General features: G+C 32.9%; 232 protein-coding genes, 13 pseudogenes, 2 riboswitches and 1 other annotated feature. Of the genes and pseudogenes, 109 read left to right on the plus strand and 136 right to left on the minus strand.

Annotated elements, in window-relative coordinates:
• Window positions 1–97: 97 nt before the first annotated feature.
• From AC1Q8M_RS09295 to AC1Q8M_RS09315, 5 genes are all read left to right on the plus strand, one after another.
• On the plus strand, window positions 98–550 hold the full coding sequence (locus AC1Q8M_RS09295) for a hypothetical protein (RefSeq protein WP_335407623.1): 453 nt from the start codon (window positions 98–100) through the stop codon (window positions 548–550).
• A 544-nt stretch (window positions 551–1,094) separates the two neighbouring features.
• Window positions 1,095–2,777 carry an RNaseH domain-containing protein gene (locus tag AC1Q8M_RS09300; protein ID WP_000626126.1) on the plus strand — a complete coding sequence of 561 codons (1,683 nt, stop codon included), beginning with the start codon at window positions 1,095–1,097 and terminating at the stop codon, window positions 2,775–2,777.
• A 207-nt stretch (window positions 2,778–2,984) separates the two neighbouring features.
• Window positions 2,985–3,752 (plus strand): DUF3959 family protein, encoded by a 768-nt coding sequence (locus AC1Q8M_RS09305; RefSeq protein WP_098361596.1) that lies wholly within the window; start codon window positions 2,985–2,987, stop codon window positions 3,750–3,752.
• 139 nt (window positions 3,753–3,891) lie between these two features.
• The gene (locus AC1Q8M_RS09310; RefSeq protein ID WP_000905591.1) at window positions 3,892–4,308 is read left to right on the plus strand and encodes a DUF3995 domain-containing protein; all 417 of its coding nucleotides are present in this window, start codon (window positions 3,892–3,894) and stop codon (window positions 4,306–4,308) included.
• A 120-nt stretch (window positions 4,309–4,428) separates the two neighbouring features.
• On the plus strand, window positions 4,429–4,632 hold the full coding sequence (locus AC1Q8M_RS09315; protein ID WP_000878368.1) for a hypothetical protein: 204 nt from the start codon (window positions 4,429–4,431) through the stop codon (window positions 4,630–4,632).
• A 327-nt stretch (window positions 4,633–4,959) separates the two neighbouring features.
• Here the strand turns inward: AC1Q8M_RS09315 and AC1Q8M_RS09320 are convergent, their stop codons facing one another.
• Entirely contained in the window at window positions 4,960–5,172 is a 213-nt protein-coding gene (locus AC1Q8M_RS09320) for a hypothetical protein (RefSeq protein WP_000362073.1), read from the minus strand.
• 208 nt (window positions 5,173–5,380) lie between these two features.
• Here AC1Q8M_RS09320 and AC1Q8M_RS09325 point away from each other — a divergent pair, with 208 nt between their 5' ends.
• The 6 genes from AC1Q8M_RS09325 to AC1Q8M_RS09350 all read left to right on the plus strand — a co-directional run bounded on the left by AC1Q8M_RS09325 (window position 5,381) and on the right by AC1Q8M_RS09350 (window position 10,730).
• A complete protein-coding gene (locus tag AC1Q8M_RS09325) occupies window positions 5,381–6,385 on the plus strand; it encodes a DUF1835 domain-containing protein (RefSeq protein ID WP_000565684.1) in 1,005 nt (334 codons plus the stop codon).
• A gap of 145 nt (window positions 6,386–6,530) precedes the next feature.
• Window positions 6,531–6,935: a hypothetical protein gene (locus AC1Q8M_RS09330; protein WP_000282687.1), complete on the plus strand. Its 405-nt coding sequence runs from the start codon at window positions 6,531–6,533 to the stop codon at window positions 6,933–6,935.
• Window positions 6,936–7,095: 160 nt separating this feature from the next.
• Window positions 7,096–8,331 (plus strand): cytochrome P450 family protein, encoded by a 1,236-nt coding sequence (locus AC1Q8M_RS09335; RefSeq protein WP_098400259.1) that lies wholly within the window; start codon window positions 7,096–7,098, stop codon window positions 8,329–8,331.
• Window positions 8,332–8,598: 267 nt separating this feature from the next.
• Window positions 8,599–9,882, plus strand: coding sequence for an MFS transporter (locus AC1Q8M_RS09340; protein ID WP_000106403.1), 1,284 nt, complete (start codon window positions 8,599–8,601; stop codon window positions 9,880–9,882).
• Complete coding sequence (locus AC1Q8M_RS09345) at window positions 9,872–10,504, plus strand: Vat family streptogramin A O-acetyltransferase (RefSeq protein WP_098400262.1); 633 nt, start codon at window positions 9,872–9,874, stop codon at window positions 10,502–10,504. The genes AC1Q8M_RS09340 and AC1Q8M_RS09345 overlap by 11 nt, the downstream gene beginning before the upstream one ends.
• 70 nt (window positions 10,505–10,574) lie before the next feature.
• Complete coding sequence (locus tag AC1Q8M_RS09350) at window positions 10,575–10,730, plus strand: DUF1540 domain-containing protein (protein ID WP_000046095.1); 156 nt, start codon at window positions 10,575–10,577, stop codon at window positions 10,728–10,730.
• Between the two features lie 102 nt (window positions 10,731–10,832).
• Here AC1Q8M_RS09350 and AC1Q8M_RS09355 read toward each other — a convergent pair whose 3' ends face one another.
• Entirely contained in the window at window positions 10,833–11,330 is a 498-nt protein-coding gene (locus AC1Q8M_RS09355) for a PadR family transcriptional regulator (protein ID WP_000289121.1), read from the minus strand.
• Between the two features lie 140 nt (window positions 11,331–11,470).
• Here AC1Q8M_RS09355 and AC1Q8M_RS09360 point away from each other — a divergent pair, with 140 nt between their 5' ends.
• From AC1Q8M_RS09360 to AC1Q8M_RS09390, 7 genes and pseudogenes are all read left to right on the plus strand, one after another.
• Window positions 11,471–12,685 carry a cytochrome P450 gene (locus AC1Q8M_RS09360; protein WP_098361599.1) on the plus strand — a complete coding sequence of 405 codons (1,215 nt, stop codon included), beginning with the start codon at window positions 11,471–11,473 and terminating at the stop codon, window positions 12,683–12,685.
• 108 nt (window positions 12,686–12,793) lie between these two features.
• Complete coding sequence (locus AC1Q8M_RS09365; RefSeq protein ID WP_000954437.1) at window positions 12,794–13,372, plus strand: cysteine dioxygenase family protein; 579 nt, start codon at window positions 12,794–12,796, stop codon at window positions 13,370–13,372.
• 175 nt (window positions 13,373–13,547) lie between these two features.
• Window positions 13,548–14,399: a Cof-type HAD-IIB family hydrolase gene (locus AC1Q8M_RS09370; RefSeq protein WP_000766385.1), complete on the plus strand. Its 852-nt coding sequence runs from the start codon at window positions 13,548–13,550 to the stop codon at window positions 14,397–14,399.
• 451 nt (window positions 14,400–14,850) lie between these two features.
• Window positions 14,851–16,638 (plus strand): ATP-binding protein, encoded by a 1,788-nt coding sequence (locus AC1Q8M_RS09375; protein ID WP_141532425.1) that lies wholly within the window; start codon window positions 14,851–14,853, stop codon window positions 16,636–16,638.
• 234 nt (window positions 16,639–16,872) lie between these two features.
• A complete protein-coding gene (locus tag AC1Q8M_RS09380; RefSeq protein WP_098251513.1) occupies window positions 16,873–18,999 on the plus strand; it encodes a peptidoglycan D,D-transpeptidase FtsI family protein in 2,127 nt (708 codons plus the stop codon).
• Between the two features lie 76 nt (window positions 19,000–19,075).
• Window positions 19,076–19,606, plus strand: a pseudogene (gene lepB / locus AC1Q8M_RS09385) (signal peptidase I).
• 258 nt (window positions 19,607–19,864) lie between these two features.
• Window positions 19,865–21,052 (plus strand): macrolide family glycosyltransferase, encoded by a 1,188-nt coding sequence (locus AC1Q8M_RS09390; protein ID WP_098361600.1) that lies wholly within the window; start codon window positions 19,865–19,867, stop codon window positions 21,050–21,052.
• Between the two features lie 91 nt (window positions 21,053–21,143).
• Here the strand turns inward: AC1Q8M_RS09390 and AC1Q8M_RS09395 are convergent, their stop codons facing one another.
• Complete coding sequence (locus AC1Q8M_RS09395) at window positions 21,144–21,824, minus strand: aspartate/glutamate racemase family protein (protein WP_000864396.1); 681 nt, start codon at window positions 21,822–21,824, stop codon at window positions 21,144–21,146.
• 153 nt (window positions 21,825–21,977) lie between these two features.
• Window positions 21,978–22,093, plus strand: a riboswitch (SAM riboswitch).
• Between the two features lie 140 nt (window positions 22,094–22,233).
• Here AC1Q8M_RS09395 and AC1Q8M_RS09400 point away from each other — a divergent pair.
• From AC1Q8M_RS09400 to AC1Q8M_RS09415, 4 genes are all read left to right on the plus strand, one after another.
• On the plus strand, window positions 22,234–22,782 hold the full coding sequence (locus AC1Q8M_RS09400) for an ECF-type riboflavin transporter substrate-binding protein (protein ID WP_098361601.1): 549 nt from the start codon (window positions 22,234–22,236) through the stop codon (window positions 22,780–22,782).
• Window positions 22,783–22,792: 10 nt separating this feature from the next.
• Complete coding sequence (locus AC1Q8M_RS09405) at window positions 22,793–24,493, plus strand: ABC transporter ATP-binding protein (protein ID WP_098361602.1); 1,701 nt, start codon at window positions 22,793–22,795, stop codon at window positions 24,491–24,493.
• Window positions 24,486–25,286 (plus strand): energy-coupling factor transporter transmembrane component T family protein, encoded by an 801-nt coding sequence (locus tag AC1Q8M_RS09410; protein WP_097996896.1) that lies wholly within the window; start codon window positions 24,486–24,488, stop codon window positions 25,284–25,286. Before AC1Q8M_RS09405 ends, AC1Q8M_RS09410 begins: the two co-directional genes overlap by 8 nt.
• Before the next feature lie 136 nt (window positions 25,287–25,422).
• Window positions 25,423–25,530: a YjcZ family sporulation protein gene (locus AC1Q8M_RS09415; RefSeq protein WP_000120182.1), complete on the plus strand. Its 108-nt coding sequence runs from the start codon at window positions 25,423–25,425 to the stop codon at window positions 25,528–25,530.
• Window positions 25,531–25,622: 92 nt separating this feature from the next.
• Here the strand turns inward: AC1Q8M_RS09415 and AC1Q8M_RS09420 are convergent, their stop codons facing one another.
• Window positions 25,623–26,891 carry a LytS/YhcK type 5TM receptor domain-containing protein gene (locus AC1Q8M_RS09420; RefSeq protein ID WP_002094037.1) on the minus strand — a complete coding sequence of 423 codons (1,269 nt, stop codon included), beginning with the start codon at window positions 26,889–26,891 and terminating at the stop codon, window positions 25,623–25,625.
• Between the two features lie 136 nt (window positions 26,892–27,027).
• Window positions 27,028–27,338 (minus strand): annotated as a pseudogene (locus AC1Q8M_RS09425) (tyrosine-type recombinase/integrase); the annotation flags it as partial.
• A gap of 189 nt (window positions 27,339–27,527) precedes the next feature.
• On the opposite strand from AC1Q8M_RS09425, the gene AC1Q8M_RS09430 reads away from it, so the two are divergent.
• Window positions 27,528–27,677, plus strand: a complete 150-nt coding sequence (locus AC1Q8M_RS09430) for a DUF3954 domain-containing protein (protein WP_098361603.1) — start codon at window positions 27,528–27,530, stop codon at window positions 27,675–27,677.
• Window positions 27,678–27,989: 312 nt separating this feature from the next.
• Here AC1Q8M_RS09430 and AC1Q8M_RS09435 read toward each other — a convergent pair whose 3' ends face one another.
• The 4 genes and pseudogenes from AC1Q8M_RS09435 to AC1Q8M_RS09450 form a co-directional block, all read right to left on the minus strand.
• On the minus strand, window positions 27,990–29,978 hold the full coding sequence (locus AC1Q8M_RS09435) for a YVTN family beta-propeller repeat protein (protein ID WP_098361604.1): 1,989 nt from the start codon (window positions 29,976–29,978) through the stop codon (window positions 27,990–27,992).
• A 352-nt stretch (window positions 29,979–30,330) separates the two neighbouring features.
• Window positions 30,331–30,737 (minus strand): annotated as a pseudogene (locus AC1Q8M_RS09440) (magnetosome magnetite crystal formation protein family).
• Between the two features lie 301 nt (window positions 30,738–31,038).
• Window positions 31,039–31,503, minus strand: a complete 465-nt coding sequence (locus tag AC1Q8M_RS09445) for a hypothetical protein (RefSeq protein ID WP_001109242.1) — start codon at window positions 31,501–31,503, stop codon at window positions 31,039–31,041.
• A 307-nt stretch (window positions 31,504–31,810) separates the two neighbouring features.
• On the minus strand, window positions 31,811–32,275 hold the full coding sequence (locus tag AC1Q8M_RS09450; protein WP_000796393.1) for a hypothetical protein: 465 nt from the start codon (window positions 32,273–32,275) through the stop codon (window positions 31,811–31,813).
• A 582-nt stretch (window positions 32,276–32,857) separates the two neighbouring features.
• On the opposite strand from AC1Q8M_RS09450, the gene AC1Q8M_RS09455 reads away from it, so the two are divergent.
• From AC1Q8M_RS09455 to AC1Q8M_RS09470, 4 genes are all read left to right on the plus strand, one after another.
• On the plus strand, window positions 32,858–33,070 hold the full coding sequence (locus AC1Q8M_RS09455) for a hypothetical protein (RefSeq protein ID WP_098361605.1): 213 nt from the start codon (window positions 32,858–32,860) through the stop codon (window positions 33,068–33,070).
• 147 nt (window positions 33,071–33,217) lie between these two features.
• The gene (locus tag AC1Q8M_RS09460; protein WP_000450247.1) at window positions 33,218–33,598 is read left to right on the plus strand and encodes a hypothetical protein; all 381 of its coding nucleotides are present in this window, start codon (window positions 33,218–33,220) and stop codon (window positions 33,596–33,598) included.
• A gap of 793 nt (window positions 33,599–34,391) precedes the next feature.
• Window positions 34,392–34,862, plus strand: a complete 471-nt coding sequence (locus AC1Q8M_RS09465) for an NUDIX hydrolase (protein WP_000210489.1) — start codon at window positions 34,392–34,394, stop codon at window positions 34,860–34,862.
• Between the two features lie 311 nt (window positions 34,863–35,173).
• A complete protein-coding gene (locus AC1Q8M_RS09470) occupies window positions 35,174–35,470 on the plus strand; it encodes a hypothetical protein (protein WP_098855362.1) in 297 nt (98 codons plus the stop codon).
• Window positions 35,471–35,503: 33 nt separating this feature from the next.
• Here AC1Q8M_RS09470 and AC1Q8M_RS09475 read toward each other — a convergent pair whose 3' ends face one another.
• Complete coding sequence (locus tag AC1Q8M_RS09475; protein ID WP_000654531.1) at window positions 35,504–36,385, minus strand: protein kinase domain-containing protein; 882 nt, start codon at window positions 36,383–36,385, stop codon at window positions 35,504–35,506.
• A 127-nt stretch (window positions 36,386–36,512) separates the two neighbouring features.
• Here AC1Q8M_RS09475 and AC1Q8M_RS09480 point away from each other — a divergent pair, with 127 nt between their 5' ends.
• From AC1Q8M_RS09480 to AC1Q8M_RS09560, 17 genes are all read left to right on the plus strand, one after another.
• Window positions 36,513–37,019: a GrpB family protein gene (locus AC1Q8M_RS09480; RefSeq protein WP_098361607.1), complete on the plus strand. Its 507-nt coding sequence runs from the start codon at window positions 36,513–36,515 to the stop codon at window positions 37,017–37,019.
• 172 nt (window positions 37,020–37,191) lie between these two features.
• Window positions 37,192–38,181, plus strand: coding sequence for a zinc-binding dehydrogenase (locus AC1Q8M_RS09485; protein ID WP_000644511.1), 990 nt, complete (start codon window positions 37,192–37,194; stop codon window positions 38,179–38,181).
• 247 nt (window positions 38,182–38,428) lie between these two features.
• Window positions 38,429–39,028: an undecaprenyl-diphosphatase gene (locus AC1Q8M_RS09490; protein ID WP_001110122.1), complete on the plus strand. Its 600-nt coding sequence runs from the start codon at window positions 38,429–38,431 to the stop codon at window positions 39,026–39,028.
• A gap of 285 nt (window positions 39,029–39,313) precedes the next feature.
• Entirely contained in the window at window positions 39,314–41,452 is a 2,139-nt protein-coding gene (locus AC1Q8M_RS09495; protein WP_098256185.1) for a penicillin-binding protein, read from the plus strand.
• Window positions 41,453–41,627: 175 nt separating this feature from the next.
• Window positions 41,628–41,886, plus strand: a binding site (T-box leader).
• A 65-nt stretch (window positions 41,887–41,951) separates the two neighbouring features.
• Entirely contained in the window at window positions 41,952–43,184 is a 1,233-nt protein-coding gene (locus AC1Q8M_RS09500; RefSeq protein WP_000793345.1) for an MFS transporter, read from the plus strand.
• Between the two features lie 262 nt (window positions 43,185–43,446).
• Entirely contained in the window at window positions 43,447–44,472 is a 1,026-nt protein-coding gene (locus tag AC1Q8M_RS09505) for a serine hydrolase domain-containing protein (RefSeq protein WP_016512732.1), read from the plus strand.
• Between the two features lie 225 nt (window positions 44,473–44,697).
• Window positions 44,698–45,330, plus strand: a complete 633-nt coding sequence (locus AC1Q8M_RS09510) for a VanZ family protein (protein WP_000281833.1) — start codon at window positions 44,698–44,700, stop codon at window positions 45,328–45,330.
• A 190-nt stretch (window positions 45,331–45,520) separates the two neighbouring features.
• Window positions 45,521–45,976 (plus strand): CcdC protein domain-containing protein, encoded by a 456-nt coding sequence (locus tag AC1Q8M_RS09515; RefSeq protein WP_016512731.1) that lies wholly within the window; start codon window positions 45,521–45,523, stop codon window positions 45,974–45,976.
• Between the two features lie 79 nt (window positions 45,977–46,055).
• Complete coding sequence (locus tag AC1Q8M_RS09520) at window positions 46,056–46,562, plus strand: DUF3189 family protein (RefSeq protein ID WP_000639421.1); 507 nt, start codon at window positions 46,056–46,058, stop codon at window positions 46,560–46,562.
• Window positions 46,563–46,761: 199 nt separating this feature from the next.
• On the plus strand, window positions 46,762–47,568 hold the full coding sequence (locus tag AC1Q8M_RS09525; RefSeq protein WP_000831926.1) for a DegV family protein: 807 nt from the start codon (window positions 46,762–46,764) through the stop codon (window positions 47,566–47,568).
• A 246-nt stretch (window positions 47,569–47,814) separates the two neighbouring features.
• Window positions 47,815–48,309 (plus strand): helix-turn-helix transcriptional regulator, encoded by a 495-nt coding sequence (locus AC1Q8M_RS09530; protein WP_001031006.1) that lies wholly within the window; start codon window positions 47,815–47,817, stop codon window positions 48,307–48,309.
• A 13-nt stretch (window positions 48,310–48,322) separates the two neighbouring features.
• Complete coding sequence (locus tag AC1Q8M_RS09535) at window positions 48,323–48,697, plus strand: hypothetical protein (protein WP_000584708.1); 375 nt, start codon at window positions 48,323–48,325, stop codon at window positions 48,695–48,697.
• 560 nt (window positions 48,698–49,257) lie between these two features.
• Window positions 49,258–49,683 carry a DUF4879 domain-containing protein gene (locus tag AC1Q8M_RS09540; RefSeq protein WP_000472916.1) on the plus strand — a complete coding sequence of 142 codons (426 nt, stop codon included), beginning with the start codon at window positions 49,258–49,260 and terminating at the stop codon, window positions 49,681–49,683.
• 521 nt (window positions 49,684–50,204) lie between these two features.
• Entirely contained in the window at window positions 50,205–51,428 is a 1,224-nt protein-coding gene (locus AC1Q8M_RS09545) for a MerR family transcriptional regulator (RefSeq protein WP_098511433.1), read from the plus strand.
• Window positions 51,429–51,540: 112 nt separating this feature from the next.
• Window positions 51,541–52,836, plus strand: a complete 1,296-nt coding sequence (locus tag AC1Q8M_RS09550; protein WP_098365716.1) for an MFS transporter — start codon at window positions 51,541–51,543, stop codon at window positions 52,834–52,836.
• A gap of 264 nt (window positions 52,837–53,100) precedes the next feature.
• Entirely contained in the window at window positions 53,101–53,898 is a 798-nt protein-coding gene (locus AC1Q8M_RS09555; RefSeq protein ID WP_069355700.1) for a MerR family transcriptional regulator, read from the plus strand.
• A 22-nt stretch (window positions 53,899–53,920) separates the two neighbouring features.
• Window positions 53,921–54,565 carry a methyltransferase family protein gene (locus AC1Q8M_RS09560; protein WP_000274258.1) on the plus strand — a complete coding sequence of 215 codons (645 nt, stop codon included), beginning with the start codon at window positions 53,921–53,923 and terminating at the stop codon, window positions 54,563–54,565.
• Window positions 54,566–54,614: 49 nt separating this feature from the next.
• On the opposite strand, the gene AC1Q8M_RS09565 is transcribed toward AC1Q8M_RS09560, so the two are convergent.
• The gene (locus AC1Q8M_RS09565; RefSeq protein ID WP_000035355.1) at window positions 54,615–55,319 is read right to left on the minus strand and encodes a hypothetical protein; all 705 of its coding nucleotides are present in this window, start codon (window positions 55,317–55,319) and stop codon (window positions 54,615–54,617) included.
• 510 nt (window positions 55,320–55,829) lie between these two features.
• Here AC1Q8M_RS09565 and AC1Q8M_RS09570 point away from each other — a divergent pair.
• From AC1Q8M_RS09570 to AC1Q8M_RS09580, 3 genes are all read left to right on the plus strand, one after another.
• Window positions 55,830–56,630 (plus strand): GNAT family N-acetyltransferase, encoded by an 801-nt coding sequence (locus tag AC1Q8M_RS09570; RefSeq protein ID WP_141548232.1) that lies wholly within the window; start codon window positions 55,830–55,832, stop codon window positions 56,628–56,630.
• Window positions 56,631–56,675: 45 nt separating this feature from the next.
• Window positions 56,676–57,551, plus strand: coding sequence for a glycerophosphodiester phosphodiesterase (locus AC1Q8M_RS09575; protein ID WP_098855361.1), 876 nt, complete (start codon window positions 56,676–56,678; stop codon window positions 57,549–57,551).
• 285 nt (window positions 57,552–57,836) lie between these two features.
• Window positions 57,837–58,682 (plus strand): SH3 domain-containing protein, encoded by an 846-nt coding sequence (locus AC1Q8M_RS09580; protein ID WP_000877204.1) that lies wholly within the window; start codon window positions 57,837–57,839, stop codon window positions 58,680–58,682.
• Window positions 58,683–58,815: 133 nt separating this feature from the next.
• On the opposite strand, the gene AC1Q8M_RS09585 is transcribed toward AC1Q8M_RS09580, so the two are convergent.
• The gene (locus AC1Q8M_RS09585) at window positions 58,816–59,277 is read right to left on the minus strand and encodes a DUF2306 domain-containing protein (RefSeq protein ID WP_098361093.1); all 462 of its coding nucleotides are present in this window, start codon (window positions 59,275–59,277) and stop codon (window positions 58,816–58,818) included.
• Between the two features lie 166 nt (window positions 59,278–59,443).
• Here AC1Q8M_RS09585 and AC1Q8M_RS09590 point away from each other — a divergent pair, with 166 nt between their 5' ends.
• Complete coding sequence (locus AC1Q8M_RS09590) at window positions 59,444–59,974, plus strand: DUF4269 domain-containing protein (RefSeq protein WP_000495197.1); 531 nt, start codon at window positions 59,444–59,446, stop codon at window positions 59,972–59,974.
• 46 nt (window positions 59,975–60,020) lie between these two features.
• Here the strand turns inward: AC1Q8M_RS09590 and norG are convergent, their stop codons facing one another.
• Entirely contained in the window at window positions 60,021–61,454 is a 1,434-nt protein-coding gene (gene norG / locus AC1Q8M_RS09595) for an efflux pump transcription regulator NorG (protein ID WP_492334141.1), read from the minus strand.
• A 152-nt stretch (window positions 61,455–61,606) separates the two neighbouring features.
• Between norG and AC1Q8M_RS09600 the strand changes: the two genes are divergently transcribed.
• The 15 genes and pseudogenes from AC1Q8M_RS09600 (at window position 61,607) to AC1Q8M_RS09670 (ending at window position 74,203) form a co-directional block, all read left to right on the plus strand.
• A complete protein-coding gene (locus AC1Q8M_RS09600; protein ID WP_072938617.1) occupies window positions 61,607–62,521 on the plus strand; it encodes a DMT family transporter in 915 nt (304 codons plus the stop codon).
• Window positions 62,522–62,659: 138 nt separating this feature from the next.
• Window positions 62,660–64,021 carry a family 8 glycosyl hydrolase gene (locus AC1Q8M_RS09605; RefSeq protein ID WP_098361092.1) on the plus strand — a complete coding sequence of 454 codons (1,362 nt, stop codon included), beginning with the start codon at window positions 62,660–62,662 and terminating at the stop codon, window positions 64,019–64,021.
• Window positions 64,022–64,183: 162 nt separating this feature from the next.
• Window positions 64,184–65,107: a nucleoside hydrolase gene (locus tag AC1Q8M_RS09610; RefSeq protein WP_098400267.1), complete on the plus strand. Its 924-nt coding sequence runs from the start codon at window positions 64,184–64,186 to the stop codon at window positions 65,105–65,107.
• Between the two features lie 76 nt (window positions 65,108–65,183).
• Window positions 65,184–65,642 (plus strand): GNAT family N-acetyltransferase, encoded by a 459-nt coding sequence (locus AC1Q8M_RS09615; protein WP_098361090.1) that lies wholly within the window; start codon window positions 65,184–65,186, stop codon window positions 65,640–65,642.
• 57 nt (window positions 65,643–65,699) lie between these two features.
• Window positions 65,700–66,020 (plus strand): divalent cation tolerance protein CutA, encoded by a 321-nt coding sequence (gene cutA, locus AC1Q8M_RS09620; protein WP_141532426.1) that lies wholly within the window; start codon window positions 65,700–65,702, stop codon window positions 66,018–66,020.
• 16 nt (window positions 66,021–66,036) lie between these two features.
• Entirely contained in the window at window positions 66,037–66,483 is a 447-nt protein-coding gene (locus AC1Q8M_RS09625; protein WP_098361088.1) for an NUDIX domain-containing protein, read from the plus strand.
• 199 nt (window positions 66,484–66,682) lie between these two features.
• The gene (locus AC1Q8M_RS09630; RefSeq protein ID WP_001071389.1) at window positions 66,683–66,949 is read left to right on the plus strand and encodes a heterocycloanthracin/sonorensin family bacteriocin; all 267 of its coding nucleotides are present in this window, start codon (window positions 66,683–66,685) and stop codon (window positions 66,947–66,949) included.
• A gap of 101 nt (window positions 66,950–67,050) precedes the next feature.
• A pseudogene (locus tag AC1Q8M_RS09635) lies at window positions 67,051–68,026 on the plus strand (serine hydrolase domain-containing protein).
• Between the two features lie 31 nt (window positions 68,027–68,057).
• A complete protein-coding gene (locus AC1Q8M_RS09640; RefSeq protein WP_000653680.1) occupies window positions 68,058–68,201 on the plus strand; it encodes a hypothetical protein in 144 nt (47 codons plus the stop codon).
• A 279-nt stretch (window positions 68,202–68,480) separates the two neighbouring features.
• A complete protein-coding gene (locus AC1Q8M_RS09645; RefSeq protein WP_000815137.1) occupies window positions 68,481–69,689 on the plus strand; it encodes an L-lactate MFS transporter in 1,209 nt (402 codons plus the stop codon).
• Window positions 69,690–69,939: 250 nt separating this feature from the next.
• On the plus strand, window positions 69,940–70,566 hold the full coding sequence (locus tag AC1Q8M_RS09650) for a cadmium resistance transporter (RefSeq protein WP_000633410.1): 627 nt from the start codon (window positions 69,940–69,942) through the stop codon (window positions 70,564–70,566).
• Between the two features lie 250 nt (window positions 70,567–70,816).
• A complete protein-coding gene (locus AC1Q8M_RS09655; RefSeq protein ID WP_000706897.1) occupies window positions 70,817–71,233 on the plus strand; it encodes a GNAT family N-acetyltransferase in 417 nt (138 codons plus the stop codon).
• Window positions 71,234–71,452: 219 nt separating this feature from the next.
• Complete coding sequence (locus AC1Q8M_RS09660; RefSeq protein WP_000757629.1) at window positions 71,453–71,896, plus strand: NUDIX hydrolase; 444 nt, start codon at window positions 71,453–71,455, stop codon at window positions 71,894–71,896.
• A gap of 30 nt (window positions 71,897–71,926) precedes the next feature.
• Window positions 71,927–73,057 carry a DNA polymerase III subunit beta gene (dnaN, locus tag AC1Q8M_RS09665; RefSeq protein ID WP_065228927.1) on the plus strand — a complete coding sequence of 377 codons (1,131 nt, stop codon included), beginning with the start codon at window positions 71,927–71,929 and terminating at the stop codon, window positions 73,055–73,057.
• A 222-nt stretch (window positions 73,058–73,279) separates the two neighbouring features.
• Window positions 73,280–74,203: a hypothetical protein gene (locus tag AC1Q8M_RS09670; protein ID WP_098361086.1), complete on the plus strand. Its 924-nt coding sequence runs from the start codon at window positions 73,280–73,282 to the stop codon at window positions 74,201–74,203.
• Between the two features lie 63 nt (window positions 74,204–74,266).
• Here AC1Q8M_RS09670 and AC1Q8M_RS09675 read toward each other — a convergent pair whose 3' ends face one another.
• Window positions 74,267–75,229, minus strand: coding sequence for an MBL fold metallo-hydrolase (locus AC1Q8M_RS09675; protein WP_086421835.1), 963 nt, complete (start codon window positions 75,227–75,229; stop codon window positions 74,267–74,269).
• A gap of 296 nt (window positions 75,230–75,525) precedes the next feature.
• Here AC1Q8M_RS09675 and AC1Q8M_RS09680 point away from each other — a divergent pair, with 296 nt between their 5' ends.
• The 4 genes and pseudogenes from AC1Q8M_RS09680 (at window position 75,526) to AC1Q8M_RS09695 (ending at window position 77,516) form a co-directional block, all read left to right on the plus strand.
• Window positions 75,526–76,503, plus strand: a complete 978-nt coding sequence (locus AC1Q8M_RS09680) for an LAGLIDADG family homing endonuclease (protein WP_098361084.1) — start codon at window positions 75,526–75,528, stop codon at window positions 76,501–76,503.
• Between the two features lie 135 nt (window positions 76,504–76,638).
• Window positions 76,639–76,791, plus strand: a complete 153-nt coding sequence (locus tag AC1Q8M_RS09685; RefSeq protein ID WP_002005131.1) for a hypothetical protein — start codon at window positions 76,639–76,641, stop codon at window positions 76,789–76,791.
• Window positions 76,776–76,987, plus strand: a pseudogene (locus AC1Q8M_RS09690) (hypothetical protein); the annotation flags it as partial. The gene AC1Q8M_RS09685 and the pseudogene AC1Q8M_RS09690, both read left to right, overlap by 16 nt.
• Window positions 76,988–77,120: 133 nt before the next feature.
• On the plus strand, window positions 77,121–77,516 hold the full coding sequence (locus AC1Q8M_RS09695) for a RidA family protein (RefSeq protein WP_001169714.1): 396 nt from the start codon (window positions 77,121–77,123) through the stop codon (window positions 77,514–77,516).
• Window positions 77,517–78,232: 716 nt separating this feature from the next.
• Here the strand turns inward: AC1Q8M_RS09695 and AC1Q8M_RS09700 are convergent.
• The 5 genes and pseudogenes from AC1Q8M_RS09700 to AC1Q8M_RS09720 form a co-directional block, all read right to left on the minus strand.
• The gene (locus AC1Q8M_RS09700; protein ID WP_098365709.1) at window positions 78,233–79,048 is read right to left on the minus strand and encodes a YwqG family protein; all 816 of its coding nucleotides are present in this window, start codon (window positions 79,046–79,048) and stop codon (window positions 78,233–78,235) included.
• Between the two features lie 78 nt (window positions 79,049–79,126).
• Window positions 79,127–80,748: pseudogene (locus AC1Q8M_RS09705) on the minus strand (DnaJ family domain-containing protein).
• Between the two features lie 89 nt (window positions 80,749–80,837).
• Window positions 80,838–81,203, minus strand: coding sequence for a hypothetical protein (locus AC1Q8M_RS09710; RefSeq protein ID WP_000800305.1), 366 nt, complete (start codon window positions 81,201–81,203; stop codon window positions 80,838–80,840).
• A 281-nt stretch (window positions 81,204–81,484) separates the two neighbouring features.
• The gene (locus AC1Q8M_RS09715) at window positions 81,485–81,856 is read right to left on the minus strand and encodes a YxiJ-like family protein (RefSeq protein ID WP_000765936.1); all 372 of its coding nucleotides are present in this window, start codon (window positions 81,854–81,856) and stop codon (window positions 81,485–81,487) included.
• A gap of 12 nt (window positions 81,857–81,868) precedes the next feature.
• Window positions 81,869–82,720, minus strand: coding sequence for a patatin-like phospholipase family protein (locus AC1Q8M_RS09720; protein WP_098361080.1), 852 nt, complete (start codon window positions 82,718–82,720; stop codon window positions 81,869–81,871).
• A 179-nt stretch (window positions 82,721–82,899) separates the two neighbouring features.
• Here AC1Q8M_RS09720 and AC1Q8M_RS09725 point away from each other — a divergent pair, with 179 nt between their 5' ends.
• A complete protein-coding gene (locus AC1Q8M_RS09725; RefSeq protein WP_000522472.1) occupies window positions 82,900–83,277 on the plus strand; it encodes a PH domain-containing protein in 378 nt (125 codons plus the stop codon).
• 76 nt (window positions 83,278–83,353) lie between these two features.
• Here AC1Q8M_RS09725 and AC1Q8M_RS09730 read toward each other — a convergent pair.
• From AC1Q8M_RS09730 to AC1Q8M_RS09755, 6 genes and pseudogenes are all read right to left on the minus strand, one after another.
• Window positions 83,354–83,684 (minus strand): annotated as a pseudogene (locus AC1Q8M_RS09730) (GNAT family N-acetyltransferase); the annotation flags it as partial.
• Window positions 83,681–84,016: pseudogene (locus AC1Q8M_RS09735) on the minus strand (GNAT family N-acetyltransferase); the annotation flags it as partial. The pseudogenes AC1Q8M_RS09730 and AC1Q8M_RS09735, both read right to left, overlap by 4 nt.
• 1 nt (window position 84,017) lies before the next feature.
• Window positions 84,018–84,539, minus strand: coding sequence for a YfiT family bacillithiol transferase (locus tag AC1Q8M_RS09740; RefSeq protein ID WP_098855359.1), 522 nt, complete (start codon window positions 84,537–84,539; stop codon window positions 84,018–84,020).
• Between the two features lie 16 nt (window positions 84,540–84,555).
• Window positions 84,556–85,083, minus strand: a complete 528-nt coding sequence (locus AC1Q8M_RS09745) for a GNAT family N-acetyltransferase (protein ID WP_000409243.1) — start codon at window positions 85,081–85,083, stop codon at window positions 84,556–84,558.
• A gap of 66 nt (window positions 85,084–85,149) precedes the next feature.
• The gene (locus AC1Q8M_RS09750) at window positions 85,150–86,469 is read right to left on the minus strand and encodes an FAD-dependent monooxygenase (protein WP_492334142.1); all 1,320 of its coding nucleotides are present in this window, start codon (window positions 86,467–86,469) and stop codon (window positions 85,150–85,152) included.
• A gap of 82 nt (window positions 86,470–86,551) precedes the next feature.
• Window positions 86,552–87,331, minus strand: coding sequence for an undecaprenyl-diphosphate phosphatase (locus AC1Q8M_RS09755; protein ID WP_001104274.1), 780 nt, complete (start codon window positions 87,329–87,331; stop codon window positions 86,552–86,554).
• Window positions 87,332–87,463: 132 nt separating this feature from the next.
• Here AC1Q8M_RS09755 and AC1Q8M_RS09760 point away from each other — a divergent pair, with 132 nt between their 5' ends.
• Window positions 87,464–87,670, plus strand: a complete 207-nt coding sequence (locus AC1Q8M_RS09760) for a hypothetical protein (RefSeq protein ID WP_000265470.1) — start codon at window positions 87,464–87,466, stop codon at window positions 87,668–87,670.
• A gap of 57 nt (window positions 87,671–87,727) precedes the next feature.
• Here the strand turns inward: AC1Q8M_RS09760 and AC1Q8M_RS09765 are convergent, their stop codons facing one another.
• The 4 genes from AC1Q8M_RS09765 to AC1Q8M_RS09780 form a co-directional block, all read right to left on the minus strand.
• Window positions 87,728–88,108 carry a nucleotide excision repair endonuclease gene (locus AC1Q8M_RS09765; RefSeq protein WP_001048947.1) on the minus strand — a complete coding sequence of 127 codons (381 nt, stop codon included), beginning with the start codon at window positions 88,106–88,108 and terminating at the stop codon, window positions 87,728–87,730.
• Between the two features lie 77 nt (window positions 88,109–88,185).
• Window positions 88,186–88,749, minus strand: coding sequence for a GNAT family N-acetyltransferase (locus AC1Q8M_RS09770; protein WP_000185959.1), 564 nt, complete (start codon window positions 88,747–88,749; stop codon window positions 88,186–88,188).
• Between the two features lie 32 nt (window positions 88,750–88,781).
• Window positions 88,782–89,354 (minus strand): hypothetical protein, encoded by a 573-nt coding sequence (locus AC1Q8M_RS09775; protein WP_001079228.1) that lies wholly within the window; start codon window positions 89,352–89,354, stop codon window positions 88,782–88,784.
• Between the two features lie 192 nt (window positions 89,355–89,546).
• Window positions 89,547–90,977, minus strand: a complete 1,431-nt coding sequence (locus AC1Q8M_RS09780; RefSeq protein ID WP_098855357.1) for a PQQ-dependent sugar dehydrogenase — start codon at window positions 90,975–90,977, stop codon at window positions 89,547–89,549.
• 135 nt (window positions 90,978–91,112) lie between these two features.
• On the opposite strand from AC1Q8M_RS09780, the gene AC1Q8M_RS09785 reads away from it, so the two are divergent.
• The gene (locus tag AC1Q8M_RS09785; RefSeq protein WP_000587696.1) at window positions 91,113–91,370 is read left to right on the plus strand and encodes a hypothetical protein; all 258 of its coding nucleotides are present in this window, start codon (window positions 91,113–91,115) and stop codon (window positions 91,368–91,370) included.
• A 91-nt stretch (window positions 91,371–91,461) separates the two neighbouring features.
• On the plus strand, window positions 91,462–91,641 hold the full coding sequence (locus AC1Q8M_RS09790; protein WP_000026312.1) for a hypothetical protein: 180 nt from the start codon (window positions 91,462–91,464) through the stop codon (window positions 91,639–91,641).
• A gap of 189 nt (window positions 91,642–91,830) precedes the next feature.
• Here AC1Q8M_RS09790 and AC1Q8M_RS09795 read toward each other — a convergent pair whose 3' ends face one another.
• From AC1Q8M_RS09795 to AC1Q8M_RS09810, 4 genes are all read right to left on the minus strand, one after another.
• Window positions 91,831–92,490, minus strand: coding sequence for a protein kinase family protein (locus AC1Q8M_RS09795; protein WP_061660939.1), 660 nt, complete (start codon window positions 92,488–92,490; stop codon window positions 91,831–91,833).
• A 378-nt stretch (window positions 92,491–92,868) separates the two neighbouring features.
• A complete protein-coding gene (locus AC1Q8M_RS09800) occupies window positions 92,869–93,309 on the minus strand; it encodes an NUDIX hydrolase (RefSeq protein ID WP_001202619.1) in 441 nt (146 codons plus the stop codon).
• Window positions 93,310–93,525: 216 nt separating this feature from the next.
• On the minus strand, window positions 93,526–94,641 hold the full coding sequence (locus AC1Q8M_RS09805) for an NAD(P)/FAD-dependent oxidoreductase (RefSeq protein ID WP_000844382.1): 1,116 nt from the start codon (window positions 94,639–94,641) through the stop codon (window positions 93,526–93,528).
• Window positions 94,642–94,767: 126 nt separating this feature from the next.
• Window positions 94,768–95,421, minus strand: coding sequence for a YdeI/OmpD-associated family protein (locus AC1Q8M_RS09810; protein ID WP_098361077.1), 654 nt, complete (start codon window positions 95,419–95,421; stop codon window positions 94,768–94,770).
• A gap of 143 nt (window positions 95,422–95,564) precedes the next feature.
• Here AC1Q8M_RS09810 and AC1Q8M_RS09815 point away from each other — a divergent pair, with 143 nt between their 5' ends.
• Entirely contained in the window at window positions 95,565–95,747 is a 183-nt protein-coding gene (locus AC1Q8M_RS09815) for a hypothetical protein (RefSeq protein ID WP_001147158.1), read from the plus strand.
• Between the two features lie 20 nt (window positions 95,748–95,767).
• Here AC1Q8M_RS09815 and AC1Q8M_RS09820 read toward each other — a convergent pair whose 3' ends face one another.
• The 4 genes from AC1Q8M_RS09820 to AC1Q8M_RS09835 form a co-directional block, all read right to left on the minus strand.
• Window positions 95,768–96,535 (minus strand): arylamine N-acetyltransferase family protein, encoded by a 768-nt coding sequence (locus AC1Q8M_RS09820; RefSeq protein WP_098361075.1) that lies wholly within the window; start codon window positions 96,533–96,535, stop codon window positions 95,768–95,770.
• A 138-nt stretch (window positions 96,536–96,673) separates the two neighbouring features.
• Window positions 96,674–97,177: a MepB family protein gene (locus AC1Q8M_RS09825; protein ID WP_141532427.1), complete on the minus strand. Its 504-nt coding sequence runs from the start codon at window positions 97,175–97,177 to the stop codon at window positions 96,674–96,676.
• Window positions 97,178–97,285: 108 nt separating this feature from the next.
• Window positions 97,286–97,654 (minus strand): DUF4180 domain-containing protein, encoded by a 369-nt coding sequence (locus AC1Q8M_RS09830; protein WP_098361073.1) that lies wholly within the window; start codon window positions 97,652–97,654, stop codon window positions 97,286–97,288.
• A gap of 153 nt (window positions 97,655–97,807) precedes the next feature.
• Entirely contained in the window at window positions 97,808–98,500 is a 693-nt protein-coding gene (locus AC1Q8M_RS09835; protein ID WP_141532428.1) for an HAD family hydrolase, read from the minus strand.
• A gap of 447 nt (window positions 98,501–98,947) precedes the next feature.
• Here AC1Q8M_RS09835 and AC1Q8M_RS09840 point away from each other — a divergent pair, with 447 nt between their 5' ends.
• The 4 genes from AC1Q8M_RS09840 to AC1Q8M_RS09855 all read left to right on the plus strand — a co-directional run bounded on the left by AC1Q8M_RS09840 (window position 98,948) and on the right by AC1Q8M_RS09855 (window position 102,207).
• The gene (locus AC1Q8M_RS09840; RefSeq protein WP_098211301.1) at window positions 98,948–99,613 is read left to right on the plus strand and encodes a response regulator transcription factor; all 666 of its coding nucleotides are present in this window, start codon (window positions 98,948–98,950) and stop codon (window positions 99,611–99,613) included.
• Window positions 99,606–101,078 (plus strand): sensor histidine kinase, encoded by a 1,473-nt coding sequence (locus AC1Q8M_RS09845; RefSeq protein WP_176522230.1) that lies wholly within the window; start codon window positions 99,606–99,608, stop codon window positions 101,076–101,078. Before AC1Q8M_RS09840 ends, AC1Q8M_RS09845 begins: the two co-directional genes overlap by 8 nt.
• Before the next feature lie 208 nt (window positions 101,079–101,286).
• Window positions 101,287–101,823, plus strand: coding sequence for a DinB family protein (locus tag AC1Q8M_RS09850; RefSeq protein ID WP_016512709.1), 537 nt, complete (start codon window positions 101,287–101,289; stop codon window positions 101,821–101,823).
• Window positions 101,824–102,024: 201 nt separating this feature from the next.
• Complete coding sequence (locus AC1Q8M_RS09855; protein ID WP_048560893.1) at window positions 102,025–102,207, plus strand: hypothetical protein; 183 nt, start codon at window positions 102,025–102,027, stop codon at window positions 102,205–102,207.
• A gap of 231 nt (window positions 102,208–102,438) precedes the next feature.
• Here the strand turns inward: AC1Q8M_RS09855 and AC1Q8M_RS09860 are convergent, their stop codons facing one another.
• Together AC1Q8M_RS09860 and AC1Q8M_RS09865 are read right to left on the minus strand one after the other, a co-directional pair.
• Window positions 102,439–103,116 (minus strand): ABC transporter ATP-binding protein, encoded by a 678-nt coding sequence (locus AC1Q8M_RS09860; RefSeq protein WP_072938658.1) that lies wholly within the window; start codon window positions 103,114–103,116, stop codon window positions 102,439–102,441.
• Between the two features lie 11 nt (window positions 103,117–103,127).
• Window positions 103,128–104,558, minus strand: coding sequence for an ABC transporter permease (locus AC1Q8M_RS09865; RefSeq protein ID WP_098361071.1), 1,431 nt, complete (start codon window positions 104,556–104,558; stop codon window positions 103,128–103,130).
• Window positions 104,559–105,138: 580 nt separating this feature from the next.
• Between AC1Q8M_RS09865 and AC1Q8M_RS09870 the strand changes: the two genes are divergently transcribed.
• The gene (locus AC1Q8M_RS09870) at window positions 105,139–106,140 is read left to right on the plus strand and encodes an alpha/beta hydrolase (RefSeq protein ID WP_098361070.1); all 1,002 of its coding nucleotides are present in this window, start codon (window positions 105,139–105,141) and stop codon (window positions 106,138–106,140) included.
• 631 nt (window positions 106,141–106,771) lie between these two features.
• On the plus strand, window positions 106,772–107,728 hold the full coding sequence (locus AC1Q8M_RS09875) for an alpha/beta hydrolase (protein WP_000857944.1): 957 nt from the start codon (window positions 106,772–106,774) through the stop codon (window positions 107,726–107,728).
• 111 nt (window positions 107,729–107,839) lie between these two features.
• Here AC1Q8M_RS09875 and AC1Q8M_RS09880 read toward each other — a convergent pair whose 3' ends face one another.
• The 8 genes from AC1Q8M_RS09880 to AC1Q8M_RS09915 form a co-directional block, all read right to left on the minus strand.
• On the minus strand, window positions 107,840–109,294 hold the full coding sequence (locus AC1Q8M_RS09880) for an aromatic-L-amino-acid decarboxylase (RefSeq protein WP_000164811.1): 1,455 nt from the start codon (window positions 109,292–109,294) through the stop codon (window positions 107,840–107,842).
• Window positions 109,295–109,349: 55 nt separating this feature from the next.
• A complete protein-coding gene (locus AC1Q8M_RS09885; protein ID WP_141549487.1) occupies window positions 109,350–116,366 on the minus strand; it encodes a non-ribosomal peptide synthetase in 7,017 nt (2,338 codons plus the stop codon).
• A gap of 32 nt (window positions 116,367–116,398) precedes the next feature.
• Window positions 116,399–117,376 (minus strand): SagB/ThcOx family dehydrogenase, encoded by a 978-nt coding sequence (locus AC1Q8M_RS09890; protein WP_141533060.1) that lies wholly within the window; start codon window positions 117,374–117,376, stop codon window positions 116,399–116,401.
• 870 nt (window positions 117,377–118,246) lie between these two features.
• Window positions 118,247–120,805 (minus strand): type I pullulanase, encoded by a 2,559-nt coding sequence (gene pulA / locus AC1Q8M_RS09895; protein ID WP_098855355.1) that lies wholly within the window; start codon window positions 120,803–120,805, stop codon window positions 118,247–118,249.
• Window positions 120,806–121,289: 484 nt separating this feature from the next.
• Window positions 121,290–122,993 carry a M4 family metallopeptidase gene (locus tag AC1Q8M_RS09900; RefSeq protein ID WP_000799184.1) on the minus strand — a complete coding sequence of 568 codons (1,704 nt, stop codon included), beginning with the start codon at window positions 122,991–122,993 and terminating at the stop codon, window positions 121,290–121,292.
• Window positions 122,994–123,324: 331 nt separating this feature from the next.
• Window positions 123,325–125,277 (minus strand): bifunctional metallophosphatase/5'-nucleotidase, encoded by a 1,953-nt coding sequence (locus tag AC1Q8M_RS09905; protein ID WP_098014952.1) that lies wholly within the window; start codon window positions 125,275–125,277, stop codon window positions 123,325–123,327.
• Window positions 125,278–125,804: 527 nt separating this feature from the next.
• Window positions 125,805–126,320 carry a DinB family protein gene (locus tag AC1Q8M_RS09910; RefSeq protein WP_000379380.1) on the minus strand — a complete coding sequence of 172 codons (516 nt, stop codon included), beginning with the start codon at window positions 126,318–126,320 and terminating at the stop codon, window positions 125,805–125,807.
• Between the two features lie 117 nt (window positions 126,321–126,437).
• Window positions 126,438–126,926: an AraC family transcriptional regulator gene (locus AC1Q8M_RS09915; RefSeq protein ID WP_000869614.1), complete on the minus strand. Its 489-nt coding sequence runs from the start codon at window positions 126,924–126,926 to the stop codon at window positions 126,438–126,440.
• A 579-nt stretch (window positions 126,927–127,505) separates the two neighbouring features.
• On the opposite strand from AC1Q8M_RS09915, the gene secY reads away from it, so the two are divergent.
• Window positions 127,506–128,810 (plus strand): preprotein translocase subunit SecY, encoded by a 1,305-nt coding sequence (gene secY / locus AC1Q8M_RS09920; protein WP_000490135.1) that lies wholly within the window; start codon window positions 127,506–127,508, stop codon window positions 128,808–128,810.
• A gap of 85 nt (window positions 128,811–128,895) precedes the next feature.
• Here the strand turns inward: secY and AC1Q8M_RS09925 are convergent, their stop codons facing one another.
• The gene (locus AC1Q8M_RS09925) at window positions 128,896–129,813 is read right to left on the minus strand and encodes a DMT family transporter (protein ID WP_000234339.1); all 918 of its coding nucleotides are present in this window, start codon (window positions 129,811–129,813) and stop codon (window positions 128,896–128,898) included.
• Between the two features lie 148 nt (window positions 129,814–129,961).
• Between AC1Q8M_RS09925 and pdxR the strand changes: the two genes are divergently transcribed.
• Window positions 129,962–131,395, plus strand: coding sequence for a MocR-like pyridoxine biosynthesis transcription factor PdxR (pdxR, locus tag AC1Q8M_RS09930; protein ID WP_098256164.1), 1,434 nt, complete (start codon window positions 129,962–129,964; stop codon window positions 131,393–131,395).
• Between the two features lie 127 nt (window positions 131,396–131,522).
• Here pdxR and AC1Q8M_RS09935 read toward each other — a convergent pair whose 3' ends face one another.
• Entirely contained in the window at window positions 131,523–132,449 is a 927-nt protein-coding gene (locus AC1Q8M_RS09935) for an NADP-dependent oxidoreductase (protein WP_097997467.1), read from the minus strand.
• A 195-nt stretch (window positions 132,450–132,644) separates the two neighbouring features.
• Here AC1Q8M_RS09935 and mleBCA point away from each other — a divergent pair, with 195 nt between their 5' ends.
• Complete coding sequence (gene mleBCA, locus AC1Q8M_RS09940) at window positions 132,645–133,499, plus strand: BCA family alpha/beta fold macrolide esterase (protein WP_001290781.1); 855 nt, start codon at window positions 132,645–132,647, stop codon at window positions 133,497–133,499.
• A gap of 117 nt (window positions 133,500–133,616) precedes the next feature.
• On the opposite strand, the gene AC1Q8M_RS09945 is transcribed toward mleBCA, so the two are convergent.
• Both AC1Q8M_RS09945 and AC1Q8M_RS09950 read right to left on the minus strand, forming a co-directional pair.
• Window positions 133,617–133,952 (minus strand): hypothetical protein, encoded by a 336-nt coding sequence (locus AC1Q8M_RS09945; protein WP_001257761.1) that lies wholly within the window; start codon window positions 133,950–133,952, stop codon window positions 133,617–133,619.
• An 11-nt stretch (window positions 133,953–133,963) separates the two neighbouring features.
• Complete coding sequence (locus tag AC1Q8M_RS09950) at window positions 133,964–135,133, minus strand: ParM/StbA family protein (protein WP_000025622.1); 1,170 nt, start codon at window positions 135,131–135,133, stop codon at window positions 133,964–133,966.
• A gap of 209 nt (window positions 135,134–135,342) precedes the next feature.
• Here AC1Q8M_RS09950 and AC1Q8M_RS09955 point away from each other — a divergent pair, with 209 nt between their 5' ends.
• Window positions 135,343–135,747, plus strand: coding sequence for a hypothetical protein (locus AC1Q8M_RS09955; protein ID WP_001093142.1), 405 nt, complete (start codon window positions 135,343–135,345; stop codon window positions 135,745–135,747).
• A gap of 44 nt (window positions 135,748–135,791) precedes the next feature.
• Here the strand turns inward: AC1Q8M_RS09955 and AC1Q8M_RS09960 are convergent, their stop codons facing one another.
• The 7 genes and pseudogenes from AC1Q8M_RS09960 to sleB all read right to left on the minus strand — a co-directional run bounded on the left by AC1Q8M_RS09960 (window position 135,792) and on the right by sleB (window position 140,474).
• Window positions 135,792–136,328 (minus strand): DUF1697 domain-containing protein, encoded by a 537-nt coding sequence (locus AC1Q8M_RS09960; protein ID WP_000177384.1) that lies wholly within the window; start codon window positions 136,326–136,328, stop codon window positions 135,792–135,794.
• A 224-nt stretch (window positions 136,329–136,552) separates the two neighbouring features.
• Window positions 136,553–136,624 (minus strand): annotated as a pseudogene (locus AC1Q8M_RS09965) (hypothetical protein); the annotation flags it as partial.
• Between the two features lie 104 nt (window positions 136,625–136,728).
• Window positions 136,729–137,241: a GNAT family N-acetyltransferase gene (locus AC1Q8M_RS09970; protein ID WP_141549486.1), complete on the minus strand. Its 513-nt coding sequence runs from the start codon at window positions 137,239–137,241 to the stop codon at window positions 136,729–136,731.
• A gap of 11 nt (window positions 137,242–137,252) precedes the next feature.
• Window positions 137,253–137,609 carry a hypothetical protein gene (locus AC1Q8M_RS09975; RefSeq protein ID WP_016512697.1) on the minus strand — a complete coding sequence of 119 codons (357 nt, stop codon included), beginning with the start codon at window positions 137,607–137,609 and terminating at the stop codon, window positions 137,253–137,255.
• Between the two features lie 106 nt (window positions 137,610–137,715).
• Window positions 137,716–138,312, minus strand: a complete 597-nt coding sequence (locus tag AC1Q8M_RS09980; RefSeq protein ID WP_016512696.1) for a YhcN/YlaJ family sporulation lipoprotein — start codon at window positions 138,310–138,312, stop codon at window positions 137,716–137,718.
• Between the two features lie 26 nt (window positions 138,313–138,338).
• On the minus strand, window positions 138,339–139,679 hold the full coding sequence (gene ypeB, locus AC1Q8M_RS09985) for a germination protein YpeB (RefSeq protein WP_016081334.1): 1,341 nt from the start codon (window positions 139,677–139,679) through the stop codon (window positions 138,339–138,341).
• Window positions 139,680–139,694: 15 nt separating this feature from the next.
• Window positions 139,695–140,474 carry a spore cortex-lytic enzyme gene (gene sleB, locus AC1Q8M_RS09990; protein ID WP_001249053.1) on the minus strand — a complete coding sequence of 260 codons (780 nt, stop codon included), beginning with the start codon at window positions 140,472–140,474 and terminating at the stop codon, window positions 139,695–139,697.
• Between the two features lie 145 nt (window positions 140,475–140,619).
• Here sleB and AC1Q8M_RS09995 point away from each other — a divergent pair, with 145 nt between their 5' ends.
• Window positions 140,620–140,952, plus strand: a complete 333-nt coding sequence (locus AC1Q8M_RS09995) for a DUF3889 domain-containing protein (protein WP_016512695.1) — start codon at window positions 140,620–140,622, stop codon at window positions 140,950–140,952.
• Window positions 140,953–141,000: 48 nt separating this feature from the next.
• Here AC1Q8M_RS09995 and AC1Q8M_RS10000 read toward each other — a convergent pair whose 3' ends face one another.
• The 5 genes from AC1Q8M_RS10000 to kynU form a co-directional block, all read right to left on the minus strand.
• Window positions 141,001–141,624, minus strand: coding sequence for a Pr6Pr family membrane protein (locus tag AC1Q8M_RS10000; protein WP_000650960.1), 624 nt, complete (start codon window positions 141,622–141,624; stop codon window positions 141,001–141,003).
• Between the two features lie 16 nt (window positions 141,625–141,640).
• On the minus strand, window positions 141,641–142,558 hold the full coding sequence (locus AC1Q8M_RS10005; protein WP_000346232.1) for a serine hydrolase domain-containing protein: 918 nt from the start codon (window positions 142,556–142,558) through the stop codon (window positions 141,641–141,643).
• A gap of 119 nt (window positions 142,559–142,677) precedes the next feature.
• A complete protein-coding gene (gene kynA / locus AC1Q8M_RS10010) occupies window positions 142,678–143,517 on the minus strand; it encodes a tryptophan 2,3-dioxygenase (protein WP_098400279.1) in 840 nt (279 codons plus the stop codon).
• 32 nt (window positions 143,518–143,549) lie between these two features.
• The gene (gene kynB, locus AC1Q8M_RS10015) at window positions 143,550–144,179 is read right to left on the minus strand and encodes an arylformamidase (RefSeq protein ID WP_000858069.1); all 630 of its coding nucleotides are present in this window, start codon (window positions 144,177–144,179) and stop codon (window positions 143,550–143,552) included.
• A gap of 2 nt (window positions 144,180–144,181) precedes the next feature.
• Window positions 144,182–145,468 carry a kynureninase gene (gene kynU, locus AC1Q8M_RS10020; protein ID WP_000276261.1) on the minus strand — a complete coding sequence of 429 codons (1,287 nt, stop codon included), beginning with the start codon at window positions 145,466–145,468 and terminating at the stop codon, window positions 144,182–144,184.
• A 159-nt stretch (window positions 145,469–145,627) separates the two neighbouring features.
• Here kynU and AC1Q8M_RS10025 point away from each other — a divergent pair, with 159 nt between their 5' ends.
• Window positions 145,628–146,239, plus strand: a complete 612-nt coding sequence (locus AC1Q8M_RS10025) for a TetR/AcrR family transcriptional regulator (protein WP_000798544.1) — start codon at window positions 145,628–145,630, stop codon at window positions 146,237–146,239.
• Between the two features lie 35 nt (window positions 146,240–146,274).
• On the opposite strand, the gene AC1Q8M_RS10030 is transcribed toward AC1Q8M_RS10025, so the two are convergent.
• Complete coding sequence (locus tag AC1Q8M_RS10030; RefSeq protein WP_098855353.1) at window positions 146,275–146,712, minus strand: NUDIX hydrolase; 438 nt, start codon at window positions 146,710–146,712, stop codon at window positions 146,275–146,277.
• A gap of 92 nt (window positions 146,713–146,804) precedes the next feature.
• Between AC1Q8M_RS10030 and AC1Q8M_RS10035 the strand changes: the two are divergent.
• Window positions 146,805–147,534, plus strand: a pseudogene (locus tag AC1Q8M_RS10035) (arylamine N-acetyltransferase family protein).
• Between the two features lie 428 nt (window positions 147,535–147,962).
• On the opposite strand, the gene AC1Q8M_RS10040 reads toward AC1Q8M_RS10035, so the two are convergent.
• The 6 genes from AC1Q8M_RS10040 to AC1Q8M_RS10065 form a co-directional block, all read right to left on the minus strand.
• On the minus strand, window positions 147,963–149,060 hold the full coding sequence (locus AC1Q8M_RS10040) for an L-dopachrome tautomerase-related protein (RefSeq protein WP_033657518.1): 1,098 nt from the start codon (window positions 149,058–149,060) through the stop codon (window positions 147,963–147,965).
• Window positions 149,061–149,778: 718 nt separating this feature from the next.
• Window positions 149,779–150,036, minus strand: a complete 258-nt coding sequence (locus tag AC1Q8M_RS10045) for a DUF3977 family protein (RefSeq protein WP_000873825.1) — start codon at window positions 150,034–150,036, stop codon at window positions 149,779–149,781.
• A gap of 113 nt (window positions 150,037–150,149) precedes the next feature.
• Complete coding sequence (locus AC1Q8M_RS10050) at window positions 150,150–152,000, minus strand: sigma-54-dependent Fis family transcriptional regulator (RefSeq protein WP_000881394.1); 1,851 nt, start codon at window positions 151,998–152,000, stop codon at window positions 150,150–150,152.
• A gap of 314 nt (window positions 152,001–152,314) precedes the next feature.
• Window positions 152,315–152,653 (minus strand): NIPSNAP family protein, encoded by a 339-nt coding sequence (locus tag AC1Q8M_RS10055; protein WP_000499988.1) that lies wholly within the window; start codon window positions 152,651–152,653, stop codon window positions 152,315–152,317.
• The gene (locus AC1Q8M_RS10060; protein ID WP_000635672.1) at window positions 152,626–153,222 is read right to left on the minus strand and encodes a GNAT family N-acetyltransferase; all 597 of its coding nucleotides are present in this window, start codon (window positions 153,220–153,222) and stop codon (window positions 152,626–152,628) included. Before AC1Q8M_RS10060 ends, AC1Q8M_RS10055 begins: the two co-directional genes overlap by 28 nt.
• A complete protein-coding gene (locus AC1Q8M_RS10065) occupies window positions 153,219–154,004 on the minus strand; it encodes a DeoR/GlpR family DNA-binding transcription regulator (RefSeq protein ID WP_000493642.1) in 786 nt (261 codons plus the stop codon). The genes AC1Q8M_RS10060 and AC1Q8M_RS10065 overlap by 4 nt, the downstream gene beginning before the upstream one ends.
• Before the next feature lie 250 nt (window positions 154,005–154,254).
• On the opposite strand from AC1Q8M_RS10065, the gene AC1Q8M_RS10070 reads away from it, so the two are divergent.
• Window positions 154,255–154,752: a hypothetical protein gene (locus AC1Q8M_RS10070; RefSeq protein ID WP_000838465.1), complete on the plus strand. Its 498-nt coding sequence runs from the start codon at window positions 154,255–154,257 to the stop codon at window positions 154,750–154,752.
• 61 nt (window positions 154,753–154,813) lie between these two features.
• Here the strand turns inward: AC1Q8M_RS10070 and AC1Q8M_RS10075 are convergent, their stop codons facing one another.
• From AC1Q8M_RS10075 to AC1Q8M_RS10085, 3 genes are all read right to left on the minus strand, one after another.
• Window positions 154,814–155,419, minus strand: coding sequence for a class I SAM-dependent methyltransferase (locus AC1Q8M_RS10075; protein WP_139213298.1), 606 nt, complete (start codon window positions 155,417–155,419; stop codon window positions 154,814–154,816).
• Between the two features lie 89 nt (window positions 155,420–155,508).
• Window positions 155,509–155,910, minus strand: coding sequence for an Rrf2 family transcriptional regulator (locus AC1Q8M_RS10080; protein WP_000877649.1), 402 nt, complete (start codon window positions 155,908–155,910; stop codon window positions 155,509–155,511).
• An 85-nt stretch (window positions 155,911–155,995) separates the two neighbouring features.
• On the minus strand, window positions 155,996–156,619 hold the full coding sequence (locus AC1Q8M_RS10085) for a DUF4085 domain-containing protein (protein ID WP_141549485.1): 624 nt from the start codon (window positions 156,617–156,619) through the stop codon (window positions 155,996–155,998).
• Window positions 156,620–156,839: 220 nt separating this feature from the next.
• Between AC1Q8M_RS10085 and AC1Q8M_RS10090 the strand changes: the two genes are divergently transcribed.
• Window positions 156,840–157,436: a hypothetical protein gene (locus AC1Q8M_RS10090; RefSeq protein WP_000914433.1), complete on the plus strand. Its 597-nt coding sequence runs from the start codon at window positions 156,840–156,842 to the stop codon at window positions 157,434–157,436.
• 77 nt (window positions 157,437–157,513) lie between these two features.
• Here AC1Q8M_RS10090 and lpdA read toward each other — a convergent pair whose 3' ends face one another.
• The 5 genes from lpdA to AC1Q8M_RS10115 form a co-directional block, all read right to left on the minus strand.
• The gene (gene lpdA / locus AC1Q8M_RS10095; RefSeq protein WP_072938713.1) at window positions 157,514–158,893 is read right to left on the minus strand and encodes a dihydrolipoyl dehydrogenase; all 1,380 of its coding nucleotides are present in this window, start codon (window positions 158,891–158,893) and stop codon (window positions 157,514–157,516) included.
• A 15-nt stretch (window positions 158,894–158,908) separates the two neighbouring features.
• Window positions 158,909–160,108 carry a dihydrolipoamide acetyltransferase family protein gene (locus AC1Q8M_RS10100; RefSeq protein ID WP_098855351.1) on the minus strand — a complete coding sequence of 400 codons (1,200 nt, stop codon included), beginning with the start codon at window positions 160,106–160,108 and terminating at the stop codon, window positions 158,909–158,911.
• 27 nt (window positions 160,109–160,135) lie between these two features.
• Window positions 160,136–161,170 (minus strand): acetoin:2,6-dichlorophenolindophenol oxidoreductase subunit beta, encoded by a 1,035-nt coding sequence (gene acoB / locus AC1Q8M_RS10105; protein ID WP_000198898.1) that lies wholly within the window; start codon window positions 161,168–161,170, stop codon window positions 160,136–160,138.
• Window positions 161,171–161,187: 17 nt separating this feature from the next.
• Window positions 161,188–162,186, minus strand: coding sequence for an acetoin:2,6-dichlorophenolindophenol oxidoreductase subunit alpha (acoA, locus tag AC1Q8M_RS10110; RefSeq protein WP_097923872.1), 999 nt, complete (start codon window positions 162,184–162,186; stop codon window positions 161,188–161,190).
• Between the two features lie 169 nt (window positions 162,187–162,355).
• On the minus strand, window positions 162,356–162,835 hold the full coding sequence (locus tag AC1Q8M_RS10115; RefSeq protein WP_000233794.1) for a DinB family protein: 480 nt from the start codon (window positions 162,833–162,835) through the stop codon (window positions 162,356–162,358).
• A gap of 166 nt (window positions 162,836–163,001) precedes the next feature.
• On the opposite strand from AC1Q8M_RS10115, the gene AC1Q8M_RS10120 reads away from it, so the two are divergent.
• The gene (locus AC1Q8M_RS10120) at window positions 163,002–163,847 is read left to right on the plus strand and encodes an oxidoreductase (protein ID WP_218008311.1); all 846 of its coding nucleotides are present in this window, start codon (window positions 163,002–163,004) and stop codon (window positions 163,845–163,847) included.
• A 40-nt stretch (window positions 163,848–163,887) separates the two neighbouring features.
• On the plus strand, window positions 163,888–164,397 hold the full coding sequence (locus tag AC1Q8M_RS10125) for a GrpB family protein (RefSeq protein ID WP_000901209.1): 510 nt from the start codon (window positions 163,888–163,890) through the stop codon (window positions 164,395–164,397).
• Window positions 164,398–164,473: 76 nt separating this feature from the next.
• Here AC1Q8M_RS10125 and AC1Q8M_RS10130 read toward each other — a convergent pair whose 3' ends face one another.
• The 6 genes from AC1Q8M_RS10130 to AC1Q8M_RS10155 form a co-directional block, all read right to left on the minus strand.
• Complete coding sequence (locus AC1Q8M_RS10130; RefSeq protein WP_000501282.1) at window positions 164,474–164,857, minus strand: DUF4181 domain-containing protein; 384 nt, start codon at window positions 164,855–164,857, stop codon at window positions 164,474–164,476.
• 23 nt (window positions 164,858–164,880) lie between these two features.
• Window positions 164,881–165,318, minus strand: coding sequence for an NUDIX domain-containing protein (locus AC1Q8M_RS10135; RefSeq protein ID WP_000620919.1), 438 nt, complete (start codon window positions 165,316–165,318; stop codon window positions 164,881–164,883).
• A 30-nt stretch (window positions 165,319–165,348) separates the two neighbouring features.
• Entirely contained in the window at window positions 165,349–165,714 is a 366-nt protein-coding gene (locus AC1Q8M_RS10140; RefSeq protein ID WP_000767735.1) for a DUF4181 domain-containing protein, read from the minus strand.
• A gap of 23 nt (window positions 165,715–165,737) precedes the next feature.
• Complete coding sequence (locus AC1Q8M_RS10145) at window positions 165,738–166,562, minus strand: PP2C family serine/threonine-protein phosphatase (protein ID WP_141549484.1); 825 nt, start codon at window positions 166,560–166,562, stop codon at window positions 165,738–165,740.
• Window positions 166,546–167,046, minus strand: a complete 501-nt coding sequence (locus tag AC1Q8M_RS10150; protein ID WP_025118383.1) for an HIT family protein — start codon at window positions 167,044–167,046, stop codon at window positions 166,546–166,548. The genes AC1Q8M_RS10145 and AC1Q8M_RS10150 overlap by 17 nt, the downstream gene beginning before the upstream one ends.
• Before the next feature lie 91 nt (window positions 167,047–167,137).
• A complete protein-coding gene (locus AC1Q8M_RS10155) occupies window positions 167,138–167,305 on the minus strand; it encodes a glycine zipper domain-containing protein (RefSeq protein ID WP_000508401.1) in 168 nt (55 codons plus the stop codon).
• Between the two features lie 217 nt (window positions 167,306–167,522).
• On the opposite strand from AC1Q8M_RS10155, the pseudogene AC1Q8M_RS10160 reads away from it, so the two are divergent.
• Window positions 167,523–167,758, plus strand: a pseudogene (locus AC1Q8M_RS10160) (hypothetical protein).
• A gap of 53 nt (window positions 167,759–167,811) precedes the next feature.
• Here the strand turns inward: AC1Q8M_RS10160 and AC1Q8M_RS10165 are convergent.
• Window positions 167,812–168,648, minus strand: a complete 837-nt coding sequence (locus tag AC1Q8M_RS10165; protein WP_016512689.1) for an ABC transporter permease — start codon at window positions 168,646–168,648, stop codon at window positions 167,812–167,814.
• Window positions 168,641–169,846, minus strand: a complete 1,206-nt coding sequence (locus AC1Q8M_RS10170; RefSeq protein ID WP_000370606.1) for a quaternary amine ABC transporter ATP-binding protein — start codon at window positions 169,844–169,846, stop codon at window positions 168,641–168,643. The genes AC1Q8M_RS10165 and AC1Q8M_RS10170 overlap by 8 nt, the downstream gene beginning before the upstream one ends.
• A gap of 171 nt (window positions 169,847–170,017) precedes the next feature.
• On the opposite strand from AC1Q8M_RS10170, the gene AC1Q8M_RS10175 reads away from it, so the two are divergent.
• Entirely contained in the window at window positions 170,018–170,875 is an 858-nt protein-coding gene (locus tag AC1Q8M_RS10175) for a glycine betaine ABC transporter substrate-binding protein (RefSeq protein WP_001227615.1), read from the plus strand.
• A gap of 43 nt (window positions 170,876–170,918) precedes the next feature.
• Here AC1Q8M_RS10175 and clpP read toward each other — a convergent pair whose 3' ends face one another.
• Together clpP and AC1Q8M_RS10185 are read right to left on the minus strand one after the other, a co-directional pair.
• Entirely contained in the window at window positions 170,919–171,500 is a 582-nt protein-coding gene (clpP, locus tag AC1Q8M_RS10180) for an ATP-dependent Clp endopeptidase proteolytic subunit ClpP (RefSeq protein WP_000991612.1), read from the minus strand.
• Window positions 171,501–171,521: 21 nt separating this feature from the next.
• Window positions 171,522–172,208, minus strand: coding sequence for an RNA polymerase subunit sigma-70 (locus tag AC1Q8M_RS10185; protein WP_098361047.1), 687 nt, complete (start codon window positions 172,206–172,208; stop codon window positions 171,522–171,524).
• A gap of 142 nt (window positions 172,209–172,350) precedes the next feature.
• Between AC1Q8M_RS10185 and AC1Q8M_RS10190 the strand changes: the two genes are divergently transcribed.
• From AC1Q8M_RS10190 to AC1Q8M_RS10200, 3 genes are all read left to right on the plus strand, one after another.
• A complete protein-coding gene (locus tag AC1Q8M_RS10190; protein WP_098361046.1) occupies window positions 172,351–172,671 on the plus strand; it encodes a 2Fe-2S iron-sulfur cluster-binding protein in 321 nt (106 codons plus the stop codon).
• 4 nt (window positions 172,672–172,675) lie between these two features.
• Window positions 172,676–173,338, plus strand: coding sequence for a ribose 5-phosphate isomerase A (gene rpiA, locus AC1Q8M_RS10195; protein WP_001049982.1), 663 nt, complete (start codon window positions 172,676–172,678; stop codon window positions 173,336–173,338).
• A gap of 111 nt (window positions 173,339–173,449) precedes the next feature.
• Window positions 173,450–173,884: a GNAT family N-acetyltransferase gene (locus AC1Q8M_RS10200; protein WP_001190868.1), complete on the plus strand. Its 435-nt coding sequence runs from the start codon at window positions 173,450–173,452 to the stop codon at window positions 173,882–173,884.
• A gap of 127 nt (window positions 173,885–174,011) precedes the next feature.
• Here the strand turns inward: AC1Q8M_RS10200 and AC1Q8M_RS10205 are convergent, their stop codons facing one another.
• From AC1Q8M_RS10205 to AC1Q8M_RS10275, 15 genes and pseudogenes are all read right to left on the minus strand, one after another.
• Entirely contained in the window at window positions 174,012–175,379 is a 1,368-nt protein-coding gene (locus AC1Q8M_RS10205) for a lytic polysaccharide monooxygenase (protein WP_001065161.1), read from the minus strand.
• A gap of 441 nt (window positions 175,380–175,820) precedes the next feature.
• Window positions 175,821–177,014 (minus strand): macrolide family glycosyltransferase, encoded by a 1,194-nt coding sequence (locus AC1Q8M_RS10210; RefSeq protein WP_098855348.1) that lies wholly within the window; start codon window positions 177,012–177,014, stop codon window positions 175,821–175,823.
• Window positions 177,015–177,085: 71 nt separating this feature from the next.
• On the minus strand, window positions 177,086–177,766 hold the full coding sequence (locus tag AC1Q8M_RS10215) for a formylglycine-generating enzyme family protein (RefSeq protein ID WP_078384587.1): 681 nt from the start codon (window positions 177,764–177,766) through the stop codon (window positions 177,086–177,088).
• A gap of 161 nt (window positions 177,767–177,927) precedes the next feature.
• Window positions 177,928–178,431 carry a DNA topology modulation protein gene (locus AC1Q8M_RS10220; protein ID WP_000720562.1) on the minus strand — a complete coding sequence of 168 codons (504 nt, stop codon included), beginning with the start codon at window positions 178,429–178,431 and terminating at the stop codon, window positions 177,928–177,930.
• A 23-nt stretch (window positions 178,432–178,454) separates the two neighbouring features.
• The gene (locus AC1Q8M_RS10225) at window positions 178,455–178,841 is read right to left on the minus strand and encodes a ribosomal maturation YjgA family protein (protein ID WP_001093460.1); all 387 of its coding nucleotides are present in this window, start codon (window positions 178,839–178,841) and stop codon (window positions 178,455–178,457) included.
• Between the two features lie 65 nt (window positions 178,842–178,906).
• Window positions 178,907–179,614, minus strand: a complete 708-nt coding sequence (locus AC1Q8M_RS10230; protein WP_000655265.1) for a class I SAM-dependent methyltransferase — start codon at window positions 179,612–179,614, stop codon at window positions 178,907–178,909.
• Window positions 179,615–179,635: 21 nt separating this feature from the next.
• Window positions 179,636–179,989 (minus strand): MmcQ/YjbR family DNA-binding protein, encoded by a 354-nt coding sequence (locus AC1Q8M_RS10235; protein ID WP_000994619.1) that lies wholly within the window; start codon window positions 179,987–179,989, stop codon window positions 179,636–179,638.
• A 15-nt stretch (window positions 179,990–180,004) separates the two neighbouring features.
• Window positions 180,005–180,409: a GNAT family N-acetyltransferase gene (locus AC1Q8M_RS10240; RefSeq protein ID WP_000288978.1), complete on the minus strand. Its 405-nt coding sequence runs from the start codon at window positions 180,407–180,409 to the stop codon at window positions 180,005–180,007.
• Window positions 180,410–180,444: 35 nt separating this feature from the next.
• Entirely contained in the window at window positions 180,445–180,861 is a 417-nt protein-coding gene (locus AC1Q8M_RS10245) for a GNAT family N-acetyltransferase (protein ID WP_000680536.1), read from the minus strand.
• 28 nt (window positions 180,862–180,889) lie between these two features.
• Window positions 180,890–181,261 (minus strand): hypothetical protein, encoded by a 372-nt coding sequence (locus AC1Q8M_RS10250; RefSeq protein ID WP_000827991.1) that lies wholly within the window; start codon window positions 181,259–181,261, stop codon window positions 180,890–180,892.
• Window positions 181,258–181,422, minus strand: a pseudogene (locus tag AC1Q8M_RS10255) (serine hydrolase); the annotation flags it as partial. The pseudogene AC1Q8M_RS10255 and the gene AC1Q8M_RS10250, both read right to left, overlap by 4 nt.
• Window positions 181,423–181,521: 99 nt before the next feature.
• Window positions 181,522–182,034: a GNAT family N-acetyltransferase gene (locus tag AC1Q8M_RS10260; RefSeq protein WP_098855347.1), complete on the minus strand. Its 513-nt coding sequence runs from the start codon at window positions 182,032–182,034 to the stop codon at window positions 181,522–181,524.
• Window positions 182,035–182,114: 80 nt separating this feature from the next.
• The gene (locus AC1Q8M_RS10265) at window positions 182,115–183,116 is read right to left on the minus strand and encodes an HAAS signaling domain-containing protein (protein ID WP_098855346.1); all 1,002 of its coding nucleotides are present in this window, start codon (window positions 183,114–183,116) and stop codon (window positions 182,115–182,117) included.
• The gene (locus tag AC1Q8M_RS10270) at window positions 183,103–183,450 is read right to left on the minus strand and encodes a PadR family transcriptional regulator (RefSeq protein ID WP_000380302.1); all 348 of its coding nucleotides are present in this window, start codon (window positions 183,448–183,450) and stop codon (window positions 183,103–183,105) included. Before AC1Q8M_RS10270 ends, AC1Q8M_RS10265 begins: the two co-directional genes overlap by 14 nt.
• Window positions 183,451–184,477: 1,027 nt before the next feature.
• Window positions 184,478–184,539, minus strand: a riboswitch (Fluoride riboswitch).
• A complete protein-coding gene (locus tag AC1Q8M_RS10275; protein WP_098361042.1) occupies window positions 184,536–184,871 on the minus strand; it encodes a DUF952 domain-containing protein in 336 nt (111 codons plus the stop codon). Its footprint overlaps the riboswitch before it by 4 nt.
• An 81-nt stretch (window positions 184,872–184,952) precedes the next feature.
• Between AC1Q8M_RS10275 and AC1Q8M_RS10280 the strand changes: the two genes are divergently transcribed.
• Entirely contained in the window at window positions 184,953–185,678 is a 726-nt protein-coding gene (locus AC1Q8M_RS10280) for a hypothetical protein (RefSeq protein ID WP_098361041.1), read from the plus strand.
• A gap of 116 nt (window positions 185,679–185,794) precedes the next feature.
• Here the strand turns inward: AC1Q8M_RS10280 and AC1Q8M_RS10285 are convergent, their stop codons facing one another.
• Window positions 185,795–187,870, minus strand: coding sequence for a HelD family protein (locus AC1Q8M_RS10285; protein ID WP_098361040.1), 2,076 nt, complete (start codon window positions 187,868–187,870; stop codon window positions 185,795–185,797).
• Between the two features lie 320 nt (window positions 187,871–188,190).
• Between AC1Q8M_RS10285 and AC1Q8M_RS10290 the strand changes: the two genes are divergently transcribed.
• Window positions 188,191–189,036 carry a CPBP family glutamic-type intramembrane protease gene (locus AC1Q8M_RS10290; RefSeq protein WP_098361039.1) on the plus strand — a complete coding sequence of 282 codons (846 nt, stop codon included), beginning with the start codon at window positions 188,191–188,193 and terminating at the stop codon, window positions 189,034–189,036.
• 54 nt (window positions 189,037–189,090) lie between these two features.
• On the opposite strand, the gene AC1Q8M_RS10295 is transcribed toward AC1Q8M_RS10290, so the two are convergent.
• Together AC1Q8M_RS10295 and recQ are read right to left on the minus strand one after the other, a co-directional pair.
• On the minus strand, window positions 189,091–189,471 hold the full coding sequence (locus tag AC1Q8M_RS10295) for a gamma-glutamylcyclotransferase family protein (RefSeq protein ID WP_065228969.1): 381 nt from the start codon (window positions 189,469–189,471) through the stop codon (window positions 189,091–189,093).
• Between the two features lie 25 nt (window positions 189,472–189,496).
• A complete protein-coding gene (gene recQ, locus AC1Q8M_RS10300) occupies window positions 189,497–191,614 on the minus strand; it encodes a DNA helicase RecQ (protein WP_098211284.1) in 2,118 nt (705 codons plus the stop codon).
• 1,122 nt (window positions 191,615–192,736) lie between these two features.
• On the opposite strand from recQ, the gene AC1Q8M_RS10305 reads away from it, so the two are divergent.
• From AC1Q8M_RS10305 to AC1Q8M_RS10315, 3 genes are all read left to right on the plus strand, one after another.
• Window positions 192,737–193,360 carry a hypothetical protein gene (locus tag AC1Q8M_RS10305; RefSeq protein WP_000287727.1) on the plus strand — a complete coding sequence of 208 codons (624 nt, stop codon included), beginning with the start codon at window positions 192,737–192,739 and terminating at the stop codon, window positions 193,358–193,360.
• A 164-nt stretch (window positions 193,361–193,524) separates the two neighbouring features.
• Window positions 193,525–193,881: a hypothetical protein gene (locus AC1Q8M_RS10310; RefSeq protein WP_000606231.1), complete on the plus strand. Its 357-nt coding sequence runs from the start codon at window positions 193,525–193,527 to the stop codon at window positions 193,879–193,881.
• Window positions 193,882–194,016: 135 nt separating this feature from the next.
• Window positions 194,017–194,469: a hypothetical protein gene (locus AC1Q8M_RS10315; RefSeq protein ID WP_000877573.1), complete on the plus strand. Its 453-nt coding sequence runs from the start codon at window positions 194,017–194,019 to the stop codon at window positions 194,467–194,469.
• On the opposite strand, the gene AC1Q8M_RS10320 is transcribed toward AC1Q8M_RS10315, so the two are convergent.
• The 3 genes and pseudogenes from AC1Q8M_RS10320 to AC1Q8M_RS10330 form a co-directional block, all read right to left on the minus strand.
• Window positions 194,454–194,645 carry a hypothetical protein gene (locus AC1Q8M_RS10320; protein ID WP_000502998.1) on the minus strand — a complete coding sequence of 64 codons (192 nt, stop codon included), beginning with the start codon at window positions 194,643–194,645 and terminating at the stop codon, window positions 194,454–194,456. The genes AC1Q8M_RS10315 and AC1Q8M_RS10320 overlap by 16 nt on opposite strands.
• A 186-nt stretch (window positions 194,646–194,831) precedes the next feature.
• Window positions 194,832–194,906, minus strand: a pseudogene (locus tag AC1Q8M_RS10325) (N-acetylmuramoyl-L-alanine amidase C-terminal domain-containing protein); the annotation flags it as partial.
• Between the two features lie 209 nt (window positions 194,907–195,115).
• Entirely contained in the window at window positions 195,116–195,565 is a 450-nt protein-coding gene (locus tag AC1Q8M_RS10330; RefSeq protein WP_000824876.1) for a DUF6884 domain-containing protein, read from the minus strand.
• A 240-nt stretch (window positions 195,566–195,805) separates the two neighbouring features.
• Here AC1Q8M_RS10330 and AC1Q8M_RS10335 point away from each other — a divergent pair, with 240 nt between their 5' ends.
• Complete coding sequence (locus tag AC1Q8M_RS10335; RefSeq protein WP_000789485.1) at window positions 195,806–195,994, plus strand: DUF4017 family protein; 189 nt, start codon at window positions 195,806–195,808, stop codon at window positions 195,992–195,994.
• Window positions 195,995–196,022: 28 nt separating this feature from the next.
• On the opposite strand, the gene AC1Q8M_RS10340 is transcribed toward AC1Q8M_RS10335, so the two are convergent.
• The 4 genes from AC1Q8M_RS10340 to AC1Q8M_RS10355 form a co-directional block, all read right to left on the minus strand.
• Window positions 196,023–197,669 carry a M3 family oligoendopeptidase gene (locus AC1Q8M_RS10340; RefSeq protein WP_086387399.1) on the minus strand — a complete coding sequence of 549 codons (1,647 nt, stop codon included), beginning with the start codon at window positions 197,667–197,669 and terminating at the stop codon, window positions 196,023–196,025.
• 101 nt (window positions 197,670–197,770) lie between these two features.
• Window positions 197,771–198,700, minus strand: coding sequence for a manganese-dependent inorganic pyrophosphatase (gene ppaC, locus AC1Q8M_RS10345; protein WP_000416871.1), 930 nt, complete (start codon window positions 198,698–198,700; stop codon window positions 197,771–197,773).
• Between the two features lie 160 nt (window positions 198,701–198,860).
• The gene (locus tag AC1Q8M_RS10350; RefSeq protein WP_098855344.1) at window positions 198,861–199,526 is read right to left on the minus strand and encodes a lytic polysaccharide monooxygenase; all 666 of its coding nucleotides are present in this window, start codon (window positions 199,524–199,526) and stop codon (window positions 198,861–198,863) included.
• 246 nt (window positions 199,527–199,772) lie between these two features.
• On the minus strand, window positions 199,773–200,276 hold the full coding sequence (locus AC1Q8M_RS10355) for a GNAT family N-acetyltransferase (protein WP_001245255.1): 504 nt from the start codon (window positions 200,274–200,276) through the stop codon (window positions 199,773–199,775).
• Between the two features lie 105 nt (window positions 200,277–200,381).
• Between AC1Q8M_RS10355 and AC1Q8M_RS10360 the strand changes: the two genes are divergently transcribed.
• A complete protein-coding gene (locus tag AC1Q8M_RS10360; protein ID WP_000875116.1) occupies window positions 200,382–201,023 on the plus strand; it encodes an HD domain-containing protein in 642 nt (213 codons plus the stop codon).
• A gap of 97 nt (window positions 201,024–201,120) precedes the next feature.
• Here AC1Q8M_RS10360 and AC1Q8M_RS10365 read toward each other — a convergent pair whose 3' ends face one another.
• From AC1Q8M_RS10365 to AC1Q8M_RS10395, 7 genes are all read right to left on the minus strand, one after another.
• Complete coding sequence (locus AC1Q8M_RS10365; protein ID WP_001999958.1) at window positions 201,121–201,513, minus strand: carboxymuconolactone decarboxylase family protein; 393 nt, start codon at window positions 201,511–201,513, stop codon at window positions 201,121–201,123.
• 72 nt (window positions 201,514–201,585) lie between these two features.
• Complete coding sequence (locus AC1Q8M_RS10370) at window positions 201,586–203,076, minus strand: alanine/glycine:cation symporter family protein (protein ID WP_098361037.1); 1,491 nt, start codon at window positions 203,074–203,076, stop codon at window positions 201,586–201,588.
• 130 nt (window positions 203,077–203,206) lie between these two features.
• On the minus strand, window positions 203,207–204,691 hold the full coding sequence (locus AC1Q8M_RS10375) for an aldehyde dehydrogenase family protein (RefSeq protein ID WP_000920979.1): 1,485 nt from the start codon (window positions 204,689–204,691) through the stop codon (window positions 203,207–203,209).
• A gap of 17 nt (window positions 204,692–204,708) precedes the next feature.
• Window positions 204,709–205,605 carry a 4-hydroxy-tetrahydrodipicolinate synthase gene (gene dapA, locus AC1Q8M_RS10380; RefSeq protein ID WP_001169449.1) on the minus strand — a complete coding sequence of 299 codons (897 nt, stop codon included), beginning with the start codon at window positions 205,603–205,605 and terminating at the stop codon, window positions 204,709–204,711.
• A 22-nt stretch (window positions 205,606–205,627) separates the two neighbouring features.
• Window positions 205,628–206,569: a proline racemase family protein gene (locus AC1Q8M_RS10385; protein WP_001025560.1), complete on the minus strand. Its 942-nt coding sequence runs from the start codon at window positions 206,567–206,569 to the stop codon at window positions 205,628–205,630.
• Entirely contained in the window at window positions 206,566–207,603 is a 1,038-nt protein-coding gene (locus AC1Q8M_RS10390) for a proline racemase family protein (protein WP_001257537.1), read from the minus strand. Before AC1Q8M_RS10390 ends, AC1Q8M_RS10385 begins: the two co-directional genes overlap by 4 nt.
• Entirely contained in the window at window positions 207,600–208,775 is a 1,176-nt protein-coding gene (locus tag AC1Q8M_RS10395) for an NAD(P)/FAD-dependent oxidoreductase (protein ID WP_001215274.1), read from the minus strand. Before AC1Q8M_RS10395 ends, AC1Q8M_RS10390 begins: the two co-directional genes overlap by 4 nt.
• A 180-nt stretch (window positions 208,776–208,955) precedes the next feature.
• Between AC1Q8M_RS10395 and AC1Q8M_RS10400 the strand changes: the two genes are divergently transcribed.
• The 4 genes from AC1Q8M_RS10400 to AC1Q8M_RS10415 all read left to right on the plus strand — a co-directional run bounded on the left by AC1Q8M_RS10400 (window position 208,956) and on the right by AC1Q8M_RS10415 (window position 212,572).
• Window positions 208,956–210,617: a sigma-54 interaction domain-containing protein gene (locus AC1Q8M_RS10400; protein WP_098361036.1), complete on the plus strand. Its 1,662-nt coding sequence runs from the start codon at window positions 208,956–208,958 to the stop codon at window positions 210,615–210,617.
• 112 nt (window positions 210,618–210,729) lie between these two features.
• On the plus strand, window positions 210,730–211,002 hold the full coding sequence (locus AC1Q8M_RS10405) for a (2Fe-2S)-binding protein (RefSeq protein ID WP_000182619.1): 273 nt from the start codon (window positions 210,730–210,732) through the stop codon (window positions 211,000–211,002).
• Window positions 210,999–211,331, plus strand: a complete 333-nt coding sequence (locus tag AC1Q8M_RS10410) for a (2Fe-2S)-binding protein (RefSeq protein ID WP_000087063.1) — start codon at window positions 210,999–211,001, stop codon at window positions 211,329–211,331. The genes AC1Q8M_RS10405 and AC1Q8M_RS10410 overlap by 4 nt, the downstream gene beginning before the upstream one ends.
• Window positions 211,328–212,572: an NAD(P)/FAD-dependent oxidoreductase gene (locus AC1Q8M_RS10415; RefSeq protein WP_001286084.1), complete on the plus strand. Its 1,245-nt coding sequence runs from the start codon at window positions 211,328–211,330 to the stop codon at window positions 212,570–212,572. The genes AC1Q8M_RS10410 and AC1Q8M_RS10415 overlap by 4 nt, the downstream gene beginning before the upstream one ends.
• 57 nt (window positions 212,573–212,629) lie before the next feature.
• Here the strand turns inward: AC1Q8M_RS10415 and AC1Q8M_RS10420 are convergent, their stop codons facing one another.
• The 3 genes from AC1Q8M_RS10420 to AC1Q8M_RS10430 all read right to left on the minus strand — a co-directional run bounded on the left by AC1Q8M_RS10420 (window position 212,630) and on the right by AC1Q8M_RS10430 (window position 214,254).
• On the minus strand, window positions 212,630–213,352 hold the full coding sequence (locus AC1Q8M_RS10420; protein ID WP_000727976.1) for a hypothetical protein: 723 nt from the start codon (window positions 213,350–213,352) through the stop codon (window positions 212,630–212,632).
• A gap of 156 nt (window positions 213,353–213,508) precedes the next feature.
• A complete protein-coding gene (locus tag AC1Q8M_RS10425; protein WP_000447760.1) occupies window positions 213,509–213,817 on the minus strand; it encodes a YxcD family protein in 309 nt (102 codons plus the stop codon).
• Window positions 213,805–214,254, minus strand: coding sequence for a hypothetical protein (locus AC1Q8M_RS10430; protein ID WP_000914478.1), 450 nt, complete (start codon window positions 214,252–214,254; stop codon window positions 213,805–213,807). The genes AC1Q8M_RS10425 and AC1Q8M_RS10430 overlap by 13 nt, the downstream gene beginning before the upstream one ends.
• A 258-nt stretch (window positions 214,255–214,512) precedes the next feature.
• On the opposite strand from AC1Q8M_RS10430, the gene AC1Q8M_RS10435 reads away from it, so the two are divergent.
• The 3 genes from AC1Q8M_RS10435 to AC1Q8M_RS10445 all read left to right on the plus strand — a co-directional run bounded on the left by AC1Q8M_RS10435 (window position 214,513) and on the right by AC1Q8M_RS10445 (window position 216,511).
• On the plus strand, window positions 214,513–215,277 hold the full coding sequence (locus tag AC1Q8M_RS10435; RefSeq protein WP_000447231.1) for a DUF1836 domain-containing protein: 765 nt from the start codon (window positions 214,513–214,515) through the stop codon (window positions 215,275–215,277).
• Between the two features lie 234 nt (window positions 215,278–215,511).
• Window positions 215,512–216,117 (plus strand): undecaprenyl phosphate transporter UptA, encoded by a 606-nt coding sequence (gene uptA / locus AC1Q8M_RS10440; RefSeq protein ID WP_048567589.1) that lies wholly within the window; start codon window positions 215,512–215,514, stop codon window positions 216,115–216,117.
• A 169-nt stretch (window positions 216,118–216,286) separates the two neighbouring features.
• A complete protein-coding gene (locus AC1Q8M_RS10445) occupies window positions 216,287–216,511 on the plus strand; it encodes a hypothetical protein (protein WP_000558692.1) in 225 nt (74 codons plus the stop codon).
• Window positions 216,512–216,550: 39 nt separating this feature from the next.
• On the opposite strand, the gene dltD is transcribed toward AC1Q8M_RS10445, so the two are convergent.
• The 6 genes from dltD to AC1Q8M_RS10475 form a co-directional block, all read right to left on the minus strand.
• Window positions 216,551–217,732, minus strand: a complete 1,182-nt coding sequence (dltD, locus tag AC1Q8M_RS10450; protein WP_098361035.1) for a D-alanyl-lipoteichoic acid biosynthesis protein DltD — start codon at window positions 217,730–217,732, stop codon at window positions 216,551–216,553.
• A gap of 336 nt (window positions 217,733–218,068) precedes the next feature.
• Window positions 218,069–219,691: a peptide ABC transporter substrate-binding protein gene (locus AC1Q8M_RS10455; protein WP_000758268.1), complete on the minus strand. Its 1,623-nt coding sequence runs from the start codon at window positions 219,689–219,691 to the stop codon at window positions 218,069–218,071.
• Between the two features lie 19 nt (window positions 219,692–219,710).
• On the minus strand, window positions 219,711–220,712 hold the full coding sequence (locus tag AC1Q8M_RS10460; RefSeq protein WP_098361034.1) for a C40 family peptidase: 1,002 nt from the start codon (window positions 220,710–220,712) through the stop codon (window positions 219,711–219,713).
• Window positions 220,713–220,752: 40 nt separating this feature from the next.
• On the minus strand, window positions 220,753–221,814 hold the full coding sequence (locus tag AC1Q8M_RS10465; RefSeq protein ID WP_025118374.1) for a dipeptide epimerase: 1,062 nt from the start codon (window positions 221,812–221,814) through the stop codon (window positions 220,753–220,755).
• Window positions 221,815–222,000: 186 nt separating this feature from the next.
• Window positions 222,001–222,327 (minus strand): DUF3870 domain-containing protein, encoded by a 327-nt coding sequence (locus tag AC1Q8M_RS10470; RefSeq protein WP_000271315.1) that lies wholly within the window; start codon window positions 222,325–222,327, stop codon window positions 222,001–222,003.
• Between the two features lie 296 nt (window positions 222,328–222,623).
• Window positions 222,624–222,980: an FtsB family cell division protein gene (locus tag AC1Q8M_RS10475; RefSeq protein ID WP_001228739.1), complete on the minus strand. Its 357-nt coding sequence runs from the start codon at window positions 222,978–222,980 to the stop codon at window positions 222,624–222,626.
• Window positions 222,981–223,264: 284 nt separating this feature from the next.
• Between AC1Q8M_RS10475 and AC1Q8M_RS10480 the strand changes: the two genes are divergently transcribed.
• Window positions 223,265–224,191 carry an aldo/keto reductase gene (locus tag AC1Q8M_RS10480; RefSeq protein ID WP_000559354.1) on the plus strand — a complete coding sequence of 309 codons (927 nt, stop codon included), beginning with the start codon at window positions 223,265–223,267 and terminating at the stop codon, window positions 224,189–224,191.
• Window positions 224,192–224,210: 19 nt separating this feature from the next.
• Here the strand turns inward: AC1Q8M_RS10480 and AC1Q8M_RS10485 are convergent, their stop codons facing one another.
• The 7 genes from AC1Q8M_RS10485 to AC1Q8M_RS10515 form a co-directional block, all read right to left on the minus strand.
• The gene (locus tag AC1Q8M_RS10485; protein ID WP_000981422.1) at window positions 224,211–224,807 is read right to left on the minus strand and encodes a DJ-1/PfpI family protein; all 597 of its coding nucleotides are present in this window, start codon (window positions 224,805–224,807) and stop codon (window positions 224,211–224,213) included.
• Entirely contained in the window at window positions 224,804–225,295 is a 492-nt protein-coding gene (locus AC1Q8M_RS10490; protein WP_000400689.1) for an ankyrin repeat domain-containing protein, read from the minus strand. The genes AC1Q8M_RS10485 and AC1Q8M_RS10490 overlap by 4 nt, the downstream gene beginning before the upstream one ends.
• 534 nt (window positions 225,296–225,829) lie before the next feature.
• Window positions 225,830–226,060 carry a hypothetical protein gene (locus AC1Q8M_RS10495; RefSeq protein ID WP_000789031.1) on the minus strand — a complete coding sequence of 77 codons (231 nt, stop codon included), beginning with the start codon at window positions 226,058–226,060 and terminating at the stop codon, window positions 225,830–225,832.
• Between the two features lie 225 nt (window positions 226,061–226,285).
• Window positions 226,286–226,549, minus strand: coding sequence for a hypothetical protein (locus AC1Q8M_RS10500; RefSeq protein WP_000432429.1), 264 nt, complete (start codon window positions 226,547–226,549; stop codon window positions 226,286–226,288).
• Between the two features lie 171 nt (window positions 226,550–226,720).
• A complete protein-coding gene (locus AC1Q8M_RS10505) occupies window positions 226,721–227,485 on the minus strand; it encodes a class I SAM-dependent methyltransferase (protein WP_000490914.1) in 765 nt (254 codons plus the stop codon).
• 226 nt (window positions 227,486–227,711) lie between these two features.
• Window positions 227,712–229,451: a Xaa-Pro dipeptidyl-peptidase gene (locus AC1Q8M_RS10510; protein WP_492334143.1), complete on the minus strand. Its 1,740-nt coding sequence runs from the start codon at window positions 229,449–229,451 to the stop codon at window positions 227,712–227,714.
• Window positions 229,452–229,772: 321 nt separating this feature from the next.
• Window positions 229,773–230,615, minus strand: a complete 843-nt coding sequence (locus AC1Q8M_RS10515) for a peptidylprolyl isomerase PrsA (protein WP_001987511.1) — start codon at window positions 230,613–230,615, stop codon at window positions 229,773–229,775.
• Between the last annotated feature and the right edge of the window lie 71 nt (window positions 230,616–230,686).

Here is a 230,686-nt window from a genome sequence, read left to right on the forward strand (position 1 = left end):
TGGTGCTTCTGCAAAACCAATAAGACCTCAAGAATCCGCTGGTGCTTCTGCAAAACCAATAAGACCTCAAGAATCCGCTAGTGCTTCTGCAAAACCAATAAGACCTCAAGAATCCGCTAGTGCTTCTGCAAAACCATTAAAAACCCAAAAATCCTCTCGTGTTTTATTAAAATTAAGTGATACTTTTAACAATCCACCAACCCCTAAAAAATTCATACTATCGCAAGATGATGCACAATTATTATATAGTCAAAAAGAATCTCATTACCAAATAGATAAATCTAATAATATTGAAATAAAAACAACTGAAATTAAAAAATTACTATGTGATTATCAACTAACCAATTTATACATTATATTATTTTTAGAAGATATTCATATCAAAGGTTTTATACTGCACATTAGCAAAGATCTAGTTACTATTATTGGACCAAATATAAAAGTAGAAAGCAATTCAACAGATAATCTTATAGGATCACCAAACAGAATTAACGTAAAAATTGAAATGATTCAAGGGATTGGTGATGTAGGAGTTTCTCTCTCTAGCTAAGATAAATTTGTATATCAATATGGATAGTGTTTATGTATTCGTATTGATATACAGTTATTACGGTAATGTGAAACCAATATTTCTTTTTAAATTTGCATTGAATCTATTAGTTCTTGCTCAAGTTGTTCTTGTGTATCATCTGTAACTAGTGATTTCGGAACCTTCTTTAATTAGTTAAGAATCTCGTTATTTCCAATGAACCGTTCCGGAATTGAAACGAATGATCTCCACTTTACTATACCTCTCCAATGTAATTACATGAAAGAAAGGTATATCCTTTGAACGTAAGTACTTCAATGGGAAAATAATCAGTATGTAAGAAGGTGTGTGTATTATCTAAATAAAAAAGTGCTAACAAGTTTGCAAACGAACTTGCTAACACCAATACAAAATAGACATAAATTATCGCCGATATGTCGTCTTTGAAAATAGCTTTAATCAGTTACATCATACTTATAAGAAATGCTCATAAAAACAGTCTTAATATCAAGAATATAATCATCCAGATATTCCTTTACTTTTAAGACGAAAACGAGGCATGATATTGATTTCTACCTCAGAGTTTGCGTCAAATAATAAAAAAATACGGTTTGTAAAACTAAAAATACAACAAGCTACAACCGGCATGAAATGGATTAAGATATTTAGAAATTTAAAAGATGATTTTCAAATAGGGGGAGAGGTGGATTTAGACCATATTCTCCAATATCCGAAAGATTATATTGTAGGAGAAAATAAAAGGGTGTTATTTCCATACAATGAGAGAATTTATAAAGTTCAAGGTACTAAAATAGAACCGGGTATAACAGTAAAGGAAAGAGAGTATTTATTTAAAGAATTTCAGCGTAAATTCTCTTATTTCACAATACTTCCAGAATGTAAAAAGGTAGCTACAAATAACAAAAATGAATTATTTCCTTTATTTGCACCAAAAGGATTAGAGACATTAATATTAGAAGTTTGGTCTGAAAATATAGCGCTGGAAATAGAACAAGCATTACTTGATAGCGAAATTGTTTTGACTAAAGTTGGTGAAAATTCTTATGTATTGAATACAGATTTTCCAGTGTTATTAAAGATTGTGAGATACAATATTGAAAAGGTGTTACAAAATCCATATAAAATGCAATATTGCCAAAAATATAAAACAAATCTTGTAGATGATGTTAAGAAAGCTGTCTATGCTACCGCGGGTAAGCGCAGTGATGCGACATTAGCATTAATCGCGATGAAAAATTGTGATGGACGCGAAAAAATTGATCCAAAACAAATCATTAGAGAGGGATTTGCACGAACAAACCGTATTTCAACATTTATTAATTTATTTATAGGCCAAAATGTATCTCGTAAAACAATTGTAAATAGTGTTTTTAGTCTATTAGAACAAAAAGGATTTTTGAGGCGTAGTTGGAATAAGATAAATCTACCTTGTACATATGTTAGTTTATCAATTGAACGAATATCGAAATTCGATTTCTTACCTATTTTTTCAAAAATAAAAGGAAAAGAAATTTTATATAAATTATATGGGAGTACAGAGTGGCAAACGATTGATTACGTATTATTAAATATAAATAAACATAATGCATTTTTACCACAACCATCAAAGAGAAATGATATGGGAGCTCTTTTTAAACAATATGTTTTCGAAACATTAATGGAAATTGTACAATATGCAAAAGAACAAAATAAACAAGTTTACTTCATTGTAGATGCAAATTTGAGAAAATATTGGATAAAAGAGTTACAAAATAAAGAAATTAATATAGATATTTTACCTGATATTGTTCCAGAGGTGTTAAAGGTTCCAAATTTAAATATTATTAGAATAAATACAGGTTTTGATGTACCAAGTTACGGTGTAATAGAATCTGATGATGCTCTAGATAGCATTGGCTTATATGCAGATCAAAAAGGGATGTATTATAGCACTGGTGAATATTCACTTAATTGTAGTGGGATTTTTCAGCGATATATACTTGAAATTCTACCATTAGGTGTAAAACCTGTAGAAAGGGATTATATCGCTAAAATGATACATTACATGTGCTGTAATTCTAGTATGCTTTCGAAAAAGAATGTACACATGACATATTCCATGCATATGGAAAAGATAATAAAGAGTTATATTACTGACATAGATGCAAGAGAGTTTAAAGAATTTAATGATGAATTGGATGTAGATGTAGTAAAAGTAGAAAAGAAAGATTCAATTATTCTACTTTAAATACTTGTAAACAAATCCTGCTCGTTATATCGATCAGGATTTGTCATTTTTTTATGTAAATAAGGATATCCTTTGTCAAGTATCTTTTCGTTTACATATTTACTTTATGTGCAGACAGGATTAATATGTTTTTTAGAAATACAAAAACTATTTCATATGGAAAAACGATTTTTATTAATTGAAAAAATTTGAAAGGAATGGGGAATTGTGAAGAAATTAGATGTGCTCTTAATGCTACTGAGCGGCCTCTTTCCAATTGCAGGACTTACAAAGCAAATCCCTCTAGAACAATCTATATATATTGGAGGGCTTTTATTTTTTACTAGTTTCGGTAGTTATTTTGCTAAAAAGATGTATTCACGTATATGCAGCTGGATAGCGTATGCGCCATTTATAACATTACTGTTAGTTATTTGGCATCAGGATATTGCAACAAGCTCAATCATAGCAAATGCGAAAATTGCTGCATGTGTCGCGTTAATTCCATGTTTATTCCGTTTTCGTACATATGGACTTACTTTGGGCTTATTCTCATTATGGGCCGCTTTACTATGGGATATAAAAGAAGTACAGTCGTTAGTCATACTTGAACGCATAACGAGTTTAATGACAAGCCATTATGTATATATATTACTATTAATTGGAGGACTTGTAATAGGAGGATTACTCGCGATGTTCATTCACCGCAAAGAGAAAGATAATAATAAAGAAAATATAAATCTACTTGGACCAAAAAAGAAACACAAAAGATTATCATTTAAGATTCGTCTTCCAAGATTACCGAAATTAAGGATAAAACTATTTAAGTTTGGTGGAAAAGAATCTAAAAGTAAAATGCCAGAAAAAATCCATGAGTATAAGTACGAAGAACCAGTTGCAACATATGAAATGACAGAGCAAATAGATCCATACAAAGAAAATGCAGTTCAAGGTCAAACAAGGATGGAACGCCGAAAAAATAGGTATAATGCATAATGAAGTTTAATAACCCCGTAATGACTTATCTTAATATTGATGAATCATTACGGTTTTTTTATGTAATGAAATGAAGGTTGCTATTGCGGAGGGGAATAGCATATTTTATAGATAGGAACTAAAATAAGGGGAGGATAAAATGCTTATCATTACATATATATCTGTTTGTATATTATTCTTAGTTAGCTTTTTACATGTATATTGGGCTTTCGGAGGTAATTGGGGGACAAATAGTGTTATTCCAACTAAATCAGGGGAAAAGGCGTTTACACCTCGCGCCGGAATGACATTGTTCATTGCATTATTATTAAGTATGGCAGCAATAATTTTGTTGCAACAAGCAAAAATTTTTCATTTTGCAGTTCCTAATGTTATTATTCAAGTCGGTTCCTGGATTTGTATGATCGTCTTTTCTATTAGAGTAATTGGTGAGTTTAATTATTTTGGTATCTTTAAACGACAAAAAGATACACACTTTGCTAGAATGGATACTGGTTTATATATTCCACTTTGTGCATTTTTATCTTTATCTTTCTTATTAGCAATAATTTTGTGAGTAAATAATAGTAGCTGCTTTTCTCAAAATACATGTAAACGTGAGAAATCTAAGGGTAAATAAAAAGGATGTAAGCGCCCTCTTGTCGAAATGTAAATTATTATGAAAGGCGGTGACACTATGAAGTATGTAAAAGTTAGTATGAATGGTGGAAGTGAACATAAATTCTCAATGACTTTAGATCGGTTTGAAGAACTTATTACTGCAGAGAATGGGATATTAGAAAATAAATTAGTATGTATTGAAAATGTAATGATTAATCCTACTAATATATCTTCTGTAGTTGAAAAAATTGGTGTACCGGCTAAGTTTATGGAAGCTTAAAATGTTAGATAAAAAACATCCATTGGGGATGTTTTTTAATTTATAAATATGATAATCGTACAGTAAATATTTGAGTAGATTTTATAGCAATGATTATGCATATATTAAGTACCTGAACATGGTGCTTAATACATGCACGAAATAATAAGTACAAGCATATATTATGTAGTAGGACAAGATCTTCGTGTCCTACTTAATACTCAGAAAAAACCTCTAATCACATAAGAGCGGCCAATTGCAGGGTGCTCTTATTTTTTATGAAAATCTACTACGAGCCTTATTTTATAGTAGGATGCAATAATAAAGGGCTATTTTGAAATAGTGTTTTTAGCCTTTAATTTTAAATTTATCTTTAACGTTAATAAATATTAAAAATAATATGATAGCAGAAATTAAGTTAGATAAGTAGAAATCTTGATGAAACAGTAGTTCGAAGATGACATAGAAAGTAACGAATAAGGCGATAGTAGGTAGTATGCAAATAAATATAAATCTCCAATTTTTTAAGTAATGTTTATAATTTGTAAGTACTTTATCCATAAATATAGCTCCTATATTTTTGTTTTTATATAATTATACATTTAGATACAAAGATTTTCAAAGTAAAATATTTAGCAATTCAAAAATATAAGGAAAGCTTTTGTTGAAAATCCAGATTGCTGTAGCAATCTGGATTTGACTTTAAAGAACTATACTAAAATGATACACTATAATCTACGTTATTTTTGAAATGAATAGAGGGATTTGTGTGATAGATAAAATTAAAAATGCTGTAGAGGATATGTACGAAGATGAGGCTAAAGATTTACTTCAAAGTATTCTCATACAGTTAAACTTATTAGAAGAAAACTACAGTGAAGATACAATTAAAAATTTGATGGATATTCCGAAACAATTAACAAGTAATCCTACTTATAAAAGGAATGTAAAAGAAAGTACGCACATACATATTGCTTTTGATGATTCAACGGCTGGTTGCTTAAAATATATGTTAAGTCAAGAAGAATTATTTGAAGAGAGTGTTGTTGCTTTTTCGGAATTCTTTTCAATTGGACCGATATATAGGTTGCATACGAATGAGGGGCAACTAGCAAGACAGAAGTGGTTAATAAATAACTTAACTGCTTATGATAGTTATTTTGAAGAAGAATATTTATCAAGATTTATAGCAACTATAGAAGAACTACATACTATTCCTGTTGAAACGCCTATTACAATTTGGAAGGCTGATAATGCACATGAACATGTAGGCTTAAGTTTTGTAATGGCACAATTAAAGGATAAGAAAAACATTCGAGTTATTAATACGTCTGAAGCAAGTAGAGAAATATTAAAACAAGAGTATGATATTCGTGGAACGGGAGAATTACCACCTGAAAGTTTAGCTCTATTCCAAAAAAGTTTTATAAAGCTACCTTATTTAACTGAAGAGAAGCGCATGAAGTTTGAAAATGAGTGGGATAGATTATCGGAAAGCATAGAATGTTTAAGAGTTTGGAAAGAAAATGAAGTGCATTCTGTACAGGAAGATTATTTTGATCAATTTATAATTGAATGCGCCAAAAGTGTGGGTGCTGATCGAGAGTTCCTTAAAGCTCCTAGAGTAATTGGTGAAGCACTTGGTCTTGTTGAACAATTAGTTGGAGATACTTTCTTAGAATATCGCTTGAAACAATTAATTAAACAAGAAGTATTTGAATTTGAAGGTTCGTTAGATGAAATGCGTTTTTATAGTGTGAAGTTAAGGAAATAATAAACACATTCTATTTTTGAAAGGCTCGTATTTTTAATAATACGAGCTTTTTAAGTTGAATTTGGGCTATACATAAGCTTCCCAGAGAGGGCATATCACATATGAATGGTAAAGGTAATGAATGAAAAGAAGGTGATTTGTTAATATGTATAACCAACAAAATTATCCATATGATCAAGCGATGTATTATAATCCACAAAACTACGGGTATGAACCTACAAATGAAGTGAGAGATATTGAACAAGAAGATTACAGACCAGATGATGCAGAAGATGCTCCAACGTCACCACCACCGTCACAGGCGCCGTCGTTACCGTCTACATTTGCTTCTCCGGCACAACCAGGTAATATGAAATCATGGATGTGTAACTGTCTAGGAAGATGGGGCTATTTACGCTTACATCGTCCTGGTCCTTTCGGAAGGGACTTATGGTTTTTTCCGACTGAAGTGAGAAGAAATGGAGTGTCAGGTTACACGTGGCAAGGTGGTCGTCGTCGTAAAGTAAGTTATCGCTATCAACAAATTAGTAATTTTATGTGCTTCGCATAAAGAGAAGTGGGAGAGTGAAACGATTTTACTCTCTCACTTTTTAATTTTTCAATATACGAAGTAAGATTTTGATTAAAAATTTACAATTTTCACGTTTTTATTAGAGTATAATGCATATGTTGGGTTGGTTTTCAAAAACAAATGAGAGTGAGGGAATACAATGTCAATGAAAAACAAAGTTGGGTTAAGCATAGAGGATGGCATTAATTTAGCTTCAGCTCAGTTTAAAGAAGATGCGTATGAAATTTATAAAGAATCGCGAAAAAAACAACCTATATTATTTGTAAACCAAGTTGAAATCGGTAAAGAATGGCTCATTACTAGATATGAAGATGCTCTGCCACTTTTAAAAGATAATCGTTTAAAAAAAGATTGGACAAATGTGTTTTCTCAAGATATAAAGAACATGTATCTTTCCGTTGATAATAGTGACCACTTAACAACACATATGCTAAATTCAGATCCACCTAACCACAGTCGTTTACGATCTTTAGTTCAAAAAGCTTTTACACCGAAGATGATTGCACAATTAGACGGAAGAATTGAGAGAATAGCAGATGATTTGATAAGTGATATAGAGCGAAAAGGTACATTAAATCTTGTGGATGATTATTCATTTCTGTTACCAATTATTGTAATAAGTGAGATGCTCGGTATTCCAAAAGAAGATCAAGCGAAATTTAGAATTTGGTCTCATGCTGTTATTGCATCACCAGAAACACCTGAAGAAATAAAAGAGACCGAAAAACAACTATCTGAGTTTATTACATATCTTCAATATTTAGTTGATATTAAACGAAAAGAGCCAAAAGAAGACTTAGTGAGTGCTTTAATACTTGCAGAGAGTGAAGGGCATAAACTTAGCGCTCGGGAACTATATTCAATGATAATGCTATTAATTGTAGCAGGTCACGAGACGACAGTGAATTTAATTACAAATACGGTATTAGCACTTCTTGAAAATCCAAATCAATTACAGTTATTAAAAGATAATCCAAAACTAATTGATTCGGCTATTGAGGAAGGATTGCGTTATTATTCTCCAGTTGAGGTTACAACTGCAAGATGGGCAGCGGAACCTTTTCAAATTCACGACCGAACAATCGAAAAAGGAGATATGGTTGTCATTGCCTTAGCTTCTGCAAACCGTGATGAAACTGTATTTGAAAACCCAGAAGTATTCGATATTACTCGGGAAAATAATCGTCATATTGCGTTTGGTCATGGTAGCCATTTCTGCTTAGGAGCTCCACTTGCGAGGTTAGAAGCAAAGATTGCTATTACTAATTTGTTTAATCGAATGCCTGAACTAAAAATAAAAGGGAATCGTGAAGAAATTAAATGGCAAGGTAACTATTTAATGCGTTCTTTAGAGGAATTGCCTTTAACTTTCTAGAATAGTTAAAAGGAGACATGCATACATCGAAAATGATTTACATAGAGTATGTATGTGTTATTTAAATTCGAAACGGAAGGGTGAAGACATCCCAATGATCAACTAATTCTATTTGTAAGAGATCTTCGTTAAAAAACGAAATATTCTTCTGAATAGGGTTAGTCTGTACATTTATAGAAAAGGGATGTATTTCGCTCTGCGAATATATAGTCTTTTTATATGATTTGTGCTGCCTCCTGTTCAGAACATGAAATAGGAGGCTTTTTTATGTCGACAAATGTAGTAACGAAACAAAACAATGGGGTATCACAAGTATTAAAAAATCGGTTTGTTCAAGGGATTTTAGCATCAGCATTATTTTTACAAATAGGAATATGGGTTCGAAACTTTGCGGTATTACTATATGTAATGGAAATGACAAAAGGTGATGCTTTTGCTATTTCGATGATTTCAGTTGCTGAATTCGCTCCAATTTTTATTTTTTCATTTATTGGCGGTACTTTTGCTGATAGGTGGAAGCCAAAGAAGACAATGATATGGTGTGAAACGTTAAGTTCCATTTCAGTATTCGCTGTATTAATTACGCTTATGTTTGGAACGTGGAAAATTGTGTTTTTTGTGACACTCATCTCTGCAATCCTTTCACAGTTTTCACAACCATCTGGAATGAAATTGTTTAAACAACATTTATCAACGGAACAAATTCAATTAGCAATGTCTATATATCAAACGATATTTGCAATATTTATGGTATTAGGACCAATACTAGGGACATTTATCTTTCATAGTTTTGGAATTTATATTTCAATCATCATAACAGGTATCTCGTTTTTACTTGCGGCAGTTGTATTGTTATTCCTTCCGAAAGATCTTGAAAACGACGTAGAAAAGAAAGGTATCACTCTGTTGCAGGAGATGAAGGATGGTATTAAGTATGTCAAAAAGAAAAAAGCATTAACTTTGCTAGGGCTTTGTTTTATGGCTGCAGGACTAGGTATAGGATTAATTCAGCCATTAGGTATATTTATTGTGACTGAGCAGTTAGGATTATCAAAAGAGAGTTTACAGTGGCTACTAACAGTAAATGGTGCGGGAATGATTGTTGGCGGAGCATTAGCAATGGTATTTGCGAAAAACGTTGCTCCGCAAAAGATGTTAATTATCGGTATGCTTGGTCAAGCAATTGGTATTGGCATTATAGGATATTCTACAAATTTATGGGTGACACTTACAGCGCAGCTTTTTAGTGGTTTAGCTCTTCCGTGTATCCAAATTGGTATTAATACGCTTATTATTCAAAATAGCGATACCGATTTTATAGGTCGTGTAAATGGTATTTTAAGTCCGCTTTTTACCGGTTCAATGGTAGTAACGATGAGTATAGCTGGCTCATTAAAAGAGATGTTTTCATTAAGTATGATGTATGAAGGGACGGCTTTACTTTTTATAATTGGATTATTGTTTATTTTACCTATATACAATTTAAAGCCAGTAATAGCGGTAGAAAGTGAAATAAGTGGTAAAGGAAGTGCCGTACAAAATGAATCCTAATCCAAATGTTAAATACCCTATTGAAGGAAATCAAAACGTTCAATTTATAAAAAATATAATAACAAAACCTAATATACTTGTTGGTGAATATTCTTATTATGATGCGAAAGATGGAGAAACATTTGAAGATCGAGTATTACATCATTATGAATTTCTTGGAGATCGTCTTACTATTGGAAAGTTTTGTTGTATTGCATCTGGAGTTAACTTTATTATGAACGGAGCGAATCATCGGATGGATGGATTTTCGGCATATCCATTTAATATATTTGGAAATGGGTGGGAGAAGTATACACCTAGTTTGTCTGATTTACCTTATAAAGGTGATACAGTTATAGGAAATGACGTTTGGATTGGTATGGATACAACAATTATGCCCGGAATAAAAATAGGGGATGGTGCAATCATTGCAGCTAAATCTGTTGTGACTAGAGACGTCGCACCATATACAATTGTTGGTGGAAACCCTGCAAATAAAATAAAAGAGAGATTTTCAAATGAAATAATTCAAGAATTATTGCAAATTCAATGGTGGCATTTTGATATTGAAAAAATAACTGGAAATATTGATGCTATTGTACGCGGAGATATTGAACCATTAAGAAAGCTAAAAAGGGAATGAAAAATGGATGACAAATAGTATCATACCTCCGAATTTTGTTAATGATAATAGAACAAGGAGGTGTGATACTATGGCACAAGACGTTTTATGTGAAGTAAACAACTGTAAATTTTGGGCGAACGGTAATAAATGTAGTGCAGAGGCAATTTACGTAGTAAGTCATAAAGGTAAACATGCATCTACAACGGAAGAAACAGATTGCAAAACATTCGATCCAGAAGTGTAAATTCTTTAAGGGTAGCCAAATCGTGGTTGCCCTTTTATTAATCATAGTATTGATAATAAATATCATTTTCATTCATTGATTTTAGCTTTTTTTGTTATTTTTTCATATTTTCTTCATAAGTGATGTAATCCAACTCAATTCATGTTCAATTCGTGATTTACTAAATTCAATGACTTCAGTAATAAAGGGTGAGGTAACCTCTAGAGACTGAATAGCGGTAAGTTGATTATGTAGTACGTTTTGACGTACAGTCAAAATCTCTTTTCTAGCTTCATATTCAAGTTTTTCAAATAGCGCGATACGAACAAGAAATTCTGCATTATTTGTCGCAAGTTTTTCGGGAAACTCTCGTAACATTTCAGAAAAAATTTCTTCTCCTGTTTCTGTTATATCGTACATATTTCGGTTTGGTTTTCCAACTTGTTTATGTATTTTTTTCGTTATAGCACCCATATTTTCAAAGCGCCTAAGGGCAGGGTAAAGCATGTTGTGATTTAATTCAAAATTCTCACCTAAACGATTTTGAACATTTTTTTTGATTTCATATCCATGTTTTGGTCCGGTCGTTAATTCTGCTAGTAGTAAAATGTCAACGTACATAAAAATCCCCCTTATATATTTCTCAAGTTCTCTAATGAAAAATCCCCTTTAGTATATGTTAAAATAACATATGATAGTTTATACAACTTTGAACTGCCGACCTATCACTTTTATTGTAAAAGAAAAGGGAGGAAAGAACTATGGCTTCACCTGAAAATGTTATTTTAGTTCATGAAATTTCAAAGCTGAAAACAAAAGAAGAATTATGGAATCCATATGAATGGTATCGTTTGATGAGGGATAATCACCCAGTTCATTATGATGAAGAGCAGGATGTATGGAATGTTTTTTTATATGATGATGTAAATCGTGTTTTATCAGATTATCGCTTATTTTCAAGTAGAAGGGAGCGCAGACAATTCTCAATCCCTCCTTTAGAAACTAGAATAAATATAAACTCTACAGATCCACCAGAACATCGCAATGTACGTTCCATTGTTTCTAAGGCATTTACTCCAAGAAGTTTAGAACAGTGGAAACCTCGAATACAGGCTATCGCAGATGAACTTGTACAACATATCGAAAAATGTAGTGAAGTTAATATCGTTGAACAGTTTGCTGCACCTTTACCTGTTACCGTTATTTCTGATTTATTAGGAGTCCCAACAACAGATCGTAAAAAAATTAAAGAATGGTCTGATATTTTATTTATGCCGTATAGTAAAGAAAAGTTTAATGATCTGGATGCTGAGAAAGGGATAGCATTAAATGAATTCAAAGCATACCTTCTACCGATTGTTCAGGAAAAGAGATATCATTTAACCGATGATATCATTTCTGATTTAATTCGAGCTGAATATGAAGGCGAAAGATTAACCGATGAAGAAATTGTAACCTTTTCATTAGGTTTACTAGCAGCTGGGAATGAAACCACTACAAATTTAATTAATAATAGCTTTTATAGCTTTTTAGTAGATTCACCTGGAATTTATGAAGAGTTAAGAAAAGAACCTAACTTAATTTCAAAAGCGATTGAGGAAGTATTACGCTATCGCTTTCCTGTTACATTAGCCCGGAGGATTACAGAGGATACAAATATATTTGGTTCTTTAATGAAAAAGGATCAGATGATTGTTGCGTGGGTTAGTGCAGCGAATTTAGACGAGAAAAAATTTTCACAAGCCTCTCAATTTAATGTACATCGAACAGGAAATGAAAAGCATTTAACCTTTGGGAAAGGTCCTCACTTTTGCTTAGGAGCACCACTTGCACGTTTAGAGGCTGAGATTGCATTAACTACCTTTATAAATGCTTTTGAAAAAATAGAGCTATCTCCATCTTTCTGTTTAGAAAAATGTATATTGGAAAATGAACAAACATTAAAATACTTACCTATTCGATTGAAAGCTAAATAAAAATCTTAACAAGGTGCATACATTTGCATCTTGTTTTTTGTTTCTCAATTGTGAGTTTTCGGCAATCACCTTAATATGGAATTGTATAAAACGTAGAGGAGGATTCTTATGTTGACTTGTAATGGAAGTAAATCATTTCAAAAGTTTATTAAAGGTGTTACAGATCTTATGGAAAACGGTTTATTTGAAGAAGAAATAGTGTGTGGCATTGAAAAGTTACTAGAAGAACTTTTAGAAAAGAAAACATGGCTTCCGTTAGATAAACAGAAGGCCAATTTGACTCAATATGCACGACATTTATTGTATGAAGATCCGCTCAAACGTTTTGAAGTACTAGCTCTCGTATGGAAAGATGGACAATCTACACCTTTACATGATCATGACGGCACATGGGGAGTAGAAGGCGTTTTTTCAGGAAGGATTATGGTGCAGAACTTTATACAAACGAAACAACTTGGAAATTCACTTGTTTATTTAACACATACAGGAAATCTTTATTTGGGAGAAGGAGAAACAGATAAAGTAATTCCACCAGCGGATTGTCATATTCTTGAAATTAGCAAAAATGAAAGCGTTATTACGATTCATGTCTATGGAAAACGGTTAGAAAAGTTTAAAGTATATATCCCAACTGAAGAAAAAAATGTGTACATGTGTGAGACAAAATACATTAGTTATAATTCATAGTTTAAAATCCAAAGCTTTTTTAAAAAGAAAAGCTTTGGATTTTATTTTTAATTATTTCTTGACCTGAAACGCTTTTCATAAATTATAAATAAGAAGTACCTCACGAGGATTGTATGAAAACGATACCTAATAATTAATTAGAACTCGTGTATTTATAGAAAGTGGTGAAGAAATAATGAAATTAATCGCAATTGATTTAGATGGAACTCTTCTTTCGGGGAATAAAATGATAAGTAAAGAAAATGCAGAAGCAATTCGAACATGTCAAGAAGCTGGCCATGTTGTAGCAATTTGTACAGGACGTTCTATTGTTGACATTGAGCGATTATTGTTAGAAGTTGATTTAGAGTGTCCAATCATTGCGGAAAATGGTGCTCTTATATATAAAGATAAAAAAATGATGAAGAGATATCCAATTCAAAATATGCAGGCACTTGAAATTGTAGAATATCTTGAAGAGAATGGTTTATATTATCAGCTCTATACTGATAAAGGTGTGTATGTACCGGATTATGGAGTAGAGAGTGTACGTAATGAAATTGAGCATGTGAAGAATTCAAAAGAAAATTTCGACTTGAAAGAGTTAGAAACAATCGCAGCATTATATCTTGAGCATACAGCGTTTCATAGTGCGGAAAGTTGTAAACCAATTGTAGAAACAGATATACATGTGCATAAACTATTACCATTTTCTTATGAAATTGAGAAATTAAAAAAACTCAAAGAAACATTTCTTCATAATACAGATTTAGCAATTACATCTTCATATTGGCACAATTTAGAGATTAATCATCGAGATGCTCAAAAAGGGAATGGATTATATACTTTAGCAGAACATCTTAATATTCCGGTTGAAAACACTGTAGCGATAGGTGATGGGCTAAACGATGTTTCTATGATGGAAAAAGCGAACATATCAATTGCAATGGGGAATGCAGTTGAAGAAATAAAAGCAATGTGTAAATACGAAACGTTATCAAATGAAGAACATGGTGTGGCACATGCTTTATATAAATATGTAATGTAATTAAAAAAAGAAAAAAGAATCCAAATGGATTCTTTTTTCTTTTTATTAGGGGTAAGGTATTCTATGAGATTCATAGAAGCCTTATTACATTTTATTATATAGAATATATTGGAATAAATGTTTATATTTTTCATGAAAATTGTGAATATTTTATGAACTTTATACTTATTGCATGTTTATACCGCTATTAGTGACGCGTATGACTCTCAAGTGAAAGTTCAGTGAATGTAAGGAGGAATTCAAGTTACCTAGACAATAAATGAGGAATGAACGAAATATATACTAATTAAAGGTGTATTCAGTATATATATTCTTTTCTTGTTTTAATTGAAAAATAAAATTTGTTCGAATAATTATTCTACAGCTATATACCTACACTAGCTTTCTTCGTATAATGGAGAAGTATGAATTTTAGATTTGTATTAATTTTACATATTGAGGTGAACAAAGAATGAATTCGCGGCTAATGGAACTTATTGATGTGAGTACAATAGAAACCATGGCAGAACAATTTTATAAATTAACTAACATATCACATCAACTTCTTGATGCTGAAAAAGAGTGTGTTTTTTCATTCGGAATGAATGAGATAAAAAAGAGTAAACTTCCAAAGATTGAAATCCCCATTTTCTTATACAATCAACATTTAGGATCTTTTGTTGTATGGTCCAAAAAAAGTGAAATTTTCAGTTGTCAAAAATACTTTGAAATGCTCTCAAGTTTAATTTTAGATGGTGCAATAAAGGTATTTCAAAGTAAAAATACAACGTTGCTTTCTCGGAAAGAGGAGGAACTACATACGATTTTACAAAACATGCCTGTTATGGTCGATGCGCTTGATTATAATGGAGATTTTGTTTTGTGGAACCGAGAATGTGAAATCGTAACAGGTTATACCGCTGAAGAAATAATTGGAAATCCAAATGCACTGCAATTATTGTATCCTGATCATAATTATCGCCATCAAATACAAAAGAAATTTTTAACTTGTGGAAAAAATTTCAGAGATTGGGAAATGCACTTAACATGTAAAAATGGTGAAATCAAAACAATAATGTGGTCGAATATATCAGAACAGTTTCCTGTAACAGGATATAGTTATTGGGCTGTTGGTGTAGATATTACGCATTTAAAAGCGATAGAAGAGCAGTTAAAACAACAAACATCTGAACTGGAATTAATTTTTAAAGCTTTACCAGATTTATGTTTCTTAACAGAAGATGATGGCACGATTATTGATTACAAGGCAGGATCTCCTACGAAGTTTTACGTACCCGCAGAAGCTTTTATGGGAAAAAAGTTTTACGAAGTTTTACCACCTTCAGTAGCGCAGCAGTTTCAGGAAGCCATTAATCAAGTGAAGGAAAAAGGAACGAATGTAATTGTAGAATATCCACTCACACTTAATGGAAGTATTGATTTCTTTGAAGCTAGGTGCTTACCATTATTACGTGATAAAATTATGATTATTGTACGCGACATTACAGAGCGAAAAAAGACAGAAGAATTGTTAAACAAATCAGATACGCTTGCAGCAATTGGTCAATTAGCAGCTGGCGTGGCTCATGAAGTAAGAAATCCTTTAACTGTAATTAAAGGTTTTATACAGTTATTCCAAATTAATAAAGAAGATCAAGAAAGATATTTTGATCTTATGCTTTCTGAAATTGAAAGGATAGAAGCAATCCTACAAGAATTTCTATCAATCGCTAAAACAGATGAGATAAATACAGAAAAGAAAAATATTTATCAAATTTTTAAAAATGTCGTATCGTTAATGAATACAAAAGCAATTATGACAAATATTCAAGTTGAACTTTTTACGGGTGACAAAGATATAATTATTGAATGCTCAGAAAATCAATTGAAACAAGTATTTATTAATATTTTGCAAAATTCAATCGAAGCTATGCCAAATGGTGGGGGAATTTCAATTCACATAAAAGAAATAAATGATGATGGTGTCATTATTCATGTAATAGATGAAGGAATAGGAATACCTGAAGAAAGAATTAAGAGATTAGGTGAACCTTTTTATAGTACGAAAGAAAAAGGGACTGGTATTGGATTAATGTTAAGTTATAAAATTATTGAAAGTCATCAAGGGACAATTAGTATCATGAGCGAGGTTGGGGTCGGGACAACAGTAACTATTTACTTACCGAAAGTACTAAATAAACAATCTCTTTCTAATTGTGACGACAAATGTATAGCGATACGCATTAGTAGTAATTCTTAAATCAATTAATACCCAATAACAAAGCGATTAGTGAAAACTAAGCTTTTTGTTATTGGGTATTTTTTATATTTAATTTAGTAAACTTTACCTTTTCTTTACCTTTGTTTTAATTTCTATTAAGTTTTAAACATTATATTAATATTTGTACAAAGCAATGTATAGAAATTGTACATTACTTTTAATATAGAAATGTGATTATTATTTGAAATATTGTAAGGAGGAGATTATGACAAGGTGAAAAAGCAAGAGAAGAAAAGTGGTAGAGTAGTACCTCTCCGGTTAAATATTTTATTCCTTTGTGTATTTTTATTATTTTCTGGCATTATTATTCAGTTAGGGAAAGTGCAAATTTTTGATGGAGAAACATATAAAAATGAAGTAGAGAAGAGAGAAAATGCAACCGTGGGCCTTTCTGTACCACGTGGGAAAATATTTGATCGTGAAGGAAATCCAGTAGTTGATAATAAGTCTTTACGTACGATTACATATACAAAGGTGAAAGGTGTAAAACAAGAAGAAATATTAAAATCAGCAAGACAACTTGCAGATATTATTGAAATGCCACAAGAAGATATAGATAAGTTAACTGAGACTGATAAGAAAGACTTTTGGATGCAATTAAATCCAGAACTTGCTCAAGACTTAGTATCAAAAAAAGAAATAGATAAGTTCCGAGATAAGGATATTACCGGAAAAGAGCTAGACAAAAAAATAGAAGATTTAAAAAGGAAACGCGTTACAGATAAAAATCTTCAAGAACTAACGGCTAAAGATATAGAAGTGTTAGCTATTAAAAGTAAAATGACCTCAGGTTTTCAAATGGCACCTCAAATTATTAAAAAGGACGTTAGTGAACAGGAATATGCGGTGATTAGTGAAAATTTAGCGAACCTTCCAGGAGTAGACGCATCAGTTGATTGGGAGAGAATCTATGTAAATGATGGATTATTCCGTTCTGTCCTTGGTAACGTTTCAAATGCTGATGAAGGATTGCCACGTGAACGATTAGATTATTATTTAGTGCGTGATTATAGCCGAAATGATAGGGTCGGCAAAAGTTATATCGAACAGCAATACGAAGATGTACTTCATGGTACAAAAAAAGAAGTAAGAAGCATTGCTGATAAACAAGGAAATACTATTAGAACGGAAACGGTTTCGGAAGGAAAAAGCGGTAAAAATTTAACTTTAACCATAGATATGGAATTGCAAAAAAAAGTAGAGGAGAGCATAGAAAAAATATTAAAACAATATAAAGGATCAGAATCAATGTTAGACCGTGCTTTCGTAGTGATGATGAATCCTAAAAATGGCCAAGTATTATCAATGGCTGGGAAAAGGCTTGTAGAAAAAGATGGGAAAATGGAAGTAGAAGATTATGCTTTAGGCACGCTGACAAGTTCATATGAGCTTGGATCAACGGTTAAAGGTGCGACAGTGTTAACAGGGTTTGAAACAAATGCAATAACTCCTGGAACACATTTTTATGATGCACCTATGAAGTTTAAAGGAACTAAGGAAAAGAAGTCTTGGAAAAATTTTGGTGATATAGACGATCTAAGAGCGTTACAAGTTTCTTCAAACGTTTATATGTTTAATATAGCATTAAAAATTGCTGGTGTGGATTATGTGAAAAATAGTTCACTAGATATTAAACAAGAATATTTTGATAAAATGAGATATTATTTCAGGCAATTTGGACTAGGTGTACAAACTGGTATTGATTTACCGAATGAAACTGCAGGACAAATTGGAAGAAAAGATAATCAGCCTGGTTTCTTATTAGATTATTCTATTGGACAATATGATACATATACACCACTTCAGCTTGCACAATATATTTCGACTATCGCAAATGGAGGGTATCGAATGAAACCACAAATTGTTCAAGAGATTAGAGAACAAACCGTTCAAAAAGATGAGGTTGGTAAAGTAGTACAATCAATAGAACCCGTTGTTTTAAATAGAATCGATATGAAACAAGAATATATTAATCAAGTAAAAGAAGGATTTAGAAAAGTATTTCAAGAAGGAGATGGAACGGGAGTAAGAGCGTTCCAAAAAGCACCATATAAACCAGCTGGTAAAACAGGGACCGCACAAACTGTATATGGTGGAGAAAATGAAATTGGGCGAAATGCGAAAGGCGATCGTAGAGAATGTTATAACTTAACATTAGCTGGATATGCGCCATATGATGATCCAGAAGTAGCATTTTCTGTTGTAGTACCGTGGGTTGAAAATGATAAATCGGGCATTAACTCCGATATTGGAAAAGAAGTTTTAGATGCTTATTTTGATTTGAAAAATAAGCGACTAACTGGTGAAGCGCCAAAAACAGATGCCTCTAAAGAGAATTAAAATGGAAGAAACGTCTCTAGCATTCATGTGAACTAGAGGCGTTTTTATCTGGGAATAGATTAGAAATGAGGTATATATGAAGCTGTTTATTCTAAAATATTGGAGGAACATATGTAGCTACATCTTAATTATAATAGGGGTTATTTTTATTAATAAGTCCTTTTTATTTTGTATGGTAGAAGGAATTTCGATGCAACCTACTTTGAATGAAAAAGATTATATACTTGTTAATAAGGTAAACGTCTGTTTATCGTCTTTTCATCATGGAGATGTTGTCATTATAAAAAAATAAGACGAGCCTACTTACTATGTGAAACGAATTATTGGATTATCGGGGGATAATATACAACTAAAAAAGGATGAGGTATTTATTAACGGTAAAAAGCGTGATGAGTCGTATATAAATTTAGATATGTCACAAGTATCCAATCGTTTTTCAAATTTTAGAGAAATAAAAGTTCCTACGCATAAATTATTTGTGTTAGGTGATAATCGTAATCATAGTAAAGATAGTAGGAATACACTTGGACTTATTGATGAGTCAAATATAATAGGTAAAGTAGAAATGGTATTTTATCCATTTGATCATATAAAATGGATAAAATAATTCTATTAACTATTCACGTTTTATAAAATCAATCATATATTAATAGCATAGGACAAGCAGAAAAGCTTGTTCTAACCTCACAGAACACTCCTTATCACGGTTAGGCATCTACATAGGTAGATGCTTTTTTTATGGTGATGACTGAAAATTATTTATCAATATAATGTAGCAAGCATATTAGGACTATTAGGGGAAGATTACTTGTACAAATAACAGTATGCTTAATTAAAACAATGAAATGTAAGGAGTGAGGAATAAGTGCTAAATATTTTAGTAGTTAATTTTCCAGCAGAGGGGCATGTAAACCCTACATTAAATTTAGTAAAAGCCTTGACTGAACGAGGGGATAATGTACATTATATTACAACGGCAAACTTTAAGGATAGAATTGAAGATTTAGGAGCTACTGTACATACTCATCCGGATCTATTAAAAGAGATTTCTATTGATGCTGAAACCTCATCTGGGTTAAATGCTTTCTTTCATGTGCATGTTCAAACTTCTTTATATATATTAGAAATTACGAAACAATTATGTGAAAGTATAAATTTTGATTTCGTAATTTATGATATATTTGGCGCAGGAGAGTTAGTAAAGGAGTATTTACAAGTTCCAGGTGTAGTGTCCTCACCTATATTTTTAATTCCGCCAGAATTTTTGAAGACATTACCTTTTCATCCAAATGCAGATATGCCATTCCAACCAGAGGAAATCTCTGAAAAATTACTAAATCAGATGGAACATAAATTTGGAGTAAAACCAAAGAATAATCTTCAATTTATGAATAATAAGGGTGATGTTTGTCTCGTATACACAAGTTGTTATTTCCAACCTAATAGCGAATCGTTCGGGGAAAATAACATTTTTATTGGACCGAGTATTTCAAAGCGTAAAACAAATATAAAGTTTCCACTGGAATCACTTAAAGAAAAGAAAGTTATTTATATTTCAATGGGAACACTGCTTGAAGGACTCGAACCATTCTTTAATACTTGTATTGATACTTTTTCAGATTTTGATGGGATAGTTGTAATGGCAATTGGTGATAGAAATGATATTTCTAAAATTAAGAAAGCACCAGATAATTTTATAATTGCTCCATACGTACCTCAATCAGAAATATTAAATGAAGCAGATGTTTTTATTACACATGGCGGTATGAATAGCGTACACGATGCCATTCATTATAATGTCCCATTTGTAATAATACCGCATGATAAAGACCAGCCTATGATAGCGCAAAGACTAACTGAGCTTGAAGCGGCACATAGACTATTGAAAGAACATGTTAATGTGCACACTTTAAAAGAGGCCGTAACAGATGTTCTTTCAAATGAAAAGTATAAACATGGTATAAGAAAACTTAATGATAGCTTTTTAGAATGTGGTGGTTCAAAAGAAGCAATTGCAGTTATTGAATCTCTTTTAAATAAAGTAAAACTTTAATCGGTAGGGATTTTACTACCCATAAATAGCGGGATAAATAGTCGTAACTGTATACAAGCATAGAGGTTCTCACCTTTATGCTTGTATATTCTTATCCAGCAAATTGCACAGCAGTATTTGCATGTAAAAAAGCAGTATCAAAAACGGGAACAGTAAGATCATTTTGGGAGATGAGTAAAGGTATTTCAGTACAGCCTAATAATATACCTTCAGCGCCGTTTTGAATTAATGATTTTGTAATTTGTAATAACTTTTCTTTAGATGTTTCTGAAATGATCCCTCTACTTAATTCATCTAATATGACATGGTGGATAAAGGTTCTTTCCTCTTCATTTGGGATAATTGTCTTAATGTTATATTTCGCTAATCGTGATTTATAGAAATCTTGCTCCATCGTTTGTTTTGTTCCTAATAGTCCGATACGTTTTATATTCTGTTCTACCATTTCTTTAGCACTTACATCACCAATGTGAAGAAGCGGGATAGATATTGCTTGTTCTACCTCCTCGGCAAATAGATGTACAGTATTTGAACACATTAATAAACATTCAGCCCCAGATTTTTCAACTTTCTTTGCAACTGTAACTAGTTCATTTTTCACTTCTTCATATTGATGGTTTTGTAATAAAGTAGTTACTTCACCAAAATCCATACTATATAAAACTAACTTTGCATTTTGATCGTATTGAGAGAGTGTAAGTGTATTAATATGTTTATAGTATAATGATGTAGATTCCCAACTTAATCCTCCAATCAAACCAATAACTTTCATAATGCATTCCTCCCGAAACGATTTTGAATTTATTATTTCATAATTCCGATAAGAATACAATGATTTAAATGATCTATTTAACAAAAAATAAAAATAGTAAGAAAAGTGTTGAAATTTACATTCTTTAGTGCCATAATACGAATTACAAATTAATACTTATCCAGAGAGGTGGAGGGAACGGCCCTAAGAAACCTCAGCAACCCCTATGTAATTTTATAGGAAGGTGCTAATTCCGCAGAGGACACGATGTGTTTTTTGAAAGATAAGAGGATTCTTGAACGTGAAAGAAAATGACCTCTTATGTAAGAGGTCATTTTTTTGTTGTATAGAAAGGGAGTGTCGATGCATAATTCATTTTTAAATTAAATATAGAGTAATAAAAGTTGACTAATATGAGAGGGGAATTGTCATGAACAAATTATCAACAAAGTTAGTAGTAGCAATCGGTATTGGAGCAGCATTATACGGGATATTAGGACTTTGGGGATTTTCTATTGCACCGAATACATTTATTAAACCAGCATTAGCTATATTAACTGTTTTTGGAGCATTATTTGGTCCAGTGGCAGGACTGTTAATCGGACTTATCGGTCATACCGTAACAGATACGATTGCTGGCTGGGGTATTTGGTGGGGCTGGGTTATTAGTTCAGGGATTATTGGATTTTCAATGGGTCTTATTCAAAAAAGAGTTGGCTTTAGTGTGAAAAACGGGTCGTTTAACAAGGGGGATATTTCTTATTTAGCAATTACTGGGCTAGTTGGTATTGTCATTGCTATTATATTTGCTGGGGCATTCGATATTATTGTGATGGGAGAACCATTTGACAAAATTATTATCCAAGTATTAGGAGCAACAATTTCCGATGTTATCGTTTTCTTAGTAGTTGGATTGCCACTTACAATTGGCTTGGCAAAATCTAATAAGAAACATACACATTTAAAAATTGAAAAGTAGGGATGTTAACATGAAACCAATTATTTCGTTTGAACAATTCACCTTTCAATATGGGCATGCTGCGCAGCCTACTTTAAGTGATATTACCTTTCATATATACCCTGGGGAAAAAGTACTAATTGCTGGACGAAGTGGTTCAGGAAAGTCGACATTAGCTCATTGTATAAATGGGCTAATCCCATTTTCTTACGAAGGGACTAGTACAGGTAACGTTTTAATTGCCGGTAAAGACCCGAGGGAAGGAAGTATTTTTGAACAAAGTAAGCAGGTAGGAACAATTTTGCAAGATCAAGATGCTCAATTTATTGGTCTGACAGTAGAAGAAGATGTAGCTTTTTATTTAGAAAATGAATGTGTAAAGCAAGACGACATGAAAAAGATTGTTTCGGACTCATTAAGAAAGGTGAAGATGCATACGTTTCATAAACAAAGTCCACATGAATTATCAGGAGGTCAAAAGCAAACAGTTTCTCTAGCGGGTTTATTAACAACAAATGCGGATATATTATTGTTCGATGAACCGTTAGCTAATTTAGATCCACTAAGTGCCTTACATACGATAAAACTTATGAAAGATATACATGAACAATATAATAAAACGATTGTTATTATTGAACATAGAATAGAAGAAATTTTAAACCTGGATTTAGACAAAGTTATATTAATTGATGAAGGTAAAGTCATTGCGATAGGAACACCAAAAGAAATCTTAGCGTCAAATATATTACCACGTATCGGCTTAAGAGAGCCTATTTACATCGAAGCATTAAAGAGATTACATTTTGATAGTAATAATGACGTAATATATCCAATGGAAAACCTTCAAAAAGAAAAGGTAAGCAACGTTATAAAAGAGTGGATGGAGAAACAAGTCATATTAAAAGGGAATACTAAAAACAAGGAATTACTTAAAGTGGAGAATTTATCATTTTCATACTCTAATAAACAAAAAGTATTAGAAAATGTAAACCTTTCAATATATGAAGGAGAAATTGTGGCACTGTTAGGGCATAATGGAGCAGGGAAATCAACATTAGCTCATAGTCTTATAGGCATAAACAAAATGAAAAATGGGAAAATTTTGTTAAAAGGTGAAGATATTAGTTCTTGGTCTATTCGTAAACGTGGGGAAATCATATCTTACGTGATGCAAAATCCAAATCATATGATTACACAGCCTACTGTTTTTGAAGAAGTTTCATTTACATTAACATTACATAATTTTTCTAAGGAAGAAATTAAGAATAGAGTAGAAGGAATTTTAAAAATTTGTGGTTTATATCCATTTCGTAATTGGCCAATTCAAGCACTAAGCTATGGGCAAAAAAAGAGATTAACAATCGCATCTGTATTAACAACAAATCCTAAACTTATCATATTAGATGAACCAACAGCGGGACAAGATTATTATCACTATAAACAATTTATGTCTTTTATTAAAAACCTAGCTAAAAAGGGAATTTCATTTGTTTTTATCACTCACGATATGAATCTCGCGCTAGAATATACAGACCGTGCAGTAGTTCTACATGAAGGGAAAATTATTGCGGATAATACAGTGTTTGATGTATTAGGCGATCAAGAAACGTTACAAAGAGCCAACTTAAGAGAGAGTTCTTTAACCAAGCTTGTTAAATTTAGTGGGATTGCATGTCCAGAAAAATTTATGGAGCTTTATTTAGATAGTAATAGGAGGGAGGAAGGTGCATAGTACATATTTTCATCGTATGGATGGGGTAGTGAAATTGTTTTTATTTATTTTTTGTATGACGCTTACTTTTTTGTTTTTTGATTTTCGGGTGTTGCTAATATTATTTATTATTGGGTGTATCGGGCTCAGCATTGCTAAAATTCCATTTCGTAAAATTTTAATTGTTTTTAGTGTCATATTTACATTTAGTTTATTAAACTCTGTCATGATTTTATTGATTACACCAACTCATGGATCTGAATTAACTGAATCATATACCGCGTTTTTACATGTTGGATATGTAACGATTACATATGAAACATTATTTTATGCAGCTACACTTTCATTAAAGTATTTTACGTTGTTACCATTTACACTTCTTTTTATTTACACGACAGATCCAAGTGAATTTGTAAGTAACTTAAGTAAACTTGGTATTCATTATAAGATTACTTATGCAATAAATATTGCACTACGTTATATTCCTGACATCCAGTCTGAGTATAAAATTATTAAACACGCGCAAGAAGCGAGAGGAGTGGCTTTTGAAAAAGGAGAAGCAAGTTTATGGGTTCGTATGAAGAACCGTGTTTTAATTTTCTGGCCGCTAATCATTCATTCTCTAGAAAGAATAGATACGGTTTCAAATGCAATGGATTTAAGAGGATTTGGAAAGAAGGATAAACGTACATGGTTTTATACAAGTAAGGCGAAACGTGAAGATTTCATCGCTTTATTTGCCGGTATTTTCATATTTATTGTTGCGGTATATTTAAAATTAAACGTATTTCAAAACTTTTGGTATCCATTTTAAAGCACTCTTTAAACGAGTGCTTTTACTTATTTTTATGTAGACATGCTCAAAAAAGGGATATACACATAATGTATAATACGAACCAGTTAAAATGATCAACTACCTATTAGTTTTCAAACCAAAAGGAGGAGAAAATATGAGTTACGGTGGTTCTTGTGGTTTTGGTGGAGGTTTCGCTTTATTAGTTGTGTTATTCATTCTATTAATAATTGTAGGATGCAGCTGCTGGGGCGGAGGATACTAATTTTTAATTAGTCTTCACAAATGTAAACTAAAAAAACATTGAAGATACTTATGTATCGAAACAAATAAAAAAGGAGCAACTATGCTCCTTTTTTATTTGTTTAAATGCGTATTCTTACTATATTTCGGGAACGTAATTGTTAAAGTCGTTCCTTTACTAATGATACTTCGGATTTTTAAACTTCCATGCATCGTCTCAATAATCTTAACAGCAACCATCGTACCTAAACCAGTTCCTTTTGTTTTTGTACTAAAATACGGTTCACCGAATCGATGTATTTGCTCCTGTGACATTCCAACTCCGCTATCTTCAATTCGTATTTCAACTTTACTATTATTGATAGATGAGGAAATATTTAAGGTACCACCATTAGGCATTGCTTCAATACTGTTTTTTATTAAGTTTAAAAAACATTGTTGAAAGTGCTGTTTATTACCAACAATGGTTGCCTCAGAAAAATCCTGTGTAATATGTATCGTATTCATATTACACAATGGCAATATCATATTAATAACTCGATTTAACTCTTGCTTTACTGAAATTTGATCTAATTTTTCTGGAGCAGGTTTGGCAAACGTTAAGTAATCATCGATAATTTCTTGGGCACGATTTAACTCTTCAAGTATATGTTTAATATATTCGTCTCTTGATTCAGGAGTTAAATTTGGTGTTTTTAAAAGCTGTGTAAATCCTTTTACAACCGTTAAAGGATTCCTTACTTCGTGCGATATACTTGCAGCGAGTTGGCTAACAATCTCCATTTTTTCCATTTTAATTAATTTTGAGCGCATTAATACAGCATCTTTTATAACTTCATTTATATAAACAATAAATAACATTAAAGTAGTCGGTAATACCATGAAATAAATAATATACAAATTATTCACTTCAAAATCTGATAAAGTTAATACAATTACAGTTGTAAATATTGCTAGGAAAAAGGTTAAAAACATGGAAAAAGCTACTTTAAGCTTTCTATTATATGTATTAAATTTTGAAGATGCGAGTGCTGTAACGATGAACATTATTCCGTAAACAACGACTGTCAGCATATTAAAGCCATAAAATATAAATCTTGTAATTAATAAAATTGTAAACAATATGATACCGACAGGGAATCCACCATAAAGCGTACCTATTATGACCGGAATTTGTCTTAAATCATGAATACAACTTTCATCCATATAGATAGGGTATCGCATACATAAAATAAGCGGGATACTAGAACAAAGGGTAATCAGTAATATTTTGTATTTTTTCAAATAATGCCTGCTATCATATATGAAATAAAAAACAAATATGCTACACAAAATGTATAGAAGATTATTTAATACGTTTTGATTAATATAAACAAAGTCCATAATATTTGCCTCGTTATTCTGAATTTACTTAACATATGTATTATACATGATAACATATGTTAAAGTGAATAAACCTTGTTAATACAAGATTTGTTTGGCTTTTTGTTATAAAATACAAACAGTTTGCAAACGTTAACTATCCAATGATACTTTTACCAAAATTTTTTACTCCTTCTTCCTGTATGTTCGGTAAAACATGAGAATAAATACTAAGAGTTAATGAAATGTCAGTATGACCTAATCTCTCACTGATAATTTTAGGGTTAACTCCTTGTTTCAATAGTATAGTTGCGTGTGTATGTCTTAAATTATGAGTTTTAATTTTTTTCACTGCTGCATTTTTTATTTCTTTATAAAAATTTCCCTGAAAGCATTTCTGTATAAACCCCCAACCGATTTATTACAATTAATTAAATCTAAATCTTGATAAGCAGAAACCATTCGTAATTAGAAACGTTTGGATGAGATTCTAAATAAATATAAAAATACTAAAGGAGAGTAAGCTATGAAAAAACAGGTGTTGCAAGAAAAGTGGACGAGCTAGGTCGTGTAGTAATTCCAGTAAGGGTTTATTTGGGAAGTGGCTTTAAAACTGATGTTGTCGAGTACATGCGGTAGTAAAAGGGAGATGGATATTTGAAAAAAGTAGAAATTGATGTTGGTAGCAACAAACTTTTAATAGTGAAGGGCGGAAATGTAACAGTAGTCAATCCACCAATGAGTGGATTTGGTGAGCAAGTCGCGGTTTGGATAAACGGTAAAGTTGATCGTATAGATGTGAAGTGAAAATCGTAATAAAAAAGAGCCATGAGTGGAAAGGCTCATAGCTCTTTGTATAAGGGTAATGATTTTATAGGTAAATATTATCATGTAATTCCAAAAAAATCAATTTCAGTAAATTGATTGGTATTTGATTTGGATTTTATAGAAAGAGAGCAGCTAACAACAGCTAGCGGCTCGCAGGTTCTGTAAGACAAAACAGAAAAGAATATTAACAGAATATAGAGGTTTATCCTGGTTGTTTGAACGTAGTTAAAGAAAGAATATCACATACTATCAATGTTAATAAAAACTATCTGTGGCTTTCATTTCTTTATTTTATTCACAAATAGTTCCAGTAGCTATTCCGGTTGGAGCGACACCTACTGGGATATTAGTGATAACAGTATTCGTAGCAATATCAATAACGGAAACAGTATTACTAGCTTGATTTGTAACATATGCTCGAGTGCCATCAGGTATGATAGTTACTTGATCAGGGGATAAACCAACAGAAATTGTATCAATCACAGTATTTGTCGCCACATTTATTACAGATACATTATTGCTAACTTTATTTACAACGTAAATAAGATTTCCACCCGGTGTAATATCTATACCAACAGGTTCGGTACCTACGTTAATTGTATTAATAACTGCATTGGTAGCGGTGTTAATAACAGAAACAGTATTGCTGTTTTGATTTGTGACATAAGCACGAGTACCATCTAGTGTGAAGACGATTATTCTAGGACGAATACCGACAGGAATGGTAGCGATAACTGCATTGGTAGCAGTATTAATAACAGAAATTGTGTTGCTTAATTCGTTTGCAACATATGCAAAGGTCCCATTTGGTGAAACAGTGATTCCTTGTGGAGCGAGGCCAACAGGAATGGTAGTGATAACTGCATTGGTAGCTGCATTAATAACAGAAACAGTATTATTACCATGATTTCCAACATAAACAGTTGTGTTATCTGGAGAAACAGCTACACCGATTGGATCAGTTCCAACGGGAATGGTAGCGATAACAGTATTCGTAGCAGTATCAATAACGGAAACGGTATCAGAAAAAATATTAGTAACATAGGCACGAGCTCCATTTGGTGAAACCGTTACTTCAAGTGGTGCATTACCTACAGTAATTGTATCAACTACTATATTTGTTCCGGTGTTAATTACAGATACTGTATCATTTGTAGGGTCATCTATGAGTCCTGCATTTGTAGCATATACTAGGAAATTACATGCAGGTCCGGTTGGCCCAGTAGGTCCGGTCGGTCCAGTAGGTCCCGGTGGACAATCACAATCTCCGGTAGGTCCCGGTGGTCCTTCCGGCCCTTGGATTCCTTGCACACCTTGAGGTCCAGTGGCTCCTGGTGGTCCTTCCGGCCCTTGAATTCCTTGCACACCCTGAAGTCCAGTGGCTCCTTCCGGTCCTTCCGGCCCTTGAATTCCTTGTACACCCTGAGGTCCAGTGGGCCCTTCCGGTCCTTCCGGTCCTTGAATCCCTTGGATACCCTGAGGCCCAGTAGGTCCCGGTGGTCCAGGAATTCCCATTCCGGTCCCTGAACCAGTAGGCCCAGGTGGTCCTGGTGGTCCTTGAATCCCTTGTACACCTTGAGGTCCTTCCGGTCCTTCTGGTCCTTCAGGCCCCTGAATTCCTTCTACACCTTGAGGTCCTTGAGGCCCTTCAGGCCCTTCCGGTCCCTGAATTCCTTGCACACCTTGAGGTCCTTCCGGTCCTTCTGGTCCTTCAGGCCCCTGAATTCCTTGCACACCTTGAGAACCCTGAGCGCCTCTAGGTCCAGGAAATCCTCTAGGTCCAGTGGCTCCAGTCGGCCCCGGTGTTCCGATGTTACTTAATAGCGAACTATTTAAGATTCCTTGTAAAATTAAGTTGAATGTTTGCTGTAATAAGGGGTCCGATATATTTGAACAACTTATAAGTGAAGACAAGCTTTGGAATAGAAATTGGAATAATGCTGAGATTTGAGTGAGAGATGCGGTAGGTAAAGAATTAATTAATTGATTTATAGTTCTTATAACTAAATTTCTATTTGGTGTATTTGGTTGTACTGCTATTAATAAATCATTTAATGCCTGTAATGCTGATTGGAGTATTTGTATAGTTGTTGGATTTGGTGTTGTGAAAAAAGAAAGGGTGGCTTGATTTAATTGATTTATTATTTGCAATAATTCTTGTTGTTGAGCATTCGAGAAAAAAACAGGTGTACAGCAATTAATTTGATCACAAGGGGATATAGAAACAAAGCAGGGTTGCTGAAATTTATCACACGAATTTGATTTTCGATTATATCTCATAAATACCTCCTTTAAAAAATTAAATGTTAAGTAATTTTTGGTAAATTATTAGCAACTGAATTTGTAGGTATATGTTTAATTGAAATGTTTTTTCCTTCAAAGTATATGCCAATAAAATTGAGGTGTTCATATGGGGGGATAGCCAATACTTGGTTGCTAGTAGGAAATTGTAATCATAGGAAAGGAAATGAAGGTTACAAAGTTTATAGAAAAACGATTGTATTTTAAAAAAGCGTTATTGTAATAAAAGTTGAAGTTTATTAAAAAGAAGGAATGAAGGAAGATGTAAAAGATTTTAAAAGATCCATAAAAAAAGAATTCAGTGAAACTCTGAATTCTTCTACACGTATTTTTATTTGTTAATCCATTTAGAAATAATAGGATAATGAAAGTCTTTTTCTTGTAGCACATATAAAATTCCTTTTATAGGTCCAAAAATTAACAAGAGAAACAGTATTAGATATAAAGAAGCTACCCCGAAAATAATCAAAGCGTTATTTGAAGCCAAGTCTAAATTAGACCAAAATAGCATTAAGATTCTTATTATGAAAAGATTCCAAATCACTGTAATTATCCAAATGAATAGTTGAAAAAAACAGCTTCAAGAATATTTTTCCGAATGTTTTGTGATTTACATACAAAATAGAAAACCAAAGGTATATAAAAAATTGTGACACTAAAGAAAATAAGAATAAAAAAAGATAATAATGTAAGAAAATGCATAATTAATTTTATGTTCTTTTCTTGAGTTAGGATCATTAAGGTCCTCCTATATGTATGAGATTTGTTGTGCCTATTAAAATATGTACTGTTGGTAATTATAACATGAAAATGAATTGTAATAGAATAATGCATTAAAAAGAACAAGTAATAAATTAAACAAATGCTTTATTTTGTTATAGATAAATAGGTGACTCAACAATTGTGCTAGCCGAGTCACCTAGTACTATCGAACCAAATAATGTACTTTTTCTATATGTAGTTATGGGGAGTTCTTAGAGGCTAGCCCAATAGACAGTTAAGGGACAAATAAAATCATTTTAGAGAGTTTTACATTTTATTATGTTAATGCTACAACAGCAAGAGTTAAGCCCAACGTATTCAATGTATTAGAATATGGTCCTACATTAACAGTAAGAGTACTTGTTATACCTGGAGGTGTAGTGAAAATTGCGGGTGCTGATACAGAAGTGAATCCTGCAGTATATCCTAGAGAAGTACCTGAGCCAATGATAGGATTATTATTCAGATACATAGTTATACCTGCCGAATTACCTCCTGGTTGAATAATAACTTGCACTTCATAGATTGCCAAATAGGTTCTTCCACCTTCAAGTAAAACAGTTGTTGGTGGTGTGAATGAGATTGCCGTACCATTAGAATTTACCACGGTATCTAGTGGAATCGCAGAGTTTACAGAAACTATTGATGGGGTAGTTTGAACAACATTTAAACTGTTAGCCGTGGGAGATGGACAAGAACAAGGTTTGTGAATGTTAGAGTTGTTATCATTTTGATAATTCACAAATAATCAAGCTCCTTTACTTAAAATAATTTTTTATCCTATATAAAACGTAGCTTTTTTGTATCTAAGTTATTTTTAATAAGTTTTTAAAGATAATTCGAATATTATTGGTCAGTCAACTCTTAAAAGTATTTGATACTCTGGGATTTAAAAGTGCATCTGATAAATATATATGAATGTTTTTTAAGGACATTACTGTAAGTTAGGAAACATAATAAAATCGTTATTTTAATAAAAAACGGGAAAATGAGGGGAGTAAAAGGAAAAGAACCCTTTATATAAAGGGTTTTTCTGGTGATTTAATCTATCAATTACATTCTTGGTAATATTCATCACATGAATCGTTATTATCGTTACAGCATATACAAAATGTTTTTTGAACAAATAAACTAACTACACTAGTAGAGCCTTCCTGCTTTGTAAGAGTAAGACTTTGAAAATCTTCAACTTGAAATATTTTTGTTTGAACAGGTTGTAATGTAGTAGTAATTGGTACGCTAGATCTTCTTGTTAGAATAGTTACTTGAACGGGTGCACTCATACCGACAACGAATAACTGAATTAATGTTTTGTTATGATTGTTTGTAAAATCCTCAAATACAGTTTGTGGAGCGGTGGTTTCAAGGAAAACTGAAACAGGTATATTTCCATTTTCATTTTCTGCAGAACCAGCTATCGTATGAGTTTCAATAAAACAGTTATTTTTTTGATTGTTGGAATGTGATTGGTTTTTATAATATTTTTTACCATCTTTATAAAAGTAATCAGCCATATGAATTTAAAGCTCCCTTCTTTTAAATATCTATATAGTCTATTTAATAAAGTGAAGTAGTGCTTGTACAACATAATAAAATCCGCTCTCGTAATTATCTAAAAATGTTATTTGGAAATTAAAGAGCGCCATTCAAGGCGCTCTCGGATAAACATTAATATTGAAAAAGAATACCACATTATATTTTATGCATGTTCTTAATAAATGTGTAGTTTTTTAGCAAAATCCTTATTTGAAAACAAGAAGCCCTAGAGTTAGGGCTCTAGGGCTTCTTATTTTGGTATTCTCACATGGTTTTTCAAAAAGAATAGAACATATTGAAGATAACATGTGAATGTTTCATAAATGTATCAAAAAAGTGAACAAAATTGCTAGTGGAGAAGAAGCAGAAATGAAGTTTCTAATACGTAAGTACGTGAAAGGTATTATTTCCAGTGGATAAAATGCGCGTGGGACACCTAATCATTATTTTATCGGGGGAAAAGAATATTTTATGAACTTGATTGAATGAAAAAATGAAAATTTTACTTTTAGAGTGAAACTAAACAAAAACGCTATTTTATTAGAAAAGGGGACTTAGAAATGAACTTAAAGGAGTACGTCGTTTATAAACGTGAATCATTGTTATGTATCGGAACTATACAGAAATGCGCTAATTATATGGGCGTACTTCCTGCGACAGTTCGTTTTTATACAAGACCAGCGTATCAAAGGAGAATAGCAAGTCGGAAGAATGCTAGGAATTATATAACTGTTACGGAGATGAGGAAGATTAATAAAAATTTCATTTTGTAGAGAAATGGTGTGATTAAGTATGGGCATTGAATACGGAATGTTTGTATTAAAAAAGAGCAGACCTTAACCTACACATAAAAGTGCTGGAATTGTTCTAAAGGAAGGAATATCTGAAATATAAATATAATTGAGGGGAGTGAAATAATAATGGAAACTAGTACTTTTTTAGGGCTGTTCTGGGGATGGATGACGGTTATCGTATCGGGAATACTTTTCGTCCGTCCATCGGTGCTACGTGACTTAAAAAAATTAGTGGTTGAAGACAGAGGGTTTGGTATTATGTATGGTTTTCTATCAATTTTCCTAGGATTAGGTACTGTAATTCTACATAATGTATGGGTATTCAACTGGCAGGGATTCCTAACGGTTATTGCATGGCTTGCATTATTAAAGGGAATTTACATAATTGCATATCCTGAACCCTCCAAGAAAACAGACTTTGAAGTAAGGATACTATCTACACGTATAGTACTCGCTATCATTGGTGCTTTGGCTTTATGGATGCTTATAGTAATCTATATAAAATAATCTTTTTTTAATAAATAAAAGAGCCTAATGTGAGAGAAAAGGCCTTTTCAAAAATTGCATATGAGGAAAATCAATGTCAATAGTTTAATGCCAATAAATTAGAATTAATTCTAGGTATTAAGTATTGAGAAATAAAAAATATTTAAGGCAACAAATTGGTTAACTTTATGAGCTAACCAATTGTTACACAAAAGAAAATTAGGCCCTACAAGTAATAGATGTGTAACTTAAATTTACAGTTATAGTGTAAGCGAGATTGAAAATGTTATACGAAAGTAATTCTGTTTAAAAGTTTTATTTTGTCATAAATAAGAGAGCATTTAGCCCAGCCTAACTGCTCGATACAGAGGTAATAGTCTAGCTACATAGATATTATATGCTGAGTTATTGATTTTATTTGTGTAAAACACAAAAGAGCAGCTAACAAAACCTAGCCGCTCTAAACAGTGATGTGTCTCTAGATGTAGTTGTAGTATAAACAGAACGTTGAGTTTTATTCATGGGGAGATAGAAATGGGCTTGAAAATAGAATATAGTCCGGCTAGAAAACTAGAGGACACCAATTTTTAGAACTGCGATAAAATTGTTTTAAGAAATGGTGTTCTCTTTATTTTGAAAGGGGATTTAGGAAATGAAGGTATTAGAATAGAAATGGTTAATAAACGCATAGATTGATAAAAAGTAAAGGGCAAATCCCTTATGAGAATAAGGAATATTATCATTTTTGTTACTATTTTCTTCTATCTTTATATATAATTAATTTGTATTTTATATATAAATTAGGAGGGGATTTATGACTACAAATAAGGACTACATTCGTTATATCCGGGGAAAAGTAGGACATGATTTAATATTTCTTAATTTTGCTGGAGGTATTGTTTATAACGAACGAAATGAAATTCTTTTACAAAAACGGGGAGATAGAAATGAATGGGGTCTTCCAGGTGGTGCTATGGAACTTGGAGAATCTCTTGAAGAAACCGCTAAACGAGAAATATTTGAGGAGACAGGATTAAATGTTGAAGTTGAACATCTTATAGGTGTCTATTCTAAATATTCTGGTGAGTTTCCGAACGGAGATAAAGCTCAGACTATCACTCATTGTTTTCAATGTAAGCCAATTGGTGGAGAACTTACTGTAGATGGTATTGAGACTTTGGATTTAAAATACTTCCCAATAGACCAAATACCAAAATTATTCACAAAACTACACGAAGATGCCTTAGAAGATTGGCTTTCCAAAAGAAAAGGTGTATTTAGATAAAAAACTTTCAAATTAATTATCCATAATCTTTAACTAACAGGTGCTTTAATTGAGCAAGAAAATAAAAAACTTTAACTTCCGCTAAAGATAATTATGTTAATGATCTAGTGATGGCAGTTCTCGTAAGGACAAAAAGAGGAACGTATATAAATAGAGTTGTAGAAATAGAAAGAGTGGATTCCTTGTGAGAGAGTAGGGATCCACTTTTTTCTTGCCACTGATAAAGAGACACTATATCTGACTTACATAAATATCCTATTTATTCAAATTTGTCCTTTCTAATGGTACAATTAGATTCATGGAGGGATATTATGGTAAATTTTTATGTAACAATGTTTCTTATATTTGGTACTGCGATATTTTTATTTTTCTTGTCTGGTTCATCAAAAATTAAGGCTAAAAATCTATCATTGATAATGATCTGTTTAGGGATAAATCTACTCACAAGTCCAATGGCTTTATTTATAGGTGTGATGGCAACAGACTCTCCATATAGCACTACGCTTGATTTTTTTGGAGGATGTCTCTTTATTCAGGGAATACCGCTCCTCCTCCTACTTGCAGCTTTTTTGAAGTTTGCAATAGCAAAGAAAACAAAACAAGTATAGTATAAACTCTATATTTCTTTTAATAATTTAAGGTTATATATTTTCTGCATTAGCCGCTTTTAACCACGCTTCGTAGAATTCTGTAACTGATGCATACCGTTCTGCTCGATTGTTATTTACAGCACGATACGCTACCTCATATAATTCCTTACTTGCTTCCCATTTTATAAAAGAACGATCTTTTTCACCGCCTAAAAGTGAGAAAGCCATTGCTCCCATATTAAATACATTTGTTCTTTCATCAATTGTTGCGTTTAGTTCAAATTCCTCTGGTGACATAAAACGGGAGGAACCCCATAGCCGGCCCATTTTATTTATGTAAGGTTTCTTACTGTATAAATCTATATCACAAATTTTTGTTTCGTTTGTATTAAAATTATATAAAATACTACCGTCATAAAAATCTATCGCTACATAGTTTTTCTTTTCTACATAAGTATGGAAAGAAAAAAGGGAATGTAAGGAATGAATTCGTTCTATAGCAGATAAATGCCTAAATTTATAAAATGGTGAGTTTGGATTTTTATATTTCTCAGGAGGTGGGAAACTCCAATGCGAATGAAGACATTCACCATCAAACCAATCGAAAATTAATACATATCCAGATTGAGCTGGAAAATGATCAATTAGTCTTATGAGCGATTCATGTTTTAAATCTTCATAGATAGTAACTGAATTTTTTAGCCTTTTAATAGCGTGACCCGTTGTTCCTTCAAATGCAATTGCTTGTGCTCCTGCGTATTTGATAAATTTCTTATGCCCATCTTTTTCTACACCAAAACTTATATTACCTGAGTCTTGCTGGTCAAAAACTGCAAATACGGTCCCTAATTTAATAAGCCAATCAAAATTATGATATTCTTTTAATTGGAATGTTACGTTATTTAACTGAATTTCCACGGAATTATCTTTCATAGATTACCTCACATTTAATATAATTATGTTGTACATACCACTATTCGACATATTTTATGGAAATCCTATGCTAATAATATAAAATTTTATAAATATAATGATAAACACTTATAAAGAGGTGAATACAATGGATCAACAAATTGTTATTAAAGCATATCAAAAAGACTGGGTTGAAGAGTATATAAAAGAAAAAGAGAAATTCTGTTCCTTGTTAGGACAAGAAATAATTGCTGTTGAACATATAGGAAGCACAGCAGTAGAAGGATTAGGAGCTAAACCTCTTATTGATATGATGATTGGCGTAACAGACTTACAAATTACTGAAAACTGGATTGAAGTTCTATCGGAAATTGGATATGAGTATGTTCCAAAAGATGCAACCAATTGGCGTTTTTTTAGAAAGGGAAAATGGAGAGCGGGTACTCATCATTTGCATATTTATATTTATAATAGTGATGAGTGGAGAAACAATATTTTATTTCGTGACTTTCTAATAAGCCATGAATGGGCACGTAAAGAATATAGAGAATTAAAAGAGAGGATTGCTATTACATATGCTTTTGATCGTGTTTCATATACAAAGGCAAAAGCGCCATTTATTCGAAAAATATTAGAATTGGCTAGAATTCAATAAATTTATAGATTCTTATCTAACTAGTTTTGAAACCTCTTCCTATACTTTTTATAGGGAGAGGATTTTTTGTTTTTTTCATGACAAAATATATAATTTCTAATTATTGGAGGCAAACTATTTTATTTATTTTGATATTTCTAGTACATTGGAAATATTAAGGGGGAATTAAGCAATGAAAGCTATTGTACATCAATATGAAAAAGGATTAGAGGGGTTAGAATATAAATTTTCACCTGAGATAAGTCCTAATGCAGGTGAAGTAAAAATAAAGTTAAAAGCTGCAGGGTTAAATCATAGGGATTTATTTATTATAAACAATAGAAAAGAAATGGATCTACCATTAGTAATAGGGTCAGATGGCTCAGGAATTGTTACAGAAATAGGAGAAGGAGTTTCAAATATTACACTACATACAGAAGTTATTATTAATCCTAGTATTGGATGGGAACATGCTACTGAAGTACCGGAGTTACCGGAAGTGCTAGGTGGACCGAAAGATGGAACGTTTGCTGAATATGTAATTGTACCGGCTGAAAATGTAGTAGAAAAGCCGGCATATCTTACTTGGGAAGAATCAGGTGTTTTATCTTTATCCGCATTAACAGCATATAGAGCACTTTTTACAAAGGGTAGATTGAAGTGCGGTGAACATGTTTTAATTCCGGGAATAGGAGGTGGTGTAGCTACATTTGCCATGTTATTCGCGAAAGCAATCGGCGCAAAAGTGAGTGTTACTTCAAGGGTAGAGAATAAAAGGGAACTTGCTGAAAAATATGGTGCAGATATTTCTTTTAATAGTACCGGAAATTGGGAAGAGAGCTTACAAGGTGAAAAAGTAGATTTAATAATAGATAGTATAGGCCCGGCAACTTTCTTGAAATATTTTGATGTATTAAAACCAAATGGAAGAATCGTGAATTTTGGTGCAAGCTCAGGAGATAAAATTGAATTACCATTACGCGCATTATTTTATAATCAAATTGATATTATGGGAACATCCATGGGTAGCCGTGAGGAATTTAATGAGATGATAAAGTTTATTGAAAAATATCAAATTAAACCAATTATTGATAAGGTTTACTCGTTAGAAGAAGCAATTCGAGCACTAAGCCGTATGGAACATGGGGAACAATTCGGAAATATTGTACTTCAAATGAATTAAAAAATATGATTTTGCAATTAGTATATTTAAATGAATATGTTATGTATTTCAAACATGAAAAAAATACGAACCGCCTTATTATAAAGGCTTACCGGCTTTATACATAAATAGCGTATAAAATTTGTTTAATAATTGTCACATGAGTAATAGTAAAATGAGAATTAGATGAAAAAAGTTTAAGCCTATTTTCATAATGGTATTGTATACTGTGTAAATCAAGAACACTTGTATGTAAGGAGAGAGTTTAATGAATTACACAGTATTTCAGTGGTTTAATAATTTTGCTGATTCATCCAAACTATTAGATACGTTAATGATTGCTATTACAAATAGCGCTGCATACGTAGCCGTTCTATTTATGTTTATCTTATGGTTTAATAATGGAAAGAAAGAAAAGGCAATTAGAAAACAATATACAGTTTTATATACGACGCTTTCGGTTATTATTGCATTATTAGTAAATGTTCTTATACACGCGGTATATTACCATCCGCGTCCGTTCGTATCACATGATGTACATCAATTAGTACCACATGCAGCAGATTCATCATTCGTTAGTGATCATTCTGTACTTGTATTTTCAATCGCCTTCGTATTTATTCTTAGAGGAGAAAAACTGAAATATATCGCGCTATTATGGGCAGTAATAGTCGGTATATCACGTATGTACGTAGGTGTTCATTATCCTTTAGATATACTTGGTGCAGCATTCTTAACACTTATTACGAGCGCTTTAGTAATGCAAAGTACACGTATGTTTGAACCAATAGCGAAACTTGTATTCAAAATGTATGCATTAGTAGCGAGACGAATTCCTTTCTTAGCGAAATATAACCATATCGCATAATTTTCCTAAAAAAATTCCCCTTTGGACATCCAGAGGGGAATTTTTTTAGGAAATACGAAAAGAGTTTAGAGTGCTCTGTAATCAAGTTGTACTAATTAATATTCTGAAATTTCACGCACCGTATTTAAAATATATAAAATAATGACACAAAATAACAACAGTTAGTTTTGCATTGTTTTAAAGGAATTAAAAAGAAAACTTCGAAACATATAGTATCGCAAACAAAAACTACAAATTTTAAAACGGATCTTCGTACGAATCCATTCCAAAAGAGAGGAGATAAGTATGCAAAAACTCCAAACGAATAAAGGCGCTCGATATATGATGATTGCTTTTATTGTTTTGTTTCTTATTATGATTTTGCGTATATTCTATATTCAGGCAGTAGGAGTCGTGCATAATGTGAATGTAAAGGATCTCGCGAATGAACAACATAATAAAAAAGGTGTTTTAGAAGCGAATCGTGGCACTATCTATGATCAAAGCGGAAAGGTGTTAGTACAAGATTCTACAACGTATCGAGTTGTTGTGAATTTAAAAGGAAAAGATAAAGTGAAAAATAAAGATGAAACCGCACAACAATTAGCCGATGCGCTTGAAATTGATAAAGAAGAAGTATTAAAAAACTTTCATGAAGGGCGTACGCAAGTTGAAATTGGGAAAATTGGTCGGAACTTATCTAGGGAAAAGAAGGAAAAAATTAATGATTTAAAAATACCAGGTGTATCTTTTATGTCGGAAAAAGCAAGAGTATATCCGAATGAAGACTTTGCATCCTATATACTTGGTTTTGCTAGACCAGATGATAAAGGGAATACGGAAGGGAAGTTTGGGCTTGAAAAGAGTTTGGATAAATATTTGCGCTCTACAAACGGGAATATAGAATATGTGGGTACACGAAGGGGGATTCCGCTTACGAATGATATAGGTAAAGTAGAACCAGCTAAAAATGGGAATAACGTATATTTAACGCTTGATAAACAAATTAATAGCTTTTTAGAAGAAGCGATGAACAAAGCGCAAGAACATTATGATCCTTCTATGTTAATTGGCATTATTGCTGATCCAAAAACAGGAAAGGTTTTAGCAATGTCTAGTAAACCTAGTTACAATCCTAATGTAGGTGATATCGAATACTTTTTAAATGACCCGATTGCAAATGCATATGAACCAGGTTCAACAATGAAAGTTTTTACGTTAGCAGCTGCCATTAATGAAGGTGTATATAACGGAAAAGAATATTTTCAATCTGGAAAATATTCCGTTGGTTCATCTGATATAAAAGACCATAATGGTGGATTTGGATGGGGATCAATTACATTTGATGAAGGATTTGAAAGGTCATCAAACGTAGCTTTTTCTATTTTAGAAGATCAGTTACTGAAACCAAATAAATTTAAGCAATATATGAATAAATTTGGATTCAATCAAAAAACAGGGATAGATTTACCTGGAGAAAGGAAAAATACTTTATTATTAAATACACAAATTCAACAGGTTACAACTTCTTTTGGTCAAGGTTCTACAGTAACTCCGATTCAATTAATCCAAGCGGCTACTGCTATAGCAAATGACGGGAAAATGATGCAACCATATATCGTTGATAAAGTTGTAAATCCAACAAACAAAGAAGTTATTATGGAAAATCAACCGAAAGAAATTGGGAATCCGATAAAAAAAGAAACAGCGGACAAGGTTAGAAGCTTAATGGAGCGTGTTATAACATCTTCAAAAGGAACTGGTACAATGTATAAAGTAGATGGTTATCCAATTGGAGGTAAGACAGGAACAGCACAAATCCCGAATCCTGAAAACGGCCGATATATGGAAGGGAAAGAGAATTACATTTTCTCCTTTTTAGGAATGGCTCCAATTGATGATCCGGAGTTAATCGTATACTTAGCTATTAAGCAGCCAAAGTTAAAAGGAGATGAGTATGGAGCTCAGCCTCTTGCTGAAATATTTAAACCTGTTATAAAAAACAGCCTTGAATATTTAAAGGTGAAACCGTATACAGAAAAACAAATAGCTGATGCAGCAAAACAATCTCAATTAAAAGTACAAAATTATGTAAATCAATCGATGGATACAATAGAGAAAAGTGTAGAAAAAGAGAAGCTACAGCCGGTAATTTTAGGAGAAGGAAAAATAATAAAACAATATCCACAGTCTGGCGAGGTAATAAGTGAAGGTGATCGTATATTTTTATTAGGGAATAACGCACAAATGCCAAATGTAAAAGGGTGGTCCATGCGTGATGTTATGTATTTCTCTAAACTTTTGAAATTAGATTTGAAAACTTCTGGTACGGGTTATGTAACGAGTCAAAGTATTGAAAAAGGACAAGATTTACAAGAAGGAGATACACTAGAACTAGAATTAGAACCGCCGTTACAACCGTTAACAGAGGCGAATACGAATTAATCCAGGCATTTGGAAGGAGCTATATGCAAATAGCTCTTTCGTTAGAGTTGCGAGTAATTTCACGCACCGTAATTTTTAGAAAAAATAATAAATAAAAGAACTAAAAGTGACACGTTGTTAAATATCTGATTATTGTTTATTTACAGTTAAATGCATATGTGATAATATGGAAAAAATAAATGCAGTGAAGAGAAGAGTAAATAAAATGAATTTTTCACAGAGAGCTCCATGTAGCTGAAAAGGAGTAAAAATTCTTTATTGAACCAAGCCTCTGAGCAGCATATCGGAACCTATTATTAGGGGATGGTGTGACGGGAGCTCCCGTTATAGAGCTATGGTATAAGCATGAATTAGAATGCAGTACCTGATAAGGTTAGTATGGTGACATATTAACAAACTAGGGTGGCACCGCGATGATAAATCTCGTCCCTAAGATTAAAAGTCTTGGGGGTGGGATTTTTTTATTGTTGTAAAACAATTTTGAAAGCGGGGGCCAAAAATGAAAAATTTACTTAAAGATTGGAAATATCCTTTATTACTATTGTCCGGAGTTGGTATTGCGAATTTAGGGGCATGGATTTACTTAATAGCACTGAATGTACTTGTCTATAATATGGGTGGCTCAGCCTTAGCTGTTGCTACTTTATATGTAATAAAACCATTAGCCACTTTATTTACAAACGCTTGGTCTGGGAGTATGATTGATCGTTTAAATAAACGGAAATTAATGATTCACCTCGATATATATCGTGCGTTATTTATCGCTATTTTACCTTTACTTCCGTCACTTTGGATTGTTTATGTATTCGTATTCTTTATAAGTATGGCCAGTGCAATTTATGAGCCAACTGCTATGACGTATATGACGAAATTAATTCCAGTAGAGCAAAGACAACGTTTCAACTCATTACGCAGTTTAATAGGATCTGGTGCATCTTTAATTGGTCCAGCGATAGCAGGGGTTTTATTAATTGCGAGTACACCTGAGTTTGCTATATATATGAATGCTATAGCATTTCTCTTATCAGGATTAATTACATTACTTTTACCTAATCTTGATAAGAAAGAAGCTTCGGATACAACAAGTAATACATTATCTCTTACGGTATTAAAAAAAGATTGGAACACTGTTATAAATTTTAGTAGAAAACATGTGTATGTCGTATGTGTGTATTTCTTATTTCAAAGTATGTTCGTATTAGCAACTGCTACTGATTCACTTGAACTATCGTTTGCGAAAGAGGTATTACTACTAACAGATAGTGAATATGGTTTTCTAGTTAGTATAGCTGGTGCAGGATTTATTTTAGGTGCCATAACAAATACAATTTTGTCAAAGAAATTAGCACCTTCATTTCTAATTGGAATAGGATCATTATTCATCGCAATTGGTTATTTAATTTATGCTTTTTCAAATATATTTTTAATAGCTGCTATTGGATTCTTTATTTTATCTTTCTCTATGGCATATGCAAATACAGGATTTTATACGTTTTACCAAAATAACATTCCCGTTCATATAATGGGACGGATCGGAAGTATCTATGGACTTATTATTGCGTTAGTAACAATCTTTATTACAATATTATCTGGTGTTGCGACTCAGTTCATTTCTATACAACTTGTAGTTATTGTAGGTTCATTGATCATGTTATTTATTACTATCGTCTTGTGTGTGTTTACTTTATTCCCATCACAATCTAAGTTGTATTCTACTGAATCAATAAAGTGAAACTTTAATCAGGGGGCATCCCCCACTGATTATCAGCCCTCACCAATCGGGCTTTTACGGGCAGCAGGGTCCCCACTTAACTTCTTTGCTTTCGCTGAATTTTGAGATGGGGGTCCTACTGCCCACAAATAGCGGAATACATTCGAAATGAACTTTGTGTTCTCATTAACAATTTATCGTATTTAATAAAAGGGTTCTTTCCCCTTTATATGGAAAAATTAATAAGGGTAAAGAACAATACCGAAAGACAAGGGGGGGTGTCGTGATAAAAACAAAAGATGAAATTAATAAAATTGTAAAAGAAATACAAAAGAAAATAGATTTCTCTGGGGTAGTTTTAGTAAAAAAAGAAAAAGACTTAATCTATGAAAAAGCAATGGGTTACGCAAACAAAAGTGAATGTATAAACAATACGATACAAACAAGATTCGGCATTGCTTCAGGATGTAAAATTTTCACTGCAATTGGAATCTGTCAACTTGTTGAAAAAGGTGTTATTTCTTTTCATACAAAATTAAAGGATTGTCTAGAGATAAAACTTCCAAACTTCGATGAAGATATTACAATACATCAACTACTAACGCATAGCTCTGGTATACCAGATTATTTTGATGAAAGTATTATGGATAACTTCGGGGATCTTTGGAAACAAACACCTATGTATCTATTAAAGAGCTTAAAAGACTTTTTACCATTATTCCAAAACAGTAATATGATGTTTGCACCTGAGAGTAAGTTTCACTACAACAACGCAGGTTTTATCATACTTGGATTAATAATAGAAGAACAGACGGGACTTAAATTTACGGAGTATATAGAAACAAACATTTTTAATTCGATTGGCATGAATGATTCTGGCTATTTTTCGTTAGATAAATTACCAAGACATACAGCTCTAGGATATATAAAGGACGAAACCAACCAAAATTGGAGAACAAACGCTTACTCTATACCAATAAAAGGAGGGGCTGATGGAGGTGCATATGTTACTGCACCAGACATGTTGAAATTTTGGGCGGCACTATTTAATAATGAAATTTTAGGAAAGGAATATACAAAGTTACTTTTAACTCCCCACATTCATGTAAATGATAAACAGTCTTACGGATATGGAATATGGATTGAAACACGAGAAAACAAGGTATTCAAATATCATGTAATGGGATATGATCCAGGCGTCAGTTTTCGCTCGGCCATATATCCAGAATTAGGAATCACTTTAGTTATTCCATCGAATAAAGAGGCAGGACCTGAAAAATTAATGACAGAAATAGAAAGAGCTTTTTAATTATATGGATATAAAAGAAGAGATACGAAAATAATTTAAACGGGTTTATGATTGTTTCTGTTCTGAAAAATATTTTAGTTAACGAGGAACCCTTTATTTATTAAATAAGGGGTTTTTGTAATTCTGCACAATTACATATATTTATATGGATTTTTAAATTAAAAAATATTACTATATAATTGTAAATTTAAATTATTAATTCATATGAAAGGATGTGTTAACAATTTGTATATGATCAACGGTAGTTTGTTTATTATTTTAGGGGTTATTTGTTATTTAATTGTATGTGGAATATTAATTGGTACCAAAAATAAAAAACATATGATTTGGTGGAAAGAAATAATAAGTTTTTTATTCGTGGTCTACATTTGTATGGTTGTTGCAGTAACTTTATTCCCTTTACCAATCGGTTTTCCTTCTAATATTGAAAATCTGAATCGCTCGGTCAATATAATTCCATTTGCATCAATTATTAAAGACATCAATCAAATTGGTAGTGCTTATGATGGGGATGCCCTATTTATGATTGGTCTAATTGTAAGAAATGTAGGCGGGAATATTTTATTATTAATGCCTTTAGGATTTTTAGCACCAATTTTATGGGATAAATATAAAAAGTTCAAAAATACTATTTTATTGGGATTTACTATATCAGTTAGTATTGAATTGCTACAATTAATTCAGTCTTTATTTAGTGGAGTGGGACGTATTACTGATATTGATGATGTGATCTGTAATGTTATAGGTTCTATTATTGGATATTCTATTTATAATATCTTTTTAAAAGCCATTAATAAATTTAACATTCGAGTGTTGGGTAAAACTAATTCTAAAGGTGTGGAATTAGTTGATAAATAGGAGTTTAAACGAGTTATTAAAGGCGTACGAGTAAAAAGTACGTCTTTTTATTTTTATAAATAATGCTTAAGGCTGATGAGAAATCACATTTTCCATCTTACACTTGAAAGTAGCTATCGTATTTCAAGTATGGAATGAAAAGAGGAGAATATAATTTTTAAAGATAAACAAGTTTATAGGAGGATTCTAAATGGATATTTTACTTGTTGTTCTTATTATTGTTTTGATGCAAAGTAAAGAACGAAAAGTGAAAATAAACCGTATTTGGCTCATTCCGGCTTTGTTGTGCTTTGTAACAATCCAGTCCATTATTCATGCGGGACAAATAACTTTGCTGCAAGGACTACTGTTTGTTGTAATGCTTGGAATCGGCTTAGGTCTTGGAATTATACGAGGAAGAGCTTTAACATTTCGAGTAGATAGTGAAACAGGTCATGTACTACGAAAAGGAAATTGGGTAAGTACAATAATCCTTCTTATTATTTTAGGAGCAAAAATTATAATTAAACAAAGTATGTTTTCTGGTAGTACACACCAGACATTAATGGTTGTAACAAACGCCTTTTTATGTATTACATTAGGCACCGTGATTAGTAGACGTTATTATATTTGGAAAAAATATAATGAATTAACACAAAAAGCGTAAATACATTCATCCCTTGTTTAACATTGCTAAGAACGGTAATACTAATTAACAATGAACTTTTACAACAAGGGATGATAATATGATATACATTTACACAGACTTCGGCGGTACTCATACAACTTCACTTGCTGCAGCGTATCATTTAAATAAATTACCAACGGATCGTAAGTTAACGAAAGAAGAAATTTTGAATGTAGATTACTTTAATAAATTGAAAACAGAAGATATGGGAAAAATTATTTTTCATGGAATTGATGAACATGGTCATCCTGTATATACGATTGGATGTGGCGCATCAAAAGTTGTTGTACCTGCGATGAAGCATTTAGGAGAAATCTTGCAAAAACATTATCAAAGTCATGAAAAAATTATTTTTTCTAATACATCACCAACTGTACCTTTACCAATGACTTTTGGTGGTCTGTTTTCTAGAAGGTTCCATATCGATTTTATTGGCGTACCGTTACTCGTATGGGGAGCAAAAATTTGCTGTGATAATATACAAAGGCTTGTTAGTTATACAAAAGAAGCTGGAAGATTAACGAATGATTATGTTGTAATTTTAGATAATGAAACTTTTAAATAGTATATGATAAGAAGAAAATCGAGCAAATTCCTTGATTTTCTTTTTTATTTGTGAAATAGACAAGAAATAGTCACATTTAATATACATCTACTATAGCCAAAACAATAAAGTCCTGTTACTATTACAGGGATATTCTCTTTTTATAACATAAATATATAGAAAAATTAGAAAAGAGGAATTGAATTAAGGGAGGAACAACATGAAGCGTGTTGCTTGGATTACTGATAGTACAACTGCGAATTTAAAAACAGAAGGAGATAACTTTGTTATCCCAATCGAAGTTATTATTGATGGAATGTCGTACAAAGATTGTGAAGAAGGTGTACGTGAACGTGTTTATAATGCGTTAAACGAAGGTAAAACAGTCACTACTTCACAACCTAATATTGGGGAAATGGTAGAGTTATTTACGAAATGCAAAGAAGAATATGAAGAAGGATTTGCAGTTGCTATTAGCGGAAAAGTAAGTGGAACCTATCAAAATATGAAGCTAGCTGCAGAAATGGCAGGTTTTCCATTAACGGTATTAGACAGTGAAACAACAAGTTATCCAATGGATGAACTAATTAGAAAAGCGAAATCGTTATACAATGATGGTATGACTTTACAAGATATACACAAAACATTAGTAGATGAAAAAAGAAGACCTTTCCACGTATTCCCGAAAAGTTTAAAAGGCCTTTATGCAAGTGGTCGTGTAAAGGGCATTCAATTTTTACTTGGAAGTTTATTAAGTGTTAACTTAATATTAGAAGTAAAAGGTGGAGAGCTTTTACTTGAAAAGAAAGTTCGTAAAATCCAAAAATGTCGAGAATATATTAAAAATGAACTTGAAAAAGAATTACCAAAAGTACTTCATATGTTCCATGCTAATGATAAAGATGGAGCCGAAGAATGGATTGCAGATATTAGACAAGCATTCCCTGAAATGGATTTCAAATTATATCCATTACCAATTTCATTTGCGGTTCATGCAGGTGAAGGTACAATAGCAATTAGTTATTAAAGTAAAACCCGTGAATTATTCACGGGTTTTTTATTTAATTAAAATGAAATGTGATCTCGACATATCTCCATCGAGGTTAGAAATCGATGGTCGAGCTACCTTCTCATATATAACTGTGGAATGCCTTTTTTATGACTTATCCAATTATTTCTTACAAGATTTAAGGAGGATTGAGTTGAAAATGAATTGATTAAAGTGTAAAATTACACTAAATAACACATTAGTTACTTTTGAGGGGGAAGTAAAGTGAATAAGGAGCATGCAATTGAACTTATTTCAATGAAAATAAAGTTAATACGCACTGAAAAAAGATATACACAAGATAAAATGGCTGAAGTTCTCGGCATATCAAAAAAAACGCTTGTTCAAATTGAGAAAGGGAGAACGAATGCAGGTTGGACCAACACTGTTGCTATTTGTGCATTGTTTAGAGATAGTGAAGTTTTACAGAATACTCTTGGGGATGATCCATTAGTAGTAATCGAAACAATGGCCCACAATAGCACTAACAACTTCAAAGAAAAAACATTGGGAGGAAAAGTCTGGTGGAAACAGATTCAAGAAAAAGGGAACTTTCGCTTACAACAAAATCTAATTAGTCAGCATTATCGTATTCTAGACAGACAGGATTACCGTTGGTTTAATTCGTTTGATTTAGAAGAAACACTAAATCAACTTAATAAATTAGCAACGAATTCAGAACATCAAATAACCAGAACTACAATGAGCGAAAATAAATAGGGGGAAATTACATATGATCATCTTGCATTTTCTTTGGATTTACTTTATGCCAATTTACTGGTTATGTGGATTTATAGGTGGAATCTATTTAATTATTGCAGGTATCAAATATCTTAAATTACTTGTAAGTGTAATGGGATTACTTTGTCTTACCCTTGTCGTGTTACCTATTGTTTGTTGGGGGACAGGGATTAATGCGGAATTTCTTCTTACACCCGTTTCCAACTTTTCACTATTCTCTTTAAGTGGGTTAATAGCAGGATTTATTGGATTTTGGTCAAAAATTAAAGGCATAAGAAATATGGGATTTACTATTTTTACTTGTGGAGTAATAGGTGCCCTATTCTATTATTTAATGTCTATACCCGATTCATACTATATAGGATAGTTTTTCAAAACTCAGTTCATTTACAAACAAAAGGATAGTGAAACAAGAAAAACATTATTTCTATTCTTTCTGTCTAACTTATTAAATAAAAAGGAGATGCTATAGAACTGGTAGCGTCTCCTTTTTCACATGAATCATTTACCTATCAGATAGGTTGCGCTCCAGTACGTAGTAGGTATCATATCAATAGCTAGCTATAATTTCTACATTCTCTGACTTTAAATGATAAAGGAGATGTTATCACAGTTGTTCCTGCAAAGAAAAAATGAATAGTTGTAGTAAAAACATTCCAGAATACAGAAGCTTAGGAATATTGGATATAAAATATGATAAATACGAGGCATAAGCCAGTTTACAATTTTTATGTCAACACTACAAACTTGACATGTGTGTATTTCGTTTTGCACTGTAAATCATTCATATTGAGTAATAGAATTGTAGAAATATATAATAGAATATTCGCACTAATATTTATACAGCTACAATCTATTTACATATAAGGTTATTAGGATTATATTGAAAATGAAAGAGAAAACAATAGATGGAAGGGGATGTTTTTTATGTTTAAAAAAGCAGCACTAGGGATTTCATCGTTAGCAATCACAGCGTTCGTCGGATTAGGAATGGCAACAGAAGCTTCAGCTGGACCAGCAGCACCACTTACTTCACTAAACGTCGTACAAGTAGAGTCTGAGCTAGGCGGGGTAGAAACAATTAATCAGAACAGCTTCAGCACATCGCGTAACCACGGGGGGAAATATTTATATATTACAACGAAAGAAATGGGCTATGGCCAAAACCCATTTGCTAAAATGAATGGTTCTAATGTAAAAAGTATTGATTCCACTATAATTGGCGGAAGACCAATCGTTGGCTGGTATTATAAATGGGATGCTTCTGGACACCAACAAGGAACGTTTGAGTACCAAAAGACATCTATAAATGCACCATTTAATACAATGCGTACATCAATTTATATCCAATAAATTTGAAAGCGTTCGCACATATAAAATAGTCAAAGAAAAGGCACTCTTAGGAGTGCCTTTTCTTTGACTTGAATCACGTCTATCTATATTTACAATCCCGATTTCATAGCAAGAACACTTCCCATAAAACAATATCCTAAACGTCTATGAAATTAATATGAACGGGTAGTACTAGTCCTCTACAGTTAAAGTACGTAACCTTACATATTCCAACCCAATGAAAAAGGAAAAAAACTGTCGTACTTACGCCACAGTTTTTAATTTATCCATGAACTCATAGTTTAATTTTAAGTTTTTTAGATGTATAGACATAACCGTACTACCTGCTCCTCTTTTTTAAATTCAAGATTAAAAAAGAGGGGCTAAACTTATATAAGCTTAGCTTGATGGGTATGTGGCGTAACTTTAAAATTAATTACATCTTTTTCATAGCATAAATAATTTTGTATAGGGAGATGAAAGGATTTTTTAAAGTAATAAAGAAGTATGTATAAACAAATATATAAATGGTAGTGATTAGGATGAAAATCAGTAAGTTTGCAGAAGTAAATAATATAAGTGTAGATACGATTAGACATTATATGGACCTCGGACTTGTTATTCCTGAGAAAAAAGGAAGTCACTATTTTTTTGATGAGTATTGTCACAAGGATATAGAACTTATATTAAAGTACAAATGGCTAGGGTTTAGCTTGCATGAAATTAAAGAACTTTTTCTTTATAAAAATTTAGGGAAATCCTTAGACTATGAAAAGGATATTTTTTATCAATCTTTATTTAAAGTAAAATATGAAAAGATTGAACAAGAGATAAAAACCTTAAAGGAACGAAAAGATAAATTAAAGAAAACGTTAAATAATTTATCTATAGAAACTGAAATTTCGAGTTCAATTTTAGGGGTAGATTTAAAAGTACTTCATTTATTTAAATGTGTTAAGTGTAACGGAAATTTAATTCTTGAAGATGGCATTATTAATAAAAATCAAATTGTTGAGGGGAAATTAATTTGTAATTGTGGTGAAGAATACGCGATTACTTCCGGAGTTTTAACAGCTGGAAAATTATTTGAGGTGTATAAGAGGAAATCACTTGAAGATTCTATTTCAGATTATATCCATGAAACGGATACTGCTTTTTTGGAAAATGTTCAAAGAGGAGGAGAATGGGCGAAAAAGAAACTAATGCAACTAGATTTGAATGAAAAAATACTACTTGATTTAGGGTCTGGTATTGGGTTCTTTTTACGAAATATTTATGAAGAACTACCGGAAGAGTGTTTATATATTGCTGTTGATCGAGATTTGAATAAACTTTTACTTTTAAAAGATGTAATTGAGAGAAGAAATGTGAAAAGAAATATTGTATTTATTTGTGCCGACTTTCTAAACATACCTATTCAGAGTAATTCTGTTGATATTGTGATCGATCAATCAGGTACAAGTAATTATAGTTTTGAACATGAGGAGTTCTTATTGCGCGAATTAAATTCCCTTTTTAAACACAATTGTTATTTATTAAGTTCATTTATTTTATTTAATAAATTTAGTATAAATAGCCAAATTGCACCTAGACTCCGAGGGAATTTTACATCTGCAAAAGTAACGAAGGAAATCCAAAATTTACAGTTTCAATCGATTGATGAAAGTACTTCAAATTATTTAAAACGAGGCGGAAAGTACGAGGATTTCTTTGTTCAAGGAGAAGAAATTTATACATATTCATTTTTCGGAAAAAGATGGGGCTAACTCCATCTTTTATTTATTTTTCCTTAAAACTTTTCAAATAGTACATATTGCTATTGGGTTGACCCAAGAACTTACAATGTACGTAACACAAAGTTAGGCAGGGGGAAAAGTGATGGGAAGTTTACGATTACATATAGAAAATAAAAAAAGAAACCAAGAACTAAGAAATATTTGTTTATATTCAATTGCAAAAACAGTATCACTATTTGGTAGCTCTATTTATAGTTTTGCATTAGGATTGTATGTTTTACAAATAACCGGATCTGCGTTAAATTTTGCAATTTCGCTCATATTAGGAACGATTCCAATGATTGTTATGAATCCATTTGCCGGTGTCATTGCTGATAAGGTTGATAAAAAGAAACTGGTTATTTGTATGGATTTACTAAGCGGATTCTTATTAATAACTGTTTATATATTAAGCAGCTATTATGGATTAAACTTATTCATCATTTATACTACTACCTTTCTTATGACAGTATTTACAACTTTTTTTGGAATAGGTTTAGAGGCCGTAAAACCGAATATGGTCACTAAAGAGCGGTTAATGAGTATTAATTCTATAAGTAAAATTATCGATTCTATATCTTTAATTCTAGGGCCTATGTTAGGAGGGATTGTTTTTGCAGTCTTTGATATGAAAACTTTTATAATTATTAACGGTATTTCATTTATCCTTTCGGCTATTTCCATATTGTTTATTAACTTTAAATTGTTTGAGCAAAACATAAATGAGGAATGTTCAATTAGAGAAATTAATTTTATTGAAGATATAAAGGAGGGATACTCTTATTTATTGGAGCGGAAAAGCTTAAAAAATACTTTTAGTATTTTAATTTCTCTTAATTTCTTTTTAGGCTTTGCTGTAACTGTTCCGTTGCCATACATTATTAACACAGTTCTCAATCTTAGTTCTAAGCAATTTGGTTTGATTCAAGGGACTTTCCCGATAGGTATGATAGTTGGTGCAATATTAGTAAAAAAGATAACTGATCGTTTTTCTTACGCGTATCTTTTGAAAAAGTTAAGTTTTATGTTGGCGATTTTTATGATTATTTCAGGAATTCCAGTTTTATTCAAAAATTTTGAGGTAAATGATTTTGTATACGCTATTACCTATTGTGTTGTTATGTTCTTTTTAGGGCTAATTATAGTGCTTATTGATATACCTATAGCTTATTTCATGCAAAAAGAGATTCCTAATGAATATAGAGGGAGAGTTCTCAGCATTGGATTAAGTATAAGTAAAATGATGCTTCCTATAGCAATGGCGCTATCCGGTCTATTATTAAATTATATTCCAGCCTACATGATTACAATTGTAGGGGGAATCTTATATTTAATAGTAATTAAAGTTTCATCGAATTGTTTCATATTAGAAGTTCACTCGAAAGATTATAGCGCTTAGTAGATCTTAGATTATTTATAGAATGGATACTACTACATTTTTCAAGTTAAGAAATGCAAATACTATAAAATGAAAAAATGGGCTGATTTCCCATGAACAATTTTGAAAAGATTACATATTCGTTTTGGAGAATAACTTTAAAATTTTAGGTTGAGGGGATGAATATCGTTCCGAAATACAATAATAAAATTTAACTTTGTGGATTGACCTTCCCCTTACAGGAAGCAGTATATTTAAAATAATTAAATACAGGAGGTGAGTATTATGCTTTCAATTGGAGAGTTTTCAAAAATATCTCATCTTACAATGAAGACGCTGCGCTATTATGATGAAATTGGGCTTTTAAAACCAGCTTTCATAGACGCTAAGAATGGCTATCGCTACTATGATATTTTCCAATTAGAAATAGCCTTATTGATTACACGATTAAAAACTTATTTATTTTCGCTGGAAGAAATTAAGGATATTTTAGAAGATCGGGAGAATACTGAATTGCTTAACTCTAAAATGAAAGGCAAACAAGAAAATCTAACACAGCAGATAACATATTATTCTTCTTTATTAAAAAAATTAAAGCTTGATATTCAACAATTAAATGAAGAGGAAAGTATCATAGGTTACTTAAATCGTATTGAGATTAATCTTGTAAATCACTTAACCTATAATATATTATCTCAGCGAAAACAAATTAATACCGCTGATTTCCTAACACACTTTAATGAGTTGTTTAGTAAAATTTTATTTGAAAATTTATTACCTAGTGCAAAACCACTTGCTATATTCCATAGTTCAGAATATGTACCTGAAAATTATGATGTGGAAATTGCGATTCCCCTTGCAGAAGCCACAAATAAAACAAAAGTGTTTAATCCCGGTCTTTGCGCAATGGCTACGCTTATTGGTTCTTACGAAGAATTACCTTTTATTCATACAAAGCTACATGTTTGGATTGAAGAAAATAACTATAAACTGAATGGAGCTCCGTTTGAAGTTTATAAAACGAATCCTTATAGCACACAGGAGGAGAATAATATCATAGAAGTTTATTTTCCTATAAAATGAATAAAGGAAGGAGCGTATCACAATGTATGGTATAAACCGGCCAACAATAAAAGAAAAAATATTAATTTTAGTTACTGAGATTATCTATCTAATCATTGCGTATTACTTACTTTTCATTACTTATTTCAAACCAGGCATTTCAATAGGGCTGTTTATAGCTTTGATTATCACCGCTTTACGATTAACGGCTATGATGTTTATATGGTTGCCTAGAGGGATTTCATGGCAAGAAGCCATTATGAACAGTATTGCTTTTGGAATTTATTATTTAGGTTTTCCAATCTTAATGATTACTAGTAATCAGGATCCTAATTTAATATTACTTACAATAGGTTGGATATTGTTTTTAGGAGGAAGTATGTTAAACACAGTTTCAGAGCTACTTAGAAAATCCTTTAAAGACAATCCTGTAAATCAAGGTAAGCTATATACAGGTGGTTTATTTAAATATGCGATTCATATTAATTATCTGGGGGATTGCCTTTGGGTGTTAGGTTTAGCATTTATCGCTAGCAATATTTATAGTTTATTTATACCTCTAGGTCTGTTCTTTGTATTCGTTTTTGAATATATTCCAAAATCTGATGGTTACTTACAGAAAAAGTATGGAGAACAATTTACAGTCTATAAACAGAAAACAAAAAAATTAATACCGTTTATTTGGTAAATCAGTTTCATAAATTATAAAAAGCGCAGGATGCTGATCCTGCGCTTTTCTATCGTAATTCAGCGGTTTTTCTAATGACAATCTTATCAATATCATCTTCTTCATCACCAATAAATAATCCGCGTTCTTTTAAATATGCTTCAAAATATAAATCTGCTTCAGCGCGTTCGTCATATGGCTTTACAGAGAGAACGAAACCTAATTTGTTTTGTTCTTCTAAGTGAGAAGTGGAGATGTAAGCCGGTACATTATGGCGTAAAAAGAGTTCTTTAACTGGAATAATCATATCTTTCATTAATTTCGTTAGCATACCCATTTCAAACTCGAAATTAAAGCGATCTATACTAGATAAATCAGCGAATACTACACCGATAAAACCTGTATTAAATACTTCTTGATATTCTACATCTTCATCATGGCCGCCATAAAAATTCTTTTCGATTAAATAATTTACAAAATAAGCAACGCCATCACTTTGTTCAAATGGTTTCGTTGAAAGAACAAAACCAATTTTCTTTTGTTTATGTAAATACACACATGACATGTATGCTGAAATGTTATGTTCTTTAAATAAAGCACTTGTTGCTCCAGAGAGACCATCTAGTACGTGATGAACAATTTGAAGTTTTTTACGAGCGAAATAATAGGATTTCTTTTGTAACTCCAATGTATCAATAAAGACAGAGCCGATAAAGCCTGTATTTGAAATAATAGGTGCTTGCTTTTTTCTTCCTCTGCGCTTTAATGGAGCCATTGTTAAAATCATCCCTTCATGTACGTTTAAAATAAAAAGAACGTTTGTTCGTATATTTATATTTTACTATTAAAACGCTATAAAGTAAAGGGTTTTTGATGAAAATATAACAAAAAAGACACCTTATAAAAGGTGCCTTAAACGCTGTAAGGGATAGGGTTTACCCTAACTATTTATATTATGATACAGAAACAATCTCTTCTGTATCTTCTACATCTAAATGACAGTCCATAGTACGAACATCTTGATCTTCATGACTTCCGAAATAAATAGTAATTTTCATATGTATCGCTCCTTTATTCTAGGAATACCTAAAATAATTACTAGTAATGTTAATATTTATTATATACCACTTTTTTCATTCCGACAACGTTATATCATTTTTAATTATTTTAAACTATAGAGCACAATTTAAAGAGGTACTTTTTATAGAAAATGGTAAATTTCTAATATGTTATATTTAATATAGAAAAATTCGAGTGTTACTTTTTATGAAAAGGAGAACTATTGATGAATTATAAACAACTACTACTAGATAACTTTGCATTTAAAACTTCATATGTTGCACAATTTGTGCCCGGAATGAGTATAAAAAAAACGAAAGATTATATTGCTGTTGATTGTGGATTACCTGCCGATACATTTAATATCATCACTCTACTAAACAATAATTTAACGGAAGGGATCGAGAAATTATATAAAGAGGTAGAATACTATTATCAAAGAAATTTTCCAATGAGTGTTTGGTTATGGGATGAGGAGCAAGAGCGGGATATAAAAAGTGAGTTAATTAAAATCGGTTTAAAAGAAGTGGAACAGAATATTGCGATGGTAGCAGACTTAAAAACAATTTCCCCAACAATAAACATGCCAGTAAGTTTTACTATTCAACAAGCATCTTCACCTGGACAAATAAATAAATTTGGAGAAACGTTAGCTGATCTATTCGGCACATCAGAAGAAGGTATACATGTACAAGCATTCTATAATCAAATTTCTAATCTTGATATATGTAACAGTGAGAATATGAAATTATTTTTAGGGTTATATGAAGGTGAAGTCGTAACTGTTGGTTCATTGATATGTTCAAAAGATAGTATTGGTATTTATGACATAGCAACTAAAGAAGGAATGAGAGGACGAGGGTTCGGATCTGCTATGTTCAATTTCCTGCTGCAAGAAGCACGTAAATTTAAAAATACGTATTGTGTATTACAAGCTTCACCCGATGGAATCAATATTTATAAAAAATCGGGATTTCAAGCTATCGGCAAAATGACTGTATTGGAAAATCGACATTTAATTGAGTAAATCATTCAAGTTAAATCGTCTTTATATAGGAGCTTATAAATCGTTATGAAAAAGATATATCTCGTTACAATAATTTGTGCCTTTATAGTAATAAGTATCTTTGTTTTTCAGAAAATAAATGAACATAAGTATACTAAAGCTATTAATCAATCAAATCATATAAAAAATATCGCACATAGAGGTGCTTCTGCATATGCGCCTGAACATACAATAGCAGCATATAAATTAGGACAAAAAATGAATGGAGATTATATAGAAATTGATCTCCAAATGACAAAAGATGGGCATTTAGTGGCAATGCATGACGAAACCTTAAATCGTACAACAAATGGTACTGGGCTAGTGAAAGAGCATACATTAGAAGAAATAAAGCAACTAAATGCAGATTCTTTTTTCAACGAAAGATATCCGAACTTAGCAAAGAAAGAATTTGAAAATGCTAAAGTCCCAACATTAACAGAAATTGTTGAAACGTTTGGGCAAAATGCGAACTATTATATTGAAACAAAATCACCTAATGAATATCCAGGAATGGAAGAAAAATTATTAGAAATTATTAATCACTACGAAATACAGGATAAAGTTATTATTCAATCGTTTAGTGAAGAAAGTCTACAAAAGATTCATAGCTTAAATAGTAATATATCCTTAGTACAATTATTACCTTATAAAAAAGCAGTTCAATTAAAAGAATTAGAGATAGAAAAGTATAAAACGTACTGTATAGGTCTTGGTATGAATTACAAATATATTGATTCAGATTATGTAAATAAAATAAAGAAAAACGGATTAGAAGTTCATTCATTTACAGTAAATAATGAAAAAGATATGAAAAAGTTACTTTCATGGGGAGTCGACGGGATGTTTACTAATTATCCGGATCGTTTACATTCAATATTGGATTTGAAAAGTCATGAATAAGAAGTGTTATTCATAAAAGGGAAATTTACACAACCTATATATTAGGGTTATCAATGTAAGATGGCATGTTGCATATAAAAAGAAAATACCAAAAACCGCAACTGGAAGACCTGGTTTGCGGTTTTTTTATTGCTTCGATTTCAGTTTACAAAGTTTGAAGCTAGAAATGTAAATCTATTTAGATGAATTAGCTTCTTATATATTTGTACTTCGTATCGTTCTAGGTATATGTACAACCCATTAGACGAGTTTTGCATATGATAATAGAAAAGGAGATGTTGCATATTGAAATACCAAACTAGAAACGTAAATAATCTGAATAAATTAGCGGATAATACGAAAGCTGCAGCTTTTAAGTGGTATCAGTACTGTATCGACAATGGAATTGAAGTATTAATTTATGAAACAATCCGTACAGTCGAGCAACAACGTGAATATGTTCGTAAAGGAGCATCACAAACGATGCGCTCATATCACTTAGTAGGACAGGCATTAGATTTTGTTCCAATTCAGTCGAATGGTACAGAAGATTGGAATGGCTATAATAAAGAACCGTGGGCTTCAGCAATTCGTTATGCTAAACAAATTGGTTTCGAATGGGGCGGTGACTGGAAAGGATTTGTGGATAGCCCGCATTTGCAATATAACTACAAAGGGTATGGAACGGATACTTTTGGAAAAGGTGCTCAAAACATAGTGACTCCTCCCACGTCGAATGATAATGTAGGGGTTGCTTATATTAACGGTAGTAATGTAAATTTACGAAAAGGACCTGGTACTGGATATGGCGTTATTCGTCAATTAGGGAAAGGAGAGTCCTACAAAGTATTTGGACAATCAAATGGCTGGTTAAATCTAGGTGGCGATCAGTGGGTTTATAACGATCCATCATACATTCGTTATACGGGAGGAAATGTACCAGCAACTTCACAATCATCAAATGATGGTGTAGGTGTAGTTACTATAATCGCGGATGTATTGCGTGTTCGTACCGGCCCTGGAACAAATTACGGCATTGTGAAAAACGTGTATCAAGGTGAAAAATATCAATCGTTTGGATATAAAGATGGTTGGTATAATGTTGGTGGAAATCAATGGGTTTCTGGTGAATATGTTACGTTTGTAAAGTGAAAATAAGAGCCGTCCAGTTGGGCGGCACTTTATTTTAAATATTCATAGGGCGAACACTCATAATATCATTCGTGATACATAGAGTATAATTTTTCATTCTAATAATCAGAAAGTAATCAAAATGTAATTAATTTCAACTACGCTTTTTATATTTTTTTGATACACTGGCTACGAGGGGGATACCAATTAAGGTCGGTAAAAACCAAAACCATATTGGCGGAAGTAAATTTATAATGGGAATATGGATGCCGACATTTACTAAAAGTGCGGTGACTGCACCAATATAAGAACCTAACATGCCTCTAATGTGGTGATGGAGCCAATTTTTCCAACGTTTTTTTCGTGCAAGGTATCCATAAATCGCAAATGAATAAGAGAAGATTGCTACATAAAATAAATATGCGATTTTATCCCAGTTGATAATGGATAATATTATTGCCGTAAGGGTAATGACAACATAGGATGCATGATATATTTCGCCCCATTCGGCATGTTTTCCTTTCTTCTTTTGGGCAACCATCGCTACAATACCAGTGATTAAGCATATTGTTCCAAATAGGATGTGTATGGTTAAAAGAATGTTAAAAATGCTCATAATAATTCCTCCTTTTTTATTTTTATAGTATTGCAGTATAGGAGAAAAGTTGAAAAATATAGTTAGTTCGGCTTAATATATTGAAATAAAGGTACTCCTAGAACAAAACCCAATGATTTAAATATTTAGTGAGATGATTATTATGTTAAATGAAGGAGAGACTTCTATGTTTACATCTATTACATATTTACAATCGGGCAATGAGAAACAACAAAAAATATATGATGTTTTGAATAGCCTAAACATAATGGAGGATTTAGCTTTATATAATCCCGTTCTTTGCGGGACAATCCCTATAAGAATTGATACTCCTCAATCTGACTTAGATATTGTAATGGAAGTATATAACTTTGATGTTTTTGAGCAGGAAATGAGATCTTTATATGGTTCTTATGGAGGGTTCAACATAAAAAAGAAAAAAATTAAAGGTACTGAATCGATAAAGGTGAATTTTGAATTCGAAGGTTTTGAATTTGAATTATTTGCTCAACCGAAGCCAGTGCGTAATCAAAATGCATATAGACACATGATAGTGGAACACATGCTATTAATGCAGCATCCCCATATAAGGGAAGAAGTTATTCGCTTAAAGGAACAAGGTTTAAAAACAGAACCTGCTTTTGCTCAAGTATTAAATATTGACGGAGATCCTTATGAAGAACTTATTTTATTAGGGCAGGAAATGAAATTGTGGTAAATAAGATACATAAAAAAAATCCTCCAAAAACAAAAGAGGATTTTTTTTATGCCGTTAACTTCCGAATTAATTCACTGAGCAATTTAATTCCGTTAGTCATTTGTTCTGGAGTAGCATATCCATATGATAAACGAATGTACTGATCTGATTCTTCTTCATAAATACGTCCCGGATTTAAAAGAATTCCTTTTGATAGTGCCTCTGAAAATAGTTTTTTCATCGGAATGTTATGTACAACCTTTAGCCATATAAAAAATCCACCACTAGGAATATCCCATGATGCAATATCTGCACAATATTTATTTAAAGCTCGTATCATTATTTGTCTTCGTTCTTTCAGGTGCTTTCTTACGTTTGCTACATGTTCTTCATAAAAACCTTCATTTATCCATTCAGCAGCTACTCTTTGAGATAAAGAGCTGGATCCATAGTCTGTTTGCATTTTTATATCTGACAATCTATCAATAACAGGTTCTGGTCCGATTATCCATCCAATTCTAAGTCCTGGGCTAAGTGTTTTAGAGAGACTACCAATATATAATACATGTCCATGTTTATCCATCGACTTTAAAGGAGCTGGAGGTGATTCATCAAGCCATAACTCTCGGTAAATATCATCCTCGATGATAGGCAATTGCTCTTTTTCACATATTTTTAATATTTCTTTTCTTCGCTCTTTGGACATCAATATCCCCGTTGGATTTTGAAAACAAGGGATTGAATATAAAATATTATTCTTTTGACTATATTTAATTCGTTTTAATAAGTCGTTAGGTAAAATACCGTGATGATCCATTGATATACCGGATAAATTTATATTTGCTGATTGAAAAACATGAAGTGAATATAAGTAAGAAGGTTGTTCAAGTAAAACAGTTGATTTTCTATGTAAAAGACCAATCGATATTAATTGTAATGCTTGGAGTGCACCAGAGACTATTAATATAGAATCCGGTGATGCATGTATTCCAAATGATTTTACATATTTGCTTATTGCTTCACGTAACGGATAAAAACCTTTTTGTTCTTCGTATCCGAAATAATCTAATTCCTCACTGACGTTTTTTATTATAGATTGCATAGTTTCGAGCGGGAAAAGATGAGGTGCAAGTTCACCTTTACTAAGATGGATAAGCGTTTTATTTGCTTCTGCTTCATTTATTTCTCGCACCATTAACTTACTTGGTTTATGAATACCGGCCTTTACATATTCACTCCAATCGGGCGGGGGATTAGTTGCTAATAATGACCATGTATTATTTGTTACAATTGTTCCTGCTCCGATTTGTCCTTGAATTAAACCATCTGCCATAAGTTCATCTATCGCATTTATTACAGTACTTCGATTTACATGAAATAATTGTGCTAACTGCCGCTGACTAGGGATTTTACTTCCAATTGGCCATTCTCCGTTTTCAATTTTTTCTTTCATATAGTCTATTATCTGCCGATATTTGGGCACTTTTTTATCGGTTGTCATATAAAAAACTCCTTCGTTAATTTAAAAGATTCAAAGTGGTTGGTTTTTCCGATAAATAACTGGTTGAAGACATTGTATCAACTATTAAATATGATGAAAAGAAATAATTGGTAATTTAAAAATGGTTGGTTTATTAAGGAGGGAGAGAAAACATGCATAATAAAAAATGGGATTTACGCATTATATGTGCTCATGCTTTTACAATTCTTATATGGGGAACTGCTTTTCCAGCAATTCGTCTGGGGCTTGAATCTTATACGCCTGAACACCTTACTTTACTACGCTTATTAATCGCCTCATTTATACTTTTGTTATTTTCATTTATATACAAACTACGACTACCGGATTTAAAGGATATCCCAGCAATTTTTATATTTGGTGCTTTAGGGTTTACTATTTATCACATCGCATTAAATTACGGCGAAAAAACAGTAAATGCTGGATCTGCAAGTTTAATTATTTCAGTCACCCCAATAGTGACGGCAATTCTTGCTTCTGTTTTTTTGAATGACAAAATGAAATTAAATGGTTGGCTTGGTGGTGTAATTAGTTTTGCAGGAATTGCCTTAATTTCATTTAGCCAGGGCGATGCTATTCAATTGAATAGCGGGGGATTATTTATATTATTAGCGGCGATTTCAGAAAGTCTATTTTTCGTTTTCCAAACATCTTACTTAAAAAAATACGGCTTCTTACCATTTACCATATATACAATTTTGTCTAGTACTGTATGTATGCTTATTTTCTTACCCGGAGTTTATCAAGAAATACTAGCAGCTCCTCTTGAAGTTAACTTGAGCGTTATATATTTAGGTGTCTTTCCAACAGTACTCCCGTATATTGCATTGGCCTATATTATATCTCGTGCTGGTGCTTCTGAAGCAACAAGTTCTCTATATTTAACGCCAATAACTGCGTGTTTCATTGCTTGGATATGGTTAGGAGAAGTGCCAACTTTAGTTTCGATAATTGGCGGAGGAATTACTATACTTGGAATTGTGATTGCTCATATACCGGTATTAAGAAAAGAAAAACATAGGAATTTAGCAAATAATCAATCCGTATAATGTAATTCAATAATAATTTTATGATACTTTTTTATATAGTTTCTTTCTTATGTTGATAAATATAATATTTTGTATTTCAGTTAAATATTGTATGTTACATTTTATGTAGTAAGCATTTTAAAAGGAGCTGACAACATAATGAATGGAAAAAGAAAAATTTTTACATGTATTTCTATTGTAGGAATCGGACTAGCTAGTTTTTCTAATTCTAGTTTCGCAGCAAGTGTAACGGACAATTCAATACAAAATTCTATTCCCGTAGTTAATCAACAAGTAGCTGCTGCAAAGGAAATGAAACCATTTCCCCAGCAAGTTAATTATGCAGGTGTTATAAAACCGAATCATGTTACACAGGAAAGTTTAAATGCTTCTGTAAGAAGTTACTACGATAATTGGAAAAAGAAATATTTGAAAAATGATTTATCTTCTTTACCTGGTGGTTATTACGTAAAAGGAGAGATTACAGGTGATGCGGATGGGTTTAAGCCACTTGGAACTTCAGAAGGTCAAGGGTATGGGATGATAATTACAGTATTAATGGCTGGTTATGATTCGAATGCTCAAAAAATCTATGACGGTTTATTTAAAACAGCAAGAACTTTTAAAAGCTCTCAAAATCCTAATTTAATGGGATGGGTTGTCGCAGATAGTAAAAAAGCACAAGGTCATTTTGATTCTGCTACTGATGGGGATTTAGATATTGCGTATTCTCTTCTTCTTGCTCACAAGCAGTGGGGATCAAATGGAGCAGTTAATTATTTGAAAGAAGCACAAGACATGATTACAAAAGGTATTAAAGCTAGTAATGTTACAAATAATAGCCGACTAAATTTAGGAGATTGGGATTCTAAAAGTTCACTTGATACGAGACCATCTGATTGGATGATGTCACACCTTAGAGCATTTTATGAATTTACAGGTGATAAAACTTGGCTCACTGTTATTAATAATTTGTACGATGTTTATACGCAATTTAGTAATAAGTACTCTCCAAATACAGGACTTATTTCAGATTTTGTTGTAAAAAACCCACCACAACCCGCACCTAAAGACTTCTTAGATGAGTCAGAATATACAAATGCATATTATTACAATGCTAGTCGGGTACCATTGAGAATTGTAATGGACTATGCGATGTACGGTGAGAAGCGAAGTAAAGTCATTTCTGATAAAGTATCTTCATGGATTCAAAATAAAACGAATGGAAATCCTTCTAAAATTGTGGATGGTTATCAATTAAACGGATCCAATATTGGTAGTTATCCAACTGCTGTATTCGTTTCGCCATTTATTGCTGCAAGTATAACGAGTAGCAATAATCAAAAGTGGGTAAATAGCGGTTGGGATTGGATGAAGAATAAGAGAGAAAGCTATTTTAGTGATAGTTATAATTTATTAACTATGTTATTTATTACAGGAAATTGGTGGAAACCTGTACCTGATAATAAAAAGACACAAAATCAAATAAATGATGCAATTTATGAAGGATACGATAATTAATTAAATTTGAGAATGGTTACTTAAGAAAGGAATTAGCATACGCTAGTTCCTTTTTAATATTTTGTAAAACATTATCCATTCTAAAATTCGCATAGATATACTTGCTTTTTTCATATACATAGTTATTGATGACTCTATGTTTTTGTGAAGGGAGAGTATTTCTTGGAAAAAGTATTATTTTTCGGAGACCCAGGTATTGATGACTCATTTGCCATTATGTATGGTTTACTGCATCCCGAAATTGAAATTGTCGGTATTGTAACCGGATACGGAAATGTTGAGCATATACATGCTGCACATAATGCAGCGTATATTTTACAGTTAGCAAATAGACAAGACATTCCTGTCATTAGTGGTGCAACAAAACCACTTACAGAAGAAATTACTACGTACTACCCTGAAATTCACGGAGCAGAAGGATTAGGTCCCATCCATGTTCCAGAAAAAGTATTATCTATTCCAATATACAATTTTGGCAGTATTGCTGCGATTCTTATAAAGTACGGAAAAGATTTAACGATTGTTGATGTAGGAAGATCTACCTCGTTAGCAATTGCTTTTAATTTATGGAGTGACTTAATGCTGAATGTAAAAGGAATCTATTTCATGGGTGGTGTCTTTTTAGAAGTAGGAAATGTAACACCATTAGCGGAGGCAAACGTGTATGGAGATCCTATAGCAAGTAAAATTGTTTTCCATCAAGCAAAGAATTTATTAATATTCCCTTTAAATGTAACAAACAAAGCTGTGTTAACACCAAATGTATTTAACTATATTCAAGCTAATACAAAGAATCCATTTCATATGATAATGAAACCCATGTATGATTACTATCTATCCGCATACCAAAAGCTTAATCCATCTATCGAAGGACCTTTGCTACATGATGTGGTTGCAATAAGTGGATTAGTAAATCCAAGTTTTTTTGAATTTGTGCATCGTACAGTAAATGTAGATACATACGGAGATACGAAAGGACAAACATTTGCTGATTTTCGCCCTAGCTCTATATCTGATGGAGCACATATAGCACTAGAAATAGATGAACAAAAATTCATTCAAGATTTTATAAAAATCATGTTATAAGTTGCTGTCGAAAAAGGGAATTATTTCACTACGTTGAATATAAACATACATCCTCTATATAAGGGAGCTTACAATATTGAATGTCCAGTTAAAGGTTGTTACGAGAGAAAATTGGGAAGAGGCATTAAAGCTACAAGCTAAAGGAAATCAGTTGAAATTTGTTCCATCCGTAGCAGTTTCGCTTGCTAAAGTATATATAAAACCAGATGGTGACAATGTAGAGTACATACCATTCGCTATATACGATGGTGACCTTATGGTTGGTTTTGTTATGCATGCTGTTGTAATAGAGACATCGGATATGTATTGGATTAACGGATTTATTATTGATCAATCGCAGCAAGGTAATGGTTATGGAAAAGCAGCATTACAAGAAAGTATTGATATAATAAAAAATACTTTTAAATCGTGTAAAGAAATAAGATTAACCGTACATAAAGATAATATCTCTGCAAAGAAATTATATGAACGATATGGTTTCATATCATTAGGGCAGGAGTATGATGGTGAGCAAGTATATCGTTTATTTGTTTAACTATTAGGAAGTAAAGGTGTGAAATGAACACTTCAATTTACTGAAGCGAAAATTGAAGTGTTCATTCCTAAAGAATATATTGAAACATTAAGGGATGAATTAAATAAAATTGGAGCATGTAAAACGGGCGAATATGACCATTGTCTTTCCTGTAGTTCAGTGAAAGGATATTGGAGACCTTTAGAAGAGGCATCTCCTTTTAATGGAGAAATTGGTCAAATATGCGAAGGACAAGAATGTAAAGTTGAAATAAAGTGTAAACGAGAACTTGTAAAAGATGCTCTTGAAGTTATTAATGATATTCATCCGTATGAAACACCTATGATTTATATTATACCAATACTAAATGACTATTTTGAGAAACTATACATTAAATAACTAGGAGGAATATCAATTGAAAAGTAAATTTCATCATATTGTACGAGCAGTCATGATAAAAGATGAAAAATTATTAGTTGCTGAATATATCGGCCATCATTATTTTTTACCTGGTGGCCATGTTGAAATTGGAGAATCAGCAGAGAATGCATTAAAAAGAGAGTTAAGAGAAGAACTTGGAGTAAACTGTAGTATACAACAATTTTTAGGCGTCATAGAAAATCAATGGCAAGATAAAGAAGTTCTTCATCATGAAATTAACCACATTTTTGAAGTAGAGTCAAAAGATTTACATACGGATTTAACACCGAAATCTAGCGAGTCTCATTTAGCATTTCACTGGATAGCTTATAATAAAGAAGCCTTAAATCATTATGAAATCATGCCAATGCCTTTAGTAAAGGAATTACTAGAAAGTAAGTTAAATGATGAACTCCTAAATTGTTGGATTAGTAATTTTTAAATCACTTTATTTATAGTAAATACGTCCATCGAATGAATATAAAGAAAATAGGCTGAAAAACAAGGTACATCACCTAGTGTAAGTTCATATTTTGTTGATGTACGCATTTAGTCTATAGTCTTGTTTCTACTTTGTTTAAAAGAATTTATTAACTTTAATATTTGGACGGAATTTACATTTATAAATGGAGGGTTTCATAATGAATCAGTTTCAACAAGAACTACAATCATTAAACCTTAATGATTATCAAACTGGCAATGTTGTGTATTGGGATCAACAACAAAGTCAATATCCATACTATTACATTCAAGACGATGCACGTCGTTGCGGCGGATGTGGAGGTTGTGGTGGACGTTGCGGTGGATGTGGCGGTAGATGTGGTGGTTGTGCAGGTCGTTGCGGCGGATGTATAGGATGCGCAGGATGTTTCAGTTGCTTTAATTGCTGGAACTGGTGGATTATTTAAGTATAGAAAATCCAAGTTATTTTATATGAAAGAAAGGTGTAAAAACTATTTTGCACTTTTCTTTCATGCTGTAATTTTGATGTGTATTAAGGGGGATTTATTTGTATATATATGATAAGTTGATTTCTTGGGTAGAGGATATAAAAGAAAAAAATCATAGTTCTGCTACAGCACTTTGTATTATAAAAGATAATAAAATCGTACTAGAGCATTATAGTGGTTATCACTCAAATACATCTACAAGCAAGAAAGTAACAGCATCTTCACAATTTAACGTTACTTCTGCTAGAAAATAGCGTATGCGCTTTATGAGGGGAAAATAAACTCTATTGATGATGAAGCGATAAAATATTTTAAAGACTTTGATCCTGCATTGCTTAGTAAAACGACGATAAGACATTTAGTAACACATTCGCACGGATTAGAAGAAACGAATGACAGGACAATTTTTCGTGAATTTGCACCGGGACAATCATGGGCGTATAGAGATATTAATGTAAGAATGATGACACGTCTTATTTATCAGCTATATAACAAAAGTTTTCCTGGATTGTTAAAGGAGCATGTGTTTAAACCTGCTAATTTTCAAGAAACAGGTTGGAGAGTTCAGCGAGATGAAAATTTAGTTGACGTTGTTAATGATCCAAATGAAGACGCAATTAGTGAAATTGGTACGGTAGATGACGGTATTGAAAAAAATTTATTTGTCTCAACTAGAGAATTTGCGCAGTGGGGCAATCTTCATTTAAATCAAGGTATGATAGATGATAAACAAATTGTTCCAAAAGAAGTTATAAAAATCGCTACATAAACAAAGAGCTACCACAAAATGGGGTGTTTTGGTTCATCCAAAATGAGCCTGCACAATTAAGCGAACTTGGTGAACGTATTCCAAAAGGGTCGTATCAAATATTAGGGATTACTGGACCGACTATTTTAGTAATACCTGAATATAATGTAGTTGTTGCAAAAATGTATAATAAAAGATATAACTACGGTGGTTATAATTACTTATATTATTTACGTGAATTTAGTAATTTAGTCGCTGATACATTTAGTAACGGTAATAGGGCATAATTACTCCTATAACAAAAAGGAGTGATTGAAAATGAAAGATAAAGTGAACAAAAATAAAAAGCAAAATATAAAAGATGTAAATACAGAGCAAAATGCAATTTATAGCGATCCTAAAGATGCAGCTAATATGCAAACTGTACCGCAGCCGAAAGATTTTGATGAAATCGAATATTAATTTTTCATCCGACTATATGATGAATGAAAAATACGTCTTAAGTCTCATAACATTTAAGAAATTATTTGATAACATATATACATAAGCATTTGAAAATGTCTTATCTTAACAAAGCTTTCTTTAGAAATATCTGATATAACCTGCAAAAGGCACTTCTTTATGAAGTGTCTTTTTGTGTATATGAACTTAATTACCATTTTCCGTACAGTATCTTGCAATTTATGATGGATATACTAACTGTGAAAATTCATGTCAAGATAAAAGAAGGGGACAGTTAGTATGAAACAAACTTCTATAAATCCGTTACTAATTGTTCTAGGTACAATCATTGTTCAAATTGGCCTTGGAACAATTTATACATGGAGTTTATTTAATCAACCCCTTGTAAGTAAGTTTGGATGGAATCTTAATTCAGTAGCGATAACTTTCTCCATAACTAGTTTTTCTTTATCATTCTCAACTTTATTTGCAGCCAAGTTGCAGAAAAAATTAGGACTTCGAAAACTTATTGCTACTGCAGGAATTGTTTTAGGACTCGGCTTAATACTTAGTTCACAAGTTTCTTCTTTACCACTATTATATTTATTAGCTGGTGTCGTTGTTGGTTATGCGGATGGAACAGCTTATATTACATCACTATCTAATTTAATTAAATGGTTTCCAAATCGGAAAGGGCTTATTTCAGGTATATCTGTATCAGCGTATGGAATGGGCAGCTTAATCTTTAGATATATAAACGGAAATCTTATCGATAACCTTGGTGTATCACAAGCATTCTTATATTGGGGTATTATCGTGTTACTTTTAGTGTTAATCGGATCGTTCTTCTTACGTGAGGCAATTGTAAGTAATGCTGTAACTGAAACATTACACAATGACTATACTCCGCGTGAAATGATGCGAACGAAACAAGTATATCTGCTATTTTTTATGTTATTCACCTCGTGTATGGGTGGTTTGTATTTAATCAGTATGGTAAAAGATATCGGCGTACAACTTGTTGGACTTAGCGCAGCAACCGCTGCAAACGCCGTTGCTATGATTGCAATCTTTAATACAGTAGGTAGAATCATTCTTGGGACGTTATCAGATAAAATCGGGCGAATGAAAATTGTCTCTGCAACGTTTATTATTATAGGTTTGTCAGTCTTTACTTTAAGTTTTATTCCGCTAAATTACGGGATCTATTTTGCTTGTGTAGCAAGTGTCGCCTTTTGCTTCGGCGGTAATATAACTATATTCCCAGCTATTGTCGGAGATTTCTTTGGATTAAAAAACCATAGTACAAATTACGGGATTGTCTACCAAGGTTTCGGATTTGGTGCGCTTGCAGGATCATTCATTGGAGCGATACTTGGAGGATTTCAACCAACTTTCATTATAATTGGTGTTTTAAGTGTTATTTCCTTCATTATTTCAATATTAATCCGTCCACCAACTGCAGAGAAGACAAAGGAACTAAAACATCTACATCGGAAAGTGGCGTAATACTAAAAAGAGTCCTAATATAGGGCTCTTTTTAGTACAAAACATTTTTTGTGTAGAGAGAATAGAGTTATTTAATTTAAAATGAAATGAGTAGCAGATACTTAGAATATTCATATTGTTTTATAAAGGAACTAACATGTTGCTAAAAACATTTAGAAAATTACAGTTAACCAACTTTGTGATGGAACGTGCACTTCATTCATAGACCATTATTTTCTTATAAGTTTACAATGAAAGTAGTTGGCTTTTATTGATTACAACCATAATTTCTTCTGTTGTGGCATTCGCTACAACAAATATTGATGACATTTTTATACTGCTTGTTTTATTTTCACAAGTAAGAACAGAAGTAATTAGGAAAGAAGGAAGAGCTGTCCGCGAAAAAGCTACGAGAAAAAAACTTTATATTGTTATTGGACAATATTTAGGATTTAGTATGATTATTTTTCTAAGTATCATTGGGTCTTTAAGCTCTTTTTTCATTCCTGTTTCGTGGATTGGGTTATTAGGATTAGTGCCAATTTATATGGGGGTTAAAGGACTATTGTCACTTCGTTCTTATAAAAGTAATGAAGTTATCGATAACGTTACTGTTTCATTATTTAAAGTAGCTTCAATTACATTAGCTAATGGAGCTGACAATATTTCGATTTATATACCAATGTTTGCTAGTCAAACTCTTGAAACAAATATCGTTACATTAGTTATCTTTTTTTCCATGATAGCGATATGGTGTTTTATTAGCTACAAATTGATAAAAGCTCCTATACTAGCTAAAGTACTTGAGGAAAACTGTCATATTATTGTTCCAATTGTTCTAATTGGTTTAGGAATGTTCATTCTTTTTCGTAGTGGTACAATTGGACTATTCTCCTAAGGTGTTGAAATAACGGAAGTTTTCATAAAAAAGAATTGAACAATTTTAATATTTTTTGAGCAATTACATTCATTGAGATTAATTAGATTCTACACAACGTATATAAGTCTTATTACAGATGAAATGTAGTAGGGCTTTTTTTATTTTAGTGAAATGAAACAATTGTATTAGTGATCTACGACTATTATTTAAACAGGACATTAGAATTTTGAAGTTGAATAGCTATCGTAAAAGGAGTGTGATACTTAAAATGAAAATAGTACAGCAGTGGGTACAAGAAGATAGTGATTACATAAGAGAGAAAGTAATTGAATATAATCAAAAATATCTCGCAGATGAAGAAAAAACACCTTCAGAAAAGGTTAGTTTCATAGTAAGAGATGAAAAAGAAGAAATCGTAGGCGGGGTAACAGCGATAACTTTTTGGCACCATATACACGTTGACTTTCTATGGGTTTCTGAAGAATATAGGCATGAAGGTTACGGAACCAAGTTAATAAAACTTATTGAAGAGTTTGCAATTGAAAAAGAGTGCAGGTTAATCAATTTAGATACTTTTAGTTTCCAAGCTCCTGATTTTTATAAGAAGCATGGATATAAAGTAATCGGAGTAAGTGAAGATCATCCGAAAGGACACAATCGATACTATTTAGAAAAAAGGTTATAAAGTATATAGAATTCAAAAATGAATCAATTAGAGCATAAAGAGCGTACATTGAATAATCAATGTACGCTCTTTTTTATTTTGTAATGAAGGACTATCGATTAATTAACTTTGCTAAGAGCAGATAAATGAAATACTCAATTAACTTTTTTATATTTTAAAACGAATAAATGGTAGAATGTAACAAAGATAGAAAATTCCCATTATTAGAGGTGGACTTAGATGAAAAAAGTAAATGTTACATATGCACTTTTATACGATAAAACAAACGAAAAGATCTTAATGGTAAAAAACAAAGGGGAAAATGGTTCTTATTATACATTACCAGGTGGCGCAGTTAAATTAGGAGAAACGTTAGAAGAAGCAGTAATTCGAGAAGTAAATGAAGAAACAGGGTTACATATAAATGTAAACGGGATTTGTTCTATCAGCGAAGCCTTTTTTGAGGAAAGAGATCATCATGCAATTTTCTTTAATTTTCTAGGCGAAATAATCGGCGGGGAGACATATATATCAAGGCCAAAAGAAATCGAAGAGATTACTTGGATGGAATTACATATAGCAGCACCGTATTTACGCATACCAGAACATTTACTAGATTTATTACAAAAGAAAGAAACAGTACCTTATTTTTTTAACGGAACAATCGTTCATCAATCTTCATAAAAATATTATCTCATGTAAGGCGGGGAAAACATGGAGTTTATCGTTAATCACAAACAATTCACTCAAGCACTTTCAGAAGTAAGTAAAGCAATATCAACAAAATCTTTAATTCCTATATTATCTGGTATAAAAATAACTGCAGATCAATCTGGAATTACTTTAATCGCAAGTAACTCGAATATTTTTATCGAAAAATTCATTCCTGTTTCAATTGAAGACGAAAAGATTGCAACTATTTTAAAGGCAGGAACTATTGTTGTACCTGCAAAGTATTTCATTGAAATAATAAAGAAAATGCCAAGTGATATAGCAATAAAAAGTAAGAATGAGCAAATTATTAAGATACAATCAGAAGAAATCACATTAAGTTTAAATGGATTTCCTGCAGATGAGTTTCCGAATGTACCGCTTATAGACAATCATGCAGAAATCAAGATAGAGACAGAGCAATTGATTGAAGTATTTAAACAAACAGTCTTTGCGGTAGCGAAAAATGAATCTAGACCTGTTCTTACTGGGGTGCATATAGAGTTATCTAATAATAAGTTTATTTGTGCTGCAACTGACTCACATAGACTAGCGATACGTGAAGCGCGACTTTCCTCAGATGTAAAAGCAAATTGTATTGTACCAAGCGCAACCATTAGTGAACTTCTAAAATTAATGAACAGCAATTCGGAATTCGTATATATCTACCTTTCAGAGAGTCATATTATATTTACGCTCGGAACAACTACATTATATTCAAGACTAATTGAAGGGAAATATCCTAATATTTCTAACCTTATTCCAAATGACTTTAAAACGATTATTAACATAGATAGAAAAAAGATATTACAAGGTGTAGACCGATCAAGTTTATTAGCAAGTGAATGGGCCAATAACAATGTTAACTTAGAAATCATAAACGAATCTACAATTAAAATTTCTTCAAACGCTTCTCAAATTGGGCAAATATCCGAAACGCAACAAATAGATGCGATTCAAGGTGAAAAACAATTAAATATATCTTTCGATGGGCGTTTTATGGTTGATGCTTTAAGAGCAATAAAAGAAGAAACGATTACTTTAAGCTTTGGCGGTTCTATGAGACCGATATTGATTGAAGCAGGAGAGCAATCTGCAGCAGTACATCTTATATCACCAGTAAGAGCTTATTAGGGATAGAGGAAGGGATTACATTATGTACAAGCAGACTTTTGTTTTATGAAATCATAAATTAATACATTATAAGAATGATGTATTAGTATAGCAAACAGTTTACTAAATCCTACATAATATAATTCAATCATAGACAAAGCAGCAATGGTAATCTGAAATACAAAGCAAAATAATAATAACCTAAATATAAAAGCATAGATTAATCGATATGGGGTGAGTACGATGAAGAAAGTAATTGTTTTACTCATTGGTATAGTTTTAATTATTTTTGCTTTTTATCAATACAACAAAAAAGACTATGCAGCTAAAAGTACTAACTTGTATGTAGAAGACTTTAAAGGGGCAAATGATTCAATAAAAATACAATCTGCTATTAATAAAGCAGCGTCTAGTAAAATAAAAACCGTATTGCTTGATGATAAAAAGTATAAAATCACGTCACCAATCACTGTTAAAAAAGGTGTGAAATTATTATTTGGTTATGGATCACAATTTGTAGTTGAGGGAAACTTTAGAGTTCTAGAACTAGAGAAAAACGCATCCATTGAAGGAGCGTATATAGCTATTGACGATCCTAAATTCAACTCTGAAGTTATTTATTTAGACGGTAAAAATAAATATTATAACACTTGGAACAAAACAGAAATAAAAGATATAAATATTATTAATTGGACGGAAACGAATAAAGGTACCGGAATTTCTTTATACTCTGCTGGAAAAGAAAATGAAATTTCGTTTATTAACTTCGAAAACATTAAAATTGTAGGAATGGAAACCGGACTAAAATTAGTAGCAAAAAAACCGAGCACCGGACAAGCTTGGATAAATGCCAATCGTTTTATGAACTTTTCTTTAGAAGACTGTGTAAATATGATTTATATGGATAGTCAAGTAACTACGCCAAATGAAATTAGTGGGAATCAATTTACAAATCTTCAAATACAGCCTTCAAATAAAACAAAAAGCATTATACAGGTAAGTGGTCAGCATAATGAATTTCATGGGATGGTGTGGGATTTAAATAAAATAAAACATGAAAACGAACTCATTGAACTGACTGAAAAGAGTATGAATACAGTGGTTGAAATGTCCAGTGTACCAGCAAATAGAGTTTTAGATAGTGGGAAATCCAATATTGTGAAATAAGTTTAAATACAGAAAAAAGAGCGAATTCTTTATAAGAGAATTCGCTCTTTTTATATTTTAAAATTAAATTTCCTTCCACCAAGCTGATGAAGGATAATTTGTAGATTTAAACGTAATAGATTCGCCAATTTGAGGCGTTGTAATTTTAACACCTAAACGGTTGGCTTCTTTCGTAACACGTTCTATCGGGTCACTCCATTCGTGTAATGCTAACGTAAAAGCACCCCAATGAATCGGAAGAAGTAATTCTCCTTTAACATCAATATGAGCTTGTACCGTTTCTTCAGGCAACATATGAATAGCAGACCACCTCGGATCATATTGCCCGCATTCCATTAATGTAAGATCGAATGGACCGTATTTATCACCAATTTCCTTAAAGTGAGGGGCATAACCGCTATCACCACTAAAGAAAATTTTAGTCTCTTGACCAAGAATAAGCCATGAACACCATAATGAACGATCTCTATCTGTCATACCACGTCCCGAGAAATGCCTTGCAGGCGCACATACTAACTTAATATTATCAAACGTAATTTCGTCCCACCAATTATGCTCACTAATTTTACTAGGCGAAACACCCCATTTAATAAGATATTGTGCAACTCCAGTTGGAACATAAAAGTGCTTTGCGCGATCTTTTAACTGCATAATACTTTTGTAATTCAAATGATCATAGTGATTATGAGAAATGATAATCGCATCAATTTCTTGAAGGTCATCACGTTCTAAAGAAAAAGCACCACTATAGCGTTTACTATTAAACAAAGGAAATGGGGAAGAGGCATCTCCAAACATCGGGTCTAATAACAGTTTTTTACCTTCTATTTTCAAAAGAGAAGCAGAATGGCCAAACCATGTAACACTCTCTAACGGTTCATTATCTTTATTTGATAAAACGATAGGTAAACCCTTTATAGGACGCAGCTTTGATTTTATTTTAAAGTAATCCGTCATTAAACTTATAATATCTTTCGGTTTAAAACTCATATCAGTATGAATTTGATTTGTATATTTCTTATTCATTCGTTCTCCTTTTTACGATTAACAATTTACGTATGTTGTTATTGTAGCTATTTGTAGTTTAAACTATATTATTTTACCTTTCATCTAAAATGCCTTGTATTTCATAAATCCGTCAAATTCATTATTTGTATTTATAAAGTACAAATCGCACAGCAGCAGCTAAGACAAATATTAAGTACATGTAAATTGTTTTTATTTAGTAAATTCCTTCTTATACGCAACGAAGAACGTATGTTTCGTTGTATGTTATAGAAGAAAATATGTCTCTAATAAAAGAAAGGAAGGAGAGGATGTAAGTGCACATAGAGCGAAAAAAGAAATCAAAATGTAAACTATCAAAATCTGAGATAACGCAGCTATATGCAGAGGGGAAAAGCACCTCAGAGATTGCTACACTTGCTAATGTGTCTGCAAGGTATATTCGTATGGTTTTATCAGACAGCAACGTCCCAAGGCGCGCTATAGGGAGTTGGAAGAGAAAGTATGACATAAAAGAAAATTATTTTAAAACTTGGTCAAATAATATGGCTTATATTTTAGGATTTATAGCAGCTGACGGCGTTATACAAAAAGAAAATCAATGCGTCAGTATATCACAAAAAGAAAGTTATATTTTAGAAGATATAAAAAAAGAATTAATCACCAACCAGCCACTTTATCAAAACAAAAAAACAGACGTATATATGCTAAACATTAATAGCAAAACAATAAAAGACGACCTTATGAACATACATGGAATCATGCCATGTAAATCATTAAATATTAAATTTCCATTCGTGCCTGAAGAATATTTACATCATTTTGTTCGTGGATATTTTGATGGGGATGGTTACGTCAAGTATGAAACGTATACAGTAAGCTTTGTAGGAGGATCATATAGCTTTATGAATTCTTTAAATCAGGTACTACAAAATCACAATTTACCAGCCGATTTACTAAATCAAAATAAACATTATCGCGTCATTTTAACCGGGAGAAAATCAATACAACTATTTTCAAATTGGATTTATAAAGACAAAGATATTTATTTGCATAGAAAATATGAAGAATTTCAGAAAGAAAGTCTAAGTCTAGATCAATTAAAAGATCGAAACCTAAAAAGAACCCAATCTGCTGTTAAGCAGAGAAAACAAAATTTCCTTAAGGAATATATGAAAAATAAATGTATCGCTAAAACTTGTTCCATTTTAGAAATAAAGGAACCAACTTTTAAAAGTTGGTTAAAAAATGATAATCAATTTAAAAAAGACTATGAAAGAATTCATTCATTATAAAAATACAAAAAACCTTAGTATATCTATGCTAAGGTTTTTAATTTGAGATTATTAGAGGATACTTATTTTCGTTTATAGAAGTTAGTAAATACATAAATCTTACAATGAATTTACTAGTAAGGGAGGGGTTATGAAGTGTTTACTAATAATATTCCGGAGAATATATTACATACAGCTTATGAAGCTAAAATGATTTTCTCTGGAGATAATTCGCCATCTATAAAAATAAAAGGAACGAAACTTCAATATTTACTTGTAATGCTTCATCTTGGATCAGTAAAGATTTAGTCTTATTGTTTAATGAAAACGATAAATCTTTAAAAGAATACTTTGCCAGCAGCAGATACTCAAAAGAAATTACTTATGAAGAGTTTTTTATCTGGTGGTATCACTTTTTCTATACAAAAGTAACTGAAGAATTAATAAAACAAGGTGTAATTATAACAAGCACAAAAAAAATCAAACGTACATAATCCATCAATAACTTTAAATTAAAGTGCTAATACACTTTTACAAATGTAGCAGCTAAATCGATAAATAATTATTAGTAAATAGAGGATAATCTGAAATCAAAACCTAACATTAAGAAAATGAAATGTTTAAAGGGGAGAAGAGCCTTGCAAAAGAAATTTATCAATCCAGAAACGATGCCACCAACTTTTGGATACTCGCATGTAGTCGAAGTTACAAACGCTAAACGAACAATTTACATATCTGGACAAGTAGCGATTAACACTGACGGTCAAATAGTTGGAATTGACGATTTAGCTACACAAACGCGACAAGTATTCGAAAATATTAAAAGTGCATTGGAAACTTCGGAATTAAAATTTAATGATGTAGTCAAATTAACATTTTTCTTAACAGATATTTCTCAAATGGCCATTGTGAGAAATATTCGAGATCAATACATTGACACTAATAATCCACCAGCAAGTTCAGCTGTAGAAGTTAGAAAGTTAATTAACGATAACTTATTAATTGAAATCGAAGCAATCGCTGTAGCAAACTAGTTATAAAAAAATATTCGTCATCATAATACAATTCGTTTAAAATGAACAGATTAAACGAATTGTATTTTTATTATTTAAAATCTAATTTATATCCGAAAATATTATTATCAATAGCTAATAAAGCGAATAAATACATAACCAATCACGCATTACTAATTCGGTGGAAAAGGGGATCATAATAAACACAACTAAAATTTAGTAAGTTTATTACTTTTTTACAGTTAACATAATATATATTATAGGCAGTTATAGAAACAAAGCGATATCGGGTATCAAAAACCAAGTAAACTATACTTAATGAGACGAAACAGAGATTTTTAGTGAGATTTACACAAAATCTTATCTAAACGAATTTCTACAGTTTTTATCATTTATTTTGCTATAAATCCATCACAGCAAATTCAAATCAATAATCAATTAAGAATTATCGAATCAAAAACATTTTTGATTCGCAAGAAATTTTTTATACAGAAAAATTATTTCTATACAAAATATAAATTATTATATTCATTTTATGTTTTACTTTATGAATTTGTTGCTATTTACACACGTTTTATAACTTTAGATTATTTGTTGTTATTTCTGTTATTTAGGCTTGACTTTCATTACACTCATTGTTTTTTTATTCTAGTTAACATAACGCTTATTTTTAACATAAAAAAATCCTCCTCACCTTCAGGAAGATTTTTTGTTTGCTATTATTTTATTTATATCTTCTAGTAACAATCCCAATTGTAAATGACATTGGAAAAATCTAGATTTAACAAATCTTCCTTACGTATAAAGAAATTAGCAACGCCAGAATCTCCCCACATAATATTTAATGAATCGTCTGTATCGATTTGCAATAATAATATATCATGTTGTTGGTATTTTTCTTCCCATTCTCTCGGATCTGTCTGTGTGAAAAATGGATAACCACCAATTTTATGCCCTTGATCTTTACATAAATCATCATACAGTTCGCCTAATTCTGTATTATTTTCTTCATCAACAATTTCTTCCCAATCAATGTTATCACTAAAAATCATTTCAAATCGATAATCTCTTGGTGTTACTGGTTGATAAGCTAACTCAAAATTCAGTTTTGTTGCTTCAGGTATGATAAAGTCCTCTAATTCTAAGGTGTTTAAATAACTAAAATCAGTAATAACCTTATTTAAATCTTCTATAATTGTAGAATGATAAATAATTCGAAAGTCTTTTTGGATTGTTGGATGATCAAAATCTGCTCCGTAAAGCTCATCATCAGCACTTACGAAAAACTGTAACATTCCCTTTTGAGGCATATATTCAACATGCGGAATTTCTTCAAAGTTTAACTGCGCAAGTAGCATCATAGGTTGTCCGTTTGAGTCTTTAGGATGCTCTTGATCTATAGGTAAATACGGATATCCACCAAACTTACTTTCAAAAAGCGTTGTCTCTGCTTGCGTTCCAGACACTTTAACATACGGTTTCACACTTTCTTCTAAAATACTACGATACTGTTCTAGTTCTTTCGGAATTTGAAGTTGATACGTATTCTTCACTACATTTGCCTCCCTTTAGTAATGAATTGAAAATGCCTAACTTAATTATATAGCAAGCGATAGCTTAATTGAAAATCGTTAAAAATCCATTTTCACCCTCATTTTTTGCGCGCTTGGTGGACAAAGTAAATTATGTTCTAAAACCTTTTTATTAATAGTTCGAATTAAGTCCGCTGCTTCTGCAGTATTTGTATTTTCTTTTAGTTTTTCTTTTAAATCATCAATTTCTTTTGAAAGCTCAATCCACCTAGGTAAAACATGATTATTTGCTAAAGTTCTATAAAGTTGCTTTTCAGGATTGTAAGAAAGATCTTTATCAAGATTAAGAGGTTTCCCTTTACCAGGTAAATTATCAAAAGCTCCTTTCTGTTCTGCTTGTTTAACGATAGAACTAATATGATCCTCATACGTATAAGACCAAACTTTCTCATCTTTTACTAAAATCTCTTGTTTTTTTAGTTTTTTATCTAGTTCTTCTTGATTCATAGATTCTCTCTCCTTTTTATTTTCTAATGTCGTTTTTGTAAATTCTAATGCCCTTAATCCATCGAATAGCTTTTCTCGCCACCATACGCTATCATGTCCGCCTTGAAACTCTTCGTAAGTGGTTTGGCGTTTCTTTTCTTCTAAAGCTTTATATATCCGTCTATTAGCCGTTAAAAGAGGTTCGTTTTCGAGTTCACCTACTGCTATGTAAGAATGTAGATGAGTCGCATTTATATTGATGAAATTTGATTTTCAATCCAAGGAATTGTATTTTCATAATTATCCTTTTTCCAATGTACGGATCCAGACAGTGACAACACATTTCCGAAAATATGTGGATTTTGAAGTGCTGCATAAAAAGCTGCTAAGCCACCAAGACTGAAACCAGCAATTGTTGTATGATTCTTTTCTTGATAAACGTGATACTTAGCTTGAATCCACGGAAGTAATTCCTTCGTTAAAAATGCATTCATTTTATCGTTATAAGTTAGCTCTTCTAATCGATCGACAGGATCTATAGCAACAGCAATACACGATGGGATTTCTTTTTCGTAAATTAAATAATTAAGTGTTTTTGTGATTGAAAGGTCATTAATGAATGAATTCCCATCAAATACAATGAGAAGTTCTTGAAGATGTGAAGTGTGAGAATAATCATGAGGCGTATAAATATGAATTTTGCGTGTGTTATTTAAAATCGAACTATAAAAAGAATATGTTTCAATCTTTCCGGATGGATAATCATTTGAAGGAAAACGACTGCTATATTGCACCTCCATTCCTATGTTTAACACAGACGCTTTATTGGTACCTTCTCCAAATGTATTTCGATTAAATTGGTCTATTTCGTACTGTTCACTACGCTTTATCCAATCATTTTCGAAAACATCGTTTACTGAAAAATAGTACGTTGAAATAAAACTCTTATCCGTCCTAAACGTTACATACCAAATATCTGTCTGTAACAATCGTTGTAATTGATTTACAGACAAATCCCAACCAGGAAAACTACCGAATACATAAACGTTTTCAGTGTTTTGATCCCCTAACCATATATACGTTATAAGCTTATACTGATTATCTGCAGGGCATTGTTCTATTAGTGGCGTGTGATTTGACTTTATTTCATGCAAAAAAGTATAAAGAGCTTTTTTGTTTCCATTCTTTAATTGATTTTTAAGCTTCTCTAACTTAGGACTGATTATTGTAGTCACCTCTCTTCCTCCTTTGTAGTATTCAATATGTAGTTTTTTTCATTAGAATCCCTATATAAAAGTAGTCGTAAGTTATTTGTTTAGCGAAGTTATTTATTAGAAAAATAATCAATTGCCTGAATAGAAAGTTCCAATGATTTTATTCTTCTTTCTAAAAGCGTTCTTTGAGGACTCCCAAGCTTTGACTTAACGTAAATCTTTTCAATTGATGGAAGCAAACCAATTAGAACATTACGAGCTTCTGCTAAATCTTCCTGAGTATAATGATGAGTTTCTTGCTTCCAAACACTTTCTAACATAGCTAAGCCGATACTAGCTGCTTTGAGTCTTTTTTTCACTAAAGTAGTATTTGATCCTTTTTGAGTCATCTGTGATAAGGCATTTTCAAGTTTACTAATTGTTGACTGTAAAGATTTTATTGATTCTACTTTATCTATATTTGATACGTTTTTCATGTTAATGTTATCCCTTCTACGTTGCTAACTTGTTTTGTTTAATGTTCAATGAAATCCTTAAAAGCTTGATTTCACTCGAAATATTTTAACATAAATAACTAACTGTATTCGAGTTGGACAATAACTTAAAGTAAAACAGCTATTCCTCTCTCCTCCCCTGTAGCATTCTATTATATGTACTTCTTTCTTCTTATTAGAATTCCTATATAAACTAGTTGTTAATATTGAATGTTTTATGAACAAAAAAACGTACAAGTAATGTAACCTGTACGTTTTCGCTTTTATTCAGTAAGGTAATAAAGTAATAGCTTCCTGGTCTTCTCATAACTTATGAAATCTCTATACAAAATGGGATAATTCACAATTTCTGTTTCTAGAAAACGATATTGCGGAAACCACTCGAAAAACGATTTTCTTAACCACTTTATTTGTTGAAACGTAATGTTCTGTTCGTTTCCATTTAGTACAGAATTTAAAGTAGCTGCTGTATGCATCCAATAATGATTAAAATCAGCGTTTATACAGTCATCTTCGGTAAATTTACTTTTTAAGTCTCGCTGCAATTTTGCTGTAGCACGATAAGGAAACGGTTTATGAAGTGGACTATGCATTTTCTGCAATTCCTTAAAAATAATTCGTTTTCCTAACTTCAACTTTCTCCTCCTTTATTTCTCTATCCAATTTAATAAGTTTTCATAATGATATTGAGCATCGATATACCCAAGATTATATAGATTAACAAGCTTTTCCTTATTTCTTTCTATTCCGCTTATAGGAAGCTGTACACTTGGCTGAATTACATAAAAATTATCTTTTTGTTCTTCTCGATTCATATAAGATATCGTCTCATTATAAAAACGATAATGGTCTACTAAATTCTCTGCGATTTTCGGATATTTTCTATATAAAATTTTAGCCAGGCCTGAAAATTTATTTCGTTGCTTCTCATATCCTTCTGGCTTTGTCATAATGACAACGTTCTTTTCATAACCATCCTTTTGGGCTTTCAAAACTGGTATAGGGTCTATAATCCCTCCATCTAATAATTTTCGATTATTATATTCTACAGCAGGTGCTATAAACGGCACAGAGCTAGATGCACGAATGATTTTTAAAATATCATTTCCGTGTTCTGCTTTATTATAATAAATGGCTTGTCCTGATTCGCAATCAGTCGTCCCTATAACAAACTGTTCATTACAGTTTAAGAAAGTTTGAAAATCAAATGGTACAATTTTATTAGGTACTTCATCAAATAAAAAATCCATTCCGAATAATTCACGTTTTCGAATTAAGTTTCGATAAGATATATACCTGTAATTTGATACTAGCTCTGTATTTACTTTCTTATTTCTACCTTTTTGACGTGACAAATAGGTTGCTCCCATACAGGCTCCAGCTGATACGCCGACTACATACGGAAAGAATAAGTTCTTTTCCATGAAATATTCGAGTACACCTGCAGTATATAAACCCTTCATTCCTCCACCCTCTAATACTAAACCAATATTCTTCATGCTATATCCCTCTGCTTCTTTTTTCTTAATTTCATATTAGCATAAGATTTTAAGATGAGGTTTTATAAACTAATTACAACAATAACCAGAAACTACTAAAGTAATGTCATAATATCTTTGTGAGTAACATGTTACAATATAAGTAATTCATTCCACATATATTAAAGGAGGAATTTAATATGGGTTTATTTAGCGGTATTTTAGGAAATGCATCAAATACGAGTTCTGAAAGTGTAGAACGTGATTTAGAGAAGATTATGCTAGACGATGAAAAAGTAGAGCATGCTTATAAATTAATTCGTGATCTAATCGTATTTACAAATCGTCGTCTTATTTTAGTAGATAAACAAGGAGTAACTGGCAAAAAAACAGAATACCATTCTATTCCTTATAAAAGTATTACACAATATAGCATCGAAACGGCTGGGCATTTTGATTTAGATGCAGAACTTAAAATTTGGGTGTCTAGTATGGAGGATCCAATTACGAAAGAATTTAAAGGTGACGATAGTATTTTAAGCATTCAAAAAGCGTTAGTAACCTTTACGACCAAGTAGTGATTTTTGTATTTTTATTCATTTTTAAAATTACTAACTCGAGTATTTTGGAAGAACATACATTATTTTTGTATATTTAATCTAAAATAACATAAAAAGGTAAAGCGTATTTTATATGCTTTACCTTTCTTTTTTTGTAATAAATAAGTGTAGTTTCATCATTTAATTTCTTTATAACTTCTGTTCTTTTATACTCCATCTTTTCATACAAAAAACAATTTTTCTCTTCTTCTAAAATAGTAGCAAGTTCCCAGCTCGTTGCTTCAGGAAACATTTCCTCAATTAATGTAAGTACCTTTTGGGCAATTCCTTTTCCTTGATAACTCGGGGTGAATAAACATTGGACTGATCCAAAATTTAGAGGGTGTTTCTTTTTGTGAAATGCATATCGCTCCAACAAGATTGCTTCAGGAAACATTTCCTCAATTAATGTAAGTACCTTTTGGGCAATTCCTTTTCCTTGATAACTCGGGTGAATAAACATTGGACTGATCCAAAATTTAGAGGGTGTTTCTTTTTGTGAAATGCATATCGCTCCAACAAGATTCATTGCCACTATTATTTTATAGAAGCCACCGTCTACATGATTTATTCTACAAATAGTTTTTTCGATAGTTTCATTTGCTGGATTTGTTTCATAGTCTTTATATTTATGTAATAAAGGGCTAAATGAGTCTATTTGCATTTGAAATATAACTTCTGCATCACTTTCTGTCGCCTTCTCTAATGTAATCTCCATGTTACCAATTAAGTCGCTTTCTTAACGAGGTAATATGAGCGGTATGATGACGACCATGCCATGCGTATAGTCCTATTGCAACAGCAAGTTTTGTTTCACCAGTTTCAGGATGGTTAAATGTCTTTTCTAAATCTTCAATTTCTAGAGAATATAAAAGGTTAACCCATCTTTTATGTAATGAATCTAGCATTACTAGTGAAACATCTACCGGTAATTTTGAATCGGGTAACTCTGCCCACTTCTCTTCTTTATACGGCTTAATAGTTGGATTCTTTTCTGTCAGTGCTAATTTAAAGCGTATGTAGCTATTCATATGGCTATCAACAACGTGATGAACAACTTGACGGACAGTCCACCCTCCAACGCGATATGGTGTATCTAACTGCTTCTGATCTAAATCTTTAATTGCCTTTGTTAGTTCATGAGATAAATCTTCAATTTCTTGAATCCATGTATCAATCATTTCTTCAGTTATAGGACGTTTGTATGTAAAATGGCCAATTGGATAACGTAAATCATTCATGAATAAGTCCTCCTTATTATAAGCGCGAAGTATTTCTCCAAATATAGTGTACAAACTTCACATGTTCTCCATTTAATTCTACAGATGTTATATCTGATTCGTTTTGATAAGAAGAAAATCCGCTTTTTTCTAGTACAATTTGTGATGCGAGATTATTAGTAGTTGTTTTAGCATGAACTTCAGTAATTTCATTATTTTTCGCTACATCTAAAATTAATTTTACGGCTGCTGTAGCAACTCCTTTTTTAGTAAATTTTTCTCCGACCCGATACCCTAGAGAACTAATTCGAGTTTCCGTATCTATATCTACTAAATTAATTCGCCCTACAATTTCTTTTTCTTCATTACGAATTAAATAAAAATAAGAATCTCCATCTGCTTGTTCTATTAATAAATCGTCTAGTAGTTTTTGGAAATATTCAAATTCAAAATATTTTGAGCCACGATTTGGTACCATTGTTTCAAAAAAAGATTTATTCGTAAGTTCAAACGTAAATAAATCCTTAGCATCTTGTTTCTTTAGTTGCTCTATGTATATTTCCATCCCGTATTCTCCTTCTAGATTTACTAACTGTTATACATTCTTTTTTAATCAATTATATTCCTGCTATTACTTTCGATTAAGTAATACAGATAGTAGCACTTTCGGATGAAAAAGATGAAATGGACTACGAATTAAATTCATCACTCGTACTAACCGAATATAAACATCAGAATTACTTGCGGATAGTCGATATATTTGTTTCGTATACCATAGCTGAAATTTTTGTTTTGTAGTTAATTCTCTCTTTAGTTGCGGATGACGTGATATTTCCGTTGTTGTCATATCCCATGGGGTTTCTATTATATTAGCTGCCTTTTTATAAAATTGTTGTGTAAATGTTTTATCAAGTTGTTTTCTACCTTGCAGAAGTAATTGCAACTGGTGAGCCTCCATAGCAGCAACTGATACGCCTTGGCCGAAAACGGGATCAAAACGACATTGCGCATCTCCAACAACTAATAAGCCTTCTGGTACATTATTCACTAAATCAAATCGCCGGCGTACTTGATAGGGAATTTTGTATGTCTTTATATCAGTAATTCCCTCAGCCTTGTTTAGGAAGTCTGTAACATTAGAAATTGATAGGTTTTCAGCAAAATCATAAAACTCATCATCTGTTTGTGGTGCTTTCTCGTTTGCGTATCCACTGAAAGTAACAAAATAACGATTATCTTCTATCGTTTGAATAAGAACGCCATAAGGGTTATCAGGGAAACTCGGAGACATTAGCACATTGCAACAGTCTAACTCCTCATTTTCTTTAAGTTTGAACATTTTCGTTGCATAAAATAAATCAATACGAACTTTCTCTTCTTGTACTTCAATTTCGTATTCTCGTAACCACTCTATACTTTTTGAGCCAAATCCACTCGCATCAACTACAAGATCTGCATGAACTTCTTCTTGTATGTCTGTCTCTAAATATTTAACTTTTACTCCACACACTTTGTTAAGCTTTTCATCTACCAATAACCCTTTAACCAATGTTTCATATTTAATAGTAATATTTGAAATTTGGTGTATTCGTTTTTGAATATGCCATTCTAGTAAAGGACGACTTTGTTGAATCATATGTACTTCCCCTATGAACGGTTGTTTCCATAGACCGAATTGATGCCATTTCAAATCACGTGTAAAGTTGTTTATAATACTACCCCCTTCTATTAATTCATTCGTAATAGTAGGAAACAATTCTTCAATTGCTTTTTCTCCACCTTTTAATAACACGTGAGGATGATTACTTTGTGGAACTCTTTTTCTTGAAGCTTTTCCATCCCATTTTTCACCGACTTCTAAAATGATTACTTCTTTAAAAAAAGTTGATAATGCTTTTGCTGCAAACTTTCCTGCCATACTTCCACCAATAACGATAGCCTTATTAAACATATTTTCCCCCTTAATAAAAAGAGATCCTGCCTTGTATGAATGAAACAGGATCTTAAACTAATTAACTTCTTTATCATTATACTTAAAATACATCAGTAAATTGCAACGTTAAAATTAAAATACCTAATCCCCATACGTAATACGCGAATACTTTTAAGGAGTGACGTTTTAAATATTGAATCATCCATGAAACGGCTATGTATCCAAAAAACGCTGCTGATAACGTTCCGACAATTAAAGATGTACTAGAAATAGATTCTGCTTTCCCTTGAAAAACGTCTACAAATTGCAAAATGATAGCTCCAACAATGGCTGGTGTCGACAGTAAAAAAGAAAAGTAAGCAGCAGTTTCACGGTCTAATTTTCTCCATAATGCAGCGACAATTGTCATTCCAGAACGAGAAATGGCTGGAAAAATAGCAGCCGCTTGAAATGACCCGATAATTAGTGCGTCTTTATATGTTATGTCATCCATTTTTTTACGACCATTTTTTTGTTTATCTGCCATGTAGAGAAAGAATCCAGTCACTAAAAACTCCCAACCGATCGTGATTCCTGTTTTTGAAATATCTTCAAAGAAGTCTTTAAACAATAAACCAATAACAACTGCAGGTATCGTCCCAACAATAAGTAATAACATGAGCTTTGAAAATGGGTTTTTAATTAAATATATAAATTCTTTTTTGTAATAAATAAACACTGCAAGTAAAGTCCCAATATGCAACATCGTATCTAAAAATAAGCCTGCTTCATCTAATTGAAATAAATGTCTTCCTAAATAAAGATGTCCGGTACTACTGATTGGTAAAAATTCTGTTAAACCTTGAATTATACCTAATATGAAAGCTTCTAACCAATTCATGATGGTCTCCTTTCTCTTTTGCTTGTACCAATATATGAGGGTTAAATTTTCGATATGAAAAAAACTATATTTCTCTATGAATTTACTTTTCTTTTATGGATATATATGTAAAGAGAATTAAGGAGGGTTATTATGTGGAAGCACACAAAATTCGGTAATGTATTACTTTGGATGGGCCCTATCCTTGTATTTTTAGGACTATGTATGACAAATGTTATTTCAGATATTCCTTTCTTTGAGGGAAAACATAAAACGCTTGGTATTGTACTTATATTTATAGGGATATTCTGTTTTATTGTGGCTAATCATTTGAAAAAAGGAGAAAGATATGAAGAATAAATCTAAATAAAAAACAATCCTGGCATATTAGCTAGGATTGTTTTTTATTAATGTTGATTATTTGTAGAATACTTTATCAACGTTATATTTCGCTTTGTATTCATTAATGATATATGTTTCGTAAATTTCTCTTTCTGTTGGATCTTCTACGATACATGCATCAATGCGGTATACTTCATCACGGTGATTTTTAATTGGTGAAACATTATCTTCAAAATGCTTCTTAATACGTTGTCTAATTTTACGAGCTTTACCTACGAAAAGTAGTTCGTCATTAATATTGTAAAACATAAAAATGCCGCCTTTATCTCTAGGGAACAAGTGGAAATCAATAAATCCATTAATTGGAGTAATGATTGGCTCGTCTCCTTTAATAACTTGTTTACGTTCAGTAATTGTAACATCAACTTCAGGGATACTAATTTTAATCAAGTTCATTCACGTCCTCTTTTATTATAAAGATAAATAATAGCATACATATGTAAGAAAAGCTACGTTCATAGGTATATTTCATTTTATAATTCAAATATTATAGGTGTATCATGTAAACTCTTCTTCCAAATCATATGATCACTTGATTCTCCCCAATAATCTTTCAGTACATAACTAGGCTCTCCAAACTTCTTTGTCCATATACTTTGCGCTTTTCTGTATCCACTATCTAAACAGAATTCTGTTATTCCTCTGCTAAGTAACGTAAGAAACATTGTATGTAGCAGTAAACTCCCGATACCCTTTCTTTGATACTCTGGAAGTATAAATACAGTTCCTATTTCATACAAATCCTTAAGTACACCACCTGTACAACTATTAATCAATGTACTCGCTGGACCAACTTCAATTGTTCCAATGATTTTATTGTTATTTGTATCAATTGCTAATAAAAAGTAACGTTTTTCTCCATTACTATCAAAATCTGTTTTCAAATATTGCTTTTTCATGTTAATTTCATTTTCTATGTCATCCAATAGTTGTGATAATCCTTCATTTTTGTATGTATTCGTAATAACGATACGGAAAAATAAATATAGTTCATCTACATCATTCAAATTCGGTCTTCTAACTGCAACGTTAGTCATGAATACATTCTCCAATCTTCATTATGCCATTGTCAATACAACACTTTACATAATCTATTCATCATTATTCTGCAAAAACCTGCATAAATCCAGCAATATAGAAAGCTCAGTATAAATATTAATAAAATAATTTTTATGTCCATAGTTGTATGAACAGTAGGACCAAGTACCGGAAAACGGAAAACATCGAGAACGATCATAATCCCTATAAGTAGACAAGTCGCAGAAAAGGAAACAATCCAAATTCTCCTCTTAAATTTTAAAAAGGCTAGTCCTAAGGCTAGACCTAATAAGCCTGTAGTAAAAGGAAAGATAATTAGTTCACTTGGCTCAATAATAAATAATAGAAAAATAGTAAGAATATAAGAAAGTATTCCCTCACGAATAGAATAGAAAATAGCAAAAAAAATCGGTAATGTCGAAAATGGACTAATGAGCAAACCTATACCAGGAACTAAGTTACCCGCTGCTTGAAACATGGTGGCTAATGCACTCATCAAAGCTGTAAGTACTAACTTATTCGCAAGGGACAATTTTCTTTTATGAACAAAGCTTATATCATGCTCTATCATCAGTTGATACCAATAACGTACAAACCGATTCATTAAAATCCCCCCTAAAGACACCTCATTCATTACTTTCTATATTATTCGTACACATACGGTTTATGAGTTACTTTCTGCAAGTTAATAGATGCTCATACATTGAAGATTTTTAGGGGGATAAGTTAAGTCGTGCGTTTTGTGAACAGAATGAATTCCTTATATTATATTTTTAGACTGATAATTTGTATCGTATTAAGGGATAATTTCAAAAATGGTACCTTTATTAAAATCAGTTACTTTCATAGAACCGTAAACTCCTAAATATAATTTAGTTTGATTCAAATTTGTTCCTAAACTCATATAATAAGCTGCTTGCGTACCAAAATCATAATTGGTTTCAATAGCATGAAAGTCAGCATGTTTACCGTCTGTACCTGCTCTAGTATAGGCTAAAACACCTTTAACTGGCGGTCGAGAATCTTCTTTCTTAGCAAGGTCAGTAAACACTACGCTACCTGTTAAATTTGGAATTGCATTTCCCATATATGGCTGAACTCCTGTAAGGGAAGTTCCTCCAAACTTATTGGGTCTGGAATCTTGATGAAAATAACTAAGTAGAGGCAGAATACGCCTCGCTGAAGTTTGTATTGTTTCATCATAATAAGTCATTGTTCTTTCATCCAAAGTCTGATTTTCGGAACAATGCCGTATAAAAGAAGTAGGTAAATCCCCTTCCCATCCTCTCCAACCAAAATTGATAAACCCATCTTGATTGGGAGTGAGCCTCATAAAATGCATTTGAACAAGTTCTGTAACCGGTATAGGTTTATATTGAACAAATGAAAAAATAGACTCTACAATATCTTGTCCGACATTTCCGGCGTATTTGATATATTGATTATAAAACCTTTGAAATGAAATGCCAGTTATATTACGTACTCCTTTTGCAATTACTGTAAGTGTTTCTTGTATAGATAAAGGAAGTTCATCGAAGCGTGTAACTACAGGAGGGTTATTTATAAATGTATTTTTACTTACATCGATTTCAATTATTTTACCTGCTATTTCTAAATCATCTTGGCTTAAGTTAAATGGATCATAACCTGATCCGCCATCTCCATTTGTAAAAACAAGTTTTCCAGTCTCAGGTGAAAAGTTTAAACTATTGACTCCGTTATGATTAAAAAATGGTCTTCTTACATTCAGTAATGTTCGTCGCTTTTGAGCTTGACCATTAGGTTGTAAAGTCCATTCTTCCACAGTATCAATGTGATCATATTGCGTATTTCTATTAACCCACTTTAAATTTAATGTTTTAGGGTCACAAGGATTAGGTTTAAATTGTTCAGAAAGTGCACCTGGCCCTTGAGTTCCGGCTACTGAATAATGTAGATAAAATAACCTGTTTTGATAAAATTGTGGATGGAACGCAAGTCCTAGCAATCCGCGTTCATCATAACCGCTACTAGAAACACCTTCTTCAAATGTACCTAATTTAATAATTAGGTGACGAATATCTAAAAATATCTTTATAACTCCATTCCCTATGTAAAAAATCTCTCCTAATTGGGTTGCGATAAATAGTCTTTCGGTCGATTCGCCTGGAAGTATTGTTGTTTTCAATACGGTTGGTAAATTTATATTATGAACAATGGGTCGTAAACTAACTTTAACTTTTGTCAATTAACTGTACACCCCTTTTTCTTCTTTTTATAGAAGAATATGATTAGAGTAGTTCTGTTAGTATCAAATAAGTCGTATTCCTTTTTATTACAATTTTGTATATAATATAATTATAAATAATATGGGGGACGAACTATGATAATCGTACTACAAATCATCTTACCACTAATTTTCGCAGTCTATTTATTTACCCTCTATCATAACGGGACGTATGGATCAGCTTCATTCATTTTAGCAGTCATGATAGGAATTTTCGGTTTAGAGAATATTTTTCAATATGCTAGTCTAACAGATCATGCTATTTATCCATATTGGGGAAGTTTGAAGGCTGTTGTTATCGTTTTATCAGTCGTATTTCTATTTAAAAAAGGTGGTTTAACAGGAAAATATTGATTTGTAATGCGTTACATATTTTCTTGTTAAATTGCTTTTATTTTATAAAAGAAGAAATATTTATGTGAAAACAAGAAGGGATGTGTTACATATGTCTATAAATATTATTTCAATAATCTCTATCATAATATGGATTGTGTTAATTACAGAACTTATAAAACCTTCAAAAGAACAGAATGGACGAAAAATAGTAACTTTAGTAACTGCTGGTTCCGTATCAACACTTATTTTGACGGTTTCATTTATTCAAAATATCCCGTTTTGGAATTGATAGTGATATTCATAACAAAAATATGTATAAATAAAAAGATTAGGATTCACTCCTAATCTTTTTATATTTTGAGGTAGCACCATATGCCCAGCAAGCTAAGGTCTTGAAGTAGCCCCTAAACAAAATTTTAAATTTTTCTAAAGTTATTTATGTGAATTCAAATCGTTTTCAGGAACATATGTGATCCTTTTATAATTTGAAGTTCTTTTTAAGCTTCTTATATTTTCTGTACGAACGTCTAACAATGTTTAACATAAAATACGGTATTTTAACGGGGAAAGGCAATTTATAAATGAAAGGAAAATAAAAGGTGAAATATGCCTTTTCTAGGTCTCTCCACTTACTATCTTCTTTTGTTTTTAAGAAATCAGATACATCGACTACATATCCCCTTCCTTTTTCCATCATCACATTTTTCCCGTGAACATCACAAGGAGTTAACCCTTGTTCCCTCGCATACTCTAAAGCCTCATTAATATCAAGTATTACTTGCTTAGGAATTTTAATTCCCTTATGAATAGCATCGTATAAGGTAATTTCTTTTAAACGTTTCAATACTATGAAATTTTCTCCTTTATATATAAGCTTTGAATAAGAAGGATGATCTCCAATTCTTCGGTATACTTCTGACTCTTTTTCAATTCCTTCTCCTTCTCGCACGTAAACTTTCACTACCCAATCTTTGTATTCTTTGTGCATGAATACTGCGGCATAATTACCTGTTCCTAAACACTTCCAAAGTCTAGGAATATCTTTAACTACTACAGGCTCGAATTCATTCTCACTTCTTATACTTACCTCTTTTAATAATTCGTCCTTTATCAATCCCACAAAACTATTTATACTCATCATTCCCACTCCGGTTTTGCTAAAAGGGGGCCCACCCACATTTTAACGAAAATATACACTAAGCGAATTTTAGCATAAAACGAGTCATCTTTCTTCTTAAAATAAAAAGCTAACTCGTTTTATTTAAACTGTTGAATACTTAATATCTATTCCGTTATTCATAGCCAAAAACCGTACGATATAAAAATATTTCTAACTATTTTCATTTTTTCAGAGTCAACTGTATAGGGCTTTTCTTAGTACAAGTTCTCTTAGTAAATTACCTATACAAAATCTATATTACTCTATTTTATAATCTAAAACATTGTTTAGAAGTGTAGCAAAGGTTTGTTAATGGTTCCATTCTTGTTCCAATACTATCTTTGTTAGCTAAAACTTTTATTGTTTTAATAGTCTTTTGTTTAATTCCCACAATGCTGTTTTGTTGCTATCCCATTTCAAAAACGTTACTGCTTCCTCAAAGCATAACCATTTATAATTGAAGTGTTCTTTAGATAATGATATGTTTTTTGTAGGGACTTTAACTCCAAAAGAAAATTCTTTTATTACATAAACCTCTTCTCCCCAAAGGAATCCTCCAACTACATCTTCTACTGATAGTGAAGACACAGAATCTAATTGTATATATGGACATTCTCTTGTAATACCAGCCTCTTCAAATGCTTCCCGTTTTGCTGATTCAATAGGAATCTCACCGTCTTCTCCGCCACCAGCTATTCCTTGCCAATAACCATAATCACTTCGGTTAAAAATGGCATATTGAATAGAATCGACAGTTTTTATATAAGGAAATATCAATACTTGATATGGCGCTCTCATTACTTAACCTCCTCTCGAAAATAAGTTTTAAAGCAATATGAATAAAGAGCCGACATCACAAGTCTACATTATTAATGCAGGTTTATAATGTCGGCCCTCTATTTTTAAATAATTTTATTTTTCATAAACAGGCTTACTCTTAACAGAGGAAAAACTACTTATTCCTTGTCGAATTTGTTTAGCATGGTTTTTCATAAATGTTAGCAGTACTCCATATTATTCAATTGCGCCAGCAACGTCATAATCATTTAAATCTAATTCAATCGGTTGTCCGAGCGCTAGTTTAGCAAGTTCCGCTCCTAAGTATGGACCAGCTGTTAAACCCGAAGCCCCTAATCCATTCGCAACGAGAATTCCTTCAAAGTTAGGTAGTGGCCCGATAACAGGTAAGAATCCTGGTGTGAATGGTCTGAATCCAACTCTCGTTTCAAGCATTGTAGCATTTTCTAAGCCAGGTGCAACTGCTAATGCCTTATGGAATACTTCATGTAAACCACCTGCTGTTACACGATGATCGAAACCAGTATCATTCTCATGTGTTGCACCAATTACGACATGACCATTGTCAAACGTTAAAATATATTGATCGTTCGGTGGCATAACAACTGGCATATTTTCTGTTGCTGTATTTTCAATTTGCAGATGAACAATTTGTCCTTTTTGGAATGTAACTAAGAAATTAATTCCTAATGGGTTCAAGATTTCATTCGCCCATGCGCCTGCAGTTACAATAACCTTTTCTGCTAAAATTGTTTCATCGTTTACTGTAACTCCAGTAATATGATTTCCTTCACGGACTAATATGGCATCGCCTTTTATAAAAGTTGCACCATGTTTTTTCGCAGCACTTATTAATGCATTGCGTAATAATCTTCCATTCACTCGTGCAGCACCACTAATATGAACAGAACTATATTCGTCTGATAATGCTGGGAATAATTTTTTTGTTTCTTCAGCTGATAAGCGAGTTATTTCACCAATCTCTGGGGCATCTTCACGTCGTTTATAAGCTCGCTCTTCCATTTGATCTAACTTTTTCTCGTCAGTATGTAAACTAATTGCACCTACACGATTATATCCTGTGTCAGTTTCACCGTCTTCTTCTAATTGCTGAATTAACGAAGAATAGTAACGTGCACCGCCTTTAACGATTTTATACCATGCTTTATTACGACGCTGTGATAGCCATGGACATACAATACCTGCTCCTGCATCAGTTGCTTGCCCTAATTGTTGGCGATCCACGATAGTAACATTCGCACCTGCCTTAGCAAGATGATAAGCAGTAGACGCTCCTAAAATTCCAGATCCAACTACAATATACGATTTCATTTCAAACACCTTTTCTCTTTTGCTAATTATATAAATATAAGAACATTCCTTAGTATAATGGAAGGAATGCTTTTTTCAATGCACTCATCACAATTAATTGTTGCAGCATTGTGACTTTCTTAATCATTATTTTTTCTTCTTACGGAATAATTCAATTGTTTTATAGCCTTGTGAAAGGATCTCTATCATTTTCTCTAGACGTTTTTCACGTGTTTTTTCTTGTTTTACAGAAAAAAGATTACGTGCCCAATCTTTCTGATATCCAGGCGTTAAACTTTGATAAAACTTAAGTTCATTCGGATGATTAGCTAATAATGCTTCAACATCTTTAATTCGATCTGCATAATCGGCAACACATTGACTCATAGCAGATGTTTTTGTTGTTTTTTTCTTTTCACGTTTTAAACCAACAACAGTAAAGACTTCATCCATACTTACCATTCGTGCAAATTTAATATCGCTTTCTCCCACATAACCATCTTCTCCAACGTTTAATGACGGAAACATCTCATCACGGTGAATAAACGTACTATAACGAGCATTACCTTTTTTCGGATATGCAAAGAATACGTAACCTTTTTCAATTAGTAATTCTTCATTACTAATAATAAAATTCGTTTGTTTCACCATTTCATCAAGCGTTTCTACAAATATAAAGATAGCATCGTGTTCTTTTGAGAATGCAGTTTCTTTACCTGTAAAAATGTCATAATCACTTGGTTCGTTAATAACGACCATATTTGTATACTTATTAAGTTTCAATTTATCAATAACTGACATAATAATCTTCCTTTACATTCAAAATTCATTGTACATACTTTTTCGTACTGTTCTAGTGTATTATATGTATTAAGAAAATCAAACTTTAAATCATATTATTCTGCTGCAAAAGAACACAATTCTTTACTAGATGGGGTGGTTTTATGCCATATGTAATCCGAGATGAAGGGCTAGTTTTACAAGGGGATGATGGAAAAGAACCAATTTTTCATACATATGAAGAAGCTGAGGAAACATTAAAAACATTAACTATACCGCAGTTTCCGAAACATATTAGAAGAAAACCATTTACACCAAAAATAATAAAGATAGCCGCTTCTGAATAAGAACCGGCTATCTTTATTATTCATAACTTAATAGCAAATAAAGTATATAAAAACTCTTTATATTGATCTTCTGTAATTTCACGCTTAGTTTTTTCCCCATGAATAATTTCGGTTAAACTTGTATTCGTTAATGAAATATGGCCAGAGTTCGTCAACTTTACTGCAATTGGTCCCTTATTAAAAATAGACTTCTCATCTTCTATCACTCTTCTTTGAACATCATTTACTACTATCTCATCAATAATATGTTTATAAAAAGCATGACAAACTTTCCATTCTCCAGCAGCATCTTTTCTTTCTAAAACATAATTTCCTCTACTCGTAGCTTTTTGTCTCACCCGGTACGAACCATTTTTTGAAGAAACAGATTCACCAGTAAAAGGTACAGGAACAAGAGGTACTAACGAAGCTATACCTACATCAATTAAATACTGTACATTATTATAAGTTAAAATAATTGTTATATGGCCATCCTCAAGTGCCCATGCATTTATATCGTTTTTATAAACCGTACCTAATGCCAGTTGTACATCATAGCCACAGTCTCTTAAAAAATAGTAAAAAAGAGTGTTTAATTCGTAGCAAAGTCCACCACGGGAACTAGTTAAAATTTTCTCTCGCAAGTTTTCCAGAGAGATTTGATTCGTATTACACGCTATAACATCTAAATTCTCAAATGGTATAGTGTGTGCAAATGCAAAGAGAATTGTATTTAATTCTTCAAACTTCACTTCAGTACGCTTTGCAAGATTCAATCTTGTAAAAAGCTTATGTTGTAGACTTGTCATAGTCAGCACCCCTTAAAATGTATAAGTTAAAATAGTATATGCTGATTGTAAATTTGATGGGGTACTGAAACAATGTACATTTCGTTTAACTGTACCGGTACAAAAAGTCTAACCGACAAGATCACTTAAGATAAGAAGCTACGAATACAAATTTAATAGTTTGTCTATAGGTAAATTATTATAATCGCTTAAATCAACAAAATATTGAAGTTGCCACGTTTGGCTCTTTTTAGCTTGATTGCTAACAGTGGTATCCCAAACAGGATAAATTCTCATTGCCATTTTCCCTGTTTGACTTGGTGTTCTCAATATTTTTTCTTTAAGAAGAATCTCTTTAGGGAAAATAAATTGCCCTAGTTTATTATCAGCAATACAAGTGATTACTAATAAATCAGGAGCAGCTTCATAAGAGAAAGCTCTATTTCGCATATTTTCATCTTTCTCCCAAAAAGAAACAAATTGCCCAATTTTATTAGGAGTAACTTTTGATTTTCTAAAACGAATGGTTTTGTTATTTAAGTGGAATAAACATCCGGCATATTCTGCGTTTTGCTTTTCTTCTTTTAGATTCGTAATCATTAAGTTGTTAGGTTTGTAAACTATATTATTTAAATTTTGGATTATATTATTAAAATTGTTCAAAAAAACTCCCCCTTTATTCATCTCTTAGTTTACCACAAACATCAGTTCTTCTATATCGTATATAATTATGAACTAATTGAAATGGGGGAATTTAGCAGGATATAATTATTATTTTAATGTACTTAGTTTTTCAATTGCTTGTTGTTCAGTTGCTAAGTAAAAAATGTCATTCCCTTTATTACATTCATAAATAAAATCCTTTAAGCTTTTATTAGTATACATAGAGAAATCTCCAACAATAGCAATCTTTACCTTGTAGTTTATAAACTTTTGAAGGATATCGCCCGCAAGCCGTGTTTTTAGATCAAAGAAATCTTCACTTATTAAAGATTTATGGATAATAATATGTTTCGCATCTACCTCATATTGAACTGTTGCCATAGTATCTAATGCAGACTGAACATCCGATATTAATACCTTATCGTTTCTAATGAGCGCAATATTGATTCCATCGATTACTACTTTCTTTATTTCCATAGTCCCACCCCTTTATAATTTACACAGTATGAGTAAAATTGTTTTACAAAACTTCGTATATTAAAATCGTATCTATTTTTTTATTACTAATACGGTCAATGAAATTAATGATAGTTTCTCTTTTTATATTTTTGAATATATATGAGATTACTTTTACTTGTTATAAAAATATTGTGGAGTAACATAACTTAACAAACTATCCAAAGTATTAATCTCAGCATATGGTTGTATTTTGGTAGTATTCTTGATTTTTTGAGGGTTAAACCACACCCCTTTTATATTTGCATTTTGAGGACCATCAATATCCTTTTCTAAGTCATCCCCAACAAATAAAGTATTTTCCGGCTGTAAATTTAGCTTATTTAATGCTAGTTCGAATATACGTTTATCAGGTTTACTAAATCCCACTTCTTCAGAAATAATGATTGTTTCAAAATACTTATTTAAATTCGTGTTAAATATTTTAGCTTTTTGCCTCTGAGTTGAGCCATTTGTTATAATTCCAACTTTAAAGTGCTTCTTTATTTGATTTAAGAAATGAATAGTATTTTGGTCTATTGAAAAACATCTAGGGAAATTATTATTCCAAAAATCTTGGATGTAATTGCGTGGCAATCTATACTTCGGCCTGAATTCATCAAACAATGATTCTAAAACTGTCGTTTTATTACTTATGCCATATTCTCTTTTATCGTATTCTTTGAATTTCTGTAACATGTTGCTTTTAGCCGCACCATCTACATTTTCATAACACTTTTCTAAAACAATTAAAAATAATGCCTCTACTGCTTTATCCCTATCAAGTAATGTATCATCTAAATCAAACAGCATCGCTTTATAACCCATCAAATCATTTCACAACCTTTCTAGCATTATATAAATCTCTCCAAGTTTGTACCTTTAAACTTTTGGTTTAGCAAGAACATTGTTATGTAGTGATTAACGATTAAATAAAAACTAGATGAAAGAAATTCATAGTTCTTGGCACACACTCTAGTATTACAGTAGCTTCTTCTATATTGAAATTCCTTTTCCTCTTTTGGTAAAGAAGCAAAAGTATATTTTCGAGAATTTTAAGAAACTACATACAATTCACGTTATTATACATTAGTTTTTCGTAAATATTAATCGTACATCAATTCATACGATAAGTTTTTTTAAGCAATTATTTCTCCATAAAAAAGGAATATAGCTAATAATACTTTTTGGTAGTAAACGTCCTATGAAGTTTACTACTGTATCTCCACATAAACTCCAGATTGTACGGCTATAATGACTACCAGAGGTGATATTATGAAAAATTATCATATCCTCGTGGTTGAGGACGATCAAGAAATTCAGGAATTAATTAAACAATTTTTAATGACACAGCATTATACAGTGGTAGTCGCTTCAGATGGACTAGAGGGTATGACACAATTTAATAAGCAATCATTTGATTTAATTCTTCTAGATGTCATGATGCCCAATCTTAATGGATTTGAAGTTTCTAAAATGATTCGAAGTCAGTCAAACGTACCAATTATTATGCTAACTGCGTTGGAAGAAGAGGAAGATCAAATGAAAGGATTCGACCTTGGGATCGATGACTATATAACAAAGCCCTTTTCATTTCATGTTTTGATTAGACGAGTCGAAGCTGTACTTAGAAGAAGTTATGATAAAAATGTAAATAATCATTTGATATTTAAAGAAGTGCGTATTGATGTGGATGCATATAGAGTATATGTAAATGACGTTGAAATTATATTAACAACAAAAGAGTTTGAAATTCTACAACTACTATTTCAAAATGAGAGAAAAGTACTCCCAAGAGAAAATATCGTTGAAAAGGTTTGGGGTTACGATTATTTTGGAGAAACACGAATAATTGATACACATATTAAAAACCTACGCAAAAAATTAGCTATCCCTTATATTAAAACAATAAAGGGTATTGGATATAAAATTGATGAATAGTATTGTGAAACTCATGAAAATGAAGCAAATTACTTATAAACTCTTTATGACTACATCTCTCATTTTATTATCCTTTGCAGTATTGATTTATTTAACTTTATACTTCTTTCTTCCGACGTTTTATGAGCAATATAAAACAGATCAACTTCAAACAGGGATAAACGAAATCATTGATAAATCTAAAAATCTTACGTTTCAAGATGCGATACCACTTTTTGATGAATACGCCAAAAAAAATAATGCGATGCTTTATCTCCAAAATAAAGAAGGAGTAATTATTTACTCTCCTTCATTTTCTTTTATTCAAAGTGGTACGCAAAAAACAGTAGTTACTAAAGCAACACGATTCGAGAATGCAAGTACCCTTAGCAATTCATATAACGTTACGAAACCAATTCAATTTCAAGATGGTAGTTTAACGCTTATAGTGTTTGCTACATTTCAACCGATTGATGAAGCTTCACAGGTTTTAGTACGCTTTCTCCCCTATATTAGTATCATTGTGCTCGTTATTGGTATAGGAAGTGCTTATTTTTATTCCAGGTTTATTACAAAGCCACTTATTTATATTAATGAAGGTGCACAAAAGATGGCAAATTTAGATTTCTCCGAAAAAATTGAGGTTCGCTCTACAGATGAGTTAGGAGAATTATCTAATAGTTTAAATGACATGTCTATTAACTTGCAACAAGCTATGTTTGATTTGAAAAAAGCAAATGAACAATTAAAAAATGATATTGAAAAAGAAAGAGAAATAGAAACAAAACGCAGAGAGTTTTTTGCGATTGTAGCACATGAATTAAAGTCCCCTCTTACTGTAATGAAAGGATACTTAGAAGGAATGATATACAATATTGGCCCTTATCAAAATCGCGATCAATATTTAAAGAAAAATCATCAAATTATTGAAAGTATGGAACAATTAGTTCGTGAAATTTTAAGCGTATCGAAATTAGAACAACACACCTTCAAACTAAAAGTAGAGGAAGTTAATCTTTCAAAGTTAATAGGTGCAATCACAAAAGATCTCGAATTTTTTGCTTCTCAAAAAAGCATCGAAATAATAAAAGAAATTGATTCTGACCTTTCTATTTATACCGATTGTGCCCTTTTAGAAAAAGCATGTAAAAATATTATTCACAATGCGGTTATGTATTCACCACATAATGAAAAAGTCTATATAAAGTTAAGTGAGGATTCGAAACAAGGTCAAATCGAAATGCAAATTATAAATACAGGTGTCAATATTAAAGATGAAGATTTACAACAAATTTTCAAACCATTTTATCGAATTGAAAAATCAAGAAATCGAAATACTGGAGGAAATGGTTTAGGGCTATATATTGTTAAGCAAATTCTCGAAACGCTAGATATAAAGTATTCAATAAAAAATATGGAACATAGTGTGCAATTTTACATGAGTATTCCATTATCTAAACACAAAAACAAACAAACTCTCCTTTAAATAGGACGAGTTTGTTTGTTTTTGTAGTAAGTATAAACTTATTAACAGGTTTTTCACTTAATGGACAAATGCTGCTTCTTAAATGGCGATTATCATAAGTAGTGACAAACTGTATTCAATTTACATATTTATCTTCTACTTTTCAGATTAATTTGGAATTCTTTTATGATAAGCTATATGTAAAGATTAAAGATAAAGGATGATTCGTATGCAAATAAGACCAAAGGTAAGTGAATATAACTCCTATTATGCAACGTATACCAACTTAGTATCAGACGGAAATATCATACATATTCTAGAACAACAAATGAAGGAAACGAATCTTTTATTAAAGGGAATTTCTAATAGTGAGGGACTTTTCCGGTATGCTCCTACTAAATGGAGTATAAAAGAAGTAATCGGTCATATAGCAGATACAGAACGGATTATGGCGTATCGATTGCTATCTATCGCTCGAGGCGAGACAGCAGAACTTCCAGGCTATAATGATGATATGTATGTTCTTAGAGCTGCTTTTGATAAGCAATCTATGCAAGATCTTCTTGAGAATTTAATAGTTGTTCGCCAATCTACCCTGTATTTACTTAGAAGCTTAGATAAAGAAGCTTGGTCACAAAGAGGAAATGCGAATAATTCTGAAGTTACAGTTCGTGCATTAGCATACATCATTGCTGGTCATGAGCTTCATCATCTTCAAATTATAAAAGAACGTTACCTTGGTTCTGATTTATATCCAGCAACTTAACATTTGAAGAAAATGAGTCCTATTTATGTAGTGCTCTTTTTCAGTATTTATAACGGATTAGTGCTTAGAACTATGGCAATTAAATGCATTTATTTATAAAGTCCACCACATAATATATATGCTATCCCCTCTTATTCTGTACATAATTTTCTTTAGGTTGATATACTACAAACTCAATATATCTGGAAAGGTGATGATATTATGTATGAACAACAAAATAATAGAGATAGAGATCAAAAAATGATGTTTTTTATGCAGGGAGTTCCCTCAAATAAAATTAACATGAATCAATTACCTAAATGGATTAGAATTTTTGGCTATTGTGCGTTTGGTTGGATAATAGTATTTAGTTTAATTATGATTGTAGGTTTAATTCTGCAATAACTATGTGTGATTATCCCATGATATAGGTAACCAATTATAATAAAAAGAACTTGTAGAATATACTACAAGTTCTTTTAAAAATATTATTAAAACGGGAACAACAAACTATTTTAACATTCAGTACAGGGAGACCATTTTGATTATGGCTTGATTTTATTATAAATCAAATATAAGCTTTTGAAAGGTCTAGTTTTTGAAAAATATGTGAATTAAACAGCTACGATGTTTATATTAGATTTCATTTATGATTAACTTCTTCTTACTTAAATACACTGCACGATCTGATTTTTTAGCAACCTCCTGTGAGTGCGTCACAACAATAATGCATTTATTCTCTTTATGTGCAAGTTCTTGAAACAGTTCTATTATATCCATTGCGGTTTCCTCGTCGAGGTTTCCTGTCGGCTCATCTGCAATTAGTAAATCAACATTACAAGATAGTGCTCGAGCGATTGCTACACGCTGTTGTTGCCCGCCACTTAGTTGCAGGACGTTTCGTTTCGCTTCAGCTTCTGAGAGTCCTACCCTCTCTAATAATTCTAATGCTCTTGCTGTTTTATTTTGCACTTTAACACCTGTAATTTCCATTGCTGTTAAGACGTTTTGAAGAGCGGTCATATAGGTAATTAAGTTATAAGATTGGAAAATTACAGATACATTTTGATTACGGTATCGATCCAAGCCAATTTTTCTAATATCTTTGCCATTATACAGTACATAACCATTTTTAGGGACATCTAGTCCACAACCTAAGCTTAGAGTTGTAGTTTTACCAGATCCAGATGGTCCTAAAATCGTGTAGAAATGTCCTTTTTGAAAAGAAAAGTTAACATTATCTAGTATCGCTACATTTTTTCCGTTACTTTCATAATAATAATCCAAATTTTTAAACTGTAAAATCGTCTCCATATCGAGCCTCCTCATTCATCTTTTAAAAGAATTTGTTTTGGGTTTAAACGTAGAATAGATAATGCTGGAAGAAGCGTTGCTATTATAGCAATAGCTAGTCCAATTCCACCCATTTTTCCTACATCTTCTCCTGTTACACTTACATCAATTTTATCAATTGGATCTTCTTTTTGATTTTGTAGAGTACCACCGGGTCCAGCCATCATTACAGTACCATGTTGCGAGGTATCTGTTTCTTCGCTTGCAGTAGCAATTTCATTCGAAAGTAAATTATCCCCGATATATTGAGAAACTTTAGCTCCTGTTGTTATGGATAATCCAAATGCTAAAATAGCGACACACACTACTTCTACTACGAATTGCGCCATCAGTTTCCACTTTTTCTCTCCAATAGACAATAGAATTCCCATTTCTTTACGACGCCCTTTAATTGATAGCATAATGATTAATCCTAAAATAATCGCACCTGCAATCGATACAATATAAATAATCATTTGAGAAGTCGAAGAGATATTTTCGATAGGACCAATCATTTGCTTGTACAATGAATCATGCGCATCTAATTTATAATAATTAAAATCAATATTAGATTTTTTTGCTTCTTTTTTAAATGCATCAATATATTGTGGATCATTCAAGAAATACACGACTTGAACACTACTTATACCTTGGTCTACTTCTAATTTTTTCATAGTTGAATGCGGCATATATAGTTTATTAGCTGGATCCATAATAGGAGGAGCCTGTTGACCCATTGCTTGCTCATTTGTTTCGTAAATACCGATAATTTCAACCTCAAGGGTTTCCTTCTTATCCCCTGATTGCACTTTAACTTTGTCTCCTACTTTCAAATTGTTTAATTCCGCTAATCGTTTTTCCATTAAAGCTACATTCTGATCCTTCATTTGCTCTGTTATTGGTTTTCCATCAATGATTTTACTTTTTCCGTTTTTAAAGCTTTCTTGTAATGCAGTCTTGCGAACTCCCTCAATCATAAAAGAAGCATTCATATCTATTTCTGTACCAGAGCTTGAACCGCCTCGCGCAGCCGCCATTCCCACTTTACCTTTTCCTTCTTCTTTTCCTTCTGAAGCTCCTACTAGTTTAAGCCCTTCAGAAATACCGAAAGTGTTAGCTATGTAATTATAATCTTTTACATACTTGGACTTCGCTAATTGATCTGTTTCTTTTGCATCGAGCTGCGGCGGATTTGGCATTTCTCCAGTTTCCTTAGCTTTTTGACCTAATTTGTCGAAATCAAGACCTAAAGTAACATCTGCACCAAGTTTTTTTCTTGCAGCATCCGCTGCTTTTTTTGAAGCATTTTGGATTGTGAAACCTGAAAGAACCAAATTTGTAACAATCAGAAAAACTGCCATCAAAATTAATGATGTTCCTATTCTTTTTTTCATACTGAGAATTGCTCGTTTCATAAAATTCATTTTTTCTTACCTCCTTGATAACTTGTATTCTATATAGGTTATCTAGAGTTTATATGGAGCTAATCGGTAGTTTAACTAGAGATATAAGGAGTTTATGTGTAGTTATTCATTTACCTGTTCAAGAAAAACTAGAACACAAATTCAAAAATGCAGTCGTTTTTGAATATTGGTAAGGAGTTAGTCAATTTAAGAGACTTATAGAAAAGAAAGGTTAAGGTTAAGCTTAATTTAATGTATGTAACATAAAAAATATATTTATTGTATAATTTCTATACAATAAATATAGAAAACCAATTTGTGAATATCTATATGGGAATTGTAAGTTGTTCCTCATAGAAATTACATCTTTTAATAACAAAAGAAGCAAGTTAATATTCTTTTATATGGATAAGAATATTAACTTGCTTCTTAAATTTTAGTATAAATTATTTATTGTAAGCTTTATAATATAATATGCAAATTTATCACCTATTTTTATAATTCAAGCACCTATTATTAGGAAAAGAGAATATTTTATAATTAATTTACAACATAAATTTTGTCCATGTTTTAAACAATATGTATTTTGGAGGAGGTTAATTTGATTTTTTCAAAACTCATTGATCGGTACGCCTTATATGATTTACATAAAAAAAGAAGTGTAGCGTTTCAGTATACTTCCCTTTCTAACACTTCATTAAATATAAAGAACATAGAATCTTTTTATAAAGTAAAACCATCCTATATTCATTTTGACATTAAGCATTCAAAGCAGAAAAATGAATACATGGTTGGGCAATTCAAATATAAAAGCTCGGTTCAATCCGGTGATTCACGCAACGACTCTGTAACTGGGGAATTATTCTTACATAAAACTGAAGATGCACCTCATGTTATCTTTGTTCACGGTTGGAGAATGGATTCTAACGAACGTGTAAAAAAAATATTCCACGACCATATGACCAGCCTGAAGTGGAATATGTATTATTTCACTCTACCCTATCATTTTGAAAGAAAACCCGATCAATCCTTATTCAGTGGAGAGTACATGGTAAGTGCAAATATTGAACGAACAGTACAAGCAACTAGACAAGCGGTAGCTGATTTACGAGCTTTGATTAAATGGATTAAAGCAAATAAAAATGGGCCCCTGATTCTAATAGGAATTAGTTTAGGCGGATTTATTACTAACTTAACCTCTCTTGTTGAAGAAGAAATTGATGTGTTAGCATCCATTTTCTATGCAAATCGAATCTCTTATTCAATTTGGAATACAACTCCAGGTAAATTTATTAGAGAAGACTTGGAACATCATGGTGTAACGTATGATGATTTAATAGATTATTGGAAAATCACTGAACCGAGTCAAGCATTACCAAAAGTAAAAAAAGAAAATATTTTATTAATTTCAGGTAAGCACGATCTATATGTGCATTCTGAGGATACAGACTACTTGTGGGAATCTTGGGAAAGGCCTACACGATATATTTATACATGTGGGCATGCCGGGATAGTTCTTAAACGTAAAAAAATTGCAACTGATACTATCAATTTTATTCAAAATCGATTGAACGCCCTGCACTTATCCAATGACAGGTCTTAAATTGTGAGATTACTAAGTACAAAATCTTATACTTATATTGTTATATTTTTTACTAGTCACCTTTGTAAATCTTAGCCCCAAGCCTTACACGATTGAAAATGAAATAAAATAAATAACTAAGGAACTAATTTACCATGTGGAAAAACATTGCTCAGCATTTTCACCAGTGGTCCCTGTATATGCAATATTACATACAAAAATCTTTATTTATTACGTTATTAATTTAAAAATAAATTATTCATCCATTAATCTATACCATCCGTATTTACATTTATGGATACCCTAATTACATATGAAAAAGAGAGAAGAACATTGGTTAGTTCTTCTCTTTTTGTTTATTTTTAAAATAACTATCTATAAAATTTTGCTTTTTATAATTCTTCATGAGTCTAGAAAAGAAATTTTTCTAATGTACATAATTACAACGACATTAAAACACTTTGCTCTTAAATCCGCTACTTGTATTATTAATTGCATGAAACTCCTTCTTGAGAAAGGTTTTAATTTCCGAATGTTCTGTTGACTGTTATAACATATCCAATTTACAATTTAATTGTGGTGTTCTTTCACAATTAAACTACTTAGAATACACTTCATTTATTTGAAAACAATTACAAATAGAGGTGCTAAAATGAAAACTAGAGTAAATCCAGAATTATTACAAGGGTTAGAGATGTTTCCGGATCTCGATTTACGCCCAGAAAATTTGCAATCAATCAGAGAAGGAATAGCTCAAATGAGACCACCTACCGTTGTTGATGACTCTCTTTCTTTAACAGATAAAGTCATTGTTGGGCCTGATGATAATCCGTTACCATTACGAATTTATCGTCCAAAATCAAATCATGAATCTTTACCTGTCTTATTATGGATACATGGTGGAGGTTATATCTTAGGGTCGATAGATGATAACGATGATACTTGTATGAGGTTTGCAAAAGAAGCTAGCTGTGTGGTCGTGTCTGTAGACTACCGCTTAGCACCTGAACACCCTTACCCAGCACCAATTGAGGATTGTTATTCAGCTTTAAAATGGATTGCTGATAATGCAAAGTCATTAAACATTGATTCGAATCGAATTGGGGTTGCAGGAGTAAGCGCTGGCGGTGGACTAACAGCAGCATTATCATTATTAGCCCGAGATCGAAAATATCCTTCAATTTGTTTACAAATGCCACTATATCCAATGATTGATGACAGAAATGATACACCTTCAGCGAATGAAATTAAAGAGGGATTTGTTTGGAACCAAAAGGCAAATGAAGCTGGCTGGAAAATGTATTTAGGAGAAATGTATGGAACGGATCAAATCCCTGTCTATGCAGCACCTTCTCGAGCTGAGGATTATAGTGACTTACCGTATACTTACACATTTGTTGGTCAATTAGATCCATTCCGCAGCGAAACATTAACCTATGTAAGCAAACTAGCACAAGCTGGTGTTGATGTGGAGTTTCATTTATATCCAAATGCCTATCACTGGTTTGAAGGGTTAAATCCAAATGCCGATGTATCTATTTATGCTGTGAACGAAATAGTACAAGCAATAAAGACTGGTTTCAAACGAGTATCCAAGGTTGAGGCTTAATCCCATTACAAGAGAAACACTTATAAATAGTATATATGTATTTATCATTTAAATATAATAGCCGATTCTAAATAAGAATCGGCTATTAATATGTAAAATCCGCCTAATATATTAAGGTTGAGAAACAGATATAAGATGTTTAGGCGATGTGTTTATTTCCTCTGCTAATGCTTTGATGTTCATCATGATTTGAAGTATTTCTTCTTTTGTTGTCCTTGGGTTGATAGAGCAAAGTCGAATTACTACTTTTTCTTTTAATTTAGTCGTACTTAGCATAGCAAATCCTCTTTGATTAATTTCTTCCACCAATTTTTTGTTTATTTCATGAATTGTATCTGTAGATGTTAGCTCACATGGAATATAACGAAAAGTAACAATTCCTAATTGGGCAGGTGTTACTACTTCCCAATCTTTTTCTTTCCTTAAAAACTCTTCAACTTGTTCAGCTAGCATAATGCCATGATCAATTGCCTCACGAAAAGCTGTAACTCCGAATGCTTTAAAAGAAAGCCATACCTTTAATGCTCTAAATCTACGAGAAAGTTCAATTCCACGCTCCCCAAAATTCACTTTTTCTTCTATATTAGTTTCTGTATCCTTAATATACTCTGGGATCATACGGAATGTTTCACTTAAATATTGGCTATTTCGAATAAGTACACAACCAACATCATAAGGCTGAAAAAGCCATTTGTGCGGGTCTAACGTTAAAGAATCGGCACGATGAATTCCACTTAATAACTCCCTTCCTTTTTCACTGAGAATTGCTGCAGCCCCATAAGCACCATCCACGTGTAGCCATATATCTTCATCACCACATACATCAGCCAATTCATCGAGGGAGTCCACCGCTCCGCAATTCGTTGTCCCTGCATTAGCAATAACACAGAATGGTTTTTTCCCTTTTAATCGATCTTCTTTTATTTGTTTTCTTAAAGTACTAACTGAAATTTTTAAATCTTCATCTGTCTCAATTCGGCAAATTTGATGCTGTTTAAAACCTAATACTTTAAGTGCTCGATCTACAGAAAAATGAGTTTGGTTAGAAAAATAAACAATCGTATTTTCTATGTCATTATTCAGCTTGACCTGTCTCGCTACAGTAAGTGCAGTCAAATTAGCCATGGAACCACCACTGACAAATAGTCCTTCAGCTGAATCAGGGAATCCTAGCATTGATTTTAACCAGTTAATTGTCGTTAATTCAATTTGTTCGGCACCTGCACCTACTATCCAAGCTGTAGGAAATACATTAAACCCACTTGCTAAAAAATCTGCTAATACACCAACATAATTATTAGGACCTGGCACAAAAGCCATAAAATGAGGATGATCCACATGAGTAATTTGATTAAACACATTGTTATTAAGAAAATGAAGTAATTCCTTTGGATTAGATCCGTTTTCCGGAATCGTTTCAATTAGCTTGTCTCTAAAAATATTACTATCAATCGTTTCTGAAACTGGTTTACTTTTTAAATGATTCATATGATCAACAATCAAGTCAACCGCTTGATATCCTAACTGACGCATCTCTTCGGCTGATAACTGCAAGTTTTTTGTCATTTGATTTACTCCTATTCTATTTAAAAAGGCGAGTTCTTGCTCGCCTTTTTATTTTTTATAATTTGTAATCACCAATTGCTTGTATTGGATTTTGAAGAATCATGTTGATTAATCCATGGATCTGATTTAATATTTCCTGTATTTTCTCTGCTTCATATACCGTTTGATCAAATCCAAACTTTATTGTAAGTTTTTCTTCAGGGAAGCACATAATTCCATACTTTACATGTGGCTCATCAACAACTTCGTAATCCGTGATAGCAAAATGTCTGTTTTCATTTGAAGAAAAGATTGCTGGATTAGTTGGATAGTTTTCAAAAACCCAAAGATGGTCAGTCAACTCAGTTTTTAATTCACTTTGCTTTTGTATATCAACAAATGAATAGTATGCATACTCATTACATTTCAATGTCTCTAGTTGTACCTTTTGCAGAAAATCCACAAAAGATTGCGTTTCTGTCCATGCTAATCGGATAGGCAAAATATTTGTGAACAGACCGAACATATTTTCAATTCCTTCTACTTCGGGAGGTCTGACTGATACTAGATTAGGCAATACCACTTCTCTCGTTCCGTTAAATTTGCCAAGCAATATTCCCCATACAGCTAGTAATGCTGTATTCATAGTTATATTATTTTTAGTTACAAATGTCTGTAACTGATCAGTCAAATCCTTGTCTAATGTTAAATCCATAAAAGTGAAGTTTAACCCTTCACTTTTAGATGGGACTTTCTTTTTAGGAATACTAATTTTCTGATTGTATCCTGATAAATAATCTCGCCAAAAATGACGTGCTTTCTCATGATCTTGTGCCAAAGTCCAATCTATAAATGTTTCAAAAGGTTTTACCATAGGTAACTCCGCCGTAGTTCCCGCATTTGTAGTTTCGTAGAGCTGGAATAATTCGTCTATCAAAATGCTGACGCTCCAACCATCACATAATAGATGATGGGAACTCCAAATTACCTTATACTCGTTATTACCTAGTTGGAATATACAGAGACGGGTCATAAGTTCACCATTTTTAAATCCTTGACTTAAATTTTCATTCATCCACTGATCTAGGAATTCTTGCTGTTCTTGTTTCGTCATCTCAATCAAGTTTTTTATTTCTGAATTTATTTGAACATCATATAGAACAGCTTGCCAAGGTTTTGCTTGTTCATCTTGCACAATTATTGTTCTTAAAGAATCATGACGATCAACTAATTGTTGGAAACACTGAATAAAGAGTTTAATATCCAGCTCCCCCTCAAGTGCCCAAATTGTTTGTTCAAAATATGCATTTGTATCAGGTTCATTCGTAGCATGCTCATAAATAACTTCCTGGAAAGGTGCTAGCGGGTAAATACGTTCTATTTTTATATCCGGCATTTTTTCTTGTATTTTGGTAAGTGTATGTTGATTAAGTTGTTTATCTTTAACATTTAGTAATGTAGCTTTATTATCGTTCATTATATTTACATCATTTGTTTGTGAACTTGAAAACTGGTCTAGCTTTTTAACAAATTGAACCATATCTCTTAATATAGGAAATGAAAATAGATTTTTTGGTTCAAGCTCGAATCCTTGTCGATACAGTCTAACGGACACTTGAATCGCTTTTATCGAATCTCCACCTAAGGCGAAGAAATGATCATTTACTCCAACTTGATCTATTTTGAGTACTTCTTGCCAAATACTAGTTAATATTTTTTCCATTTCAGTTTTTGGGGCAATAAATACTTCATTTTTTTGTTTCTCCGGAGTAGGGAGCGCTTTTCTATCTAATTTCCCGTTTGGAGTCAGGGGTAATTGGTCCAAATAAACAAAATAAGAAGGAATCATATAATCTGGCAAGTGATCTCGCAAATGCTTTCGTAGTTCTGTTGTACTAATATTTTGCTCAGTTACCACATATGCAACTAAAAATTTTATCCCGTTCTCATCTGTTTGATCAATTACGACAGCATGTTCGACTTGTTTATAAGTTAGAAGACAATGAGAGATTTCTTCTAACTCTACTCGATATCCCTGAATTTTCACTTGGTAATCTTGGCGGCCTAAAAATTCAATATATCCCTCAGAATGCATTTTTCCACAATCTCCTGTTTTATATATAAGACCAAAATCAGGATGTGAAACAAACGCTTCATTTGTTTTCTTTTCATCATTTAAATATCCTTTAGCAAGGCCCACTCCCCCAATATATAAATCTCCAATTACACCAACAGGGCACATTTTCTTTTCATAGTTCAACACATAATACGTTTGGTTTGCCAAGGGCATCCCGTATGGAATACTATTCCAATGTGATTCCACCTGTTTGACCGGATAATAAATTGACCAAATCGATGCTTCTGTTGCCCCTCCTAGTGAAACTACTTCTGCAATCGGAAAATGTCTTTTTATTTTTTCTGGTAAAGAAAGCGGAATCCAATCTCCACTATGTAAAACTAAACGTAAAGAAGGATATTCAAAATGAGAACCTACTTGATCCAATGCCAAATCCATGATTGCAGGCACTGTATTCCAAATTGTAATCCCTCTACGTTCGACAGTGCGGATTAATTCTTGCATGTCTCTCGGATCACGAATCATTACTAACATTGCACCTGTGCTTAAAGCTCCGAAAATATCGTATACAGATAGGTCAAAACACATGGAAGAGATACCAATAATACGATCATCTTCATTCACCTCATATTTTTGATTTATGTCTTGAATAGTATTTGTAACCGCTTGGTGAGTAATAATTACTCCTTTTGGTTTTCCTGTACTTCCTGAAGTGTATATAATATAGGCAATATCTTCTGGACCAGCAATAGCGGGCATATCTTCTGTTGTATAAAATGACAAATGATTTTCTTCATAAAGACTAGGTTCTAATAAAAGCTTGCATGAGCTATTTTTTAAAATATATGTTTGGCGATCTAAAGGATGATCGGGATCAATCGGAACATAAGCGGCACCTGATTTTAAAATACCTAACATATTAACAATTGTGTCAACTCGCCTTTTTGCTAAAAGACCCACTTTGTCACCTAGACCAATACCTTGCTCTTTTAAGAAGTGGGCAATTTGATTAGAACGTTTATGAAGTTCCGAGTATGTTAACCATTCTTGTTCAAATACCACTGCTACTTCATCCGGTGTACGTTTTACTTGGTCTGTAAATAATTGATACAGAGTAGTTGAAGGTATTTTTTCTGTTGTTTCATTGTATTGCTTAATTAAAGTTTGATCCGATTCTTTCATCTGCAAAGATGTTATATCGCTTTGTTTCACCAATTGTTCCAATAAATCAACAAATTGGGAAAACATTGCTTCTATTACATCAACATCAAACAACTCTTCAACATAGTTCCAGCTAATTAGTAACTCTCCATTTTTTTCAATTACTACATTATCCAAATACACTTGTGGAGTCCGAGCATGAATATAGCGAAGAGAACCAAGTTGTTCCCAAGAGAAAGCACCTGCACCTGCTAACATCGAGGTGAAAACGATTGGCATAACTGCTTTTGGCGTCATTTGATGATATCGAGTAAAATCTCGAATAAAGTTAACTCCATCGTAATGACGATGTTCAAGGCCATCTAATAAAGTAGCTTGCGCTTCTTTTACTCTAGTAAAGAAAGTTTGCTCTGGTTTTACATCAACATCCAATAAAATAAGCGATGTGAAATCTCCAACAATCTGTTCTACTTCATCATGAACAGGATAACGGTTAAATATAGTCAAGTTAATTGCTAATCGACGTTGATTACTCCAATATGCCAACACATCACCATATATTGTACAAAGTAGAGCGGAAGGAGTTACCTCTTTCTCTTGTGCTAACTTTCGTAGCTTTGTCCATTTTTTATTATCCAGGATTTTTGTAAGTGATTGGAATTTAGGAGTAGCAATCTCTGCTGGATCCTTTTTTAACAGCAAAGAAGGTGCAAACGGAAAGTCAGGAAGCTTACTTGTCCAATAATCTTTTGCTGTTTTATATTCTTCGCTTTGTTCCATTTCATCATAGATAAACATATAATCTTGAAAATCAAAAGATAAAGATTCTAATTTTTGAGTTGGTTTATAATAATAATGCAACAAATCCTGTCCAACAATGTTCATGCTTGCTCCGTCCATTAACAAAGCATCGTATCGAAAACATAATAAATACGTGTCTTCTTTTAAAAGAAAAGCTTTCAATTCAAACAAAGGCCATTGCCCCAAAGGGAATACATGGTTAGTCATTCGAGAACGCTCTTCTTGTAAGCGAGCATGTTGATTCCTATCATCTAAATCTATGAGACTCTCTATTTCAATCTCGTAATCAGGAACGCTTTGTAATATTTGCTGTTTTCCCTCTGGTAAAATTACAGCTCGCAACATTGGATGACGATGGATCACCTTTTGAAAACTTTTTGAAAGACGATTGATATCCAATGCTGTTTCATATTCAAAATATGTTTGAGGGGAAATACCACTTAATTCAAACTGTGAATTCCTTCCTAACATATACGCTGTCTGAACTTCTGTTAAGGAGAATGGATTAGACAAATCTTTAACATGAGTTGGTTTACTTTCAAAGTTTTCTTCTTTATGCTCTAACTTTACACAAGAACTCAGTTGAGCGATTGTAGGGTGCTTAAAAAAATCTGTTGTACTTATTTTTAAGCAGTCTTTTCTTAATAAATTAATTACCTGAAGTGCTTTAATGGATTCTCCTTTTAATGCAAAAAAATTATCATGAATACCGATTCCCTCAATCTCCATAACTTTTTCCCACGCACGCACCAATTTTTGTTCAATTTCATTGCGCGGGGCAACGTATGGAATTGATACATAATCCGTTTGGGTTATATCCAATAACCTTTTTCTATCCACTTTTCCATTTGGATTCAATGGAATCTCTTCTACCTGAATCATTTTTTCAGGAATCATAAACTCAGGTAATTTATCACTTAAATATTTTCTGATTTCACCAAAAGACACCTTGTTATCCGATACATAGTAGGCAGCTAATAATTTCCTATTTCCATACACTTGATCAACAACGATAGCCTGGTTTATTTCTGGATATTCCCTTAATTGAGTTTCGATTTCTCTTAATTCAATCCGATACCCTCGAATTTTCACTTGATGATCCATTCGACCTAAATACTCAAGTTCCCCATTAGGCAACCAACGAACGAGATCACCTGTATGATACATCATTTCCCCTGCCGCAAAAGGACTCTGTACAAATTTTTCATCTGTCAGTTTACTTTTACCAAGATACCCTCTTGCTACCGCTACTCCAGCAATGCAGAGTTCACCGGGAATTCCAAATGGTTTTAATTGGCCATACTTATTCAATATATAGGAATGATAATTCGGATTTGGTTTGCCGATCGTAACTTCTTTGGAAGTGCTCAAGTCTTTTACTGTTGCGCAAATGGTTGTTTCTGTGGGACCATAAATATTTAAAATTGTTGCTTCACTGATACAACGAATTTTTTCAACCAAATCAATGGAAAATGCTTCTCCTGCTAATAAAATAGATTTTAAATCTTTTAGAAAATTTGCCCCTTCTGGATCACTCAAAATCACTTCCATTCGCGATGGCGTTGATTCCCATAAATCCACCTTATGTTTTTTGACCAAATGAGCCAATTCTTTTGTTGCAAACTGTTCCTCTGTAGCAATTACTACTTTTGAACCTTGCGTTAAAGGAAGACATATTTCTAACAAGGAAATATCAAAAGATACACTAGCAAGAAACAAGAATGATTGATTAGCTTTTACTTTTTCTCTCATTACATTTAAAAAATGAACTAGCGATTTTTGTTCTATCATTACCCCTTTTGGATTTCCTGTCGATCCTGATGTGTAAATAACATAAGCCAAATCATTAGGATTATGTTCTCGTACTAAATTACTTTCTTCACCTTGGAAAAGATATTCTTTATCAAGATACAGTACTTCACCCGCAAATTGCGGCAATACTTCCTCTGTTCGCTTACTAAGTAAATATTTTGCTTGACTATCTTGTAACATATATTCAATTCGTTCAGTTGGGTAGTTAGGGTCGATTGGTAAATACGCTGCTCCTGCTTTTAAAATCCCCATCATACCAATAATCATTTCTAATGACCGATCTACCATAACGCCAATAATACTTTCTTTTGAAACATTTTTACTTTGAAGAATAGAAGCCAATTGATTCGCTTTCTTATTCAATTCTCTATATGTCAAAGATTGATCATTACAAACAACAGCAATTTGATCTGGAGTTTTTAATACTTGCGCTTCAAACAAATCTTGAAATGATTGAAACAAGTCTATGCCCGTTTGAAAAGTATTCAATCCTTCTAACAACTCTTTTTCTTCTTCTGCAATAATACAAATATCTTTCAATCCCAAATTCGGATTTTGTGAAACTTGCTTTAAAACATAACAATACGAATTGGCAAACTGTTGCAAAGAAGAGAATGAACGGGACTTACAAGAAATTTGAAATTCAAATTCATTATGTATTTCATTCCATTTTCTTCGTATCCATAGGGCTAAATTATTCTCTGCGTATTCTTCTAGCGAATTTTCATTATGTAATCCTTCCATCCCGATTACAATTTGAAAAGGAGTTAAATTGTGTTTAACTAATAATTCAGAGAGCGGATACTCCTGATTTTCATACCCGAATAAAGTCGTTTGTTCAATCTCATTTACTAATTGTTTAAAGGTGTGATGCGGATGGATTTCACTTCCTAAAGGAATCAACTTATTAAGATTCTCACTTTGTTCAAGATTCTTTTCAATTATAGGAATACCAATAGTAATTCTTTCTTGATCTGTATAATGTGCCAAACAAACCCTTAAAGCGGCTTGAAACCAGCTAAATAATAATAAATCTTGAGACTTACTTATTTTTTGTATACTTTTACTAAATTCTACATTTACTATGACTTGAACGTACTCACAAGGTGTTTCTTTATTTAGTTGGTAATCGCTATTAAATTTAAATACAGAAAAATCGAGAATCTCGGAAGATAATTGCTCCTTCCAAAACGCTTCTACTTCTTTATTTTCATGAATTGAACTTCGATCTTTAATGTGCATTTTTATCTTTATCCCCCTAATATTCATTTCTTCTACTCGTTAATTTTTAAGCCAACTTCAAGCCCATGGAGAAACACTTGATGATTATCCAAACATAAAAATTGCTGAATATCTTCAAATTTCATATGACCAACTGAACAAACCCCTAAATTTAATGTTTCAGCAACCATATTTAAGGTAGCAGTGATAATGCCTGACTCAATACAAGCAAATAAATATCCATCTGAACCGTATTTCGGGATGGAAGCGTTCGCATTATAAACCAAATAAACTGAGAAGGCAGATTGAGTAAATAAATCCTGATTAATTAACTCATGATCACTTTTGATTACTTCATCAATGCTGTTTACAATCACAAGACTATTTTTTGATGGGTTATAATAATAAAATCCAGCTTTCATACCCTCTATACGTTTTGGTTTTACATAAACAAAGATATCAATGGGATAGAGCCCGCCTGCACTTGCGTAATGATAGTATATTTTTTCTTCCCTAACCTGTTTTAGAGTTGATAAGAATCGGGAAAATTCCGAAAAACTAATATGTTTTTCCATATCAAATTGACGACAAGATCTACGTTCCTTAATTATAGTAGGTAGCTCATTTGTTGTTTCAAGTTGAATTTCGGTCGACCGTGCAGCAACGTGCATGCGATTTAATTGTTCACTCATATACTTATCTAACTTTTCTTTAGAAAAGCGAATCTGGTTGCTATATGGATTTGAAAAAATCTTTTCTTGTGAAGAAAATACTTCTCTTGGGTGTAATATGTTACTTACTAACACACGATTTTTTATCATGAGCTCTATGTTTTTTTGTGTCTCTTCTACATTTCCTAATGAAAAGCGCTCTACTAGTTCACTGATTTTCACACCTTTTTGAGCCATAAAATAAAGATCAGGAAACCACTCAGACAGAATACCTGTAAATCTCATTTCCCCTATCAAAACTTCATTATGCAACTTCTCCCAATGCTTAATCGGAGACCAGTAATAAATTTTCTCGCTCATATAATCCTCCATAAACGTTTAACTTATTTTTGAAATGCAATTTTCTAATCTTCAAAATTTTTTAAAATTCAGTTCCTTGTCTCATAGTGATTATAAATACATGCACTTTAACGAAACTTGAAAATAATGAAATAACTTTTTCTTCATTAAAATTTTTTATTTCATCATAAAAAATGATTTTTTTTTGGATATTTCACATCCTTTCCCATAGTAATCCTATAAGGTATAAACCATTTATAACATTGAGAATATTCATGTATTTCCAATGTGAAATTATTGTAATGGATTGGAGAGCGGTTGAATATAGTTATTAAATCAAATAATGTTGAGAAAGTTTTATTTATTATATTGATAAAATTTTATGATGTAATTTATTACAAATAGATTAAGAAAAGAGTTTTAAATTTTTCTTAATCAGTTAGTGTGAAAATATCACATACTATTACATAGAATCGAGTTAGTTACATTTCATATTCAAAATAGAGAAAAGACACCTTAAATGGTGTCTTTTCTCTATTTTAATTCCATATACTTTTTACGCCTTTGTTATTTTTAAACGATTTGTAGGAATTAATACAACTCGAACATCTAGTTCGTTATATGTTCGAATATATAATAAACATTATCTGAATTATGAATGTATTTCAGATAATTTTATAAATAAACTCAAAGATATCTTCTTCTCCTACTGCCACAAAAGAAATAATCTATTGCTTATTTCTTTTATTAAATTGTAATATAATTACAGTATGTGAAATTATATTACATTAACTTTAAAAACGAAGTGAGAATAATCTTCACTTCGCTTTTTTCATTTGCAATCCTTATTAAATTTGCTCAATGCAGTATTTATTTCCACATTCTTCGCTTTTATTTAATCGGTTTCTCTGTTTTTAAGACAAATGAACTTAATGCAGGAACTTTAATTTTATTGTCATGGACAACATAAAGTGGTTTACTTCCCGCCTGCTTGCTGTCTACTAGTACTTTCCAAGGCCCTTTCGATGGAAGTGTTATTTCAACAGCTTCTCTATTTGCATTGTGAGCCACTGTAAAGTATTCATTTTTATTCCCCTCTATTGTATAAGCTACAGTATTTTTCGGAGCATCAATAAATGATACGTGTGTTTTTATTTGCTCTGCAGATGTCATTCGAAAAGCTGAGTACTTTTTGCGTAATTCTATTAAACCCTTCATATAATCTACTTCATTATTAAACGTTGCACGGCGCAGCCAATCCATCTGGTTAATTGAATCTGGAGATTTGTAACTATTATGATCACCGTATTTCGTCCGCATAAACTCTTGCCCTGCATGTAAAAATGGAATTCCTTGTGATGTTAATAAAATTGAAGAAGACAATTTGTGCATTTGTTTTCGCACTTCTTCACTGTCACCTGAATTAGTTAACTCAAGTTTATCCCATAATGTATGATTGTCATGTGCTTCCACATAAGTTAATACCTGTTCCGGATCTTGATAGGTAGACGAATTTGTATCGTAGTCAATACCTGCCGTAATACCTTTTTTAATACGATCTTCCATGTTTTCCTTTCCATTTATAAAACCATTTTCCTTTTCCTCAAATACACTACCTTTCAACCCATCACGTATATTATCGTTAAAATGAGCAATCCCTTTCATTTTCTCTGCATTTTTTTGATTTGCTTTCAGCTCAGCTGCAAGAGGTGTATTTAAATCCCATCCTTCTCCGTGTAGTATAATAGAAGGGTCAATTTGATTAACAGCTTTACGTATTTCATTCATCGTTTCATAATCATGAATACCCATTAAATCAAAACGGAATCCATCTAAATTGTATTCTTTTGCCCAATATGTGACGGAATCTATCATAAATTTCCTCATCATTTTTCTTTCTGAAGCAGTATCATTTCCTACTCCAGTTCCATTTGCAAATGTTCCATCTTCATTGTAACGATAATAATAACCTGGAACTAACTTATGGAAATTAGATTCAGCAGCGTTATACATATGGTTATATACTACATCCATTACCACACGAAGATTATTATCATGTAGTATTTGAACCATTTGCTTTAATTCAGTTATTCGAACAGTTGGCTCATAAGGATTTGTAGAATAGGAGCCTTCTGGAACGTTGAAATTTTTAGGGTCATATCCCCAGTTATATTGCGGTTCATTTAAAGTCTCTTCATTTACTGAAGCATAATCAAATATCGGTAAAAACTGAACGTGAGTAACACCTAGATCCTTTATATGATCAAGTCCTGTTTTTACACCTTCTGGCCCTTTTGTTCCTTTTTCTGTTACACCTAAATACTTCCCTTTCTGTTTAATACCACTTTCAGGTTGGATGGAAAGATCACGTACATGTAACTCATAAATAATAGCATCTTCCGGATTTTTAAATTTTGGCTTTTTGTTTGCTTTCCATTTTTTCGGATTTGTTTCTTTTAAATTAACGACTGCACCTTTATCTCCATTTACAGAAGCAGCACGTGCATACGGATCAACTGCTTCAGTCCACTTATCACCAATTTTGACCTTATACGTATAAAAGAGCCCTTTTTGGTTCCCTTTTAGTTCTGCTGTCCAAGTTCCCTTTTCACCTTGTTGCATGTTTATTTCAGTACCTATTTTATCGTTCCATTTTTTATATGTAACTAACTTCGCTTCACTTGCAGTAGGAGCCCATAAACGGAACTTTGTATGTTGCGCGGTATATGTATTCCCTAAATCGTTACCACTATAATAAAATAAATTATCAAATTCCTCGCTACGAATGACTTTACCAATTTCAGTATTCGTATCAGCTAAGTTTTCTATTTTAACTTTGTATGTTTGTTTTAAATCAATTTTCTGTTCCGTAATTATTTTAACCTTATTAGTAATATCTCCACTGTTTATATCATAAGGACTAATATTCTTAATTGTAATGCCTTCAATTTCAATTTTCTTTTTCCTAATATTAAATGGGACATTAGTCGTTACAGTAATTTCATGGAAACTATCAATAGTTGCTTTTTGAATTGAGAGATCTGAAGAAGGCTTAGAGTTATATACTTTTTCATCACCCGAAAGAATCCATACTTCAGCACGACCATCCTTTATATTTTCAATCCAACGATCTCCACCATCTTTTTCCCATTCATTTGTTCGAACTATAAATCCTACACGATTATAGTCACCGTCTATTTTTATCTTAGCGTATTTTCCAAATTCATCTTCACCAGTAAATTCATAAGATGTACCATTTGCATTTTGACCCCATAACCAAAGATTCCAGTCTTTTGTATTACCAAGCTTCTCTTTGTAATGAATGATAACTTCAGTTGTTTTCGAATTTGAAACTGCCCTCACACCCTGAAAGGAGAAAACAGATGATAACATAACGATTAAAGTAAGTAATAAAACTGTTTTGTTAATTAATCTTTTTGTAATTTGCACCACATACACCCTTTCTTCAAATATTACTAGCGATTTATTATGCTTACACTGAATAACACTGCTTAAATTAATCTAGAAATCTCTTTTAATTCACCTCCATATTGGCTATTTTCACGTATGTATTTCAATGACCTTTTAATATGAAAACGTTTGCATTAATAGTTAAAAAAATAGATTTGTGTATGCCCTCATATATTTGTAAATGCTAAAAGGTCAGGGAAATCATTTTAAAGCAATCGTTTGTTATCGCTTTCATTTTATAGACTTTCTATCAAGAGGTCAATATATTATTAATTTTCTGTTTTTACACACTTTAAACCTTATTTATTTGTCGCAACTTCTTATAGATAACGCACCTAATTATTGCTTAGTCAGTTTATTTTCAACAATACATAGCTACGTAAAAAAACAGCTAATATCCTTAAAATGATATTAGCTGTTTTTCATAATGTATTAATATATGAATGATGACTATGTTTCTAAATTACTTAATTTTTGCTGCATCAAATGCCTTTTGAACTGCTTGAACTTCAGCTGTATTCGCACCATATTTATTAGTTGCCACTCGAATACATGCTGATCTCAATTCTTTGAAATTAGAAGTCATGTTTAACTCATCAGTATTTGCATAATAGAAAATATCAAACATTTTATCTTCACCAATTCCTTTAACAGTCACTCCGTTATGAGTTCCGCCTTTTGCAATGAGATACGCAACTTTATTAATAATACTTGAATTAAAATGAACACCGCCTTGATCCCATCCATTAAAATCGTTAAATTCACTGTAATCATCTGGATAAGGTACTCCTAGTGAAGATGGAACAGAAGCTGGGTTTTCCATATCACGGAAAACAGATCCTGTTTGTTCTCCCATTGTCCAGTTAAAGTTTCCATTATTTACGTATTTCTCAATAGATGTTCCCATAATATCAGATAGTGCCTCATTAATCGCACCAGATTCCCCGTAATATTCAAGATTAGATTCGCTAGAAGTAACAGCATGTGTAAATTCATGTCCAGCTACGTCATATGCTTTAACAATAGGATCACCATATACAAGCATACTTCCATTATTAGCACTTAATGCATTCTGCCAATTCTTCGGATCATTCGTCTCTTCAGAATCCCAAGCGTGTACAACTGAAACTACCTTTTGTCCCTTATTATCAAAGCTATTACGCTTGTATTTATCTTTATAAAAATCAAATACTTTTGTTGCTAAGTAATGAGCACTTACCGCTTTTGGATCGTTAAATGTTGCCGAAGTACTAGTCGCTAATGTACCAGGATAATAGCTTTCTTCTTTAGTAATATCTTTGTAATTCACATCATATGTTTCAATCCCTTGCCCTCTTGTATAATCAGCAAGAGCATATTTGCCATTACTTTGTTTAGAGATACCAAATGAACGAGAAATACCTAAATCATCTTTTCCTGTTCCAGTTAATGATGTAAGACTGCTTTGTTTACTTTTCTTTAAAGCTCCAACTAGTTTGTCACTGGCCTTTAAGTTAGATTCTTGTACCATATTTTTTAACATATCACCATTTTGTGCATTTACTAAATAAGTACCAGAAACATAGTTTGGTGTTGCGGCTTCAAAGGTAACTTGGTATGCATTTTTAGCTTGTCCATTATTTTCATCAACAAAAATAACCTCTTTAACTTCTGGCTCAGTAATAAACTTGATATCGTTCCCGTACTTCGTATAAATAAATTGTTTTGCTTCATCTTTTGATAGATTAATAGGTTTTTTCAATTCTTCTTGTTTTAAATTTTGCGCGCTATCACCTGAAACACTTTTAATAACACCATTATTATCTACATGTGCAGTTAATTGATGGCCATATACTTCTTTTCCTTCGTATGTTTGCTGCATACGTACAAGTGTAGTTCCATCATACGAACCACGTTTTTGAAGGACTTTATAATCTACTCCTGCTTCTCCATTGACTTGTTTTTGGGACAGAGCTTGCTCTGTTTTCTCCTTAAGTGCATCCTTTACTACATTTTCTGGTGCCTTTTGTGACGGTTGTGTAAGTTCACCCGAACGGAACGATTCCTCCTGAATTTGAACTTGTAACTGATCTGTTTCCTCTGCATGACCTACCCCATATGGTGCCACAGCTGTTAAAGCTAATCCTGTTGTTAATGCTACCTTAGTTAATGTCTTTGTGTTTTTCATTATTTCACCTCGTATAATTTTTGAAATAGAAAGCTTGTACAAAGTATACTGTCTATTTCTGTCGGAAAAAAGAGAAAATACACAATTTATGTAACATTATGCAAAATTACATAAATTGTGGTCAATATTATAAATAATGAACGGAACACATATGAACATTAATTTGAATAAAAAAGAGTCCTTTTAGGCGCTCATCCAATTGGTTAATTATCTATATTCATTCTAATAAAAGTGCACTTACATCTAAATAACAACATAAAAACCCACTCTTTACTATTAAGAGTGGGTTTAATGCTATTAAAATAACAATTACTATAAGAAACCTTATAATTTATATTTTTTTAGTAATCCTACTAAGTTTTTTGTAAAATTCACCTTTTGTTTTTATATGCTTAAACTGATTTGGATTAATATTTGCTTTTTGTGAGAGTGCTACAATCTCTTCTTTTGTAATTGAATCTTTCGTATTTATAGATGCTATATTTGTGTATTTTCCGTCTTCTGTTTTTGGAATTTCTAAAATCCCTTTATTTACAAGATCAACTACAGCCTTATGCTCTGAAGAATGTAAATCTACACCAGTAATTTTCCAATTATGCATAACTTTCGGTGTGTATACACCGTTCTTTACTTCTTTTAAATATGTAATAGCAAGGTTACGAATGGTTCCACCTGTTTCTCCGAATGCATTCTCTTGTTTAGATGACCAAATTTGTTCAAACTTACGCCCCTCTAAAGCTCCCCCTTTTGCCTGAAGAGCCTCCATTCTATATGCATTCATTCCCAGCGTCATAACATCGCTCATTTTGATTGGTTTGTTTGTACGAATAGAGCGTAAATTTGTAATTCTGCTTCCGTATGGTTTTGTTAAGTCAATTTCGTATTTTACGCCTCCAAAGAAATCGTTCGTACTGTATTTAGATGCACGGCGGGTTTTATCAAAGCTAACGGTTACATCTCCGGCACGAGATGAGTTAAAATATCCTGCTGCCCATTCCATATAGTCTTTTAAATCTTTTCCAGAAATCTTATATACTGTAATTTCTCCCAAGGCATATTGGTAATTGTACGCAATATCTTTTTTCTTAATAGGACCTGTATCCAAACGGGCATAATCATTATCAATTTGATGGGCTACTACATCTGCTTTACTGTAGTAGAGCATGACTTCATGAAAGAAATCTGATAAAGGTGTTTCTTGAATCTGAACACTTGGAATACCCTTTATTTCATTTTCAGGAACAAGATTTCTACCCTTTAATTGAGCGACTACAACATTTGCATCTCCTCTCGCATATTCGTGAAAAGGTGTTAGTGTTTCTTCAAGTGTAGGATCAGATAATATCGTTGTTCCATCAGCATTTTTTACAGGTATAGCGGTAGCAGTTTTATCTTTAAAAACCAACTTCCCATCTTGCTTTGTAAAAGTAAGGTCAATACGTGAAATATGTGTTCCATATTTATCTGGCTCTGTAATAATTACGCCATTTACAACTTCTTTTTTTACAAGTTTATGCATGTGAGCCGCAAAAATAGCGCTTAGTTCCGGACAAGCATTTGCAATATCTTGAACACCAGTACCAGGGATACCATTCTCATTTTCTAATCCCATATGCATAACTCCTACCATTACATCTACTTTACCTTCTAATTCCTTAATTGCCTTTTTCGTCTCTTCTACCGGATTTTTCACCACTAAACCATCTAAGTGATCTGTCCCTTTTTCAAAATCACTAATCATTGGTGTATTCATACCAATAATCCCAACTCTAATTCCATCTTTTTCTACAATTGTATATGCAGGAAGAAAGCGCTCTCCATTTTCCTTATAAATATTTCCTGCTAACGTTTTTCCCTTATATTGCTCACTAACTTTTTTCAATGTATCTAATCCAAAGTTGAATTCATGATTTCCAAATGCCCAGGCATCATATCCCATTGTATTCATCGCTACCATCATTGGCGATTGTGGCTTATCGTTGAATAATTCTACTGAGTTTCCTTGAATTGTATCCCCGGCATCTACTAATATGGTATTTGGATTTTCTTGACGGACCTTCTTTATAACCGTATAAAGCTGCGTCAAACTTCCACTCATATTTGCTCCATCAAGCGCATAATCCCAAGGCATAAATCTACCATGAATATCTGCAGTACCTAACAATGTAATATTAACTTCAGATTCCTCAGCCTTAGAGATAGATGGTTTGACTATTACTGCCGTTCCAAGCAGTAATAGAATTACAAAGTAACATACATAGTTCTTCCATTTCATTTTTTGCATAATAATAATATTTCTCCCCTTTTTGTACTTTCATAAAGTTGCTTGAACTTTAAAAATGTAACTTATTATTCAGGAAACTTCAACTACAAAAGATAATTTTGAAGGTGGTTCTGTTGCAAAAATAAAGAGAATAAATTGCATACATCCCCTAACAGAATTGTATTTTATCGTTTTCTGACAGAATACTCCTTCCTTAAGCGTGTGAAGTGTACTTTCAAAATAAGAACATATCATTTATCATTATTTCAATTTATTAAAACGGGCATATACAATATGTTATGATGATTAATTTTTTGAATTTCGTTGCTGATTTATTTCCTTCTAAATAAAAACACTTTCAAAAAAAATAACCCCGCTCTTCATTTAAGACGGGGTTACACTTATACAGAAAATCGGATAGTTTCATATTTTCTTAAGCTTATTGGTCACTTTCAACTAATTTCATTCTATTTTTGTTTTCTTCTGAATCAATATGAATCAACCATTTTCCTTGTTTATAATACGTATCAATAACTAGGGAATAATTTTTACTTTTCAATTTCACAAAGCAATTTTATCTCTTTGATTTGTAACATATGACGCTGTTCATGCAAATAGATCAGTTCTATCCACTGATCAAGGGGCAATTCTCCAAGAGCTGGATGCATCACTGATTTTTTCGCTAATACAGACTCATCTTCTATTGTACTCAGGAAACGCATCAATTCTTTTCTTGATTCGTTTAGCATATTGAGCATTTGCTCCACTTCAAATGGTTCTATACTTGGTTCAATCATTTCTGGAGCTATAAACTTTTTCGTTCTATCTAATAAAATAGTATGAATTTCTTTACGCACATTTTGGGTACTATCTAACTTTTTTAACCCTGAGGAAATAACTGTTATCACTCTCTCATCTAATAAAACTAAATGATGACAAACTTGTGCAATACTCCATTTATCCTTATCTGGTTTCCTATTAAATTGAGCATCACTCAACAAAGAAATTTCCTCAACTAATTGATTTCTCGTTTCATAAAACTTTTCATTTACAAATGTATCCATGCGGATTCTCCTTTCATTGCAACCTACATACTTAAATTTCTACGCTAAAAATATTATCTTCGAAAACAGATTTTCTTTCACTACTATTCCAATTTCATTTTAAAGCCACAAATGAAGTTATTTGTTTTTTTGTATGTTTTTAATTGGCACAAATAAATCAACCTTTAACTTTCCTTCTAGATCTTCAGCAACATTATTTAAGCAAAACTCTAAATTATCTCTATCATAATCTGCACCATACTCACTATTTAGTAGCCACTCTGCATACATGTATTGATACGCTTCACTTAATTTATGAGGTTCATCATAGAACTGGTATAGACCATATGTACCTCCATCTAATCTTTTAAATTGCACATCATGATACTTTTCTTTATCGAAGTTTTCAGGAATCGTAACACATGCATCATGCCGGCACTTATGACTTGCAACAAGTTCAGGATTATCTAATGATATTCCGATAAATGATTGCTCTGGTGGATACAGTTTATTTTCAATTGACCAGTTCAGTAACTTCCCCCAGTGATCTTGCGGTTCAAAGTAGCTACCAGTTCGTCTTATATACGCTACTTCTAATGGTGGTAATTTTTTTATAACAACTTTCATTTATATCTTCTCCCCTATAAATATGTACACTGTTTAATTAGCTTTTTTTAACATTTATTCCTTCTTAAATTAAAAGAATTCTCTAATCATATAAAGTGAAACTTTAATCAGCGGGAGATGAATTTTAATTGAAATATAATTGATTACTATTACTACTACTAAAGTAGTATGTACTTTCATACTTTTATTTGATTTTACATTCTTTTTAAATCGATATATTAATTGTAAGAAAATAAAAAGGTGGAGGATTTTAATTGATTAAAGGAATATACGAAGCGCATTTACCAGTATAATGTCCTATCAATTTATCATTAAATAAATGTAAAAAATGACCCTATTTATTCATTTTTAATGCGTATGTATGTACATTTGTTAATTTATTCGATATATTATGGGTATTGAATGATTACGTAAAGTGTAAAGGTCGCTTATATAACACCTTATATTTTTATATCCGTGAAAACTACAAAGTGTATGAAAATCCATTTGTCAAATGAATTTAGTGCGGAAGGAGGTTTGTGGTTACTTCATAGGGTATAATAATCAGTTTTTACTGATAAAAATATAGGAGGCGACATAATGTTTCGTACGATTTCAAATTTCATGAGAGTAGCTGAGATAAGAAGGAAAATCCTTTTTACACTAGCGATGTTAATCGTTTTTCGAATTGGCACGTTTATTCCAGTTCCTCATACTAACGCAGAGGTATTAAAAGTACAAGATCAAGCTAACGTTCTAGGTATGTTAAACGTATTTGGTGGAGGAGCATTGCAACATTTCTCAATCTTTGCTGTAGGTATTACACCATATATTACAGCTTCCATCATAGTACAATTACTACAAATGGATGTTATACCTAAGTTTTCGGAATGGGCAAAGCAAGGAGAAATGGGGCGTAAGAAATCAGCTCAATTCACTCGATACTTTACAATCATTCTCGCATTCATACAGGCCATCGGAATGTCTTATGGCTTTAATAATATAGCAGGTGGACAATTAATAACAGATCAAAGCTGGACTACATACTTATTTATTGCGACAGTTTTAACTGCAGGTACTGCATTTTTACTTTGGTTAGGCGAACAAATTACCGCTAACGGAGTTGGTAATGGTATTTCGATGATTATCTTCGCAGGTCTCGTTGCCGCGATTCCAAATGTTGCAAATCAAATTTATTTACAACAATTCCAAAATGCTGGCGATCAGCTATTTATGCACATAATAAAAATTGTTTTAATTGGACTCGTAATTTTAGCGATAGTTGTTGGTGTTATTTACATTCAACAAGCTGTACGTAAAATACCGATCCAATATGCAAAAGCTGTTTCAGGAAACAATCAATATCAAGGAGCAAAAAACACTCATTTACCGCTTAAAGTAAATAGTGCTGGTGTTATACCAGTTATCTTTGCTTCTGCATTTTTAATGACGCCGCGTACAATTGCGCAGCTCTTCCCTGATTCAAGCGTATCAAAATGGTTAGTTGCAAATCTTGATTTCGCACATCCAATTGGAATGACACTTTATGTCGGTCTTATCGTTGCTTTCACATACTTCTACGCATTTATTCAAGTAAATCCTGAACAAATGGCTGAGAATTTGAAAAAGCAAAATGGATATGTTCCTGGTATTCGTCCTGGTAAAGCAACTGAACAATATGTAACTAAAATTTTATACCGTTTAACATTTATTGGTGCAATTTTCTTAGGTGCAATTTCTATATTACCGCTCGTATTCACGAAAATTGCTACGTTACCACCTTCTGCTCAAATTGGTGGTACAAGCTTACTTATCATTGTCGGTGTAGCACTAGAAACCATGAAGACTTTAGAAAGCCAGCTTGTAAAACGTCATTATAAAGGCTTTATTAAAAAAGTGAATTAATTATCAAAAACACAGTTGGTTATTTTTCCAACTGTGTTTTTGATTTTATCAGTCCTGTAATATACAGGGCTGTTGCTTTATTAAACTACATCTCCTTCTCTAATAACCGCCCTTTTTTGAAATAAGTCCGTAGTGTTGAACGATTGGCCAAAAATACACCAATCAATATAAGACAAGCTCCCATTCCCATTGTAGGATTTAAGGGTTCTCCTAATACGATATAACCTACGATAATTGCTATTAATGGTGATACATATAACCACGTCGATGGAAATACTGGGTTTGTTTTTGATAAGAGCCAGTAATATAATCCGTGTCCACCGATCGATCCGATAAATATGAGATATAAAATAGGCCATTGTACACTCCATGAAGTTAATACAGTTACATTTGGTTGTTCTACAATAATAGATGCGATTAATAGTAAAATCCCTCCATAAAACATTTGAATTCCGTTAATAAGAAATGGTGATACATTTGATAAATCTGAAAGTATTTCTTTCGAACGAATAGAGCCTATTCCGTAAAATAACTCTCCTATAACTAAAACAATACAAGCAATACTCCATATGAAACTTACTTGTTGATGCATTCCTGGTAAAGAAACAAATATAACACCTATTAGTGCAATAACTAAGGCAACGAGTTGTTCCTTTTGTAATTTCTCCCTATTCCTCTTTGCTTGTATTAATAAAATCATCATTGGTCCCGTAGCAGAAAGAACAGCAGCTAATCCCGAAGAAATATATTGTTCTGACCAATATAAACTTGCGAATGTCATAAATGTTAAACAAAATCCAGCATACATAATACGTTTTGAAAATATATGTGGCATAATTTCTTTTCGCTTTAATTTAAAAATAATCATAAGGATTATACCCGCTAAAAAGAAGCGAATTCCTGCTGAAAACAACGGTGGCGCCCCTGCTTCAATTCCAATTTTAATCGTTAAAAATGTTGTCCCGAAAATAATACATACTAAAATGTAATTAAAAATGACCATTTTACTTCCTCCTTTTTACTCTTAAAATGAGTATAGAGGCTATGGTGTATAACAGTGTATCGGTACATATAACAGTTACTTCAAGTTGTAGTTGATTCCCTATATATTTTTCGCTTTAATTAAATTAAAAAGAAAAATAGGTGAACCTATGAAGATTGTATTGCGTAAAGAATCAAACATACCGTATTACAAGCAAATATATATGCAAATTGTTGAAAGAGTACAAAGTGGTATGCTTTCACATGGTGAATCCCTTCCTTCTTTACGTTGTATGGCCACAGATTTACAAATCAATGTATTAACTGTTCGTAAAGCTTATAAACAGTTAGAAACGAAAGGGTATATACGCATCGAACAAGGAAAAGGTGCTTACATATATAAACGTGTAAAGAAAGATTTCAAACCGATACCGTATAAATGGCAACAATCAAGATCTATTAATGTTATGCGTTCTCAATATGTAATGAATAAACACCGTAAATATTATGATTTTTCACAAGCAATTCTGTATCCCCGTCTGTTACCAAATCCATTTTTGGCAGACGAAATGCATAAATTGCTAGATAAAAATCCGATGTTGTTAGCAACATATGGGCCAGTTCAAGGCGATTATGAATTGCGAGTTGAAATAGCAAATTACTTAAATGAACACCAGAAATTAGTGACGGACCCATCTCAATTATTAATTACAAGCGGAGCACAACAAGGAATTGATTTAATTGCTCAAACATTATTAAAACCTGGAGATACTGTATTAGTAGAAAGTCCGTGTTACAGTGCCGCGCTTGATGTTTTCATCAATAAAGGTGTTCAAATCATTCCTGTTTCTCTTGATAATCATGGAGTTCGCTCCGACTTAATTGATGATATTTGTCAAAGTAAAAATCCCGTTTTATTGTATACGAATCCGACCTTCCAAAACCCGACAGGTACAGTAATGAGTAAAGAACGAAGAATGGAACTTATAGAACTAGCGGAGCTATATCAATTTTTTATCATTGAAGATGATTCTTTCGGAGAAATATATTTTGAAGATGCTGTAGTACCACCTCCAATCAAAAGTTTTGATAAGGATGGCCACGTAATATATATAAAAGGATTTAGTAAAACGTTAGCACCAGGATTGCGTATTGCAGCACTTATTGCCGGTGGCCCTATTTTTGAATGGCTATATGCAGTGAAAGGTTCGATGGATATCGGTAGTCCTTTATTAACACAAAAGGCACTTCTACCGTTTTTACGTGCGGAACGTATGAAAAATCATTTAGAAAAATTACGAACAGCTTTACAAATGAGACGTGATTTAACAATTGATATATTATCGCCATTAAAAGAACTGAACTTTGAAATACCAAATGGCGGTTTTAATTTATGGGTGACACTGCCTGATTCGATAGATCCCTTTACCTTATTACAAAAAGCAAATGAAGTAGATGTCTCTTTTTTACCAGGAACAGCTTGTCTATTAAATTACGAAACAAATGATAACCAATTAAGAATTAGCTATTCAATGTTAAACGAGAAAGATATGGAAATTGGATTAGAGAAATTACACGATACAATACGAAACAGTATTTGTTAGAAGTAATATCACAATAGCCAACAATAAATAATACCCGCAAATAAAAATGTATAGTATGGGATATTATCTATTGTTGAGCTTTTTCGTTATTCAAATCTAGTTACTCTATAAGCTGTAATCTTTATTATCATTCCACTTTAACTACAATCTTTCCTCTAACATGTTGTCCTTCACTCAAAATATGAGCTTCTCGAACTCCTGCTTCATTAAATGGCACCACTTTACTTATGATTGGTTTGATTTTTCCGTTTACAATTAAAGCTGATAATTCTTCTAATTGTTTTCCATTTGGTTTTAGCCATAAAAATCCTGATTTTATTCCTTCTACTTTTTGTAGTGGTTCATGAACAATGGAAACTAGAACACCACCAGGTTTAATAATTCGAAAACTTTTTTCTTGCACTTCGCCACCTATTGTATCTAACACAATATCAAAATCTGATACTAGTTCTTCAAATTTATCTTTTTTATAATCAATAACGAGATCCGCTCCTAAAGACTGTAAAAATTCTTTATTTTTACTACTAGCAGTCGTGGCAACAAAAGCTCCAAATGATTTTGCGATTTGGATTGCCAAACTTCCAACGCCACCAGCTCCAGCATGAATGAATACACGGTCATTTTCTTTTATTTTTGCGTAATCTACAAGACTTTGCCACGCTGTAAGTCCTGCAAGAGGAATAGAAGCTGCTTCTTCGTAACTAATATTATTAGGCATATGTGATACTAAATCTAATTGTACTGCAATGAATTCAGCATAAGAGCCGCTTCCTATATTTTCAGGTTTCGTAAACACTTTATCTCCTATATTGAAACACTCTACATCTTCTCCAATTTCTTCAATAACTCCAGCTACATCTAATCCTAAAGTGATTGGAAATGAAAAGCGTAACTGTTCTTGTAAGTCACCTTTTCTTATTTTCCAATCAACTGGATTAACAGATGTTGCATGAATACGTATTAATACCTCATTATTCTTAACAATCGGTTTTAAAACTTGTCTTTCTTTTAATTCTTCAACACTACCATATTGATCAATAACAATTGCTTTCATTTCCTCTCCTCCTTGCTGTTTATTTTAATAACATACAATTATTTCTCAAAATTTTTTGCCTTGAATTACCATATACTTATTTTTGGGGGTAATTATGCATGAATCGTTGTGAATTCCAAAATGAATCTTACACACACCTTAGAATCATTCAAAATTGTATTTTTAATTAAATTCAAAAGAAATGGGGCTAACTTTATGAGTGAAAAGATATTTAAAATAAACGGTATTGATATATGTACAGAAAGCTTCGGTAACTCTAATGATCCCGCTATTTTATTAATTATGGGAGCTACTTGTTCAATGATATATTGGGATGAAGAATTTTGTGAACAGTTGGCGAACACAGGAAAATTTGTTATTCGCTTTGATAATCGCGATGTTGGACGCTCTGTTACATATGAACCTGGCACTTCAAATTATTCAGTAACAGATATGGCTGAAGATGCAATCGGAGTATTAGACGCTTATCATATTGATAAAGCCCATCTTTTTGGTATGTCATTAGGTGGTATGATTGCTCAAATTGCCGCTGTAAAACATCCCGAAAGAATTTTGACGCTAACTTTACTAGCGACTAGTATAATAGGATCTGATAATAATACTCGCGATTTACCCCCAATGGATGAAAGGATTTTAACACATCATGTAAAGAGCGCAAGTATAGATTGGACAAATAAAAATGATGTGGCAGAGTATTTAGTTTCAGGATCTCGTCTATTATGTGGATCAGAACGAATATTTGATGAAAATAGAGTTTATACACAAGTAAAACAAGAAATAGAACGCGCAAACAATTTATTAAGTATGTTTAATCACGCTTTACTTCAAGGTGATGATGCATATGAAGGTGTACTTCACTCCATACAAGCACCAACATTGGTTATTCACGGAACAGACGATACAGCACTCCCATTTGAACATGGCCTCGCACTAATTGATGAAATTCCAAACTCAGTACTATTAACTCTTAAAGGGGCAGGTCATGAAAATCATCCAAATGATTGGGAAAGCATAATTACTGCGGTTTCTAAACATACATCTGAAATTTAGACAAACAAATAATTAACAGAAGGGGCACAATTTGTATTGTGCCCCTTCCATTTACAAACAAAAACCCATCACTGTATTCATATGTATAGTGATGGGACTTCTTATATTTTTCTATGTTTAAAAAAATGGACAATCTAATTGATCAACAGATTCCCATAATTTTTTTTTTGCATTTTCAGTGGATGTATTTGCTTCTAGTGTCATGTTTTTAAAAGGGTTTACTTCGACTTTTAATAAGGATGAAGGCTCCACATATAATGAGAAAACATGGCTGCTTGGTAAAGCTTTTGAAACGTCAATATCTCCTACTTGTTTAAATAATTGCTGCGCAGCAAAAAAGAAGAAATTAGTTGGATTTGATTGTTTATTCAGCCACGCAAGCATTTCAGGTGATACCGATTTATGAATATTGATTTTTACTCGATCACCACGTTTATATCGCCTAGATCGCATACTTCCACCAACTAACTTATCGTTAAGTTTGTAAATCCTAACTCTTTTTGCTTATGCTCTCTATATTTTGGCGAACAAGTATAAACTAATAATCCTCGTGCATTTGTAAATAACGGATTATCTACAAAGATTACATTTTTGAGTCGTCCTTTTTGCTTTAAAATCATTTTTAAACTGTTTTTAATAATTACTGCACCCCCGCCATAAATAAACACGTATGGATCGTCTTTCATATCATCAATTTTATTTATAATATCTGTTGCAACACGTGCTGCTAAACCTAATAGCGCTGGCTGTGATTCCTCAACTAATAAGGTATTTCTCGGATGCTTATCATTTAAATAAATTTGATTGAATTCTGTAATACTATCAATCGTCTTAGTTGGATACTTCCGGTTCCATCTCGTAATGATTTGTAGTAACGTCTCTTTTACACCATAAGATAAACCTTTACTTAGTTGCGGACGGAAATTTACCCCTAATGAAACGACTTCTTCTGTCGTCCCTGCACCAATATCAAAAGAGAGTAGAGTTTTATCTACAAAATCAATTTCAGAAACTTGATTTTGCTCACATTCTATTTTATGTTTCACAACATTTCCTTCTTCATCGTATACAATGCCCCACGTCCCAGAAGCACCCTCAGGCAGGCATTTACAATACTCAATTGAAACATTAATTGTCACATCGCGTCCGTTCGGATAATGGAAAATAACCTTATGATTTCCCATATAACGTTTTGCATTTTCAGCAGCTATTTCTTGTGTAATAAGCTGCATAGGAAGAGCGACAGATAAATCATATCGAATATTAATATGGCTAGAAGTTGGACTTTGACGCATAGCGCTTACCGCCAAACCTGATAGTATTGTAATAACCATTAACTCATCCGTTGACTTATTTGATTTCTTCTCTACCTCAGTACCTTTTAATTGATCTTGAATGACTTTTTCTCCAACGATGTATCGTACATTATTTAGCATTAACGATGGCGAACTTATAGTCACATCAATGTGGTTTTCTAATTCAGATAATGAAACATCTACCTCGTCTAAGAGTCCTGTAGGCTCACCTATATATAAAGAATAAATACTCGGAATAAAAATAGGGTCTTGCCCTTTCACCATTAACTTCAAACCGTTGTTTCCTGCATCTGCACCAGCTTTTAAAAGTATAGACATAACTACCCCCTAAATTAATCTGACATCCCTTCCAAATATATGCGAGCCCATTCTTTTACATTCAAATGTATTGTAATTTTTTATTTATCATAAAACCAAAATATTGCATACTTACATATTATATGTAAAAAGTATTTGACATGATGCTTTTCCAATTTTATACTTATATTTGTAAAGAGTTTTTTACAATCGAGGGGGGAAATTATTTATTGAATACTAAAAAAACTATTTTTATAATCATTGTTTTAGCATTAATTGCAATACTAGTACATGGCACATATAAATACATCACTGAAGGTTCTATTTTGGGTGGTACGATTTTTGCTATCTCGTTAATACTTAGTAATTTAATTAATCACATTACTTGGGGAGATCCCCACGGTGTATCAGAAGAAAGTCAAGATGAAATGGGCCAGCAAATTACATATAAAAGCTTTAAAATTGCGTATTTTGTGCTTGTAGTTGTAATGTTCCTTTTATTAATCTTCTCCGAAGGATTTTCTATGAAGGCTAATTTAGATGGCGTTAAAAACCTCCCTCTGTTCATCGCAATTTGCTCTTCATTCTTTATTTATCCTATTGTCGAACTCATAGTTGCAAAACAATATAAGTAAAAAGATGAGGTTTTCTACATGTAGAAAACCTCATCTTTTTATATTTACATACTCTCTACAATTGCTTTTAATTTATTCACAGTACGCCAATTCCTAACTGTAGCTGGTGTATGTAACTTCTGAAACTGGTTCATTAATTTAGAATTTCGAATGCTATTTTTGAAAAACAAATAAGCAACCTTCTCATCTATATAGCAATCTTCAAGTTCACTTTTAAATGTAAGCAATTGACTACTTTCCTCTTCAGAAAGTACATTAGCTAAAAAAGCAACATGAACACTTTCTCCTTCTAACAATGAATGAACTTCATACGGACATTGTTTAATAATATTTATAAATTCACCATATGTTCTTAGCATGACTGGAACATCGAAATCAAATTCATTTTTTATTTCAGATTGTATTCGGTCCTTTAGAAAGTTTATATCTTCCTCAGATTCGAACACGATATTACCACTTTGTATATATGTTTTCACTTGTTTTAACCCTATTGATTCAAACACTCGTTTTAAATCAGCCATTTTGATTACTTTATGTCCACCGACATTGATTCCTCTTAGTAATGCAATATAAAGTGTCATATTATTCCCCTCACAATAAAATAAACTTATCAATTGAATCGATTTTCCCACTCATATTTCTCGGATATTTGTTTTAATTCTTCTAACATATCATGAATAGATAATACCTCAAATAAAATAATAGACTCACTTGAAAAATGGTGATGATAATGATTTGGTTTATAATCTTTTAAATCATTTTTATAACTCCAAGTTGAGATATTAAAAAATTCACAAACTAACACTGTAAGAAAAACTGCAATCCCAGTTTTAATCACTCTTCCCCCAACGATATTCCATTTTCTATCTTGATTCATTTTTTATATCCTTCATTTCTGTTTCATTTTATATACATATATTATATATTACTAAAATAAAAAAACCTACTACGTGAATATTCAAGAGTAAGTTTTCTATCTCATTATTTCATTATAGGTAAATGCATTATTATTTGTTGGCCAATTGGTCCCATTCTTCTAAAACCTTTATCCTCGAAGCCCACTTTTGCATATAAATTTTGTGCAGGAATATTTCTTTCATTCACAGCAAGTACAACTTCATTTTTTATTGGAAAATAGCGTTTTACAAACTCTTCTAATAATAACAATGACTTTTTAGCGAATCCTTTTCTTTGTCTATTGTGATTAATAGAAAATGACGTTAAAAGTAAAGCACCCTCATTATCTGTGAACTCCTTTACTCTATCTCCCGTTTCCAATGCGAAAAGACCCACCGGTACGCCATTGTAATCTAAAATAACAATCACATTTTTTGTACGATCACTTTTTTCTTTTTCCAGTAATGCGCTTGGATCTGCTGTAAACTGAACTTGTTCACTTGGTAAAGTAAATGTTTGTATAACTTCTTTATATTTCTCCTTATACGGAACTAATTGAATTTCCCCTGTGTGTATGTTCATGCTAAACTCTCCCATTTTTTAGCTTATTAACTTATACCTTGCTGTGCTTTTGAATGCACTCTTCCATCTAAAAAGGTAATTTCAACAAATGAATTTGGATTGTTTCCTTTCCAAGCAAAAATTTGTTTAATTTGTGTAGAATGTTCTACCCCTTCTTCTATAAGTAAATCCCCTTCAAAACCAATTAAATCTTTCACTTCTGTATAAGTCATTCCTTCATTTATGTTCGAGAAATGATTTATATTGATAGATTCTTTCTGTTGCCTTTCCATCACAGTAGAAGAAGTTGCTGTTTGATTTTTCACTTCTTTTCTCTTTTCACACGCTGTCATACTGAAACCTAAGCATAAACTAAACAATATACATGCGCTTTTTTTCATCATAACAGTTGTCCCTCCCATCATAATTAAACCATATATTCCCTTAAAAATAAACTGAATATTTAATATTATAGTTAAAAACCTCGCACAATTAAGTACGAGGCTAATTTCATTTATTCAAATGATTATTTGATTGATCATCCTGTTCTTTTCTTAACTCTTGTTCTTCATCTTTTGGTAATTGTTTATCATTATCTTTAATTGGATTCGTTTCTCGATTTTCAATCATATCATTTGGAACTTGTGGCATTACTCGTCCCACAATAGCCGCTAATTCATCTAGTATACCTTCACCTGTTTTTCCTTTTTTAATTTGCTTTCCGATTTGTTTGAGGCGTTCATACGTATCAACATCTGCTACAACGACTGCATTAGCACCGTCAGGGTCATTTTTTAAACTTTCTGCAACAGAATATTTAATTGATTCAACACGAGTTCGATCAAGTTTTGCTTTTACGTCTATACCTACAATAGCATATTTTCCAACAACGACCGCTGTCGCATCATTCACACCTGGCACACTTGCTGCTAAAGATGCTAAATGATCTGCCGCTTTTTCATTTGGCTTATTTGATTTATTCGTATAATTAACATTTTTCATTGAAACATTTTTTTGTTTCGGCTTTTCGTTTGGGTTTTCTTTTGTTCCAATACTGCATCCAGTTATAACGAAGCAAAGCATTAATATATATATTAGAGTTTTCATTATTTTCACCACTTCACTTTTAAGGTTTAATCATAAATTTTTTCAACAGCTTGCATTTTCTTTACCTTTTCCTCGGCCCCGCTATTAGCATTAATGAATATTTGGTACGTATCTTTTCCTAAAGTACCTACAAATTCATAGCAAAGTACTTCATTATGCAAATCATTAACTACTACAGCTTTACGTTCTTCCATTACTTTTACATCCGGATTGATTTTCTTTCTTGCTTCTGCTGCAGTTAGCTTTGCCGATGGAACTGTTCGTTTTTGATGTGACGCTAAATATTCTTTTGCGGAGAACCCTACGATAGAACCGTCATCTAAAGCAATTTTCATTTGGATTGCTTCTGGATAAATTCGTACTCCATTTTCATTTACTACATACGTAAATACACCAACATTATCATATTGAGAGCTATCATAAAGCTCCATATTATTAAACTTATGGTCCTTTAAAAATTTTAAACCTTTACTACCTGCATCGTTTAAACTAACTTTCTGTTCTTTAATTTCGCGGTTATTCATAACCCAAATTGGATATCCGCCTTTTCCGGTAATATCCATATAGAACTCATTGTTCGTTGCTTCATCTTTAATTTTCACACTATAGAAGGATTCTTTCGCACCTTTTCCACTTTTCTCTACATCTACTTTTTCATTTCCTTTTAAATTTAAAAACGATTTGGCAATTTTCGCCGCTTCATCTTTAGAAATTGCCTTTCCTTCCGCTTCAAATCCGCCTTTTTTATTTTTTTGCGCACTTGTAAAGGTCGGTCCGAAGTTTGTAGAAGAATATGATGTTACGTTTTTCTCTACAGTTTTCAATCCATCAATAATTGTGTTATCTGCTGGATCACGATTTGATGCAAGTGCCATTTCTACATCCATCCAGCGTAAATTATTTTTCAAAACAAGATGTTGTACTTTTCTTAGTTCATCTTGTATATTTCCTGCATTTGAATATAAAGTTTGTAGCGTTTTATATTCTTGCTCATTTAACGGCTCTTTTTCTAAATCACGAATGGCTGCACGGTAACTGAAATCACCGATATTCGCTAAAAATTCTTCCGTTTTATTAAATGGCATTAATGTTAAAGGAAGTTGTCCAACATCTGAGCGAGCTTCAGATGTTAAACGCCATACATCCGCTAATGCAGGTGATAAAGATGATCGTGAATTCATCGCAAGTGTTGTGCCAATTTTATCGTGTAATAAATCGACTTCGTATGCTAAATCATGGAATGCACGTTGATAGCTATTTTCCGCTCGAATTAAAACCGCATTTTTCTCTTGGTGCTCTTTATAGCCCCAATAGCCTGTTCCTACTACACCGACTGTTAATAATACAATGATAATACCTCGTAACATTGTCCCACCTCCGCTCTATTTACAGAAAATATGTTTACCGATTTTTTTAATTTGTGGACGAGTCCAAATCCATTTACTAGTCGCAGTATCTGGATTGAAATAATATAAAGCATTTCCTGTTGGATCCCATCCGTTAATCGCATCTAAAACTGCTTTTTTTGCTGTTTCATTTGGCGTTAAATATATTTGTCCATCGGCTACTGCTGTAAATGCTCTAGGCTCAAAGATTACACCTGAAACAGTATTTGGGAATGACGCACTTGTAACACGATTCAAAATAACGGCAGCTACTGCAACTTGTCCTAAATACGGTTCACCACGTGATTCGCCGTATACTGCGTTTGCCATAAGCTGAATATCATTTTGAGAATAACCGTTCGGAACATTTGTCCCTTTATTTTGAGGTGGTTTATTCTCTTGTGCAGTTCCGCCGCTATTTCCTTTATTCGTTGTTGTCCCTTTATTAGCAGTTGACTTGTCATACTTCGTTGCCTTCACGAGCATTTGCTTCGTTTTAGCTCCAGCTAAACCATCAACGGGTAATCCGAATTTCTCTTGAAAATTCCGAAGTGCCCAGTATGTACCCCATCCGAAAACACCATCCACTTTTCCCGTATAAAATCCGTTATATTTCAAACGAGATTGCAGTTCAATGACATCTTCGCCAGATGCTCCTCTTTGAATAACTTGATTAGAAAAAGCTTCTACATTCTTTAGTTGTATACTACTGACCATTAAAGACAGTCCTATGAACGCAAGTAAAACTGCTATTTTAAAAATAGCTTTTTGGCGCATAATTTTCCCTCCTTAATTACGGAAATGATTTCTTGGTTATGTTTTGTAAAAGCCTCGCTTTTATGTAAAGAAGACAAAAAAATCCAAACTAATATCGTTGAAAAAATATGTAAACAATATAAAAAAAGGATGAAAGGAGTTCATCATGAAGAAATCGTTAAAACGTGTCGCACTCGTCATTCTGTTCCTAACAACATGTTCAAATATATATACAGACTCATCAATTGTTCATGCGCAGCCGCCGTATGCCAAATGGGGTAAACTTGCCGTAGAAAAGACGAAAGAACAATACCCAAAAGCAGAAATTATTGACTATCTTCATATAGGTAGAAAACCAAAAACAGTTCAAATAACTGTTGAAAAATTTAAATTGTGGTTACGTGAAGATGGAAAAGAATATGGTGTTTTTGTTGATGTAGAATTTGAAACGAAGACGGAGAAATTTATAAAGTTGTCGTTTCAGAAGACGAGTAGATAAAGTGAAACCCCACTGTTAAAAATGGAAACAGTGGGGTTCCTTGCATTTCTAAAATTCTTTCCTAAAGTTTCGATTCCCTAAAAATCTTACCAATATACAAATAGCGCCAATTACTACAGCTATCCCTATACTATATAAAAGTACTTTACCATATCCACCTATTCTCGGATCTAAAAACGGATATGGATACCAATTCACGATTGGACCACGTATTAAGCTATATACAACGTAAAAACACGGGAATAAGAGCCAACTTGCAGCTTGTTTCCAAGTGATTTTCTTAATAGGTGGATTTAAAATCCAATCTAAAAGCATTGCAATCGGCATGATATAATGTAGCACAGTATTTACCCATGGTATTGCCGTTTGAAGTGACTCTTCTAACCCTCTTAGTAACAAAAAATAAACGAGTCCTGTCGTAAGTATGTATACCGTTGCCGCACCACGAAGTATACTAAACTGTTCTGAGCGACCAAATGTAGCTGTTCCGATACTGCTTAAAAGGAGAATACATGCAACTAAAATGTTACTTTCAATAGTGAAGAAACTAAAAAAGTTAACTGGATTAAACGGCTTCACTTGTGCCCTAATTATGAATTGCGTAATAATGGCGCTACACACTAGAAGACTTAAACATAATCTAAATAAAGATAAAATTTTTTCATCCTTCATACATTCCCTCCTTTTCTTATATATAATTAGAATTTCCCTGTACATGCTCAATAAATAGTTTTAATGGAACAAGCCCACGTTTTGGCATATGACTACTTATAATAGCTACTATTTCTAACTGAGGAATGATAACGATGTATTGTCCGCCGTATCCCATAGCAAAATATATACAATACGGTATGTGAAATCTTCCGTTATCTAATACCCACCAGTGATATCCATATGCACCGACATGTTCATATGTTTCAAATAGAGCCCTACTTGACTCTTCTAACCATTTCGCTGATACAATTTCTTTTTCATTCCAATATCCATTTTGCAAACATAACTTTCCTAATTTTAATAAATCGGTAGATTTCATTTTCATACCGAAGCCGCCGACATATATACCTTGCGGATCTTGTTGCCACTCGTATTCGTTAATTTCTAATGGATCAAATAAATATTTCTTTGCAAACCGCTCTGTCGACATTCCAGTAGCTTCTTGAATAATATAGCTCAGTAAATGAGAAGAACCTGAATTATAATTCATTTTTGTAGCAGGTTCTTCAATTATTGGCTTTTCTAATATGTACTGTACCCAGTTCTCTGATTCTACAAAGTCATTTGGGAATACTACTCCATTTCCAAACTCTTTCCAATCCTCACCAGTAGTCATTGTTAATAAGTGATAAAGCGTCAAATCATGTTTTTCCCCAGGTACATTTTCAATCCACTCTGTAATCGGTGTATGTATATCATTTATATAGCTCTTATCAAGAGCAATACCAATTAATAAAGATACAATACTTTTTGTAATCGAATTTATTTTATATAATTTATTTGCACATTCAGGTGTTTTATAGTACTCAGTTGTTAATTCCCCTTTTTGATAAACAAGAAATGTATTCACTTTTTTCTTTTCGAATTTATTTTCTAGTTGCTTGAAATCCAAAAACTTTACCTCCATTTAAATAGTTACTCCATTTATTATATCTTGTTCCTTCATTTTAAACATAATTGTGCTCAAATAAAAATAAACCTGTCAGTCATAATGAACTGACAGGTTTATTTTTATAATTTCGTACGAACATTCCACAGCTCTGGGAAGAATTGTTGATCAAGTACTCGTTTTAAATAAGAAACACCGGAGGATCCACCTGTTCCCATTTTATGTCCAATAATTCGTTCTACTGTTTTCATATGACGAAAACGCCATTGTTGTAGCCAGTCTTCAATATCAATCAATTTTTCAGCAAGCTGATATAAATTCCAATATTTTTTCACATCCGCATATACTTCTAACCACGCTGCTTCTACTGTTGCATCTTCTTCATAAGGTTGCGTAATATCACGGTTTAACACATCTTTATGAATAGGGAATCCTTCTTTTACTAATGTTTGAATCGCGACATCATATAGACTTGGTGCATGTAGCGCTTTATGAAGTCGTGCATGTAATTCTGGATCCTTTTCATAAATTTTTAATGCGTGTGGCGTTTTATAGCCAAGTGCATACTCAATCATACGATATTGATACGATTGAAAACCTGAAGCTTGACCGAGTGAATCACGAAACTCAATATATTCTGATGGTGTTAATGTCGCAAGAATATCCCAAGATTGAATAATTTGAGACTGAATTTTTGATACACGTGCTAACATTTTAAAAGCTGGTTGTAATTTATCTTGTTTAATAGATTCAATCGCCGCATTTAGCTCATGTAAAATGAGCTTCATCCAAAGCTCACTTGCTTGGTGAATAACGATAAATAACATTTCATCATGATGGTCCGATAATCTTTTTTGAGAAGATAGTAAACTATCTAATTGTAAATACTCCCCATACGTCATATTCTCTTTAAAATCCGTATGAATCCCTTTTTCCATAATTACTTTTTCATTTTCTTTCATATTAGCCAAACGCCCCTTTTATATGATTCTACTTATATTGGTCTAATAACGGCTCGAACTGGACTTCCATCTGCATCAGTTAATGCAAGTGGTAATGCAATAAGTTCATAATCACCGTCTGCTACATGATCTAGTACGACATTTTCTAAAATATGAATTCCATGTTTAAATAATTGATGATGCGCTGCTAATTCTTTATCATCTAGCGGATCAACTGATGGTACATCTACTCCGATTAAACGAATACCTTTCTCTGAAAGAAAAGGTGCTATGTCTGCACGTAAATGAGGGATCACATCTGGAAATTCTTCAGCTTTTCCATGTGAAGATGTACGTAATAATAATCGTTCTACACCTTCTAAATGAAAGCTTTCTAATTCCTTTTTCCCAATGCTTTCAAAATTAGAAACGTCAATAATCCGTGCTGGACCAACATAAACTTGAACATCTAAATCTAATACTTTCTTTCCATCATTATCAAAATGAAATGGTGCATCAATATGAGTGCCTGTATGAATACTCATCGTTAACTTTCCGACATTTACCGAGCCACTTTCTTCTTTTGACCATGAAACTTCATACGAGAACGGTGTGTCTCCTGGCCACGTTGCAATATTATTATTTAGCGGTTGTGAAATATCAATCCACTCTGATGTTTTCATATTTATGCCACAACCTCTCGCTTATTTTCAAACTGCTTATACTCTTCATTTTTCATAATTTTCTTTAATATTTGTACAGATTTCCACACTTCTTCGTATGTGTTATATAAAGCGACCGGCGCAAGTCTCACCCCATTTGGCGCTCTAAAATCTGGAATTACTCCATTTGCTTTTAGTGCTTTACATATACGTGCTGCTTCTGCATGCTCTAAATAAATGTGCCCGCCTCGTTTTTCATCCTCTAATGGATTTCCAATTGTAAATTCGAAATCTTTTAATTCATGTTCAATTAAATTCAGCATGTACCTCGTAATATGTAAAGATTTCTCACGTAAACGCTCAATACCAGCATCTTTGAAAATTTCAAGTGAACCAATTAATGGTGCTGTACTTAAAACGTGAGGTGTACCAATTTGATAAGCACCTGCATGATCAGCGGCTGTTAATGTATGCTCCATATCAAACTGCTTATCTTTTCTAGAACTAAACCATCCAGACAACCCTGGTAGTCTATTAAAATGTTTATTATTTACATAAATTCCTGCAACGCCACCCGGTCCTGCATTTAAATATTTATAATTGCACCAAACAGCAAAATCGACATCCCAATCTTTGAAATGATGCGGAATAGATCCTATTGAATGGCATAAATCAAATCCAATGTGAATGCCGCGTTTATGAGCTTCCGTTGTTAAACGTTTCATATCCAGAATTTGACCACTTCTATATAAAACAGAAGGTAATAAAATTAAAGCGATATCATCTTCCATCGCATAAATAATATCTTCTTCAGAAAGTGTTCTACCATCTCGGCTTTTCACTCTTACTAAATGCTCCTCTGGATCTAATCCTTTTAAACGAATTTGACTTTGAAGTGCATAAATATCTGATGGGAAAGTTAATTCATCCGCAAGTATTTTTGTACGTATTCCTTTTGGTTCGTAAAACGTCGCAATAACTTGGTGTATATTTGTAGTTGTAGAACCGGTTACAATAGTTTCTTCCGGTAAAGCACCAATAAGAGGGGCTGTAAGTTTACCTAATTTCTCTGAAAGGAAAAACCACGGGTGCTCACCTTCTGTCCAGCCGTCAATGCCATACTCTTTCCACGAATCTAGCAACGTAAGTAATGATTTCTCTGCTCTTTTTGAAAGTAGTCCTAATGAGTTTCCATCTAAATATATCGTTCCTTCTTTTTTATAGAATTCAGTTTGAAAATCTTTCAGTTCATCATGTTTATCACATTCAAGCGCATATTCATAATTCGGTTGAAATGGTTCTTTATACATGGTGTCACCTTCTCTTAATTTTCTTTTTATTCTAACTAATTGAAATATATCACCTCAATTGATACGACGTCAATGATATTATGTCAGTTGACTTTATATATGAATTTCTTTTACAATACAGTTATATTTTCAGATATTTCAGTATAAAGAGGTGATTCTTTGAAAAACAGTACCCTTTCATCAAGAAAACACCGCTCCTTAGAAACGAAGAAAAAACTATTACACTCTGGTTACACTATTTTTATAAATAACGGATTTCAAAAAACGACAATTACACAAATTATTAAACATGCAGAAACTGGTTACGGAACAGCATATGTATACTTTAAAAACAAAGATGATCTCCTCACCGTTTTAATGGAAGATGTTATGAATCAATTTTATGATATTGCCAAGCGCTCCTTTTTGCCTCAAACGAAGGAAGAAGCACATAAAATGATTCAAAATCAAGTTAGAGCATTTCTACAACTAGCAAAGAAAGAACGAGCTATTTTACAAGTTGTAGAAGAAGCAATCGGATTATCAAAAGAGATACGTCAAAAATGGGACGAGATACGGGAACGCTTCATAAACAATATTACGCAGGATATTACATACTCTCAAGAAAGTGGATTAGCACAGCCTGAATTAAATAAAGAAATTGTAGCACGTGCTTGGTTCGCAATGAATGAGATGTTTCTTTGGGCAATTGTGAAAAATGATAAAAAATTTGAGTTAGAAGAGATAGTACATACATTGACGGAGATGTATACGACGGGGTTATATAAATAGCACACCTGCAATAAATACGGTGTGCTATTTTACATCTATAAAAATATATTATCTGGGTATGGTAGTGCTAAAGTAGGCTTTTGAGAAAATGAGAAATATTGTAGTTTTAAAGATTCACCATCTATCGATTTCAGTTTTCCACTAGTAATTTCACATTCAAACACAACAACAATATATTCTACTTGATTGCCATTCGGATATATATGACGGAACCTTTCCCCTCCAAATACCCCTTTTTGTTTTTTTACTTGCACTTTCAAACCCGTTTCTTCCCACACTTCACGAACTACCGCTTCTTCTGGAGTTTCTCCAGGCTCAATTGCTCCAGCTGGCAAACTCCAGTATTCTCCACCAGGATATTGAAATAAGATTTTCCCTTGCTCATTTTTAATAACAGCAGCTACACTCGGTATTAGAATTAGTTCATGGCCTAATTGCTCACGAATTTTTTTATAATATAGCGACATTGACATACAATTCTCTCCTAACCTATTAATAACTGTATTTTCTGATATTAATTGTATAATATTCTTAATACAAACTACTATATAGAAAGGATAAGAACATGTCACAAGAAAAACTTGTAAACAAGTTTCTATCGTTTTTAGGTGCTACAAAACAACCTACTAGCTTAAAGTTTTTAAATGAGCTTATTAAAGCTCATCAAGAAAAGGTAAAGTGGGAAACTCTTACTAAAATAATTGACTGGGAAAAAAGTAATGAAACAGAGGATTATTTTCCTTACATTGAGACATACATAAACCGTATTACAACAAAAGGTTTGGGCGGTACTTGTTGGACACACTCAATTGGATTCCATTGGTTACTATCCAATCTTGATTTTGATGTTCATTATATGTATGTATATGGATCCTGGACATTTATGTTTACGAGTTAATTTAGAGCAACCTTATTATGTCGATGTTGGTTACTGTGCGCCTTTATTCCAAGCTTATCCACTTTATGAAGCATTTCAAGTAAGTAATGTAAGAGAAACTTTCACTTGTGAAGTCTCAAATAATAGGATTAAAATTGCTAGAAATCCAGGTCCAGCAAAAATCTTACATACAGATCCAATACATTTATCAAGTATGAAAGAACTCATTACAAAGTCTAATGATTGGCGTATATCTCCTGTATTAAAGAAAATTCAGATTTTCGGTTATATCGATGGCATTCCGACTTCTATTAATAATAATGTTTTAAAACAATATTCCCAAGGTAAGAAAATAGAACAAAGCCTTACATTTTCTGAACTTAATTATTGGATAACAGAAAGATTTTGTATTAATTAAGAAATATGTGAAAGAGCTATTGAGATTTTCAATGAAAAATCTTCAAATAGAATATTACAAACAAGTTCTTTAATATCTTTAGGCTGAGGTAATTATCTTTTTAAAATATTTTAGTAGTGGCCATAAAGCATACTCCTTATGATCTACATAACTAACAACATCCCATTTTAACTTTTCATTAATTTCACTCATAAGTTGGGGTATTACTACTTCACCATATTTTTTAAAACATTCATGAGTTCCTTCGTAATTTTAAAATAAAGTTTGATTAAAAATATCGTGTTAACCCGTATTCTATGGTAAATAAAAAGAATCCATTTTGAAAAAGATTGATCAAAATGGATTCTTATCCAGCAGGTTTATGTTTTGGTTTTATAAAAAAGTTTGATCATTTTCTATCAATGAAAACAATTAATTGACTATTTTTATTATGAAAAGGTCGGAGCAGGAAATTCATCAATTTTGATACGAAGTAAACTATAAGGTTTCTGTCGTAAGTCTTTTCCATAATGAAATCTAGGCTGTCGATGTAATTGGTTCACAATGACATACAAATATTGATCCGGACCAATTGAAAAAGTATCCGGCCACAAAATTCTCGGATCATGTGCGATAGCTTCCATTATGCCATTTGGCAATATCTTACGGATACTGTTGTTTTCATAATCTCCAGCATAAACAGCTCCCTTTGCATCGGTGATCATTCCATCAGACGCACCTTTTTCTCCCCAATACTCCACATGATAAGGTAAATTCATGTCCGGTATCGTTCTGTCTCTCAAGGCTTCTGTTGAGATCGAGAACAAATGCCGACTGGTTAGTGGAGCAAAAAATAATATCTTTCCATCGGGAGAAATCGCAAGACTATCAGACGCCAACCTAAATGGAGAAGTTGAACCGTCTTTGTTTCGATTCATTAAAATTTGACCTTCTACTTTCGGTAAAAAATAGGGATCGGGTGAAGTTGAATTTGCTCCATTTAACCGTCTAAACGCGTTTCCATTTGATAAATCTACGACGATAATAGCTCCTGGTCCTCTTGAAGAAGAATCCGTTATATAGGCATAACCTGCTTTTCCAACACGAAAATCAAAACGGACATCATTCAGATAAGTTGTAGGCAGGACAACATCTTCTGTAAAGGTATATACTTTTCTTATTGTATTGGTTTCTAAATCAACAGCGACTAATTTTGCCCCCCCTTTAATAGGTTCAGAAAAATTGGGTGCCGCTGTATCTAATATCCAAAGCGTTCCCCTTCCATCAGCAACTACACTTTGGACACTGATGAAAGTCATTGGGATATTCTCGGGGTTAACCAAATTGGTTTGTAAATTAGGATAAGGCTGCAATTTATCCTCAAAAATTTCCGCCACCGTAAATTTAACATCGTCTCCCCATTTCGGAAAGCAAATGAAAATACGACCGGTTTCTGAAACAGTAACACCTGTAGGCATAGCCCCATAAAATGCATAAACTAGTTCTAAATTACCGAAATATTTTTCACTAGGTAACATAGGTTTCATAATATCCTCCTCAAGCATTCAAACGGGATATCTCCTATATATGATTTATATTTTTTCTAGTGCATGTTTCTTAATAAGTTTTTCTATACGAAAAGATGATTGAATTGATTGTTTTCGAAATTTAATAAGTCTGTCAGAAGAAAGGAAACATTTTAATTTAAAGGTCTCCAGATGAAGTAGAATTCAATTAGCAGGTAGCGAAGTTCAACATTCCCGAATCAACGTTAAGCTGGTATAAAAATGGGGAAATTTCCCCATTTAAATTTGTGAAAAAATGTACTTAAGCTAAACTGCCCGTTAGTTTAAGTGTAACACTTCACAAACAATATTTTGAGTATTCTTATTATTCCTGTTTCCTCAACACTCTGGCCCTTTAATTGAACAATACAACTGAAATTTAAGGGGCAAAAGAAAAATCTTATATTAATACAGGGTTTTATCAATCTTTTTTATAAATTATCAAACTTTATTTCAAATCAATACCACACTTTATTCCATGTTCCATGAGTGACTAACGGGTGCTTTGAACAAGAAAATAAAGGTGAGTACATATTATACATGACTAATATGCGCTCACCTTTATTTTTTTAGGATTTTTAGCTTTTAGGTCTTGATAATAATTTTTAGTGGTTTTATTAACAATTTATATTTAGTAAAATTGCTTTTTATGAATTTAATATAAGTCCAAAGAATTTCCTGGTCAATATAATAACGTATATCAGCACACTTTTTCTTTATTTATTCTACTTACAATTCCAACTATAAATTTATATTCAATCCTCCTCTTCTTAGTTTTTTTAAACCCTTCTTTCGTATCAAAAATAAAACACGTTTTCCGAAACCAAATTCGTACATATAAAGACTCAAAATAAATAGGTTTTATAATTCCTCGTTCCTCAAATTCAGTTCCATCTTTATTTTCAGTTTCTGTTCGAACGAACCACCTATTTCCGAAGCCAATTTCAATATACTTCACATAAGTCCCCCCTTTCGGAAATTAATTTCTAACTGTTCTATTATTTCCCCGGTAAGCGCACATTCCGACAGAACATGGGCCCACAAAGAAAAAGTAGATTACAAAAATCTACTTTATAACTTATATTTTTGCATTCGTTTATAAAATGTACTACGGGGTACATCTAATAGTTTTGCAGCTAATGAAACATTTCCGTTTGTCTTTTGTAATGCTTCAATCATGCTATCACGCTGTATTTTTTCACGAAAATTCAATGTATGTTCGGTTTTATTTTCAACTTGTAACTCAAGTTGTTGTTGATTTCCCATCATTGTTTGTATCAAAAGAGCGACTTGTTTTTCGCATATTTCCCGTCCTTGCGACAAAATGTAAATGCGTTCTAATGCATTTACTAGTTCTCGAATATTTCCGGGCCATGTATGTTGTAAAAATTGATTGCAAATACTCTTCGGAAATACAACATTCCAATTCTTCTGTTCGCAAAAGTGTTGTATAAAATATGGGATATCCTCTTTTCTTTCTATTAACGATGGAACATATAACGGATAAACGTGCAAACGATAATATAAATCTTGACGGAATTTCCCTTCTTCTACTAACCGTAGTAAATCTTTATGTGTGGCAGTAATAATACGAATATTTACTGGTACCTCTTTTGAACTTCCTATTGGAGTTATTGTACGTTCTTGTAAAACACGCAATAATGCTACTTGCATCTCTGGTGGTACTTCACCAATTTCATCTAAAAATAATGTTCCTCCATTCGCTTGTTCAAATTTCCCTTTATATCCTTGACGTCGCGCACCTGTAAATGCACCTTCAGCATAACCGAACAATTCACTTTCTATTAATTCTTTAGGCAAAGAACCGCAGTTAACAGCTATAAAGGGCCCGTCTTTTCTTGGACTATTTTCATGAATCGCTCTCGCGACATATTCCTTTCCCACTCCTGTCTCACCACATACATACACACTAGCATCAGTCGGTGAAACAAGCTTAATTTCTTCTAGTGTGTGTTGAAATGCTCTGCTTGTCCCAGTAACTCCTGGAAAAGTAATTCCTTTTATAAATGTGAGAGCAGAATATGTATTCATTTGTTCGTTTTCCTTTAAATACATACATTTCCCAATCATTCTTTCATTACTATATACTGGTATCTCTAATTTAGTTTCTAATCCATGGTGCATTAACTCTTCAAGTTTCATTCTTGACCAATTATTTATTCGTTCACGAACGCTCTTACTCGCAGAAACGATAACATCACGATGATTACAAATAACTACTTGTTCATCACTATCAATGACATCTAAAAAACGATGAATTAAGTGTAATTCATTTTGATGAACTCTTATGCTACATTCACGTTCTATCGCATGTGCAATTGAAGTTACCATACCGAGCATATATGGATGCGAAAATTCAATTGGACAGGAGAAATCTAGAACACCAATTAATTTCCCGTCATCATTATGAATGGGAGCAGCCGCACAACTCCAGCTATGAGATACCACGGAGTAATGTTCAGTACCACTTATCATAATAGCTTCTTCAATTTCTAGCGCTGTTCCTATTGCGTTTGTCCCCACAGCTGCTTCCGTCCATTTTACACCTTCAATAAAATTAATATGTTTCGCTCGCTTTAACGTTTGTTTATTTCCACTTAACGATAGAACATAACCATCTGGATCGATTAATAATGCCATCATTTGTAGTTCATCAATGGTTTTTCTCATATTTTGTATTTGAGGGATTGCGATATCTAGGAAGATTTCACTCTTTTTCTTTTGATCTTGAAAAAAATTAGAAGACAAAATTTTCTGACCTTTATTCATGTGAGGATTCACATTTGCTTGTTTACATCGATGCCATGACTCTGAAATTCTTTCGTTTATACGGTTCGAATCAAGGACTCCTTCATTAATAAACTTTTTCCATGTATGTAAGTAAAACGGTGAAGCTAACATTGTATCATCTCCCTATTCATTGTTTTGGAGATCTGTAAAAACATACTTTTATTATAAAACTGAATAAAAGCGTTTTCAATAAAACTAGAAAGACGACACAAATATGTTAATAATTTGAATATCTTAATGCACTTCTTTATTCTTTTTTAGTAGCACTATATTTTGTATAATGGAAGCAAAGAAAATACATAACCAAAACCACTTTTGTGGATTACCGTTTATAAAGAAAACAATCACGGCTATTGCAAATAAAATAGTGGATGCTAAACTAAAATATAATTTTGTTTTCATTCCTATTATCCCTCACCCCTCTATTACTTTACAGTACATACTAACTCTTCATTTTTCATCTCTACTATGTACTCCTGTAAAACATATTCTTTCCCGCCATGGTTTTCATACCATTCATGTATTCTTCTAATATGCCTCTCGTCACTTCTAATTTTCGATTCTATTTCTTTATACTGTTCATAACTATCATATTCCCATATGGCAAATACTTCAGACGTACCATTCTTATTATCTTTCATCCAGCGTCCTATTAGCTTAGAACCATGCTTTAATTGATTAGGTAAGTTCGTGTTATTGAAATGATCATTAAATACTTCTATGAATTCATTTTTCACTACATAGTACTTCCTTCTGTAAAACATACTTCTTCACCTCTTTTATGAAAAGTATCAGTAAACCTTCCCATCACTACCGTATTATAATACTTTCCGTCCGATAGTCTTTTGTCATTTTTCAAAACGCCTTCTACTTCAAAACCTAATTTTTTATAAAGATGAATAGCTTTCTCGTTTGTCTCTAATACTTGTAAAGATATTTTATTTACTGCATTTTCGTCAGCCCATTTAATAGATTGTTGTAATAGGCTCTTACCCATTTTATATCCCCAAAACTCTTTTAAAATGCAAACGCCAAACTCCACTTTATGAGATAATCTCTTAAAATTTGATCCTTCACACCTTGAAAATCCAACGATTCGATTGTGCACTTCTGCAACTAAAAAGAGATTCTTCGTCTCTTCACTATCTGTTTTTATTATTTTTTGAAATCCTAGATTATCTATAAATCCCTCTCCAGCATCTCTATCCATATTTTCAGTTTCTCCATCAATCTGAACTCTAATTTTCGATAACTGGTCAGCATCTTTCTCAGCTGCAGAACGAATTGTATAAGTTAATCCATTTATATGAAACTCTTGCTCTTTTACAATCATGTCAAACTCCTTTCAAATGAATATAATGGCGCTATTACAACTTGTTTACCTTGTTTCTCAAAGTCCTGAACAGTTTCTTTACTAGCCTCTTCGTCAGTTATAATAATGTCAATTTTTTTTAGAGACTCTCCTCTTATAAAACAATCTATTCCAAGTTTATTATGCGGAACTAAACAAATATTTCTTCTAGCAATTTCACTTACTCTTTTACTAAAATAAGCAACTTCAGGTGTTGCGGTACTAATACCTTGTAATGAAATGCCTCCACCTGTAGAGAAATACAGATCAATAGAAAATCTACTTATCAATTCAGAGGCAAGTGTATCAGTAATATTCCCTGAAGGTTTTACTTTTCCGCCAATTAAATACGTATCAATATTCTTATATTCTCGTAGATAACCAGCTATTTCTATAGAATTCGTAATAACCGTAAATGATACTTCCGGTAAATATTTCAGCATCGCATTATGAACGGAAGCCCCACCAATAAAAATTGAATCACCTTCTTGTATATAAGATACCGCAACTCTTGCAATTGTGTCCTCATATATTGAGCTATCACTATAACGTTTAGTTGGTTCCGCAGCTAAGTTTCTCACTCGCGTAAGTTCAATTGCACCTCCGTGCGTTCTTTTTAATAAACCATCCTTTTCCATAATAGACAAATCTCTTCTTATAGAATCAATAGACATATCAAATCTTTCCGCAAGATCCTTTGCTATTACTCTTCCATCTGTATTAAGTAGTTCTAAAATTTTCTCTCGACGTTCTTCAGTAAACATGTTATCACCACCGTTATTGAAGGTTCAGAAACTTAAACTTTATTTTAATTATATGCATGCCTCTTCCGTTTTACAATATTTTCAATTCTTATTTATTCCGTTTTATACAGTCTTCTCCCTCTTTCTATCCTGTTAACTTGACAACCAAATAAATGTATATCTGTATATTACGCAAAGATACTTCCATTTACCTTCCTATTGATGTAAAATTATTCCTATGTTTTACTTTTTAATACAGAAAGGGATTACTATGAAATCATTAATCAAAACGACATGTACAGCATTATTATTTACTGGAATATTAACAGGATGTAATAGCAATACTACATCAAAACAAGAAAAGAGCGCTCTCGAAAAGAATGCAATGCACTATGGAGAAATAGTTAAAAATGAATACTATAGAGCGACAGTTGAGAATGCAAAGTTTGAAAAAATAGACAAAGAGCGGCGCCTTACTACTCGTGTTATGATTAATAATGTTCGAGACGATGGACAAACTATTGATCTTTCGGAAATAAAATATTTCATACAAGATGAAAAAACTGGTGAGAAATATGAAGGTGAAGCTCATCCGATAGATGACGAGCACTATAAAAATGTTCCACACGAATTCTCTTTAACTACTGACATTGTGTTTGAACTGAAAACTTCACCAAAAGATTTAAATAATATGTATTTATACATAGATAGCAAAGCTGCGCCGTTAACAAATACATATTGGAAGCTTGATAATTTAGTATCTAAATAGAAAGACCAGTCTTATACGACTGGTCTTTTTACATTTATACATTTAACACTTTCATTAACACTTATATTAATTTTCTAATAACAACTTGAATAACATCAGCTAAACCAGTGTGCCCTTTCCCTTCAACTCGCTCTTGTTCTCCATTAAAGAAATGAATTACCTTATGTTCTTCACACCAAGTAAGGATATCAATTGGATTATACAGCATATCAACATCTTTTGGTCCACCAGTACTATAGTTTATTTGTTTTTTTGAGTAAACTTCAAACATAATTAATCCACCAGGTTTTATCGTTTGTATCATTTTATCTAATATCATTTTTTTATAATCATCATGAAAATGTCCAAATACCATAATTGCCGCATCATATTCATTTTCTGGCAAACTATCAGCTAATAAATCTACTTTTTTTGTATGCACGTTTACGTTATGCTTCTCTGCCAATTTTTTTGTCTTTTCTAATCCATCTTCCGAATAATCAATAGCTGTTACTTCGTTCCCTTGTCTTGCTAGAAATACAGCATTTCTACCTTCTCCCTCCGCAAATGCTATTACTTTATTGTGATTTGCTAAACGAAATGCTTGTTCTTTAATAAATGTATTAGGTTCTTCCCCGTAAAAATATTCATCTGATTTATATCGATCATTCCAAAAATTATTCATCATCTTCTCTCCTTCTTCATATCATTTTCTAACTACAATTAAAGATATTAAAGAGCCTTTTTATCCTTAATTAATTTAAAAATAAAAGCAGATTAAAAATCCACTTTTATTTTTTTCGCAAGATCTACGATTTTTTGATTTCTTAACTCTTCTTCCATTTTCTCTTCTGCTGCGAGCATTGCCTCATTAATTAAACATCCAGGTTTGTCATGTAAACAACAGTCAAACAATGATGTTTTGCCTTCAATTGCATGTATAATATCTAAAAATGAAATATCTTCCCAATTCTTACTAAGCGAGTAACCGCCCTTTGGACCAGATGATGAGTGTATCATCCCTTCCTTCGTCAACTTAGTTAGTATTTTAGACAAGTACGTTGGTGAAACATTTTGCATTTCTGCTAATTGGTGAACACTAACTAACTTATTTGGTGTGGCCTTTGCCAGAAAAAGCATTGTATGAAGAGCATAATTTGTAGCTTTAGAATATTTCATAGTACAGCTCCTATTGTAGACTTCATGTATCTACAATAACTTTATTTTTTTATTATGTCAAACGTTTGTAATACTCCATACAACATTATTTCTTCACAAGTAATACATCTGCTGCGCAAATCGTCACTTCTCTAAATGGAGAGTCAAATAAAACACCTAGTTCAAAACCATCTTCAGTAAGAGCTATTTCATGATATAGCCACCAAGAACTGTCAAAGTTTTCCTGCATAGAACACTTTGTTACTCCTATAAAGGTTACTTCAAGTTTATCAAATTCACTAAAAGTACCACTGCAATCTAATACGATAGACAAAGTATCTTCTGATTCTCTCTTTATTACTTTAATTACACTATCGTGTAGTGATGTCTTGTGTAACTGAGCGACATTTGACGGAAGTTTTTTCTCAATGGAATTAAAATATTCTACGTATGATTGATCTAATTGTGCCATTCTTTTCTCATAATCTGTTGTCCACTCTTGCATAAGTTTTTTCAGTTCACCTGATGGGTATTTTGAATTAATTGTTATGTTTTGTATAATTGAGTATATCGATTCAGGAAGGAATTTTAATAAATCTATTTTCCTTTCCTCTATTTCTTCCTTTAAACTTTGTATATCCATTTCCGACCATTCTTTTATAGACTCTATAAAACTTACAAATTCTAAAACTTGCATTTTTTTATACCATTCTCTTGTAAAATATTTCAATGACACCTCTCCTAAAATATCTTTACATCCAGTAAAAGCAATACATCCACTTATTATATCATTCCAATAACCATTTTTTCTAAAGAAATAATGTAAAAATGTAAATATTCCGCCTATTATTTCTAAAACTTCAGAATATTTACAAAAGTATAAAATTAGAATACATTTTAGCTGTACAAGATTCACCTGTACAAAAATTCAAACAAAAAGGGATGGTTATATGTTGAAGAAATTAGTAGCAGGGACATTAGTAGCTGGTTTTGCATTAACTGGAGGACTAGGTGCAGTAAGTGCTGAGGAAAAAAGTAACACAATTAAGTCATTTGATTATTTAAAAGTGGATGAACAAAATGTTAATTCATTTGCAAAATTAAGTGATCAGGATAAGAAAGATATCCAAATTACTATGGTATTACCAGAGCAAAATGAAAATGGAGATTGGCTAGCTTATGGTTTTACTAGCCGTGAAACATTAGATGCGTATATTGCAAAGGATAAAAAAGCAATTAAAAATAATATTAATCCTTTAGGTAGCGGTGCTGGTAGTACTGATTTTTACGAACATAAAGATAAAGGTGGTCAATATATTTACTGGAGCAGCGGCTTTAAAAACTTACCATCTAGCTGGAATGACAGAATTTCTTCTGTAAGTACAGCCTCACCTTCTGCAAGTTATTCAACGACACTTTGGGAGCACACTTCAACACAAGGATATGGAAAAGGTGTTATATTTAAACACGCTGATTGGTATGGTAAAACTGCTAATTTAGCTCCTGATTGGAACGATATTACTTCAGCGATTGAAATTAAAAAATAATAAGATATTCTATTAATAAAAAATCAAACCACTATTCTCTTATTTGTTTAGAGAATAGTGGTTTATTATATTTCCATTTAAGCATGTACAGCATGTCCTACCGCTTGCATTAACGCTTCATGAATTGCTTCTGATAAAGTAGGGTGTGCTGCAATATAATCTCTCATTATATCAGCGGTAACTTCTGTATGAATCATTATGGTTCCTTGACCAATAAGTTCAGTTGCATGAGGACCGATAATAGAAATCCCTACAATTTCTTGGTATTTAGGTTCTACAATGACTTTTACTTTACCTACTTGTTCTCCTAAAATAAGAGCTTTTCCGTTCGCTGTAAAAGGAAATTCTCCGATGAGAATATCACCATATTGTTCTCTTGCACCTTTTTCACTTAACCCGACACTAGCTATTTCTGGAGCTGTGTATATACAACGGGGCACAGCGTGATAATTTACTTTCACGTCTTCTCCGCTTGCGTGTAATGCTGCTGTCGTTCCTTCATGGAAGGCAACGTGAGCAAGCTGAATTCCACCGATCACATCACCAGCTGCGTAAATATGCGATACGTTCGTTTGCATATGTTCATTCACAGCAATCCCTTTATTTGAAAACTGAACCCCTGCCTTTTCTAATCCTAATTGTTGCACTCGTGGTTTTCTTCCTACAGAAACAAGAACAAATTCTGGAGTTACTTCGTGAGTAATTCCCTCGTATTCAAATGAAGCTTGCTTCTTATAGTTGTTTAAACCTTTTAAAACTGCTCCCGTAAAAATTTTCACCCCATCTTTTTCTAATTTCTCTCTTAAAGTATTCGCGATATCTTCATCTTCACCAGGTATTAATTGCGGTGCCATTTCAACTATCGATACTTTTGTGCCAAGTCTACTATAAATGCTTGCAAACTCGCATCCTATTACACCACCACCAACGATTAACAATGAAGATGGTACACTCTCAAGAGACATGGCATGGCTACTATTTAAAATCCATTTTCCATCAAACGGAGCGAATGGTAATTCTGTAGGTTCGGAACCAGCTGCGATAATAAAGCTCTCTCCATCAACTACTTCTTCTTTATTTCCTTGTACAACTCGCATACGATGATCCGTTTCGAATTTCGCTGTTCCTTTTACAACTTTAATTTTATTTTTCTTCATTAAATATTGTATTCCTTGGACGAGTTGCATTACGATTTGTGATTTCCTCGCCTGTATTTGATCCCAATCAATTGATATACTTCCTGTATTAAGCGTAACCCCATAATCATTCGCTTTTCTCACAATGTCATGTACTTCAGCACTTTCTAACAGTGATTTCGTCGGCATACACCCAACATTTAAACATGTTCCGCCAAGGTCAGCTTCATCAATAAGAGTGACATCTTTGCCATTTTGAGCCGCGGTAATTGCTGCTACATAGCCAGCAGGTCCGCCCCCAATAACAACTAATTTACTCATTCTCTCACCTTCTCTTTATAAAAGAATTGTTATAGGTTCTTCTAAATAATGTTTAATTGTGCGTAAAAATGCAGCTGCTGGTGCACCGTCTAATACACGATGATCGAATGTTAAACTTAAAGGTAACATACTTCCTTTTCTTAATTTTTTCCCTTTAAATACAGGAACATGTTCAATTACACCTACACCTAAAATACCAGTTTCAGGTGTATTTAATACCGGTGTGAAATATTCAATACCAAAGCTACCTAAATTACTAATTGTAAATGTCGTTCCGTGCATATCATCACTACTTAAGCTACCTGCTCGTGCCTTTTGTGCCACATTCTTAATCTCTTTAGACAACTCTACTAAAGATAAATTATTTGCAAAGCGAATAGCTGGAACGACTAACCCTTTTTCTAATGCGACTGCCATGCCTAAATGCACATGTTCAAATTGATGAATTGCATCATCTATATAAGCGCTGTTCATTTCTTTATGCTCTCCAAGTGCTAATACAACAGCATGCGAGACGAAATCCGTAATAGTTAATTTATTATCGTATCTTTTTTGTACAACTTCCGCTATTTCTTTATGTAAAGCAACTAAATCTGTTACATCTACTTTCATCGTTAACGTTAATTGTGCGCTATTTTGTAAGCTTGCGTGCATACGATTTGCGATTGCTTTACGCATACCAGTAACAGGAATCGCTTTACTTTCTTCTCGTTCAGATATTTCCGGAACGTTTACTCTTACCTCAAGTGCTTTTAATACATCTGCCTTTGTAATCCTTCCGCCAGGACCTGTACCAACTAATGCCTTGATATTCAGATTTTCAGACTTTGCAATTTTCTTGGCTACAGGTGAAATTTTAATTCTTTGCTTCGATACTTCTTTCCCATTTGCTTCTTGATTTTGTACATTTTGTACTTCTATATTAGATGTTTTTTCTTCTACAACATGTGTGCTTTCCTGCATTTCTACCTTTTCATTCGGTTTACCGATGTAGCAAATTACAGTACCAGGCGGCACTCCTTCATCTTCACTTACAGCTATATCAAGTACCGTACCATCAGCTGGCGCTTCAATTTCCGTTTCAATTTTTTCTGAATTAATACTAGCAATTAGTTCTCCTTTTGCTACATTATCGCCTGCTTTAATATTCCAGCTCGTAATAATACCTTCTTTCATCGCCATACCTAACTTCGGCATTACAACTTCTACAGCCATGTCTCTCTCTCCCTTCTCATCGTTTTATTACACATGTAATAAAGATTGGTCTCCGATCATTTCTGATACAGTTTCAATTACTTTTTCTGGCGTTGGCAAATACAACTTTTCAAGTGGTGGTGAGAACGGAACAGGTGTATGTGGTGCTGTAATTCGTTTAATAGGTGCATCTAACAAATCAAAACCTTTATCCGCTACAATTGCCGCAATATCTGTTGCAATACTACATCTAGGATTCGCTTCGTCAATGACGATAAGACGATTTGTTTTTTCAACAGATGATAAAATAGTATCTTCATCAAGTGGTGATAAAGATCGTGGATCAATTACTTCTACTTCAAGCCCCTTTTTCGATAATTGCTTTGCAGCTGCAAGCGCTGTATGAACTTGCTTTCCGATTGCGACAATTGTTACATCAGAACCTTCCCGTTTAATATCTGCTTTTCCTAATGGAATTGTATAGTATCCTTCTGGCACTTCACCTTTCATATTGTAAAGTGTTTTATCCTCAAAGAAGATTACTGGATCATCATCTTCAATTGCCGCTAATAATAAGCCTTTTGCATCATACGGTGTGGAAGGAACAACAACTTTAATACCTGGTATGCTCGTAAATAATGCGTACAAACTTTGTGAATGTTGAGCTGCTGCACTAAAACCAGCGCCATGCATCGTACGTACTGTAACGGGTACTTTTGCTTTACCTCCAAACATATAACGGAATTTCGCACCTTGGTTTAATACTTGGTCAAGACAACTACCGATAAAATCATTAAACATTAACTCAGCTATCGGACGTAACCCAGTTGCAGCAGCTGCCATCGCAGCTCCCATATAACCCGCTTCAGAAATTGGTGTATCCAATATACGATTTCGGCCAAACTCTTGTACAAGTCCTTTCGTAACACCAAGAACACCACCCCAAGCTTCATCATCTTGCAGGTGATCAACTTGTGCACCGCCTGCAACATCTTCACCTATTAAAATTACATTTTCATCACGACGCATTGAGATTTTCATCGCTTCATTAATTGCAGTTGACATACTTACTGTTCTAGTCATAATTTTTCACCCTCCTCTTATTTGTAAGAAACGTATACATCTTTTAATAATTCTTCATCGTCTGGGTATGGACTATTTTCACTAAATTCAATGGATCTTTGTACTGCATCATCTACTGCTTTTTCCATATCAACAAGTTCAGATTCTGTTAATAAACCTTCATGAATTAAATGCTTACGGAAATTCACAATTGCATCTTTTTCGTTTAAATGTTCTTCTTTTTCTTCTGATGCTTTATATGTTTGCGCTTCACCTTCGAAATGACCATAATTACGATATGTCATACATTCAATAATTGTTGGACCATCACCATTACGCGCACGTTCAACTGCTTCTGCAGCAGCTTTATATACAGCTAGAAGATCTTTTCCATCTACTTGAACACCTGGAATATTATAAGCTTTTGCGCGATCAGCGATAGAATCACAACTTGAAGCATATTCAAATGTAGTTGCTTCACCGTAACCGTTATTTTCTGCAATAAAAATAACTGGTAACTTCCAAATCGCCGCTAAATTAACCCCTTCATGGAATGTTCCTTCATTATTTGCTCCGTCACCGAAGAAGCAAACACTTACATCTTTTGTTCCTTTATATTTAGCTGTTAATGCTGAACCGCAAGCAAGTGGGAAACCCCCGCCTACAATGCCATTCGCACCAAGCATTCCTTTATCCAAATCGGCAATATGCATGGAACCGCCTTTACCTTTACATAATCCTGTCGCTTTCCCGAAAAGTTCAGCCATCATACCATTTAAATCACAACCTTTTGCGATACAATGTCCATGACCTCTATGTGTACTTGTAATACTGTCACTATCCGTTAAGTGGGCACATACACCAACTGCTACCGCTTCTTCACCTGCGTATAAATGAACGAAACCTGGCAAAACGCCTTGCGCGAACAATTCATGCACCTTATCTTCAAACTTACGAATTTCTAACATTTTTTCGTACATCCAATGAGCTTGTTCTTTCGTAATTTCATTCCCTTTACTTTCAGTTGTTTTTAACATGTCCAGCCCTCCTATTTTCTTGTTCGTCTTTTATATTGCAAGTATTGTGCCAATTTCGAATCCTTGTTTTAATAGGTTTTCTCTATCTTTTAACAATAAAAAAGTGGACAAAATGAGACGTTTGTCTCGTTTTGTCCACCTTTGTTCCCTTAATAAGAGAGTTGTTACTTTATTCATTATCAAAGCTCTTCTGTAATTTTCGGATGTAAATAATTTGACCAATATGATATGCATTATGAGTTGTTACATTCGCTAGCACTTCCCACCACTTTGCAGAAACAGGAAATCCCACTACATCACTTTCAACCTTTTCTTCATTTATGAGATTTTGCCATTGTAACAGTTTTTCTAGTAGTTTTTCCCGTAATTCATCGAAAGTTTGATTATCTGAGAGCATAAAACTTTTGTTATTATCTCCTATAGCGGGTACTGCATTCACATTTGATTCTTTATACCTAGTTTGCCACGTAGAGTTCCAATACAGTAAATGTTGTACGATTTCAGCTATACTATTACTCTCTTCATTCGGTTTCCAGAAAGCTTCCCTCTCAGATAAATCCTTAACTGCATCTGAAAATGGCATATACCAACTGGGATCATTTGCATTCGCTAATAGCTGATCTGCTAATACATCTTTTACATGGACCATTTTTCTTCCCTCATTTCATTATCATATTAATATACACTACTCTATATACGCTGATTCCCTATGATCCCCTTTTTTTACATACAAATTGATTTCATACTAAATGTAAGAATAATAGATTTTCTTATCATAACTCGTTATGATAAAAGAAAAAGAAAGCTGGCGGAAAATGAATAAAAAAATCGCAATAATTACAGGAGCCTCAAGTGGATTTGGACTATTAACTACACTCGAACTCGCAAAAAAAGATTATTTAGTTATCGCTACAATGCGAAACCTAGAAAAACAAGGAACCTTACTATCCCAAGTTACTCAACTTAACTTACAGCACAATATAAAAGTTCAACAATTAGATGTAACAGATCAAAATTCTATACATAATTTCCAATTGTTTTTAAAAGAAATTAATAGAATAGATCTCCTTATAAATAACGCAGGATATGCAAATGGGGGCTTTGTAGAAGAAATCCCAGTAGACGAATATCGAAAGCAATTTGAAACGAACCTTTTTGGAGCTATATCAATTAGCCAGCTTGTTTTACCATATATGAGAAAACAAAGAAGTGGAAAAATCATTAATATAAGCAGCATTAGCGGCCAAGTTGGATTCCCTGGTTTATCTCCTTATGTATCTTCAAAATATGCATTAGAAGGCTGGAGTGAATCGCTTCGCTTAGAATTAAAACCTTTCGGAATAGATGTCGCTTTAATTGAACCTGGTTCTTACAATACAAATATATGGGAGGTTGGTAAACAACTAGCTGAAAACCAATCTGATACAACATCTCCTTACAAAGAATATATGGATAAAATACAAAAACATATTAATAGCGGTAGTGATACATTTGGTAATCCGATAGATGTTGCTAATAAAATCGTTGAAATTGCTGAAACAAAGCGTACTACTTTACGATATCCTATTGGAAAAGGTGTAAAATTTATGATCTTTACGAAGAAGATTCTTCCTTGGAGATTGTGGGAACACCTTGTTTTGAGAAGCTTTAAGAAGATGTAATAAACTTTTTGAAAACTATTTTGAAAGAGGTGCTAATTAAATGTTAGGTTTACCGTATGGGAAAGTGTTTTTAGTGCCGTGGACTGAAGAATGGGAAATTGAGTTTATGAAAGAGAAACAAATCATTGAGGAACAAATTGGCGAACATATTTTAGCGATACACCATATTGGTAGTACTTCTATTCCATATTTAAGTGCAAAGCCAATTATTGATATAGCAATTGAATTAGAAAATTATACGGACGGTATACATTTTATTAAAAAGTTAGAACTACTAAACTATAAATATAGAAAAGAAGTATTACCCGAAAGATACTATTTTAATAAAAGTGAACCAAGAACTCATCAAATTCATATATACGAACAAGGGAATACATATTTAATAGAACAATTACAATTTCGTGATTACTTAAAAGACAATAAAACTGCACGCATGCAGTATGAACAGTTAAAAATTCAACTTTCACAAGCTAATCCTACTGATAAACATAAGTATGCAGAGGATAAAACTAATTTCATTACATCTATATTAACTAAAATAAATGCTTAAATAAACAAGAAACCATTTAGTAGTAAATGGTTTCTTGCTTATTAGTTATTTCATTATTTGTACTATCAAATTTTTATTATACAGCAGGTGGAAAGAAGTAAAATAGTATCGAAGTCATAAAAATAAACGTGAATACCCCAATTACCGAAAATATATATTCTTTCGATTCTTTATCATACTTCCATTCCATCAATGCTCTTAAGATTAACGTCCCACCTAAATAAGTAAAAATGACATAAGCGATATTAACACTTTCAAATTTAAAGATAAATATAAAGCTAGTTATTAAATAAATAAAAAGTAGTCCTATTTCCAATTTTTTATGTAAACTATTTACATGTTTCTTATATCCCCAAAAACCACCCTTGGGCATATTCAATTTTTTTCTTAAAAACTTATCGAGAAAGTAGACAGCTATACAAAAAACAATAGTTATAATCCCAAAAGTAGAAGCTCCCATTTTCACCCCTCCTATTATTTCATTTAATTACTTGAAATAAATTGGACTATATTACGGTTATCCCCTTCTAAATAACTTATGATGCCTTCAGGATATGTCGGCTTCTCCTGTAATTCCTCTAGACTTTTCCAAATTAATATAATATCCTCATGCTCTTTATGCCTTATTTCATTTGTAATGATTTTTTCAACAGTCCCCCAATGTATCAATGTACAATGATGACCATTTTCGTTGCCCCACTCAAAAATATGTTCATTTACAATTGCTAACTCTTGAACATCAACTTTCAAATCGTATTCTTCTATTAACTCTCGAATTATTGCTTCTTTTGACGTTTCACCAAATTCAATAGAGCCACCTGGAAAACGATAAAATGATTCATTCTCATCACATTGTACTAGTACTTTTGAATGTTCGTCGTTTACAATCATTACTTCAGCCCGTAAACGTGGTCTTATCATTTTCTCACCCTTTATTTGTATGACCATTCATCACCAATACGTATTATAGAATACATTCAAAATAAAACCTGTAATTATTAGTAACGGAACAATTCCAAACGAAATAATATATTCTTTTGCTTTCCTATCATATTTCCACTGCATATATCCTTGAAAAATGTACAACGTCATAAAAAAGAAAATTGGTATATAAGTCATGTATATTGGATTCAAAATTGAACCTATCATCATAAGTACTACATAAGAAATAATGATAATCCATTGCCCCCATTTATGTGATTGGCTGACATATTTACTATTCCATCCAGTTTGTCTCGGTATATTTAACTTCTTCCTCACAATTTTTTCTAAAAAGAATAAAATTATAATCCATAACAATAAGACAATTAGTTTCAAAAGAAACAGAAAGGCCTCCTCCTTTACCTTTTCTCCGGCTGATCACTCGGATACGTAGCACTCTCTTTATTTTCAACGTCCCAACTAATTATAGTCGCACTATCGCGTCCGAATTGATGATGAACGTGCTCTAATACATGATGAACACTTTCTTCAAGTTTTTTATTATTTCTATTCATATTATTATACAGATCTACTGGCGTTTCATATCGGCGTTCCCCGCATTCTAATACTCCATCTGTCACCATTACAATTCGGTTCTTTCCAGTACGTAATTCACGAATACCTGATGAATAACAAGGAACAGGTAAATCAAATGTGTTTACATTTCCAATCCATTCGTAAAAATGACGTTGATTTAATGCATATTGTCCTAACTTATGTAACTCTTCATGAAATACATACACTAAACAATCACCAATAGAAAGCCACCATATATAATTTTCTTTTCTTACACATAGTAAGCAAGCTGTTTCACCTTGTATTCTTTTGCACTTTTCCTTAAATGAAGATGACTGAAAAATTGTCAGTATATGATTTTCAATAGATTGAAACATTGTATTAATTGGTTCATTCAAAATTACTTTTATATTTTCATATTCTTTTTCGATTGTATTTACTACTAAATCAACACTTTCTGCACTATTATGTCCATCTAATATAGCTGCAAATTCCCATTCACCATTTGACCAAACTAATACACCATCTTCATTCTTTTTCGCTCCAGCACTTATATTCCCGCCATATTTACCAAGTACAATATCACCATATTGCTTAACTGAAATTTCTCCTAAACACATTTCTATATTTCCAACCCATGAATATTGTGTATTATTTGTTGTATGCATACTCATTTACCATATACTTACGTATTCTTTCGCATAGTTTTTTTATTTTCTCTTCATCACCATATGGTGCACCAGTCCATTTCGCTACTTCGGTTGGTGACCAAAATTCTTTTGGTGTATTTGGATAACGTGGAATAATGTGCATATGCATATGTGGTACACCATTTCCTGAAACAAAAGTGTAAATATGCTCTGCACCTTCGCTTTCTTTTAGCGCTTTACTTACTCTACTTGTTATAAGTCCGAACGCTTTCGCTTCTTCATCTGTTAGTTCAGCAAGGCCAGGTACATGTCTTTTTATATCTATCATTACATAACCTAGGTATGTTTCTTCACTATCCCAGTAGACATGTCCAACGTAAACGAGTTCATCTTCGTAAATAGCTCCACCTGGAACTATAATATTTCCTTTATGTTTTTCGCAAATGAAGCAGTTTTGTTCTACTTGATTGTTTGTTGACATATCCATCACCATCCTTTTCATATATAATATCACAAAAAAAGGAAAAATAAGTTTCGTATTCCGAATTTTCATTCTCTTTATACAGCAATTTTTGAAATGAATTTACACCTCATTATTTCTTCAAAAACGCAATCCCAATTATAATCCCAATCACAATTCCGATTACTAAATTATTTGTAAAGTGCCCTTGAAATACACCGATTACAACCCCTATACCGACACCTATTGCCAAAGCATCATTTCTTTTTTTATTTTTAGCCAAAATTGCATCTCCTCCCATCATTTCTCCCTAAACAACATGCATTCACTTAAATGTATTAATATACGCACTATCTCGCTTGAATCTTTTCAAAAAATGCACTTTAACTTCATATATAATATTTTCCATTTTCTGTACATACTCCTTTTATAATGAAAAAATTTCAAGTAACCATTAAATATATATAGGCATTTACTATAAGAAAGATCCGTAATTTATTGAAGGAGGAACGATTCAAATGCATCCTCATTGGAATCCAAATATAAATCAACAGTATGTTTATTCCCCCATCCTGTAAGGAATACATTGCATCATGATTCACAATATATGATGCAGCGCATCGCAAGTCTTGAAAGTCAGTTAGCTAAATTAATCTCATTAATTGAAGAAAATAATCAATTAATTAAATCCATGGAACAACAGCAAAACCAAGTTTGTGCACCAGCTGGAGGTTCTGTTATCGTTCGTATGTAAACTGGATGCAATAAAAAACACACTTTGTAGTATAAAAGTGTGTTTTTTGGTCATTATTTTCTTTTCATATGGAACCCTTGTGTAATTCGGTCTAATATAATTGCGATTACTACGATAGCTAATCCAGCTTCAAATCCCATTCCGATATTAACTTGTGTTACCGAGCGATATACATCAACTCCAAGTCCAGGAGCTCCTACAAGTGACGCTGTTACAACCATTGATAACGAAAGCATAATACTTTGGTTCACACCAGCCATAATCGTTCCGGTTGCAAGTGGTAATTGTACTTTAAATAGTTTTTGTGATGCAGTGGATCCAAATGCATTCGCTGCTTCAATTAAATCTTCTGGAACTTGTCTAATTCCTAAGTCAGTAAAACGAATTGTCGGTGGCATTGCAAAGATTACTGATGCAATAATTCCAGGTACTACACCTACTCCGAAAAATGTGATCGCTGGAATAAGGTATACGAATGCAGGCATTGTTTGCATAAAATCTAATGTTGGTTTTAAAAATTTTGAGAAACGTTCATTTTGAGATGCTAATATACCAATTGGAATTCCGACAATAATTGAAATAATAACTGACGTAAGTACGAGTGCTAATGTTTGCATCGTTTGTGCCCAGTAGTTAATATTCAAAATAAATAATAATCCAATAAGCGTAAAAATGACTAAAGATAGTTTTCTCGTTGTGTACCAAATGAGGAAACATAAGATAATAATCATCAATATGGCAGGAATTATTATTAAAAAATTAGTGAGTAAATCAACGAATCCACCAATAATATAAGAGAATCCTCGGAATAAGCCTTCAAAGTGCTCATATAAACTTACAACAAATGAGTCGACCCATTCCCCTAACGGAATACGCGGTATACTATTCATCGTCTTTCACCTCTTCCTCAATGTTTCCTGCAAGAGCTTGAATGACACTTTCACGTTTAATAATTCCTCTTAGCCTTTTCTTCTCATCGATTACTGGTAACGGATATTTCATCTCCGCCATTTTTGCATACGTCTCTTCCAGTAAAGTATCTAAATACACATGCGGAATATCATTAAGTAATAAATCAGCAATCGGCCACTGTTTTTGTACTGCCTTACTCGCATCATCCGCAGTTAATATACCTAAAAACTCATACTTTTTGTTTACAACATATACAGTTGAAACACCAGCATTCCTCATAATTTGAAGGGCTACACGAGGTCCACGATCAATTAATAAAGTTTCTGGTCGTTTTAAAATAGACTCCGCCGTAATTACTTTTCCTAAATTCACGTCCGCAACAAACTTTTCTACAAATTCATTAGCGGGGCTCATCATAATTTCTTCTGGCGTTCCAATTTGAACGATTTCTCCATCTTTCATTAATGCGATACGATCTCCAATTCGAAGCGCTTCATCTAAATCATGCGTAATAAATATAATCGTTTTTTCCATTTTATCTTGCAACTCTAACAATTCATCTTGCATTTCTTTTCGAATAAGTGGATCTAATGCACTGAATGACTCGTCCATTAGTAATACATCTGGATTATTCGTTAGCGCCCTTGCGATTCCAACGCGCTGCTGCATACCGCCACTAAGTTGACTTGGATAATTATCTTTATGATGATCGAGTCCTACTAACTGTAGCGATTCTAACGCTTTTTTCTCTCGCTCTTCAACCGGAACTCCTTGTATTTCTAACCCATATGCAACATTTTGTATAACTGTACGATGCGGAAATAGAGCGAATTTCTGAAATACCATACTCATTTTCGTTCTTCTTACTCTTCGTAACTCTTCTTTTCCCATCGTTGCGATGTCTTCACCATCTATGTATATATGACCTGCAGTTGGTTTAATCAATTGATTTAACATACGAACTAGCGTAGATTTCCCGCTACCAGACAAACCCATAATAACGAAAATTTCTCCAGAGTATACTTCAAACGTTGCTTTTTTCACCCCAACGTTCATTCCTGTCTCTTTTAAAATTTCCGATTTACTTTTTCCTTCTTTTAATAAGGAAAGGGCTCTTTGCGGATGTTTCCCGAATACTTTTGTTACGTTTTCAACACGCACCTTTGTATTATCCATGTCACTACTCCTTTTCTACCCATCTATTCACATAGTGTTGCGATTTTACAAAGAAATATTACATAAAAATGACATTCATAAGATTTCTTTAAAATTCTCGTTTCCGTTCATAATAAGAATGCTTACTTATACATTTATTTTATAAGGCAAACGTTACTTAGGAGGTTTTCAATGCGAAAGAAAATTTGGTTTATATGCCTTGCATTATTTATTACTATGATTTTCACTTCATGTAATGCAACAAATGCAAATTCGAAAGGGAAAATTAAACTTGGTGTAACAAGTTGGAAAGAAAATATTGCAACTGCAAACATGTGGAAAGTTTTATTAGAAGAAAAAGGCTACAAAGTTGAGCTCATGTATTTAGAAAAAGCCGCAATTTGGACTGGTGTTGCTCGTGGCGATGTTGATGCGAATTTAGAAGTATGGCTACCAGTTACAGATAAACCGCTAAACGATCGTTATAAAGATGATATTGTCTTAAAATCAAAATGGTACGAAGGTACTGGACTAGGTTTAGTCGTCCCTTCTTATATGAAAAATATAAACAGTATCGAAGATTTAAATGCTCATAAAGATGAACTAGATAATAAAATTGTCGGTATCGAACCCGGTAGTAGTCTTATGAATTTAACGAATAAAGCAATGAAAGAATATGATATAAAACTAAAACTTGTCCAATCCTCTGAAGCTGCGATGATGAGTGAACTAAAGAAAGCATATACAAAAAAGAAACCAATCGCTGTTACGCTTTGGAATCCGCATTGGGGGTTTTCAGAATTTGACTTGAAATATTTAAAAGACCCTAAGAAAGTATATGGTGAAAAAGATGACATTTATTACTCCGTTCGTAAAGGTTTCGAAAAAGATCACCCAGATGTTATAAAATACTTTGATAAATGGAAAATGAACGATGAACAGCTCGGTACGTTAATGGTCATGTTAAATAAAACAAAAGATCCTGAAGAAGCTGCGCGAAAATGGATTAAAAAAAATCAAGCATTAGTTGATGAATGGGTAAAGGATTAATAAAAAGGCTAGAGAATTAATATATCCTCTAGCCTTTTTCATCTTATTTTTTCGTAACAACATCATCTACAATCCCATATTCCTTCGCTTCTTCTGCAGTCATAAAATAATCTCTTTCTGTATCATGTGCTACTCTTTCAATCGGTTGGCCTGTTTTTTCTGCAATCATTTTATTAATATCATGCTTTAACTTTAATATTCTTTTCGCAGTTATTTCAATTTCTGTTGCTTGCCCTTGTGCACCACCAAGCGGCTGATGAATCATAATTTCACTGTTAGGGAGCGCAAACCGTTTTCCTTTTGCTCCAGATAATAATAGCAATGCACCAAATGATGCCGCAAAGCCCATGCACAGCGTTTGCACATCTGGTTTAATTAAATTCATCGTATCTAATATTGCAAAACCTGCTGTCGTTGAACCGCCGGGGCTATTGATGTATAAGAATATATCTTTCTCTGCATCTTCTGCTTCTAAAAATAATAATTGAGCTACGACACTACTCGCTACTTGATCATTAATTTCTGAACCGATAATAATAATGCGGTCTTTTAATAACCTTGAATATATATCATAGGAACGTTCTCCTAATTTTGTTTGTTCTACTACATATGGAATTGCATTCATTTTAAATCCCTCCAATACTTGTTATGCTGCGCAAAGCATACAACTGTAGGAAGAAGGTTGTTTCACATTAAATAATAAGACTGGCTGTTTAGATGGTAACTTAGTAAAATCTATTGACGGAAGCAGTTTCGTTAATAATTCCGGTCTCTCTTCTCGAATAGACGTTACTACAACTTCCATATCATCTGTGAATTCGACTATCTCGACCCCTTCTTCACTTACAGTTTTCAGCCTATTTCTACTCCGGAATAAAGAAGCTTTCACTGCACCTTCTGATACAGAACACACTTTAGCAATATCAGCGATACTATATTGAAAAACATCTTTTAATAATAAAATTGCGGATTGCTGTACATTTAATGAAGACAATACTTTCCCTACCATTTCATGCAAATCTGCAATGTTCTCATGTGGTTCTTCAGAAGTGATTTGTTCTCTTATTTTTTCATGAACAGACTTAGACTTCATCTGATCTAACCAACGATTTCTTGCTATTTTATAGACGAGTGTCATACAAATATCTTTATTTCTATATTTTTGAAGCACTTTATACACTGTTTCTTGGGCGAGATCTTCCCCATCCCATTTGTTTTTCGTTAAAAAAGTACAGTATCTTTTTAACTCTCCATATTGTTCAATTAAAAAGTTTATATTTGAATGATTCATATCGATACGGTTCTTTAAAACATGAGTTACTTTTGTGCACAAAATAACCACTCCTTTTCAGCGCTTACTTAATAAACGATTCAACATTAAAAAAAGTTACGGGGATATAAAAAAATAATGTTTATGTTCAATAATTCGCGGTCATAAATATGTTATGTACAATTTTACGTGAGGAGGAACAAATTTGCCAAAATTAACAATTGAAGGTGCGGGAACATTTGATGTAAAAGAAGGAACGAAGTTAGTATTAGCAATTGAAAATAGCGGTGTCAACATTCTTCATCGTTGCGGCGGGAATGCACGTTGCACAACTTGTAGAGTAGAAATACTAGCAGGTGATTTCTGTGAAGCGAGTGCGAATGAGAAACATGCAATGACGGAAAAAGGGATTGAAGATCATTTACGATTATCTTGTCAAATGCGTATACATAAAGATATAGTCGTTCGTCCGGTACTTACAGTTGAAAATTCAGGTCTTGATGCTGGACCGCGTCCGGCGGAGTAAAGCGATGAATTTAAAACAGCTCGCTGGCGAATATGCCGCTAACTTTGTAAATGATGGCATGAAGATTGGGCTTGGTACAGGTTCTACTGTATATTGGACAATACAAAAATTAGGTGAGCGTGTAAAAGAAGGATTATCATTTCAAGCTGTACCGACATCAAAGGAAACTGAAGCATTAGCACATCAACTAAATATCCCCCTAATTTCGTTAAACGACGTACAAAGTCTTGATCTTACAATTGATGGAGCGGATGAAATTGATTCAAATTTACAACTTATAAAAGGCGGTGGCGGTGCATTACTTCGTGAAAAAATCGTTGCCTCTTCCTCTAAAGAACTAATTATCATTGCTGATGAATCGAAACTTGTAACACATTTAGGTACTTTTCCATTACCTATTGAAATCATCCCTTTTTCATGGAAACAAACCGAAAATAAAATTCAGTCTTTAGGATGTCAAACAACATTACGTTTGAAAAATAATGAAACCTATATAACCGATAACAATAACATGATTATCGATTGTATATTCCCTAATCATATTTCTAATCCTGCCCATTTACACACTCAATTAAAAATGATTACTGGTGTAGTTGAAACAGGGTTGTTTATAAGTATGACGAGTAAAGTAATTATCGGCGCTAAAAATGGGATAAAGGAATTGTAATAAAAGCTAACTTTTTAAAGTTGGCTTTTTAGTATGTTCTTCTCTTAATAGCGCTTTATTATGATATACTATGAAAACACAAGCTGATTACACTAGAAAGGACTGAACATTTTGCAATCCAAACTTATAACAGAACTTGCTGATTTAGAAACTGCCTTTCATATTCGAAAAGAAGTATTTGTAAAAGAACAAGGTGTCCCTCTTGCAGATGAATTCGATACATTCGATGAAATCGGAGAGCAATGTAAACATATTTTAGTTTATTATAATGAGCTTCCTGTAGGTACAGGGCGTATACGATTTGTTGATGGCGTCGGAAAATTAGAACGTATTTGCATTTTAAAAGATTATCGTACATACGGATTAGGTAAAGTCATCATTCAAACGTTAGAAGAAATTGCTCGTAACGAACAAGCTACAAAAGTGAAACTACACGGGCAAACACAAGCTGAAGGATTTTATAAAAAATTAGGTTATGAAACTTCTTCTGATATATTTATGGAAGATGGCATTCCGCATATACTTATGACGAAAATGTTATCATAATAAAAAGGGTAGTGTATGAATCTTATGTATTCATACACTACCCTTTATTATTAATAGAAAAGTGAATTCTCAAGATTCTCTTTTGAAATCAAAGCCCATCATCTCTTAGTTCATATCTAGGTAAAGCTTACACTGTTTTCCATAATGATAATGCATAAATCCAGTTCGGATCACCATTTCCTTGATAACTCTGGACTGCTTCATATACTTTTCCTTCGTGTAGAACTCTATCTCCCTTTTTATATGCTTTTTTTGCATCCCACGCTTCATGTGAAGCGCTTTCAGTTTTTGTAGTAATTGTGAATATATCACTCTGTACGGATTCATTTCCAGCTACATCAACAGCTTTCACTACATATTTATAAGTAGTATTAGCGAGCAGATTTTTATCCATATAAGAAGTTGTATTGGATGTTGCAATCTTTTTCATTGACCCTTCTGTTTCTCTATAAATATCATAATGGTCTACACCAATATTATCGTCAGATGGACTCCACATTAAATCCACACTTGACGCTGTCGTTCCCATACTATGTAATCCTTTTGGTTGTGTTGGTGCTTCTGTATCAGGAGTCTCAACTGTCGTTTTTACTGTAAGCGCTGTACTTTCTTTCGATACATTGCCAGCTGCGTCAATTGCTTTTACAGTATAAGAGTATTCTGTACTTGGTTGTAACTTCTTATCAATAAAATGAGTCCCTGGTACTGTATCAATCATCTCTCCGTTACGGAAGATTTGATATCCTTTTACCCCTACATTATCCGTAGAAGCGTTCCATGTTAATTCTACACTATTTGCTGTTACTTTTTGCGTCTGAAGTCCATTTGGAATACTTGGCGCTTCTATGTCTGGTTTCACATCATTAATAAGATTAACATCAATTACATTATAGAATGCATTTGCTGTATCAGCTACATCCCATACTGCTAAAATCACATGATATCCACTACGATCAGTAGGTACATTGATTTTATGAGTTAAATTATTTGAAGCTGCAGAACCATCATGTTGTACAGTTCCAATTGGTTCGAAATCTGCTCTTGTTAGCGCTTTATTTGGATTCCATCCTTTTTTAGTAATATAGTAATGCCACTTACTCGTTAAGTGAGGCGCAGTATACTTCCAAGTAAATGTATTTTCCCCACCAGTGATTGTATTTTTAAACCAACGATTTGCTGTTTGTTGATCTAAAATACCACCAAATTTTCCGCCTGCTGAAGCAATTTGTCCATCTACTGGACCACCTTGTGGGAAACCTTTTGGAGCTTCTAAACTTTGTGGTTCATACATAACACTTCCACAGTTTACATTTAGCGCACCATAAGTTGAACTACATAAAGCGGATCGGCTACCGGGCTTTTCAACAAAACCGTGCGCATAAGCATTTTGAGGAATAAGTGTCGTACTAATAATTCCAGCTGTTAATGCTACAGCTCCTAAACTTTTTTTGTTCATTTTCATATTTTGTAGTTGTTTTAAAAATCGATTATTCATGTTCATGTCTCCTTCTTGTTATACTTTGTAGTGGAATGTGGGCTTTGATGTAAAAGAATAACAAGAGACAAACTTGTACCGATGTATGTGTTAATTATGCATACACCGCAGTGAAATTATATTTTTCTTGTGAAACATTTCACTTTATGAATATATCATGACATAGAAATTACCTAAGTATGTGCAGAAGTTGTGCAGAAACAGTGAAATTATTACTAACATGTAAAACTAAGTCCTAACATTTTAAAATAAAATTTGAATATATTTATCTATCATCTTTACTTCATAATTGACAATACATTTAACTGGTTAACTTTTATTCTTATACTTATATCTCTCAGTGCCTTAGTTTTAACCATACTAGATATTAAAAATAAGAATTATAAAGTTAAATAAAAAGCATCCTATTTAGATGCTTTTCTAATGTATAATTTCATTTTTTCACTGACCTACAAATATAAAAATTTCATCAACAGCTTCCTTATATCCACCTGATTTTTGGAAAGATTTCTTCAAATTCAAAGCAACTTCTTTAAATGACGGATTATTTAATACCATTTCTACACTTTCACTTAGTTGATCCGCAGTTAATCCTTGCATTTGTAATTTTATTCCTGCTCCAAGACTCTCCACTTGCTTTGCGACTACTGGCTGATCTGCACTTTGCGGTATTACAACGAGCGGAACCCCGTTATACAGTCCTTCATGCGCACTGTTCATCCCGCCGTGTGTAATAAATAGTTTCGTATATGTAAGCAGCTCAGTTTGGGGTACATAGTTTTTCACAATGAAGTTTTTAGGAATTTCGCCTAGATCCCTTATTTTTGTTTTACTACCAATAGACATAACAATTGTATGCTCACTATTCTCAAAGGCCTTCATACACAGTTTATAAAAGTCAATCGCTTCATTAAAAACAGTACCTAATGAAATATAAATCGGACTTTTTTCTTCAATTGAAGTAAAATCAACGTCTCTGTTTTTCATTTGTGCAGAGATAGATGGTCCTACAAATTTATATGTTTCATCAAACGTATCACCAAAAGGCTGGAACTCCTTAATTGTATACACAATAGTAAGGGGTGCAGGATTACAGAAAACTTCATACGATGATTTTATTTCAACACCATATTTTTCAGCAATTCCCTTCGTTATGTTTTGAAAATCATTCTGTATTTTATCATGAATTTCTACTGGGATATTTTTTGACAGATGACCTAACATTTGCTCAAAAGATTTTTCATCCTGCGCAAAAGATGTACATGAATTTATGGATGGCAATTTAAGAATTTGAGCAATTAAGTGCCCACAGCCAAACATAGAATCATGAATTATGTAATCAAAATGTTCACCTTCAATTTGTTCTAGAACACTAGGTATAACAACATCTGCTGTATGTAGAAGACCGTTTATTCTTTCCTGTAAATAATTTCTGCCTCCAGATAGAAACGCTTTTATAAATTTTTGATCGTCAATCGTTCGTACAGTAGCACCTGTCTTCTCAATTCGTTCCCTAAAAGCTTCTATTGAAAAATAAACGACCTCTTCACCGCGAGAAATCAACTCTTCTACAACTGGCAAAGTTGGATTTATATGTCCTTCTGATCCAGCGTTAATAAATAAAACACGCGCCATTATAAACACTCCTTACGTTAAATCATTCCTATGTTGGCAAGAGTATAGATCCCCTTCGTATCATGTTCCTGCTAAATTGACCTAGCAAGTCTAAAACCGAGATCTTCTATATGAAATGTAGGATGGCTTCGGCGACGACAAGTAGCGCCGCAACCTCTCGCTACCTCCGCCCAACTACCTCCACGAAAAATGCGGTATGATCCATACACTTTTTCATCATACAAATCATAGCACCATTCCCAAACGTTCCCTAACATATCATAGAGTCCCCATGCATTCGGTTCCTTTTGGCCAACGTCATGAATATGTCCATTTGAATTTTCATTATACCATGCTATATCATGAAGTTTCCCGTATGTATATCCGGTTGTACCTGCTTTACATGCATATTGCCACTCTGCCTCAGATGGCAATCGGTAGCCATTTGAATCTAACTTACATCTAACAATTTGACCACCATCACTAATAGAATAATATTCTTTTAATCCCGCTTTTTTTGAAAGTACATTACAAAACGTAATGGCATCGTTCCATGAAATATTGACAACTGGTTTATGATTTTTAACAAAATTATTTAATGTACTATTTGTAATAGCATCATATAGTTCCGTTGTTACAGCATACTTTGCAAGAAGAAATGGTTGAATTTGTACTAGCCATTCTTTTTTTATTCGATCATCTCTTAATACTACCTCTCCAGCTGGAATATTGACCATTAATGAATCGATTAGTTGAATTAAATCGTTAGTCATTTTCTATTCCTCCAAACGTTCATTTTATATGAACTTATAGTCATATACTCATTACAAAATACAATTTTCAAAAAGCGTTAAATTTTTCATAATAAAAAACGATTAGTTTTATTAAACTAATCGGTAAGATCTACAAAGAATTGTTTTGTTACATTCTATTATTATATGTGCTCTAAAAATTTCCGAACCTCATTTGGAGATTTTAAAACAATAACCTTTTTCTCTTCGGGCAATTGCTCTAACCCTTTTAAAATTGTAGGTCGTTTAGCATTAGGATATTCCCATATCCATTTAAAAAATTGCAAATCAAATCTTTCTTCACATCCCGCGCCCATATCTGGTCTTGTTTTATTTCGGTATTTTACAATTCTTTTAAAAGCCCTATAAACACAAATTGTTCTATGAATATCAAGGAAGATAATTGTATCAGCTGCATTCAGTCTTATCCCCATCGTCCCGCCATAATTCCCATCAATAATCCATTTCTCATCTTTAATTAAGTTATTTTGAACTGTTATTTGTTCTTCTCTCGGAACACCTTCCCAATTCGGTTTCCAAAATAATGCATCAAGATGATGCACCTTAATATTTAATTTATTCCCTAACTGCCTTGCTAATGTAGATTTTCCTGAACCACCAGAACCAATTAATATTATTTTTTTCATAAAGGGCTCCTTTTTAAAATCGATTATTTCCTCCGTAACATAAACTCACAAAGTATTCCCACTCCAACACCAATTGTATAAGCCACTACATCACTCCACAAAAAACCGTATCCCAACACGAGTCCCCCCAAAGTCGTTGCACGAATGCTATCTATCCATTCCGCATGATACAATTGGCTCGCTTCAATCCCGTAGCAAAACATTAAACTAATAAAAGCCAACTTCTTCGTCTCTGTTTTAGGAAACAAAAATCCAAAGCCAGTGAAAATCATTAATGCCCATAATGCATCACCTAAATAATCATTTAATAGATGTGGTAGTGCAAAAGCAAACTTTCTTGAGCTAAGACCTAAAATAATAACAACTATAGTAAATAGTGCATATACTACTCTATTTCGTTTCGTATTCATTTTAAAGTCTCCTAATATGTAATGTAAAACTGTAAATAGCTAGTAAAACAAAGTTATTTTACTAGCTATTTATTGATTGCTTTTATGATAAGAAAATGTGGATTCATATTTAAATAATGATATGATTTTTCGCTTACTTCTTTCATTTTTTCAATTGCCTTCGGTTCCACTATCTCTTCTAATACAAAATAATTTGTAGTTTCATTTAGTATGTCTTGTAATGATCTTCTAAAAAACTTGACTTCAATAGTAATATTCGGTTTAACCCAAGTATCTATTAATAACTGTTTTTCAAAATAATTTTCACATGGAAACTTTGTGAAATCCATAAAAGGATGATGAATAGAATAAATAAGTTCTCCACCTGGCTTCAATACACGACGAAATTCTTGAAATACTTGATTCCAATTTTCTATATAATGAAGAGTTAATGAACTTACAATCACATCATACATATTATCTTCAAATGGCAATGTTTCTTGCAGATCATGACAAAGGAACGTCGCTTCTTCTCCTATATTTTCTTTTGCTGCTTTTACCATTTCAGGACTTACGTCAATTGCTGTAACATTTGCTCCTCTTCCTATGAATTGAGAAGTATACCATCCAGCTGCACATCCAGCATCTAGTATCTTTTTTCCTTCTAGTTCCTTTGAAATAAGCTCCATCATCGCCGGTCTTTCATAATAACTGTTATATGGATTTGCGAAATCTAGATTTTCTTTATATGTACTCGCTAATTTATCATACGTATCTTTAATCGAATCTTTCATTACACACACTCCTAATACATATTAATTCATTAACTCCTGCTGCTTTTTCTTTGAAAATGATTGTAGTACTAAATCATACGACCAATCAATCATTTTATTTATTTGCTCCTGTTCTATACCCTTATGAATATAAATAGTATTCCAATGTTTTTTATTCATATGATAGCCTGGAATAATTGTTTCTGGATAATCTTCTCTTATTCTTAATGCGACTTCTGGGTCACACTTCAATGTAATCGCAGCTTTTTCACCTTCTTCATGATTTACTATCGCAAATATTTTATTATTAAGCCTCATACATGTTGCACTCCAGCCATCTGGAGAATCTTCTGTCGCTTTTCTTTTCGATAAACAGTACGCTCTTGTTGCATTCATTTTAATTGGCACCTCTTATTCTTTCCCTGTTTGATTACGATGCATCACAATTTGCTTCGTTGTTTGAAATTGTTGCTCACCATAAAACTTTATTAGCTTCTCTCCGCAAAATAGACTAACAATATCAATATGAGATATTTCTCGAAGTAATATTGTTAGCATCTTCTCTCCAATACCATTATTTCTTACACTCTCATGTACGACAACATCTTCAATGTATGCTCGAAAAACACCATCAGAAACGACTCTAGCAAATCCAACTAATTCATTTTCTTCCCATACTCCAATGGCTATGCTATTCTTTAACATTTTTTCAATATCGACTTCTTTTCTTTCTGGCCACCAACTGACAGAATCATAAAGTTTTTTTATTTTTTCTGCACAGATTGGTTGTTCTTGTTGCAATTTATACGTGTACATATTCTTTCTCCCATCAAACAGTATACATAATATTATTATAATCTCTTTTCAAAAAAGTGCTGACTATGACCTTTCGGGTGATCTTCAACAATACCATACTCCCTGTAACCGTGCTTTTTATAAAATTCTGGTGCTTGAAAACTAAATGAATCTAGCAATATTAATCTACACCCTTTTTCCTTCGCAATACCTTCAATTTCATGTAAAAGTTGGCTGCCATAACCGTCATGACGAACTGATTCATCAACCCATAAAAAGTCGATATGAAGGTGATAAAAATACATCGTACCTGTTACGCCACCAAAAATTTTTCCTTCTTCATTTTTTACTACGAGGCGTACTTCTTCCATCGTCTGTCTTGCCTCATCTGTTAAGATGGACATATTATATTGAATAACTTTATTTTTAATATATTCTCCTTCAGTGCGTGTACCGTTCTTTATATGTTTCATTTATATTGCTTCCTTTCAGCTTAGTAATCTACATTTTATTTTTTCTCTTTAAAATACTAATACATACGAATCCACCATATGTAACAAAGCATGAAAAGCCAATTATCCCTGGTACAGAGACATATCCTACCCTTATGTAACTTATAACCGCAAAACAAACAATAGACAATAAAATAGATGGCCAAAATATAAGAACTGTTTTTCTTCTTCCTCGTTTCGATGTACTTTCTTTCTCTCCAGAAACACGTGTGCCAAAAAGCAATACAATACAAATAAGGATTGCTGTAAAGTAAATTGTATCTAATGACAAATCGTGATCATATAGTGCGATTCCAACTTCAAGAGCAATAATCGTTAAAATTAAAATAATGATTGTTGAAGTCTTTAAGTTTCTTTTCAACCGCTCACTCCTAGCATGTTTTCACTATATTCTTTGTATATGTACTTTAAAACTACTGCAAAAGCTTCATCTACCTCTTTATTTTCACGGCGATTCGGTAAATCTTTTCCCCTCATCACATAAAGAAGCGGAAATTCGTTAAACATTCCTATTATACCAATAAATTCAATATCGAATATAAAAAAACTTTTCGGCAGCTCATATCAGCTATTTAAATAAGAAAAAGGTAGCATGAATTTTTTCTTGCTACCGAAAAATATTTATTCTTCTATAGGATTTTCAGGACCGTTAAGTTCCAGCTGATAAAAAGCTAAATCTAGCCATTTATTAAACTTATAACCAGCTTTTTTTATTGTCCCTGCATGAACAAATCCATAGTTTTGATGCAAGACAATACTTTTTTCATTCTCTGCATCAATTCCAGCAATTAAGGTCATATACTCTCTTTCCTTCGCAATTTTGATTAATTCTTTCATTAATGAAGACCCAATGCCATTTTTTCTATATGCCTTATCTACATACACAGAATGTTCAACTGAATATTTATAAGCAGGCCACGCTCTAAATGGGCCGAATGTCGCAAACCCTACTACTTTATTATCTAATTCATATACGAAAATGGGATACCCTTCAGCCTTTTTTTGTTCATACCAATCTATTCTATTTTCAAGGGTTACAGGTTTATACGCATATACAGCTGTTGTATAAAGTATCGCATCGTTATAAATATCTAAAATGTATGCTAAATCTCTTTTCGTTGCTTCCCTTATCATTATTTTCTTCCTTTCATCATGTTCATCTTATTTCACTATCTTTTTAATAGTTTTATTTTATCGAAATTTCCGATTTTTATCTACATACGAATACTAGCTTTTCGGAAACCATCAAATATATTTATTGCAGCAGATAACATATAAAAGAAAATTCCTGCCCCAATGAGCCACGTTTTAAACTCCTCTGGGGAAATAGTAAATGCATTTGCCAAATACGTAATAAATCCTGCGTTAAATAAATGTGGATTTACTACAATTACAATGAATACTATCGTCCCAGCTACTTGAAGAATAGCATTCCCAATCGCCAATCTTTGAGTCCATTGTCCCTGCACCAATTTATAAAGGGATATACATATTTCAAAAACAATCATAATTACAACGATTGGCCAGTACTGCAATAAAACATCTTGATTAAAAGTTGGCGAAACAAACTTCAGTCCATTTGCCGTACCGTTATATACGCCAACAAGATGATTCGCATAAAAGTAAAGTGTAGCCCAAACTGCTGTCCACATTAAACCTGCAAAAACTTCAAACTTCGAGATTGCTTTTTTCTTTGGGATATACGAGATGTTTTTCAAATCATCTGGTGTCCATTTTTTTAAACTTGTCGTCAACGGCTCGATACCTTTGTCTTTATCTGTTCTTTCTAAAATAACAAACACAAGTGTCAACCAGAAAAATACATGGAGGCCCACTTCAAAAATTTCCCCAATGCCTTTACCTATCAATTGTAAAATAACATTTAATACCGCTTGATCACCACTATAGCCTATAAAATTTTCTGCAACCATTGATATGAGTGCAATGACAGCTGCGATTGGTATAATCATTTTTAACAACGTTGTATATACATCAAAATAACGTGGTCCAATTAAATGCATCGGTCTATCCAAATAACCATTAGCCAATGAAACCGGACTCCCCAATTTTTCGAGAACGCTCTTTACATCTTCTTCATTATAATCTTCAGGTAACATATCATCTATAGTTGACCTTAGTTCAAGTGTAATATCTTCACGATTTTTTTCAGGTAATCTCTTCGCAACCTCTTGGATATAGAGATCAATTAAATTCATTCCCTTCCTCCTCCTTTAATAAGTTATAAAGTTCTTTCGAATCTTTTATCCATTCTTTTTTCAACTGCAAAAATATTTCTAATCCATAATCACTTAAAACATAATACTTACGAGGTCTACTCTCCGTTTTATCCCAACTACTCGTCACTAATTCCTGCTTTTCTAATCGGCGAAGTAGTGGATATAAAGTACTTTGATCAATTGTAACCCCTGATTGCTCCAATAACTGGACAAGTGAATATCCGTACTGCGGCGTTCTTAATTGACTTAAAACAGCTAACGTTAATGTCCCTCTTCTTAACTCAGTAATTAACGAGTTTAATAAAGTATCCATTCACTCACCTCATTTCCATTACTATATGTCATACAGTATGTGTTTTATACTATGTATCGTACAGTATTAGTGTGACAAAAACTGTGCTTTTTTTACCAAAAACAGATAATGAAAAGCGCAAATTATATGATTTGTGCTTTTTTAGCTAAGTTATATATATCTATAACACTCTAAAAGGTAGCAACCTTAACTACTAATTTTGAAATTCCAGTAATGCTATATTAAGTTACAAGTATCGTACACATATGATGTGACCATAACATATCACTATAGGAAGCTAATAAAACGGAAAATTACCATGGTTGAATGATTCCTGTTTTATTCTTTAGGCACTGTTGATTTCACACTGTTTTCAGCACCTAATCAACGTTATTTCCTTCATAAACTTCATCTTGTTCAAAATCTCTATTTTTATTTAGTTTATTAAAGTAAAATAAAAAAACAATTAAATTAGGTTAATTGTTTTTCAAATGCAAAATCTTTATTTTTTTAAATAACCTATGATATTCGAAAAGACAAACTCTCCAAATGCAAGTGGTATATAAATAAACCATAACTTTAATATTGCCTTTGTTTCTTTGTGATCAGAATCCCCCATTAAAACCAGCCCAATCCTTTTTCTTCTAATATTTTCATTTTAATTCCAATAACAAGGAAATTATACCATTTATTAATGTTATAGTCTATGTTTTCTAAAAATTAGATAAATAAAAATTTTGTATTACCTCAATATTCAGATAAACATAATATTTTTTTTACGTTTCATCTTCAAAGTCTATAATGAGTCCTGTTAGAACTGCTTCATTACCAATCGATTGGATCCCGTGACCAATAAAATCCATCTTAAATTCTTCCCACTCTAACTGCTCTTTTGTGATTCATCGTCACATTATGATGAATCACTCATACATTATCTAGAAGTAAAAACCCTAATTCACTTTTCTCTTAAAGAGCACTATTCAAATGTGCTCTTTTTAAGTCTGTTCGAATAAAATTAAAAATCCTACTGATAAACAAAAAATCTCGTTTATCAATAGGATTCATTAGCTATATATAGCAATTATAGCGAACTCCATCGCCTATTACTAAAGTCGAACTGATTTAAGTAATATAAATTCCCCTTTTTCTTTAGAAAATGGAACAACCTCTACAATCGCCTCAACATTAATTACTCCGTAAACATGCGGATATTCTTGACCGTTTGAAGCAAGTTCATATTTTACTTCTGCTTTTAATAGGGCTGGATCAATTGTAAGTAATAAAACACCTTCTTCATGCTTGAAATATTTTTCTGCAACTCTTAAAGCTTGATCTACTAATGAACAATGAATAAATCCCTCTTCTATAAGGGAATCTTCATTAATTTTTCCAATTATTTTTGCGATTTCCCAATTACTTTTCGTAATTACTTTTGTAATCATAGTAACTCTCCCTTTTTAATTTATGTAATGATATAATAACACTAAATTTTCAACACGTTCTTAATAGATTGGGGACTTATAATGGATAAACCTCTCACTACATTACAAACTATTATACATATGAATACAAATGAGCATTGGCATGATTTTATTTGTTACTGTCAGCATCGCGAAGCGGGACTTCGAAAATTAGCTTATAAACATTTAGAGACATTTATTTCCAATGCAAAAACATGGGAATCAAAAGATCAAGAAGAGTTTGCCATTTCGCTGTTTACTATTTTAGATGCATTAAACGAAAAAGATGAGGGCTTAACTTTCTCACTAAATTGTTTTCTAATTGACATTCTATATAGATGGACAGAAAACAACCCGATTGATTCAAGACCTTTTAGATGGATAGGAATTTATATGGACTCTAGCAATAAAGAAGACGATTTAGAAAAATCCCTTCGAAAAGCGATTGAATTAGGTGGTGATACCGAACAAAAAGCCATGATATACCTAGTTTCTAATTACATCAATACTTTAGAATTTGGTACACATGAATTCCCTTCAGGTTATTGCGGAGATTTAAGCGAATGTATAGAAAAACTTCCCTATATGCTTCAATTAACTAATAGAATTCAGAATAAGAACATAAAGGAGCAAAACATTGGTCAAATACAAGAACAACTACACCTTATTCTAGATTGGTTAAAACATACACAAACTCCAGTAGATGCTGTTCGTACATGGGAAAAAGAACAAACTAAGGAATTAGAAAAAAGCATCGTATATCATTTAAACAACAGCTCAAGTCATTAATTCGTCTACCATTTTAATATAAAAAAGAGGATCTTCATACTGTACTAGAAAATCCTCTTTTTATATTTATCCCACATTAGCTTGCAGTAAAACTCCCCACTGATTATAGTTTTACTTTATTTTAATCCTTTAATTAAAGGTGACGCTTCCCCACTATGGAAAATCCATAAGTCATGAAGTGATCTCGTACATCCAACATATAGTAACTTTGCATCATGTTTTGTATTTTTGTAATGTTCCTCATCCACATCAATTAAAAGCACCGCATCAAATTCTAAACCTTTCGCTAAATAGACAGGTACTACTGATATACCACCTTCATATTTACTTTGGTTTGCTTCAATTACGTTTACCGTTAATCCTGCATTTGTTAATTTCACATATATATCACGGCATTCATCTTCTGTTCTTCCGATTACCGCAATTGTTTTCACATCTTCATTTTGCAAATGTTTTACCGTCTTCACAATTTCAGTAAATTGATTTTCTGTACAAATTACTTTCACATCTTCTCCACTGCGGAAGACTGGTGTTGCGAGTCCTACTGGGATTTCTGCATTTTTAATTATTTCATTTGCAAATTCAATAATTTCTTTTGTAGAACGATAACTTCTTGTTAATTCATAATAACCGGTTTCTTGGAATACTTCCTTAAAAGCACTCCAATCTTCAATTCCTTGATAATCATATATCGCTTGCGATAAATCACCTAATATAGTGAAAGAATTACCTAATGTAATTTCTTTTAATACATAAACTTGGAAAGGCGAAAAATCTTGCGCTTCATCAATAACAACGTGATGAAACTTCTGCCCGATTTCAATCCCTGTTATACGATGATGTATGTATATTAAAGCTGGTAAATCTTCTACATACACTTCTTTTTTACGACAACTCTTTTCTGTTTCTTGAACAAGTTCTTCAGGTAATACCTCAAGTATTTCTTTACTTTTTACTATTGAACTATACAGTGATAGAGCACTCATTTTCGGCCAAAACTTCATATATGCGTTCAGTCTCTTAGTCGCTTCTTTTTTAAGTAATTTTTTCTCGTTTGTTTCCCCGAATTTTTTAAGTTCAATTTCAATCCAGCGCTTCATTCGTCCTACTAATCGTTCTCTTCTTTTCTTTAAAGGATAATGTTTATATTCAACTTGCATCCATTTTTTAACGTCTTCCACTGGAATAACAGCTTTATCCCATGCCTCAAAATCTTTTGTTGGCACTAAATCATTTTCAAATTGAGTCATTCTTTCTTCTATAAACGCCTTAAATTCTAGCGTACCTTTTAATTTACCGATCATAATCTTTCTTTCATCGCGATTAATTGAAAAGGCTTCTTTCAATTTTTCTTCTGTCTGCTTTAGTTTCACTGAACCCTCTAACGTACGTAATGCCCAATCTGGAAACGTTGTTTGACTAATATTCCCTACACCTAATTCAGGAAGTACACTCGAAATATAGTCTAAAAACAGACTATTCGGCGCAAATACGATCATTCTCTCAGCTTCTAGCTGCTCACGATATTCATAAATCAAAAAAGCAAGGCGATGTAAAGCGATTGTTGTCTTTCCGCTCCCTGCAACCCCTTGAATAAGTAATGGTAAATTTCTTTCCGCTCGAATAATATCATTTTGTTCCGATTGAATCGTTGAAACAATATCCTTTAGCTTATTATCTTTATTCTCACCTAATCGATATAGAAGAAAATCATCGGCATGCGATACATCTTCATTTCCTTTTACATATGTATCAACAACACGTTCAAGTTCTCTTTTTCGAATAGAAATGTTTCGTTTTAAATACACATCACCTTCTACTAACCCATCTGGTGATTGATAAAATGCTAATTCTTCTCCACCGGTAAATGAATAAAACATACTTGCGACAGGCGCCCGCCAATCAATAATGATTGGCTTCATCGTGTCCATATCCGAAACCCCTACTTTTCCGATATAAATCGGCATAACTTCTTCTTTTCCATCTTCCTGAAAATCTAACCTTCCAAAGTACGGCTCTTGCACACCAATACGTAAGTTTTGTCTATTAGACTCCCTCATACTTTCAAGAATTTGCTCTTTAAAATCTTCTCCATAATAAACCGGGGTTTTTTCAAGCTTATCCAATTGCTCATCCATCGTATGTAAAGTATCCTTCATTTTTTGTAACTCATCTTCAAATATGTTGCTCATTTCGACGATTCCCTCCTGTCCGTTCTAATTTTTCAGTCGAAGTATCATTGTATTAAAAACCCAATCATAAAGTCAATAGTTTCCGTTTAAATTTTCCGAAAAAACTTACTTTTCATCTTTCTAATTTAAAAAGAATATGCAACATCTAAATCACACAAATACACATATAGTATAGTGATGCATACAAAAGATACTACTTTCTATTTGTCTCCTATTCAATTTATCCATTAACAAATATTGTAAAAATCAAAGACTTTAATCAATGGGCGTTTTACTGCCCGCAAATAGTAGGATAAATAAAAGTAAAGGAGGCTCTTCAAATGAATGTCGCGAAAAAGAAATCACTAAAGTTATATTTACTTATTTTTGTATTAACTGTTTTGGCCAGTGGATGGATTGGGGTATTTCTAGATTCTCTTCTAACAAATCAACCTGAAGGAAATACTTTAGGTATGGGGTTATGGCTAATATTACCTTTCCTCGTAAGCATTTTACTTAGAGTTATTAGCCGAGATTGGAATGATTTTGGCATCAAGCCAAATTTGAAAGGAAACTTTATATGGTATTTCACTGCACTACTTATTTATCCATTCGTTACAGTAATAACGATAAGCATATCGCTCATTTTTGGAGTAGCTCATATTGCTAGTTTTGATATATCCACGTTATTGTCACTCATAGTCATGTCTACTATTGGTAACTTTATTAAAAATATTTTTGAAGAGTTTTCTTGGCGTGGTTATTTAACTCCAAAGTTGATTGAACTAAATCTAAATGATTGGTACATTTATATTATTTCTGGTTTAATTTGGGCACTTTGGCATGCTGCATATTATATAGTCTTTTTGCCAAATGAATATTTTGAATCTATCTCAAGATTAAATATGCTTTTATCTGGCTGTATCCTTATGGTTTGTTGGTCAATTATGTATGTTGAAATATATAGACTTACAAAATCCGTCTGGCCATGTGTTATCATGCATGCGATCGAGGATGCTGTTCCTACTGTTTTAGTTACAATAACAGGGATTATTACTCTTACAAACAGTAGTGATTTTTGGTTAAATCCTACTAGCGGGGTCGCTGCTACTGTTTTATTTCTCGGAATTGGAATCGTACTAAGAACTATAAGAATAAAAAGAGAACGACAATTATTCACACAATAAAAAGCAGATAATGAATTCGTCATTATCTGCTTTCCAATTTTTAAAACTACCTTATTATATTTTTTGATACATAAGCCAGTCACCAGAGTCTATCACTTTCTTTAACATCTTTTTATTCTGAGCGATATACACATATGCCTCAATTTCCCTATAAGCAACATATACTGTTTGCGTGATTCGATCATATAAATCAGTCTCCGCATTACCTGTATATTCTTCTAGTTCATCTAACTTACACAATATCTCATCATTTACTACATAAACTTCTCCATACACCTGTTCTTCAATCGAATAAGTCATGGCCGGATATCCTTCATTCGTATCAAATAATTTTCCATATGTCCAAGCTCTGTCTGCGATGCATGTTGCACCTTGCATATAATGAGCATTCGTTTGTCCTCTTCTTAATGTGCCATAAACGAACACATGATACATAAATTCTTAACCCCTTTATATGTCTCTACTTTCTTATTTGTAAATAAGCACGAATCATAAAGTAACTCACTTCATTCGGAAGCTGTTCTTTAATAGATTTCAGCCCACCCTCTGCATTTTGAACGGCAGTTTCAATAAGAGATTCATACTCTGCTGGAACAAAGCTTTGCCAATCTACTTCCATTCCATCCTCATAGCAGCGAATTAAATGGTTTTCAATTGTTTGTCTTGATAAGTTACGTTCTTTTGCAATCTCATTCAAATCAATACCTTGTTTATACATTTCATATGTTTCTAAATGAGAATTTGCGGACGCTTTTCCTGACTTTTTACGCTCTGAAACTACTTCTGTCTTAATCGTTTCAGCATAATTTGGATTTTCCTCAATAAAACGCTGAACTGCTTGTAAGAAGTGCGAGCCATATTTCACAAGTTTGTGTTCTCCGATACCTTTTACCGTCAACAATTCAGAATCATTTTGCGGCATTTTCACACACATATCTTTTAATGTTTGGTCAGAGAAAATAACGAACGGAGGTACACCTTCTCCTTGTGCAATTTCTTTACGTACTTCACGAAGCACTTCAAATAAAGGATGGTCTTGAACAATTTGTCTTGTCTCTACTCGTTCTTTTCGTAAAACATTCTCTTTACCAAGTAATACTTCTTTCCCTTTTTCAGTTACTTTTAACGTCGGATAAGTGCCATGTTCAACTGCAATTAACTCGTCTGAAATTAAAAACTCAATAAACTCACTGACCTCTTTTACACTACGGTTCGATAAAAGCCCATACGTTGGTAAAGTATGAAAATTAAATTCAATAACTTTCTTATTCTTCGACCCAGTTAATACTTGCGCTATCATTTGCTTTCCAAAGCGTTGGTTCGTTCTAATCATGCATGATAAAACCATTTGTGATTCTCTTGTCACATCGATGCTCTCGCGATTGTCTGTACAATTACCACAGCGTCCACAATCTTCTTTCGGTTCTTCTCCAAAGTATTGCAAAATGAATGATTGTAAACATTGTTCTGTATGACAGTAATCGGTCATATTTTGCAATTTTTCAAGTTCATTTGAAAAACGTGATTCTCCAGTTGATTGATCAATTAAAAAACGCTGTACTTGTACATCTTGAGAAGAATATAACAATATACATGTACTATCTAATCCATCACGACCAGCACGTCCTGCTTCTTGATAGTAACTTTCCATATTTTTTGGAAGCTGATAATGAATTACGTAACGAATATTCGATTTATCAATACCCATCCCGAATGCAGATGTTGCTACCATTACACTTACTTCATCTCGTAAAAAGAGTTCTTGTTGCTCATTTCGATCACTATCACTCATACCAGCGTGATATTTTGATACAGAAACTCCTGCCTTCATTAAATCTTCATATAACTGATCGACTACTTTTCTAGTAGCTGCATATATAATCCCAGATTCCTTTTGATTTTGACGAATATAATCCGCCAAATATGCATTTCGATCTTGCCCTTTAATGACAGAAAACGATAAGTTCTCACGCTCAAACGTTGTCATAATTGTATTTTCTTGATTAATTTCAAGTGTGTTACAAATATCATCACGTACTTGCGGTGTTGCTGTTGCTGTTAATGCTAATACGAGCGGCTTTTCTGGAAGATAATCTAATATGCGATGTATATGTAAATAACTTGGACGGAAATCATGTCCCCACTGTGAAATACAGTGTGCTTCATCAATCGCAATCATAGGGATTTTCATATCGATAAGTTGATCAACAAACTCCATCGAATCAAGACGCTCAGGCGCCACATAAAGTAACTTGTAATGTCCTTGTTTCGCTAATTGAATTCGCTGATTTGCTTCTGCAATAGATATAGAACTATTAATATATGTAGCTGAAATGCCATTCTGTACCAATGTATCTACTTGATCCTTCATAAGTGATATTAGAGGCGATATAACCAACGTCGTTCCTTCAAATACTAATGCCGGAATTTGATAACAAATCGACTTACCGCCACCCGTTGGCATAATACAAACCGTATCTTTCCCATCTAGTACATTTTTAATTGTTTCATCTTGTCCTCTTCGAAACGAAGAATAACCAAAGTAGGACGCTAAAAGTTCTTGTGCTTTAGTAAACAAAAAAGAGTCACCCGCTTTTCTTTATCTTTCATCTACTTCTATTATATCAATCACTTATGCGACTTGAAAGGGATGATTAGATGCTTATTGTTTTTTCATTATTCTATGTTTCTTCACTTATTTAATATGAATTAGCATCATTATTTTATATGTTTTACAACATTTATAACGTAAATCCAGTACACAAGAAGAAAGAGTTTCAATTTAAATGTTCATTTTATTTCCCTTTCTTGAATACTACTAATCGTATACATATAAATTCAGGAGGTTGCTATATGAAACATCGTAATATGAGTTCCATCAAGGCAAAAACGAAAACACAAAAACTCCAATTCTCTAATAATGATTCGTGGAAATATGAATCATACTATAAGTACCAGCCATTATTCTCTTATAAAAAGCTTTTTAATTTTCTTTCTCAACTTTTTAGACGTTAATATATGTGCAAGAAATATATCATTCACAGAATTTTTCTCAATATTAAATGTATAGACTTACTACAATTCAGTTGTTACCATATATAATAATCTGTTGGATAAACCCCTTAAGTTGACCTGCTTATATTAGCAGGTCTTTTTCATGATTACATACTTCTGTGTACCTCGATCTCACTTCCAAGTCTTTTCTCCATTTTATAACCATATTTAGATCCCAACAATTAATGATAATCATTAATTGTTGGGATTTAAATTGTTCACATATAATTATGCAATTCTTCTTTCTCAATACACAAAACACATTTTACTTGTTACTATAAAAGTACTCCAGATGAGTTTTTGCTCATCGACATTATCTAGTTAATGGGGCCTGCCGCGGGAAGCAGGTCCCTTTGACTTTATGACGGTACCAATTTCATTTGGACACATTTACCAGGTTTTTTCAAAAGAATTTTATGATAACATTACGTAGTCGAGTCCGACATCTCGGCAATACCCTTTTGAGGGTCTGCAACTTCCCTTACAGACCCTCTTTTACTTTATATTCAATTTATTCATATATACCACAACACCATTCATTGAATTTCTCCATTTCAAATTCCCTAAAAATAATCTAGGACACGTAACTAAAAATAAATCTTCATCATACTTTGAGTTATACATGTTCAAAGGAGTGTTACTATTTATGTATTCTTATTGGCAATCGTATTACTCCCCCTACCATAACCCTTATGTAAACTATGATTTATCCGTACGGAACTACCGAATTAGTAAAAATGAGAATTTTTTAAAAGGGTATATGCGTTCTTTATGGGAACAACACGTCGCTTGGACGAGATTGGCTATTATAAGTATAGTATTTAATTTACCAGATGTTAATGTTACTGTTGGACGACTTCTACAAAACGCAACACATATGGGACTATCACTTGAACCATTTTACGGTGAGGATGCAGTGAAAAAATATAGTGCATTAATTAAAGATCACTTAGTAATTGCAGCGGATCTTGTTAAAGCCGCAAAAGCTGGTAATCAAAATGCAGCGGCCGCTATAGAGAAAAAATGGTACGCTAATGGTGACGCAATTATTGAATTTCTTAACAGTATCAACCCATATATAGATAAAGAAGAATTTAGAAAAATGTTTTATGAACATTTAGCACTAACGAAAGCAGAAGCACTTGCCTTCCTAAATAAAGATTATGAAGCAGGAGTAAAACTTTACGATAAAATTGAAAAAGAAGCATTAGAAATGGCTGACATGATAACAAACGCAATCGTAAAACAATTCCCGCAAGTCTTTCAATAAAGTGAAACTTTAATCAGTGAGGGGTTTGTTCATCCCCCACTGATTATCAGCTCTCACCAATCGGCTTATTTAGTTTTCTCTCCATGATATTTCACCTCTCCTCTTTACATTTAGCTTATATCGATATATTTTATTAATATCCGTTTTTTATAGGAGGAAATAGTTTGATTAACGCGATTGGTCTCGTTTTTATACTTACAAATAAACACGAGAAAAAAAAGAAAGTTTACTTAAATGAAAAATTTGCACTAATAGATATTATTGATTCTAAAGAAGTATTTGATGATGAAGGGAATCCTTTAGTAGAACTAACATGTAAATACAGTATATATTTAGATGAAAAATATTACTGTAAATCTCTCGATGATTATACCGGACAAGTCTTTCCTTTCTTAAGTGCAAAAATAGGAAAAGGTCTTCTAAGAAACTTAAACTACTACTTTTCTTACGTTGATGCCTATGATAAGAAACCACCAGTTAAAGAAATAAGACCACTTATGAAACAAGTAACTAACAGATAGCCAAAAATACAAAAAAAAGAAAGCATCTAACCCTGGATGTTTTCTTTTTTATTAAAAACTCATTAACTTTCATCCTCTTCTAAAAGTATGTATCCAAGCATATTTTAAATTAAAAACATTGGAGGATTAGAGTGAATGAAATACTCAGAAACAATTATAAGCAAACGACTTCGAATACTTAAAATGACGGGTATGTTTTTCATGCTAGTGTTAATAGCATGGATTGGCTATACAAAATTACTTTATGAAAACGGCTTTCTTCAAGAAAAAAAGAATTCAGTAGAAGTAATGAATACTAGCATTACAGGAGAAATAGAGCAGCTTTTTCATATAAACTTGCAAGGTTATCGAAAAACAAGCCTTGATGCTGTTATAGAAGCAAGCAAAACCGATCCAAGCGAACTATCCCTAATTGAATTGGTCAACAAATCCTGCTCGCGAGATTGCATAGGCGAACCAGTAACATATGTAAACTCAAACAATGGATATATCTTTTATAAGGAATCTAATGGAACTAATGTAGCTATAACGGTTAAAAAGAAAGACACATGGGTAATTGTAAAGAAATCTGTTCAAGATGGATTATAATTCCCCCCAAAAAAAGAGTACGTATCGTACTCTTTTTTATTATTAATTCCCTTCCTCTTCATCCCTACAATGGCATTTCGGTTTTGTTTTACAATGACATTTTTCACACTCACATTTCGGTTTCTCTTTGCAACAACATTCGTGAAAATCTCTGCGTTTACATCTACATCTCCCAAACATTAAATCATCCCAAAATTTATTACAATTTCGGGAATGCCCACAATGACAAGTATTCCTCATGAATATACTTCCTCCTAAATAGAATTCATCATATTCTATGTTTGAAAGTATACAAAGGCTTGTATATTAGTCTATTTTCTCCATATCATAAGTAGAGTTAGAAGATTATATAATAATTAGTCTTATCTCACATACTCATAGTACCACTTACGTGAATCTAACCAAGCTGTAAATTTATCGATATTTCCAGACCAATACGTCATACATTTTCTAAAAGTGAAGGCAATTCGTTTTCGATTAAAAAAGAGATGTCACTTCACAAATCGGATTCTTTATTCTCTAAATTGTATTAACTTGAATGGTAACACGAACAAAAAAGCATCACCTTTTTGGCGATGCTTAAAAACTCTATTTTACTTTTAAGTTTCCTAAATAAAGTTTAAGATCATGGTGACCGAAACTATACCTATATTTCCGCCTCCTCCTTCACTGCCTCTTTTAACCTCTGCAACATATACCCAATTCCTTTACACCCCTCTAGCGGATATGTAATCATTTCTTCTGGATATAACTTTGTCACTACTTTTTTATGCTTCTTCCCTGCTAGTAAGACGATTTCGTCAAACTGTAGTAAACTTTTATCTACCATCTGTTTTTGTAATTTCTCTATACTTATTACCTCATCGCTTTTTGAATCAAATGCAAGATCATAGTTTTTTAATACAATATCATTTGGCCTTAAAAATCCATGTTTCGCTGATAATATAACCCAGTTTTCGAAAAACATGGATGCGTACGCCTGACATGCTTTTCCGAACGGACTAATATATACATCTTTTGCTTCCATCGGTCCGTAGTTTGAATGCTTATCCCAAATTTTCTTTTTTCCACATGGAATTATACATAGCCTTTTCATATATATTTCTACTCCCTTAACTTCAATAAATAAAATCCATTATTTTGTACATTTTTCTCTCGAAATACTATATAATAATTCTGAAAGTTTTAATTACACATTTTACCATATAAGTACTAAGGATCACTCTCAATGCAAATATTATAATACCATAAAAATTTTTCTTTTTTTCTTCAAAATAATAAAAATAAATTGTAATATTATGATGTACGAATGAATTTAAAAAGGAGGTTCGTAAAAATGAAAAATATTATCCCTGCACTATTAGTCTATTTTATCGTTTGCGTTATTTCCGTTATCATCCCAGCATCTGAAGGCTACAATTATGTCGGCTGGAAGTTATTTGTTGGGCAAGTGTATGCGATACCTATTTTCTTCATTACTGCGATAATCACATTTTATATAAACAAGAAAAAATCTTACGAATAAACAATTATAAGGATAGCTAACGCTATCCTTATTTTAATTCGTTAATCAAATCTAAAATAGCCCTTGCAGTACTTTGTATCCTTTCTTCCGAAAAGTCAAACGCAACACCTGTATTTTTATATATTTCCTGTATAGATAAATTCCAATCTGAACTCGCTCCCTCTTTAAAGAAAGTAATCGCTTGTTCCGGATTCTCTCGATAAATTTGAAACAATTGAATCGCTCCTATTTGCGCAATTGCATATTCAATTTTATAAAAAGGAAACTGAACAAAGTGAAATGACTCGAACCAACTAGAACCAATTTCATTCTCTACTCCTGCAATATCAACTGATGAATATTGATACCTTTTACATAGTTCAATATATTTCTCATCTCGCTCTTCTGGTGAATGATTTGGATTTGTATAAAGCCAGTGCTGGAATACATCTCCTGAAACTGACGATATTAATAACGATAAAGTACGATATAATTGAACTCGCTGTACTTCTTTATAATCATCCTCTTGCGTATAAAAAATAGTAAGCTTATCCATTAATAATAACTCCAGGCTAAGGGAATAAAGTTCCGCCACCTCTTCACGAAGGTATCTTTCCTGCATACTACTTTCATTGTTAAATTGTTTATGAAAATGTAATGCATGCCCCAATTCATGTATTAATGCATGAATTGCATAAAATGAAGGACTAAAATTAGAATAAATAAAAACGTCTTTACTATGAGGTAAGGTAAAGCAAGCAGCTCCTGATGCTTTATTTTTCCGTTCTTGTACGTCAATTAATCCCGCTTCCCTTATATGAGTAAATTCCTCATGAAAACATGAATCTGTCTTCCGAAACATTTCTTCAACCCCATCCAATAAATCAATGTAATTTTCAAATGAAGATTTTTGCAAATTACAAGGAGCAAGATCCCAAGGACGATACGTTTTTACATCAAGATTCTTTTTAAAAAGACTTCCTAACTGTTTCCAAATTGGTACAACACACTTTTCTATCGACTCATGAAACTTATAACAATCTTCAATACTGTAATCTCTATTTTTTTGTTTAAAGGCATACTCACTATAATTATTAAACCCTGCATTTAAAGCCATCTGATTCCGCAATTGTACGAGTTCCTTCATAATACAATCTATTTCTATTTTTACTATACTTCTTGCTTCGCATAAAGCGTACCAAGCTTTTTCACGAATAGCTCTATTTGGGTTATCTATCCTTGCTTTTACGTATGCATACGTCTTTTGCTCGCCTTCCCAATTAATAGATATGTTAGACATTATTTCTCTATATTTCGTAATAAGTTCTTGCTCTTTAACGGAAAGCGCTATGTTCTTTTCATTAAACATTTCACTCTTCACAAATCTTGCTTTTTTCATAAATCCATATTTCTGCTCATCTAATAAATCAGAAAACGGACAATCTCTAAATTTCTGGTCAAATTTTGCATTGTATCTTTTTAAAAGTGGCTGAATTTCATTTTGGTTATACATATGTATATCACGTATATTACTATCTTTTGTATCTCTATACATAGCGATTAAATTGATCGTTAACTCTTCTTCTATTTCTGCGTTTAAACGCAGCTCCTCCGAAAGCCAGCTCTCTAATTCTGAAACCGACGTAATATTTCGCTCTAAAAGTGACTGTAATTTACTCTCCAAATCATTCAACATACACAATCCTCCCGTTTTTAATTTTCTGTTTTTTAGAGATAAAAAAGGACAAGTAGCCAATCTGACTACTTGTCCTTGCTGTTTATGTGTACTCAATAAAATTAAGCTTGGAATGCTTCTGTTAATACTGGTACGATTTGTTTTTTACGAGATACAACACCTTTTAAAGTAGCTGTGTTGTTTTCTAGTGATACGTTGTATGCTTTCTCAACAACGTTTGCTGCTTTACCGATCGCAAGACCGACAGAATCGTTAGTTAAGATATCAGTTACAACGAATAAGAATAGGTCTAAACCTTTCTCTTCTACTACTGCAGAGATTACTTTTTCAAGTTCCGCTTGGTGTACAAGAACGTCGTTTGTATCAACAGCGTTTACTTGTGCGATTTCAACTTTCGCATTACCCATTTGGAATTCTTTAGCGTCAAGAGAGATTAATTGCTCCATTGTTTTTCCGCTTAAGTCAGCACCAGCTTTTAACATTTCTAAGCCGTAGCTATCAGCATCTACACCAGCGATTTCCGCTAATTCACGAGCAGCTGCTACGTCTTGTTCTGTGCAAGTTGGAGATTTGAATAGTAAAGAATCTGAAATAATTGCAGATAACATTAAACCTGCAACTTCTTTACGAATTGTAACGCCATTTTCTTTGTACATTTTGTTTAAGATTGTAGCTGTACATCCAACTGGCTCACAACGATAGTATATAGGATCGCTTGTTTCAAAGTTAGCAATACGGTGATGGTCAATAACTTCTAACACACGAACTGATTCGATATCGTTAGCACTTTGTTGACGCTCGTTATGGTCAACTAAAATAACGTTGTCCACTTCGCTTGCTACTGTCTCAACAAAACGCGGTCCTTCTACTTTAAAATAGTCTAACGCAAATTGAGTTTCACCGCTGATTTCGCCTAAACGTACAGGCTCAGCATTCATTCCTAATTCTTTTTTCAATTCTGCATAAGCAATTGCAGAACAAATTGCATCTGTATCTGGGTTTTTATGCCCGAAAACTAGTACTTTTTCCATGTTTTCCACCTCTTCATGAAAAGGATATCTTAAAGAAGCAAATATGACAATATTTAAAGCATATTTTTTTATAAATAATTGCACTTTCTTCTATATTTTTCATCATTTTCATAAAAAAAATCATCTAAAATGAATTAGATGATCGAAATATATGTTTCAATTAAAATAGTGTAGGAGTTTGCACTACGTTGTTAAAAGCGAAATTTGAAACTAAGCCATTATTCAAAAGGTTTACATCTATAACTTGATAAAACGCATTTCCAGTGTCTGCAATTTCCCAAACAGCTAAAATAAGATGGTATCCACTACGGTCAGTTGGTACATTTGCTTCGTGCGTTACTGTTGTCCCTGGTCTAGCTCCACCGTCATTTTTCACATAGAATGGCACTAAATCTAAATCTGATCGCGTTAAAGGTTTATTTGGATTCCAACCTTTTTTCGTAATATAATATTTCCACTCTTTTGTACTATGAGGAGCCGTAAGTTTCCACTTGAATGTATTCGTTCCGCCATTTAACGTAACTTTCTTCCACCTATCTACAGTTTGAACATCTAACGCAGGAAAATGACCAGCCCCTGCAATTTGTCCATCAGAAGGTCCTAGTTGCGGAAATCCCCCTATCCCTTCTACACTTTGTGGTTCATATTGAATCGGTCCACAATTTACATTTACCCCTTGCTTACATAAATAAGATCGGCTCGCTGGTGATTCTACATATCCATGAGCTGAAGCCTTTTCTGAAAATCCAAATGTTAATAATCCCGTAAGTAATACGCCACCACTTAAAATAACTTTCTTCATCTTTTGTAAACTATTCTTTTTCATTCTTTCATCCCCTTCCAATAATAAAGCGAAAATAACTATAGTTGCCTAGTCATCTTCTCTACATTTATTATAAGACGAGAATCATTACTAAAAGAACCCTCTAAAAACTTTCTCAAATTCATTTAGTGCGTTAATTAGATTATAATTAACTATTTTAACACCGCCAGAAAAATATAGACTGTGTTAAAAATAGTCGTTTATTATTCACTTACTAATAATTAAGCACTCTCCCCGTTTGATTATACCTTAAATGTTTTTATAATAAATAACCGTAGCATCTAACTTTCCATTCGGAGAAATTGCATACCCTGGTATTGTTCCAACTTCTTGGTAGTCTAGTGATTTGTACAATTTATTGGAAGGATCTCCTTCTCTAGTATCTAATACTAAAAGAGACCTGTTTTCTTGCTTTGCTCGTTCCTCTGCTTTTTGCATAAGCGATCGTCCAATACCGTTACGTCTAAAGTTTGGATGAGTCATTAATTTACAAATCTCGGCTCTATGAATTCCGTTAGGCTTTGTAACTAATTGTAATTGAATACTCCCTGCTACTTCGTTGTTTATTTTAGCCACATACAATATCACTTCTGGCGCTAATACTGTTTGCCAATACTTTGTTGCGTCTTTTTGTTCCAGTGGAGGCAAAAAACCAATTGATGCCCCATCATTTACAACCATTTTCAAAAGTTTCGAAAGTTCTTCCATATCATTTTCTAGTTTCTTAATTTCTTCAATTACTAAATTTCGCATTACTTTTCCCCCTTTTGTTTCATTGTAACAATTTTTAAAGAAGGAATAATGAAATAATAAGATGAATTTATATTAAGATATGATTTTTTTTGAAAGGATAACGATATGAAATATATATTAGATAGAACGTACGCAAAAGAATTACTCAAATGGGCATATGAACAAAACCCGGGCCCTTGGTTTGAACATTCACTACATGTTGCTCATGCAACTGAAAACATAATTATAGAACTTATAAAAAAAGGGTACAAGCTAGATGCTGACATAGCATATAACGCTGCCCTTTTGCATGATATCGGAAGATACAAAGGTTTTACCAAATCGGTCATTCATTCCTATGATGGTTATATGTATATGAATGATTTAGGATATACAGGAAACGCCATTATTTGTGTGACACACTCATTTCCCTGTAAAAATGAACATATAGATATCGCAGCGGAATGGAGTCTCGTTCCTGACCATATGAAAAGCCGATTAGTTGCAATATTGAATGAACATAGTAACTACGACTTATATAATAAAGTAATTACTCTTTGTGACGCTCTTGCTGACGCAGATGGCTTTACTACGCTGGAAAGAAGATTAATTTCCGTTGGTTTGCGTCATGGTACAACATCTCATACATCTTTACATTGGAAAGGGTTTTATGCGATTAAGAAAGAATTAGAAGCTTTAATCGGTAAGAGTATATACACAATTCTTCCTGATGTAGGAAAATCTATTTATGAAGATATAGAATATTAAATTGAATACAAATTGAACCCATCCTAGATAATTTTTATACTCAAATTTAATTTCACATAAAAAACGTTTTAAACATAAAGTTTAAAACGTTTTTTATTCAATGCTTTTGATTTTTCAGTTCTGTTAAACACTCTTGCACTAAAGTTACCGCTTGACTCATCGCAGCTCCGCCAGCAAATGCTGCTGAAACACCACATGCTTCCAGAATCTCTTTATCCGAACATCCTTGATCAAGACAACCTTTTGTATGATAAATTGTACAATACTCATCTTGCGTTGCTAAACTAATTCCTAATGCAATAAGTTGTTTTTCTCTTTTTGTTAAAGCACCCTCTTGAAAACAAGCTTGCGTGAACGCATTATATGTCTCAGCGATTTCAGGAATTTGATTTGTAAAACTACCTATACCTTCTTTATAATGATGTAGAATATCATTTATCGAACTATGTTGCTCATGTTCCATCTTATTCCCTCCAGTCATATTATCCATACCTATTGTAGTATGCGATGAAATGGAGGCAATATACCTTCTTTTAAATTAAGAATTTTCAGTTAATTTACGTTATAATTTTAAATTATCATCTACAATAACTTTTTCTCTAGAACTTTTTCTTTCAACCTCTTTACTTCTTTCTTCCCAAAATGTTAATCCTTCAATCCCCACATTTTTAGGATTAAATACTGGATCTTTCCCTTCTTTTTTCTGCCTTTCATAGTCTTTTAACACTTTTAATGCGATTTTACTTAATAATAGAATCGCGATTAAGTTTAACCATGCCATACTACCGATTCCTAAATCTCCGAGATTCCATAAAAGCGACGCTGATTCAACACTACCGATGTAAACCATAATTAAAAATCCAAATTTTAAAACTGGTTTTAAGCAGCCATACTTCAATTGACGATCTAAATAAGTAAGTGTCGTTTCAGCGATATAGTAATAAGCGAGTAACGTTGTAAATGCAAAAAAGAAAATTGCAATTGAAATAAATATTGGACCAAACCCTGTCATCACAGTTTCAACTGCTTGTTGCGTATAAATTGGACCTGCTTCCACATTTCCTATGTTTTTTACAATAGCGCTTTTCCCTTCAGGTATAACATTATACATACCTGTAATTAATATCATAAGAGCTGTCGCTGTACATACGACAATTGTATCGATATATACGGAAAACGCTTGAACTAATCCTTGTTTTGCAGGATGCGATACTTCAGCAGCAGCCGAACTATACGTCGCTTCTCCGACACCAGCAACGTTTGAAAATACAGCACGTTTTACACCCCATGCAATAGCTGCACCAACAATTCCACCAAACATTTCATTTACACCAAATGCGCTAGAGAAAATTAAAGCAAACATACTTGGGATCTCCGTTACATTCGCAATTAATATGATACATGTAACAATTACATAACCAATTGCCATAAATGGAACAAGCATTTGAGAAACGCCAGCAATTCTCTTTACACCACCAAAAATAATTGCCGCTAGTAACACGACTAAAAATATACCAGTTATATATTTGTTAATACCATTAGAGTTTTCGAATCCAACTGCGATACTACTAGATTGAATACCTGGTAATAACATGCCATATGAAAGTGTTACAACTACCGCTACAATGACTGCAAACCATTTCATTTTTAAACCTTTCTCAATGAAATATGGAGTACCGCCGCGATATTCATTCCCTACTTTACTTTTGTATACTTGAGATAATGTTGATTCAACAAACGCACTCGCTGCCCCTAACAAAGCCATTACCCACATCCAAAATACAGCTCCAGGCCCGCCGAAAGCGATCGCTGTCGCTACCCCTGCAATATTACCAATTCCAACTCTTCCTGATAAGGCTAAACAAAATGCCTGAAAAGATGATATTCCCGTCTCGGAACTCTTTCCTTCAAATAATAGTTTAATCATCTCTTTAAAATAACGAATTTGCAAAAAACGTGTTGCAATCGTGAAATATACGCCTGCCCCTAATGCAAAAACAACTAAACCGATACTCCACACTTGCCCTACTAACCATTCTACTAAATTCTCCATCCAAATCCCCCTTATCATTCTTTTGAAAAGCAATTTTGTATATAAGAAAACGGACAACTATTATCAAACTTTCTAGTTGTCCGCATCTTTCATTATTTCATCCCTCAATTTTTGTCAGTAAAACACCCTATTACTTTATATTTACCCAAACACTTTTCACTTCTGTATAATTATCAAGCGCATATGAACCTAATTCGCGGCCAATACCAGATTGTTTGTATCCACCAAATGGTGCAGCTGCATTTTCTAAGTTATAATCATTAATCCACACTGTTCCTGCTTTTAATTTATTTGCCACTTGATGACCCGTTTTGATATTTTGCGTCCATACACCCGCAGCAAGGCCATAGGATGAGTTGTTCGCTCGTTCAATTACTTCTTCTGTCGAATCAAATGGAAGTACAACAACAACTGGTCCAAATATTTCTTCCTTAACGATTGTCATATCGTCTGTAACATCTGTGAATACAGTTGGTTTAACGAAATAACCTTTTTCAAGCGCACGTTCGCCACCAGCCGCAACTGTAGCACCTTCTTTCTTCCCTTGCTCAATGTAATTTAACACACGCTCTTGTTGTTTCTTAGATACGAGTGGACCCATTTCCGTTCCTTTCTCCATACCTGCTCCAAGTTTTACGTTGTTCGCCATTTTCACAAGTGCATCTACTACAGTTTCATAATGTTTACGATGAACAAATACACGTGATCCTGCGCTACAATTTTGACCATGATTATACATAATACCTTGGAATGCACCATTAATTGCTTCTTCCAAGTCCGCATCTTCTAAAATGATGTTTGGTGATTTGCCGCCAAGCTCTAACGTTACATGCTTAATCATTTCTGCAGACTGACGCATAATATACTTTCCTGTAACAGTAGATCCTGTAAAAGCAACTTTATCAATGTCATGATGATTTACAATTGCTGCTCCTGCTTCAGGACCAAAGCCTGGTACAAAGTTTACAACACCGTTTGGAAATCCAGCCTCTTTAAAGAGTTTTGCTGTATATAGTAAGGATAAAGGTGTTTGCTCTGCTGGTTTTAATACGATCGTACAACCTGTCGCCAGTGCAGCTCCCATTTTCCAAGAAGACATAACGAGCGGAAAGTTCCACGGAATAATCTGACCTACAACACCTACAGGTTCATGTCTCGTGTAATTTAAGTAATCTTTTGAAATTGGGATTGTTTGCCCAATAATTTTTGTAGCCCATCCTGCGTAATAACGATAATTTTCTACAGTCGCTGAAATATCATCATCAAGTGCTACTTGATATGGCTTTCCATTATCTAAAGCTTCTAGTTGCGCTAATTCTTCTCTATGTTCTTCAATTAAATCTGCTAACTTATAAATAAGATGCGCTCTTTCAGCAGTAGTCATTTCTGCCCACGGACCAGATTTAAATGCAGATCTTGCTGCTTTTACTGCAGCATCAATATCCTCTTCTTGCGCTTCACATACGACTGCTAGAACATCTTCTGTTGCTGGATTGTATGTTTCAAACGTCTTTCCGCCAATAGCAGAAACAAATTCGCCATTAATAAACATTTTAATTTCTTCATTTAAAAACGCTTCCACTTTTGGTTTCAGCTCAATATTTGTCTTTAACATTATGTTCTCCTCCTTATTTAAACAGCTGCATGAGCTGCAATATTTGATAAAATCGTTTGAAGCTTTTGATCTTCGTCAACAGTTAATCCTAGTCTTGGATAGCGAGAAGGTCCTCCTGCTTGCCCATGTAATTCCATGGAACGTTTAACGATTTGAACATATTTCCCTGATCCTTCAAGAAACTCGCAAAGTGGTAAAATAGCATCGTTTATTTCCCACGCCTTTTCTAATTCACCATTTTGAAAATGCTCATACATTTTTGTAACGAGACCGGGAACGATATTTCCTGCTACTGAAACCCATCCCGAAGCACCAACTAAATATGATTCCATAACTAAATCTTCAGAACCACAGAAGACTTGGAAAGCCCCTTCACTTTGTCTTACTAAATCTCTCGCTTTTCGAATATCTCCGCTAGATTCTTTAATATGTGTAACATTTTCACACTCTTTTCCAATACGGAGCATTAGCTCTGTACTCATATCGACACCAGAAGTAAATGGGTTATTGTATAGCATAATTGGTATATTTACAGAGTTTGAGATTTCTTTAAAATGAAAATAAATCTCCTCTTCCTTCGGTTTACAATAGTAAGAGTTTATAATTAATGCACAATCCGCTCCGTGCGCTTCTGCATGTTTCGTATATTCAATTGTTTCTTTTGTGGTCTCTGCTGCAGTTCCAACAATGACTGGAATACGGCCATCAATTTCTTTCAACACAGTTTCTACCATTTTAAATCGTTCTTCTTTTGATAAACTTACAAACTCTCCTGTACTTCCATTAATGATAATACCTGCAACCTTTTGTTCGATAAAGTAATTTACATTTTGTTTTACCCCATCCCAATTAATTTCCTGAAATTCATCCATCGGTGTTATTAATACTGGAAATGCCCCTTTAATTTTTTGCATATTTATCTCTCCCTATCACATTTTATTTTAATAAGAATCCTGCCGGAAACGGATCCGTAGGGTCTAATAGAAACGTCTGCATCCCTGTAATAAATCCTCTACTTTCAAAACGGAAAATGTATCCTAGTTCCTCCTTCTTCACTTTTTCCACAGTTATAAAACTATTAAATATACTTTCATTTTTAAAAGGTTTATCCGCCATATAATCATTTTTAAATAATGCATGAACATAGGAAACGATAGTAGAAACAAAACCTGGCGAACGTACGATAAAGTTATCTTCATGAAATGTAATCGACTTTATATGGTTCTTTTCTTTTTGCGAAGGATCTACTAAAATAAGCCTTTTTATTAGCGACTGTTTTTGTATAGCCTGCAGTGTAGCTTCTCCCCATCTTTTCAATTCTGAAATGTTTTCAACACGAATTTCTGGCGAATACGCACCTTTTTCTACAACTGCATATACTTTATCTGCTTGTATGAGAGAATAACTTACATTACCAACCTGTAAATTTTCCTCAATCAAATAGCAAAGTTTGCTTTCAAACGAAACAGATATAACTTCATCATTCTCTACATACGCATGAACTAAAAATATTCCAGATAACGTTTCAATTTTGTATTGATTGGACTCTCTCTTTTTTAAATACCCACTTTCGAGTAACATCGTTATTACCGCAACAATGCCCCCATAATGAAGCGGAATCGAACCTTCATGATTAAAAAATAATACAGCTGCATCCACTTCATTATGGATAGATGGAACGACAATACACCCATTCAAACCGATAAAACCACGTGGTTCATTTAATAAAAGCTTCATCTCTTCTGCTAATTCACCTGAAAATTGTTCATTTAATTGCTCCAAACTGTAGTAGTATTTGCATGGTACGTCTTTCATTACACGAAATGCCTCGCCATTTACATGTACGTCTACTGCTGTATACATTTTTTGAATGTTCATTTTATATCCTCCGTTTCATGTTCCATCGGCGGAATTAGCAAAAATCCTTCTTTGAGTGGATCCATTTCATTGTAAAAAAATTTATGCATACCCATAAGCCAAGCTGATCCCGTAATTTTCGTTATGACAGCTTCAATATTTTCAACATGTGTCGTATTCACGACATATCCTTTAAATAAAGAACCAACGATACTCTCATGAATGAACTCTTCACCAATTTTGATTTCTTTCTGAGCGTATAATACAGCTAGCTTCGCAGATGTTCCTGTACCGCATGGGGATCGATCTATTCCGCCTGGTGGTACAACAACTGTATTTTTCACATGCGCACATTCATGAGTAGCATCTGTATAAAATTCAACATGTGTTAATCCTCTAATAAACGAATACTCTGGATGAATGATTTCAAACTTCTCATTAATTGTGTTTCTTATATGAATCGCCTTATCGATGATTGTAGATGCATTTTCTGGTACTAATTCTAGGCCTACTGACTTCGCATCAATAATGGCATAAAAATTCCCTCCATACGCAATATCAGCCTCTACAGTTCCAATGTCTTTGACGTGTACAGTAATATTTTTCAATAAAAAAGCTGGTATGTTACAGAAAGATACCTCTTTTGCTTTTCCATCTTGAACAGCAATATCTACTTCCACTAAGCCAGCCGGGGTATCTAGTTTTAAAGAAGTAATCGGTTCAACTACTGGAATTAAACCTGATTCAACTAACGCTGTACATACACCGATTGTATCGTGACCGCACATCGGTAAGTATCCACCTGTCTCTATGTATATAACACCTATATCAGCCTCAGGATGACATGGGTCTGTTAATAATGCCCCTGACATTACATCATGACCACGCGGTTCATTCATTAACAATTTTCGAATCCAATCATATTCCTTTTTCATATGTAACATCTTCTCTGCCATCGTCTCTCCAATCAACTTTGGAAGTCCGCTAATTAATGTCCTCGTTGGATTCCCGCCCGTATGTGTATCAATAGTCGTAAAGACTCTTTGTGACCTCATCCGTTTAACACCCTTTCTGTAAAACGACTCAAACGAAGTGGTTCAATAGGAATAATTGTCTCTTTTTCATTTAATAACTCTTCAATTACTTTCCCAGTAACTGCTGCAAGACTAATCCCATCCCCTTCATGTCCAGCGGCAATGAAATAATTCGGAATATGTTCCACTCGTGAAATAATCGGCAAATGATCTTCTGTCCACGGACGTAAACCAGCGTAAGAACGAATTACCATCATATCTGCCATTTTCGGATAAAAGCGAATCGCTCTATTTGCGATACATTTAATGACTTCATTGTTTATTCTCGTATGAAACCCTACAAATTCACGACTACTTCCAATTAAGAAATTTTGACTTTCAGTAGGCTCAAATACGAGCGCAACCCCGTATTTTTCAGTTAAAACATCTACTTTTCTTTTTCCGCCAAATTTAGAAATTAAATAACCGAATTCCATTACTTTACGGCATCCTACATGTTGTTGCCTTGATGCTACTATAATATGCCCTTTTCTCGGTTCAATTGGTATATTTACATTTAACATCTGACCAATCTTAGGAGCCCACACACCGGCTGCATTTACAACTTGTTTTGCTGTAAAAGTACCATTCGTAGTTTCTACAACAAATGAACCATTCGTCTCTATTTTCATACTCTTTACTTCGGTCTGCTTAAAGGCTTTTGCGCCAAACTTTTGTGCCTCTGACAGAAGCGAGAAAGCAAGGAGATATGGATTCACAGTTGAATCCGTCGCACATTCTAAACCGCCTAATAAATCATCAGCAAAAAAAGGCGACTCTTCTCTTATATCTTGCCTATCAAGCATTCGAAACGGTAATCCAGCTTCTTTTTGCCGATCTACCCATTGTTGCGCAGCTTCCATCTCTTCGTCTGACTCACATACGAGAATACTTCCTGGTGCCCTATATTCAAATGAATGCTCTAATTTTTCACTTAAATCAGTTACTAATTTTTGACTTACTAAAGACATTTGACTATCAAATCCCGGATCTTTATCAATGGCCAAAATATTCCCATCACACCGTGAAGACGTCCCGCTGACAAATTCTCCTTTTTCAATGATTGTTACGTCTCTTCCGTATTTTGAAGTGTAATAAGCGATAGAACACCCTATTATTCCACCACCTATAATTAAAACGTCGCAGTGCCTCACAATATACTCCTCCTTTCCCTAAACCTCTCACTTTCTTTTATGCAATTGACGTGCCAATTCTTCATATATACAATTTCCATAAACAATATTTTTATTTGTAAAAATAATTTAAATTTACAGTAAATAGGTGTATTATTTTTTTATCACTGTCAAAATTTTTATACATAACAGGAGGGCATTATGGCATTTTCATTTCCGACTATACAAGAGTTTTTGGAACGTGTTTTAATCGATCATACATGTAGCCTTAATCACATTAAGCAAGTAAACGAAAGGTTTTATTATCTCCCTTCTACTACAGATGAATATAATTGCGCCATTATTTATGTAGATGACTCATTCACTGCACTAATTGACGCTTTTTCTTATGAATTAGCTGTTATCATCCTTAACGAAAACGATGAGCCGATATGCTGTATAACTTCTCAGCAAATGATTCCATTTCTTTATAAGTCCTACAATGAACTACAGGCATTTTATGACACCGTAATACAAACAACTGACTCTTCTGTTACAGTCATTGATAGTAAAGAATGCGTTCGAACTTGGACAGATGGTGCTGAAAAAATATTTTCAGTCAACCATAATGAAATTATTGGGCAACCGATTACTCGTTTTTTTGATTATAAAGACTTGGAAATTTTACAATCTTTACATGATGGAAAAAGCATAGTCGCTCAGTTCCATCAGCCTCGTCCCGATTTATTCGTATTAATTAATTCAAATCCAGTTTATTGTAATGATGAAATTATAGGAGCAGTCGTTTCAGAAACAGATGTTACAAATCAAGTCGCTTTAAATGAAAAACTATTTAATATGTCACATGAAATGCACCGTTTAGAACAAGAAGTGGCAAAGTATAAAGATGAATCCGATCCATTCCTTGCGATGAATGGGAAAAGTCCTGTTATACAAAGAACGATACAATTAGCTAGAAAAGTTTGTTCGGTGAAATCAACTGTTTTAATACTTGGGGAAAGCGGAGTTGGAAAAGAAGTATTTGCGAAAGCAATTCATGAAGCAAGTGAGACAGCGAAGGCGCCTTTCATTTCGATTAACTGCGGGGCAATTCCAGAAGCGTTATTTGAAAGTGAATTATTCGGTTACGAGCGTGGGGCGTTTTCTGGAGCAAATAGTAAAGGAAAAAAAGGTAAAATTGAACTCGCGCAAGGCGGTACTTTATTCCTCGATGAGATTGGCGAAATGCCGCTCGATATGCAAGTAAAACTGTTACGTGTACTACAAGAACGAAAGTATTACCGAGTTGGCGGAGAAAAAGAAATTAATATTGATTTCCGCATTATCGCTGCTACAAATCGGGATTTACAAGAAGAAATGAGAAAAGGAACTTTCCGAGAAGATTTATATTATCGTTTAAATGTAGTTAGCCTGCATATTCCACCGCTGCGTGAAAGACGAGAGGATATTATCGAACTCACATACTCATTCTTAAACGATTTTTCAATCAACTATAACAGACCAATTCGTGACTTACCTTCAAGCATTATGCATGAACTGCTTCATTACAATTGGCCAGGTAATATTCGCGAACTTCGAAACGTTGTTGAACGACTTGTGGTATTTGCGACAGACGGAATTATAAAACAAGAATATTTACCATTTCATACAACCGAAAATTTAGACAATCATACAGCTCATTCCTTATTACTCAGCAACAATAATACAATCCTTTCTTTACAAGAAGAGATGGATGAGCATGAGAAAAAAGTTATTGAAAGGGCTTTACGAATTTTAAATGGGAATAAATTAGAATGTGCAAAACAACTTGGCGTAACAAGGGCTACTTTATATAACCGTTTAAAAAAACTTGGACTTCAATAAAGAAGCAGTATGCACCGATTAGGCGTTTACAGGTAGCTCTCTCTCCTTCCTCTATATTGGCATGATTTTTGCATATATAATTTGTGCAAACCGAACTAGAGGAGGAATACACATGACCAATAAAAACAACTTAATCGTTTGTCGTTGTGAAGAGGTTACATACGGACAACTTCAATCGACAATTGCTGAATATAACTGCTCGGCAAGAGAATTAAAACTAAGAACACGTGCTGGCATGGGATTTTGCGGTGGTCGTACATGCAGAATAATGATAGATCGAATGATTGAAAATGCGAATCCTGACGTAACTCTTAATGAACTACCGTTAAAATATCAACCACCAATACGTGCAGTTACTTTTGGATCGGTAGGTGAAAGTAAATGAGTAGAATTACACATCACCCTATTTTAGGTACTTTACAAAGTAGTGAGCGTATTACTTTTCAATTTAACGGTCATCAATACGAAGCATATGAACATGAAACGATAGCTGCTGCCCTGTTAGCAAATGAAATACGGACATTAAGAGTTCATGAAGATAGCGGGACACCGCGAGGTATTTATTGTAATATTGGGCACTGTTCTGAATGCCGCGTGACAGTAAATAATCAAACAAATGTACGCGCATGCTTAACTGTTGTAGAAGAAAACATGGTTGTTGAAAGCGGGAAACAGCATCCGAATATCGTGAGAGAGATGGTGAAAAAACGATGAGTGATGTAATTATCATTGGTGCAGGACCAGCGGGATTATCTGCTTCTATCTCTTGTGCTCGTTTCGGACTAAAAGTGCTCGTTATTGATGAATTTATGAAGCCGGGTGGGAGATTGTTAGGACAGTTGCATCAAGAGCCTACTGGAGAATGGTGGAACGGAATAGAGGAATCGAAGCGACTTCATGAAGAAGCAGAATCACTTTCAGTACATATCAGGTGCGGTGTTTCGGTCTATAATTTAGATAAAGATGAAAACAATTGGTTTGTACATACTAATATCGGTACGTTAGAAGCACCTTTCGTACTACTTGCTACTGGTGCTGCGGAATATTCTATTCCCCTTCCAGGCTGGACACTTCCAGGAGTGATGTCAATTGGAGCAGCTCAAGTTATGACAAATGTTCATCGCGTGCAAGTTGGAAAAAAAGGAATCATTATTGGTGCTAACATTTTGTCTTTCGCCATTTTAAGTGAATTGCAATTAGCGGGAATTAAAGTAGATCATATTGTACTCCCTGAAAAAAGCGAGTTAAGTCAAAAAGCTGGTGAACCTGAAGAAGTTTTAAACTCTCTTTTAAATGCAGCACATCTCGCTCCTTCTGCTATTTTACGAATAGGTAGCCACTTTATGAAATATGATTGGATTCGAAAAGCTGGATTAACATTCTATCCAAACAGCGGAATGAAAATAAACGGAACGCCACTTCACCTTCGGAAAGCAGCTCTTGAAATTATCGGAACAGATCAAGTTGAAGGTGTACGCATTGCTAATATTGACTCTAAAGGAAATGTTATTAATGGATCAGAGAAAATATATGAAGCAGATTTTGTTTGTATTGCTGGGGGATTATACCCACTTGCCGAACTTGCAGCTGTAGCTGGTTGTCCCTTCCATTACATTTCAGAATTAGGTGGACACGTTCCTCTCCATTCCGAAACAATGGAAACCCCTCTTCCTGGTTTATTTGTAGCTGGCAATATTACAGGCATTGAAAGCGGAAAAATTGCGATGGCGCAAGGAACTGTTGCAGGTCTATCTATTGCTAAATATGCAGGTGAACAACATGATATAGTCGACCAACAATTATATCACGCCATTCAAAACGTTCACTCTGTTCGTCAGAAAGCTGCAATTCAGTTTAATCCGATGGTAGATATCGGTAGACGAAAGATGAATGATTTATGGCATAAATTCCAAACAAATGATAAAGATTTCTATAAACAACAAGAAATTATTTAATAAGACTTATTTGTCAAAAAGCTCCCCTTATCAAAAACATAAGGAGAGCTTTTCAAATTATTTCACTTCGATTGTCCAATCACCATCAGCTTGAATAGTGAATATATGTATACCATTTTCTTTTACAGGTACTTTTTTCGTAGTATCGGCAGCACCAATTTCATTAAATATCATGCTATCGTTTAAATCCACTACAAAATTACTTTCACCATTCTTATGTACACCATGCAATTCTTTCAAACCTTTTTCAAGTTTCACAAAAACAACATCAGATCCGTGACCACTAATTGTTCCTGGAGCTGTTACTACTTTATCTATTGGAATAGACTGAGACATATTCACTTTCCAGTGACCATCTGCCATTGGATTAATAAAATATTTTCCACTCTTGTTTAATAAAACTACACGTTTTTCTTTTCCATTACCAATAAAATTCGAAAGTGAACCAGAGTCATTACCTTGTTCATCTTTTAACTCTAGAATTGCATTACTTTCTCCTGTATGTTCTACTTCCGCAATAACAAATCCGGATTTTAACTCAAAAAAATCAGAAGAATTCGCACCATCACCTTCTAACGAAACACTATGATCTTGTGATAATCTCTCCACTGCACTTTTTTCTTTTATCTCTTTAGCTTTCGGGCTAGTTGTTGCTGTTTGCTGTTCAGTATTCTTATCTTTTTTTTCATTCGCTTGTACATCTTTTGTTTGCTCCGTTGAATTACAAGCAGTTAAAGATAAACATACCGCAGCAATTGTTGCTAATAATTTCTTTTTCATAATATCCTCCTATTAACATAAAACATTCTTAATAAGAATAACATATTTTTACCAATTCATCAGTTTATTAAAAATTGAATTTTATCCTAAAATAGGAAACATACTAAAAATATAAATTAAAATAAAAAACTGCTAGAGCATAAAGCCCTAACAGTCTTATTGTTCATCACTATTAAATTTCGCTAATGCGTAAATACCTTCTTCATCATCTAATTCAAGTTGTAATCTCGCTGCGAATGAATTGACATTATATTCTCTGTCAAGCAATAAGCGTAATGCTTCGATTAAGTTTGCTTGAATTAAAATTTGCTGGCGACCATTTACCTCTACTTCCGCAGAGAAACCGTAGTCATCGTCATACATGAGTTCAACTAACACTTCTTCTGGACCCACTTGTCTTTTTTCAGCTATATATACGCAAAGCGCATTTATTAATTCTTGTTCAGAAATTTTTATTGTTTCCATGCTACTTCATCTGCCTTCTTTTTACGTTGGTCTTTGAAGTATTTAAATGCACGAACTGCTAACATTACGATACCAGCCATTACTAACATATTTACCATAAATGCTAATACAGAACCAAGAGCTCCCATATTTGCAAATAAGCTACCCATTAGTAAACCACCAAGACCACCTAGTAATAAACCTTTCATAAAGCTTCCTTTATTACTTTTTGGTGCTGTGTTTGTTGCTTTCGTTTTTGAATCTGGAGTCGTTTTTTGAGAATTTACATTTGAGTCTTTTTTGTTTAAATCAACTTTTGACTTTTGACCTGAACTTGGTGTAAATGATTTTTTACCAGATTTGTAACTTTTCGCTGCTGCATGATCTACGAACATAAAGCTGCTAGCCCCAAAGATAACCATGAATGCTGTCATTACTGCTACAAGTTTTTTCAACATATTATATCCATTCTCCTTTTATATAGATATATGTGAAATCTATCTTTCTAGTAAATTCAGAATGATAGATTTGTTTTTAAGAACATTTTAAAGGTTCTTATGAACTTATTATATGAACTTTTGTCGAAATATGCAAGTATTATTTACTTTCAACAGTTTGGTGACAAAGGAAAAATTAAGCAAAACAGAATTGACTTTAAATGAAACAAAACATATTATAAGTTCATAAGAACTTTTTATTATTTTGGAGGTGAAAAGATGGAAACATTTCATCTCACACGAAACGAAATGGCTACCCTTCTTCTATCACTAAGAGGATGGAATACGAAAAAGCCTCTCGGTATTTTACAAGAAGCTTGGGCAAAGTCACATAAAAAAGATATTGAAAGCGGACAAAGCGTTACAGCTTTTATTACTACCGCACTTTCACCTATTTTTGAAAAGCTGATTAAAATTGACGATACTGATGTCGGTTTTTCTTTAAATGAAATAGTTGCGCTTGGCAATCAGATTGAAAACACAAGTTTCTCTGTAACTGCTATGCAAAACTGGGTGAAACGAGATATAAAAGAAATGATTGGCTCTCCTCAAAAAGGGAAAAAATATTCGATTGAACAAGCAGCCTTACTGTTCATTGTCGAAGATTTAAAAACAGCACTTGATTTTGAATCAATTCGTAAGCTATTACGCCTTATCGTTAATGACCCAGCCGATCGAAGTGATGATTTAATCAATCCTGTTCATTTATATGTAGCATACTCTTCTCTATTTGAAGAACTCAATCAAGGGAATTGCTTACAACTAAATGCAACAGATACAGTTCATACAATTGAAAACATCGTAAAAGAAAAAGCTGATAAAATCGCAAGCAAGTTCGATCAAATTAATAACGAACAACGCGAAGCAATTCGTAACGCTATTATCATTGCGACCCTTTCTGTACATACCGCTTATGTACAAATGTTAGCAAAGCGTTACGTAACAGCAACTTTATTTTTACAGAACTTAGATGTGAAGCCTTAAAAAATAGGAGCAGAAATGCTTCTATTTTTTTATGAGAAATTTTTAATAATCTTTTCATTAACCCTTCATAAAAACGCGGCTTATATCCTTTACTATAATACTTATGAGAGACATAAAAGAATTGAAATAGCAATTCCCTATGTAAATAAGGTATAATCTACATATAGTGAACCTTTTACGTGATTAAATAAAAGGTTCTTATACTCAAAAATTCATAAACTAGAAGGTGCAACAATGTTAAGTAGTTTTATTCATTCAGTATTAACGGTTTTTGAAGGATTAGGTTATTGGGGCATTATGCTTGGACTTATGATTGAGATTATCCCAAGTGAAATTGTCCTTGCTTATGCAGGATACTTAGTATTCAATGGAAGTATCTCATTTATAGGCGCTGTTGTATTCGGTACAATTGGCGGTGTTATTGCTCAAATCTTTATTTATTGGCTTGGACGATACGGCGGACGCCCTATATTAGAACGTTACGGAAAATATATTTTCATACATAAAAAACAAATAGATGCTGCAGAAGATTGGTTTAATCGTTACGGAACTGGCGTCATTTTTACAGCACGCTTCATTCCAGTAGTGCGTCATGCGATTTCAATTCCTGCTGGTATTACAAAAATGCCTTTACTACGTTTCACTACATTAACAGCACTCGCAATCATCCCTTGGTCAATCATTTTCATTTATTTAGGTGAAAAACTAGGTGAAAATTGGGAGAATATAAATGATATTGCTGGTCCGTATGTGAAATCATTCGCAATTGGTGGCGTCGTACTTATACTTTTATACTTCGTTATAAAAAAATGGACAAAAAAGCGTAAAAATCTCGCTTAAGAATATAATAAAAAACCGCTATAAATTCATTCGGAATTATAGCGGTTTTTTATTTATATATGAATTAATCTTCAGGAATTATATAACACCTTTCCATCTACATTTACATGGATAAGCAACCATTCGATCATTCTTTTCGTATATTATCTCAAAAAGGAGTGATTCCCCTATGCATTGGCAGCAAAAAATACCATACTTAATCGGACGCCCTATCGGTATTTCCTTCATAAATGGGCAAGGAACTTCTGGCGTATTATGTTCAGCGCATGATGGTCAATTATATGTGTATGAATACCTTTATCAAGCTCAGTTCGCAATGAAACATTATGATTATAGACAGGTTCAAGATATACATGCATTCCCAAATTGCCCTCACCAAAATCCTCTATACTAAAAAATCGGAACGGCTCATAGCCATTCCGATTTCTATACTTTATTTCTCAGAATAAAATTTCTGCACTGCTTCATCAAAATAAATCCAACCTTTCCAGCCTAAATGAATCGTATCTTTTAAGAAATACTTATCATATTCATGACCAGAGAAATCAACTACTGGATATCCTGCTTTCTCAACCTGTTCTCGAACTTTATTATAATACACTTCACGGCGTTCTTTCGGGAAGCCAGTATAATCATACCAAGGCCCATTTACAGGTACAGAAATAAAGAGTGGTTTGACATTTTTCTCTTTAAATAAATCTAAAATAATTTGTAAATCATCATATTCTGGTGATTCATCATATGTTTCATTTGCTCTAAAGTTTTTTAAACCTTTTAGTTTTTTCTTCAGATTATTCTTATGATAATACGGATTTTCAATTCCGAATGTATTTGTAGTAGACTCAGCATTCCCTTCTTGTTCCGCGTGTTTACGTGCATCTTCCCAAGAAATTGAACGAAGTCCGATATTTGTTTTCTCTTTCATCGGTTCGATTTTAAATAAAGAGTTAAATAAATCTCTATGATCTAAAATATTTCGATGCATATAAGCAAGTGGTTTAGCTAAACCTGCTTTTATGTTATGTTTTGTATCATTATATACAATACCTTCTAATGAATTTTTTAATATATCATCTTCTTGAACAACTTTATAATCTAATAGCCGTTTCGCGATTTGCTTCTTCATTTCTGGATTTATCTCATCATTAAAAATAAAATGATATGCTTGTTGTTTGGAGAAATTATTAGTGAAATCCCCTTGTGAGACACCAGTCTTTGTAAACCATTGTGGTGAAAGAACAAAGACTACTTTTTTACCTTCTAATTCATCCATAGTAGATGTCATATTTAAAATATGAGCTAAGCTTTGTGTACCGCCAGTTCCAATTAAAAACGGTGTAAAACCAGCTGGATTTACTTTGAAATAATTAGACGGATGATATGCATCCATTCGTAAAAATTCTGATGAACCGTACATCGGTAAATACTGTGAATTCTCTAACATTTTTTGCTGTAAGAAAACACTTTGTAATTTCTCTTTTTGTAAAGAAGTAGCCGCATCTTCTACCTTCTTATCACTAATAAGCGATACTAAACTTTTCGATGGGATTAGAATGATAATGAAAAAAAGCACACACGCTAAAATTATAGGACCAAAAGCATGCTTCATTTTCATCTTCTGTCCCTCTTTCTATCGTTATTAGATTGTAACCCTTGTCTTTGACACGCCATCTTTTCTCTCCTTTTTCTCTATACATGTTCCATTCTATTTGTCTATTATATACATGTATGTATTTCCTTCCTTGTTCTATTAAATCCTATAGAAATAGCGCAAGAAAATGTTTCCATAGAAACACGTTAATTATACAAGATTCTACATAAATTTCACACTGGAATTTTAGTAATAATTTTATTTTTAAGTCGTAAAAAAACATATGAAATGTCTATATTTCATTCGGAACTGTACAAAAAAACAGACTATCACATACGTGAAGTCTGTTTCTCCATTCTTTTATTTTTGTACATCTGCCCCTTTTAAACTTGTAGCTGGACCAAATTGATGTACATATAAATCTTTCACATATGGTTTTTGTAAGTAAGATAATCCGCGCTGGAATACCGGTGCAATTACTGCATCATCAAGTAGCATTTTTTCAGCTTCTTGCATTGCTTTCCAGCGAGCTTTTTCATCATTACCTAATTCTGTTTTAATCTTCTTAATTAACGCATCATATTCTGGGTTTGCATATTCTGTATTATTAACACTGCTTCCAGAAAGGAATACTTCTAAGTAAGTCATTGGATCTGGATAATCCGGTAACCAGCGTGATAACGACATTTCATATTCTTTCTTCTTCTCTAGTGCTAATTTTTGCGTATGTGGTTGCAATTTCACATTCACTTTTAAACCTGGTAAATTTTTCTCAAGCTGCTCTTTAATGTACTCTCCAACTTTTTTAAAGTTTTCTAAGTCATAATTTAATAGTTCTAACGTCACTTCATCTGTACCTGTTTCTTGCTTTGCCTTTTCCCAATATTCTTTCGCTTTTTTTACATCAGTTTTATTAAACTCACCTGCCGTACTTCTAAAATCTTTTTTATCTGGTCCCTTTAAAAATCCTTTTGGTACGTAATAGTTTGCAGCAACCGAACCATCATTTAAAAATGAATCCGCAAGTCCTTTCTTATCAAAAACTGTACTTAGCGCAAGACGTGCATTTTTATTTTTAAGAATCGGTACATTTTCATTAAATCGGAAGAAGTACATAACTGGATCTGTATATTGTTTTAGCTCTTTATTATTTTTATATTTATCCACGAATTCTGTAGAAATAACAGCTCTATCAACTTTATCTGTTTCATATAAATTTACCGCAGTTGAAATTTCTTTTACAATTTGATAGTTTACTTCATCTAACTTCACTTCTTTTTTATCCCAATACTTATCGTTTTTCTTCATTGTAAAGCTAGCTTCATGCTTCCACTCTGATAATGTAAATGGTCCATTATATACCGCTTTATTTGCTTCTAATCCGTATTTATCACCTTGCTCTTTCGCATATTTTTCGTTAATTGGATAGAAGGATGGTAAAATTAATAATTTCGTAAAATACGGTACAGGATGTTCTAGCTCTACGACGAACGTTTTATCATCCTTCGCTTTTACTCCTAATTCATCTAGACCTAGTTGTTTTTTATTTATCTTCTCAGCGTTTTTCACATCGTACGCAATGTATGCATATTGAGAAGCGGTATCTGGATTAATCAATTGCTTCCAAGCGTATACGTAATCATGAGCGGTTACTGGATCTCCGTTTGACCATTTCGCATCACGCAAATGAAATGTATATATCTTTCCATCTTTACTCACTTCATATTTTTGTGCGCCTGCCTCAATTACTTCATCATTTTTCGATAGACGGAATAGTCCTTCCATTACGTTATTCAAAACGTTAAACGAGACTGCATCTGTGACTTTCACTGAGTTTAACGACGGAATTTCACCCGTTTCTAGTAACTGTAATACTTTCTTTTCATCTTTCGGCTTTGTTGTAGTTTTTTCTTTTGCGCAGCCAACTAAAAATGAAGAAACTAATAGAGTACTAACTAATGAGTAACGAACAACTTTTTTCATTTAAAAACCCCCTCTATTTTTAAGGTAAGTAACGACGAGCACCAGCGTATTCTTCTATATATCCTGGTGTATTTAGTGGTATAATCTCTACCGACCTTTCAGCTCTTGGTGAGTGAATCATATTGCCATCACCAATATACATTGCAACGTGATGGACACTACCTTTCCCTTGATCATGTGCAAAGAAGATTAAATCTCCCTTTTGTAAGTTTTCTTTATCAACTGCAATTCCTGCTCTTGATTGCGGTCCAGAATCTCGCGGAATTGTAATGCCGTGCGATTTATAGATCGTATGCGTGAAGCCAGAGCAATCAAATCCAAAACCACTTGTACCAGCCCATATATACGGTAAACCTAAAAACATTTTCCCTGTGTTAATTAAATCATCAGCTGTCGGTTTTGGAATATCAGTTTGAGAACGGTAAACTGTTCCATCATTTTTTCGTAGCCATGCTTTCTGACCATTTGGCAACAATACACGGTATGAAATTGTGTCTTCACTTAATAGCGGCAGTCTTGTATTATAACTGACTTCAAGTGATTTATGTTTTTCAGAAGGATTTATATATAAAATCGCAGTTGGCTTTGTTATTAACACAAAAGGTTCATTTGTTTTACCTGCAAATTCTTGATTATATGTTAATTGCTTTTCAGGCATCCAGCCCGGATAACCTTCTTCATTTCGTGGTGTTGGCTGTCCATGCACTAATACCTTCACCCACTCGCCTTTCTTATCAATAACGGTTACTTCTTGACCGAGTAACGCTTGTGTTTCTAATTTATTTGCATTTGTTAACCATAGTTTCTCGTCAAGTGTCATTGATTTCGTCCATTTCCATAGATCCACTGGATTTGTTGCACTCGGTGTATCGATTGACCTTAATGAATCAGGTGCTGTCCATAACGTTGCAGCAGATACATCTATAAATGCTTTATTATCCTTCTTTTCTTCAGCATTTGCCGATGTAAACGATGAAAATATAAATAAAGTTGTTAAAAATGCAGTTCCTACTTTTTTCATATATATCCCCCTTAAAAAAATAATTTACTAGTCTCTTTTCCTAAGACTTACTATTCACTGTCGATTGAAGGTTTACCTTTGATCCAGAATAAGTCATTCCTTCTGGCTCTTCCATTAACCAAAGCGGTGCATCAAGATCAAAATAATGTATATTAGGATGTGCTGCCGCTAAATGTGCAACAGCGCTAACGGAAAGTGAAGATTCCATCATGCTTCCCACCATACACTTCACACCAGCCGTTTCTGCGATATCTGCAATACGCCATGCTTCACGTATGCCACCACATTTCATTAATTTAATATTAATTAAGTCTGCGTATCTTCCTTGAACGAGCTTTAATGCATCACTTGCTGAAAATATACTTTCATCGGCCATAATTGGCGTTTGCACACGATCTTTGACGTACTTTAACCCATCCCAATCTTTCGCGTGTACTGGTTGTTCAATAAATTCTATATTTAAATTACGATTTTCCATCTCTTGAATGATAGAGATCGCTTCTTTTGGACTCCAACCTTGATTCGCATCTAAACGTAATGTCGTATTTCTTGGTACCACATTTCGAATTGCCTCAATACGTTCCAAATCTAAATGCGCCTCTTTACCCACTTTAATCTTTAATGTTTGAAATCCTTTTTCTATATGTTTCTTCGCTTCTTTTGCCATTAATACAGGCTCATCCACACTCACTGTAATATCGGTATAAATTTCTTTCTTCCCGCCTAACAATGCATATAACGGCACATTTTGATATTGGCAATATACATCATATAAAGCGATATCTACCGCTGCTTTCGCACTTGAATTTCCAATACAACTCATTTGAATGCGCTGTAGTAACTGCTGAAACTGAATGATATCTTGACCAATTAAACATGAACGCATCGGTCCTAAAATCGCTTCTTCCATTCCACTGGTGAAATCACCCGTAATAACTGGCGTTGCGGCTGCAGCCCCCTTACCAATCAATCCTTCGTCTGTATGAATATAAACATCTATACTTTCAATTTCTGTTACAGTACGAAGTGCGGTTTTAAACGGTGTATGCAGTTTTATACGTCTACGATTTACTTTTACGTCTGTAATTTTCATTTTGTTCATCCTTTCTTCTTCCAATGAAGTGAAATCTTAATCCACTGGAAATTTATACCCACAGATTATTAGGTAAACCTATTGAGCATTTACTCTCCTATCTCTCTACTTTGTTTTCGTTTACTTTTGGTGTAGGATGATAATGTGAAATAAAAAAATCCAGCCATAAGAATGATTCTTACGGCTGGATTTTGTCTATGATTGAGTAGACAAAGCAGCAATCTGATTATATTTTTTCTGTGCATCTTTTAGCGCTACAAGTAACGCTTTTTGAGAAGAGCCGAAATATCGGTTCTTTACTTCCATTACTAACGCCGGGTCATTTATATTTTTATGTAGAAATAAATATTTAACAAATTGAGATGTTAATTCAATTGTCGCTGAGCAGTCTGCATCTACAATTTCCCCTGTATCCTTAACAAGTACAAATGCTACGAAATAGCTTTTAAACTTTTCAGTAATGGGATTATTTTGAGGTGCTTTCGCATCCCCTACGATATAAATTGTATTTGAAGCGTACACAGCTATCTTCCTTTCTTATACGAGGATAACGGGTTTCTTAATAGTCGTATGAGCGAGGAACTCAACGTTGATTAAAAAATGTATCCGCTTACCTTGTATTATAATATAATTAACAGAATTTTAACAACATTTATTTTAGTGCATATTCCATATTTATGCAAATAGCTTAAACTCTTCATTTTTACAATATGTGATTGTTCCTTGTACCATGACATTCATACATAAAAAACTGCACCTCCAATTGTTAGACGGTGTCTAACAATTGGAGGTGCAGTTCAATGGCTAGCTGTTTTTTATTACTTTGGCATCACAAATATAGTTTCATTTGACTTAGAAAATTGATACTCTTTTCTCGCAAACTTCAAAATTTCTTCTTCATCGTCTGTTAAATTTTCTATGTTAGTCTTTAAAGAACCTTTATCTTTCTTTAAAGATACTAATTGTTTCTTTTGATCCGTAATCGTATCTTTCTTTTTATCAATTACTTCTTGTTGTTTCGTTAAAATATATTGAACATACAGAGTAGTTGCCGCAATAAAAAGGACCATTAAAATAAGACGCCTTAACTTCTTTTTATTTATCTTACGCTTGTCACTAGGTTGTGATGATTGTTCTGGTATATTAGGAACATTTACTCGTTTGAGTTTCCTCATTCAAATCCCCCTAACCCATATTTTTCACTATCATCGGCACGTTTTCTTACTAAACTAAATTCTATTCTTATAAAATAAACTCCTTCACAAAAATATCCCATAAATTAACCAATTAAAGATAGCATTCGACGACATTTCTACATTTACACTGTTTTTTTTTATACATGCTGCTATAAAATAGTAGTTTCTGTAATTCTTTTTCTACTATTGTAGAAGAGTTTTTTCACACACAAAATTCTTACCTCACATATCCATGTTATAACATGCTTACAAGGAGGGGAAATATGCATTACCGCACATTAGGTAAAACTGGAATAACTGTTTCTGAAATAGGTTTTGGGGCATGGGCAATCGGTGGTGATGAATGGGGACCTGTTAACGATAAACAATCTATAACTGCTATAAAAAAAGCAATTGAGTGTGGTGTGAATTTTATTGATACTGCGGATGTGTATGGTTTAGGACATAGTGAAAAGTTGGTGGCTACCGCGATTAAAGGACATCGTAATGATATTATCCTATCAACGAAAGGTGGTTTAATCGGACACCACTACGACCCTAATGGAGTTCCTGTATATGATACTCCCGAAAAAATCATCGCCGTATTTGAAACAAGTTTACAACGTCTTCAAACAGATTATATTGATCTTTATTTTTGTCATATTTGGTGGCATAATCGTAGAGAAACAGAAGCATTTCTACGTGCATTTGACATATTAAAACGTGATGGAAAAGTAAGGGCAGTCGGTGTTTCGACTCATGATTTACAATACATTCATCATTTCAATAACAACAACGAAATTGATATCGTACAACTTGATTACAATATATTAAATCGAAAACCTGAAAAAGATATATTACCATTCTTACAAGAGAAAAATCTAGGAGCTATTATTCGTGGTCCATTAAAAATGGGCATTTTAACTGGAAAATTCACAAATAAAACAATTTTTCCAGATGGAGATTTACGCAAAGAATGGCCAAATGAAACTTGGTTTCAAGAAGACTTACAAACCGTAGAAAAACTTCGATTGCTCTCAAATAAAAATCAGACCCTAGGGCAACTTGCACTTCGCTATGTACTCTCTCATCCGGCAGTAAGTGTTGTAATTCCTGGTGCCAAAACCGGAATGCAAGCACAAGAAAATGCAAATGCATCTGTTCGCCCTATTTTGAGTGATGAAGAGCTTAACTATATTCATTCAATATAAAAAGCCCAATCCGGGCTTTTTAATTTGGCAAACTAATATCATACTCCATTCGCTTCGCTGTGTCCTCCGCAACATGCATACCTAACAAGTTTTTCACAATATGAAATGCCATATTAATTCCAGCTGAAATTCCGGCAGATGTTATAATATGTCCTTCATCTACAAACTTTACATTTTCTATAACTTCAACATTTTGAAACTCATTTTTAAACTTTTCAATACTAGCCCAATGTGTTGTTGCTTTTAAACCTTCCAGTAAACCTGCTTTCGCCAGTAATAGCGCTCCTGTACAAACTGAAGTCATCAGCTTTACTTCTTTCATTTGTTGGCGAATCCATTTTATTACTATTTCATTTTTTATTTCATATTCTCTAGCACCTAGCCCACCCGGAATTATTAAAATATCCACTGGTGGTAAATTTTCAATACTATAATCTGGCTGTACCTTCAATCCGTTCCTTGCTGTAATCATTTCCCCATTCTCGCTAACGGTATAAACAGTAAATGGTTTTTCTTCATTCACCTCAGTTACAGAAAAAACTTCAAATGGCCCTGCAAAGTCTAACACTTCTACTTCATTAAATAAAAATATACCAACACTCCATTTATTCATCATAAGTTCACTTCCTGTTTCAAATGATGTAATAGATGATCATATCCTTTTTCTAATGCAATATCATACGCTGTTTTCCCATCATTTTTCTTTATCATCTTATTAGCTCCATTTTTAAGGAGTAACATAATTATTTCTTCATTTCCTAATAATGCCGCTTCGTGAAGTCCTGTCCAGCCACCACTTTGCATAATATTTACATCTGATCCTTTTTCAATTAAGAAAGCAACAAGTTCACTTTGCTTGTTCGCAATTGCTGCTTGCAAAGGCGTATTTTCATTTTCGTTTTTCGCTCTACTATGTATATCTGCACCGCTTTCTAAAAGAAAACTCGCTATTTCTTTCTGTCCAAAATAAGCTGCTAAATGAAGTGGTGTCCATCCATCTTCACTACATTCGTTAACAATACTTGGACTCGCCTTTATAAACTCCACTACTTTTTCCTTATGACCACTTAAAACAGCTTGTACTATTGATTGTAAATGCTCCATAATAATCTCCTATCCTTCAAAATATTTAAGCATCCCCTTCTACATGTTCTATTAATTATTACATTTTCCTTTTAAAAACTTAAGTTTACATAATAATATTATAAATTACTTTTGTACTTAATGTTGAATAGCAATAATGTTTAAAATAATACCTTTAAACAATAAAGACTATGATTTCATTAGAGTTACTGAAAAAAGCAATAAAAAAAACTATACACATAGTTTTCATCGTATTCGTTCAGTTGCATGAACTAAAACAGGTAATGTTTATTCTGCTATTCATGCTTTCAACATATCAAATAATATTATTCCAATAAAAAAACAATCCATTTTAAAAATGGATTGTTTTTTTATTTCTGTTTTATGCGGTTTATTTTATTTTTGTATTTTCAATGACGAAATAATTACACTTACAAAAATGAAATACTACTATCTTAGCCCCTCTTATAGTAAGTTTTTCGTTTGAAAACCAAAAACACATTTTCGCCTTACGATTAAAAAACATATGTAAAAATCTCTAAAACAGCTGCCTTATCATACTAATCTATAGCAATTCTGTCTTCTTCCCTTACCTGTTTCCTTTAACACATACGATTTTAAAACAAGCGCCGTTAATGAATCTGTTAATGTTTTATATGATAAATTTGATAATGCCAATAGATCGTTCGTATATAACATTCTATGCTTCTCTAATAATAATAGTACTAATCGTTCAGACGGTTTTAATGCCTCATCACTTTCTAGTATAAAGTCTATATTTTTCATTTCTCTAATTACTACTCCTTATATAAAAAAATACTTTAGGTGCTAATTTAATATAAAAATAATACATAACAAAATTTGAAATATATTAAAATAACATTGTTTTAAAACACTATTATACTATAACATATATAATTCTTCAAAAACTACATTTAAAAACGGTTAGTCATTCTCTAAATATGAATGACTAACCGTTTTTCAGCTTCTTCTCAATTAACATGTTTTACCTTAAATATTTCTTGCAATATGCGGCTTACTGTAATGACTTGTTCCACCGCCACCAACTACTACTTTACCGCCTTTTTCGAAAATTAATAATTTACTTGAACCATCTGCAAGAAGCACTATTACTTCAGCATTATTACTTGTTGCTACATAAATTACATAACCACTCTTTGATATACAAGTTTCCCAATTCGAATCAAATTCTGATCTTACTACACGATTTGAATACACTTGATTTTCAATTCTATCTTGTTCTACGTTCTCCAAATTTATTCTCCCCTCTTCCCTGCATAGTTATATATATTAAAATAGCAGTCCTGTTTAAAATAGTGACCGATTTTAACATAAATAGTATATGTAGTTAGTAGGAGAATGCTTGGACAATGGAAACAAGACAGTCGATTTTGTATTGACTGCCTTGTTTCCATAGATAGTTCTCTATTTTTCGTTTCGCAGAGCTTCAAAAGTAATCATTTGATTTGCATTTGACGGTTCTTTTTCATAAACATATTCAGCAGAGCAAGTAATGTTAGAGAAACCTATACTTTCTAAAAGGAGTTTAAACTCTACTATTCCATACCAGCGCAGCGCAAAACGTTGTAACTCTGTTTGTACTAGCTGTCCTTTACTCCACTTTTCATATTTCAAATATGATACAGTAACTTGGTTCAGCCAATCTATTTCAATTGATTTATTTTCTAATGTGATTCCGTCTCCACTCGGCAAAGAAAAAGTCGATGTATGAATTTCCCCAGTCTTCCAGTCATGCGGAAGCATAATATCTACGATTAATCGTCCGCCTGGATTAAGATGTTCATAAAAACATTTCAATGCGTTTATAGAATCCACACGATTTTCAATTAAACAAAAAGATCCAGTAGGAATGATAATCGCCTCATATTTATGCGGAAGTGAAAATTGTTGCAAGCTTCCTTCATATAAATTAGGATGTAAGCCTCTCTCTTTACACCGCTTACGGCAAGAATCAAGCATTTCAGGTGAATAATCTATCCCATCCACTTTAAAACCAGCCTCTAGAAGCGGAATGATGACACGCCCTGAACCTACTGCAGCTTCGAGAATTCTACCTCTACAATCTTTTAAACGTTCTTTGTAATACTCAATATCACCATTTAAAGAATAACCGACTGGTTTTGTGTAATCATACAGTTCCGTACAAAGTGTACTATAAAAACTAAACATTTATTTTCTCCTCCGTTTTTACGTACGGAAGATTCCAATTCAACTAATCTTCTCGTACCTCTAATTTTAATGCGCTTTCGAAAGAGCTGACTGTCATAATATATCACTCACTTTCCATAGAATATAATGATATTGTATTACATAACCTTCCAATTTGAAATATAAAATTAAAAATTCAGACTATAAAACAAAAAGCTTACTTTAGTAAGCTCTTTGGAAAAGATATTTATTTCACAATCGGCAATGTCACTTCACTTAATTTCACTGTAAGTTTCGTGCCCGCTTTCGGTCTAATTGTATAATCATAGTCGCTAGCAATTAAAACGATCCCTATTTGATGTCCAGCTTTAAAGACATAATCATCTGGCTGCATGTCCCATGTGAATGTATAATCTTTGCCCGGTTGAATCGCTGTTGAATCTTCTATATTATTTAAGTTTTGTGGATCCATCCAGCCTCTCGTTACGATTTCCGGCTTCGTTCCTTCATAGTCAACAAGTAATGCTGTTAAATTTGATACAGATCGATCAATATTTCCTGTAATTGAAATCTTTGGTGTACCACTTATGCGTGTATCTTTTTGCAGTACAGGCATTGTATATACTAATCGATTGGCTACTTCTAATTCTGGGTTTGCTACTAATTGATTTGATTTCATTTGTGCATCATCTAAGAATGAGAAAACTTTATTAACAGATCCCATACTTAGTGGAAAATTGACTGATTTATTACTTAAATACATACGGATTTTTGAAGGTACAGCCGCTGGATCTGGCCAATTTTTTATCTTTTGCCACGATTTATTTTCTCTTTGCACATCAACCATTGGTTCATCCATAATTCCATTTTCAATTCCGTACAACCAATAATCTAACCATTTATTTTGTGTTTGCTGCCAGTTATTACTTGATGTCCCACCATGACCACCTTGGTGTAGCCACATTTTACGAGGTACATGATTTTCTCCGAGTGCATCCCACCATTGCGCGAACTGCTTCGTCTTAACATTCCAATCATTTAAACCATGAACAACAAATACGCTTGCTTTTACATTTTTAGCATCTTTTATATAATTGCGTTTATCCCAAAAATCATTATAATTACCTGTTTTTCGGTCTTGTCCAGCCGTTAACTCTTTTATAACTTGTCCGCAAACTTCAGGATTTTCCCTTGTCAGTACTGCTTCTGCCATATTATCTGTATCTTCTCCTTGATATCCGCCTGGCGCAATTACTGCACCATTTGCACGATAATAATCATACCAACTACTAATTGCTGCGATTGGAATAATTGTTTTTAAACCTTCAACTCCAGTAGTCGCAACAGCATTTGGTAGTGTACCATTATAAGAAACTCCAGTCATACCTACATTTCCTGTAGACCAATTTGCCTGAACTTCCTCACCCTGTTCTGTAAATGCTTTCGCGCGACCGTTTACCCAATCAATAACAGACTTTGTACCGAGTATTTCTTGTTCATCTCCAGTTGTAGGGCATCCATCTGATTTTCCAGTACCGATACTTTCGCCTAGAATAACTGCATAACCTCTTGGCACGTAATAGTTCCCATACGAACCAAGATTAACCGCTCCATACGGTTTTCCTTCATACGCATACAATTCTTCATCTACATTATATACAGGAACATCTTTTAATCCAGATCGATATGGACTCATTTCATAAATAACAGGAACCTTCACATTCGAATCTGTCTTTGGACGCATAACTTTTATCGATACTCTGTCTTTCTTACCGTCGCGATCACTATCAACTTCTGTCTCTACATATAAATTTTCGATAATGGCTTCATCGAGAGAATAAATCGGCTTTGTCATCCCATTTTCTAATTCAATTTTCGTATTTTTAGTCTCTTCTTTCTTCTCTGCATGCACATCCATAGTAAAGCTAGGTATAATTGTTGCAGATAGCATTGCTGACAGTGTAATTGCCATTTTCTTTTTACTCAAAATGTTCCCTCCCCTTATTCGTTCTCTTTTACTATATAACAAAATAACTGAAAATTCAGTTTTATTTTTATATAATAGTTGAGAAACTCAAAGATTTCTTATTAAGTAAAATTCAATACAGGTGTGAAAGTATTTTCCCACTCCCAGCTTCTATATAAAGTGAGCCCTCACCAATCGGGCGTTTACGGGCAGCGGGGCCCCCACCTAACTTCTTTGCTTCCGCTGAATTTTGAGTTTTGGGGTCTTACTGCCCGGCAAATAGCCGGAAAAATAGAGAAAAAGACAACCGATATTTCTATCGATTGTCTTACATTCCATTTATTATTTTTCTAACTCTTTAAAGGTATCTTTCAAGTCTTTATCAGATACTTTTATATCTGCATTTTTAAGCAGATCTCTAGTAACTTGTTGATGGAATTGAGGATCTTGTATACGTTGCTGTTCTAATTCTTTACGAATATTCTCTTTCTCTTCCTCATATGGTTTAAGCTCTTTTTTATCCGTTAGCTTAATAATATGATATCCGAAAGAAGATTTAACAGGTTCACTCAATTGACCAACTTCTAACTTATATGCAGCATCCTCAAATTCTTTCACCATCATACCTGGTCCAAATTCAGATAGTTCTCCACCTTTTTCTTTAGAACCTGGATCCTCTGAATATTGTTTAGCCAATGCCGCGAAATCTTCGCCACTATTTAATTTTTCTTTAATTTCTTTTGCTGTCTTTTCATCTTTCACTAAAATATGGCTAACTTGAAGCTTTGGCTTATAGTGATCTTTAATATCTTTTTCCGTTACGGTTGCTTTAATAGCTTTTTCAAAAGCGAAAGTAAGCTTTAATTTCTCTTTCAACTGATCTTCATTTTTCACACCATTAGATTCCATATATGTATTAAAATTATCGCCCATCTTGTCTTTTAATTCTTTCAGTTGTTTCGTTACCTCTTCATCCGTAACTTTATATTTATCATTTAATACTTTCTCTACTACCATTTCAGATAAATTCTGTTTACCATAGTTTTCTTTTAATTTTTTGTTAAAATCACTTTCTGAAATGCTTCCTGATTTTGTAGTTACAATATTATCTGATGAACCACATGCAGATAAAGATAACGTCATCCCCATTAAAATGCTACCAATTACTAATTTCTTTCTTTTCAAATCCGAATACCTCACTTCATTAAATTCAAATGTAACTATGTAAATATAACGTTTCCCTGTGAACTTCACGT

This window comes from Bacillus sp. GW823-FHT06A10 (assembly GCF_058795375.1).

What these genes read in the sequence shown, in the direction of transcription:
- AC1Q8M_RS09310 (WP_000905591.1), top strand. Translation starts at nt 3,892, where the DNA reads ATGCTTATCATTACATATATATCTGTTTGTATATTATTCTTAGTTAGC.
- AC1Q8M_RS09315 (WP_000878368.1), top strand. Translation starts at nt 4,429, where the DNA reads ATGAAGTATGTAAAAGTTAGTATGAATGGTGGAAGTGAACATAAATTC.
- AC1Q8M_RS09320 (WP_000362073.1), bottom strand. Translation starts at nt 5,172, where the DNA reads ATGGATAAAGTACTTACAAATTATAAACATTACTTAAAAAATTGGAGA.
- AC1Q8M_RS09330 (WP_000282687.1), top strand. Translation starts at nt 6,531, where the DNA reads ATGTATAACCAACAAAATTATCCATATGATCAAGCGATGTATTATAAT.
- AC1Q8M_RS09335 (WP_098400259.1), top strand. Translation starts at nt 7,096, where the DNA reads ATGTCAATGAAAAACAAAGTTGGGTTAAGCATAGAGGATGGCATTAAT.
- AC1Q8M_RS09340 (WP_000106403.1), top strand. Translation starts at nt 8,599, where the DNA reads ATGTCGACAAATGTAGTAACGAAACAAAACAATGGGGTATCACAAGTA.
- AC1Q8M_RS09345 (WP_098400262.1), top strand. Translation starts at nt 9,872, where the DNA reads ATGAATCCTAATCCAAATGTTAAATACCCTATTGAAGGAAATCAAAAC.
- AC1Q8M_RS09350 (WP_000046095.1), top strand. Translation starts at nt 10,575, where the DNA reads ATGGCACAAGACGTTTTATGTGAAGTAAACAACTGTAAATTTTGGGCG.
- AC1Q8M_RS09355 (WP_000289121.1), bottom strand. Translation starts at nt 11,330, where the DNA reads ATGTACGTTGACATTTTACTACTAGCAGAATTAACGACCGGACCAAAA.
- AC1Q8M_RS09360 (WP_098361599.1), top strand. Translation starts at nt 11,471, where the DNA reads ATGGCTTCACCTGAAAATGTTATTTTAGTTCATGAAATTTCAAAGCTG.
- AC1Q8M_RS09365 (WP_000954437.1), top strand. Translation starts at nt 12,794, where the DNA reads ATGTTGACTTGTAATGGAAGTAAATCATTTCAAAAGTTTATTAAAGGT.
- AC1Q8M_RS09370 (WP_000766385.1), top strand. Translation starts at nt 13,548, where the DNA reads ATGAAATTAATCGCAATTGATTTAGATGGAACTCTTCTTTCGGGGAAT.
- AC1Q8M_RS09375 (WP_141532425.1), top strand. Translation starts at nt 14,851, where the DNA reads ATGAATTCGCGGCTAATGGAACTTATTGATGTGAGTACAATAGAAACC.
- AC1Q8M_RS09395 (WP_000864396.1), bottom strand. Translation starts at nt 21,824, where the DNA reads ATGAAAGTTATTGGTTTGATTGGAGGATTAAGTTGGGAATCTACATCA.
- AC1Q8M_RS09400 (WP_098361601.1), top strand. Translation starts at nt 22,234, where the DNA reads ATGAACAAATTATCAACAAAGTTAGTAGTAGCAATCGGTATTGGAGCA.
- AC1Q8M_RS09405 (WP_098361602.1), top strand. Translation starts at nt 22,793, where the DNA reads ATGAAACCAATTATTTCGTTTGAACAATTCACCTTTCAATATGGGCAT.
- AC1Q8M_RS09415 (WP_000120182.1), top strand. Translation starts at nt 25,423, where the DNA reads ATGAGTTACGGTGGTTCTTGTGGTTTTGGTGGAGGTTTCGCTTTATTA.
- AC1Q8M_RS09420 (WP_002094037.1), bottom strand. Translation starts at nt 26,891, where the DNA reads ATGGACTTTGTTTATATTAATCAAAACGTATTAAATAATCTTCTATAC.
- AC1Q8M_RS09435 (WP_098361604.1), bottom strand. Translation starts at nt 29,978, where the DNA reads ATGAGATATAATCGAAAATCAAATTCGTGTGATAAATTTCAGCAACCC.
- AC1Q8M_RS09450 (WP_000796393.1), bottom strand. Translation starts at nt 32,275, where the DNA reads ATGGCTGATTACTTTTATAAAGATGGTAAAAAATATTATAAAAACCAA.
- AC1Q8M_RS09455 (WP_098361605.1), top strand. Translation starts at nt 32,858, where the DNA reads ATGAACTTAAAGGAGTACGTCGTTTATAAACGTGAATCATTGTTATGT.
- AC1Q8M_RS09460 (WP_000450247.1), top strand. Translation starts at nt 33,218, where the DNA reads ATGGAAACTAGTACTTTTTTAGGGCTGTTCTGGGGATGGATGACGGTT.
- AC1Q8M_RS09465 (WP_000210489.1), top strand. Translation starts at nt 34,392, where the DNA reads ATGACTACAAATAAGGACTACATTCGTTATATCCGGGGAAAAGTAGGA.
- AC1Q8M_RS09470 (WP_098855362.1), top strand. Translation starts at nt 35,174, where the DNA reads ATGGTAAATTTTTATGTAACAATGTTTCTTATATTTGGTACTGCGATA.
- AC1Q8M_RS09475 (WP_000654531.1), bottom strand. Translation starts at nt 36,385, where the DNA reads ATGAAAGATAATTCCGTGGAAATTCAGTTAAATAACGTAACATTCCAA.
- AC1Q8M_RS09480 (WP_098361607.1), top strand. Translation starts at nt 36,513, where the DNA reads ATGGATCAACAAATTGTTATTAAAGCATATCAAAAAGACTGGGTTGAA.
- AC1Q8M_RS09485 (WP_000644511.1), top strand. Translation starts at nt 37,192, where the DNA reads ATGAAAGCTATTGTACATCAATATGAAAAAGGATTAGAGGGGTTAGAA.
- AC1Q8M_RS09490 (WP_001110122.1), top strand. Translation starts at nt 38,429, where the DNA reads ATGAATTACACAGTATTTCAGTGGTTTAATAATTTTGCTGATTCATCC.
- AC1Q8M_RS09495 (WP_098256185.1), top strand. Translation starts at nt 39,314, where the DNA reads ATGCAAAAACTCCAAACGAATAAAGGCGCTCGATATATGATGATTGCT.
- AC1Q8M_RS09500 (WP_000793345.1), top strand. Translation starts at nt 41,952, where the DNA reads ATGAAAAATTTACTTAAAGATTGGAAATATCCTTTATTACTATTGTCC.
- AC1Q8M_RS09515 (WP_016512731.1), top strand. Translation starts at nt 45,521, where the DNA reads ATGGATATTTTACTTGTTGTTCTTATTATTGTTTTGATGCAAAGTAAA.
- AC1Q8M_RS09520 (WP_000639421.1), top strand. Translation starts at nt 46,056, where the DNA reads ATGATATACATTTACACAGACTTCGGCGGTACTCATACAACTTCACTT.
- AC1Q8M_RS09525 (WP_000831926.1), top strand. Translation starts at nt 46,762, where the DNA reads ATGAAGCGTGTTGCTTGGATTACTGATAGTACAACTGCGAATTTAAAA.
- AC1Q8M_RS09535 (WP_000584708.1), top strand. Translation starts at nt 48,323, where the DNA reads ATGATCATCTTGCATTTTCTTTGGATTTACTTTATGCCAATTTACTGG.
- AC1Q8M_RS09540 (WP_000472916.1), top strand. Translation starts at nt 49,258, where the DNA reads ATGTTTAAAAAAGCAGCACTAGGGATTTCATCGTTAGCAATCACAGCG.
- AC1Q8M_RS09545 (WP_098511433.1), top strand. Translation starts at nt 50,205, where the DNA reads ATGAAAATCAGTAAGTTTGCAGAAGTAAATAATATAAGTGTAGATACG.
- AC1Q8M_RS09550 (WP_098365716.1), top strand. Translation starts at nt 51,541, where the DNA reads ATGGGAAGTTTACGATTACATATAGAAAATAAAAAAAGAAACCAAGAA.
- AC1Q8M_RS09555 (WP_069355700.1), top strand. Translation starts at nt 53,101, where the DNA reads ATGCTTTCAATTGGAGAGTTTTCAAAAATATCTCATCTTACAATGAAG.
- AC1Q8M_RS09560 (WP_000274258.1), top strand. Translation starts at nt 53,921, where the DNA reads ATGTATGGTATAAACCGGCCAACAATAAAAGAAAAAATATTAATTTTA.
- AC1Q8M_RS09565 (WP_000035355.1), bottom strand. Translation starts at nt 55,319, where the DNA reads ATGGCTCCATTAAAGCGCAGAGGAAGAAAAAAGCAAGCACCTATTATT.
- AC1Q8M_RS09570 (WP_141548232.1), top strand. Translation starts at nt 55,830, where the DNA reads ATGAATTATAAACAACTACTACTAGATAACTTTGCATTTAAAACTTCA.
- AC1Q8M_RS09575 (WP_098855361.1), top strand. Translation starts at nt 56,676, where the DNA reads ATGAAAAAGATATATCTCGTTACAATAATTTGTGCCTTTATAGTAATA.
- AC1Q8M_RS09585 (WP_098361093.1), bottom strand. Translation starts at nt 59,277, where the DNA reads ATGAGCATTTTTAACATTCTTTTAACCATACACATCCTATTTGGAACA.
- AC1Q8M_RS09590 (WP_000495197.1), top strand. Translation starts at nt 59,444, where the DNA reads ATGTTTACATCTATTACATATTTACAATCGGGCAATGAGAAACAACAA.
- norG (WP_492334141.1), bottom strand. Translation starts at nt 61,454, where the DNA reads ATGACAACCGATAAAAAAGTGCCCAAATATCGGCAGATAATAGACTAT.
- AC1Q8M_RS09600 (WP_072938617.1), top strand. Translation starts at nt 61,607, where the DNA reads ATGCATAATAAAAAATGGGATTTACGCATTATATGTGCTCATGCTTTT.
- AC1Q8M_RS09605 (WP_098361092.1), top strand. Translation starts at nt 62,660, where the DNA reads ATGAATGGAAAAAGAAAAATTTTTACATGTATTTCTATTGTAGGAATC.
- AC1Q8M_RS09630 (WP_001071389.1), top strand. Translation starts at nt 66,683, where the DNA reads ATGAATCAGTTTCAACAAGAACTACAATCATTAAACCTTAATGATTAT.
- AC1Q8M_RS09640 (WP_000653680.1), top strand. Translation starts at nt 68,058, where the DNA reads ATGAAAGATAAAGTGAACAAAAATAAAAAGCAAAATATAAAAGATGTA.
- AC1Q8M_RS09645 (WP_000815137.1), top strand. Translation starts at nt 68,481, where the DNA reads ATGAAACAAACTTCTATAAATCCGTTACTAATTGTTCTAGGTACAATC.
- AC1Q8M_RS09655 (WP_000706897.1), top strand. Translation starts at nt 70,817, where the DNA reads ATGAAAATAGTACAGCAGTGGGTACAAGAAGATAGTGATTACATAAGA.
- AC1Q8M_RS09660 (WP_000757629.1), top strand. Translation starts at nt 71,453, where the DNA reads ATGAAAAAAGTAAATGTTACATATGCACTTTTATACGATAAAACAAAC.
- dnaN (WP_065228927.1), top strand. Translation starts at nt 71,927, where the DNA reads ATGGAGTTTATCGTTAATCACAAACAATTCACTCAAGCACTTTCAGAA.
- AC1Q8M_RS09670 (WP_098361086.1), top strand. Translation starts at nt 73,280, where the DNA reads ATGAAGAAAGTAATTGTTTTACTCATTGGTATAGTTTTAATTATTTTT.
- AC1Q8M_RS09675 (WP_086421835.1), bottom strand. Translation starts at nt 75,229, where the DNA reads ATGAATAAGAAATATACAAATCAAATTCATACTGATATGAGTTTTAAA.
- AC1Q8M_RS09710 (WP_000800305.1), bottom strand. Translation starts at nt 81,203, where the DNA reads ATGAAAAACGTATCAAATATAGATAAAGTAGAATCAATAAAATCTTTA.
- AC1Q8M_RS09720 (WP_098361080.1), bottom strand. Translation starts at nt 82,720, where the DNA reads ATGAAGAATATTGGTTTAGTATTAGAGGGTGGAGGAATGAAGGGTTTA.
- AC1Q8M_RS09725 (WP_000522472.1), top strand. Translation starts at nt 82,900, where the DNA reads ATGGGTTTATTTAGCGGTATTTTAGGAAATGCATCAAATACGAGTTCT.
- AC1Q8M_RS09740 (WP_098855359.1), bottom strand. Translation starts at nt 84,539, where the DNA reads ATGAATGATTTACGTTATCCAATTGGCCATTTTACATACAAACGTCCT.
- AC1Q8M_RS09745 (WP_000409243.1), bottom strand. Translation starts at nt 85,083, where the DNA reads ATGGAAATATACATAGAGCAACTAAAGAAACAAGATGCTAAGGATTTA.
- AC1Q8M_RS09750 (WP_492334142.1), bottom strand. Translation starts at nt 86,469, where the DNA reads ATGTTTAATAAGGCTATCGTTATTGGTGGAAGTATGGCAGGAAAGTTT.
- AC1Q8M_RS09755 (WP_001104274.1), bottom strand. Translation starts at nt 87,331, where the DNA reads ATGAATTGGTTAGAAGCTTTCATATTAGGTATAATTCAAGGTTTAACA.
- AC1Q8M_RS09760 (WP_000265470.1), top strand. Translation starts at nt 87,464, where the DNA reads ATGTGGAAGCACACAAAATTCGGTAATGTATTACTTTGGATGGGCCCT.
- AC1Q8M_RS09765 (WP_001048947.1), bottom strand. Translation starts at nt 88,108, where the DNA reads ATGAACTTGATTAAAATTAGTATCCCTGAAGTTGATGTTACAATTACT.
- AC1Q8M_RS09770 (WP_000185959.1), bottom strand. Translation starts at nt 88,749, where the DNA reads ATGACTAACGTTGCAGTTAGAAGACCGAATTTGAATGATGTAGATGAA.
- AC1Q8M_RS09775 (WP_001079228.1), bottom strand. Translation starts at nt 89,354, where the DNA reads ATGAATCGGTTTGTACGTTATTGGTATCAACTGATGATAGAGCATGAT.
- AC1Q8M_RS09785 (WP_000587696.1), top strand. Translation starts at nt 91,113, where the DNA reads ATGATAATCGTACTACAAATCATCTTACCACTAATTTTCGCAGTCTAT.
- AC1Q8M_RS09790 (WP_000026312.1), top strand. Translation starts at nt 91,462, where the DNA reads ATGTCTATAAATATTATTTCAATAATCTCTATCATAATATGGATTGTG.
- AC1Q8M_RS09795 (WP_061660939.1), bottom strand. Translation starts at nt 92,490, where the DNA reads ATGAGTATAAATAGTTTTGTGGGATTGATAAAGGACGAATTATTAAAA.
- AC1Q8M_RS09800 (WP_001202619.1), bottom strand. Translation starts at nt 93,309, where the DNA reads ATGAGAGCGCCATATCAAGTATTGATATTTCCTTATATAAAAACTGTC.
- AC1Q8M_RS09805 (WP_000844382.1), bottom strand. Translation starts at nt 94,641, where the DNA reads ATGAAATCGTATATTGTAGTTGGATCTGGAATTTTAGGAGCGTCTACT.
- AC1Q8M_RS09810 (WP_098361077.1), bottom strand. Translation starts at nt 95,421, where the DNA reads ATGTCAGTTATTGATAAATTGAAACTTAATAAGTATACAAATATGGTC.
- AC1Q8M_RS09815 (WP_001147158.1), top strand. Translation starts at nt 95,565, where the DNA reads ATGCCATATGTAATCCGAGATGAAGGGCTAGTTTTACAAGGGGATGAT.
- AC1Q8M_RS09820 (WP_098361075.1), bottom strand. Translation starts at nt 96,535, where the DNA reads ATGACAAGTCTACAACATAAGCTTTTTACAAGATTGAATCTTGCAAAG.
- AC1Q8M_RS09830 (WP_098361073.1), bottom strand. Translation starts at nt 97,654, where the DNA reads ATGGAAATAAAGAAAGTAGTAATCGATGGAATCAATATTGCGCTCATT.
- AC1Q8M_RS09835 (WP_141532428.1), bottom strand. Translation starts at nt 98,500, where the DNA reads ATGGGTTATAAAGCGATGCTGTTTGATTTAGATGATACATTACTTGAT.
- AC1Q8M_RS09840 (WP_098211301.1), top strand. Translation starts at nt 98,948, where the DNA reads ATGAAAAATTATCATATCCTCGTGGTTGAGGACGATCAAGAAATTCAG.
- AC1Q8M_RS09845 (WP_176522230.1), top strand. Translation starts at nt 99,606, where the DNA reads ATGAATAGTATTGTGAAACTCATGAAAATGAAGCAAATTACTTATAAA.
- AC1Q8M_RS09850 (WP_016512709.1), top strand. Translation starts at nt 101,287, where the DNA reads ATGCAAATAAGACCAAAGGTAAGTGAATATAACTCCTATTATGCAACG.
- AC1Q8M_RS09855 (WP_048560893.1), top strand. Translation starts at nt 102,025, where the DNA reads ATGTATGAACAACAAAATAATAGAGATAGAGATCAAAAAATGATGTTT.
- AC1Q8M_RS09860 (WP_072938658.1), bottom strand. Translation starts at nt 103,116, where the DNA reads ATGGAGACGATTTTACAGTTTAAAAATTTGGATTATTATTATGAAAGT.
- AC1Q8M_RS09865 (WP_098361071.1), bottom strand. Translation starts at nt 104,558, where the DNA reads ATGAATTTTATGAAACGAGCAATTCTCAGTATGAAAAAAAGAATAGGA.
- AC1Q8M_RS09875 (WP_000857944.1), top strand. Translation starts at nt 106,772, where the DNA reads ATGAAAACTAGAGTAAATCCAGAATTATTACAAGGGTTAGAGATGTTT.
- AC1Q8M_RS09880 (WP_000164811.1), bottom strand. Translation starts at nt 109,294, where the DNA reads ATGACAAAAAACTTGCAGTTATCAGCCGAAGAGATGCGTCAGTTAGGA.
- AC1Q8M_RS09885 (WP_141549487.1), bottom strand. Translation starts at nt 116,366, where the DNA reads ATGCACATTAAAGATCGAAGTTCAATTCATGAAAATAAAGAAGTAGAA.
- AC1Q8M_RS09890 (WP_141533060.1), bottom strand. Translation starts at nt 117,376, where the DNA reads ATGAGCGAGAAAATTTATTACTGGTCTCCGATTAAGCATTGGGAGAAG.
- AC1Q8M_RS09900 (WP_000799184.1), bottom strand. Translation starts at nt 122,993, where the DNA reads ATGAAAAACACAAAGACATTAACTAAGGTAGCATTAACAACAGGATTA.
- AC1Q8M_RS09905 (WP_098014952.1), bottom strand. Translation starts at nt 125,277, where the DNA reads ATGCAAAAAATGAAATGGAAGAACTATGTATGTTACTTTGTAATTCTA.
- AC1Q8M_RS09910 (WP_000379380.1), bottom strand. Translation starts at nt 126,320, where the DNA reads ATGGATACATTTGTAAATGAAAAGTTTTATGAAACGAGAAATCAATTA.
- AC1Q8M_RS09915 (WP_000869614.1), bottom strand. Translation starts at nt 126,926, where the DNA reads ATGAAAGTTGTTATAAAAAAATTACCACCATTAGAAGTAGCGTATATA.
- secY (WP_000490135.1), top strand. Translation starts at nt 127,506, where the DNA reads ATGTTTCGTACGATTTCAAATTTCATGAGAGTAGCTGAGATAAGAAGG.
- AC1Q8M_RS09925 (WP_000234339.1), bottom strand. Translation starts at nt 129,813, where the DNA reads ATGGTCATTTTTAATTACATTTTAGTATGTATTATTTTCGGGACAACA.
- pdxR (WP_098256164.1), top strand. Translation starts at nt 129,962, where the DNA reads ATGAAGATTGTATTGCGTAAAGAATCAAACATACCGTATTACAAGCAA.
- AC1Q8M_RS09935 (WP_097997467.1), bottom strand. Translation starts at nt 132,449, where the DNA reads ATGAAAGCAATTGTTATTGATCAATATGGTAGTGTTGAAGAATTAAAA.
- mleBCA (WP_001290781.1), top strand. Translation starts at nt 132,645, where the DNA reads ATGAGTGAAAAGATATTTAAAATAAACGGTATTGATATATGTACAGAA.
- AC1Q8M_RS09945 (WP_001257761.1), bottom strand. Translation starts at nt 133,952, where the DNA reads ATGCGATCTAGGCGATATAAACGTGGTGATCGAGTAAAAATCAATATT.
- AC1Q8M_RS09950 (WP_000025622.1), bottom strand. Translation starts at nt 135,133, where the DNA reads ATGTCTATACTTTTAAAAGCTGGTGCAGATGCAGGAAACAACGGTTTG.
- AC1Q8M_RS09960 (WP_000177384.1), bottom strand. Translation starts at nt 136,328, where the DNA reads ATGACACTTTATATTGCATTACTAAGAGGAATCAATGTCGGTGGACAT.
- AC1Q8M_RS09970 (WP_141549486.1), bottom strand. Translation starts at nt 137,241, where the DNA reads ATGGGAGAGTTTAGCATGAACATACACACAGGGGAAATTCAATTAGTT.
- AC1Q8M_RS09975 (WP_016512697.1), bottom strand. Translation starts at nt 137,609, where the DNA reads ATGATGAAAAAAAGCGCATGTATATTGTTTAGTTTATGCTTAGGTTTC.
- AC1Q8M_RS09980 (WP_016512696.1), bottom strand. Translation starts at nt 138,312, where the DNA reads ATGAAAACTCTAATATATATATTAATGCTTTGCTTCGTTATAACTGGA.
- ypeB (WP_016081334.1), bottom strand. Translation starts at nt 139,679, where the DNA reads ATGTTACGAGGTATTATCATTGTATTATTAACAGTCGGTGTAGTAGGA.
- sleB (WP_001249053.1), bottom strand. Translation starts at nt 140,474, where the DNA reads ATGCGCCAAAAAGCTATTTTTAAAATAGCAGTTTTACTTGCGTTCATA.
- AC1Q8M_RS09995 (WP_016512695.1), top strand. Translation starts at nt 140,620, where the DNA reads ATGAAGAAATCGTTAAAACGTGTCGCACTCGTCATTCTGTTCCTAACA.
- AC1Q8M_RS10000 (WP_000650960.1), bottom strand. Translation starts at nt 141,624, where the DNA reads ATGAAGGATGAAAAAATTTTATCTTTATTTAGATTATGTTTAAGTCTT.
- kynA (WP_098400279.1), bottom strand. Translation starts at nt 143,517, where the DNA reads ATGAAAGAAAATGAAAAAGTAATTATGGAAAAAGGGATTCATACGGAT.
- kynB (WP_000858069.1), bottom strand. Translation starts at nt 144,179, where the DNA reads ATGAAAACATCAGAGTGGATTGATATTTCACAACCGCTAAATAATAAT.
- kynU (WP_000276261.1), bottom strand. Translation starts at nt 145,468, where the DNA reads ATGTATAAAGAACCATTTCAACCGAATTATGAATATGCGCTTGAATGT.
- AC1Q8M_RS10030 (WP_098855353.1), bottom strand. Translation starts at nt 146,712, where the DNA reads ATGTCAATGTCGCTATATTATAAAAAAATTCGTGAGCAATTAGGCCAT.
- AC1Q8M_RS10040 (WP_033657518.1), bottom strand. Translation starts at nt 149,060, where the DNA reads ATGAAACCTATGTTACCTAGTGAAAAATATTTCGGTAATTTAGAACTA.
- AC1Q8M_RS10050 (WP_000881394.1), bottom strand. Translation starts at nt 152,000, where the DNA reads ATGTTAGCTTCACCGTTTTACTTACATACATGGAAAAAGTTTATTAAT.
- AC1Q8M_RS10055 (WP_000499988.1), bottom strand. Translation starts at nt 152,653, where the DNA reads ATGTTTTACAGAAGGAAGTACTATGTAGTGAAAAATGAATTCATAGAA.
- AC1Q8M_RS10060 (WP_000635672.1), bottom strand. Translation starts at nt 153,222, where the DNA reads ATGATTGTAAAAGAGCAAGAGTTTCATATAAATGGATTAACTTATACA.
- AC1Q8M_RS10065 (WP_000493642.1), bottom strand. Translation starts at nt 154,004, where the DNA reads ATGTTTACTGAAGAACGTCGAGAGAAAATTTTAGAACTACTTAATACA.
- AC1Q8M_RS10070 (WP_000838465.1), top strand. Translation starts at nt 154,255, where the DNA reads ATGAAATCATTAATCAAAACGACATGTACAGCATTATTATTTACTGGA.
- AC1Q8M_RS10075 (WP_139213298.1), bottom strand. Translation starts at nt 155,419, where the DNA reads ATGATGAATAATTTTTGGAATGATCGATATAAATCAGATGAATATTTT.
- AC1Q8M_RS10080 (WP_000877649.1), bottom strand. Translation starts at nt 155,910, where the DNA reads ATGAAATATTCTAAAGCTACAAATTATGCTCTTCATACAATGCTTTTT.
- AC1Q8M_RS10090 (WP_000914433.1), top strand. Translation starts at nt 156,840, where the DNA reads ATGTTGAAGAAATTAGTAGCAGGGACATTAGTAGCTGGTTTTGCATTA.
- lpdA (WP_072938713.1), bottom strand. Translation starts at nt 158,893, where the DNA reads ATGAGTAAATTAGTTGTTATTGGGGGCGGACCTGCTGGCTATGTAGCA.
- AC1Q8M_RS10100 (WP_098855351.1), bottom strand. Translation starts at nt 160,108, where the DNA reads ATGGCTGTAGAAGTTGTAATGCCGAAGTTAGGTATGGCGATGAAAGAA.
- acoB (WP_000198898.1), bottom strand. Translation starts at nt 161,170, where the DNA reads ATGACTAGAACAGTAAGTATGTCAACTGCAATTAATGAAGCGATGAAA.
- acoA (WP_097923872.1), bottom strand. Translation starts at nt 162,186, where the DNA reads ATGTTAAAAACAACTGAAAGTAAAGGGAATGAAATTACGAAAGAACAA.
- AC1Q8M_RS10115 (WP_000233794.1), bottom strand. Translation starts at nt 162,835, where the DNA reads ATGGTCCATGTAAAAGATGTATTAGCAGATCAGCTATTAGCGAATGCA.
- AC1Q8M_RS10120 (WP_218008311.1), top strand. Translation starts at nt 163,002, where the DNA reads ATGAATAAAAAAATCGCAATAATTACAGGAGCCTCAAGTGGATTTGGA.
- AC1Q8M_RS10125 (WP_000901209.1), top strand. Translation starts at nt 163,888, where the DNA reads ATGTTAGGTTTACCGTATGGGAAAGTGTTTTTAGTGCCGTGGACTGAA.
- AC1Q8M_RS10130 (WP_000501282.1), bottom strand. Translation starts at nt 164,857, where the DNA reads ATGGGAGCTTCTACTTTTGGGATTATAACTATTGTTTTTTGTATAGCT.
- AC1Q8M_RS10135 (WP_000620919.1), bottom strand. Translation starts at nt 165,318, where the DNA reads ATGATAAGACCACGTTTACGGGCTGAAGTAATGATTGTAAACGACGAA.
- AC1Q8M_RS10145 (WP_141549484.1), bottom strand. Translation starts at nt 166,562, where the DNA reads ATGCATACAACAAATAATACACAATATTCATGGGTTGGAAATATAGAA.
- AC1Q8M_RS10150 (WP_025118383.1), bottom strand. Translation starts at nt 167,046, where the DNA reads ATGAAAAGGATGGTGATGGATATGTCAACAAACAATCAAGTAGAACAA.
- AC1Q8M_RS10155 (WP_000508401.1), bottom strand. Translation starts at nt 167,305, where the DNA reads ATGGGAGGAGATGCAATTTTGGCTAAAAATAAAAAAAGAAATGATGCT.
- AC1Q8M_RS10165 (WP_016512689.1), bottom strand. Translation starts at nt 168,648, where the DNA reads ATGAATAGTATACCGCGTATTCCGTTAGGGGAATGGGTCGACTCATTT.
- AC1Q8M_RS10170 (WP_000370606.1), bottom strand. Translation starts at nt 169,846, where the DNA reads ATGGATAATACAAAGGTGCGTGTTGAAAACGTAACAAAAGTATTCGGG.
- AC1Q8M_RS10175 (WP_001227615.1), top strand. Translation starts at nt 170,018, where the DNA reads ATGCGAAAGAAAATTTGGTTTATATGCCTTGCATTATTTATTACTATG.
- clpP (WP_000991612.1), bottom strand. Translation starts at nt 171,500, where the DNA reads ATGAATGCAATTCCATATGTAGTAGAACAAACAAAATTAGGAGAACGT.
- rpiA (WP_001049982.1), top strand. Translation starts at nt 172,676, where the DNA reads ATGAATTTAAAACAGCTCGCTGGCGAATATGCCGCTAACTTTGTAAAT.
- AC1Q8M_RS10205 (WP_001065161.1), bottom strand. Translation starts at nt 175,379, where the DNA reads ATGAATAATCGATTTTTAAAACAACTACAAAATATGAAAATGAACAAA.
- AC1Q8M_RS10210 (WP_098855348.1), bottom strand. Translation starts at nt 177,014, where the DNA reads ATGGCGCGTGTTTTATTTATTAACGCTGGATCAGAAGGACATATAAAT.
- AC1Q8M_RS10215 (WP_078384587.1), bottom strand. Translation starts at nt 177,766, where the DNA reads ATGACTAACGATTTAATTCAACTAATCGATTCATTAATGGTCAATATT.
- AC1Q8M_RS10220 (WP_000720562.1), bottom strand. Translation starts at nt 178,431, where the DNA reads ATGAAAAAAATAATATTAATTGGTTCTGGTGGTTCAGGAAAATCTACA.
- AC1Q8M_RS10225 (WP_001093460.1), bottom strand. Translation starts at nt 178,841, where the DNA reads ATGAATACGAAACGAAATAGAGTAGTATATGCACTATTTACTATAGTT.
- AC1Q8M_RS10230 (WP_000655265.1), bottom strand. Translation starts at nt 179,614, where the DNA reads ATGAAAGATTCGATTAAAGATACGTATGATAAATTAGCGAGTACATAT.
- AC1Q8M_RS10235 (WP_000994619.1), bottom strand. Translation starts at nt 179,989, where the DNA reads ATGAATGCAACAAGAGCGTACTGTTTATCGAAAAGAAAAGCGACAGAA.
- AC1Q8M_RS10240 (WP_000288978.1), bottom strand. Translation starts at nt 180,409, where the DNA reads ATGTACACGTATAAATTGCAACAAGAACAACCAATCTGTGCAGAAAAA.
- AC1Q8M_RS10245 (WP_000680536.1), bottom strand. Translation starts at nt 180,861, where the DNA reads ATGAAACATATAAAGAACGGTACACGCACTGAAGGAGAATATATTAAA.
- AC1Q8M_RS10260 (WP_098855347.1), bottom strand. Translation starts at nt 182,034, where the DNA reads ATGATAAGGGAAGCAACGAAAAGAGATTTAGCATACATTTTAGATATT.
- AC1Q8M_RS10265 (WP_098855346.1), bottom strand. Translation starts at nt 183,116, where the DNA reads ATGAATTTAATTGATCTCTATATCCAAGAGGTTGCGAAGAGATTACCT.
- AC1Q8M_RS10270 (WP_000380302.1), bottom strand. Translation starts at nt 183,450, where the DNA reads ATGGATACTTTATTAAACTCGTTAATTACTGAGTTAAGAAGAGGGACA.
- AC1Q8M_RS10275 (WP_098361042.1), bottom strand. Translation starts at nt 184,871, where the DNA reads ATGATTACAAAAGTAATTACGAAAAGTAATTGGGAAATCGCAAAAATA.
- AC1Q8M_RS10280 (WP_098361041.1), top strand. Translation starts at nt 184,953, where the DNA reads ATGGATAAACCTCTCACTACATTACAAACTATTATACATATGAATACA.
- AC1Q8M_RS10285 (WP_098361040.1), bottom strand. Translation starts at nt 187,870, where the DNA reads ATGAGCAACATATTTGAAGATGAGTTACAAAAAATGAAGGATACTTTA.
- AC1Q8M_RS10290 (WP_098361039.1), top strand. Translation starts at nt 188,191, where the DNA reads ATGAATGTCGCGAAAAAGAAATCACTAAAGTTATATTTACTTATTTTT.
- AC1Q8M_RS10295 (WP_065228969.1), bottom strand. Translation starts at nt 189,471, where the DNA reads ATGTATCATGTGTTCGTTTATGGCACATTAAGAAGAGGACAAACGAAT.
- AC1Q8M_RS10305 (WP_000287727.1), top strand. Translation starts at nt 192,737, where the DNA reads ATGTATTCTTATTGGCAATCGTATTACTCCCCCTACCATAACCCTTAT.
- AC1Q8M_RS10315 (WP_000877573.1), top strand. Translation starts at nt 194,017, where the DNA reads ATGAAATACTCAGAAACAATTATAAGCAAACGACTTCGAATACTTAAA.
- AC1Q8M_RS10330 (WP_000824876.1), bottom strand. Translation starts at nt 195,565, where the DNA reads ATGAAAAGGCTATGTATAATTCCATGTGGAAAAAAGAAAATTTGGGAT.
- AC1Q8M_RS10335 (WP_000789485.1), top strand. Translation starts at nt 195,806, where the DNA reads ATGAAAAATATTATCCCTGCACTATTAGTCTATTTTATCGTTTGCGTT.
- AC1Q8M_RS10340 (WP_086387399.1), bottom strand. Translation starts at nt 197,669, where the DNA reads ATGTTGAATGATTTGGAGAGTAAATTACAGTCACTTTTAGAGCGAAAT.
- ppaC (WP_000416871.1), bottom strand. Translation starts at nt 198,700, where the DNA reads ATGGAAAAAGTACTAGTTTTCGGGCATAAAAACCCAGATACAGATGCA.
- AC1Q8M_RS10350 (WP_098855344.1), bottom strand. Translation starts at nt 199,526, where the DNA reads ATGAAAAAGAATAGTTTACAAAAGATGAAGAAAGTTATTTTAAGTGGT.
- AC1Q8M_RS10355 (WP_001245255.1), bottom strand. Translation starts at nt 200,276, where the DNA reads ATGCGAAATTTAGTAATTGAAGAAATTAAGAAACTAGAAAATGATATG.
- AC1Q8M_RS10360 (WP_000875116.1), top strand. Translation starts at nt 200,382, where the DNA reads ATGAAATATATATTAGATAGAACGTACGCAAAAGAATTACTCAAATGG.
- AC1Q8M_RS10365 (WP_001999958.1), bottom strand. Translation starts at nt 201,513, where the DNA reads ATGGATAATATGACTGGAGGGAATAAGATGGAACATGAGCAACATAGT.
- AC1Q8M_RS10370 (WP_098361037.1), bottom strand. Translation starts at nt 203,076, where the DNA reads ATGGAGAATTTAGTAGAATGGTTAGTAGGGCAAGTGTGGAGTATCGGT.
- AC1Q8M_RS10375 (WP_000920979.1), bottom strand. Translation starts at nt 204,691, where the DNA reads ATGTTAAAGACAAATATTGAGCTGAAACCAAAAGTGGAAGCGTTTTTA.
- dapA (WP_001169449.1), bottom strand. Translation starts at nt 205,605, where the DNA reads ATGCAAAAAATTAAAGGGGCATTTCCAGTATTAATAACACCGATGGAT.
- AC1Q8M_RS10385 (WP_001025560.1), bottom strand. Translation starts at nt 206,569, where the DNA reads ATGAACATTCAAAAAATGTATACAGCAGTAGACGTACATGTAAATGGC.
- AC1Q8M_RS10390 (WP_001257537.1), bottom strand. Translation starts at nt 207,603, where the DNA reads ATGAGGTCACAAAGAGTCTTTACGACTATTGATACACATACGGGCGGG.
- AC1Q8M_RS10400 (WP_098361036.1), top strand. Translation starts at nt 208,956, where the DNA reads ATGGCATTTTCATTTCCGACTATACAAGAGTTTTTGGAACGTGTTTTA.
- AC1Q8M_RS10405 (WP_000182619.1), top strand. Translation starts at nt 210,730, where the DNA reads ATGACCAATAAAAACAACTTAATCGTTTGTCGTTGTGAAGAGGTTACA.
- AC1Q8M_RS10410 (WP_000087063.1), top strand. Translation starts at nt 210,999, where the DNA reads ATGAGTAGAATTACACATCACCCTATTTTAGGTACTTTACAAAGTAGT.
- AC1Q8M_RS10415 (WP_001286084.1), top strand. Translation starts at nt 211,328, where the DNA reads ATGAGTGATGTAATTATCATTGGTGCAGGACCAGCGGGATTATCTGCT.
- AC1Q8M_RS10420 (WP_000727976.1), bottom strand. Translation starts at nt 213,352, where the DNA reads ATGAAAAAGAAATTATTAGCAACAATTGCTGCGGTATGTTTATCTTTA.
- AC1Q8M_RS10425 (WP_000447760.1), bottom strand. Translation starts at nt 213,817, where the DNA reads ATGGAAACAATAAAAATTTCTGAACAAGAATTAATAAATGCGCTTTGC.
- AC1Q8M_RS10430 (WP_000914478.1), bottom strand. Translation starts at nt 214,254, where the DNA reads ATGTTGAAAAAACTTGTAGCAGTAATGACAGCATTCATGGTTATCTTT.
- AC1Q8M_RS10435 (WP_000447231.1), top strand. Translation starts at nt 214,513, where the DNA reads ATGGAAACATTTCATCTCACACGAAACGAAATGGCTACCCTTCTTCTA.
- uptA (WP_048567589.1), top strand. Translation starts at nt 215,512, where the DNA reads ATGTTAAGTAGTTTTATTCATTCAGTATTAACGGTTTTTGAAGGATTA.
- AC1Q8M_RS10445 (WP_000558692.1), top strand. Translation starts at nt 216,287, where the DNA reads ATGCATTGGCAGCAAAAAATACCATACTTAATCGGACGCCCTATCGGT.
- dltD (WP_098361035.1), bottom strand. Translation starts at nt 217,732, where the DNA reads ATGAAAATGAAGCATGCTTTTGGTCCTATAATTTTAGCGTGTGTGCTT.
- AC1Q8M_RS10455 (WP_000758268.1), bottom strand. Translation starts at nt 219,691, where the DNA reads ATGAAAAAAGTTGTTCGTTACTCATTAGTTAGTACTCTATTAGTTTCT.
- AC1Q8M_RS10460 (WP_098361034.1), bottom strand. Translation starts at nt 220,712, where the DNA reads ATGAAAAAAGTAGGAACTGCATTTTTAACAACTTTATTTATATTTTCA.
- AC1Q8M_RS10465 (WP_025118374.1), bottom strand. Translation starts at nt 221,814, where the DNA reads ATGAACAAAATGAAAATTACAGACGTAAAAGTAAATCGTAGACGTATA.
- AC1Q8M_RS10475 (WP_001228739.1), bottom strand. Translation starts at nt 222,980, where the DNA reads ATGAGGAAACTCAAACGAGTAAATGTTCCTAATATACCAGAACAATCA.
- AC1Q8M_RS10480 (WP_000559354.1), top strand. Translation starts at nt 223,265, where the DNA reads ATGCATTACCGCACATTAGGTAAAACTGGAATAACTGTTTCTGAAATA.
- AC1Q8M_RS10485 (WP_000981422.1), bottom strand. Translation starts at nt 224,807, where the DNA reads ATGATGAATAAATGGAGTGTTGGTATATTTTTATTTAATGAAGTAGAA.
- AC1Q8M_RS10490 (WP_000400689.1), bottom strand. Translation starts at nt 225,295, where the DNA reads ATGGAGCATTTACAATCAATAGTACAAGCTGTTTTAAGTGGTCATAAG.
- AC1Q8M_RS10495 (WP_000789031.1), bottom strand. Translation starts at nt 226,060, where the DNA reads ATGAAAAATATAGACTTTATACTAGAAAGTGATGAGGCATTAAAACCG.
- AC1Q8M_RS10505 (WP_000490914.1), bottom strand. Translation starts at nt 227,485, where the DNA reads ATGTTTAGTTTTTATAGTACACTTTGTACGGAACTGTATGATTACACA.